This window comes from Pseudomonas lijiangensis (genome assembly GCF_018968705.1).
GTDB lineage: Bacteria > Pseudomonadota > Gammaproteobacteria > Pseudomonadales > Pseudomonadaceae > Aquipseudomonas > Aquipseudomonas lijiangensis.
In genome coordinates, this window is sequence record NZ_CP076668.1 from 1,487,138 (window position 1) to 1,717,823 (window position 230,686).

190 protein-coding genes, 9 tRNA genes, 3 rRNA genes, 4 pseudogenes and 1 riboswitch (2 of these 207 cut by a window edge) are annotated in these 230,686 nt (G+C 57.9%); of the genes and pseudogenes, 138 read left to right on the plus strand and 68 right to left on the minus strand.

Annotated features, from left to right (window positions below; genetic code table 11):
• The 15 genes from acs to astE form a co-directional block, all read left to right on the plus strand.
• A protein-coding gene (gene acs, locus KQP88_RS06550; RefSeq protein WP_216705139.1) for an acetate--CoA ligase crosses the window boundary here: on the plus strand, positions 1–131 show its 3' portion. 1,825 nt of this gene lie to the left of the window's left edge; 131 of the gene's 1,956 nt are visible here — the last part of the coding sequence; its start codon lies off the left edge, out of view; its stop codon occupies positions 129–131.
• Between the two features lie 68 nt (positions 132–199).
• The gene (locus KQP88_RS06555) at positions 200–451 is read left to right on the plus strand and encodes a hypothetical protein (protein ID WP_216705140.1); all 252 of its coding nucleotides are present in this window, start codon (positions 200–202) and stop codon (positions 449–451) included.
• Between the two features lie 236 nt (positions 452–687).
• Complete coding sequence (locus tag KQP88_RS06560) at positions 688–1,464, plus strand: ABC transporter substrate-binding protein (protein WP_216705141.1); 777 nt, start codon at positions 688–690, stop codon at positions 1,462–1,464.
• An 84-nt stretch (positions 1,465–1,548) separates the two neighbouring features.
• Entirely contained in the window at positions 1,549–2,238 is a 690-nt protein-coding gene (locus tag KQP88_RS06565) for an ABC transporter permease (RefSeq protein WP_216705142.1), read from the plus strand.
• Positions 2,235–2,933 carry an ABC transporter permease gene (locus KQP88_RS06570; RefSeq protein WP_200993518.1) on the plus strand — a complete coding sequence of 233 codons (699 nt, stop codon included), beginning with the start codon at positions 2,235–2,237 and terminating at the stop codon, positions 2,931–2,933. The genes KQP88_RS06565 and KQP88_RS06570 overlap by 4 nt, the downstream gene beginning before the upstream one ends.
• Before the next feature lies 1 nt (position 2,934).
• On the plus strand, positions 2,935–4,047 hold the full coding sequence (locus KQP88_RS06575; RefSeq protein WP_216705143.1) for a succinylglutamate desuccinylase/aspartoacylase family protein: 1,113 nt from the start codon (positions 2,935–2,937) through the stop codon (positions 4,045–4,047).
• Between the two features lie 22 nt (positions 4,048–4,069).
• Positions 4,070–4,834, plus strand: coding sequence for an ABC transporter ATP-binding protein (locus KQP88_RS06580; protein ID WP_025259032.1), 765 nt, complete (start codon positions 4,070–4,072; stop codon positions 4,832–4,834).
• Between the two features lie 132 nt (positions 4,835–4,966).
• Entirely contained in the window at positions 4,967–5,959 is a 993-nt protein-coding gene (argR, locus tag KQP88_RS06585; protein ID WP_216705144.1) for a GlxA family transcriptional regulator, read from the plus strand.
• 237 nt (positions 5,960–6,196) lie between these two features.
• Positions 6,197–7,414: an aspartate aminotransferase family protein gene (locus KQP88_RS06590; RefSeq protein ID WP_216705145.1), complete on the plus strand. Its 1,218-nt coding sequence runs from the start codon at positions 6,197–6,199 to the stop codon at positions 7,412–7,414.
• Positions 7,415–7,549: 135 nt separating this feature from the next.
• Positions 7,550–8,581: an arginine/ornithine succinyltransferase subunit alpha gene (gene aruF / locus KQP88_RS06595; RefSeq protein WP_025259035.1), complete on the plus strand. Its 1,032-nt coding sequence runs from the start codon at positions 7,550–7,552 to the stop codon at positions 8,579–8,581.
• 70 nt (positions 8,582–8,651) lie between these two features.
• Entirely contained in the window at positions 8,652–9,677 is a 1,026-nt protein-coding gene (astA, locus tag KQP88_RS06600) for an arginine N-succinyltransferase (RefSeq protein WP_198728056.1), read from the plus strand.
• Positions 9,674–11,143, plus strand: a complete 1,470-nt coding sequence (gene astD, locus KQP88_RS06605; RefSeq protein ID WP_216705146.1) for a succinylglutamate-semialdehyde dehydrogenase — start codon at positions 9,674–9,676, stop codon at positions 11,141–11,143. The genes astA and astD overlap by 4 nt, the downstream gene beginning before the upstream one ends.
• Positions 11,144–11,189: 46 nt before the next feature.
• Positions 11,190–12,536, plus strand: a complete 1,347-nt coding sequence (gene astB, locus KQP88_RS06610; protein WP_216705147.1) for an N-succinylarginine dihydrolase — start codon at positions 11,190–11,192, stop codon at positions 12,534–12,536.
• A 63-nt stretch (positions 12,537–12,599) separates the two neighbouring features.
• Complete coding sequence (locus KQP88_RS06615; protein ID WP_025259039.1) at positions 12,600–12,884, plus strand: hypothetical protein; 285 nt, start codon at positions 12,600–12,602, stop codon at positions 12,882–12,884.
• 14 nt (positions 12,885–12,898) lie between these two features.
• Entirely contained in the window at positions 12,899–13,915 is a 1,017-nt protein-coding gene (gene astE, locus KQP88_RS06620) for a succinylglutamate desuccinylase (protein ID WP_216705148.1), read from the plus strand.
• Between the two features lie 37 nt (positions 13,916–13,952).
• Here astE and KQP88_RS06625 read toward each other — a convergent pair whose 3' ends face one another.
• On the minus strand, positions 13,953–14,465 hold the full coding sequence (locus KQP88_RS06625; RefSeq protein WP_201017836.1) for a 6,7-dimethyl-8-ribityllumazine synthase: 513 nt from the start codon (positions 14,463–14,465) through the stop codon (positions 13,953–13,955).
• Positions 14,466–14,588: 123 nt separating this feature from the next.
• Positions 14,589–14,757, minus strand: a riboswitch (FMN riboswitch).
• Between the two features lie 211 nt (positions 14,758–14,968).
• On the opposite strand from KQP88_RS06625, the gene ltaE reads away from it, so the two are divergent.
• The 7 genes from ltaE (at position 14,969) to KQP88_RS06660 (ending at position 20,932) form a co-directional block, all read left to right on the plus strand.
• Positions 14,969–15,973, plus strand: a complete 1,005-nt coding sequence (gene ltaE / locus KQP88_RS06630; RefSeq protein WP_216705149.1) for a low-specificity L-threonine aldolase — start codon at positions 14,969–14,971, stop codon at positions 15,971–15,973.
• 144 nt (positions 15,974–16,117) lie between these two features.
• Positions 16,118–18,742, plus strand: a complete 2,625-nt coding sequence (gene alaS / locus KQP88_RS06635; protein WP_216705150.1) for an alanine--tRNA ligase — start codon at positions 16,118–16,120, stop codon at positions 18,740–18,742.
• Positions 18,743–18,835: 93 nt separating this feature from the next.
• Positions 18,836–20,068 carry an aspartate kinase gene (locus KQP88_RS06640; RefSeq protein WP_122313746.1) on the plus strand — a complete coding sequence of 411 codons (1,233 nt, stop codon included), beginning with the start codon at positions 18,836–18,838 and terminating at the stop codon, positions 20,066–20,068.
• Between the two features lie 172 nt (positions 20,069–20,240).
• Positions 20,241–20,429, plus strand: a complete 189-nt coding sequence (gene csrA, locus KQP88_RS06645) for a carbon storage regulator CsrA (RefSeq protein WP_002554426.1) — start codon at positions 20,241–20,243, stop codon at positions 20,427–20,429.
• Positions 20,430–20,491: 62 nt separating this feature from the next.
• Positions 20,492–20,582 (plus strand) — tRNA-Ser (locus tag KQP88_RS06650).
• 109 nt (positions 20,583–20,691) lie between these two features.
• A tRNA-Arg gene (locus KQP88_RS06655) sits at positions 20,692–20,768 on the plus strand.
• 87 nt (positions 20,769–20,855) lie between these two features.
• Positions 20,856–20,932, plus strand: a tRNA-Arg gene (locus tag KQP88_RS06660).
• 43 nt (positions 20,933–20,975) lie between these two features.
• Here the strand turns inward: KQP88_RS06660 and bamE are convergent.
• Entirely contained in the window at positions 20,976–21,455 is a 480-nt protein-coding gene (bamE, locus tag KQP88_RS06665) for an outer membrane protein assembly factor BamE domain-containing protein (protein WP_200993527.1), read from the minus strand.
• Positions 21,456–21,777: 322 nt separating this feature from the next.
• Between bamE and mgtE the strand changes: the two genes are divergently transcribed.
• Positions 21,778–23,220 carry a magnesium transporter gene (gene mgtE, locus KQP88_RS06670; RefSeq protein ID WP_216705151.1) on the plus strand — a complete coding sequence of 481 codons (1,443 nt, stop codon included), beginning with the start codon at positions 21,778–21,780 and terminating at the stop codon, positions 23,218–23,220.
• A gap of 64 nt (positions 23,221–23,284) precedes the next feature.
• On the opposite strand, the gene KQP88_RS06675 is transcribed toward mgtE, so the two are convergent.
• The 4 genes from KQP88_RS06675 to KQP88_RS06690 form a co-directional block, all read right to left on the minus strand.
• Positions 23,285–24,364 (minus strand): polyamine ABC transporter substrate-binding protein, encoded by a 1,080-nt coding sequence (locus tag KQP88_RS06675; protein WP_216705152.1) that lies wholly within the window; start codon positions 24,362–24,364, stop codon positions 23,285–23,287.
• Positions 24,365–24,534: 170 nt separating this feature from the next.
• Positions 24,535–24,861 (minus strand): Arc family DNA-binding protein, encoded by a 327-nt coding sequence (locus KQP88_RS06680; RefSeq protein ID WP_025259048.1) that lies wholly within the window; start codon positions 24,859–24,861, stop codon positions 24,535–24,537.
• A 444-nt stretch (positions 24,862–25,305) separates the two neighbouring features.
• Entirely contained in the window at positions 25,306–25,491 is a 186-nt protein-coding gene (locus KQP88_RS06685; protein ID WP_025259049.1) for a PA3371 family protein, read from the minus strand.
• A gap of 36 nt (positions 25,492–25,527) precedes the next feature.
• A complete protein-coding gene (locus KQP88_RS06690) occupies positions 25,528–25,767 on the minus strand; it encodes a hypothetical protein (RefSeq protein WP_200993530.1) in 240 nt (79 codons plus the stop codon).
• A 302-nt stretch (positions 25,768–26,069) separates the two neighbouring features.
• Between KQP88_RS06690 and KQP88_RS06695 the strand changes: the two genes are divergently transcribed.
• The 4 genes from KQP88_RS06695 to KQP88_RS06710 all read left to right on the plus strand — a co-directional run bounded on the left by KQP88_RS06695 (position 26,070) and on the right by KQP88_RS06710 (position 28,457).
• Positions 26,070–26,146 (plus strand) — tRNA-Arg (locus KQP88_RS06695).
• 411 nt (positions 26,147–26,557) lie between these two features.
• Positions 26,558–27,691 carry a polymorphic toxin type 44 domain-containing protein gene (locus KQP88_RS06700; RefSeq protein ID WP_216705153.1) on the plus strand — a complete coding sequence of 378 codons (1,134 nt, stop codon included), beginning with the start codon at positions 26,558–26,560 and terminating at the stop codon, positions 27,689–27,691.
• The gene (locus KQP88_RS06705; protein WP_236249894.1) at positions 27,672–28,064 is read left to right on the plus strand and encodes a hypothetical protein; all 393 of its coding nucleotides are present in this window, start codon (positions 27,672–27,674) and stop codon (positions 28,062–28,064) included. Before KQP88_RS06700 ends, KQP88_RS06705 begins: the two co-directional genes overlap by 20 nt.
• Positions 28,065–28,184: 120 nt before the next feature.
• Positions 28,185–28,457 (plus strand): hypothetical protein, encoded by a 273-nt coding sequence (locus KQP88_RS06710; protein WP_216705154.1) that lies wholly within the window; start codon positions 28,185–28,187, stop codon positions 28,455–28,457.
• Positions 28,458–28,555: 98 nt separating this feature from the next.
• Here KQP88_RS06710 and sfnG read toward each other — a convergent pair whose 3' ends face one another.
• Entirely contained in the window at positions 28,556–29,644 is a 1,089-nt protein-coding gene (sfnG, locus tag KQP88_RS06715) for a dimethylsulfone monooxygenase SfnG (RefSeq protein WP_216705155.1), read from the minus strand.
• Between the two features lie 163 nt (positions 29,645–29,807).
• On the minus strand, positions 29,808–30,710 hold the full coding sequence (locus KQP88_RS06720) for a LysR family transcriptional regulator (protein WP_216705156.1): 903 nt from the start codon (positions 30,708–30,710) through the stop codon (positions 29,808–29,810).
• 113 nt (positions 30,711–30,823) lie between these two features.
• Here KQP88_RS06720 and KQP88_RS06725 point away from each other — a divergent pair, with 113 nt between their 5' ends.
• From KQP88_RS06725 to KQP88_RS06735, 3 genes are all read left to right on the plus strand, one after another.
• Positions 30,824–31,252 (plus strand): VOC family protein, encoded by a 429-nt coding sequence (locus KQP88_RS06725; RefSeq protein ID WP_216705157.1) that lies wholly within the window; start codon positions 30,824–30,826, stop codon positions 31,250–31,252.
• Entirely contained in the window at positions 31,249–31,836 is a 588-nt protein-coding gene (locus KQP88_RS06730) for a glutathione S-transferase family protein (RefSeq protein ID WP_216705158.1), read from the plus strand. Before KQP88_RS06725 ends, KQP88_RS06730 begins: the two co-directional genes overlap by 4 nt.
• Before the next feature lie 221 nt (positions 31,837–32,057).
• Positions 32,058–32,588: a glyoxalase superfamily protein gene (locus KQP88_RS06735; RefSeq protein ID WP_216705159.1), complete on the plus strand. Its 531-nt coding sequence runs from the start codon at positions 32,058–32,060 to the stop codon at positions 32,586–32,588.
• A 69-nt stretch (positions 32,589–32,657) separates the two neighbouring features.
• Here the strand turns inward: KQP88_RS06735 and KQP88_RS06740 are convergent, their stop codons facing one another.
• Both KQP88_RS06740 and KQP88_RS06745 read right to left on the minus strand, forming a co-directional pair.
• Entirely contained in the window at positions 32,658–33,335 is a 678-nt protein-coding gene (locus KQP88_RS06740; RefSeq protein WP_025259082.1) for a type 1 glutamine amidotransferase domain-containing protein, read from the minus strand.
• Positions 33,336–33,577: 242 nt separating this feature from the next.
• Complete coding sequence (locus KQP88_RS06745; RefSeq protein WP_216705160.1) at positions 33,578–35,209, minus strand: methyl-accepting chemotaxis protein; 1,632 nt, start codon at positions 35,207–35,209, stop codon at positions 33,578–33,580.
• Positions 35,210–35,399: 190 nt separating this feature from the next.
• Here KQP88_RS06745 and KQP88_RS06750 point away from each other — a divergent pair, with 190 nt between their 5' ends.
• From KQP88_RS06750 to rrf, 6 genes are all read left to right on the plus strand, one after another.
• Entirely contained in the window at positions 35,400–37,109 is a 1,710-nt protein-coding gene (locus KQP88_RS06750; RefSeq protein WP_216705161.1) for a J domain-containing protein, read from the plus strand.
• Between the two features lie 422 nt (positions 37,110–37,531).
• A 16S ribosomal RNA gene (locus KQP88_RS06755) occupies positions 37,532–39,070 on the plus strand.
• Positions 39,071–39,134: 64 nt separating this feature from the next.
• Positions 39,135–39,211 (plus strand) — tRNA-Ile (locus tag KQP88_RS06760).
• A gap of 7 nt (positions 39,212–39,218) precedes the next feature.
• Positions 39,219–39,294, plus strand: a tRNA-Ala gene (locus KQP88_RS06765).
• Between the two features lie 257 nt (positions 39,295–39,551).
• Positions 39,552–42,444: ribosomal RNA gene (locus tag KQP88_RS06770) — 23S ribosomal RNA — on the plus strand.
• Positions 42,445–42,577: 133 nt separating this feature from the next.
• A 5S ribosomal RNA gene (gene rrf / locus KQP88_RS06775) occupies positions 42,578–42,693 on the plus strand.
• Together the 16S, 23S and 5S rRNA genes with 2 tRNA genes alongside form the textbook arrangement of a ribosomal RNA operon.
• A gap of 102 nt (positions 42,694–42,795) precedes the next feature.
• Here the strand turns inward: rrf and KQP88_RS06780 are convergent.
• Complete coding sequence (locus KQP88_RS06780; RefSeq protein ID WP_216705162.1) at positions 42,796–43,728, minus strand: AraC family transcriptional regulator; 933 nt, start codon at positions 43,726–43,728, stop codon at positions 42,796–42,798.
• A gap of 176 nt (positions 43,729–43,904) precedes the next feature.
• Between KQP88_RS06780 and KQP88_RS06785 the strand changes: the two genes are divergently transcribed.
• Positions 43,905–45,077 carry an aldo/keto reductase gene (locus KQP88_RS06785; protein ID WP_200994289.1) on the plus strand — a complete coding sequence of 391 codons (1,173 nt, stop codon included), beginning with the start codon at positions 43,905–43,907 and terminating at the stop codon, positions 45,075–45,077.
• Positions 45,078–45,092: 15 nt separating this feature from the next.
• Here the strand turns inward: KQP88_RS06785 and KQP88_RS06790 are convergent, their stop codons facing one another.
• Entirely contained in the window at positions 45,093–45,998 is a 906-nt protein-coding gene (locus KQP88_RS06790) for a LysR family transcriptional regulator (protein ID WP_216705163.1), read from the minus strand.
• 106 nt (positions 45,999–46,104) lie between these two features.
• Between KQP88_RS06790 and epsC the strand changes: the two genes are divergently transcribed.
• From epsC to KQP88_RS06815, 5 genes are read left to right on the plus strand one after another with little or no spacing between them, the layout of a single operon-like run.
• Positions 46,105–46,869, plus strand: a complete 765-nt coding sequence (epsC, locus tag KQP88_RS06795) for a serine O-acetyltransferase EpsC (RefSeq protein WP_216705164.1) — start codon at positions 46,105–46,107, stop codon at positions 46,867–46,869.
• Between the two features lie 18 nt (positions 46,870–46,887).
• Complete coding sequence (locus KQP88_RS06800) at positions 46,888–47,778, plus strand: VOC family protein (protein WP_216705165.1); 891 nt, start codon at positions 46,888–46,890, stop codon at positions 47,776–47,778.
• Positions 47,779–47,792: 14 nt separating this feature from the next.
• A complete protein-coding gene (locus tag KQP88_RS06805; protein WP_216705166.1) occupies positions 47,793–48,683 on the plus strand; it encodes an NAD(P)-dependent oxidoreductase in 891 nt (296 codons plus the stop codon).
• Positions 48,684–48,686: 3 nt separating this feature from the next.
• Positions 48,687–50,204, plus strand: a complete 1,518-nt coding sequence (locus KQP88_RS06810; protein WP_198728851.1) for an aldehyde dehydrogenase family protein — start codon at positions 48,687–48,689, stop codon at positions 50,202–50,204.
• 5 nt (positions 50,205–50,209) lie between these two features.
• A complete protein-coding gene (locus KQP88_RS06815) occupies positions 50,210–51,367 on the plus strand; it encodes a M20 aminoacylase family protein (RefSeq protein WP_198728850.1) in 1,158 nt (385 codons plus the stop codon).
• Positions 51,368–51,453: 86 nt separating this feature from the next.
• Here the strand turns inward: KQP88_RS06815 and KQP88_RS06820 are convergent, their stop codons facing one another.
• The gene (locus KQP88_RS06820) at positions 51,454–52,830 is read right to left on the minus strand and encodes an L-serine ammonia-lyase (RefSeq protein ID WP_200994283.1); all 1,377 of its coding nucleotides are present in this window, start codon (positions 52,828–52,830) and stop codon (positions 51,454–51,456) included.
• A gap of 127 nt (positions 52,831–52,957) precedes the next feature.
• Here KQP88_RS06820 and KQP88_RS06825 point away from each other — a divergent pair, with 127 nt between their 5' ends.
• The gene (locus tag KQP88_RS06825) at positions 52,958–53,875 is read left to right on the plus strand and encodes a LysR substrate-binding domain-containing protein (protein WP_216705167.1); all 918 of its coding nucleotides are present in this window, start codon (positions 52,958–52,960) and stop codon (positions 53,873–53,875) included.
• A gap of 60 nt (positions 53,876–53,935) precedes the next feature.
• Here KQP88_RS06825 and KQP88_RS06830 read toward each other — a convergent pair whose 3' ends face one another.
• The gene (locus tag KQP88_RS06830; protein ID WP_200994281.1) at positions 53,936–55,264 is read right to left on the minus strand and encodes a DUF3100 domain-containing protein; all 1,329 of its coding nucleotides are present in this window, start codon (positions 55,262–55,264) and stop codon (positions 53,936–53,938) included.
• A gap of 316 nt (positions 55,265–55,580) precedes the next feature.
• Between KQP88_RS06830 and KQP88_RS06835 the strand changes: the two genes are divergently transcribed.
• The 5 genes from KQP88_RS06835 (at position 55,581) to KQP88_RS06855 (ending at position 62,852) form a co-directional block, all read left to right on the plus strand.
• Positions 55,581–56,501, plus strand: a complete 921-nt coding sequence (locus KQP88_RS06835) for a LysR family transcriptional regulator (RefSeq protein ID WP_216705168.1) — start codon at positions 55,581–55,583, stop codon at positions 56,499–56,501.
• A 124-nt stretch (positions 56,502–56,625) separates the two neighbouring features.
• The gene (gene acnA, locus KQP88_RS06840; protein WP_216705169.1) at positions 56,626–59,304 is read left to right on the plus strand and encodes an aconitate hydratase AcnA; all 2,679 of its coding nucleotides are present in this window, start codon (positions 56,626–56,628) and stop codon (positions 59,302–59,304) included.
• Positions 59,305–59,677: 373 nt separating this feature from the next.
• Positions 59,678–60,730 carry a lactonase family protein gene (locus KQP88_RS06845; protein WP_200994279.1) on the plus strand — a complete coding sequence of 351 codons (1,053 nt, stop codon included), beginning with the start codon at positions 59,678–59,680 and terminating at the stop codon, positions 60,728–60,730.
• A gap of 58 nt (positions 60,731–60,788) precedes the next feature.
• On the plus strand, positions 60,789–62,111 hold the full coding sequence (locus tag KQP88_RS06850) for an MFS transporter (RefSeq protein WP_216705170.1): 1,323 nt from the start codon (positions 60,789–60,791) through the stop codon (positions 62,109–62,111).
• An 18-nt stretch (positions 62,112–62,129) separates the two neighbouring features.
• Positions 62,130–62,852, plus strand: a complete 723-nt coding sequence (locus tag KQP88_RS06855; RefSeq protein WP_216705171.1) for a transporter substrate-binding domain-containing protein — start codon at positions 62,130–62,132, stop codon at positions 62,850–62,852.
• Between the two features lie 2 nt (positions 62,853–62,854).
• On the opposite strand, the gene hglS is transcribed toward KQP88_RS06855, so the two are convergent.
• From hglS to KQP88_RS06870, 3 genes are all read right to left on the minus strand, one after another.
• Positions 62,855–64,204: a 2-oxoadipate dioxygenase/decarboxylase HglS gene (hglS, locus tag KQP88_RS06860; protein ID WP_216705172.1), complete on the minus strand. Its 1,350-nt coding sequence runs from the start codon at positions 64,202–64,204 to the stop codon at positions 62,855–62,857.
• A 42-nt stretch (positions 64,205–64,246) separates the two neighbouring features.
• Positions 64,247–65,497, minus strand: a complete 1,251-nt coding sequence (locus KQP88_RS06865) for a 2-aminoadipate transaminase (protein ID WP_216705173.1) — start codon at positions 65,495–65,497, stop codon at positions 64,247–64,249.
• Positions 65,498–65,824: 327 nt separating this feature from the next.
• Positions 65,825–66,715 carry a LysR family transcriptional regulator gene (locus KQP88_RS06870; protein ID WP_200994275.1) on the minus strand — a complete coding sequence of 297 codons (891 nt, stop codon included), beginning with the start codon at positions 66,713–66,715 and terminating at the stop codon, positions 65,825–65,827.
• Between the two features lie 145 nt (positions 66,716–66,860).
• On the opposite strand from KQP88_RS06870, the gene amaB reads away from it, so the two are divergent.
• From amaB to KQP88_RS06885, 3 genes are all read left to right on the plus strand, one after another.
• Complete coding sequence (gene amaB / locus KQP88_RS06875; protein WP_216705174.1) at positions 66,861–68,351, plus strand: L-piperidine-6-carboxylate dehydrogenase; 1,491 nt, start codon at positions 66,861–66,863, stop codon at positions 68,349–68,351.
• Between the two features lie 59 nt (positions 68,352–68,410).
• Positions 68,411–69,697 (plus strand): L-pipecolate oxidase, encoded by a 1,287-nt coding sequence (amaA, locus tag KQP88_RS06880; RefSeq protein ID WP_216705175.1) that lies wholly within the window; start codon positions 68,411–68,413, stop codon positions 69,695–69,697.
• Positions 69,698–69,978: 281 nt separating this feature from the next.
• Entirely contained in the window at positions 69,979–71,367 is a 1,389-nt protein-coding gene (locus KQP88_RS06885) for an amino acid permease (protein ID WP_216705176.1), read from the plus strand.
• 130 nt (positions 71,368–71,497) lie between these two features.
• On the opposite strand, the gene KQP88_RS06890 is transcribed toward KQP88_RS06885, so the two are convergent.
• Together KQP88_RS06890 and KQP88_RS06895 are read right to left on the minus strand one after the other, a co-directional pair.
• The gene (locus KQP88_RS06890) at positions 71,498–72,883 is read right to left on the minus strand and encodes an ATP-binding protein (protein ID WP_216705177.1); all 1,386 of its coding nucleotides are present in this window, start codon (positions 72,881–72,883) and stop codon (positions 71,498–71,500) included.
• The gene (locus KQP88_RS06895; RefSeq protein ID WP_117167547.1) at positions 72,880–73,542 is read right to left on the minus strand and encodes a response regulator; all 663 of its coding nucleotides are present in this window, start codon (positions 73,540–73,542) and stop codon (positions 72,880–72,882) included. The genes KQP88_RS06890 and KQP88_RS06895 overlap by 4 nt, the downstream gene beginning before the upstream one ends.
• A gap of 170 nt (positions 73,543–73,712) precedes the next feature.
• Here KQP88_RS06895 and KQP88_RS06900 point away from each other — a divergent pair, with 170 nt between their 5' ends.
• From KQP88_RS06900 to KQP88_RS06935, 8 genes are all read left to right on the plus strand, one after another.
• Positions 73,713–73,979 carry a PepSY domain-containing protein gene (locus KQP88_RS06900; RefSeq protein WP_025259114.1) on the plus strand — a complete coding sequence of 89 codons (267 nt, stop codon included), beginning with the start codon at positions 73,713–73,715 and terminating at the stop codon, positions 73,977–73,979.
• Entirely contained in the window at positions 73,979–74,530 is a 552-nt protein-coding gene (locus tag KQP88_RS06905) for a cytochrome b/b6 domain-containing protein (RefSeq protein ID WP_216705178.1), read from the plus strand. Before KQP88_RS06900 ends, KQP88_RS06905 begins: the two co-directional genes overlap by 1 nt.
• Positions 74,531–74,571: 41 nt before the next feature.
• Positions 74,572–75,873: a sialidase family protein gene (locus tag KQP88_RS06910; RefSeq protein WP_216705179.1), complete on the plus strand. Its 1,302-nt coding sequence runs from the start codon at positions 74,572–74,574 to the stop codon at positions 75,871–75,873.
• On the plus strand, positions 75,870–76,463 hold the full coding sequence (locus KQP88_RS06915) for a hypothetical protein (protein WP_216705180.1): 594 nt from the start codon (positions 75,870–75,872) through the stop codon (positions 76,461–76,463). Before KQP88_RS06910 ends, KQP88_RS06915 begins: the two co-directional genes overlap by 4 nt.
• A 170-nt stretch (positions 76,464–76,633) precedes the next feature.
• Positions 76,634–78,667 (plus strand): LTA synthase family protein, encoded by a 2,034-nt coding sequence (locus tag KQP88_RS06920; RefSeq protein ID WP_216705181.1) that lies wholly within the window; start codon positions 76,634–76,636, stop codon positions 78,665–78,667.
• Positions 78,668–79,051: 384 nt separating this feature from the next.
• Positions 79,052–79,663, plus strand: a complete 612-nt coding sequence (locus KQP88_RS06925) for a biliverdin-producing heme oxygenase (protein ID WP_216705182.1) — start codon at positions 79,052–79,054, stop codon at positions 79,661–79,663.
• Positions 79,660–81,894, plus strand: a complete 2,235-nt coding sequence (locus KQP88_RS06930) for an ATP-binding protein (RefSeq protein ID WP_216705183.1) — start codon at positions 79,660–79,662, stop codon at positions 81,892–81,894. The genes KQP88_RS06925 and KQP88_RS06930 overlap by 4 nt, the downstream gene beginning before the upstream one ends.
• A 279-nt stretch (positions 81,895–82,173) precedes the next feature.
• Positions 82,174–82,692, plus strand: a complete 519-nt coding sequence (locus KQP88_RS06935; protein ID WP_216705184.1) for a hypothetical protein — start codon at positions 82,174–82,176, stop codon at positions 82,690–82,692.
• A 52-nt stretch (positions 82,693–82,744) separates the two neighbouring features.
• Here the strand turns inward: KQP88_RS06935 and KQP88_RS06940 are convergent, their stop codons facing one another.
• Entirely contained in the window at positions 82,745–83,656 is a 912-nt protein-coding gene (locus KQP88_RS06940) for a LysR family transcriptional regulator (RefSeq protein WP_216705185.1), read from the minus strand.
• Positions 83,657–83,794: 138 nt separating this feature from the next.
• Between KQP88_RS06940 and KQP88_RS06945 the strand changes: the two genes are divergently transcribed.
• Together KQP88_RS06945 and KQP88_RS06950 are read left to right on the plus strand one after the other, a co-directional pair.
• Positions 83,795–84,541: an SDR family oxidoreductase gene (locus KQP88_RS06945; RefSeq protein ID WP_216705186.1), complete on the plus strand. Its 747-nt coding sequence runs from the start codon at positions 83,795–83,797 to the stop codon at positions 84,539–84,541.
• A 654-nt stretch (positions 84,542–85,195) separates the two neighbouring features.
• Positions 85,196–85,414: a DUF6124 family protein gene (locus tag KQP88_RS06950; protein ID WP_117165195.1), complete on the plus strand. Its 219-nt coding sequence runs from the start codon at positions 85,196–85,198 to the stop codon at positions 85,412–85,414.
• A 101-nt stretch (positions 85,415–85,515) separates the two neighbouring features.
• Here the strand turns inward: KQP88_RS06950 and KQP88_RS06955 are convergent, their stop codons facing one another.
• The 3 genes from KQP88_RS06955 to KQP88_RS06965 all read right to left on the minus strand — a co-directional run bounded on the left by KQP88_RS06955 (position 85,516) and on the right by KQP88_RS06965 (position 88,874).
• Complete coding sequence (locus KQP88_RS06955) at positions 85,516–86,445, minus strand: IS110 family transposase (RefSeq protein ID WP_216704575.1); 930 nt, start codon at positions 86,443–86,445, stop codon at positions 85,516–85,518.
• Positions 86,446–86,711: 266 nt separating this feature from the next.
• Positions 86,712–87,497 (minus strand): substrate-binding domain-containing protein, encoded by a 786-nt coding sequence (locus KQP88_RS06960; RefSeq protein WP_216705187.1) that lies wholly within the window; start codon positions 87,495–87,497, stop codon positions 86,712–86,714.
• 204 nt (positions 87,498–87,701) lie between these two features.
• Positions 87,702–88,874, minus strand: a complete 1,173-nt coding sequence (locus KQP88_RS06965; protein ID WP_216705188.1) for a XylR family transcriptional regulator — start codon at positions 88,872–88,874, stop codon at positions 87,702–87,704.
• 171 nt (positions 88,875–89,045) lie between these two features.
• Here KQP88_RS06965 and xylA point away from each other — a divergent pair, with 171 nt between their 5' ends.
• From xylA to KQP88_RS06990, 5 genes are all read left to right on the plus strand, one after another.
• Positions 89,046–90,362, plus strand: coding sequence for a xylose isomerase (xylA, locus tag KQP88_RS06970; protein ID WP_216705189.1), 1,317 nt, complete (start codon positions 89,046–89,048; stop codon positions 90,360–90,362).
• A 149-nt stretch (positions 90,363–90,511) separates the two neighbouring features.
• The gene (xylF, locus tag KQP88_RS06975; RefSeq protein ID WP_216705190.1) at positions 90,512–91,513 is read left to right on the plus strand and encodes a D-xylose ABC transporter substrate-binding protein; all 1,002 of its coding nucleotides are present in this window, start codon (positions 90,512–90,514) and stop codon (positions 91,511–91,513) included.
• 66 nt (positions 91,514–91,579) lie between these two features.
• A complete protein-coding gene (xylG, locus tag KQP88_RS06980) occupies positions 91,580–93,136 on the plus strand; it encodes a D-xylose ABC transporter ATP-binding protein (protein WP_216705191.1) in 1,557 nt (518 codons plus the stop codon).
• Complete coding sequence (locus KQP88_RS06985) at positions 93,137–94,273, plus strand: sugar ABC transporter permease (protein ID WP_216705192.1); 1,137 nt, start codon at positions 93,137–93,139, stop codon at positions 94,271–94,273. It begins immediately after the preceding gene.
• A 72-nt stretch (positions 94,274–94,345) separates the two neighbouring features.
• Entirely contained in the window at positions 94,346–94,972 is a 627-nt protein-coding gene (locus tag KQP88_RS06990) for a pyridoxamine 5'-phosphate oxidase family protein (RefSeq protein ID WP_216705193.1), read from the plus strand.
• 52 nt (positions 94,973–95,024) lie between these two features.
• On the opposite strand, the gene KQP88_RS06995 is transcribed toward KQP88_RS06990, so the two are convergent.
• Positions 95,025–96,128: a hypothetical protein gene (locus tag KQP88_RS06995; protein ID WP_253950558.1), complete on the minus strand. Its 1,104-nt coding sequence runs from the start codon at positions 96,126–96,128 to the stop codon at positions 95,025–95,027.
• Positions 96,125–96,496: a hypothetical protein gene (locus tag KQP88_RS07000; RefSeq protein WP_216705194.1), complete on the minus strand. Its 372-nt coding sequence runs from the start codon at positions 96,494–96,496 to the stop codon at positions 96,125–96,127. Before KQP88_RS07000 ends, KQP88_RS06995 begins: the two co-directional genes overlap by 4 nt.
• Positions 96,497–96,748: 252 nt before the next feature.
• Here KQP88_RS07000 and KQP88_RS07005 point away from each other — a divergent pair, with 252 nt between their 5' ends.
• Positions 96,749–97,447 (plus strand): tRNA (adenine(22)-N(1))-methyltransferase, encoded by a 699-nt coding sequence (locus KQP88_RS07005; protein WP_318295007.1) that lies wholly within the window; start codon positions 96,749–96,751, stop codon positions 97,445–97,447.
• 36 nt (positions 97,448–97,483) lie between these two features.
• Here the strand turns inward: KQP88_RS07005 and KQP88_RS07010 are convergent, their stop codons facing one another.
• Positions 97,484–98,404 (minus strand): aromatic alcohol reductase, encoded by a 921-nt coding sequence (locus tag KQP88_RS07010; RefSeq protein ID WP_216705196.1) that lies wholly within the window; start codon positions 98,402–98,404, stop codon positions 97,484–97,486.
• A gap of 93 nt (positions 98,405–98,497) precedes the next feature.
• On the opposite strand from KQP88_RS07010, the gene KQP88_RS07015 reads away from it, so the two are divergent.
• The 10 genes from KQP88_RS07015 (at position 98,498) to KQP88_RS07060 (ending at position 108,205) form a co-directional block, all read left to right on the plus strand.
• Positions 98,498–98,959: a winged helix-turn-helix transcriptional regulator gene (locus KQP88_RS07015; RefSeq protein WP_216705904.1), complete on the plus strand. Its 462-nt coding sequence runs from the start codon at positions 98,498–98,500 to the stop codon at positions 98,957–98,959.
• A 334-nt stretch (positions 98,960–99,293) separates the two neighbouring features.
• On the plus strand, positions 99,294–100,337 hold the full coding sequence (locus KQP88_RS07020) for a hypothetical protein (RefSeq protein ID WP_216705197.1): 1,044 nt from the start codon (positions 99,294–99,296) through the stop codon (positions 100,335–100,337).
• Position 100,338: 1 nt separating this feature from the next.
• Positions 100,339–101,517 carry a hypothetical protein gene (locus KQP88_RS07025; protein WP_253950559.1) on the plus strand — a complete coding sequence of 393 codons (1,179 nt, stop codon included), beginning with the start codon at positions 100,339–100,341 and terminating at the stop codon, positions 101,515–101,517.
• Positions 101,514–102,200 (plus strand): hypothetical protein, encoded by a 687-nt coding sequence (locus KQP88_RS07030; RefSeq protein ID WP_216705198.1) that lies wholly within the window; start codon positions 101,514–101,516, stop codon positions 102,198–102,200. The genes KQP88_RS07025 and KQP88_RS07030 overlap by 4 nt, the downstream gene beginning before the upstream one ends.
• 347 nt (positions 102,201–102,547) lie before the next feature.
• On the plus strand, positions 102,548–104,038 hold the full coding sequence (locus KQP88_RS07035; RefSeq protein ID WP_216705199.1) for a hypothetical protein: 1,491 nt from the start codon (positions 102,548–102,550) through the stop codon (positions 104,036–104,038).
• Positions 104,039–104,526: 488 nt separating this feature from the next.
• On the plus strand, positions 104,527–105,060 hold the full coding sequence (locus tag KQP88_RS07040) for a dCTP deaminase (protein ID WP_216705200.1): 534 nt from the start codon (positions 104,527–104,529) through the stop codon (positions 105,058–105,060).
• Entirely contained in the window at positions 105,061–105,774 is a 714-nt protein-coding gene (locus tag KQP88_RS07045; RefSeq protein WP_216705201.1) for a dCTP deaminase domain-containing protein, read from the plus strand. It abuts the gene before it with no gap.
• The gene (locus tag KQP88_RS07050; protein WP_216705202.1) at positions 105,771–106,307 is read left to right on the plus strand and encodes a dCTP deaminase; all 537 of its coding nucleotides are present in this window, start codon (positions 105,771–105,773) and stop codon (positions 106,305–106,307) included. The genes KQP88_RS07045 and KQP88_RS07050 overlap by 4 nt, the downstream gene beginning before the upstream one ends.
• Before the next feature lie 847 nt (positions 106,308–107,154).
• A complete protein-coding gene (locus tag KQP88_RS07055) occupies positions 107,155–107,697 on the plus strand; it encodes a hypothetical protein (protein WP_253950560.1) in 543 nt (180 codons plus the stop codon).
• Positions 107,698–107,878: 181 nt separating this feature from the next.
• A complete protein-coding gene (locus tag KQP88_RS07060; RefSeq protein WP_216705203.1) occupies positions 107,879–108,205 on the plus strand; it encodes a barstar family protein in 327 nt (108 codons plus the stop codon).
• A gap of 322 nt (positions 108,206–108,527) precedes the next feature.
• Here the strand turns inward: KQP88_RS07060 and KQP88_RS07065 are convergent, their stop codons facing one another.
• Positions 108,528–108,815 carry a hypothetical protein gene (locus KQP88_RS07065; RefSeq protein ID WP_216705204.1) on the minus strand — a complete coding sequence of 96 codons (288 nt, stop codon included), beginning with the start codon at positions 108,813–108,815 and terminating at the stop codon, positions 108,528–108,530.
• A gap of 86 nt (positions 108,816–108,901) precedes the next feature.
• Between KQP88_RS07065 and KQP88_RS07070 the strand changes: the two genes are divergently transcribed.
• Positions 108,902–109,261: a hypothetical protein gene (locus tag KQP88_RS07070; RefSeq protein WP_253950561.1), complete on the plus strand. Its 360-nt coding sequence runs from the start codon at positions 108,902–108,904 to the stop codon at positions 109,259–109,261.
• Positions 109,262–109,297: 36 nt separating this feature from the next.
• Here KQP88_RS07070 and KQP88_RS07075 read toward each other — a convergent pair whose 3' ends face one another.
• The gene (locus KQP88_RS07075; RefSeq protein ID WP_216705205.1) at positions 109,298–109,666 is read right to left on the minus strand and encodes a hypothetical protein; all 369 of its coding nucleotides are present in this window, start codon (positions 109,664–109,666) and stop codon (positions 109,298–109,300) included.
• Between the two features lie 61 nt (positions 109,667–109,727).
• Here KQP88_RS07075 and KQP88_RS07080 point away from each other — a divergent pair, with 61 nt between their 5' ends.
• Both KQP88_RS07080 and KQP88_RS07085 read left to right on the plus strand, forming a co-directional pair.
• Positions 109,728–110,078 carry a hypothetical protein gene (locus tag KQP88_RS07080; protein ID WP_253950562.1) on the plus strand — a complete coding sequence of 117 codons (351 nt, stop codon included), beginning with the start codon at positions 109,728–109,730 and terminating at the stop codon, positions 110,076–110,078.
• 301 nt (positions 110,079–110,379) lie between these two features.
• Entirely contained in the window at positions 110,380–111,750 is a 1,371-nt protein-coding gene (locus KQP88_RS07085; protein WP_216705206.1) for a GntT/GntP/DsdX family permease, read from the plus strand.
• Between the two features lie 51 nt (positions 111,751–111,801).
• Here the strand turns inward: KQP88_RS07085 and KQP88_RS07090 are convergent, their stop codons facing one another.
• Positions 111,802–112,698 carry a LysR family transcriptional regulator gene (locus tag KQP88_RS07090; protein WP_216705207.1) on the minus strand — a complete coding sequence of 299 codons (897 nt, stop codon included), beginning with the start codon at positions 112,696–112,698 and terminating at the stop codon, positions 111,802–111,804.
• 102 nt (positions 112,699–112,800) lie between these two features.
• Here KQP88_RS07090 and KQP88_RS07095 point away from each other — a divergent pair, with 102 nt between their 5' ends.
• Both KQP88_RS07095 and KQP88_RS07100 read left to right on the plus strand, forming a co-directional pair.
• Positions 112,801–113,664, plus strand: coding sequence for an aldo/keto reductase family oxidoreductase (locus tag KQP88_RS07095; protein WP_216705208.1), 864 nt, complete (start codon positions 112,801–112,803; stop codon positions 113,662–113,664).
• A gap of 88 nt (positions 113,665–113,752) precedes the next feature.
• The gene (locus tag KQP88_RS07100; RefSeq protein WP_216705209.1) at positions 113,753–115,948 is read left to right on the plus strand and encodes an OsmC domain/YcaO domain-containing protein; all 2,196 of its coding nucleotides are present in this window, start codon (positions 113,753–113,755) and stop codon (positions 115,946–115,948) included.
• Between the two features lie 177 nt (positions 115,949–116,125).
• Here KQP88_RS07100 and KQP88_RS07105 read toward each other — a convergent pair whose 3' ends face one another.
• The 3 genes from KQP88_RS07105 to KQP88_RS07115 form a co-directional block, all read right to left on the minus strand.
• Positions 116,126–117,661 carry a sensor domain-containing diguanylate cyclase gene (locus KQP88_RS07105; protein WP_216705210.1) on the minus strand — a complete coding sequence of 512 codons (1,536 nt, stop codon included), beginning with the start codon at positions 117,659–117,661 and terminating at the stop codon, positions 116,126–116,128.
• Positions 117,662–117,834: 173 nt separating this feature from the next.
• Positions 117,835–119,184 (minus strand): MFS transporter, encoded by a 1,350-nt coding sequence (locus KQP88_RS07110; protein WP_216705211.1) that lies wholly within the window; start codon positions 119,182–119,184, stop codon positions 117,835–117,837.
• Between the two features lie 49 nt (positions 119,185–119,233).
• The gene (locus KQP88_RS07115) at positions 119,234–120,154 is read right to left on the minus strand and encodes an SMP-30/gluconolactonase/LRE family protein (RefSeq protein ID WP_216705212.1); all 921 of its coding nucleotides are present in this window, start codon (positions 120,152–120,154) and stop codon (positions 119,234–119,236) included.
• 275 nt (positions 120,155–120,429) lie between these two features.
• On the opposite strand from KQP88_RS07115, the gene KQP88_RS07120 reads away from it, so the two are divergent.
• The gene (locus tag KQP88_RS07120) at positions 120,430–121,158 is read left to right on the plus strand and encodes an IclR family transcriptional regulator (RefSeq protein ID WP_216705213.1); all 729 of its coding nucleotides are present in this window, start codon (positions 120,430–120,432) and stop codon (positions 121,156–121,158) included.
• Here KQP88_RS07120 and KQP88_RS07125 read toward each other — a convergent pair.
• The 3 genes from KQP88_RS07125 to KQP88_RS07135 all read right to left on the minus strand — a co-directional run bounded on the left by KQP88_RS07125 (position 121,141) and on the right by KQP88_RS07135 (position 124,494).
• On the minus strand, positions 121,141–122,058 hold the full coding sequence (locus KQP88_RS07125; RefSeq protein ID WP_216705214.1) for an amidohydrolase family protein: 918 nt from the start codon (positions 122,056–122,058) through the stop codon (positions 121,141–121,143). The two genes, KQP88_RS07120 and KQP88_RS07125, sit on opposite strands and share 18 nt — an antisense overlap.
• Positions 122,059–122,107: 49 nt before the next feature.
• Entirely contained in the window at positions 122,108–123,439 is a 1,332-nt protein-coding gene (locus KQP88_RS07130) for an MFS transporter (protein ID WP_216705215.1), read from the minus strand.
• A gap of 77 nt (positions 123,440–123,516) precedes the next feature.
• Positions 123,517–124,494, minus strand: a complete 978-nt coding sequence (locus KQP88_RS07135) for a hydroxyacid dehydrogenase (protein WP_216705216.1) — start codon at positions 124,492–124,494, stop codon at positions 123,517–123,519.
• Positions 124,495–124,724: 230 nt separating this feature from the next.
• On the opposite strand from KQP88_RS07135, the gene KQP88_RS07140 reads away from it, so the two are divergent.
• The 5 genes from KQP88_RS07140 to KQP88_RS07160 all read left to right on the plus strand — a co-directional run bounded on the left by KQP88_RS07140 (position 124,725) and on the right by KQP88_RS07160 (position 129,380).
• Positions 124,725–125,402, plus strand: coding sequence for an RraA family protein (locus tag KQP88_RS07140; RefSeq protein WP_216705217.1), 678 nt, complete (start codon positions 124,725–124,727; stop codon positions 125,400–125,402).
• A 356-nt stretch (positions 125,403–125,758) separates the two neighbouring features.
• Entirely contained in the window at positions 125,759–126,298 is a 540-nt protein-coding gene (locus KQP88_RS07145; RefSeq protein ID WP_216705218.1) for a BRO-N domain-containing protein, read from the plus strand.
• Between the two features lie 474 nt (positions 126,299–126,772).
• On the plus strand, positions 126,773–127,312 hold the full coding sequence (locus tag KQP88_RS07150; RefSeq protein ID WP_216705219.1) for a BRO-N domain-containing protein: 540 nt from the start codon (positions 126,773–126,775) through the stop codon (positions 127,310–127,312).
• A 265-nt stretch (positions 127,313–127,577) separates the two neighbouring features.
• On the plus strand, positions 127,578–128,036 hold the full coding sequence (locus KQP88_RS07155) for an SRPBCC family protein (RefSeq protein WP_198728352.1): 459 nt from the start codon (positions 127,578–127,580) through the stop codon (positions 128,034–128,036).
• A gap of 51 nt (positions 128,037–128,087) precedes the next feature.
• A complete protein-coding gene (locus KQP88_RS07160) occupies positions 128,088–129,380 on the plus strand; it encodes an NTP/NDP exchange transporter (protein WP_407681816.1) in 1,293 nt (430 codons plus the stop codon).
• Between the two features lie 55 nt (positions 129,381–129,435).
• On the opposite strand, the gene KQP88_RS07165 is transcribed toward KQP88_RS07160, so the two are convergent.
• Positions 129,436–129,804, minus strand: a complete 369-nt coding sequence (locus tag KQP88_RS07165) for a PH domain-containing protein (protein WP_198728353.1) — start codon at positions 129,802–129,804, stop codon at positions 129,436–129,438.
• 678 nt (positions 129,805–130,482) lie between these two features.
• Here KQP88_RS07165 and KQP88_RS25530 point away from each other — a divergent pair.
• The 7 genes and pseudogenes from KQP88_RS25530 to KQP88_RS07195 form a co-directional block, all read left to right on the plus strand.
• Positions 130,483–130,767: pseudogene (locus KQP88_RS25530) on the plus strand (HAMP domain-containing protein); the annotation flags it as partial.
• Between the two features lie 132 nt (positions 130,768–130,899).
• Positions 130,900–131,625 (plus strand): methyl-accepting chemotaxis protein, encoded by a 726-nt coding sequence (locus tag KQP88_RS25535; RefSeq protein WP_407681827.1) that lies wholly within the window; start codon positions 130,900–130,902, stop codon positions 131,623–131,625.
• A 162-nt stretch (positions 131,626–131,787) separates the two neighbouring features.
• A complete protein-coding gene (locus KQP88_RS07175) occupies positions 131,788–132,393 on the plus strand; it encodes a hypothetical protein (protein ID WP_216705221.1) in 606 nt (201 codons plus the stop codon).
• A 162-nt stretch (positions 132,394–132,555) separates the two neighbouring features.
• A complete protein-coding gene (locus tag KQP88_RS07180; protein WP_200994242.1) occupies positions 132,556–132,840 on the plus strand; it encodes a DUF5629 family protein in 285 nt (94 codons plus the stop codon).
• Between the two features lie 93 nt (positions 132,841–132,933).
• The gene (locus KQP88_RS07185; RefSeq protein WP_216705222.1) at positions 132,934–134,106 is read left to right on the plus strand and encodes a lactonase family protein; all 1,173 of its coding nucleotides are present in this window, start codon (positions 132,934–132,936) and stop codon (positions 134,104–134,106) included.
• Positions 134,107–134,290: 184 nt separating this feature from the next.
• Positions 134,291–134,473 carry a hypothetical protein gene (locus KQP88_RS07190; protein WP_198728357.1) on the plus strand — a complete coding sequence of 61 codons (183 nt, stop codon included), beginning with the start codon at positions 134,291–134,293 and terminating at the stop codon, positions 134,471–134,473.
• A gap of 276 nt (positions 134,474–134,749) precedes the next feature.
• A complete protein-coding gene (locus KQP88_RS07195) occupies positions 134,750–134,929 on the plus strand; it encodes a hypothetical protein (RefSeq protein ID WP_198728358.1) in 180 nt (59 codons plus the stop codon).
• 76 nt (positions 134,930–135,005) lie between these two features.
• Here the strand turns inward: KQP88_RS07195 and KQP88_RS07200 are convergent, their stop codons facing one another.
• The 10 genes and pseudogenes from KQP88_RS07200 to KQP88_RS07240 form a co-directional block, all read right to left on the minus strand.
• Positions 135,006–138,650 carry an AAA family ATPase gene (locus KQP88_RS07200; protein ID WP_216705223.1) on the minus strand — a complete coding sequence of 1,215 codons (3,645 nt, stop codon included), beginning with the start codon at positions 138,648–138,650 and terminating at the stop codon, positions 135,006–135,008.
• A complete protein-coding gene (locus KQP88_RS07205; RefSeq protein ID WP_216705224.1) occupies positions 138,647–139,891 on the minus strand; it encodes an exonuclease SbcCD subunit D in 1,245 nt (414 codons plus the stop codon). Before KQP88_RS07205 ends, KQP88_RS07200 begins: the two co-directional genes overlap by 4 nt.
• Before the next feature lie 97 nt (positions 139,892–139,988).
• Entirely contained in the window at positions 139,989–141,638 is a 1,650-nt protein-coding gene (locus KQP88_RS07210) for a BatD family protein (RefSeq protein ID WP_216705225.1), read from the minus strand.
• Positions 141,635–141,814, minus strand: a pseudogene (locus KQP88_RS25540) (hypothetical protein); the annotation flags it as partial. The pseudogene KQP88_RS25540 and the gene KQP88_RS07210, both read right to left, overlap by 4 nt.
• A gap of 116 nt (positions 141,815–141,930) precedes the next feature.
• Positions 141,931–143,350, minus strand: a pseudogene (locus tag KQP88_RS07215) (VWA domain-containing protein); the annotation flags it as partial.
• Positions 143,347–144,405, minus strand: coding sequence for a vWA domain-containing protein (locus KQP88_RS07220; protein WP_216705227.1), 1,059 nt, complete (start codon positions 144,403–144,405; stop codon positions 143,347–143,349). The pseudogene KQP88_RS07215 and the gene KQP88_RS07220, both read right to left, overlap by 4 nt.
• Positions 144,398–144,892 (minus strand): DUF4381 domain-containing protein, encoded by a 495-nt coding sequence (locus KQP88_RS07225; RefSeq protein WP_216705228.1) that lies wholly within the window; start codon positions 144,890–144,892, stop codon positions 144,398–144,400. Before KQP88_RS07225 ends, KQP88_RS07220 begins: the two co-directional genes overlap by 8 nt.
• Positions 144,889–145,833, minus strand: coding sequence for a DUF58 domain-containing protein (locus KQP88_RS07230; protein WP_216705910.1), 945 nt, complete (start codon positions 145,831–145,833; stop codon positions 144,889–144,891). The genes KQP88_RS07225 and KQP88_RS07230 overlap by 4 nt, the downstream gene beginning before the upstream one ends.
• A 4-nt stretch (positions 145,834–145,837) precedes the next feature.
• Positions 145,838–146,797 carry an AAA family ATPase gene (locus tag KQP88_RS07235; RefSeq protein ID WP_025259182.1) on the minus strand — a complete coding sequence of 320 codons (960 nt, stop codon included), beginning with the start codon at positions 146,795–146,797 and terminating at the stop codon, positions 145,838–145,840.
• Between the two features lie 327 nt (positions 146,798–147,124).
• Positions 147,125–147,871: an amidohydrolase family protein gene (locus KQP88_RS07240; RefSeq protein WP_216705911.1), complete on the minus strand. Its 747-nt coding sequence runs from the start codon at positions 147,869–147,871 to the stop codon at positions 147,125–147,127.
• A gap of 117 nt (positions 147,872–147,988) precedes the next feature.
• Here KQP88_RS07240 and KQP88_RS07245 point away from each other — a divergent pair, with 117 nt between their 5' ends.
• The 3 genes from KQP88_RS07245 to KQP88_RS07255 all read left to right on the plus strand — a co-directional run bounded on the left by KQP88_RS07245 (position 147,989) and on the right by KQP88_RS07255 (position 158,636).
• Positions 147,989–153,019 (plus strand): Tc toxin subunit A, encoded by a 5,031-nt coding sequence (locus tag KQP88_RS07245; RefSeq protein WP_216705229.1) that lies wholly within the window; start codon positions 147,989–147,991, stop codon positions 153,017–153,019.
• 123 nt (positions 153,020–153,142) lie between these two features.
• Positions 153,143–154,069, plus strand: a complete 927-nt coding sequence (locus KQP88_RS07250) for a hypothetical protein (RefSeq protein WP_216705230.1) — start codon at positions 153,143–153,145, stop codon at positions 154,067–154,069.
• Positions 154,062–158,636 carry a Tc toxin subunit A-related protein gene (locus KQP88_RS07255; RefSeq protein WP_216705231.1) on the plus strand — a complete coding sequence of 1,525 codons (4,575 nt, stop codon included), beginning with the start codon at positions 154,062–154,064 and terminating at the stop codon, positions 158,634–158,636. Before KQP88_RS07250 ends, KQP88_RS07255 begins: the two co-directional genes overlap by 8 nt.
• Here KQP88_RS07255 and KQP88_RS07260 read toward each other — a convergent pair.
• A complete protein-coding gene (locus KQP88_RS07260; RefSeq protein ID WP_216705232.1) occupies positions 158,629–158,985 on the minus strand; it encodes a hypothetical protein in 357 nt (118 codons plus the stop codon). The genes KQP88_RS07255 and KQP88_RS07260 overlap by 8 nt on opposite strands.
• Positions 158,986–159,405: 420 nt before the next feature.
• Here KQP88_RS07260 and KQP88_RS07265 point away from each other — a divergent pair, with 420 nt between their 5' ends.
• The 3 genes from KQP88_RS07265 (at position 159,406) to KQP88_RS07275 (ending at position 166,333) form a co-directional block, all read left to right on the plus strand.
• Positions 159,406–164,262, plus strand: coding sequence for an NAD-glutamate dehydrogenase (locus KQP88_RS07265; protein WP_216705233.1), 4,857 nt, complete (start codon positions 159,406–159,408; stop codon positions 164,260–164,262).
• 176 nt (positions 164,263–164,438) lie between these two features.
• A complete protein-coding gene (locus KQP88_RS07270; protein WP_200994228.1) occupies positions 164,439–165,614 on the plus strand; it encodes a hypothetical protein in 1,176 nt (391 codons plus the stop codon).
• Positions 165,611–166,333, plus strand: coding sequence for a ferritin-like domain-containing protein (locus KQP88_RS07275; protein WP_216705234.1), 723 nt, complete (start codon positions 165,611–165,613; stop codon positions 166,331–166,333). The genes KQP88_RS07270 and KQP88_RS07275 overlap by 4 nt, the downstream gene beginning before the upstream one ends.
• Before the next feature lie 54 nt (positions 166,334–166,387).
• On the opposite strand, the gene galE is transcribed toward KQP88_RS07275, so the two are convergent.
• The gene (gene galE, locus KQP88_RS07280; protein WP_216705235.1) at positions 166,388–167,482 is read right to left on the minus strand and encodes a UDP-glucose 4-epimerase GalE; all 1,095 of its coding nucleotides are present in this window, start codon (positions 167,480–167,482) and stop codon (positions 166,388–166,390) included.
• A 326-nt stretch (positions 167,483–167,808) separates the two neighbouring features.
• Here galE and KQP88_RS07285 point away from each other — a divergent pair, with 326 nt between their 5' ends.
• Genes KQP88_RS07285 through KQP88_RS07300 form a run of 4 tightly spaced genes read left to right on the plus strand, consistent with a single transcriptional unit; the run spans position 167,809 to position 172,985 of the window.
• On the plus strand, positions 167,809–168,909 hold the full coding sequence (locus KQP88_RS07285) for a glycosyltransferase family 1 protein (protein WP_253950598.1): 1,101 nt from the start codon (positions 167,809–167,811) through the stop codon (positions 168,907–168,909).
• The gene (gene glf / locus KQP88_RS07290; RefSeq protein WP_216705237.1) at positions 168,897–170,099 is read left to right on the plus strand and encodes a UDP-galactopyranose mutase; all 1,203 of its coding nucleotides are present in this window, start codon (positions 168,897–168,899) and stop codon (positions 170,097–170,099) included. The genes KQP88_RS07285 and glf overlap by 13 nt, the downstream gene beginning before the upstream one ends.
• Positions 170,086–171,234 carry a beta-galactosidase gene (locus KQP88_RS07295; RefSeq protein ID WP_216705238.1) on the plus strand — a complete coding sequence of 383 codons (1,149 nt, stop codon included), beginning with the start codon at positions 170,086–170,088 and terminating at the stop codon, positions 171,232–171,234. The genes glf and KQP88_RS07295 overlap by 14 nt, the downstream gene beginning before the upstream one ends.
• Complete coding sequence (locus KQP88_RS07300; protein WP_216705239.1) at positions 171,231–172,985, plus strand: ABC transporter ATP-binding protein; 1,755 nt, start codon at positions 171,231–171,233, stop codon at positions 172,983–172,985. The genes KQP88_RS07295 and KQP88_RS07300 overlap by 4 nt, the downstream gene beginning before the upstream one ends.
• A 10-nt stretch (positions 172,986–172,995) precedes the next feature.
• On the opposite strand, the gene KQP88_RS07305 is transcribed toward KQP88_RS07300, so the two are convergent.
• On the minus strand, positions 172,996–173,160 hold the full coding sequence (locus KQP88_RS07305; RefSeq protein WP_216706048.1) for a hypothetical protein: 165 nt from the start codon (positions 173,158–173,160) through the stop codon (positions 172,996–172,998).
• A 208-nt stretch (positions 173,161–173,368) separates the two neighbouring features.
• On the opposite strand from KQP88_RS07305, the gene KQP88_RS07310 reads away from it, so the two are divergent.
• Entirely contained in the window at positions 173,369–173,710 is a 342-nt protein-coding gene (locus tag KQP88_RS07310) for a hypothetical protein (protein WP_198728374.1), read from the plus strand.
• 119 nt (positions 173,711–173,829) lie between these two features.
• Positions 173,830–174,270, plus strand: coding sequence for a YqaA family protein (locus KQP88_RS07315; protein ID WP_200999226.1), 441 nt, complete (start codon positions 173,830–173,832; stop codon positions 174,268–174,270).
• Positions 174,271–174,327: 57 nt separating this feature from the next.
• On the opposite strand, the gene KQP88_RS07320 is transcribed toward KQP88_RS07315, so the two are convergent.
• Positions 174,328–174,732, minus strand: a complete 405-nt coding sequence (locus KQP88_RS07320) for a RidA family protein (RefSeq protein WP_216705240.1) — start codon at positions 174,730–174,732, stop codon at positions 174,328–174,330.
• Between the two features lie 142 nt (positions 174,733–174,874).
• Here KQP88_RS07320 and KQP88_RS07325 point away from each other — a divergent pair, with 142 nt between their 5' ends.
• A complete protein-coding gene (locus KQP88_RS07325; protein ID WP_216705241.1) occupies positions 174,875–175,795 on the plus strand; it encodes a LysR family transcriptional regulator in 921 nt (306 codons plus the stop codon).
• A gap of 15 nt (positions 175,796–175,810) precedes the next feature.
• Here the strand turns inward: KQP88_RS07325 and KQP88_RS07330 are convergent, their stop codons facing one another.
• From KQP88_RS07330 to acnB, 3 genes are all read right to left on the minus strand, one after another.
• Positions 175,811–176,233 (minus strand): MarR family winged helix-turn-helix transcriptional regulator, encoded by a 423-nt coding sequence (locus KQP88_RS07330; RefSeq protein WP_216705242.1) that lies wholly within the window; start codon positions 176,231–176,233, stop codon positions 175,811–175,813.
• Positions 176,223–177,101 (minus strand): alpha/beta hydrolase family protein, encoded by an 879-nt coding sequence (locus KQP88_RS07335; RefSeq protein ID WP_216705243.1) that lies wholly within the window; start codon positions 177,099–177,101, stop codon positions 176,223–176,225. Before KQP88_RS07335 ends, KQP88_RS07330 begins: the two co-directional genes overlap by 11 nt.
• Positions 177,102–177,252: 151 nt before the next feature.
• Positions 177,253–179,853 (minus strand): bifunctional aconitate hydratase 2/2-methylisocitrate dehydratase, encoded by a 2,601-nt coding sequence (gene acnB / locus KQP88_RS07340; RefSeq protein ID WP_200994221.1) that lies wholly within the window; start codon positions 179,851–179,853, stop codon positions 177,253–177,255.
• Between the two features lie 399 nt (positions 179,854–180,252).
• Here acnB and KQP88_RS07345 point away from each other — a divergent pair, with 399 nt between their 5' ends.
• A complete protein-coding gene (locus tag KQP88_RS07345; RefSeq protein WP_200994220.1) occupies positions 180,253–180,723 on the plus strand; it encodes a DUF1289 domain-containing protein in 471 nt (156 codons plus the stop codon).
• Positions 180,724–180,854: 131 nt separating this feature from the next.
• Here the strand turns inward: KQP88_RS07345 and KQP88_RS07350 are convergent, their stop codons facing one another.
• Positions 180,855–181,715, minus strand: a complete 861-nt coding sequence (locus tag KQP88_RS07350) for a universal stress protein (protein ID WP_216705244.1) — start codon at positions 181,713–181,715, stop codon at positions 180,855–180,857.
• Between the two features lie 150 nt (positions 181,716–181,865).
• Here KQP88_RS07350 and miaE point away from each other — a divergent pair, with 150 nt between their 5' ends.
• The 4 genes and pseudogenes from miaE to KQP88_RS07370 form a co-directional block, all read left to right on the plus strand.
• Positions 181,866–182,477 (plus strand): tRNA-(ms[2]io[6]A)-hydroxylase, encoded by a 612-nt coding sequence (gene miaE, locus KQP88_RS07355; protein ID WP_117165289.1) that lies wholly within the window; start codon positions 181,866–181,868, stop codon positions 182,475–182,477.
• 146 nt (positions 182,478–182,623) lie between these two features.
• Complete coding sequence (locus KQP88_RS07360) at positions 182,624–183,112, plus strand: MarR family winged helix-turn-helix transcriptional regulator (protein ID WP_200994217.1); 489 nt, start codon at positions 182,624–182,626, stop codon at positions 183,110–183,112.
• Positions 183,113–183,185: 73 nt separating this feature from the next.
• Positions 183,186–184,391, plus strand: coding sequence for an HlyD family secretion protein (locus KQP88_RS07365; RefSeq protein ID WP_216705245.1), 1,206 nt, complete (start codon positions 183,186–183,188; stop codon positions 184,389–184,391).
• A gap of 39 nt (positions 184,392–184,430) precedes the next feature.
• Positions 184,431–185,984 (plus strand): annotated as a pseudogene (locus KQP88_RS07370) (DHA2 family efflux MFS transporter permease subunit); the annotation flags it as partial.
• A 91-nt stretch (positions 185,985–186,075) separates the two neighbouring features.
• Here KQP88_RS07370 and lpxH read toward each other — a convergent pair.
• Both lpxH and KQP88_RS07380 read right to left on the minus strand, forming a co-directional pair.
• Complete coding sequence (gene lpxH, locus KQP88_RS07375) at positions 186,076–186,822, minus strand: UDP-2,3-diacylglucosamine diphosphatase (RefSeq protein ID WP_200994214.1); 747 nt, start codon at positions 186,820–186,822, stop codon at positions 186,076–186,078.
• The gene (locus tag KQP88_RS07380; protein WP_216705247.1) at positions 186,819–187,322 is read right to left on the minus strand and encodes a peptidylprolyl isomerase; all 504 of its coding nucleotides are present in this window, start codon (positions 187,320–187,322) and stop codon (positions 186,819–186,821) included. Before KQP88_RS07380 ends, lpxH begins: the two co-directional genes overlap by 4 nt.
• Before the next feature lie 208 nt (positions 187,323–187,530).
• Here KQP88_RS07380 and KQP88_RS07385 point away from each other — a divergent pair, with 208 nt between their 5' ends.
• Both KQP88_RS07385 and cysS read left to right on the plus strand, forming a co-directional pair.
• Complete coding sequence (locus KQP88_RS07385) at positions 187,531–189,225, plus strand: glutamine--tRNA ligase/YqeY domain fusion protein (RefSeq protein ID WP_216705248.1); 1,695 nt, start codon at positions 187,531–187,533, stop codon at positions 189,223–189,225.
• Positions 189,226–189,235: 10 nt separating this feature from the next.
• On the plus strand, positions 189,236–190,618 hold the full coding sequence (gene cysS, locus KQP88_RS07390; protein ID WP_198728387.1) for a cysteine--tRNA ligase: 1,383 nt from the start codon (positions 189,236–189,238) through the stop codon (positions 190,616–190,618).
• 133 nt (positions 190,619–190,751) lie between these two features.
• On the opposite strand, the gene KQP88_RS07395 is transcribed toward cysS, so the two are convergent.
• A complete protein-coding gene (locus KQP88_RS07395) occupies positions 190,752–192,605 on the minus strand; it encodes a sigma-54-dependent Fis family transcriptional regulator (RefSeq protein ID WP_216705249.1) in 1,854 nt (617 codons plus the stop codon).
• 58 nt (positions 192,606–192,663) lie between these two features.
• Between KQP88_RS07395 and KQP88_RS07400 the strand changes: the two genes are divergently transcribed.
• The 7 genes from KQP88_RS07400 (at position 192,664) to KQP88_RS07430 (ending at position 198,910) form a co-directional block, all read left to right on the plus strand.
• The gene (locus tag KQP88_RS07400) at positions 192,664–192,855 is read left to right on the plus strand and encodes a hypothetical protein (RefSeq protein WP_216705250.1); all 192 of its coding nucleotides are present in this window, start codon (positions 192,664–192,666) and stop codon (positions 192,853–192,855) included.
• A 49-nt stretch (positions 192,856–192,904) separates the two neighbouring features.
• The gene (locus KQP88_RS07405; RefSeq protein ID WP_216705251.1) at positions 192,905–193,999 is read left to right on the plus strand and encodes an ABC transporter ATP-binding protein; all 1,095 of its coding nucleotides are present in this window, start codon (positions 192,905–192,907) and stop codon (positions 193,997–193,999) included.
• Positions 193,999–195,108, plus strand: coding sequence for an ABC transporter ATP-binding protein (locus tag KQP88_RS07410; protein ID WP_216705252.1), 1,110 nt, complete (start codon positions 193,999–194,001; stop codon positions 195,106–195,108). The genes KQP88_RS07405 and KQP88_RS07410 overlap by 1 nt, the downstream gene beginning before the upstream one ends.
• Positions 195,105–195,968 (plus strand): carbohydrate ABC transporter permease, encoded by an 864-nt coding sequence (locus KQP88_RS07415; RefSeq protein WP_117165300.1) that lies wholly within the window; start codon positions 195,105–195,107, stop codon positions 195,966–195,968. Before KQP88_RS07410 ends, KQP88_RS07415 begins: the two co-directional genes overlap by 4 nt.
• 9 nt (positions 195,969–195,977) lie before the next feature.
• The gene (locus KQP88_RS07420) at positions 195,978–196,778 is read left to right on the plus strand and encodes a carbohydrate ABC transporter permease (protein ID WP_216705253.1); all 801 of its coding nucleotides are present in this window, start codon (positions 195,978–195,980) and stop codon (positions 196,776–196,778) included.
• 11 nt (positions 196,779–196,789) lie between these two features.
• Complete coding sequence (locus tag KQP88_RS07425; protein ID WP_198728391.1) at positions 196,790–197,062, plus strand: DUF2160 domain-containing protein; 273 nt, start codon at positions 196,790–196,792, stop codon at positions 197,060–197,062.
• Positions 197,063–197,137: 75 nt separating this feature from the next.
• Positions 197,138–198,910, plus strand: coding sequence for an ABC transporter substrate-binding protein (locus tag KQP88_RS07430; RefSeq protein ID WP_216705254.1), 1,773 nt, complete (start codon positions 197,138–197,140; stop codon positions 198,908–198,910).
• Between the two features lie 58 nt (positions 198,911–198,968).
• Here the strand turns inward: KQP88_RS07430 and folD are convergent, their stop codons facing one another.
• The gene (gene folD / locus KQP88_RS07435; protein ID WP_025259221.1) at positions 198,969–199,823 is read right to left on the minus strand and encodes a bifunctional methylenetetrahydrofolate dehydrogenase/methenyltetrahydrofolate cyclohydrolase FolD; all 855 of its coding nucleotides are present in this window, start codon (positions 199,821–199,823) and stop codon (positions 198,969–198,971) included.
• Between the two features lie 297 nt (positions 199,824–200,120).
• Here folD and KQP88_RS07440 point away from each other — a divergent pair.
• The 9 genes from KQP88_RS07440 to KQP88_RS07480 all read left to right on the plus strand — a co-directional run bounded on the left by KQP88_RS07440 (position 200,121) and on the right by KQP88_RS07480 (position 209,536).
• Positions 200,121–200,197: transfer RNA gene (locus KQP88_RS07440), tRNA-Arg, on the plus strand.
• 59 nt (positions 200,198–200,256) lie between these two features.
• Positions 200,257–200,332: transfer RNA gene (locus tag KQP88_RS07445), tRNA-His, on the plus strand.
• A gap of 64 nt (positions 200,333–200,396) precedes the next feature.
• Positions 200,397–200,481, plus strand: a tRNA-Leu gene (locus KQP88_RS07450).
• 371 nt (positions 200,482–200,852) lie between these two features.
• Positions 200,853–202,163 carry a trigger factor gene (tig, locus tag KQP88_RS07455; RefSeq protein ID WP_216705255.1) on the plus strand — a complete coding sequence of 437 codons (1,311 nt, stop codon included), beginning with the start codon at positions 200,853–200,855 and terminating at the stop codon, positions 202,161–202,163.
• A gap of 91 nt (positions 202,164–202,254) precedes the next feature.
• On the plus strand, positions 202,255–202,896 hold the full coding sequence (gene clpP, locus KQP88_RS07460; protein WP_025259223.1) for an ATP-dependent Clp endopeptidase proteolytic subunit ClpP: 642 nt from the start codon (positions 202,255–202,257) through the stop codon (positions 202,894–202,896).
• A 106-nt stretch (positions 202,897–203,002) separates the two neighbouring features.
• Positions 203,003–204,286: an ATP-dependent Clp protease ATP-binding subunit ClpX gene (gene clpX / locus KQP88_RS07465; protein ID WP_025259224.1), complete on the plus strand. Its 1,284-nt coding sequence runs from the start codon at positions 203,003–203,005 to the stop codon at positions 204,284–204,286.
• A gap of 345 nt (positions 204,287–204,631) precedes the next feature.
• Positions 204,632–207,028, plus strand: coding sequence for an endopeptidase La (gene lon / locus KQP88_RS07470; RefSeq protein ID WP_025259225.1), 2,397 nt, complete (start codon positions 204,632–204,634; stop codon positions 207,026–207,028).
• Positions 207,029–207,174: 146 nt separating this feature from the next.
• Entirely contained in the window at positions 207,175–207,447 is a 273-nt protein-coding gene (locus tag KQP88_RS07475) for an HU family DNA-binding protein (RefSeq protein WP_002552737.1), read from the plus strand.
• A gap of 205 nt (positions 207,448–207,652) precedes the next feature.
• Entirely contained in the window at positions 207,653–209,536 is a 1,884-nt protein-coding gene (locus KQP88_RS07480; protein WP_216705256.1) for a SurA N-terminal domain-containing protein, read from the plus strand.
• 100 nt (positions 209,537–209,636) lie between these two features.
• On the opposite strand, the gene KQP88_RS07485 is transcribed toward KQP88_RS07480, so the two are convergent.
• Positions 209,637–211,187 (minus strand): sensor histidine kinase, encoded by a 1,551-nt coding sequence (locus KQP88_RS07485; protein ID WP_216705257.1) that lies wholly within the window; start codon positions 211,185–211,187, stop codon positions 209,637–209,639.
• 286 nt (positions 211,188–211,473) lie between these two features.
• Here KQP88_RS07485 and KQP88_RS07490 point away from each other — a divergent pair, with 286 nt between their 5' ends.
• Positions 211,474–213,210 carry a type III effector HrpK domain-containing protein gene (locus tag KQP88_RS07490; RefSeq protein WP_216705258.1) on the plus strand — a complete coding sequence of 579 codons (1,737 nt, stop codon included), beginning with the start codon at positions 211,474–211,476 and terminating at the stop codon, positions 213,208–213,210.
• A gap of 201 nt (positions 213,211–213,411) precedes the next feature.
• Here KQP88_RS07490 and KQP88_RS07495 read toward each other — a convergent pair whose 3' ends face one another.
• Complete coding sequence (locus tag KQP88_RS07495) at positions 213,412–214,302, minus strand: LysR family transcriptional regulator (protein ID WP_253950563.1); 891 nt, start codon at positions 214,300–214,302, stop codon at positions 213,412–213,414.
• A gap of 103 nt (positions 214,303–214,405) precedes the next feature.
• Between KQP88_RS07495 and KQP88_RS07500 the strand changes: the two genes are divergently transcribed.
• Entirely contained in the window at positions 214,406–215,419 is a 1,014-nt protein-coding gene (locus KQP88_RS07500; RefSeq protein ID WP_216705260.1) for an NADP-dependent oxidoreductase, read from the plus strand.
• A gap of 87 nt (positions 215,420–215,506) precedes the next feature.
• On the opposite strand, the gene fabI is transcribed toward KQP88_RS07500, so the two are convergent.
• The 8 genes from fabI to gloB form a co-directional block, all read right to left on the minus strand.
• Entirely contained in the window at positions 215,507–216,301 is a 795-nt protein-coding gene (gene fabI / locus KQP88_RS07505; RefSeq protein ID WP_025259229.1) for an enoyl-ACP reductase FabI, read from the minus strand.
• Positions 216,302–216,319: 18 nt separating this feature from the next.
• The gene (locus KQP88_RS07510; RefSeq protein ID WP_216705261.1) at positions 216,320–217,930 is read right to left on the minus strand and encodes an ABC transporter ATP-binding protein; all 1,611 of its coding nucleotides are present in this window, start codon (positions 217,928–217,930) and stop codon (positions 216,320–216,322) included.
• Position 217,931: 1 nt separating this feature from the next.
• Positions 217,932–218,951, minus strand: a complete 1,020-nt coding sequence (locus KQP88_RS07515) for an ABC transporter permease (RefSeq protein WP_216705262.1) — start codon at positions 218,949–218,951, stop codon at positions 217,932–217,934.
• 1 nt (position 218,952) lies between these two features.
• Entirely contained in the window at positions 218,953–220,026 is a 1,074-nt protein-coding gene (locus KQP88_RS07520; RefSeq protein ID WP_025259232.1) for a microcin C ABC transporter permease YejB, read from the minus strand.
• Between the two features lies 1 nt (position 220,027).
• Entirely contained in the window at positions 220,028–221,875 is a 1,848-nt protein-coding gene (locus tag KQP88_RS07525; RefSeq protein ID WP_216705263.1) for an extracellular solute-binding protein, read from the minus strand.
• Positions 221,872–223,701: an extracellular solute-binding protein gene (locus KQP88_RS07530; protein WP_216705264.1), complete on the minus strand. Its 1,830-nt coding sequence runs from the start codon at positions 223,699–223,701 to the stop codon at positions 221,872–221,874. The genes KQP88_RS07525 and KQP88_RS07530 overlap by 4 nt, the downstream gene beginning before the upstream one ends.
• Before the next feature lie 306 nt (positions 223,702–224,007).
• Complete coding sequence (locus KQP88_RS07535; RefSeq protein ID WP_200994196.1) at positions 224,008–225,588, minus strand: lytic transglycosylase; 1,581 nt, start codon at positions 225,586–225,588, stop codon at positions 224,008–224,010.
• Between the two features lie 98 nt (positions 225,589–225,686).
• On the minus strand, positions 225,687–226,466 hold the full coding sequence (gloB, locus tag KQP88_RS07540) for a hydroxyacylglutathione hydrolase (protein ID WP_216705265.1): 780 nt from the start codon (positions 226,464–226,466) through the stop codon (positions 225,687–225,689).
• 80 nt (positions 226,467–226,546) lie between these two features.
• On the opposite strand from gloB, the gene KQP88_RS07545 reads away from it, so the two are divergent.
• The 5 genes from KQP88_RS07545 to KQP88_RS07565 all read left to right on the plus strand — a co-directional run.
• The gene (locus KQP88_RS07545; RefSeq protein ID WP_216705266.1) at positions 226,547–227,305 is read left to right on the plus strand and encodes a class I SAM-dependent methyltransferase; all 759 of its coding nucleotides are present in this window, start codon (positions 226,547–226,549) and stop codon (positions 227,303–227,305) included.
• Between the two features lie 46 nt (positions 227,306–227,351).
• Positions 227,352–227,804 (plus strand): ribonuclease HI, encoded by a 453-nt coding sequence (gene rnhA / locus KQP88_RS07550; protein WP_216705267.1) that lies wholly within the window; start codon positions 227,352–227,354, stop codon positions 227,802–227,804.
• Positions 227,805–227,871: 67 nt separating this feature from the next.
• The gene (gene dnaQ / locus KQP88_RS07555; RefSeq protein ID WP_200994192.1) at positions 227,872–228,648 is read left to right on the plus strand and encodes a DNA polymerase III subunit epsilon; all 777 of its coding nucleotides are present in this window, start codon (positions 227,872–227,874) and stop codon (positions 228,646–228,648) included.
• Positions 228,649–228,681: 33 nt separating this feature from the next.
• Positions 228,682–229,239, plus strand: coding sequence for a GNAT family N-acetyltransferase (locus KQP88_RS07560; RefSeq protein WP_216705268.1), 558 nt, complete (start codon positions 228,682–228,684; stop codon positions 229,237–229,239).
• Positions 229,240–229,406: 167 nt separating this feature from the next.
• Positions 229,407–230,686, plus strand: partial view of a dermonecrotic toxin domain-containing protein gene (locus KQP88_RS07565; protein WP_216705269.1) — the 5' portion only. The gene runs 3,868 nt beyond the window's last position; 1,280 of the gene's 5,148 nt are visible here — the first part of the coding sequence; the start codon lies at positions 229,407–229,409; its stop codon lies beyond the right edge, outside the window.

A 230,686-nucleotide genomic window follows, 5' to 3' on the forward strand; every position in this document is an offset into this window, starting at 1 on the left:
AGATCATGCGTCGGATCCTGCGCAAGATCGCAACCGGTGAGTACGATGCGCTGGGCGATATCTCGACCCTGGCCGACCCTGGCGTGGTTCAGCATCTGGTCGATACTCACAAGACCATGAGTGCGGCATGATCCTTTGATTCACCGAAACGCCCCGTCCGGTACGGGGCGTTTTCATGTCTGCTTTCTGAAAAGTGACCGTGCGCTCTCTGGAGGCTGGCGCGCACCCTTTTGAAAAGGGATATATATCGATGTGTTACCCGATCACCCAGGCTGTGTTAGGGCATGCTTCTTTGTGGGACGAGATGATGGGCATTTGTAGGATTTCGGTGCATTTCTCAGCGCTTTGTCAGTCGTATGTGATGCTGGACTTGCCGTATCAGAAGGCTTTGCCAATAATGGGCGCGCTTTTTGCTGCATCAACTGCTTTTCTTGATTTTTCAAGATCATGAAGTTTTTGCCAAGTCAATGGGTTGGTGCGGTTTTCTCGATGCATCTGTAACTAGTTGTCGCATTGAAGAAATATCGACTTCGTACCTGCCGCTAAAATGCCCCTCACTTGTCAGGGGTCCTCTGACCGGAATTTCGGTATCAGTTGTCTGGCGTCGCTCTCTCCGGATTGTTCTTTCGCATCTTGGGCTACCGCTCACTTTGCCATTTGTCGTGTTTCATCGATGGAGTCCTGTAAATGAAAAAGCTCATGCTTCTTGGCGCGCTGGCGTTGTCTGTGCTTGCCCAGCCGGTTTTCGCCGATGAAAAACCGCTCAAGATCGGTATCGAAGCCGCTTACCCTCCGTTCGCCTCCAAGGCACCGGATGGCAGCATCGTGGGTTTCGACTACGACATCGGTAATGCACTTTGTGAAGAAATGAAGGTCAAGTGCACCTGGGTCGAGCAGGAATTCGATGGCCTGATCCCGGCGCTCAAGGTACGCAAGATCGACGCGATCCTGTCTTCGATGTCCATTACGGATGATCGCAAGAAGTCCGTGGACTTCACCGGCAAATACTACAATTCCCCGGCTCGTCTGGTGATGAAGGACGGCACGAAAGTCAGCGACAGCCTCGCTGAACTCAAGGGCAAGAAGGTCGGTGTGCAGCGTGGTTCGATCCACGAGCGCTTCGCTCGCGAAGTCCTGGCACCGCTGGGTGCAGAGGTCACGCCTTACGGTTCCCAGAACGAAATCTATCTGGATATCACCGCAGGTCGCCTGGATGGCACCGTGGCTGATGCCACCCTGTTGCAGGACGGCTTCCTGAAAACCGACGCCGGCAAGGGCTATGCTTTCACCGGTCCTTCGTTCACCGATCCGAAATACTTCGGTGAAGGCATCGGTATCGCTGTTCGCAAGGGTGACAAGGCCAATCTGGACCGTCTCAATGCCGCCATCGCCGCGATTCGTGCCAACGGCAAGTACAAGGCAATCCAGGACAAGTACTTCGATTTCGATATCTACGGCAAGTAACGTCAGGTTCCTGATCTGGATGGCGCAAACAGGGCAGCCTGGATTGCGCCATTTTTTATACCCACGCTTGAGGACCGCACAAACATGTTGAAAGGCTACGGGGCTGTAATCCTCGAAGGTGCCGGGCTGACCTTGCAGTTGGCTCTGTCATCGATGGCCCTGGCGATCATTCTCGGTCTGATTGGTGTGGCGTTGCGTCTGTCGCCGCTGCGCTGGCTGGCGTGGCTGGGCGATCTGTACTGCACGGTGGTTCGCGGTATTCCCGATCTGGTGCTGATTCTGCTGATCTTCTACGGCGGGCAGGACCTGATCAACCGTGTCGCGCCCTTGCTGGGCTTCGATGACTACATCGACCTCAACCCGTTGCTGGCCGGTATCGGCACGCTGGGGTTCATTTTCGGTGCCTACCTTTCCGAAACCTTTCGCGGTGCCTTCATGGGCATTCCGAAAGGGCAGGCCGAGGCTGGCATGGCCTACGGCATGAGCCGCCTGAAGGTGTTTTTCCGGATACTGGTGCCGCAGATGATTCGCCTCGCGATCCCCGGTTTCACCAATAACTGGCTGGTACTCACCAAGGCGACCGCGCTTATTTCCGTGGTCGGTCTGCAAGACATGATGTTCAAGGCCAAGCAGGCGGCAGATGCCACCCGCGAACCCTTCACCTTTTTCCTGGCGGTTGCTGCGATGTATCTGGTGATTACCAGTGTCTCGCTGCTCGCCTTGCGTTATCTGGAAAAACGCTACTCCGTGGGCGTAAAGGCGGCTGACCTATGATTTTCGACTACAACGTCGTCTGGGAAAGCCTGCCGCTGTACTTTGGCGGCTTGCTGGTGACCTTGAAACTGCTCGGTATTTCCCTGGCATTCGGCCTGCTGGCGGCATTGCCCCTGGGCCTGATGCGGGTCTCGAAACGCCGCTGGGTCAACTTCCCTGCCTGGCTGTACACCTACGTGATTCGCGGCACGCCGATGCTGGTGCAACTGTTCCTGATCTACTACGGGCTGGCACAGTTTGAAGCGGTGCGCGAGAGTGCTCTCTGGCCATTGCTGTCCAGTGCCAGCTTCTGCGCCTGTCTGGCATTTGCCATCAATACCAGCGCCTATACGGCCGAGATCATTGCCGGCAGTCTCAAGGCAACACCGGCTGGTGAAATCGAAGCAGCCAGGGCCATGGGCATGTCGCCGCTCAAGATGTATCGCCGCATTCTGCTGCCTTCCGCGCTGCGTCGTGCGCTGCCGCAATACAGCAATGAAGTCATCATGATGCTGCAGACCACCAGTCTGGCGTCCATCGTGACCCTTATCGACATTACCGGTGCTGCCCGCACGGTCAATGCTCAGTACTACCTGCCTTTCGAGGCTTATATAACCGCAGGCGTTTTCTATTTGTGCCTGACATTCATTCTGGTGCGGTTGTTCAAGCTGGCGGAGCGTCGCTGGCTGGGCTACCTGGCTCCGCGGAAGGTCTGACATGCAAAGAATCGATCATGTATTGCCGTGGGGCAACCTCGGCACCGAGCGTCAACTGAGTGTGTTTCGTTTCGGCAGCGGCGAGCGCAAGGCTTACATCCAGGCCAGCCTGCACGCTGACGAGTTGCCGGGCATGCGTACGGCCTGGGAGTTGAAAAAACGCCTGGGTCAGCTTGAAGAACAGGGCGCGCTCAAAGGTGTTATCGAACTGGTGCCGGTGGCCAACCCCCTGGGCCTGGGGCAATTGCTGCAAGGCGCTCACCAGGGACGTTTCGAGTTTGGCAGCGGCAAGAACTTCAACCGCGATTTCACCGAGTTGAGCGAACCTGTTGCCGAGTTGCTGGAAGGGCAACTGGGTGACGATCCACGGGCCAATACTCAACTGATTCGTCAGGCCATGACGGCTGCGCTCGATCGCCTGCCTGCTCCTCAAGGCGAGCTGCAAGCCATGCAGCGTCTTTTACTCAGTCACGCCTGCGTCGCCGATGTCGTGCTTGATCTGCATTGCGATGCCGATGCCGCTATTCACATGTATGCCTTGCCGCAGCAATGGCCGCAGTGGCGTTCGCTGTCGGCGCATCTGGATATCAAGGTCGCGCTGCTGGCCGAGGATTCCGGTGGCAGCTCCTTTGACGAGGCCTGTTCGCTGCCCTGGCTGCGTCTGTCGCGGATCTTCCCCGAAGCGCAGATTCCCCTGGCCTGTCTGGCCACGACCATCGAGCTGGGTGGTCAGGCCGATACCGGCAAGGCTGACGCCGAGGCCCATGCCGAAGGCATCCTGGCGTTCCTGGCCGAACAGGGCTTTATCAATGGCGACTGGCCAAAGCCTGAGCGGGAGGCCTGCGAGGGCATGCCGTTCGAGGGCACCGAGTTGCTGTATGCGCCTCATCCCGGCGTGGTGACGTTCCTGCGTGCTGCCGGTAGCTGGGTCGAGGTCGGCGATCCGCTGTTCGAAGTCATCGATCCGTTGTCCGATCGGGTCAGCACCATCTGTGCGAATACTGCCGGTGTGTTATTCGCCATCGAGCGGCTTCGCTATGCTCAACCGGGTTTCTGGCTGGCCAAAGTGGCGGGGCGCACTGCGCTGCGCCACGGGCGTCTGCTCAGTGACTGACTGTCTTGCGAGAATCGAAAGCATGAACAAACTGGAAGTCCAGGACCTGCACAAGCGTTATGGCAGTCATGAAGTGATCAAGGGAGTTTCCCTGACAGCCAAGGCAGGCGATGTCATCAGTATCATCGGCTCCAGCGGCTCGGGTAAAAGCACATTTCTGCGTTGCATCAATCTGCTTGAACAGCCCCATGCCGGCAAGATCCTGCTCAACAACGAAGAACTCAAACTGGTGCCGAACAAGGAAGGCGGCCTGAAGGCTGCCGACCCCAAGCAGTTGCAGCGCATGCGCTCGCGCCTGTCCATGGTGTTTCAGCACTTCAACCTGTGGTCGCACATGACGGCCTTGCAGAACATCATCGAAGCGCCGGTGCATGTCCTGGGCGTGCCGAAAAAGGAGGCGCTGGAAAAGGCCGAGTATTACCTGGCCAAGGTCGGCGTGGCTCATCGCAAGGAAGCCTATCCGGGCCATATGTCCGGTGGCGAGCAACAGCGTGTGGCGATAGCCCGCGCCCTGGCCATGGAGCCGGAAGTCATGTTGTTCGATGAGCCGACGTCCGCGCTGGACCCTGAGCTGGTTGGCGATGTGCTCAAGGTCATGCAGGGCCTGGCCCAGGAAGGCCGGACCATGGTGGTGGTCACTCACGAAATGGGCTTTGCCCGTGAGGTGTCGAACCAGTTGGTCTTCCTGCACCAGGGTGTGGTACTGGAGCGGGGCGATCCCCGCGAGGTCCTGGCCAATCCTCAGTCCGAGCGATTGCAGCAGTTCCTCTCGGGCAGCCTCAAGTAATCAGCGACATCGCTTCGGCGATGTCTTTTACAACAGAACAGGGCATGCTGCGCATCACGCAACATGCTCTGGCTACTCCAGTGCTAGCCTGTTGAGGTTCGGCCCTTGAGGCGATACGTATCGGATGTCCCAATGACTGCCCATCGAATAGGTTTCCTTGTCTGGCCCGGCACCAAAGCCCTGACCCTGGCGTTGGCCGAGGAAGCCTTGCGCGTTGCCCAGAGCGTTCACCCTGAAGTGGTCTATGAGTTGTCATTCCTCCAGGCCGAGGTTGCCGACGAACCTGCTGCCGCGGGTGCATGGCAATTGCCGGGTGAACCGTGGGCCGGTCGCATCGACGGTTTTCAGAAGCTGTTCCTGCTGGCGGACGAGCCGCCTGCTCCCATGTCGGCTGCCCTGGCCAGTGCTCTCAAGCAAGTGGTGCGCGCCGGATGTGCGATTGGCGGGTTGTCCGCTGGCGTGTATCCGCTGGCCCAGCTTGGCTTGCTCGACGGTTATCGGGCTGCCGTGCATTGGCGCTGGCAGGATGATTTCAGCGAACGCTTCCCGAAAGTCATTGCCACCAGCCACCTGTTCGACTGGGATCGTGACCGGCTGACCGCCTGTGGCGGCATGTCGGTGCTGGACCTGCTGCTGGCGGTTCTGTCCCGTGATCATGGTGCCGAGCTGGCCGGTGCGGTTTCCGAGGAGCTGGTGGTCGAGCGCATCCGCGAAGGTGGCGAGCGTCAGCGCATTCCGTTGCAGAATCGCCTGGGCTCCAGCCATCCGAAGCTGACCCAGGCGGTCCTGCTGATGGAAGCCAATATCGAAGAGCCACTGACCACCGATGAAATCGCCCAGCACGTCTGCGTGTCCCGTCGCCAGCTGGAGCGGATTTTCAAGCAGTATCTCAACCGAGTGCCGAGCCAGTATTACCTGGAGCTGCGCCTCAACAAGGCCCGGCAGATGCTGATGCAGACCAGCAAGTCGATCATCCAGATCGGCCTGTCCTGCGGCTTCTCCTCCGGCCCGCATTTCTCCAGCGCCTACCGCAACTTCTTTGGCGCCACGCCTCGCGAAGACCGCAACCAGCGTCGCAGCAACAGTCCCTTCGAGTTGTCTTCCGTTCCTGCCGAGCGTGGTTGATCAGCTTCGCGAATGAGCAGAGAGCCTACCGATTCGTGTGGGAGCGAATTCATTCGCGAAAGCAGATAAACTGCGCCTTTGTGACGCAATATGTCGCATTGCCGAAAACTCTGAAAAGAAACCGGTGTTGCGCTGTAACAAGATGTCGCCTGGCGACAAGGCCGAACAGAAATCAGTCCTTACAATCTTCCCATCGCTTGCCGGTTTCAGGCAGGCGTTCCTCTTCAGGAGACTCCGATGTCCGTTGAGCATGCTGCGGTGCAACGCGCCGATTTCGACCAGGTGATGGTCCCCAACTACGCACCGGCCGGGTTCATCCCCGTGCGTGGCGCGGGCTCCCGTGTATGGGATCAGGCGGGACGCGAACTGGTGGATTTCTCCGGCGGTATTGCCGTCAACGTGCTGGGCCATTGCCATCCGGCGCTGGTGGGTACCTTGACTGCGCAGGCCAACAATCTGTGGCATGTCTCCAACGTCTTCACCAATGAGCCGACCTTGCGTCTGGCCAAAAAACTGGTGGACTCGACCTTTGCCGAGCGCGTGTTCTTCTGCAACTCCGGCGCCGAGGCCAACGAAGCGGCCTTCAAGCTGGCGCGTCGCGTTGCCCACGATCTGCATGGTCCCGAGAAGTACGAAATCATTGCGGCCCTGAACAGCTTTCACGGTCGTACCCTGTTCACGGTGAGCGTCGGCGGTCAGCCCAAGTACTCCGATGGTTTCGGGCCGAAGATCACCGGCATCAGCCATGTGCCGTACAACGATCTGGAAGCGCTTAAAGCCGCTGTGACCGACAAGACCTGCGCCGTGGTTCTGGAGCCGATCCAGGGCGAGGGCGGTGTTCTGCCGGCCGAGCTTGAGTACCTGCAAGGTGCCCGCAAACTGTGTGACGAGCACAACGCATTGCTGATCTTCGATGAAGTGCAGAGCGGCATGGGCCGTAGCGGCCATCTGTTTGCCTATATGCACTACGGCGTGACGCCGGACATCCTGTCCAGCGCCAAGAGCATTGGTGGCGGTTTCCCTCTGGCGGCAATGCTGACCACCGAGAAGCTGGCCAAGCACTTTGCGGTCGGCGTACACGGCACCACTTACGGCGGAAACCCACTGGCCTGTGCAGTGGGCGAGGCGGTGATCGATGTCGTCAACACCCCGGAAGTCTTGAAGGGTGTTCAAGACAAGCATCAGAAATTCAAGACGCGTCTGGAAGCGATCGGCCAGCAATATGGCGTGTTCACTGAAGTGCGCGGCCTTGGTCTGCTGATCGGCTGTGTGCTGTCCGATGCCTGGAAAGGCAAGGCCAAGGACATCTTCAATGCCGCTGAAGCTCAGGACCTGATGATCCTGCAAGCCGGCCCGGACGTGATTCGTTTCGCGCCAAGCCTGGTGATCGAAGACGCTGACATCGAAGAAGGCCTGAGCCGCTTCGAGCGCGCCATCGCCAAGCTGACAGCCTGATACATCGCTGCATCTTCCGGCGTTCGTCCAACGGCGGGCGCCGGACATTTTTCCTGTGCCGGGCGGCTTCCAGGCTGTGCGGTGCTCTTTTTAGTGCCGGTGTTTCCGGCCTGTGATCTGGTAAGGAGTGGCACCATGCTGGTGATGCGCCCCGCGCAAATGGCTGATCTGGCAGAAGTCCAGCGCCTCGCCGCCGACAGTCCGATTGGTGTGACGTCCTTGCCTGACGATGCTGGTCGCCTGGGCGACAAGATCGGCGCTTCGGAGGCATCGTTCGCTGCCGAGGTCAGTTTCAATGGCGAAGAAACCTATTTCTTCGTACTTGAAGACAGCGAGAACGGTCGTCTGGTGGGCTGTTCCGGCATCGTCGCTTCCGCAGGCTACTCCGAGCCGTTCTACAGCTTTCGTAACGAAACCTTCGTGCATGCCTCACGCGAGCTGAAGATTCATAACAAGATTCACGTCCTGTCCCAGTGCCATGACCTGACAGGCAACAGCCTGCTGACCAGCTTCTACGTGATCCCCGAACTGGTGGGCACGGCCTGGTCGGAGCTCAATTCTCGCGGTCGCCTGCTGTTTGTCGCCAGCCACCCCGAGCGTTTCGCCGATTCGGTGGTGACCGAGATCGTGGGCTACAGCGACGAGAACGGCGACTCACCGTTCTGGGATGCCATCGGGCGCAACTTCTTCGACCTGAACTACGCCGAAGCCGAACGCTTGTGTGGCCTGAAAAGCCGCACATTCCTGGCCGAGCTGATGCCACATTATCCGATCTATGTCCCGCTCCTGACCGACGCCGCTCAGGAAGCCATGGGGCAAGTGCATCCCCGTGCCCAGATCACCTTCGACATCCTGATGCGCGAAGGTTTCGAGACCGATCATTACATCGACATTTTCGACGGTGGCCCGACGCTGCACGCCCGGGTTTCCGGGATTCGCTCGATTGCCCAGAGCCGTCTGGTGCCGGTCAAGATCGACACCAGCGCAACGGACGATGCCGGCAAGGGCGCGCGCCTGTATCTGGTGACCAACGGGCTGCTGCAGGACTACCGCGCAACCCTGCTGGAACTGGACTGGGCACCCGGTCGCCCGGTGGTGCTGAGCCTGCAGGCCGCCGAGGCCCTGGGTGTCGGTGAAGGTGCCAGCGTGCGCCTGGTCGCAGTCTGATCCTGATCGTCCGAACATAGCGGATTAGCCAGTTTTCCGGGCTCCAGAGGAGTCCGGTCGAGGAGATAACATGATCGTTCGTCCCGTACGCAGCAGTGACCTGCCCGCGCTGATCGAGTTGGCGCGCAGCACCGGCGCAGGCCTGACGACATTGCCCGCCAATGAGCAGCGCCTGGCGCATCGGGTGGGCTGGGCGGAGAAGTCCTTTCGTGGCGAAGCCGAGCGTGCGGATGCCGATTACCTGTTCGTGCTCGAAGACGATGACGGGCGCGTGATCGGTATTTCTGCCATCGCGGGTGCCGTTGGCTTGCGGGAGCCCTGGTACAACTACCGCGTCGGGCTGACGGTCAGCGCTTCTCAGGAACTCAATATCTACCGCGAGATTCCGACCCTGTTCCTGGCCAACGACCTGACCGGCAACTCCGAACTGTGCTCTCTGTTCCTTCACAGCGATTCACGTACCGGTCTCAATGGTCGCCTGCTGTCCAAGGCGCGGATGCTGTTCATCGCCGAATTTCCGAAGCTGTTCGGCAACAAGATCATTGCCGAGATGCGTGGCATGTCGGACGACAAAGGACGTTCGCCATTCTGGGAAAGCCTGGGTCGCCACTTCTTCAAGATGGAATTCAGTCAGGCCGACTACCTGACCGGCGTGGGCAACAAGGCATTCATCGCCGAATTGATGCCCAAGTTTCCGCTCTACACCTGCTTTCTGTCGGAAGATGCGCGCAGCGTCATCGGCCGTGTTCACGCCGATACCGAGCCTGCTCTGACGATGCTCAAGAGTGAGGGTTTCAACTATCAGGGTTACGTCGACATCTTCGACGCCGGCCCGGCCATCGAGTGTGAAACCACCAAGATCCGCGCTGTGCGTGACAGCCAGACACTGGTACTGGCCATCGGCACGCCGGGTGATGATGCGCCGAAATTCCTGATCTACAACCGCAAGCGCGAAGACGGCCGGATCACCATCGGGCAGGCTCGCATGGCCGCCGGTGCGCTGGTGGTCGATCCGCTGACGGCCCGACGCCTGCGCATGAGCCCCGGCGACAATGTGCGTGCCGTGCCTTTGTCGGCGGTGCGGGAGGGCGCTTGATGAGCACGCTGTATATCGCAGGTGCCTGGCAGGACGGGCAGGGTGACGCATTCGATTCCTTGAACCCGGTGACCCAGCAGGTTCTGTGGTCTGGCCAGGGCGCAAGCGCCTCTCAGGTCGAAACCGCCGTGCAGGCGGCGCGTCAGGCTTTTTCGGGCTGGGCCTCGCGCTCGCTGGAAGATCGCCTTTCGGTACTGGAAGCGTTCGCCGCCAGCCTCAAGACACATGCGGACGAACTGTCTGATTGCATTGGTGAAGAAACCGGCAAGCCGCTCTGGGAGTCGGCCACTGAAGTGACCAGCATGGTCAACAAGATTGCCATCTCGGTGCAGAGCTACCGTGAGCGGACCGGCGAAAAGAGCGGCCCGCTGGGCGATGCCACAGCGGTGTTGCGCCACAAGCCCCATGGCGTTGTAGCGGTGTTCGGCCCTTATAACTTCCCCGGTCATTTGCCCAATGGCCACATCGTGCCTGCGCTGCTGGCGGGTAACACGGTGCTGTTCAAGCCCAGCGAGCTGACACCCAAGGTTGCCGAGTTGACGGTCAAGTGCTGGATCGAGGCCGGTTTGCCAGCCGGTGTACTGAACCTGCTGCAAGGCGGGCGCGAAACCGGTATCGCCCTGGCGGCCAACCCGGGTATCGATGGCGTGTTCTTTACCGGTTCCAGCCGTACCGGCAATGCCTTGCATCGACAGTTCGCCGGACGTCCGGACAAGATTCTGGCTCTGGAGATGGGTGGCAATAACCCGCTGGTGGTCGATGAGGTTCAGGATGTCGACGCAGCGGTGTACACCGTGATTCAGTCAGCCTTCATTTCGGCTGGCCAGCGCTGCACCTGTGCCCGGCGCTTGCTGGTGCCGCAAGGTGCCTGGGGCGATGCATTCCTGTCCCGGCTGGTGGCCGTGACAGCCACACTTGAGGTTGGAGCTTTCGACCGCCAGCCTGCGCCTTTCATGGGCTCGGTGATTTCTCTGCAGGCCGCTGCCGCTTTGCTGGCAGCCCAGCGTGATCTGCTGAGCAAGGGCGCCAATGCGTTGCTGGAAATGACTCAGCCGCATGAGCAGGCCGCCTTGCTGACGCCGGGCATTATTGATGTGAGCGCTGTCAGCGAGCGTCCTGACGAAGAACTGTTCGGTCCGTTGCTGCAGGTGATCCGCTACGCCGGTTTCGAGGCGGCCATCGCAGAGGCCAACGACACGCAATATGGTCTGGCGGCAGGGCTGTTGTCGGATTCCGAAGCGCGTTACAAGCAGTTCTGGCTGCAAAGCCGTGCCGGAATCGTCAACTGGAACAAGCAACTGACTGGGGCGGCGAGCAGCGCGCCTTTCGGTGGCGTCGGGGCTTCGGGTAATCATCGGGCCAGCGCCTATTACGCCGCCGATTACTGTGCTTATCCGGTTGCGTCCCTGGAGGCTACAGCACTGACCTTGCCTGCGACACTGACGCCGGGCATCAGGCTCGATTGATAGCAATGCGATGCACCTATAAAAACAGATCTACGGAGCCTTGCCGATGAAATCCTGTGAAGTCAATTTTGACGGTCTGGTTGGGCCTACTCACAACTACGGCGGTCTGTCCTACGGCAATGTGGCTTCCCAGCGCAACAGCCATCAGTGCTCCAACCCTCGCGAAGCGGCATTGCAGGGGTTGGCGAAGATGAAGGCGCTGATGGACATGGGGTTTACCCAGGGCGTGCTGGCACCTCAGGAGCGCCCTGATGTCGCCGGGTTGCGTGAATTGGGTTTCAGCGGCAGCGATGCCCAGGTGATCGAGCAGGCGGCAAAGCACGATATGCCGCTGCTGGTCGCCAGTTGCTCGGCGTCAAGCATGTGGGTCGCCAATGCCGCGACTGTCAGCCCGAGTGCCGATACGGCCGATGGCCGCGTGCATTTCACGGCGGCCAACCTGAACTGCAAATATCACCGCAGCATCGAGCATCCGACCACCAGTCGCGTGCTGAAAGCGATGTTCGCCAATGAGCAGCATTTTGCTCATCACACAGCACTGCCAGCGGTTGCGCAGTTCGGCGACGAAGGGGCGGCCAACCACACGCGCTTCTGTCGCGACTATGGTGAGGCGGGCGTGGAGTTTTTCGTGTTCGGGCGCAGTGCTTTCGACACCCGCTACCCGGCACCGCAGAAGTACCCGGCCAGGCAGACCCTTGAAGCTTCCAGGGCCGTGGCCCGTCTGCATGGCCTGAGCGAGAGCGGCGTGGTCTACGGTCAGCAGAACCCGAGCGTGATCGATCAGGGCGTGTTTCACAACGACGTCATCGCGGTAGGTAATGGCGAAGTGCTGTTCTATCACGAGGATGCGTTTCTCAATACCGAGTCGATGCTGGGCGAGCTGCACGAAAAGCTTGGTCGTGCAGGCGGCCTGTTCCAGGCGATCTGCGTGCCGCGCGACGAGGTATCGGTCGAAGATGCCGTGCGCTCCTACCTGTTCAACAGCCAGCTTTTGTCTCGCGCCGACGGCTCGATGCTGTTGATCGTGCCGCAGGAGTGCCAGGCCAATCTTCGTGTCTGGAATTACCTCCAGCGCCTGCTGGCCGATGGTGGGCCGATTCGTGAAGTAAAGGTCTTCGACCTCAAGCAAAGCATGCAGAACGGCGGCGGTCCGGCGTGCCTGCGCTTGCGCGTTGCCCTCAATGAGACCGAACTGGCAGCGGTCAATCCCGGCGTCGTCATGAACCCGCCGTTGTACGAAAATCTGACTCAATGGGTCGACAGGCACTATCGTGATCGCATGAGCGAAAGCGATCTGGCCGACCCGCAACTGTTGACCGAATGCCGCACGGCATTGGATGAGCTCACGCAAATCCTTAAACTGGGCAGCGTTTACCCCTTTCAACTGGTTTGAAAGTTTTGACGCGCAGGCCTGTATGCCCTGCGCGTGATTTCCATCTTTATAGAGAATCCGAACATGAGCGACGCCCTGCAATTAATCCTCGAAGACACTGATGGCACCCAGCTGGAAACTTCCTGCACCCGCGTAGCCGTCCTCTGGCAGGGTAAAGAGTTGTGGATCCAGCAGGATGGCCGTGGCCAACTGCTGATCGGTGTCGACGTCGAAGAAGGCGATGCCGAATACGCTAACCTCCTGTTGCGCCCACTGGCCACCAACCTGGTCAGCCTGCAACTGGAAATGGAGCCTGCTGATCCGGGTGAAGAAGACGGTCACGTACACGGACCGGACTGCAATCACTAATCAGGAGCCTGCCTATGCTCGCCCTCGGTAAATTGCTTGAACTGACTCTGGCCGGGCGCGAGCCCGCGGAAAAGACTCAACTGACCGTCGGCGGCGTACGCATGCGCTGGCTGGGGGAGGGCGCACTGGAAGTGCGTGCACCTCAGGATCGGGACAATGGCACCGATTTGCTGTTGTCTGCCGGTATCCATGGCAACGAAACAGCCCCCATCGAGCTGCTGGACGAATTGATCCGCAGCATCGCACGCGGCGACCTCAAGCCGCGTGCCCGTATTCTGTTCCTGTTCGGCAACCCCGAGGCCATGCGCCGCGGCACGCGCTATGTCGAGCAGGACGTCAACCGGCTGTTCAATGGCCGGCACGAACAGGCGGGCGGTTCAGAGGCCTTGCGCGCCTGCGAGCTGGAGCGCCTGGCAGCGAGCTTCTTCAGCGTACCGGACCGCTATCGCCTGCATTACGACCTGCACACCGCCATTCGAGGCTCGACCATCGAGCAGTTTGCGCTGTATCCCTGGAAAGAAGGCCGCCAGCATTCCCGTCGTGAACTGGCGCGGTTACGCACTGCGGGCATGAGCGCGGTGCTGCTGCAGAACAAGCCTTCGATTGTATTCAGTGCCTATACCTACGACCGGCTCGGTGCCGAGTCCTTCACGCTGGAACTGGGCAAGGCCCGGCCATTCGGCCAGAACCAGCAGGTCAACCTCACGGCACTGCGCACGGTGCTGGAGCAGGTGATCGAAGGTGTCGAACCTGAGTCGAGTGATGATCTTGATGGCTTGCAGCTGTTCAGCGTGGCTCGGGAAATCATCAAGCGCAGTGATGCATTCACCCTGAACCTGCCTGACGATGTGAAGAATTTTGCGCCGCTGGAAAAAGGCTATGTGCTTGCCCAGGACGCTGGGGGGGCTCGCTGGGTGGTTGAAGAGGACGGTGCGAGGATCATCTTCCCCAATCCGAAAGTGGGGAATGGTTTAAGGGCCGGGATTTTGATTGTTCCGGCGTTCGCGAATGAATTCGCACCTACACCGTAGGTGCGAATCGGGCGGCGTTCCGCTTATTCTCGAAAAATCAGCTGGCCGCTTTCTGCAATGGCTCAAGGCGGCGCAGGGCGCGGACCTTGTTCAGGGTGTCGGCACAGGTCTTGGCAGCTTCCTCGCCCTTGTGGACGAAATGCTCGAAGAAGAATTTGTGATGCTCTTCGCCTGCATGGAAATGATGCGGGGTCAGGACCACTGAGAAAACCGGCACTTCGGTTTCCAGCTGGACCTGCATCAGCGCGCTGACCACCGATTGCGCCACGAACTCGTGACGGTAAATGCCGCCATCCACCACCAGGCCGGCAGCGATGATGCCCGCGTAGCGACCGGTATTGGCCAGCAGTTTTGCATGCAGAGGGATTTCAAAGGCACCGCCGACTTCGAAGAAATCGATATCGCTCTCGGTGTAGCCATGGTTGGCCATTTCGGCGACGAAGCCTTTGCGGCTCTGATCGACTATATCCTTGTGCCAGCAGGCCTGGATGAACGCGATACGTTCGTTCGAGTGGTTTTTGCTCTTGCTGTCGATTGCAGTGGGTTGCACGTGTTCTGACTCCTGTTTATGAAAAAAACAGGGCATTGGATCGAAAGGGATTCAGGTTTCGTATGAAAGCCCCATGAACTCATGTAGTCCATGCAGAGGTTTGCACACGGTCCCGATGGTACATCCCGTTCTCTCTTCATCCGGACTATGACCGTCGGCCCCGGAATCACACCGGGTCTGCTGACCTTGAAGCGCTTCAGTTCAAGCCTGAAACTCCCCAAGCGCTCGCGGGCTAGACGCATTGCGCGCCATTACCGCCGGTGGGGAATTACGCCCCGCCCTGAGAACGTTGCCGACATTGTTCATGTCGGGGCGGGATTTTTATCACAGTTTTTTCCATCCTGCATGGACACTTTCGTACGGTGTCCCTACCTTTTGCTTATAAGAGGATCGGAGTGCCCCAGGCCCTGGACCTTGATTATCATGGCAAACCTCAGTAATGCCTTGTTGCAACCTTGAGGTTGCCTGCATTATCGGTCTTCGAGTTTTCAGGGAGCGTATTCGTGACTGTTATCGATCTGCGTAGTGACACGGTGACCCAGCCAACCGCGGGCATGCTTGAGGCCATGGCCCACGCGCCTGTCGGGGATGATGTTTATGGTGAGGACCCCACCGTCAATCTTCTTGAGGCCACACTGGCCAGGCGTCTGGGGTTTGCAGAGGCTCTGTTCGTCCCCTCGGGCACGATGAGCAATCTGCTGGCCTTGATGGCGCATTGCGAGCGCGGTGATGAGTACATCGTCGGTCAGCAGGCTCACACCTATAAATATGAAGGTGGCGGTGCGGCGGTACTGGGTTCGATCCAGCCTCAACCGCTGGAAGTCCAGGCCGATGGTTCGCTGGATCTCGGCCAGGTGCTGGCCAGCATCAAGCCCGATGACTTTCATTTTGCCCGCACCCGCTTGCTGGCCCTGGAAAACACCATGCAGGGCAAGGTATTGCCCATGAGTTATCTGGCGGCAGCGCGCCAGTTCACCCAAGAGCACGGCCTGTCTCTGCATCTGGACGGTGCGCGTTTATACAACGCGGCGGTCAGGCTGGGCGTCGATGCCCGGGAAATCACTCGCCATTTCGATTCGGTGTCGGTGTGCCTGTCCAAAGGGCTCGGCGCGCCAGTGGGGTCTGTGCTGTGCGGCTCCCCCGAGCTGATCGCCAAGGCCCGTCGCCTGCGCAAGATGGTCGGTGGCGGCATGCGTCAGGCCGGGATTCTGGCGGCGGCCGGGCTGTATGCGCTGGATCATCAGGTCGAGCGGCTGGCCGACGACCACGCCAATGCGGCATTCCTGGCAGCAGGGCTGAGCGAGTTGGGGTATGAGGTCGAGCCTGTGCAGACCAACATGGTCTATGTGCAGATGGGCGAGCGTGCCGATTCGCTCAAGGCGTTCTGTGCCGAGCGCGACATCAAGCTCAGCGCCGCGCCACGTCTGCGCATGGTCACGCACCTGAATGTGTCCCGTGCCCAGCTTGAGCGAGTCATCGCAGTATTCGCCGAGTTTTCACGCATATAAGATGCCGATAGTCCAGTTACTGGTTTCTATCGTACAAACACGCTGTACCGAGGACGCAACGCCTATATAATGCGGCCCTTTGCCGTCGCTACGTCATTTTGACGTTATGCACTGCCTCTGGCCGCAGTCTCCGTGGAAGAACCTATGAAAAGCGCAGAAATCCGTGAAGCCTTCCTTGGCTTCTTCGAAGAGCAAGGCCACACACGTGTCGCCTCCAGCTCCTTGATTCCGGGCAATGACCCAACCCTGCTGTTCACCAACGCAGGTATGAACCAGTTCAAGGATTGCTTCCTGGGCCAGGAAAAGCGTGCCTACACCCGCGCTGTCACCAGTCAGAAGTGCGTGCGTGCCGGTGGCAAGCACAACGACCTGGAAAACGTCGGCTACACCGCCCGTCACCACACATTCTTCGAAATGCTGGGCAACTTCAGCTTCGGTGACTATTTCAAGCGCGACGCGATCACTTACGCCTGGACCTTCCTCACCTCCGAAAAGTGGCTGAACCTGCCCAAGGAAAAACTCTGGGTAACGGTCTACGCCACCGATGACGAAGCCTACGATATCTGGACCAAAGACATCGGCGTTCCGGCCGAGCGCATGGTTCGTATCGGCGACAACAAAGGCGCGCCTTACGCGTCCGACAACTTCTGGACCATGGGCGATACCGGCCCGTGCGGTCCTTGCTCCGAGATTTTCTTCGACCACGGCCCTGAAATCTGGGGTGGCCCACCGGGCTCGCCTGAAGAAGACGGCGACCGTTACATCGAAATCTGGAACAACGTTTTTATGCAGTTCAACCGTACTGCCGATGGCGTACTGCACCCGCTGCCAGCGCCGTCGGTGGATACCGGTATGGGCCTGGAGCGTGTCAGCGCAGTCCTGCAGCACGTGCATTCCAACTACGAAATCGATCTGTTCCAGAGCCTGCTGGCCGCTTCTGCCAAGGCCATCGGTTGCACTAACGACGGTCAGGCATCGCTCAAGGTCGTGGCGGATCACATTCGCTCCTGCGGCTTCCTGATTGCCGATGGCGTACTGCCGTCCAACGAAGGTCGTGGTTACGTCCTGCGCCGCATCATTCGTCGCGCCTGCCGTCACGGCAACAAGCTGGGCGCCAAGGGCAGCTTCTTCCATCAGATCGTGGCCGCTCTGGTTGCCGAGATGGGCGCTGCATTCCCTGAACTGACCCAGCAACAGGCGCATATCGAGCGCGTGCTCAAGGCTGAAGAAGAGCAGTTCGCCAAGACTCTGGAGCAGGGCCTGAAAATCCTCGAGCAGGATCTGGCCGAGCTCAAGGGCTCTGTGGTACCGGGTGAAGTCGTGTTCAAGCTTTACGACACCTACGGTTTCCCGATGGACCTGACAGGGGATATCGCCCGTGAGCGCAACCTGACCCTCGACGAGGCAGGTTTCGAGCGCGAGATGGAAGCCCAGCGTGTACGTGCCCGTTCGGCCAGTTCGTTCGGCATGGACTACAACAGCCTGGTCAAGGTCGATGTGGCTACCCGGTTCACCGGTTATACCGATACCAGCGGTGCTGCGCAGGTCGTTGCTCTGTACAAGGATGGTCAGTCGGTCGAGCAGTTGAGCGAAGGCGAAGAGGGTGTCGTGATCCTCGACAGCACTCCGTTCTACGCCGAGTCGGGCGGTCAGATCGGCGACAGTGGTTACCTGCAGGCTGGCGCCGTACGTTTCGACGTGCGCGATACCACCAAGACCGGCGGCGCATTCCTGCACCACGGCGTTGTGGTGTCTGGCAGCCTGAAAGTCGGTGAGAAGCTTGAAACCCAGGTGGCTGCCGAAGTTCGTCAGGCGACTTCCCTGAACCACTCGGCCACTCACCTGCTGCACGCGGCATTGCGTCAGGTGCTGGGCGAGCACGTTCAGCAGAAGGGCTCGCTGGTGGACAGTCAGCGTCTGCGCTTCGACTTCAGCCACTTCGAGGCCATCAAGCCCGAGCAACTGCGTGCCCTGGAAGATATCGTCAACGCCGAAGTGCGCAAGAACACTGCGGTAGTCACCGAAGAAACCGATATCGAAACCGCCAAGAAGAAGGGCGCCATGGCGCTGTTCGGCGAGAAGTACGGCGACAGCGTGCGCGTACTGAGCATGGGCGGTGAATTCTCCGTTGAACTGTGTGGCGGTATTCATGCCAACCGTACCGGCGATATCGCGTTGTTCAAGATCGTCAGCGAAGGCGGCGTGGCCGCAGGCGTGCGTCGTATCGAAGCCGTGACCGGTGCAGCCGCACTGGCCTGGCTGAACTCGGCTGAAGATCAACTCAAGGAAGCCGCGACCCTGGTCAAAGGGAATCGCGACAACCTGCTGGACAAACTGTCGGCTGTGCTTGAGCGCAACCGTCAATTGGAAAAACAACTGGAACAACTGCAGGCCAAGGCCGCCAGTGCGGCGGGCGACGATCTGTCTGCCGCTGCCCTGGATGTCAAAGGTGTTAAGGTCCTGGCCAATCGCCTTGATGGTCAGGATGGCAAGGCGCTGTTGGCGCTGGTCGACCAGTTGAAGAACAAGCTCGGCCGCGCAGTGATCCTGCTCGGCAGTGTTCATGAAGACAAGGTTGTCTTGGTTGCAGGCGTGACCAAGGACCTGACTGGCCAACTCAAAGCCGGTGATTTGATGAAGCAAGCGGCCGCTGCCGTGGGTGGTAAAGGTGGCGGGCGTCCTGACATGGCTCAAGGTGGTGGTGTGGATGCCGCGGCGCTGGATACAGCGTTGGCTCTGGCCGCTCCTTTTGTAGAGCAGGGTATTTGAGTCGAACCTCCAGGCCTGTCAGTGCATGACAGGCCCGGCACTTGGATTTGAATGTTAATGGGTGCCCTTAACGGGTTCTGAGGCGGCTTTGAGATGGCTTTGATCGTACAGAAATTTGGAGGCACCTCGGTTGGCTCTGTAGAGCGCATCGAGCAGGTGGCCGACAAGGTTAAGAAGTTCCGCGAAGCGGGCGATGATCTGGTGGTCGTATTGTCGGCCATGAGCGGCGAAACCAATCGCCTGATCGAACTGGCCAAGCAGATCAGCGATCAGCCGGTTCCCCGTGAGCTGGATGTGATCGTGTCCACCGGCGAGCAGGTGACCATTGCCTTGCTGGCAATGGCATTGATGAAGCGCGGTGTGCCGGCGGTGTCCTACACCGGCAATCAGGTGCGTATCCTGACCGACAGCGCGCACAACAAGGCCCGTATCCTGCAGATCGACGATCAGAAGATCCGTTCCGATCTGAAGGCTGGCCGTGTCGTGGTGGTCGCCGGTTTCCAGGGTGTCGACGAGAACGGCAATATCACGACCCTGGGTCGTGGCGGTTCCGACACGACTGGCGTGGCGCTGGCAGCGGCCCTGAAGGCTGATGAATGCCAGATCTACACCGACGTGGATGGCGTGTACACCACCGATCCACGTGTGGTTTCGCAAGCTCAGCGTCTGGACAAGATCACCTTTGAAGAGATGCTGGAAATGGCCAGCCTCGGTTCCAAGGTGCTGCAGATCCGCGCCGTAGAGTTTGCAGGCAAATACAACGTCCCGCTGCGCGTTCTGCACAGCTTCAAGGAGGGGCCGGGCACCCTCATTACCATTGATGAAGAGGAATCCATGGAACAGCCGATCATTTCCGGCATCGCCTTCAACCGCGATGAAGCCAAGCTGACTATCCGTGGTGTGCCAGACACGCCGGGTGTTGCCTTCAAGATCCTCGGCCCGATCAGTGCCGCGAATATCGAAGTCGACATGATCGTGCAGAATGTCGCCCACGATAACACCACCGATTTCACCTTCACGATCCACCGCAATGACTACCAGTCGGCATTGCAGGTTCTGGAAACCACCGCCCGCGAAATCGGCGCTCGTGAAGTTTCCGGCGATACCAAGATTGCCAAGGTTTCCATCGTCGGCGTCGGCATGCGTTCCCACGCAGGTGTCGCCAGCCGCATGTTCGAAGCCCTGGCAAAGGAAGGCATCAACATCCAGATGATCTCCACCTCGGAAATCAAGGTTTCTGTGGTGATTGAAGAGAAGTACCTGGAACTGGCTGTGCGCGCTTTGCACACGGCCTTCGAGCTGGATGCTCCTCGGCAGGGTGAGTGATCTGCCAGGAGGGCGCGGTCTGACCGCGCCTTTCGTTTTCCTGTGCTGCGCGCAAAGACTGTTCTTTTCTTCGCGTTAGTCAATACTCAGGCTTGGCCGTGGCTTTTTTGTCGCAGGCTGATGCCTACTGGTTTTGCAGACTGTTGTTCCTGAAATGCATAAGGAGAAAGGTATGCTGATTCTGACTCGTCGGTGCGCAGAAAGCCTGATCATTGGTGATGGTGAAATCACTGTGACTGTGCTCGGCGTCAAAGGTAATCAAGTGCGAATTGGTGTCAATGCACCCAAGGAAGTCGCTGTGCATCGTGAAGAAATTTACCTGCGCATCAAGAAAGAGAAGGACGAAGAACCAAGCCATTAATTTTTATTGAATTTTTGGTTTGCAAACGGGGAAAAGGGTGGTTATTATACGCCCCGTGTTGCGGAGAGCTGGCCGAGTGGCCGAAGGCGCTCCCCTGCTAAGGGAGTACACCTCACAAGGGTGTCGGGGGTTCGAATCCCCCGTTCTCCGCCATTATTTCTGTAGTGCGTTGAATCTGGCTTCTTCTGTAAGTTGTTGAAATTACTAGAAAAAGTGCTTTACAAAACGATTTAACGACCTATAATGCGCGGCACCAACACATGCACTCGTAGCTCAGCTGGATAGAGTACTCGGCTACGAACCGAGCGGTCACAGGTTCGAATCCTGTCGAGTGCACCATTTAAGGTTAACTGGTCTGATGTAGTTAAATACAGACTTCCAGATAACCGGCTCCAACCAGAGGTGATCTGGTCTAAAAACACCAATGCACTCGTAGCTCAGCTGGATAGAGTACTCGGCTACGAACCGAGCGGTCACAGGTTCGAATCCTGTCGAGTGCACCATACACCAGAAAGCCCACATCGAAAGATGTGGGCTTTTTGCTTTCTAGCGTTTTCCTTTCACGCATCCGTTTTCATCGAAGGTCACATTGTTGCTGCGACCCTTTTTCAGGTTGTAGGTGTAGCGCAGCTCTCCGTTGCGGTTGGTGATCTTGTCCGGGCGGCCCAGCAGGCTTTCCACATCGCGTTTGGTCATGCCGGGTGGCGTGCGCTGGTTGATGATGGCCTGCCGGCGCTGTGCCGGGGTCAGACGATTGCCACAGCCATCTTCCTGCTGGCCGACCACCACTATTTCCTTGCTGGCCTGAGTGCTTCGCCTGTCTGCACTCGGGAGAAGGGGGGCGATGCTTCCAGGAGGTGCATTGAAGGCTTCCTGCAACTGGCTGGTGTGGCCGACCGGACAACCCAGGGTGGTGAACGTAATCTTGCCCGTCGGGTCTTCGCAGCGCTGAACCGTATTGGCGTGTGTGTAAAACGGCAGGCAGAGCAGGTTGCTCCATAACAAAAGGCGGGGCGTGATACGCATTGCCGAGTCCTCCATGACGTGGTTCGTCATCCTAGTCAGGGGCTTGCTCCCCGGCGAGCGTGTTTTCTTCGCTGAATGTGACGTCGTAACCTCGTTGCCTCGCAAAATCTTCAGGTTTGTCTCGCAAGCGCCTGTTCTTGCCTGAATTTTCTCGCGTGCGATCCGCTCAAAGCGGTGTATCATTGCGCCCGTCAGCCCCGCCGGGGCTTGTGGAATACCTCCATGGACTTACCCAGTAGTTACTCAATAGCTCGTTTCACCAATCAAGAATCAACTGATTGATCCTCCCGGCGTGCTCCGCTGCTGGGAGTGGAGTTCGCCTATGACTGAAATAGAAGTAAAAAAAACGCAGGAAAGCTTGCAGGATCGCCTTGCTCAAGTGGTCGATCTGCTGCAGCGCCAGCGTGTGGTCGAAGACCTGATCCATCGCCAGGAAGGTCAGAATCAGGATCGCGTAGAAAACCTCGTTCATCGCCAGAACCTGGTCGAGCTGCAACGCAAGCTCGATGACCTGCACTCTGCCGACGTCGCCTACATCCTCGAGGCATTGCCTCTTGAGGAGCGCCTGACCGTCTGGCAACTGGTCAAGGCTGAGCGCGACGGCGATATCCTCCTTGAAGTGTCCGACTCCGTCCGGGAAACCCTGATCGCCGACATGGACGATCACGAGTTGCTGGCGGCGGCCAGGGAGATGGACGCCGACGAACTCGCTGACCTGGCGCCTGAGCTGCCTCGCGATGTCGTTCATGAGCTGATGGAAGCGCTGGACGTCCAGCAGCGCGAACGTGTTCGCTCCGCGCTCTCCTACGACGAGGAGCAGGTCGGTGCGCTCATGGACTTCGAGATGGTGACCATCCGTGAGGATGTGAGCCTGGAAGTCGTATTGCGTTACCTGCGGCGCTTGAAGGAGCTGCCGAGTCACACCGACAAACTCTTCGTTGTTGACCATGACGGCGTGCTCAAGGGCGTGCTGCCGATCAAGCGCCTGTTGGTCAATGACCCCGACAAGCAGGTCGGTGAAGTCATGGCTGACGACCCTGTCAGCTTTCACCCGGAAGATGATGCCTATGACGCTGCCCAGGCATTCGAGCGTTATGACCTTATTTCTTCGCCAGTGGTCGACAAGAGCGGCAAGCTGATCGGCCGTCTGACCATCGACGAAATGGTCGACCTGATTCGTGAGGAGAGCGAGAGCGAAGTCCTCAGCATGGCGGGGCTGCGTGAAGAAGAAGACATCTTCGCTTCCGTATGGCGCTCGCTGCGTAACCGCTGGGCCTGGCTGGCGGTCAACCTGATCACGGCGTTTCTGGCTTCCCGTGTCATCGGCCTGTTCGAAGGCTCGATCGAGAAGCTGGTGGCTCTGGCTGCATTGATGCCGATTGTGGCCGGTATCGGCGGCAACTCGGGGAACCAGACCATTACCATGATCGTGCGCGCCATGGCGCTGGACCAGGTCAGCACCGGCAATACCTCGCGCCTGTTACGCAAGGAGCTGGCGGTAGCGTTGCTCAATGGCCTGATATGGGGCGGGGTCATTGGTGTGGTGGCTTATGTGCTCTACGACAGTTGGTCGCTGGGCGTGGTCATGACGGCTGCCATGACGCTCAACTTGCTGCTGGCCGCTTTCATGGGTGTCCTGATTCCCATGACGCTCGCACGCCTTGGGCGCGATCCGGCCATGGGGGCGAGTGTCATGATCACTGCGATGACAGACAGTGGCGGGTTCTTCATTTTCCTGGGGCTGGCGACCATCTTTCTGCTTTGATAACCGTCACCATAAAAAAACCGCCTGTTCAGGCGGTTTTTTGTTTTCGGGGCCAGGATTGTGATCATTGCCCGGTTTTGATTTCTTTCCATGTGCGAAGTCTCAGCGCTTCACTGTCGGCCGGTATCGCTTTTTGGGCGAACAGGGTGCTGAAGGTTTCTTCGTCGGGGTAGATCCTGGGGTCGCTGTGCACGGCTACGTCCAGCAGTGCTTCTGACTTCTCGTTGCCGTTCGCATAGTGCAGATAGTTGGAGATGCCGGCCATCACCTTGGGTGCCAACAGGTAGTTCATGAAGGTGTAAGCGGCTTTTTCATTGGGGGCATCGACAGGTATGGCGACCATGTCGAACCACATCGGTGCGCCTTCCTTGGGGATTACATAGTTGATGTCGATGCCGCTACCTGCTTCCTTCGCGTTTCGCTCTGCCAGCAGTACATCTCCCGAATAACCGACCGCCACACAGATCTTGCCGCTGGCCAGATCGGCTATGTAGTGGGTCGAATGGAAGTAGCTCACGTAAGGCTTTATCGCCATCAAGGCCGCTTTGGCCTTGGCGTAATCCCCTGCGACTTCGCTTTGTGGAGGCAGCTGCAAGTAGTTGAGTGCGATGGGCAAGACACTGGGCGCGCTGTCGATAAAGGCAACGCCGCATTGAGCCAGCTTTTTCATGTTTTCGGGCTTGAAGACCAGGTCCCAGGAGTCGAGCGGCGTATCGTTGCCCAGGGCAGCCTTGACCTTGGCCACGTTGTAGCCAATCCCGGTTGTTCCCCACAGGTAGGGGAAAGCATGCTCGTTGCCCGGATCGATGCCTCTGAGCACCTTGAGCAGAACGGGGTTGAGGTTTTTCCAGTTGGGTAGCTGGCTTTTATCCAGTTTCTTCAGATCGCCGCGCTGAATCTGGACACTCATGAAATGACTCGACGGCACCACGATGTCGTAACCGGAATGCCTGGTCCTGAGCTTTTCGTCCAGAGCCTCGTTGCCGTCGTAGGTGTCATAAGTGGCTTCAATGCCGGTGTCTTTCTGAAAGTTTTTCAGTGTGTCCGGAGCAAAGTAATCCTCCCAGTTGAACACCTTGACGGTCTGGGCGGCATGGCTCATCGATGTGACCAGCATCAGGGGGACGAAGGCTTTTGCAAGCATTCCGTGGCTCCTTGGAGGATTTGATGATCGCGATGCACGAACAATCATCGCCTCAGGAGCAGTGATCATGGGATGCATACCTATAGGAAATAATCTTATAGGCATTTGGAAAGGAGACCACAATAAAAAAGCCAGCTTTCGCTGGCTTGAATGCTTTTTTCTCTGATTTCTTACGACTCTTCTGAAGCAAGTTCCGTGTCGTGAGCGATCAGGGACACCAGTGCATTCTGCTGGCGGTGTGAGAGTTGACGAAAACGCTGCAGCAGCTCGCGTTCGTGCAGGGACAGCTCAGGACTATCAAGACGCAGGTTTGGCTCATCGCCAAGTGCACCTTCCTGAATCAGGCTCTGCTCGAGACGAGCGATGATTTCCGAGTTCATGCTGCGGTGGTGGTTTTTGGCTACCTCTTGCACACGATTACGCATGCCATCTGGTAGGCGAACGACGAACTTGTCAGCCGTACGGCTGGAATAAGTAGCCTGTTTCATAGGGCTCATATATTTAACCGGTTAGTTCAGGGGGAAGCGGTTCTCGCAAGTGGCCGCCAGATTGCCATTATGGGACAGTCGTTTTGGCCAAATGTTCCAACCGAGTTATCCAAAGGGCGCCGCATCATGCCCTATTACGTCGAATCCTTGGCGTCAATTCTGTGACAAATATTGACTCAGATAAAGGCGTTTAGCCAGCACCAATTATCAGAATTGCGAGAGGTTTTGCAAAGCTTGCCAATTCCTGCTCATCCAGGTGACACGACGAACGCCTGACTACTTTTTGCCATGATGGCTATCTGTCTTCAGCTTAGATGCTTATCCGCAACAAGGCGAAGAATGCCGACGGGCGTGCTATGGCGGGGGAGGGGGAGCGGTACTTCAAGAAGCCGATGACCCAGTCAGCAATGGCATGGAGCCCTACCGACCAGTACAACCATCAGCGTGTATCAGTCAGCGCAGAACCGGATCGAACTTGAAGCGACGCCCAATGACCATGGCCGCTACAAAAAGACTGCCAAACATCCCGGCGGCGATTTTCGAGGCGATATTCAATACATACGCCTGCTCAGGGAGAAGAAGATCAACGGCAACAGCCATCAGTGCCAGGATCATGAATGACAATGCGGATTTTGACATGGCTACTCTCTCGTGAAGGTGGGCTATGTGACGATCTCAGAAGATCCAACGCTCTTCAGCACGATTTGGCAGCGGGGCTTCCTTGACCTCATGACCCAGCGTAGCTGCATTGAAGCGCCTGTCACCCATGACCGCCAATTGTGGTGCCTGACGGATCACCTCATGGGGCTGGGCATGCTTGGTTATCTGGTCGTCCTGAATGCGCGCGTCCTGAAAATGAAATGCCACCAGAGCTACCAGAGCGGCTGCATTCAACACTGAGAGAGTCATGTTCATTTTCAGGTACCTTGCGTGGAGTGTCGTCACATGCACTGATAATGCAGCCTGCATGCCAGTTTTATTTCAATAAAAAATCCTTATAAAACAATGGTTTATGTTTGGTTTGAGGCGGCTGGATATTGCGTTTTGCAATGATGGCTTTTTGGGGGAATGCAAAATGCACGACAGCGCCTGCAAGCGCTCTACGCCGGGATGTGGACTACGATTACGGGAGGTAATGACGACATGACAAAATCCCTCCATGCCGTTAACATGCACGCCGTCCTCGCTGGCACCAATCGGTGTGCTGGCAACTCAGTGTCTCAGTAGCTCAATTGGATAGAGCATCCCCCTCCTAAGGGGAAGGTTGGCAGTTCGAACCTGCCCTGGGACACCATTATGATCAGGTAGTTAGGTAGGTTTTTCGAAAGACTCTCCATGAGGTTTTCTCTCCAGTACCCACTTCTCTGAGCGTTCGGTATTGAGTCATGAGTTTTCCAAGGGAATTGGATTCTTCTGGCCGATTTCCGAAACTGATGCCTTGGCCGTTTTCTCTACCTGTGTAATTGCATTCCAATTGAAAAGTCATTGCACATTTCAACCAATCCCCTTGCGTCGGATTTGACCCGCCGCTTCGAAAGTACGATGGCTTGCCTGTGTTGGCGACAAGCCAAAACCGGCCGGTTGAGAATCTAAATTCGCTCTTTTCTTACAGACTCGCCCCGGCGCGGTGCGGTAATCTCGCGGAGCCCACAAAACGCTTTTAGCCTTCACGCGAGGCTTTTGTATTGCACGACAAGGATGACGAATGACTCCCTCCGCTCGATTGGGTGACAAGCATGTCTGCCCAATGCCCGGTCACGGCACTACCCCGATTGTATCCGCCAGTGGCGACGTAAACATTGACTTCATGGGATCTGCTCGTGTTGGCGACACCTGTGGCTGTGGAGCCGTAATCACTTCAGGATTCCCATCAATTCTAGTGAACGGGCGTCCTATGGCCCACTTGGGCAGCCCAACCAGCCACGGCGGAACGATCATTACCGGGTCAGGCGATGTGGGGGGCGGTTTTGTCATGGGTGATGCGGGGGGTGCAACCGTTATCAACTTCATGGCACTCGGAGCGTTCCGTCCAGATGGCACTGTGGATGATGAGAAAATGGCCACATTGCTTGCTGACCCAAAGTTGAAAGAGAAAGCGGTGGCTGCAAAAGCTCTGGGAGACCCTAAAGTCGCCCCGAAACAGCCAGAGTCAACGCCTGAGCCTAAAGCCCCCGCCACGTGTAAAGACCCCGACATGATGGAACAGGTGGCCAGCTATATCGCCGGGGAAATGAACCGCAACATCACACACCCATCCGTATTGAGGATGAAGAAGCTAACCAGCTTTGACGCGGCAGCGGAAAATGAAAAATTTCAAAAGCTCCCTTGGTATGCACGCCTTTCACGCCCTGATTTCGAGGCAATGGAACTGGGTAATACTGTTTCTGCCATGGCCCTATGGGCAGAGCGAGTTGGTCAAAATCGGCCATGGGATCACAAGGTGACGATTGGTCAACAGTTCGGCGGGCCTTGGCAGAAGCAAGGTCAGGTGGACTATTTCTACGATATTTGGTCGAACATTCACTATGGCTACGTAGGGCGTGCTGGTGGCTTTTCTGAAAGCATTCTTCTGGACGGCGCTGGGCTTGAGCAGATTGCATCAGACTCAATTCGGAAAGTTCAGAAGTGGGGCGAACGAAAAGGGCCTCATCGCTCAGCAGACATCGAAGGGATGCGGGCTTGGGACGACATAGGTGACCGAGTTTCTATCAGTATTGGAGTCAAACTGTACAAGCAGCACCCAAACGGCGGGATAACGGCGAAAATGCTCATGGACGAAGTTTTAGCACTACCACGTTCAAGCTGGGGAGATGGCACACGTGACCACGTCTGTAAGTAAACCGAAGCGGCATTTTTGGCGCTGGATGGTTGTGCTATTACTCACTCCAATCGTCTTTTGGTATGTCGCTACACCCCAAGTGAGTTTCCATTTCTCTGACAAGGGACAGGGGCGTCTCGGTTACATTTTGAATGTTCAGCACGACATCTCAAAGGGTGAGATTTACCCAGGTGAAGCCAGTGGTGGAGCGGGTCATATCTTCCCGAACAACCAATTTTTTATGGAGTTCGATTGGAACAACGCTGGAAAATCGCACTGCATCCGGGTTAAACCGAAATGGCCGAACACCAATATCTACATCGGGGCAGATGGTGCCATCGATAGCCGGACGGATGGCAAACTTATTGAAGCATGTGGACCACTACCAAAATAGGAAACTCCGAGAATCTGGCCCGATGTGTCACTCAACACACGGAAAATTCCAGTTCCCTCTCATTTCAAAGGTGCCGCTAAGCTGGGAGTAATGTGTTCGGCAAGAAGCCAGGAGTCATTCATGGATAGCAAGCAGTCGATTGAACTGGGTGCAAAAGTCATAGAAGTACAGACGTTAATGATCGCGTATGCCACTGATGGCCGAACCTCTGCTCAGCCTGCCGAATACCGGGAGCTCTATGCCGACATTTTGCTCGACCTCAAATGGATACAACGACACGTTCCTTCATCTAGGAATTGGAGTAAGGCACACGAAGCGTGCCTTTCCGGTATAAGGCTTTGTCATGGCGGCTGTGCGTCGGAGACCTTAGGGTCTGCCGGTGTGTGCGAGTAAAAGGCCGGTTCGCTAACCTTCGCACAGTTGCCACCCTTCCTTCGTTTAGCGACGTCTGCGGCAGCTCTTTTCTCGAGCGGGACACCTACACGCCCCCGTCAAACCCTCTCCAAAACCCCAACCCCCTCCAACTCCCGCACCAACGGCAACACCCGCTCCCCGAAATACTCAACCTCCTCCTGAAAGTGCAGAAACGCCGACAACACCAGGTCCACGCCTATCGCTTTCAGCGCAACAATACGCTCGGCAATCTGCTGTGGTGTGCCGATGAGGTTGGTCTTGAAGCCATCGTTGTACTGCACCAGGTCGTTGAAGGATGACTTGGCCCAGTTGCCTTCTCCTTCTGGGCTGGCCTTGCCTGCCTGTTTGGCGGCGTCGCCGAAGGCGTTCACGGCTTCGGGGTCGGCCTTGTCGATGATTTCCTGCAAGACCGCTCGCGCTTCTTGTTCGGTGTCGCGGGCGATGATGAAGGCGTTGACGCCGATCTTCACTGAATGCCCGTTGGCTGCGGCTTTTGCCCGGATATCGTCGACCTGCGCCTTGATGCCTTCCAGGGTATTGCCGTTGGTGAAGTACCAGTCCGATACTCGGGCAGCCATGTCCCGTGCAGCACGGGAACTGCCGCCTTGAAAAATTTCGGGATGCGGGCGTTGAATGGGTTTGGGGCGCAAGGTGTAGTCATGGAAGCGATAGAAGTCGCCCTTGAAGGTGAAGTTGTCCGTGGTCCAGATTCCTTTGAGCGCCTGAATGAATTCTTCCGAACGCCGGTAGCGCTCGTCATGTTCCAGCCACGGTTCACCGATGGCCTGAAACTCACCCTTGAACCAGCCACTGACAATATTCACGGCGACTCTGCCTGCCGTGAGCTGGTCGATGGTCGCCAGCTGTTTTGCGGCCACGGATGGTGTCCAGGGGCCTGGGAGGATGGCCGCGATCACTTTCAGTTTTTCGGTGGAGGCCAGCAGAGCGTGACTGAATGCCACTGACTCGTGCTGATTATCCGCACCGTAACCGGCAGTAAAGCGAATTTGTGTCAGGGCGTATTCAAAGCCCGAGCGCTCGGCGATTTGTGCGAGTTTGCGGTTGTAGTCGATATCCCAACTGGTGCGTTGCTCGATCTTGCTGACGACGAGTCCGCCGCTGACGTTAGGGACCCAGTAGGCGAACTTGATAGGTAAGTGGCTCATGAGATATCTCCGAAAACGACGAAGTGGATGGCCGTTTCGACAGTGCAGCATGCATGCCACTGAATATCTTCATTAATTACAGCGACTTACGATTCACTGAAAATCGGGTCACTGTCTTCGTGCATATATAAATGCTGATGAGATGTTGCCGTACAGACAGCCTTTATTCCTTGTCCGGATCAGGCGTCAGCCTTTCCAGTTGCGGGCATGCCCATTCAACAAAAGCCCGCACTCGCGGTGATAACTGCAGGGAGTGCGGATAGACCAACTGTATCGGTAAGTCCATAGGTTCAAAATCCCGCAGGATCCTGACCAGTCGACCATCAGCCAGTTCATCCGCGACCTGGTAATGCATCAGCCGGGTAATGCCCACGCCCTGTACGCAGGCCTGGCTGGCGGCTCGAACCTGATTGCAGATCAGCCTTGGGGTGATTTCTTCAATCCGCTCTTTTTCCTTATGACGGAAGTACCAGTGTCTTCCCTGGAAGGCCAGCGTGATGCAGGCATGTTCCCGTAGCGATTGTGGGCTATCGATGGCGGGAGAGGCACGAAGGTAGTCCGGGCTGGCGCAGGTGACGAGTCGGGTGCTGCCGACCTTGCGCGCCACCATGGCCGAGTCGGGAAGATGGCCGATTCGCAGGGCAAGGTCGAGGCGCTCATCGAGCAAGGGAATGACCTGATCATTGAGGCTCAGCTCTGCCGCCATTTCCTCATGATCCTTCAGAAATGCATTCACCAAAGGGGCCAAGTAGCGTTGCCCGAACTCCACCGGAGCGGTCAGGCGAAGCAGGCCGCGGGCAATGCCGTCGCGGGATTCCAGCCGCTGCTCCATGTCATCGAAGTCCGCCAGCATACGGCGGCTCCAGGCCAGATATTCCTCGCCCTCATCGGTCAGGGCCATGCGCCGGGTGCTGCGGTTCAGCAAGCGAACCCCGAGATAACGTTCCAGGGCTGCCAGCGAGCGCACCAGTGAGGCGACGGATTGGCCTGTCACATCCGCAGCCGAACTCAGGCTGCCGCTGTCGACGATCCGAACGAAGTTGGCCATTGCCTTGAGCCTGTCCATTGCCACCTTTCGATTTGTGCGATTACTGCATAGGTCTTGTCAGGTCCGCGGCATAGGTGAAACGCGCAGTCCGGTGGAAACTTCAGGGACTGTTTTCAGCCGGAGTTTCACTCATGAGCCAACGACCCAACCCCGCACGGATTCTCGCATACGATCACATCGGAATCCGTGTCAGCGACCAGAATCGGTCGATGTCTTTCTACCAGGCACTCGGATTTGTCGAGACCGCACGTTTTCCGCTGTACGAGGCCAACGAAATGCTCAGCCCGGACGGCGTGCGTATCAACCTCATCTTCAATGGTACTCGCGTACCCGATGCTCACAACGTCCTGCTGGATGCCCCGATAAAGTTGCCCGGCATGACGCACCCTGCCTTTATCGTCGATGACCTTGAGGTCTTTCAGGCCTGGCTGGGCGAGCAGGGGATTGTGATCACACAGGGGCCTCATCACATCGGGCCGAGAAGAGTCGCACTTTTTATCCGCGACCCCGATGGCAATGTTCTTGAATTCAATCAACTCGTCGATGGAGAAACCCAATGAAGCTTTATGATCTGGATGTATCGGGCAACTGCTACAAAGTGCGCCTCTTTGCTGCGCTGGCCAATATCGAGCTTGATGTAGTGGCAGTGGATTTTCTGGCGGGAGAGCACAAGAAACCGCCTCTTTCAGACATGAATCCACTGGGGCAGCTACCGGTTCTGGAGGACGGTTCGTACATCATCCGCGATTCGCAAGCCATTCTGGTGTATCTCGCAGGTCAATATGGTGGCCTGGCATGGTGGCCGGCTCATCCGCAGGGCCAGGCCGATATCGTTCAGTGGCTTTCGTTTGCCAGCAATGAGGTTCAGCACAGCCTTTGCGCTGCGCGGCTGGTGCAGAAATTCGGGGTTGTACTGGACAAGGCCCAGGCGCTGGAGAAGTCGACCGTGATCCTCGCGTTGCTCGATGCACACCTGGAGCGCAATGACTGGCTGGCAATCAACCGGCCTTCGATTGCCGATTGCGCGGTGTATCCCTATGTCGTACTCGCCCCTGAAGGCGGCGTGGATCTTGCGCCCTATGCAAACGTTGCGCGCTGGATGGAGCGGATAGAAGCCTTGCCGGGTTATCTGCCCAAGCCTTGAGCAGGCGGGTTTTGCAGTGCCTTTTTGCCTGAATAAAAGCTCACCAGGCAACTTTCGCTCAAAGGCCAGCTTGGGTATCCTCGGCGCTGGCCGATGCTGCCCGCCGCTCGCTCCCCAAGGGAAGGTGAAAGCATTGCTTCATGATTCCGAACCCTGTCGTATTTCCTACGGTCGAGTTTTGGCAACGCGAGCACCAGAATGCCTCGACCTCGGGAGGAACGATGTTTTCAATCGAACAAGCCAAGCAGATGGCCAGGAAACTGCGCACCTCGTTGGCGGCGGCTCATCAAGAGTTGTCTCACTCGGCTGCACTGGAGCTGGTCGCGCAGCAACTGGGTTACAAGGACTGGAACACGGCATCGGCGTCACTTGAGCCGAGCAGCCCTCAACCTGGCATTACCTTCGACAAGCCGATTCCGATATTGCGGATGTTCGACGAAGCCAAGGCCCGTGAGTTCTATCTGAACTTTCTGGATTTCAGCGTCGAATTCGAGCACCGCTTCGAAGCAGACCTGCCGCTCTATCTGGGCATAAGTCGCGACGGGTTGCAGCTTCATCTGTCCGAGCATCATGGCGATGCGAGCCCCGGCGCAACGATTTTTGTCCCCATGCACAATATCGAATTGCTTCGTGATGAGTTGCTTGCCAAGCGCTACGGGTACGGTCGTCCGGATATCGTCGAGCAGGGCTGGGGGAAGGTCCTGGAAATACACGATCCGTTCGGCAACCGGATTCGGTTCTGTCAGAGCTGAGTGTTTCTGAGTCCATAAAAAACGGGGAGCCAGACTTATCAGCCTGACTCCCCGTTTTTCTATAAAGACTTACGCCAGTTGTTTCAGCAACGCCTTGGCGACTGCTTCCGAGCTGGCCGGGTTCTGGCCAGTCACCAGTTTGCCGTCTTCAACCAGGTAGGGCTGCCAGTCAGGACCTTTTTCATAGAGGCCGCCCAGGGCGATGAACTCGTCTTCGATGAGGAACGGTACGACATCGGTCAGTTCTACCGCTTCTTCCTCGCCATTGGTAAAGCCGGTGACGCGACGGCCTTTGATCAAGGGCTCGCCATTGGCAGCCTTGACGTGACGCAATACGCCCGGCGCATGGCAGACGAAACCGATTGGCTTGTTGGCGCGTTCAAAGCTTTCGATCAGTTCGATGGAGCGCTTCGATTCTGCCAGATCCCAGAGCGGGCCGTGGCCGCCTGGATAGAAAACCGTATCGAAATCCTGCTGGCTGACACTGTCCAGTTTGACGGTGGTCGCCAGTACTTGTTGAGCGGCCGGGTCAGCCTTGAAGCGATGTGTCAGTTCGGTCTGGAAATCCGGCAGATCGCTTTTCGGGTCCAGAGGCGGCTGGCCGCCAGCAGGCGAGGCCACCACCACTTCGGCACCGGCATCGATGAAGGTGTAGTAGGGCGCTGCGAATTCTTCGAGCCAGAAACCGGTTTTCTTGCCGGTGTTGCCCAGTTGATCGTGAGAGGTCAGTACCATCAGGATTTTCATTGCAGTCTCCTCGTAATGTCCATGAGTCAGGTAGGGCGCGGGCTGTCAGGTCGATGGCCTGTGCATTATCTTCATCGCATTGTCGGCCATCAGTGCGCCTGAAGTGATTTGGAGTGCAAAGGCGTGCTGTCGTTCGCTGTCATTTCCCGTTTGGGCGGTTACGGGCCGATCGGCAAAAAAACGGGGAAGAGTGAGCTGGCCGCTTGTGGATATACGCGCGGCGGCCAGCGTCTGAGGGATGCTTACATCCGGAACTGCAGCACCAGTTGATTGAGGCCTACAGCCAGCTGCGAAAGCTCCGAGCTGGCAGCTGAAGTCTGGTTGGCGCCTGTGGCGTTTTGAGTCGAAAGGTCACGGATGCTGGTCAGGTTGCGATCCACTTCGCGAGCCACTTGCGCCTGTTGCTCGGTGGCCGACGCGATGCTGGTGTTGCGTTCGTTGATCTGCACGATGGCCGCGGTGATTTCTGCCAGTGCATGACCCGCCGCCTGAGCAACTTCGAGACTGGCGCGAGCCCGCTCGCTGCTGTGTCCCATGGCGCTTACGGCCTTGCTGGCGCCGCCCTGAATGGACGAAATCATTTTTTCGATCTCGGCAGTCGACTGCTGGGTGCGATGAGCCAGTGCCCGGACTTCATCGGCAACCACCGCAAAACCACGACCGGCCTCACCCGCCCGTGCTGCTTCGATGGCGGCGTTCAGCGCCAGCAGGTTGGTCTGGTCGGCGATGCCGCGAATCACGTCCAGAACTCCGCTGATGCTTTGCACTTCGACGGCCAGGCCATCGATTTCAACAGCGGTGCTGCCAACCGACTCGTGCAGTTCGTTGATCGCACTGACGGTTTCGTTCACTCGCGTGCGGCCATTTTCTGCCGACTTGCTGGAGTCCTGTGCGGCAGTCGATGCCAGTACTGCGTTGCGCGCGACCTCTTCGACAGCGGCGCTCATCTGATTGATTGCGGTGGCCGCCTGGTTGATTTCATCGTTCTGACGCTGAACACCGCGCAGGGAGTCCTCTGTCACGGCCGACAACTCTTCGGAAGTGGAGGCCAGTTGATTGGAGGAGTTACCCAACTCACTCAGCGTACGACGCAGGTTCTGCTGCATGATCGAGAGCGCGGCCAGCAGGCGGCCCGGTTCGTCCTGGCCGTCAACGGCAATGGGTTTGCTGAGGTCATTGACCGAAATCTGTTCTGCCACCGCCAGTGCCTTGGCAATCGGAGCGGTCAGGCTGCGGGTAAAGATACCGGCCAATGCCAGCGTGGCTGCGAGCGCGACCAGAATGGCAATGATCGTGACATTGCGAGCCTGGGCATAGGTGTTGTCGGCGGCAACATCGGACTCCGCGACCTTGAGGTCGGACAGGCGTGAAATCTCGGCGATGTCCTGAGCCAGCATATTGGCTGACAGAGTCATTTCACCGTTCGACTGTGTCAGTGCGGTGATGATGTCCTCGCGTTTTTGCGAGACGGCCTCCAGATACCGTGAATGTATGGCCAGATAGCTGTTCAGGTTGCGGGACATGCTGTCGTATGTCTTTTTGCCTGCCTCGGTAACCAGGAGGGGTTGCAGCTTGCGGACATCTGTCTCAAGGCTGCTGCGGGCCTGGGTGACGCGTTGCTGCGCAGCAGTGGTGGCGCTGGCGTCCTGCGCAAGACGCAAGCCGCTGTTGCCAAGGCGGATAGTCAAAAGATCATTCTTGATCTGGTCGACTGCCTGAACGGTAGGCAATACGTTGTCTTGCAGGGTTTCCCGAGACTCTTTCAAGTTGGATGCCTGCATCAGTGAGAACAGCCCGAGTGCTGTAATCAGCAAGGCAAAAAAGCCAAAGCAGAGCAATGACCGTGGTGCGATGTTGAGATTTCTGAGAGTCATGGGGAATGCCGTCGATAGGGAGTTGACAGTCTGAAACTATCGACCTAGAGCGGTTCATCTTTAGAAAATAGGCAAAATTGATCGATTGAAAGTCGCAGGAAGCATGGGTTGCCTGCGGTTATGATGGCGTCTTGAAAGGTACTGGCGGGAAGTAATCAGTCAATGAACACATATGCAGTGAGTGGCAATTATGAGTGATTGCTGGGCGGTTCTGGCGCTGTCTGACGATGCCGATGAGCGCAGTATCAAGCGCCAGTATGCGCGACTGCTCAAAAGCAATCGCCCGGATGAGGATGCCGAAGGCTTTCAGCGCCTTCGTGATGCTTATGAGCGGGCTTTGCATATTGCTCGCTATCGGGATGAGCACGATGACGATGAGGTAGCCGAGCTGGCCGGGCAAGTGGTGCCAGCTCCGCTCGATACATCGCCGCCATGGCTGGCGCTTGTTGATCAAGCCGACGTCGACAATCTGCATGAGCTGCGCCTTCAGGCCCGGACGCAGGGTTGTGCACAAGGCTTCGAGCAGGGATTACTGCTGCGGTGTCTTGCCGATCCCGAACGCGAGATCGAACTGGCCCAGGCCGCGACTCTGCAGTTGAACTGGCTGACGCCCTGGCAAGAAGTGCCTATGGATGGTGAGCAGGCTGCAAGACTGACTCAGATCCTGCTCGACGCCCGTCAGTCGCAATTGCAGGCTCAACTGCATGCTGGCGAGGAGGGCGGTTTCATCGATGCGCTGCAAGCGCTGCGTCAACAACCCTGGCTGGCTTCGCTGGAGCGCAGTGAGCATTTGCAGAGCTGGGTCATGATTCTGTTGCATAACACGGCAGGCTGGAGCTCGGCCTTGTTCGAGCAGGTGTGTGCCCTGTTTGGTTGGGATGTGAAGAAAGACCTGCACCCGGAGCCTGCCTTTATCTGGCTGCGTTTGCTGGATCGCCTTGAAAAGGATGATTTTGTCCGGCACCTGCAGCGTCTGCTCGGCAAGAAGCCGTTCAGCGCCGAGGGGCGCGCCGTGCATTTGTTGTTGGGGGCGTATAGCCCTGTCGAGCGCAGGCGAATGGCCAGGGCTGAAGATGACAATGTGCGCGTTATCTGCAAGCGGCTGGTCGAGCAACTGACGCTGCGCTATCCCGGTGTTCTCGAGGCTTTTCCTGATGCCGATCTTGAATGCTTGAAGCGGGTGCATGAGCCGTTTTCCCCTGAAGCCAGGCGCTGGCTGGGACTTGCGGCATTGCCTGTTGTTTTGCTGTTTGGCCTTTCGCTGTATTTTCAGCCGGATCAGGATCTGTGGTTTCTGATTCTGTATCCCTTGCTGATGGTTCCTGGCCTTATGGTGTACATGTATGTATGGCGCCCGCTCTGTGAGGTTGTTGCGACGCTGGATGAATGGCTGAGTATTCGTCTTCTGCCTGATGTCATCAGCGGGCCGACCGCGAACGCCAAGGTGGTGCAGCACGCACTGCCGCTGACTGTCATGGGCGGGGTGATGGCATGGAAAGGCGGCGGGCTTGGGTTGGCGCTTCACTGTTTCGTGACGCTGATATGGATAGCGTTCGCCCCTTATCGCTATCCCGGACCCTATGCCGCCCTGAAGCGGTTCTTCCGGGCCAGGAAAATGATGCTGGGACGTGTGTTTCTTGGTGCTTTCTGCTGCATGTTGGCTGCTGGTTTCTTCGCCATGTCGCAACCTGGAGGCACCAGGGAGCGAGCCGCTGCATCCCAGGGCAGTTACCAGTCCGACTGCAACCCCGATAACCTGCGTCGGACGATGTCGCAGGCCTGTCAGACCGCTATGGACTCCAAGGAGTGTGCCCAGAGTGAATGGGCGAAGAGGATTCACGCTTGCGGGTTCGTCGCCGAGGTGGTGAAAAAGACGCTGGAGACGAAGGCGGGCAAGTGATCGGCGGGCTGCTTTCTTATATAGCTATATAAGCAGGCGCCGGGCATTTCGGGATATGTAGAAAAAGTTGTGAAAAAGGGTTTGACACAGTAATCGGATAATGTAGAATTCGCCTCCCGCTAACGAGCAACGCGACGTTGATCGAAGCGCAAGTGGTTGAAGTTGCAAAGGAAACTTTGAAACTTGTTGAAATAACCGCTTGACAGATACAGAGGACGCTGTAGAATGCGCGCCTCGGTTGAGACGAAAAGGCTCAACCCACCGCTCTTTAACAACTGAATCAAGCAATTCGTGTGGGTGCTTGTGGTGTAAGACTGAAGTCAACAGATTATCAGCAACGCAAGTTACTCCGCGAGAAATCAAAGATGTAACCAACGATTGCTGAGCCAAGTTTAGGGTTTTCTCAAAACCCAACGATGTTTGAACTGAAGAGTTTGATCATGGCTCAGATTGAACGCTGGCGGCAGGCCTAACACATGCAAGTCGGGCGGCAGCACAGGTACTTGTACCGGGTGGCGAGCGGCGGACGGGTGAGTAATGCCTAGGAATCTGCCTGGTAGTGGGGGATAACGCTCGGAAACGGACGCTAATACCGCATACGTCCTACGGGAGAAAGCAGGGGACCTTCGGGCCTTGCGCTATCAGATGAGCCTAGGTCGGATTAGCTAGTTGGTGAGGTAAAGGCTCACCAAGGCGACGATCCGTAACTGGTCTGAGAGGATGATCAGTCACACTGGAACTGAGACACGGTCCAGACTCCTACGGGAGGCAGCAGTGGGGAATATTGGACAATGGGCGAAAGCCTGATCCAGCCATGCCGCGTGTGTGAAGAAGGTCTTCGGATTGTAAAGCACTTTAAGTTGGGAGGAAGGGTCGTTACCTAATACGTGACGATTTTGACGTTACCGACAGAATAAGCACCGGCTAACTCTGTGCCAGCAGCCGCGGTAATACAGAGGGTGCAAGCGTTAATCGGAATTACTGGGCGTAAAGCGCGCGTAGGTGGTTCGTTAAGTTGGATGTGAAATCCCCGGGCTCAACCTGGGAACTGCATCCAAAACTGGCGAGCTAGAGTAGGGCAGAGGGTGGTGGAATTTCCTGTGTAGCGGTGAAATGCGTAGATATAGGAAGGAACACCAGTGGCGAAGGCGACCACCTGGGCTCATACTGACACTGAGGTGCGAAAGCGTGGGGAGCAAACAGGATTAGATACCCTGGTAGTCCACGCCGTAAACGATGTCAACTAGCCGTTGGAATCCTTGAGATTTTAGTGGCGCAGCTAACGCATTAAGTTGACCGCCTGGGGAGTACGGCCGCAAGGTTAAAACTCAAATGAATTGACGGGGGCCCGCACAAGCGGTGGAGCATGTGGTTTAATTCGAAGCAACGCGAAGAACCTTACCAGGCCTTGACATCCAGTGAACTTACCAGAGATGGTTTGGTGCCTTCGGGAACACTGAGACAGGTGCTGCATGGCTGTCGTCAGCTCGTGTCGTGAGATGTTGGGTTAAGTCCCGTAACGAGCGCAACCCTTGTCCTTAGTTACCAGCACGTCATGGTGGGCACTCTAAGGAGACTGCCGGTGACAAACCGGAGGAAGGTGGGGATGACGTCAAGTCATCATGGCCCTTACGGCCTGGGCTACACACGTGCTACAATGGTCGGTACAGAGGGTTGCCAAGCCGCGAGGTGGAGCTAATCTCACAAAACCGATCGTAGTCCGGATCGCAGTCTGCAACTCGACTGCGTGAAGTCGGAATCGCTAGTAATCGCGAATCAGAATGTCGCGGTGAATACGTTCCCGGGCCTTGTACACACCGCCCGTCACACCATGGGAGTGGGTTGCACCAGAAGTAGCTAGTCTAACCTTCGGGGGGACGGTTACCACGGTGTGATTCATGACTGGGGTGAAGTCGTAACAAGGTAGCCGTAGGGGAACCTGCGGCTGGATCACCTCCTTAATCGACGACTCAGCTTCACCATAAGCTCCCACACGAATTGCTTGATTCATTGAAGAAGACGATTGGGTCTGTAGCTCAGTTGGTTAGAGCGCACCCCTGATAAGGGTGAGGTCGGCAGTTCGAATCTGCCCAGACCCACCAATTGTTTGGGGCCATAGCTCAGCTGGGAGAGCGCCTGCCTTGCACGCAGGAGGTCAGCGGTTCGATCCCGCTTGGCTCCACCATACATTGGTCAGCATCACGTGCTGCAGCAGCAACCACAGTCAAAGCTTAGAAATGAGCATTCCACCAACACGGTGCCTGAATGTTGATTTCTGATCTTTATCAGAATCGTTCTTTAAAAATTTGGGTATGTAATAGAAAGTTAGACTGTGCACCACTTTCACTGGTGGAACACAGGCTAAGGTAAAATTTGTGAGTGAATTGCAAATTTTCGGCGAATGTCGTCTTCACAGTATAACCAGATTGCTTGGGGTTATATGGTCAAGTGAAGAAGCGCATACGGTGGATGCCTTGGCAGTCAGAGGCGATGAAAGACGTGGTAGCCTGCGAAAAGCTTCGGGGAGTCGGCAAACAGACTGTGATCCGGAGATGTCTGAATGGGGGAACCCAGCTGTCATAAGACAGTTATCTTGTACTGAATACATAGGTGCAAGAGGCGAACCAGGGGAACTGAAACATCTAAGTACCCTGAGGAAAAGAAATCAACCGAGATTCCCTTAGTAGTGGCGAGCGAACGGGGACCAGCCCTTAAGTTGAGTTGAGATTAGCGGAACGCTCTGGAAAGTGCGGCCATAGTGGGTGATAGCCCTGTACGCGAAAATCTCTTGTCAATGAAATCGAGTAGGACGGGGCACGAGAAACCTTGTCTGAACATGGGGGGACCATCCTCCAAGGCTAAATACTACTGACTGACCGATAGTGAACCAGTACCGTGAGGGAAAGGCGAAAAGAACCCCGGAGAGGGGAGTGAAATAGATCCTGAAACCGTATGCGTACAAGCAGTGGGAGCCCACTTTGTTGGGTGACTGCGTACCTTTTGTATAATGGGTCAGCGACTTATATTCAGTGGCAAGCTTAACCGAATAGGGGAGGCGTAGCGAAAGCGAGTCTTAATAGGGCGTTTAGTCGCTGGGTATAGACCCGAAACCGGGCGATCTATCCATGGGCAGGTTGAAGGTTAGGTAACACTGACTGGAGGACCGAACCGACTACCGTTGAAAAGTTAGCGGATGACCTGTGGATCGGAGTGAAAGGCTAATCAAGCTCGGAGATAGCTGGTTCTCCTCGAAAGCTATTTAGGTAGCGCCTCATGTATCACTGTAGGGGGTAGAGCACTGTTTCGGCTAGGGGGTCATCCCGACTTACCAAACCGATGCAAACTCCGAATACCTACAAGTGCCGAGCATGGGAGACACACGGCGGGTGCTAACGTCCGTCGTGAAAAGGGAAACAACCCAGACCGTCAGCTAAGGTCCCAAAGTCATGGTTAAGTGGGAAACGATGTGGGAAGGCTTAGACAGCTAGGAGGTTGGCTTAGAAGCAGCCACCCTTTAAAGAAAGCGTAATAGCTCACTAGTCGAGTCGGCCTGCGCGGAAGATGTAACGGGGCTCAAACCATGCACCGAAGCTACGGGTATCACCTTCGGGTGATGCGGTAGAGGAGCGTTCTGTAAGCCTGTGAAGGTGAGTTGAGAAGCTTGCTGGAGGTATCAGAAGTGCGAATGCTGACATGAGTAACGACAATGGGTGTGAAAAACACCCACGCCGAAAGACCAAGGTTTCCTGCGCAACGTTAATCGACGCAGGGTTAGTCGGTCCCTAAGGCGAGGCTGAAAAGCGTAGTCGATGGAAAACAGGTTAATATTCCTGTACTTCTGGTTATTGCGATGGAGGGACGGAGAAGGCTAGGCCAGCTTGGCGTTGGTTGTCCAAGTTTAAGGTGGTAGGCTGAGATCTTAGGTAAATCCGGGGTCTCAAGGCCGAGAGCTGATGACGAGTGTTCTTTTGAACACGAAGTGGTTGATGCCATGCTTCCAAGAAAAGCTTCTAAGCTTCAGGTAACCAGGAACCGTACCCCAAACCGACACAGGTGGTTGGGTAGAGAATACCAAGGCGCTTGAGAGAACTCGGGTGAAGGAACTAGGCAAAATGGCACCGTAACTTCGGGAGAAGGTGCGCCGGTGAGGGTGAAGGACTTGCTCCGTAAGCTCATGCCGGTCGAAGATACCAGGCCGCTGCGACTGTTTATTAAAAACACAGCACTCTGCAAACACGAAAGTGGACGTATAGGGTGTGACGCCTGCCCGGTGCCGGAAGGTTAATTGATGGGGTTAGCGCAAGCGAAGCTCTTGATCGAAGCCCCGGTAAACGGCGGCCGTAACTATAACGGTCCTAAGGTAGCGAAATTCCTTGTCGGGTAAGTTCCGACCTGCACGAATGGCGTAACGATGGCGGCGCTGTCTCCACCCGAGACTCAGTGAAATTGAAATCGCTGTGAAGATGCAGTGTATCCGCGGCTAGACGGAAAGACCCCGTGAACCTTTACTATAGCTTTGCACTGGACTTTGAATTTGCTTGTGTAGGATAGGTGGGAGGCTGTGAAGCGTGGACGCCAGTCTGCGTGGAGCCATCCTTGAAATACCACCCTGGCAACTTTGAGGTTCTAACTCAGGTCCGTTATCCGGATCGAGGACAGTGTATGGTGGGTAGTTTGACTGGGGCGGTCTCCTCCTAAAGAGTAACGGAGGAGTACGAAGGTGCGCTCAGACCGGTCGGAAATCGGTCGTAGAGTATAAAGGCAAAAGCGCGCTTGACTGCGAGACAGACACGTCGAGCAGGTACGAAAGTAGGTCTTAGTGATCCGGTGGTTCTGTATGGAAGGGCCATCGCTCAACGGATAAAAGGTACTCCGGGGATAACAGGCTGATACCGCCCAAGAGTTCATATCGACGGCGGTGTTTGGCACCTCGATGTCGGCTCATCACATCCTGGGGCTGAAGCCGGTCCCAAGGGTATGGCTGTTCGCCATTTAAAGTGGTACGCGAGCTGGGTTTAGAACGTCGTGAGACAGTTCGGTCCCTATCTGCCGTGGACGTTTGAGATTTGAGAGGGGCTGCTCCTAGTACGAGAGGACCGGAGTGGACGAACCTCTGGTGTTCCGGTTGTCACGCCAGTGGCATTGCCGGGTAGCTATGTTCGGAAAAGATAACCGCTGAAAGCATCTAAGCGGGAAACTTGCCTCAAGATGAGATCTCACTGGAACCTTGAGTTCCCTGAAGGGCCGTCGAAGACTACGACGTTGATAGGTGGGGTGTGTAAGTGCTGTGAGGCATTGAGCTAACCCATACTAATTGCCCGTGAGGCTTGACCATATAACACCCAAGCAATCTGCTGACGCAGGTTGTGGTGAGTGAAGATGACGAACCGAAAGTTTGCGCCACCCACACATTCTATTACACACCCATTCGCGGGTCCGTGAATCATCACGCACCGGCTACCGAATTTCTTGACGACCATAGAGCATTGGAACCACCTGATCCCATCCCGAACTCAGCAGTGAAACGATGCATCGCCGATGGTAGTGTGGGGTTTCCCCATGTGAGAGTAGGTCATCGTCAAGATTACATTCCGAAACCCCCATCTGCACAGGCAGGTGGGGGTTTTGTCTTTCTGGTCGTTGGCGAAAGACGAAACAGTGGGAGGCGGCTTGCCGGCGACAGCACCTAAGAAGCCGGAATCGAAGTCCGCGTCTGGCGAATGTCACGTGAAGGTGGCGCGCCGAAGCGGCGGGCGTACTCGCGGCTGAATTGCGAAACGCTTTCATAGCCCACACGCAATGCCGCTGTATTGGCGTCCAGCCGCTCCGTCAGCATCAGGCTACGTGCTGCATGCAGGCGCAGTGTCTTCTGATACTGCAAGGGGCTGGTGCCGGTGAGCTGGCGGAAGTTATGGTGCAGGGTCGAGCCAGCCATGCCCGCAATCTCCGCGAGTTCGGCAATACGCAACGGCTTGGCATAGTTGCGCTTGAGCCAGTCAATCACTCTCACAATTCCACGTGAGCGATACCCCTCACGTACGATCCAGCGCAGCCAGTCTCCAGCTTCGCTGAGAAGCAGCCGCAGGCAGACCTCTCGCTTGACCAGTTCTGCCATGAGCGGAATCTCTTGGGGACGATCCAGCAAGCCCACCAGACGGTTGAACACATCGATCAACTCATCCGATGCTTGCCCGGCGGCGTAGCAACGAGTCGGATGGGCGCTGCTCTCGACCACGGGCATGCTTTGAACAACATCGTGCAGAATCGCCATATCGAGTTTCAATACCACTGAGAGGTAAGGGCGCTCGGCACTGGCCTGGATGACTTTTGCTGTGGTGGGGATATCAATCGAAGTGACGAAAAAGCCGCCTGGCTCTGACAACAATTCTTCATGACCGAATACGGTGTGCTTGGTGCCCTGAACAATCAGCGCCATACAAGGTTCGTAGACGCAATAGGTCGGTAAGCCAGGCGCCTCCATGCGATAGAAGGTCAGGCCCTTTATGGCGCTGGGGTTAGCCTCTTCACTGCAATGGGCTATCAACCGTGAGGCAAGTCGCTTTAGACCATCGCCTTCCCGGCCAGGATTAGGAGCGGACAACGCCAACGATTGATTCATGAACCTGACCCTGCAAGGACTGAGATTGCAGTGTGCGCAGAAGAGGTCATCCGCTCAAGTGGGGCGGCAGGATTGTGCAAAAAGAGCATCGGATTGTGATCACGCCCCTCAAAACCGCTCGTCTATCTTGGGGTTCTTCCTGGTGTTCCCCCACGAAATTGAGCAAGGAATCTGTGATGGATCGGCGTGATTTTCTCAGGCTTTCGGCAGGCGGCGCACTGGCGGCCACATTGCTGCCCATGGTGGGTAATGCCCAGACATTGACCAGCGTGCCAGTGGGTGAACGCGGCAGCGTGATGCCGACGCGTGGCAATGTGGTGCGCACGGCGCTGCAGACGAACCCGGCCCGGCACAACCTTCGTTACATGACGCCTTACCGCTTCGGCATGGGTGGGACGCAAATCGGTAATATCTTTGCCCCCATCAGCGATGAGCAGGCGGCAGCTGTCTTGCAGTCGGCCTGGGATTCCGGCGTGCGACTGTTTGATACATCGCCCTTCTATGGATTCGGCCTCAGCGAATATCGCCTCGGACGTTTCCTGCATAACCGCAACCCGGATGACTATGTCATTTCCACCAAAGTCGGGCGCGTGTTCAAGGCAGCAGGCAAACCTCGTGGCGATAGCTCGATCTGGACCTCTCCGGCACCTTTTGAATACCGCTACGACTACACCGCTGCCGGAGCCCGGCGCTCTGTCGAGGACAGCCTGCAAAGGCTCGGCCTGGCGCGTATAGACGTGGTTTACATCCACGACCTGTCGCCGGACAACACGGAGTTGCAAGGCGGCTGGGAAGCGGCCTATGAAGTTGCCCGTACGGGAGCCATGCGAGAGCTGGAAAAAATGCGCGAAGAAGGGCTGATCAAAGCCTGGGGATTCGGAATCAACCGGCCTGACGCCGCCGTTCGTGCTGTAGAGCATGACGACCCTACGCCGGACATCGTCTTGCTGGCTTGCCAGTATTCCATTGTCGATCACGAACAGGCGCTTGACCGGACTCTGCCTGCGTTGGCCAAAAAAGGCACAAGCGTTGTGGTCGGAACTCCGCTCAATGACGGTTTTCTGGGAGGCGGCCGGCGTTTCAACTTTTCGACCGAATTGCCGCCGCTTGCTGTCGAGCGTCGCGCCAGACTGGCTGCCATAGCCGGTCGTCATGGCATCGACATGCGTACCGCCGCCTTGCAGTTTGCTGCCGCGCACCCGTTGGTGTCAGCCATTGTGCCCGGGTCCCGCGTACCGGGACAGATCGCCAGTAATGCCCAGTCCATGAAAGTCGCCATCCCGGCAGACTTCTGGGCCGAGCTCAAGCAGGAGCGCCTTATCGCCGGGCATGCTCCGGTTCCGACTTGATGCGGGCTGCCAGCCTCAGTCCTGAAACGCCGTCATTTCCTGCAACAGCAGCGTCATGAGCCGGCTGGCACCGACACTGAGCTGACGCCCCAGTCGGCTTATCAGGTGAGTCTGGGGGCTGCTGAACACTTCATGCTGCAAGGGCAGGGCCAGCAGCTTTCCGGCTTTCATTTCCTCTTCGATCACGAAGGTGGGCAGCAGTGTGACGCCGCCATGCATGGCGAAATGCTTGAGCATGGAAAAGGTGTTGCAGGTCAGCACCGGTTTTACTGAGACGCCCAGTTGATGCTCGGCCTGCAGCAGAATCTGGCGGATGCCGTAGGACACGCTTGGCAGAGCCAGTTGATAACGATCCAGGCCTTTGAGTTCGAGAGGGCCTTTTTCCTGGGCCAGTGGATGATCAGGGCTGGTCACTACGCAGACAGGTTGCCGTTGATGGGCGTGTGAGCGGATCTTCGGGTCGGCGGCCGGGTTGAAGACCAGGCCGATATGCGCCTCATCCTCCACCACCTGACGGATCACCTCGTTGCTGCCGCAGACATTCACGATCAGTTCTATCCTGGGATAGAGCGCCGAGAACTTTGCCAGCGGTTGCGCCAGGCTTTCCAGAAAACCTTCCCCCGACACCAGCGTGACCGAACCGCTGTGCAGCCCGCGCAACGCCTGAATGGATTCCAGCAACACTTCCTGCTGGGTGAGTCGTTGCCGGTAATACGCCAGCACCTTGTCGCCCGCTTCAGTGGGTTTGACGCCACGACGATGCCTTTCCAGCAGCGGTGAACCCAGCTCCTGTTCCAGTTGGGCGATCTGTCGGCTGACGGCCGAAGGCGCGACGTTCAGGAAATCAGCCGCAGCCCGGACACTGCCCAGGCGCACTGCTTCGAAGAAATAAAGAATCCGCCGATCCTGAACGAGGCTCATGATTTTTCCTGTGTTGCGGTAAAGGCAACATAAATTCAATTTTTTGATTATTGCTGATGGGTGTCAGCGCTGTCCATACTCGATCCATAGGCAAACGGGAGGGTGTATGACAGCTCTTTGGCAACGTCTGCGCCAACAGGCGCAACAGCTTGGTGAACGTAATCCGGTGCTTGCCCTGCATGCACACAACCGGATCTTGGCGCATTCATCCTTTGAGTCTGCCCTGGCCGCCAATCTGGCTCACCAGCTTCAGGACAAAGTGCCTGATGCCGATCTGCAGGGCTGGTTCAAGGCCGTACTGCAATCCAACCCGAGCATCACCGAAGCAGCGGCTGTGGACATCAACCATCTGGTTGTCGTCAATCCAGCCTGTCCCGATCACCTCACAGCCTTCCTGACCTTTCGCGGCATCCAGGCCGTGCAGGCCTATCGCATTGCCCACTCGCTCTGGAACGACGGCGACATCCAGAGCGCCGTGCTGCTACAGAACTGGGCAGCCAGCGCCTGGAGTATCGATATTCATCCCGCCGCCCGGCTTGGCAAAGCCCTGTTCGTCGATCACGGCATCGGGCTGGTGATTGGCGAGACCGCTGTGGTCGAGGATGAAGTCAGCCTCTGGCATGGCGTCACGCTGGGCAGCACCCTCAATGAAGCAGGGGATCGCCACCCCAAGATCCGTCGCGGCGCGCTGATCTGCGCAGGCGCATCTGTACTGGGCAATATCGAAGTGGGCGAGCGCGCCATCGTGGCCGCCAATTCCGTTGTACTCAAACCCGTGTCTGCGGGCGTCGTGGTGGCCGGTGCGCCCGCCAGACCCGTTGGCACTGCACCGGCTTCACTCGCGACCTTCACGACAAAATCACAAGAATAATGCAGGGAAAGTTCATCTATGGCAGCCGTCGCTCAGTTTCCACAAGGTATCGATCATCCGCTGGTCACGGTGCGTGACCACGCCCATGCGTTGCAGCTCTATCGGAAAATGGGCTTCATGCCGTCCCCGGTCAGTTATCACCCATGGGGCAGCGTGACCTCGCTGATGATGTTTGAAAGCAACTTCATCGAACTGATCGGTATCGACGATCCGGCAAAGTTCGGCACCAACTCGGTCAACGGTTTCTGCTTTGGTCGCCAGTTGGGCGAGTTTCTGGACCGTGGCGAAGAGGGCGTTTCGCTGGTGGCCTTGCACAGCAAGGATGCGGACGCCGATCACGCGCGTCTGGTCGAGGCCGGCCTGCCGAGCCAGGGGCGGATCGATTTTCGCCGCAGCATGACGTTGCCTGACGGACGTCCCGATGAAGCGGTTGTGTCCCTGGGGTTATTCATCGACCCGGCGCTGCCCGATGCTTCGAACTTTATCTGTCACCAGCACCGCCCCGAACTGATCTGGGTACCGGGCTGGCAGAACCACTGCAATGCCGTGGACGGGATTTTCAGCGTGACCTACCTGGCTGATCCGGCAGAACTGGAGCCGCGCTGGAAAGCCCTGTACGGCGACGCCGTTACCTACAACGGCAACATCCTGCAAGCCGATACCCGCTGCGGTCTGCTGCGAGCCATGGATGCTGCCACCGCTGCCCTTCAATACCCCGGCGTCAGGCTGCCCCACGCCGCCAGCGAGCGTGCCCATGCCATCGCCATCGGCCTGCATACCAAAAGCCTGGACACGGCGCGCTTCATCCTCGAACACAACGAAGTACCCCACGAATACGTGCCGGGCCGCGTCATGGTGCAACCCGAAGCGGCGGGCAACGTCATCCTTGAATTTGTACAAAACCTTTAACCGAGATACGAAACATGACTTTGAAAGTAGGTGTGATCGGACTGGGCAACATGGGCGGCGGCATGGCGGCCACCCTGGCGGGCAAAGGCTTCGATGTGAGCGGTTTCGACCTGTCTCAGGCGGCACTGGCGCAAGCCGAGAGCAAAGGCGTCAAGCCGGTTGCCGACCGCAAGCAACTGATCCAGGACTCGGACATTCTGATCCTGTCGCTGCCCAAGGCCGAGCACGTCGAGTCGGTCTGCCTGGGCGAGGGTGGCATCATCGAGTTCGGCCGCAAGGGTCTGGTCGTCGTCGATACCACCACGTCCACACCGGAAATGAGCCGCAAGGTGGCTGCCGAACTGTTGAAGACCGGCGTGGCCTTTATCGATGCTCCGGTTTCCGGCGGCCCCAAAGGCGCGGCCACTGGCACCATGTCCATGGTGATCGGTGCTGAGGATGATGACCTGGCCCGTGTCATGCCCGTGCTGGAAGGCATGAGCGGCACCCGCGTTCACGTCGGGCAGTGTGGGGCCGGCAACGTCGCCAAGATTGCCAATAACATGCTGGCCGCCTGTCATCTGATCAGCACCGCCGAAGCGGTCGCCATGGCGGCCAAAGCCGGTGTCGATCCGGAGAAACTGCTGCAAGGCCTCAATGCCGGTTCGGGGCGCAGTGGCGCTACCCAGGTCATGTTTCCGACCTGGGTGCTCAACAAGGCTTACGACTCCGGCTTCACCATGGGCCTGATGCGCAAGGATGTGGGGTTGGCCAGCGATCTGGCGGACAGCCTGGACATGGAGCTGCCACTGTCCCGTGTGGTGGCCCAATTGTGGAAAGCCAGCAGCGAAACCCTGGCGGATAACGAAGACTTCTGCGCAATCGTGCAGCGTACCGATGCCCAACTTTACGGCCGTGGAGAGTAACCGATGAGCACTGCAAAAATCCTTGAACTGCTGCGTCCTTACTGGGGCGATCGCAGTGTCATTGCCAGCTACGTCGGTGGTGAATTCGTCGAAGGCCACGGTGCTCCGGTCGAAGTGCGCAATGCCCATGATGACAGCGTCCTGCTGAGCTTTCCTGATGCCGATGAATCCCTGGTCGAACTGGCCGACAAGGCCGCGAAGACCGCTCAGGCGCAATGGTGGGCACTGACCGCCCAGGCCCGTGGTCGTGCCATGTACCAGATCGGTGCCCTGATTCGTGAAGAGCAGGAAAACCTGGCCCAGATCGAGTCCCTGACCGCCAACAAGCCGATTCGCGATGCCCGTGTCGAAGTGCTCAAAGTCGCCGAGATGTTCGAGTACTACGCCGGCTGGGCCGACAAGCTGCATGGCGAAATCATTCCGGTCCCCACCACGCACCTGAACTACGTGACCTACGAGCCCCTGGGCACCGTATTGCAGATCACGCCCTGGAACGCGCCGATCTTCACCTGCGGCTGGCAGATCGCACCGGCTATTGCGGCCGGTAATGCGGTGATTCTCAAGCCGTCCGAACTGACGCCTCTCAGCTCGCTGATGATCGGTGTGCTGATCGAGCGTGCCGGTGTGCCAAAAGGTCTGGTCAACGTCATTGCCGGTTTCGGCCACTCCATTGGTCAGGCCTTCATCGCCAAAGCCGACATTCGCAAGGTCGTGTTCGTGGGCTCGCCTGCAACCGGTCGTCATATTGCGGTGGCGGCGGCTCAGCGTTGCATTCCGGCGGTACTGGAACTGGGCGGCAAGTCGGCCAATATCGTGTTTGAAGATGCCGATCTTGAAGTCGCCTTGCGCGGCGCGCAGGCGGCGATTTTCTCCGGTGCCGGTCAAAGCTGCGTATCCGGTTCGCGCCTGCTGGTGCAGGAATCGATCTTTGAAAAATTCACCAACGCCCTGGCCGTGGCTGCCACGCAATTCAAGGTCGGTGACCCCAGCGATCCGGAAACCCAGATCGGCCCGATCAACAACGCCAAGCAATACAACCATGTGAAAACCATGGTCGAAGGCGCACTCAAAGACGGCGCGAAACTTGTGGGCAAAGAGGCCGATCCCATCCCGAACAAGCCGGGTTACTACGTCAATCCGACCGTACTGGCGGGCACCAATGACCTGTATTGCGCTCAGGAAGAAATCTTCGGGCCAGTGGTCGTGGCGATTCCATTCAAGGACGAAGAAGACGCCATCCGTATCGCCAACGACAGCCGTTTCGGCCTGGCCGGTGGCGTCTGGACCCGTGATGTCGGTCGTGCCCATCGCGTTGCCAAACAGGTACGCGCCGGGACTTTCTGGGTCAACGGCTACAAAACCATTCACGTCAGCTCGCCCTTCGGCGGTTACGGCGAAAGCGGTTATGGCCGTTCCTCGGGCCTCGATGCGTTGCGTGAGTACAGCGAAGTGAAAAGCGTCTGGGTTGAAACCGCCGCCAAGCCTGCTGCAAGTTTTGGCTATGGCGCGAGTCTGGAGTAACTGTAATGAAGATTTCCAAAGCCCTGATCGATCAGGCGACTGTCTGGCGTCGCACGATTCACGCGGCGCCAGAACTGGGTTTCCAGGAGCTGCAGACCTCCGACAAGGTGGCGAATCTGCTCACCAGTTTTGGCATCGAGGTCCATCGCGGCCTCGGCGGCACGGGTGTCGTCGGTACCCTGCGCAATGGCGATGGCCCGGTGATCGGCATTCGTGCTGACATGGATGCGCTGCCGATCCAGGAACTGGGCGACACCGCACACAAGTCGGTACACAAGGGCTGCATGCACGCCTGCGGTCACGATGGTCATACCGCGATTCTGCTGGCGACTGCGCGGCACCTGTCTGAAACACGCAAGTTCCGTGGCACGGTGCATTTCGTCTTCCAGCCAGCCGAAGAAAATCTGGGCGGTGCCCAGCGGATGATCGAGGATGGCCTGTTCGAGCAGTTCCCGATGGACGCGATCTACGGGCTGCACAACTGGCCGGGCGTTCCGGCGGGTAATGTCGTGATCAATCCGGGTCCGATGATGGCTTCGCTGGATACCTTCGAGATCACCCTGACCGGCAAAGGCAGTCACGCTGCGATGCCGGACAAGGGCACCGACCCGATTGTGGCGGCTGCCGAGCTGGTTCTGGGGTTGCAGACCATCGTGTCGCGTCGTCTTTCACCGCTGGATTCGGCTGTGGTCAGCATCACCCAGTTCAATGCCGGGGAAGCGATCAATGTGATTCCGGAAACGGCGGTATTGCGCGGCACGGTGCGTTGCCTGCAGACGCCGGTACGCGACAAGGTCCAGCAACTGATCGGCGAATTCGTCGAGCGTTTACCGGTGGCTTTCGGTGTGCGTGGCGAGCTGGTCTACAACGTCGGCTACCCGGTCACCGAGAACCATGTCGACGCGGCGGCCACGATTCGTCGTGCGGCTGTTGCAGCGGTGGGTGAGGCCAATGTGCAGTGGGGTTGCAACCCGTCCATGGCATCCGAAGACTTCGCCTTCATGCTGCATGCCTGTCCGGGTGCTTATGTCTGGCTGGGTGTGGACGGCGAGAAACCTTCCGCCGCGCTGCATAACCCGTATTACGACTTCAACGATCAGGTGATCGAACCTGGCGTTGCGGTATGGACGGCGTTGGTGGAGCAGTGCCTGCCGGTGAGTTGATCATTTCACCGGGTCTTTCGCGAATAAATTCGCTCCCACAGAATGAACAACCTGTGGGAGCGAATTTATTCGCGAACAGAGCGCAATCAGCACTCCACCAGATTCACCGCCAACCCGCCCCGTGACGTTTCCTTGTACTTGTCGTGCATATCGGCACCGGTATCGCGCATGGTGCGGATGGCGTGATCCAGGGAGATGAAGTGCTCGCCATCCCCACGCATGGCCATTTGTGCCGCATTGATCGCCTTCACGGCAGCAATGGCGTTGCGCTCGATGCAAGGCACCTGAACCAGGCCGCCGACCGGGTCGCAGGTCAGGCCAAGGTTGTGTTCCAGGCCGATTTCCGCAGCGTTTTCCACTTGTTCCGGCGAGGCTCCGATAATCTCCGCAAGCCCGGCCGCCGCCATGGCGCAGGCCGATCCGACTTCCCCCTGACAGCCTACTTCCGCGCCCGAGATGGAAGCGTTTTTCTTGCACAGAATGCCCACCGCAGCGGCACTGAGGAAGAAGCGCACCACGTCGTCGTCATTGGCGGCCGGGTTGAATTTCATGAAGTAATGCAGCACCGCAGGCACGATACCCGCTGCGCCATTGGTGGGCGCAGTGACCATGCGGCCACCGGCAGCGTTTTCTTCGTTCACCGCCAGGGCGAAGAGGTTGACCCACTCCATGGCGCTGAGGGTCGAGCCTATCACATTGGGGTTATCGAGATTCTGCAGGTTCTGATGCAGGCGGTGGGCACGACGACGGACCTTCAGGCCACCGGGCAGAATCCCGGTTTCGTTCAGGCCCTTGTTCACGCATTCACGCATCGCTTCCCAGATGACCAGAATCTTCGCGCGGATTTCTTCCTCGCTGCGCCAGGCCTTTTCGTTGGCCATCATCAACCCGGAAATGCTCAGACCGTGGGTCTTGCACAGCTTGAGCAATTCGGCGCCGCTGGAGAAGTCATAAGGCAGCACGGTTTCATCGCTGTCCAGCACGCCGCTGGCAGCTTGCGCGGCGTCGATCACGAAACCGCCACCCACCGAATAGTAGGTCTGCTCGTGCAACTCACCGGTCGCCCCGTAGGCACACAGCGTCATGCCGTTGGGGTGATAGGGCAGGCTTTCGTCCAGCAGGCACATGTCGCGCTGCCAGAGGAACTTGATCTCCCGCTCGCCGGCCAGCATCAACTGGCCGTTCTCCAGCAGGGCGTCGATGCGTTGATTGACCTGGCTGGGGTCGATCTGGTCTGGCCACTCGCCCATTAAACCCATGACAGTCGCACGATCGCTGCTGTGACCGATGCCCGTGGCCGACAGAGATCCGTACAATCGCACTTCGATCCGTTCTACGCTATGCAACAGGTTGCGCTCGCGAAGGTCGGTTACAAACAGCGCCCCGGCCCGCATCGGTCCTACGGTGTGTGAACTGGAGGGGCCAATGCCGATTTTGAACATGTCGAAGACGCTGATAGCCATCACGGAGGTCCTGCAAATGAGTTTCCATGGGAGTCATGGAACTCCCTGTTCATGGTTCTCATATTTGGCTCAGGGCTTCCAAACGACAAACGATTGTTCCTATGCAACGCTTTAGCGGAACTCTTCAATGAGCAGAATTTTCAATGCACAGATGCACGCCTGGTTACAGGTCTTTGCCTGTGCCGCCCGACATCTTTCTTTCACCCGTTGCGCCGAAGAGCTGCACGTGACGCCGGGTGCCATCAGCCAGCAGATGCGTCAGCTCGAAGAGCGTCTGGGTTTTGCCCTGTTTCACCGGGTCGGGCGCGGGCTTGAGTTGACCGCCGAAGGGCAGCGGCTGGCGCTGGTGGCCAATGAAGTGCAGAGCCGTATCAGCGATGAATTGCGCCTGCTGTATTCCGGGCGGATCGGCGGCGTGTTCAAGCTGCGCTGCATTCCTTCGTTCCTCGGCAAATGGCTGATGCCGCGCTTGCCACGCTTGCAGGAGGCTTTCCCGGATATCCAGTTGCGGATCATTGCCGAAGACAGCAGCGGCTCGTTGCGCGACGACGACTTCGATCTGGCCATCGATCTCAATGACGGCAGCTATCCGGGCTTGATGACCACGCCTTTGCTGGAAGAAGAGCTGTTCCCTGTGTGCTCGCCCGTGCTGCTGGAAGGCAAGCCGCCTCTGGATACGCCCAGCCAGCTGGTGCATTTCCCGCTGTTGCACGACATCACGGCCTGGCGTGGCAGCTACGAGTATGCAGAGTGGGAGTTCTACCTGGCTGCTATCGGTGCTGCCGGGATCGACGTGCGGCGCGGGCATACTTTCAATCGCAATCACCTGACCATCGACGCCGCGAGAATGGGCATGGGCGTGGCCATTGCCCGTAAGGCGCTGATCACCGACGAACTGGAGCAGGGCTCGCTGATCGTGCCTTTCGGGCATCCGATCAAGGCCAAGAAGAAATACGTGCTGGCCTATCGCGAAGGCGCGTTGAGCACACCGTCCAGGCGCGCGGTGCATGACTGGCTGGTAAGCGAGGCCGTACCGGATAAATGACCGGGCAAATGAAAAGGGCGCGTCAATCGACGCGCCCTTTTCAGTGTCCAGCCGAGTGGATCAATGGAACAGTTCAGCGATCAGCACGGCACCTATGAATGTGCCGAAGTTGGCGAGGAACGATACCAGTACGATCCTCCAGCCCAGACGACGGAACGCAGGCAGATCCTTGGCAATCGACAGACCGGCGAAGGCCAGCATCGGGGTAATCACCGCCAGCATGTTGATCGAGCTGGTCAGGCGGGTGATTTCCGCTGCGAACGGGCAGGCAGGCGAGGTCAGGAACATTGCCACCAGCGACACCGTGCAGACTGCCGGGATCTTGCGACGCAGCAGGCTGCAGAGCATTTCACCCACGAAGGTACAGAAGATCATGATGCCCATGCCGGTGAGGGCATCGGTGGACAGGGTCTTGTAACCGACGTAGTTGGCGATCAGCGCCAGCGCACCGGCTGCCAGCCAGGCACTGACCTTGCCGGCCCAGCTCAGCTCCGGAACATCCAGAGAGACGTCCTTGCTGCTGATGTTTTCGTCGCTGATGGAAGCCTTGGTGGTTCGACCGATCAGCGGCTCCAGCACCCTATAACCCCAGACCGCCAGCGGCAGGGAAATGAACAGGGTGAAGTAGGTGCCGATGGTGGTAGTGATCAGGTTGGAGGCGGCCGCCAGCGTCATGACTTCCTTGGCGACTTCCGGGGTCTGTTGAGCGGCAATGGCGCCTGCGGCAGCGGCCATCATGCTGCCCGAACCGATGCCCGAGCCCATGGCCAGGGAGTTGGGATGGAATATGCCGAGGCTGGCGATGAAACCGGCCACGATGGCAATGAACAGCGCGCCGAACAGGGTGCCGGTCAGGTATTCGGCCAGTACGCCGCGACCTTCAGGGGAGTCCATGCCATAGCGTTCACCGATGATCGCCAGGCTCGGCTCGCGGCCGACAGAGAAGGTGGCGCCGATGGCTTCACGCTTGATGCCCAGCATCAGCGCGACGGGCAGGCCGAGAATCACCGTACCGACGAAATGGCCGAACTCCTGGAACAGCAACGCCCAGCCGGAGGCGAATACCACCGGCAACGAACCGCCGACCACCAGACCGAGTTTGGCGATGAAAATCAGCAGGGCAGGTTGCAGGATGGACGCCGAGCGCAGTTGCGTGGCGTGGTCGACACCGATGGTGCCTGGCATGCGGCGGCTGGCGATACCGATTACCGCGCCCAGCACCAGTGCCCAGACCATGGGCAGCAAGACGACTTTGCCGGGGCCCAGGGGGATGCTGATGGCGCCGATCATTTCGGCGACGATAAGGATGATCGCGGCCCAGATATACAGTTTTACGGTGGCTGAAACAGCCTGCTTGTCGCCCGCCACTGCGGCCTGTGAGTGTTGCATGATGATCCCCTTGCCTGCTGAATGACCTTTTAAGAGGCCTTATCAATCGTTGTTGTGCTTTCAGGAGGGCGCGTTGTGGCGCCCGGGGCAGCTTCAAAAGTCCATGGCGTCCATGGAAGCCCTTGTGGGGCTGGATATTCTTGTAAGGCCGCAGAGTGATATCGGCCCAGGCTGCTTTGAACCTTTGGCTGGAGTATGCAGAGCGCCATGCTGCCCACCAATATTGCGAACTTTATTTATCGTTGCCTTAATCAGAACACAGAAAGTAGGGTTTTGAGCTGCAGCAGACGCGAAGACAGCCGTGAAATCCTGTTTAATGCCCATCCCCTCTGCGAGGATTTCCCCATTGCGCTACGACCTGACCAGCCTGGACGTTTTCATTACTGTTGCCGAAGAGCGCAACCTGACCCGTTCTGCGCGTATCAGGCACCTGGCGGTATCGGCCATCAGCAAGCGCATCACAGAACTGGAAGCCCAGGTGGGTTCGCCCTTGCTTTTGCGCAACGCACGAGGGGTCGAGCTGACACCGGCGGGACAGTCGATGCTGTTCTATGCGCGCCAGCTCAAGCAAACCCTCGCCCAACTGGATACCGAACTCGGGGAATACGCCACCGGGGTCAAGGGCCACGTGCGGATTCATGCCATCACCTCGGCGCTCTCGCAGTTTCTGCCCGACGACGTGGCCGGGTTCGTCGCCTTGTATCCGCAGATCAAATTCGATATCGAGGAGCGGGTCGGTTCTGCAGTGATTCGTGCCGTGGCAGACGGTCGAGCGGATCTTGGCATCATTGCTGCGCAGACGGCTTCTCAGGGGCTGGAAACCTTGCCCTACCGCAACGATGAACTGACGCTGGTGGTGCCTGCCGATCATGTCCTGGCGACGCGCAAGTCAGTGCGCTTCGAGGAAGCGCTGGGGCACGAATTCGTCGGGCCGCACCTGGAAAGCTCCATGCACACCTTGCTGACCAGCGAGGCGCAAAAGCTGGGCATGGACCTGCGGCTCAGAATCCGCATCAGCAGCTTCGACTGCATGTGCCGGATGGTGGGCGCCGGGCTTGGCGTTGCGATCCTGCCGCGCAGTGTCATCAAACAATACCTGCGCAGCCACAGACTCAAGGCGGTGACACTGGACGAAGCCTGGGCGCAACGCTCGCTGTTGCTGGTGTTCAGAAAATACGAAGCGGCCTCGCCGACCCTCAAAACCCTGATCGATAACTTCAGGCTCGCCACCGACTGAGCGTTCTCCATCGGCGAACGCTGCCTTGGCGAGACTTCAATTTTCATCCGTGGGCAGTGCTCCTAGTATCGGCTTCATAGCGGTGTCAGTGCCGCGAATACTATAAAAAGCCGAGCCCAAGCGTATGACCGAGATCGCCCCCGACCTGATCAACCATCTGGTCATCGACCATGAGCCGTTTGCTTTCGTCGACTTGCACAAGATGCTTTCGTCCGAGCAATTGGCAAAGCTGCCTTATTCGATCCGCATCCTGCTGGAAAACGTCGCTCGCTGTGCCCCCGAGGCATTGCCTTCGGTACTGGCCCGAGCCGTGGATCACGGCCCTGACTGCGAAGTGCCGTTTCAGCCCAACCGCCTGATGTTCCACGACACCACCTGTCTGCCTGCACTCGCCGATTTCGCTGGCATGCGCGATGTCGTCGCGGAACTGGGCGGTGATCCTCAGGCGATGAATCCGTCCATTGCGGCGGTGCTGACCATCGACCACTCGGTCATCGTCGAAAGCTATGCACAGCCTGATTCGGTGCAGCAGAACCTGGACATCGACTTCCGGCGCAACAGCGAGCGCTATCGCTTCATCAAATGGGCGCAGAAAAGCCTCGATAACTTTGGCGTCATTCCGCCGGGCACCGGCATCATCCACCAGATGAACATGGAAGCCCTGGCGCAAGTGGTCTGGGAAAGTCGCACCGAGGACGGCCAGCGCCTGCTGCACCCTGACGATATGGTCGCCACCGACAGCCATACGCCGATGATCAATGCCATCGGCGTGCTGGGCTGGGGTGTCGGCGGTCTGGAAGGGCAGGCGGCGATGGTCGGAGAGCCGGTGCCGATCAGCTTTCCCCAGGTGATCGGCATTCGCGTCAGCAACGTGCTGCGCCCTGGCGTCACCGCCACCGATCTTTCCCTGCATGTCGCGCAGATCCTTCGTCAGCGCAAGGTGGTGGGCAAGTTCGTCGAGTTTACCGGGCCGGGCCTTTCGACCCTGAGCTGGGCGGCTCGCGGTACTGTCTCGAACATGGCACCCGAGTACGGCGCGACTGTGGTGTTCTTCCCGTTCGATGACGAAACGCTGTCGTACCTGGCGTTGAGTGGCCGCTCCCCGGAGCTGCGTTCCAGAATCATCAGCTACATGAACGCGCAAGGTCTCTGGCGGCGTGATGAACTGGCCGAGCCCGAGTTCGACGAACTGATCGAACTGGATCTGGCGAGCATCGAGCCCAGCGTTGCCGGCCCGCATCAACCCCATCAGCGCCAGACGCTTTCCAGCGCTGCAGCGTCTTTTCGCAATGAAGTGCTGGGCGGTGCTGACCTGATTGCCGGGCCTGTTGCCCAGTCCTTTTTCGAACCCTCTTTTCAAGAGCCCATCACCCATGGCGCCGTGGTGCTGTCGGCGATTACCAGTTGCACCAACACGGCCAATCCATCACAGATGATCCAGGCCGGATTACTGGCCCGCAAGGCGCGCAGCCTGGGCTTGAAGCGCAAGCCATGGGTCAAGACGTCACTGTCACCTGGCTCTCAAGTGGTCGCGGATTACTTGCAACAGGCCGATCTGCTGGTGGATTTTTCGGCACTGGGTTTCGATCTGGCAGGTTTTGGCTGCATGACCTGTATCGGTAACTCCGGCAAGCTTGAAGAGCATGTCGAGGCGTTTGCCGATCAAGGCCTCAAGGGCGTTGTGGTGCTGTCGGGCAATCGCAATTTCGAAGGAAGGGTCAATCCGAAAGTGCCAGCGGGTTATCTGGCTTCGCCGGCACTGTGCGTGGCTTATGCCATTGCCGGCACGATCGATATCGATCTCGATTCCCAGCCGCTGGGGTATGAAAGCAACGGCCAGCCGGTGTATCTGCGGGATCTGATGCCCAGTGATGCGGATGTCGCAGAGCTGGCGCTGGGCGTGGTCAAGCCGGAGTTCTTTCGCAAGCGTCTGGAAACCGTCTGGGACGGCACGAGCCATTGGCAGGCGCTGTCTGCCGAGGGGAGCGTGCAGTTTCCATGGAGTCCGCAATCCACCTACCTGCGTCGTCCTCGATACCTGATGGATGTCGGTATCGAACCCAAGGCCAGCCTGGGCATTCGTGAGGCGCGGGTGCTGATGGTGCTGGGCGATAACGTCACCACCGACCATATCTCGCCTGCCGGTGCCATTCCTGCTGCCAGCCTGGCTGGCCAATGGCTGCTGGAGCGGGGCGAGGATCCGCAGGACCTCAATCAGTACTCCACGCGGCGCAGCAACCATGAAGTCATGTTGCGGGGCGCGTTCACCAATCCGTCGGTCAGGAATCTGCTGCTGGATGGTGCTCAGCCAGGGCCGGGTGTCTGGGCCTGGAATGCAGATCACAGCGAGTGCCTGCCGCTGTTCATGGCGGCTCAAAGTTATGCCCACAGCGACACGCCCATGGTGGTTTTCGCCGGGATCAACTACGGCGCAGGCTCAAGCCGTGACTGGGCCGCCAAGGCCCAGGCACTGCTGGGCGTCAAAGCCGTGGTGGCTCGCAGCATCGAGCGTATTCATCGCAGCAATCTGATCGGAATGGGTGTGATCCCTCTGCAGTTCAAGGCCGGGCAAAAGGTTGAAGACCTGCACCTCGATGGCTCCGAGCAACTGGATTTCAGCGGGCTCGATGAGCTGGTGGTGGGCGATAACCCGGTCGTGCTGAGCATTCGGCATGTCGGGCGAGAGCCTCGTCAGGTCGAGCTGTCGGTGCGCCTCGACTCGTTGCAGGAGGTTCGCTACCTCACCCATGGCGGCGTGTTGCCGTTCGTGATTCGCAAGGTGGTCAAGCGCACCCGGCAGTGAATGCCCAGGTCGGAATGCCAGATTTGTGGGAGGCAGCTTGCTGGCGAAAAAGGCTTCAAAACCGGCAGATATTCTGTGTTTTCAACACCGACGTCGCCAGCAAGCTGCCTCCCACAAAGTTATGTGATCGGCATTACACGTTTTGCAATCAACAATAATAAGGAAGGCAAACATGCACAGCGACGACAGAGACGCAGGCCCTTGCGCGCCTGCCATTCATCCCACTGAAGCCGGCTTCACCCGGCGAACGCTTATCAGGCAAATGGGCACCGCCGCTGGCTTTGCGATGCTCGCATCCCTGGTACCGATCGGGCGTGCAGACGCGACTGAAACATCGAACAGACCATCCAAGGCTACCCGGAGAACAACCCCCATGTACGCATATGTCGGGTCAAGGACCACGCGTGAACGCAATGCCCGTGGCGAAGGCATCACGGTTTATGAAGTGGATCAGGAGCACGGCACCCTCAAGCCGGTCCAGGTGCTGAAAGATCTGGTCAATCCGTCCTTTCTGGCACTCAACCGCGCCAATGACCGGCTGTATACCGTGCATGGCGACCAGAGCGAGGTCAGCGCTTTCAGTATCGACAAGGCCACAGGCAAGCTGACGTTCATCAACCGGCAAAGCTGCGAAGGCAAGAACCCGGTGCATCTGGCGCTCGACCCCAGCGAACGGTTTCTGGTGGTGTCCAACCACATCGGCGGTTCGCTGGCGGTGCTGAATGTGGCCGAAGACGGCTCCCTTGGCACACTGAACCAGTTGCTGAAACTCGAAGGGCCGCTGGGGCCGCATCGGGTCGAGCAACCGTTCTCCAAGCCGCACTTCAACCCCTTCGATCCGTCCGGTCATTTTGTGCTGGTTCCGGACAAGGGGCTGGACCGGATCTTCAGTTTTCGCTTCGACAACGGCAAGCTCTACCCGGCCGACCAGCCGTTCGTCACTACTCGCGAAGGTGCTGGCCCGCGGCATGTGGCGTTGCATCCCGGCGCACCTTTTGCCTATGCCATCAATGAGCTGGATTCGACAGTCACGACCTACCGCTTCGATGCTTCGAACGGCGCACTCAAGGCCATTCAGGTGCTGCCTTCGCTGCCCGCGACCTTTACCGGCAACAGTCGGGCATCGGAGATTCAGATCGACCGTCGCGGACGTTTTCTCTACGCCTCCAATCGTGGCTACGACAGTGTCGCCACCTTTGTCATCGACGAAGGCACCGGCATGCTGAGCCCGGTGGAGTTCGTCGCGACCGAGGGCAAGACGCCGCGTTTCTTTACCCTGACGCCCAACGAGCGGTTCCTGTTTGCACTCAATGAAGACAGCGACACCATCATTTCGATGGCGGTCGATGCGAAAAAGGGCGGGTTGAGCAAGACCGGCTTCTCGATTTCCACCGGCAGCCCGGTGTGCATGGTTTTTACCGCATAAAGCGCAACACTATAAAAACAATGGATGCAGGCACGGCCCTGCATCCCGTGAGGTCGCCATGAATAACAACACTGCAATCGACGAAACTGCGGTCGTCCGCAAAGTCACCCTGCGGATCATTCCGTTTGTCTTTCTGCTGTACATCGTTTCGTATCTGGACCGCGCCAATATCGGTTATGCGGCGCTGCAAATGAACAAGGAACTGGCCCTGACCAGTGAAGCATTCGGGTTCATCTCGGGGATTTTCTTCATCGGTTATTTCCTGTTTGAAGTCCCCAGCAACGTGATGCTCAACAAGTTCGGCGCCCGGGTCTGGATTGCACGCATTCTGGTGACCTGGGGTTTTATTGCGGCCCTGACGGCCTTTGCCCAGAACGCCAACCAGCTTTATGTGCTGCGCTTTCTGCTGGGCGTGGCCGAGGCGGGTTTCTTTCCGGGCATCATTGTTTACCTGACCTTCTGGTTTCGCTCCAAGGAGCTGGCAACCACTGTGGCGCTGTTCACGGCGGCGATTCCGGTGAGCTACATCATCGGTGCGCCCCTGAGCACCTGGATCATGGATAACGTGAACTGGTTCAACTGGAGCGGCTGGCGCTGGATGCTGTTCCTTGAAGGCATCCCGGCGGTTTTTCTGGGCATCGCTTGCCTGTTCTACCTCACGGACCGTCCCGAGCAGGCCAAATGGCTCAAGCCGCATGAAAAGGCCTGGCTGACAGACGAACTCGAACGTGATCGTCAAAGCCGCAAGAACGTGAAGAGCCTGAGCGTCTACAAGACCATGACCAATCCCAAGGTCCTCTACCTGTCGTTCATCTACTTCGTCTATCAGTGCGGCAGCCTCGGGATTGGCTACTGGATGCCGCAGATCATCAAGGGCTTTTCCGACTCGTTGACCCACACACAGATCGGCCTGATTGCGATGCTGCCTTATATCGTCGCCACGGTGGCGATGATCGTCTGGTCGCGCAGTTCCGACCGCCGCAATGAGCGCAAGCTGCATTCGGCGATTCCGTTGCTGGTGGCTGCGCTGGGGTTGATGGGGGCGGGTGCCTTGCAGAGTCCGGTTCTGGCAATGGCCATGATCTGTGTGAGCCTGTCAGGCCTCTACAGCTTCAAGTCTCCCTTCTGGGCCTTGCCGACGCTGTTCCTGACCCGCTCGACAGCGGCGGTTTCCATCGCCGTGATCAACTCCATCGGCAACCTGGGCGGTTTTGTAGGTCCATCGTTGATTGGTCTGGTCAAAGGCAACAGCCAGAGCGCATCCAATGGGTTACTGTTTCTGTCTGCGCTGTTGCTGGCAGGTTTCCTGATGACGATCCTGATGCGCGTTACCAACCCGCCCGCCGACGAAGGTCAGGCCCTGAGCCAGCAAGCCCGTTAAGCATTCGAGGAGAGTTCGATGAGTTCGATCAGCCCCGCAGTAATCAATGATCTGGCACCTCAAGGTGTGCTTCGCGCTGCCATCAATTTCGGTAATCCCGTGCTGGCCCAGCAAGCGCCGGATGGCTCGCCGCAAGGTGTATCGGTCGCCCTGGCCAAGGCGCTGGCGCAGGAGCTGGGCGTGCGTCTGGAAATGGTGACCTTCGATGCGGCGGGCAAGGTTTTCGCGGCACTGTCCGAAGGTGTCTGGAATATCGCATTCCTGGCCATCGAGCCGGTGCGTGAAGAGCAGGTCGCGTTCAGTGAGCCTTATGTGATTATCGAGGGCACGTATCTGGTGAATGCCCAGGCGCCTTATGTGTCGGTCGAAGAACTTGATCAGCCGGATATCGGGATTGCAGTAGGCAAGGGCGCGGCCTATGACCTGTATCTGAGCCGCACCCTGAAAAATGCCCGGCTGGAGCGGGCGGAAACCTCGGCAGGTGCTGTGGACCTGTTCATCGAACAAGGCCTGGAGGCGGCAGCGGGTGTGCGTCAGCCGCTGGAAAAGGTCGCGGCCAGCGATGCGCGCTATCGCGTACTGGACGGCGCATTCACCTCCATTCGCCAGGCCATGGCCGTACCGCGCCAGCGTGAGGCTGGCGCGGCGTTTGTCAGAGCCTTTGTCGAGCGCAAGAAGGCCGAGGGTTTTGTCAAAAACGCACTGGTCGAAAGTGGCCAGGCGGATGTGACTGTCCCTTGACGTTATAGACCCAGCGCCTCCAGAGACCGGCGCTGGGTATCGGCATACAGTTTCAGTTCATTGATGGTCGGGCGGCCAAGGGCTTTCTGGAAGTCGTCCTGATTGGAACTGGTCGCGTAATGCGACTGCGAGTCGTCACCCAGGTTGGACTGGAAGATGCCCGCCGCGCTGACCGGCAGGAAGTCTTCATACACCAGCGGCTCGAAGCGAACATGGCCGTCCTTTATCAACTGCTCCAGATCACCGCCTTGCGGGATGGCGCCTTTTCCGGTTGAGAAGTAGCGGAAGTAGGCCAGATCCTGATCGCGCATTGCCTGATAGCTGTCGGGGAAGGCCTGGAAGGTTTTTTCCAGCAGTTGCGCATAACGCACAGCGTTGGCTTCGTTGGGGAATTCGCCCAGTTCATCACGGGCAGCATTCAGCAACTGGTCGTACAGCGCCCGGCCTTTGGGAGTGAGCGCTGCGCCGCGTTGTTCGATTTCACCGAAGCGGGCCGAATGGCTGCCTGATTCCCCGCTGAAGGTGATGGCTTCTTCCAGCGCCTTGAAGCTGGTCTGGCGCAGCAGGATCGGGCACTGGCGACGGGGTGGGCCTTCCACCACGGCCTTGGGTGTTATGCCTTTGCCGGGCATGCCGGCCTGGACGGCGTCGATGTCCAGAGTGCGCGGGGTCAGGTGGTTGATATGCGGGCCTCTGAAGGCCACGACATCGGCAATCAGACGATGCTGGGCATTGAGCCGTTTGTAGTCCTGCAACGAAACCGTGGCACTGTTGTGCCAGCGGAAGGTTTCCAGTGCTTGCTGCACGAACTCACTCGCGTCCGACTCGCTCAAGCCGCCTTGCTGCTCGTGCTTTTCAATCAGCGCCAATGTCCTGGGCGTGAAGATCATCCGTTTGGTCAGCACTTCTGCGGCAAAGGTGCGCAGTTCATCGTTTTCGATCAGTTCAAGGCGCAGCAGCGAGGTGAAGACCCGGAACGGGCTGATCTGCAACGACTGTTCGTGTACCGCACGAAACGCCGTGGAGTGAACCGGCACACCGGCAGGCGTCAGGTCGTAATAACCCACCGGCTCCATGCCCATCACCGCGAACAGGCGGGCGAGGGTCGCCAGTTCCAGCGCGGTGCCGACCCGGATCGCGCCATGGCGCTCCATGTCCAGGCGCTGGATTTCACCGGTCTGTTTCAGGCTTTCCAGCACACGGGGCTGGTGGTTCATGACACTGTCGTTGACCTCGGACACCAGCTCCATCAAGGTGCCGTAGAGCGGCACTTCGGTCTTGTACATCTGCGACATGGCGCGGGAAAAGCTGGCTCGAATCTCATCACGGTTTGCAAAGGTTGCAGTGTTCATCTGGATCGTTTCTCCGCACGAATTCCGGTTAACAGGTGGCGTTCAGTCCAGTGCTGCCAGACAGCGCTCGAAAATATCCAGCCCTTCATTCAGCACATCCGGCTCGATGGTCAACGGTGCCAGCAAGCGGATGATGTGCCGTGACTTGCCGCTGGGCATCAGCAGCAGCCCGGCGTCCCTGGCCAGTTGCAGCAACTGGGCAAGTTGTGTGGTGCCTGGTTTGCCTTCGGGAGTGACAAGTTCGATGCCGCGCATGGTGCCGACACCGGTCAGCCTGCCCAGATAAGGCGAGAGTTTTTGCTCCTGCCAGGCACGGTAGCGGCTGACGATGATGTTTTCCTGGGTTTCGCCCCATTGCGACAGGTTTTCATCGCTCATTTGTGCCAGCGACGCCAGCCCGGCTGCGCAGGCGATGGGGTTGCCGGAATAGGTGCCGCCCAGACCGCCTTTGGGCAGGGTGTCGAGCAAGTGCTTGCGTCCCACCACCGCGCCCAGCGGTATGCCGCCTGCGATGCTTTTGCCGAGCAGAATCAGGTCCGGCTCGATCCCCAGTCGGCTGAAGGCAAATCGCTGGCCGGTACGACCGAATCCGGACTGGATTTCGTCGGCAATCAACACAATGCCTTTCTCATCACAGAATGTGCGCAGCGCCTGGGCGAACTCGGGTTCCATGGGCAGGAACCCCCCTTCGCCCTGAACCGCTTCGAAGATGAAGCAGGCTACGTCACTGACATCGAGTTCGACGCTGAACAGACGATCCATGGCTTTCAACGCTTCGGCAGTGGTGACGCCGGTGTCCTTGCTCGGATACGGGATGTGATAGACGGTGCCGGGCAACACGCCGATACGCTGCTTGTAGGGCGCGACCTTGCCGTTGAGGTTCAGGGTCGCCAGGGTGCGGCCATGAAAGGCGCCATCGAAGGCAATGACCGCCGTGCGCCCGGTGGCACTGCGCACGATCTTCAAGGCGTTTTCTGCCGCTTCCGCACCGCTGTTGGTCAGCATGCCGCTGAGCGGGTAGCTGACCGGCATGAACTGCTCCAGTTTGTTCATGAACTGGATATACGGATCATGGGGCGTGGCGTTGAAGGCGTAATGGGTCAGTTTTTCGGCCTGCTCCTGAATGGCCTTGACCACCAGCGGGTTGCAGTGGCCCAGATTCAGCACGCCAATGCCGCCCACAAAGTCGATATAACGCTTGCCGGTCGTGTCCCAGACTTCGGCGTTCTTGCCGTGGGAAAGGGTGACAGGGTGAACGAATGAAATGGACGCGCTGATATTTTCGTTGCTCACTGGAAACGCTCCGGCAACGAATCACGACGGGTTCTGGAGAAGGTGTTCGGCGAAGACATGGAGGCATCCTGCTGTGTTGAACGTTGGGTCTATCTAAACGAACAACGGACATGCCCCGCAAACGAAATAAAATCGTCGAGTCATTCCAATAATTCTGAATGTCGGGCTTGTACCCTAATGCCGATCAGTTAAGGCACAAACAAAACCTGTGGGAGGCAGCTTGCTGGCGAGAGGGCCTTGAAACTGGCAGATATTCTGCGTCTGTATGCCAAAGTCGCCAGCAAGCTGCCTCCCACAAAGTGATTCATTGACCTTGACTGATCGACATTAGGCTTGTACCCGCTCTTTTATCCACTCCACGAACGCCTTGACCTTGGGAACCTGAGCCGCATGCTCGGCATGTGCCAGAAAGTGCGAGCCATCGCTCTGCATCGGGTGGTCCCAGGCAATCACCAGCTTGCCTTCGGCCAGTTCCTCGCTGACCAGATAGCGCGGAATCAGGGCTATGCCGCAACCGGCCTGTGCAGCCCGGATGCACATATAGAACGTGTCGAAACGCGGGCCGTGATAGCTGTTTTGCGAGTGCAGGTTCTGCTCCAGAAACCATTCATGCCAGGCCTCCGGGCGGGAGGTGCATTGCAGCAGGGTATGGCCGGTCAGGGCCTGGGCGCTGGGGATGTCGCCGTGGGCCAGCAGGTCCGGCGCACACACCGGCACCACTTCCTCCTTGAACAGCTCGATACAGGTGGCGCCGGGCCAGGTGCCCTGACCGAAAAAGAACGCCACATCGGCCTTGGCCCTGACCAGATCGAAGGGTTCCAGCTCGCTGCGGATATCCAGATGAATGCCGGGGTTCTGGCTGCCGAACCCCTTGAGATTGGGCACCAGCCAGCGGTCGCCGAACGTCGGCTGGGTGGCGATTTTCAGTACCTCTGTTTCGCCGCCATAGGTCAGGATGTAGCGGCTCGACATGTCGACCTGAATGAGGATCTTGTTCACCTCGGCCATGTACAACTCGCCCGCCGGCGTCAGGTGCAGACGGCGGCGGATACGCTGGAACAGCGGGTGGCAGAGCATCTCTTCCAGTTGCGCGACCTGTTTGCTCACGGCGCTCTGGGTGAGGTGCAATTCCTGGGCAGCGCGAGTGAAGCTCAAGTGACGGGCCGAGGCTTCGAAACACTGCAAGGCGGTCGTTGAGGGCATCAAACGCTTGGACATTCACGGTTTCCTGTTGACGTGCGGGGTGGTTCATTCCAAAACGGAATCATGTTTTTCTAAATGGTCGTTTGTGACAAGGACTGTTGCGGGTCAATACTGATCCACATCAATGATTTCAACCAGTGTCATCTGCAGGAGAATCAATGTGGTTGCCAATTTGTTAGAAAGCCTGGGCGTAGCGAAAAGTGCTTACACAGAAGGGGACTACCCCGTCTACACCCCAATCGATGGCAGCCAGATTGCCTCCGTCAGCCTGGAAGGCAAGGCGCAGGTCGTGGCCCGCATCGACCGCGCCCACAACGCGTTTCTGAAATGGCGCACGGTTCCGGCACCACGTCGTGGCGAGCTGGTGCGCATCTTTGGTGAAGTGCTGCGCGAACACAAAGCTGCGCTGGGCGAACTGGTGTCCATCGAAGCCGGCAAGATCACCCAGGAAGGTCTGGGTGAAGTGCAGGAAATGATCGACATCTGCGACTTCGCTGTCGGCCTTTCCCGTCAGTTGTACGGTCTGACCATCGCTTCCGAACGTCCAGGCCACCACATGCGTGAAACCTGGCATCCGCTGGGCGTGGTGGGCGTTATCAGCGCCTTCAACTTCCCGGTGGCGGTCTGGGCCTGGAACACCACGCTGGCGCTGGTGTGCGGCAACCCGGTGATCTGGAAACCTTCCGAGAAAACCCCGTTGACCGCTCTGGCCAGCCAGGCTTTGTTTGATAAAGCCCTGAAAATCTTCGGTGATGCGCCTGAAGGTCTGGCGCAACTGGTCATCGGTGACCGTGAAGCCGGTGAAGCGCTGGTCGATGACCCGCGTGTGCCGCTGGTGAGCGCCACCGGCAGCACCCGCATGGGCCGTGAAGTGGGTCCGCGTGTAGCGGCTCGTTTCGGTCGCAGCATTCTGGAACTGGGCGGCAACAACGCCATGATCCTGGCCCCGAGCGCCGATCTGGATCTGGCCGTGCGCGGCATCCTGTTCAGCGCAGTCGGTACTGCCGGTCAGCGCTGCACCACGCTGCGTCGCCTGATCGTGCATCGCTCCATCAAGGACGAAGTGGTTGCGCGTGTGAAAGCGGCCTACGCCAAGGTGCGTGTCGGCGACCCGCGTGCAGGCAACCTGATCGGTCCGCTGATCGACAAGCAGGCTTTTGCAGCCATGCAGGATGCGCTGGGCAAGGCCCGTGATGAGGGCGGCCAGGTCTTCGGCGGCGAGCGCCAGTTGCAGGACAAATACCCCAATGGCTACTACGTGACTCCAGCCATTGCCGAGATGCCGGCCCAGAGCGATGTCGTGCGTCACGAAACCTTCGCGCCAATTCTCTACGTGCTGGCCTACGACGAGTTCGAGGAAGCACTGCGCCTCAACAACGAAGTGCCACAAGGCCTGTCGTCCTGCATTTTCACCACCGACCTTCGTGAAGCCGAGGCTTTCCAGAGCGCGGCGGGCAGTGACTGCGGCATTGCCAACGTCAACATCGGCACCAGCGGTGCAGAGATCGGCGGGGCATTTGGCGGCGAGAAGGAAACCGGTGGCGGGCGTGAGTCCGGTTCCGATTCCTGGAAGGCCTACATGCGTCGTCAGACCAATACCGTCAACTATTCCCGCGAACTGCCGCTGGCCCAGGGCATCGTGTTCGACTGACAGACAGGGCATCAGGCTCGCCTGGCGAGCCTGAAACTTCATGGGGCTGGAGTGTTGCAATGACGCAATTTCGTCAAGAGTGCCTGTGGGAGCAACTGACGCCGCAACGGCCCAGCCATCTGCCATTGAGCGGTGAGCGAACGGCTGACGTTTGCGTGATCGGTGGCGGTTATACCGGCCTGTCCGCCGCCCTTCAATTGATCGAGGGCGGCAAGTCGGTGTGCATCGTCGAGGCCCATCAGGTGGGCCACGGTGGTTCGGGTCGCAACGTGGGGCTGGTCAACGCCGGGACCTGGGTGGCGCCGGACGATCTGGAAAAAGTCCTGGGCAGCGCCGAGGCCAATCGCCTCAATGGCGCATTGGGTGCGGCACCGGCTCTGGTGTTTTCCACCATCGACAAATACAGGATCGATTGTCAGGACACCCGTACTGGCACCCTGCACATGGCGCACAACGCCAGTGGCCTGGCTGACCTGCGCAGCCGCGCCGAGCAATGGCAACGCCGTGGCGCCAATGTCGAACTGCTGACCGGCAAGGCCTGCGAAGATGCCTGCGGGACCACCAAAATAGCCGGTGCGCTGCTGGATTATCGGGCCGGTACCGTCAACCCCATGGCCTATGTCGCCGGTATGGCGAGCAGTGTGGTTGCGCGGGGCGGGATGATCTTTGGCGACTCCCCGGTAACCGGGCTGCAGCGCACGGACGATGGCTGGAAGGTCAGCACCGGTCAGGGCAGTGTGCGGGCCGAAAAAGTCATCATCGCTTCCAATGCCTACACCGAAGGCGAATGGACCGATGTGAAGAGTCATATCTTTGCCGGTTACTACTATCAGGTGGCCTCGCAGCCGCTCACCGGTCCCGAGCAGGAAGGCATTCTTCACGGCGGGCAGGGTTCCTGGGATACCCGCAAGGTGTTGAGCAGTATTCGCCGCGATGCGCACGGGCGTCTGGTGTTGGGCAGCCTGGGCAATGCGGGCAATTATCCGCTGTGGTTTATCCGCCAGTGGGCTGACCGCATCCAGCAGCACTACTTCCCGCAACTGGGCAAGGTCGAGTGGGAAAGCACCTGGACAGGCCGTATCGGCTTTACGCCAGACCACCTGCTACGTCTGTTCGAGCCGGCTCCCGGTCTGTTGGCCGCTACCGGTTTCAATGGCCGTGGCGTGACGACCGGAACGCTGGTGGGCAAGTGCTTTGCGGATTACCTGCTGAGCAACGATGCCAAGGCTCTGCCGGTGAGCTTCTCGAAGAGCAAGGCGGTCACGGGCAGTTCATTGCGCACACTCGCCTACGATGCCGGTTTTACGCTGTATCACGCGGGGCAATGTTTGCGGGTCGTACTCTGATTTTCTACACCGAATAAAACGCCATACAACAAAAGTTCTCGTTCAATTTCTGCTGCCGTACGAAATCGACTCAAGGAAATACACATGGCAAGTTTCATACCTCGCCCGGCTTTGCCGTGGCGGTCTTTCGGCATCCGGTCTATCTGAATTCCGTTTGAAAGTAAGCCCATAAAAGCAGTGACAACACTGCGCCAACAAAAATGCTTATTCAAAAACAGGTTGCGTCGTCGGGCTGCTTCTTCGTGGGCCGTCCTGTGCAACCTCAACGTTGAGGGTAGAACATGGTTTCCCATAAAAAGAACGAGCACCGTTCCCTGAAACACGGGCTGACATCCCGGCAGGTTTCGATGATTTCCATTGCGGGCATCATCGGTGCCGGCCTGTTCATCGGCTCATCCAAGGCCATCGCCACGGCAGGGCCTGCGATTCTGATTTCCTACGGTATTGCCGGCCTGCTGGTATTGCTGGTGATGCGCATGCTGGGTGAAATGGCGATTGCCAATCCCAACAGCGGTTCGTTCTCGACTTATGCCGGGCAGGCCATCGGGCCGTGGGCCGGGTTTACCATCGGCTGGCTTTACTGGTGGTTCTGGGTGCTGATCATTCCGGTCGAAGCCATTGCCGGTGCCGACATCCTGCACGCCTGGATGCCCTCGGTGCCGTCCTGGCTGTTCGCCTTCCTGATCATGATCACGCTGTCGTGTACCAACCTGGTGAGCGTGAAGAATTTCGGTGAGTTCGAGTACTGGTTCGCGCTGGTGAAGGTGATTGCGATTCTGGCGTTCATCGGTGTCTGCACCCTGGCCGTACTGGGCTTCTGGCCACTGGCCGAAACCTCCGGCGTCTCGCAGATCTGGCAGAACGGCGGCTTCATGCCCAACGGATTCGGCGCGGTACTGGGCGGGGTACTGATCACGATCTTTTCGTTTTTCGGCGCAGAAATCGTCACCATCGCCGCCGACGAAACGGCCAACCCCAAAGAGAAGATTCGCAGGGCCACCAATCTTGTGGTGTACCGCATCGCGATTTTCTACATCTTCTCGATCTTCTTCATTGTCTCGCTGGTGGCCTGGAACGATCCGCGCCTGCTGCAAGTGGGTTCATTCCAGCGAGCGCTGGAAATCATCAATGTGCCGGGCGCCAAGATGGTGGTGGATATCGTGGTGTTCGTGGCGGTCACCAGTTGCATGAACTCCGGCCTCTACACGGCTTCGCGGATGCTGTATTCCCTGGGCGCACGCGGCGAAGCTCCGGTACAGATCAAGCGGGTTTCCGGCAGTGGTGTGCCGACCGTGGCGGTGATCGCTTCCACCCTGGCAGGTTTTGTCGGTTGCTTTGTGAACTACGCCTTTCCAGGCAAGGTGTTCGGCTTCCTGCTGTCCACCACGGGCGCCATTGCGCTGCTGGTGTATCTGGTGATTGCCGTTTCCCAGTTGCGGATGCGCACAAAGCTGGAGAGGGAAGGGCAGGAGCCGGCCTTCAAGATGTGGCTGTTCCCCTGGCTGACCTGGCTGGTGATCGGGCTGATCACTCTGGTGCTGGGCTACATGCTCATCAGCCCCAACTACCGCTATGAAACCCTGATGACAGCCGCGGTTGCCGGGACGATTCTGTTGATTGCCCTGGTGCGACGCAAGACGGTGACAGGGGCGTATGCGGCTGGGGTTTGATCGGGTTTGCTCATGAGGCATACCTGTGACTTGTTGGAGGGGCCTTGGCCGCGACGACCCAGTGAACAGGCAACACATTTTCAGCGCCTGAAACTGACTGTCGCGGCCAAGGCCCCTCCCACAAAGTTATTCATTGACCTTGACTGATCGGAGCACTGTTAAGCCGCAACTCCGCCCGCAACCCACCCTGGGGAGAATTGTGCAGATGCAGGCTGCTTTGCAACTTGCGCACGATCATGTCGACAATCGCCAGCCCCAATCCCGCGCCATTGCTGTTGCCCTGGCTGTAGAAACGCTCCAGCAGACGTGCCTTGTGCTGTTCATCGATGCCGGGGCCTGCATCTTCGACACATAAACGGGCGCTGCCATCGTCCTGACGCTGCAACACCACCCGGATTTCGCTGGCGGCAGGGGCGAAGTTGAGGGCGTTGGTCAGCAGGTTCTGCAAGGCGATGGTGATGGCGCCCGGATCGCTGTGGATCACGCACACCTCTTCGGCTTCCAGCACCAGCTCCACCCGTTTCTCCAGCGCCAGCGGCGTGAGTTCGGCCATTTCTTCCTGCACCAGCGTATTGAGCTCGAAGGTCTTCAACTGCTCCGGGCTCAAGTGCGGTTCAAGCCGGGCCATGGTCAGCAGCTGACTGGCGATACGGGCGGCCCGGTCGACGCCGCTGACCAGAAAGTCCAGTGCTTCCAGACGCTGCTCGGGGATCTCAGCCTGACGGGCGTTCTGTGCGTGGATGCGCAAAACAGTCAAGGGCGTGCGCAACTCATGGGCGGCATCGGCAATGAAGCGTCGCTCGCGTTCCAGCAGATTATCGATCTGGGTCAGCAGGCGATTGAGCGCGTTCTGCATGGGCTCCAGCTCCTTGGGCAAGGGCGACAGCGCCAGAGGCTCCAGGCTATCTGCATCGCGCTTGCGGATCACCTGCGCCATGGATTGCAGCGGGCTCAGGCCCCAGCCGATGACCAGCCAGATGGACAGGATCAGCAGCGGAACACCAATCACGGTGGGCCAGACGGTATGGCTGACAATGATCTGAATCAGGCCCTGACGCACATCGTCGCGCTCGCCGACCCAGATAATGAAACCCTGCTGCGGATCGGCCAGCAGGAAGCCACACCACTCACGACCATTCTCCACCAGATCGTGGGAGCCTTCTTCTCTTGGCGGCTCAGTGAGCACCGGGGCTTCGGCAGAGCGCACCAGCAACTCTCCCGAAGTGCGCCAGACCTGAAAGGTCAGGCGGGTTTCGTAAGGATGCGCCACGCCGCTGGTGCCGACCCGGCTCATGGCTTCATCGAACGCTTCATACAGCTTGCTCAGATCCTGTTCGTCCTCGACACGCTGTCGCAGCACGCCTTGCAGCAGGCGGGCACTCTGCGCCAACTGGGCGTCGTAGACCTCTTCGATTTCGTGATGACTGTCGCGCAGCACCAGCAGGCCGATGATCAGATCGCCCAGCAGCAACAGCAGCAATACCGGGCCAAGGATTCGTGCGCGTACCGAGGTCATGCCTTGAGCTCCAGCAGGTAACCGACGCCGCGAACGGTGCGGATCAGGTCAGTGGACAGTTTCTTGCGCAGGTTGTGGATCAGCACTTCCAGCGTGTTGCTTTCGACCTTCTCCTGCCAGCCGTACAGCGTGGTGGACAAGCGCTCGCGGGTGACCACCTTGCCTGGGCGGATCATCAACTGGTGCAGCAACTGGTACTCCATGGGCGTCATGGGGACTTCGTTGCCCTGAAAGCTGACCTGTTGCGAGGCCGGGTCCAGGCTGATGCCAGCGTGTTCCAGCAAGGGTTGCGCCCGTCCCTGACTGCGGCGCAGCAGGGCGCGCACCCGGGCTTTGAGTTCGTTTACGTCGAAAGGCTTGATCAGATAATCGTCCGCACCGGCATCCAGCCCGGCGATGCGGTCCTGTGTACCGTCACGTGCGGTCAGGATCAACACCGGCAGCGATTGCTGTTCGGCGCGCAACTGGCGCAGCAGGTCGAAGCCGTCCAGACGTGGCAGACCGAGGTCCAGCAGCAACAGGTCGAAGCGTTCGCTGCGCAGGGCATGCAGGGCGCTGAGCCCGTCCTCGATCCAGTCAAGCGTATAGCCCTCGGTGTTCAAGGCGACTTTGATGCCTTGGCCGATGGCACGATCATCTTCCACCAGAAGCAGACGCATAAGAGGTTCCGGGCAATGGATTGGGGCAGGACGGGGCGCCATCATGCCGTTATGGCCGTGGCTCGCGTAGAGCCATATGTCGAGAAGATGTAACGACCTGTTACACCTTAAGCTTTTCCTAAGATTGCTTTCGCACAGTAGCGACTCCCTAACTGCTGCGAGTATCCAACATGCGTAAAGTCCTGCTGATTTCCTTGCTGATGGCCAGCCCTCTGGCACTTGCCGGTCCGCAATGCACCACCGCCGACAAATCCCAGTGGCAGGACCAGGCCAAGTTCCAGGAGCAACTCAAGGCTCAGGGTTACCAGATCAGCAAATTCAAGGTCACCGACGGCAACTGCTACGAGATCTACGGTTTCGACAAGGACAAGCGCAAGGTCGAAATCTACCATGACCCTGTGTCCGGCAAGGCTGTGAAGACCGAGATCAAGGGCTGATGAACCGCGTTTCCCTGCGCCTGTGGGACCCTTTGGTCAGACTGTTTCATCTGTCTGTCGCGGGCGTCTTCATTGCCAACTACTTCTTCAATGAAGCAGGCGGCGACTGGCATGTGTGGCTGGGCTATTACGCCGTTGCCTGGCTGTGCGTGCGAGTGGTGTGGGGATTCGTCGGGCCACGCAGTGCCCGCTGGAGTGACTTCTGGCCGAGCCCGAGCCGTTTGCGGGCTCATGTGCAGTCGCTGATCGACAGGCGACCTGCTCACCGGCTTGGTCATTCGCCTCTGGGGGCGCTGGTCATGGTCCTGATGATGGTGCTGATTTTCTCCATCGGCCTGACCGGCTGGATGATGGAAGAAGTGGATGCCCTGTGGGGCGCCGACTGGCCGCTGCAGATTCACGAAACCCTGGCCGACGCGCTGTGCGCATTGGTTGTGCTGCACATGGCTGCTGCGATATTCGAGAGTTTCCAGGTGCGCGACAACCTGCCGCTGTCGATGCTGACCGGCAAGCGGCGTTCACTGCCCGGGCAGCCCGAAAACAACAACTGAAATAGCCCCTGTAATTCCTTTCGCTAAGGTGCTGGATTTTCATGCCTGTTATTTCCCGAAACCTGGCTGCATGGAGCGCAGGCCTTGCTGTTGTTCTGATCTTTCTCAGCGCCTGGCTCAGCCATCCTCAGCACAGGCTTTCTCCTTTTGCGGTCAGTGAGACGCCGGTCAGTGTCGAAGGCGCTGTTGCTTCGGCATCGACCTACAGTTCGCGTTTCGCCTCATCCGATCTCGACGATTTCGTTCACTCATCGGCCGTGACCGCCTTGCCCGGCGGCGACCTGATGTCGGTGTGGTTCGCCGGCTCCCGCGAAGGCGCAGGAGATGTAGAGATTCGTGCTTCCAGGTTCGATGCCAGCGCCGGTGAGTGGGGTCATGAACAGGTGCTCGCGACCCGTGAATCCACTCAGGCCGGTACGGGCAAATACATTCGCAAACTGGGCAACCCGGTGATTGCGCTGGCTCCGGATCAGCGCCTCTGGCTGTTTTACGTGTCGGTATCGGTGGGGGGCTGGGCAGGCAGTACGGTGAATGCCATGGTTTCGCAAGACATGGGCGCTACCTGGTCGCAGCCCCGTCAGCTGATCACTTCGCCTTTCCTGAACATCAGCACCCTGGTGCGCGCAGCGCCGGTGTTTCATGCCGACGGCTCCATCGGCCTGCCGGTCTATCACGAGTTTCTGGGCAAGTTTGCCGAATACCTTTACCTGAGCCCCGGCGGTGACGTGATCGACAAGTTCCGCATCAGTCGCGGCACCAACTCCCTTCAACCCACAGTCGTACCGCTGGATGGTCAGCGGGCCGTGGCGTTGCTGCGCTATGCGGGCAATATCCATCACCGCGTACTGGCCAGTCGCACCGAAGATGGCGGTCAGACCTGGAGCGAGCCGCACCCGCTTGAGCCGAGCAACCCCAACTCGTCGCTGGCGGCCGTCGGTGTGCCGGGGCGCGGTCTGCTGGTGGCTCTGAATGACCTGCGTGACGGTCGCTTCAAACTGAGCCTGTACGGCACCGACGAACAGATGAATCAGTGGCGTCCGGTGATCGATCTGGATAAGTCCCCCGATCCGCTGGGGAATCCGTTTTCCCTGGAAGCCTATCGGGAAATCCTCGGTGAAGGTTTCCGGGCCTCCAGTGGTGCCCGACGCCAGCCTCTGGAAGCCGAGTTCCTGAGCAATCTGGACCAGCGAGTCTGTTCGCCGCAGGGGTGTGATTTCGAATACGAATACCCGTATTTCATTCGCAGCCCGGACGGCATGTACCACCTGGTCTACTCCTGGAATAACACCTTTATCAAGCATGTCAGCTTCAACGAAGCCTGGCTGGCGGAGCACTTGCTATGATCGCGCAATGGCTGACACATCTGGCGTTTGCGCTGGTGCTGTTTCTGATTCTGTCTTCCTGGACTTCTTCGCAGCGCTGGCGTCTGGGGATACTGGCCGGTGCTTCGCTGGCGAGTGTGGTGTCCATCGATGGCCTGTCACTGGCGTCTTATGTGCGCAGCCTGAGCGATGACCTGGCGATCCCGAGCCTTGTCGGTCTGGTCTGGCTGACGGCTCAGCGCCTGGGCCTTATCCAGCCACTCGAAGCACCCCAGCGTTTGCTGGTGCTGTCGGTACTCGCAGCTCTGGCTCTGGTTCTCTACCCGGCCACCTTGGGCATCACCTATTTCGATCCTTACCGCTGGGGTTTCAACCCGCGGCCAATGATCATTGTGGTGGGTGCCCTCACCCTGGCGCTGCTGTACCTGCGCAGCCATCTGGGTGCCTTGATGCTGGCGCTGGCCACACTGGCGTTCACCTTCCGCATCAAGCCTTCGGAAAACTACTGGGATTACCTGATCGATCCGTTTCTGGCGTTGTACGGCTGTGTTGCGTTGCTGGTGTTCGTTGCGCGCCGCCTGTATCGCAGCCGCACACAACACAGCCTGTAGAGGTAATGCCGATCAGTTAAGGCCACTAAATCACTTTGTGGGAGGCAGCTTGCTGGCGACTTCAGCGTACGACGCAGAATATCTGCCAGTTTCAGGCTTTTTTCGCCAGCAAGCTGCCTCCCACATATGTTGTTTGTGACGTGACTGACAGCATAAATAGAGGAATAAAAATGAGTTGGCTGCAATCACGACGCCTGCAGTATTGGGCAGGCACAATCGTGCTGTTTTTCCTGCTGTCGGCCTTGTTGAGGGGCGTGTTTTTCTGGAGCTTTTCCGGGGTCGAGCACGAGAAGCTGTTCAGCGACCCGACCGTGCTGCAAACCCTGAGCATCGGTTTTCGATTCGATCTGCGTCTGGCGTTGCTGGTGTCCCTGCCGGTGGCGTTCCTGCTGTGGCTGCCTCGCTGGAACATGGTCAGCGTGCGCGCGCTGCGCTGGATCGCCCGTTCATACCTGATGCTGGCGCTGGTGGTGCTGACGATGATTCATGTCGTCGACTTCGGCCATTACGCCTATCTCGGTGTGAGGCTCAACGCCAGTGTCCTGCGCTATCTGGAAGATGCCCAGATATCCCGGGACATGATGTGGCAAACCTATCCGGTGGTGTGGATCAGCCTCGGCTGGTTGCTGAGCTTGCTGGTGCTGGGGCGTGTGTTGTTCTGGCTGGAACGCATCACCCTGGAGCGGGCGCCACGTTCGGTCAAACGCTGGTCGGCGGCCTGGGGCGCGGCAGTGATGGTGTGCGCAACCTTTCTGGGGCTGCTGGGCCGTGTGGAAAACCTCAATCTGGAGAACCCGGTGCCGTTGCGCTGGAGCGATGCGTTTTTCTCCGGCAATAACCAGGTGGCGGCATTGGGGCTCAACCCGGCTCTGTTCCTGTATGACACCCTCAAGGTTTCCCAATCCCGCTACGACGAAGATCAGGTGCGTCAGCACTATGAAGTCGTCGCCCGATACCTGAGCGTGCAACAGCCCGATGCCCAGAGCCTGACCTTCAAGCGTCAGCAAGCCGTGCAGCCTTACCGGGTCAATGGCGAGCGTGCGCCGAACGTGATTTTCGTGATGCTCGAATCCCTGGGTACCAGTGCCGTGGGCGCCTATGGCAACCCGCTCAATCCCACACCGAATCTGGATCGTCTGGCCACCGAAAGCTGGTTCTTCAGGCATTTCTATGTGCCGGTCACCGGCACTGCCAAGACCGTTTGGGCCAGCATTACCGGGGTTCCGGATGTCACCCGTCAGGAAACCGCGACGCGCCATCCGCTGCTGACCCGCCAGAACACGATCATCAACGACTTCAATGGTTACCAGAAGCTGTACATGATCGGCGGCAATTCGGGCTGGGCCAACATGAATGCACTGATTCGTCGCAGCATCGATGACGTGCGCCTGTACGACGAGCGCGACTGGAAATCGCCTCAGGTGGATGTGTGGGGCATTTCCGATCTGGACCTGTTCAAGGAAAGCGACAAGATCCTGCGCGAGCTGCCCAAGGATCGTCCGTTCTTCGCGTACCTGCAGACCGCTGGCAATCACCGGCCTTTCACGATTCCCAAGGAGAACGATGGCTTTGAGGTCAGCAACCTGACACTGGAGCAGGTGCAGGCTGCTGGTTCGCGCAGTGTCGAGCAGTACAACGCCGTGCGCCTGCTGGACTTCAATATCGGTCGCCTGATGGAGCTGGCCAAGGCGGGCGGTTATTACGAGAACACCATCTTCGTGATGTTCGGCGACCACAACACCCGCATCAGCCAGATCCCTCACATGGCACCGGCTTTCGAGCAATTGGGGCTGGAGAGCAATAACGTTCCGCTGCTGATTCACGCGCCTGCACTGCTGGGCTCGCGGGTCATCGAGGAAGCGGTCGGGCTGGCGGATCTGTTGCCCACCGTGGCCGGCATGGCGGGCGTCGAATTCAGCAACGGCGCGATGGGGCGTGACATTCAGCAACCGGCACCGGAGGGCGAGCGAGTGGTGCCGCTGGTATTGCGTGAAGGCACCTTTCCGCTGATCGGCGCTGTCACCCAGCACTACCTGCTGCAAATGGAGCACGACGGCAGCTCGCCAACCCTGCACGACCTTTCTTCCCGCACCCCGCTGGATAACGTCGCCGAGCAGAACCCGCAGGAGTTCGAGCGGCTACGCGACCTGACTCGCGGGCTACACGAGAGTTCGCGCTTGATGCTGTATCGCAACGTGCGTTGATTTGAAGAGGGAGGCGGCCAAGCCGCCTCCCACTGCATGTAACTCCTCTTGGTCATCCCACCACCAGGATCTGTGCGGAATAAATTTTCTGCGGCTGTGATCCAGAAACGCTTGCATGACGTAAACGGTCTTTCGCACCTGGCGATGGACCACCGGACAGTGTGAAGCGTGTATCGAGTGTTTCTGTCAGTCTGCTACGCTGGAAATTGTCTCTCAGGTAAAGTTTCGCACGTCAGCAGCAGGCTTTTTCCGATGCTTAACCTCCTGTTATTCATCGGTAATTCTTGTAAAGCTCTGTCAGATATTGTCGGCAGTCTGTATGTTGGGGCCCAATTTCGCCTGGATGCGGTTTTTTGTCGTTCCCACCCTTGAGAGCATTAGTGGATGTTGGCAACGTTTACCCAGGCTTCCCCGGCCCGATTGCTTGATGCTCTTCGTGCTGAAACGAATCAGTTACATGTCGGCCTGGAAAAGCGCCTGCCGTTTTTCTCCCCTGTTCTTGACAGCCCTTATTACCTTCGTTTGATCCAGGCCTACCATGGCTTTTACAGGCCTCTGGAGTCTGCGTTGCTGGCCAGTGGCCTGATGCCGGCTGAACTGGCTGCGCCCGAGCGGGTCAAAACCCCAGCGTTGATTCAGGATCTGCGTGCCCTGGGCATGACCGATCAGGCGATCGATGAACTTGCCCAATGCAAGCAACTGCCTGTAATCGACTCACCCGGCGCCTGCCTTGGCGTGCTGTACGTGCTCGAAGGCGCCACTCTGGGCGGGCAGATCCTGCGCCGCGAAATCCACAAGCGGCTGGGGCTGGACGAGCACACGGGCGCGGCTTTTCTGAATGTTTATGGCAGCGCAACCGGCATGCGCTGGAAAGCGTTTCTGGCCCATATGGACAGTGCGCCAGCCGACGCCACCACAGAAGCCACCGTGCTGGCGGCCCAATCCACATTTGCATGTTTCGAGCACTGGCTCGACGGTCAAGAGGTACTGTTATGAGCCAACTCGATAAAGACACTTTTGAAGCTCTGCTGGCCAATTGTGCCAACGAGCCGATTCAGTATCCGGGCGCCATTCAGCCTCATGGTGTGCTCTTCACCCTGACCGAGCCGGACTTCGTAGTGCGGCAGGTCAGCGCCAACGTGCAGGAACTGCTCGGCAAGAACCCCGATCATGTGGTGGGACAGCCATTGGAGTTTGCCGTGGGCGACGGTTGGGCCAACGTGCTTAAAAGCGCCAGCACCCAGGAGTCGTTCAACGACATTGCGCAACTGATCGTTACCGTCAATGGCCGGGAGTTCGAGGCTCTGATGCATCGGCACCAGGGCGTTCTGTTGCTGGAGCTCGAAATCCAGGACAAGGAAGCACAAGTCGCCAGCAGTGAGCGGATTGCCAACCTTGGGCGCATGTTGCGTCAGTTGCAGACGGCCAAGACCTTGCAGGCGCTTTACGAAATCAGTGTCCGTGAAATCCAGCGACTGACCGGCTATGACCGTGTGCTGATCTACCGTTTCGAGGAAGAAGGGCACGGCCAGGTCATCGCCGAAGCATCGTCGCCTGGCATGGAGCTGTTCAGCGGCCTGTTCTTTCCTGCTTCGGACATTCCCGAGCAGGCTCGCGAACTCTATCGTCGCAACTGGCTGCGCATCATTCCCGATGCCGACTACACGCCGGTTCCGCTGATTCCACAGCTGCGCCCTGATACCAGGCAGTCACTGGACCTGAGTTTTTCGACCTTGCGCAGCGTCTCGCCAATCCACTGCGAGTACATGAAGAACATGGGCGTGTTGTCTTCCATGAGTGTTTCTCTGCTCAAGGACGACAAACTCTGGGGCCTTATCAGTTGCGGGCACCGCACGCCGCTGTACGTTTCCCATGAACTGCGCGGTGCATGTCAGGCCATCGGTCAGGTCTTGTCCTTGCAGATCCGTGCGATGGAGGCTCTGGAAGTCAGTCGCCAGCGCGAGGCAAAGCTGCAGATGCTGCAAAGCCTGAATGACTCCATGGTGTCGGCGTCGGAAAACGTCTTCGACGGCCTTGAGCAGCAACCGCAAATCCTTATGGATCTGGTGGGCGCCTCGGGTGTGGCGATCATCGACGACAGGCAACTGCATACCTTTGGTCTGTGCCCCGAGCCTGATGAAATCAAGGCTCTGCATAAATGGCTGATGGCAACAGGGCAGCAGGTTTTCTCCAGCCATCATCTGTCGAGCGTCTACCCGGCGGCCGAGGCTTATCAACAGCACGCCAGCGGTGTTCTGGCCATGAGCCTGCCAAAACCGGTCGACAACGGCGTGTTGTGGTTCCGTCCCGAGGTCAAGGAAAGCATTCAGTGGAGCGGCAACCCGGACAAGCCACTGGACACGGAAGGCTCCGGCGCGGGCCTGCGCCTGAGGCCGCGCACCTCGTTCGAGATCTGGAAAGTCGAGATGGCGGGCATTTCCAACAAATGGACCCACGGCGATATCTTCGCTGCCAACGACCTGCGCCGCTCGGCGCTGGAAGATGACCTGGCCCGTCAGGTACGCCGCGAGCAACAGGCCGTACGCGCCCGTGACGAACTGGTTGCCGTTGTGTCCCACGACCTGCGCAACCCCATGACCGTCATCTCGATGCTCTGCGGCATGATGCAAAAAGCCTTCAGCTCCGATGGCCCGCACACCTCGCGCCGTATCTCTTCCGCCATCGACACCATGCAACAGGCTGCCAGCCGCATGAACGTCCTGCTGGAAGACCTGCTCGACACCTCGAAAATCGAAGCCGGCCGCTACATCATTTCCCCGCAGCCGCTGGAAGTGAGCAACTTCTTCGAGGAAGCCTATTCATTGCTGGCACCGCTGGCCATGGATAAATCCATCGATCTCTTCTTTCATAGCGAACCGGATCTGAGGGTCAGCGCCGACCCGGAGCGCCTGTTCCAGGTACTGTCGAACCTGATCGGCAACGCCATCAAGTTCACGCCCAAGCTAGGCCGCATCGACATTACTGCTACCCCCAATGGCAACGAAATCGTCTTTACCGTCCGCGACTCCGGCGAAGGTATTCAGCCAGAACAACTGCCGCATATCTTCGAGCGCTACTGGACCATCAAGGAAGGCAACCCGACCGGCACCGGCCTGGGGCTCTACATCTCCCAAGGCATCATCAAGGCCCACGGCGGTGTACTGAGCGCAGACAGCCAGGTGGGGCAGGGTAGCGAGTTCAGGTTTACGGTGCCGGTGGCGGTGTAAGACATATGTGGGTATGTGTAATGCCGATCCGTTAAGGCTAATGATTACTTTGTGGGAGGCAGCTTGCTGGCGACTTTCTCTTACAGCCGCAGAATATCTGTCGGTTTCAGCCCTTTTTCGCCAGCAAGCTGCCTCCCACACGTTTTGTTTGTGCCTTAACTGATCAGCATTACCGAGCAGTAGCGAATTCATTGGCGAAGAGTAGTTACAGTAGTCCGCTACTCTGCAGTCCCAAGCCCCCGAATAGTCAGGGCACCCCACAGAATCAGGGAGAGATGGATGTACCTCAATCAAAAGTCCAGCCGCTGTATCTTGCTGGCCGGTGCGTTGTTAATGAGCGGTTGTACTTCGTTTTTGCAGGGCAAGCAGTATGCCGTTCCCGGCCCCGATGAACCCTCTGCAACGGTTCGCCTCAAGGCTGGAAATGGTGCGAGACTGGATGCCATGACGTTCAGCGACAATGGATGTTATGCGGGTTACACCGTCCTGCCTTCTGACGGCGATTACATCGAATCCCGGGTCGCCGTGAACAAGGAACTGATCCTGACTTATGGGCAGATCGCAGGAAGCAGCGTTTGTCAGATACCGTTCTCCTTCACTCCACAGAACGGCGCCACCTACACCTTGATTCAGGGTTCCTGGACCGAGCCCAAGGAAGGCATTCTTCCTATCTTCAATCGCAACGAACATTTCTGTGGCGTAGGCGTCATCAAGAAAGTCGGTGATCAGGAGAGCATCGAACCCATTCAACAACTGAAAATCAAGACCGGGTTTGCATGTCTGAGGTTTGTTAAATAGATCCTTCATTCAAGGCTCCGCCACAGGCCCTTGTCCTCCGAGCGTAACCCCGTCATGGCGTATGAGACGGCTTTTGGCGTTCGTGGAATGCGGGACTCTTCGCAAACACATCCGCAATAAAATCCATGAAGACGATGGCCCGTTTGGGCAGCAGCCGATTTGCCAGATAGACGACTTGAATCGGCACAGGGGGCGCAACGTAATCAGTCAGCAACAGTTGAAGGTTGCCACTTATCAGCCCTTCCTCATAAAGCCATTCAGGTCCCTGCGCGATACCCAATCCGGCATTGACGTACTCGCGTATCGCCTCGGGCGAGTTGACACGTAGTCGGCCGGAAACCGGAACATCGATGCCCTTGAAGCGCCAGTTAGTACCCGTTGATAGCAGTGTATAGATCAAGCAGTCGTGTGCTTTCAGTTCAGCGGGTGAGGTTGGGGACCCGCGTTTGGCCAGATATTCACGACTGGCAACGCACACACGCTCGAACCAGGCCAGTGGGCGGGCTCGCATGGCACTGTCTTCCAGGTGCCCAATGCGGATCGCGAGTTCAGCCCCTTCGTCGACCAGGTTAACGTAGCGATCGTTGATCTGCAGATCGAGCGACACTTGCGGATAGCGTTCCAGGAAGGCAGCAACATGCGGCACGATGAAGGTGTGAGCCAATGCGGTCGGGCAGGCAACGCGCAATAACCCGGACGGAGCGACGTTCCCTTTCAGTGACGATTCGGACTGTTCCACTGAGTCGAGAATGCGCCGGGCGTCTGCGTAATAGCGTTCTCCCTCAGGCGTCAGTACCAGCTTGCGTGTGGATCGATGAAGAAGCCTGGTTTGCAAATGGTCTTCAAGTGCCGCCACATAACGACTGACGTTAGGCTGTCCCAGCCCTAAATCGCGGCCTGCCGCTGAAAAGCTGCCTGTCTCGACAGTTCGTACAAAACAGGTCATTAGCAGCAATCGATCCATCACGTGTCTCTCATTCATGCAGTTCAGGCATGATATCTATTCTGATTTCTCATCTTATCAATGCATGAGCATGAATACATAGTTCCTCTCCTGAGGTCAGCCGCTCGGCTGGCCGTGCAAACCGAGAGGCACTCTTATATGTCCCGTTTACAAGGCAAGCGCACCCTAATCACTGGCGGAACCAGCGGCATCGGCCTGGAAACTGCCAGGCAATTCCTCGCTGAAGGCGCGCGCGTGATCGTTACAGGTGTCAATCCGGAGTCCATTGCGAACGCCCGGGCAGTTCTGGGAAGTGAAGTCCTGGTGCTGCGTGCCGACTCGGCCAGCATCGCAGCGCAGAAGGAACTGGCGCAGGCTGTTGAGGCTCATTACGGGCAACTGGATGTTGCCTTCCTCAATGCTGGCGTATCAGTGTGGATGCCAATCGAAGACTGGACGGAAGAAATGTTTGATCGCTCCTTCGACATCAACGTCAAAGGCCCGTACTTCCTTTTGCAAGCACTGCTGCCGGTCTTCGCTAACCCGGCATCCGTTGTTCTCAACACCTCTGTCAGCGCGCACCTCGGCGATGCGCGTTCATCCGTTTATGCGGCGACCAAGGCCGCGTTCCTGAACATGTCGAAAACGCTCTCCAGTGAACTCCTCCCGCGTGGTGTTCGCGTAAACGCGGTCAGTCCTGGGCCGGTCGATACGCCGCTGTATGACAAGCTCGGTATTCCCGATGCCTATCGGGAGCAGGTCAACAAGGATATCGCTGCGACCATTCCATTCGGCCGCTTTGGCACGCCTGAAGAAGTGGCCAAGGCTGTGTTGTACCTGGCCTCGGACGAGTCCCGATGGACGGTGGGTACGGAAATCATCGTCGACGGCGGCCGCTCGCTTTAACGGGCTGGCACGAACGTAGCGTTTATACGGCCCGTTCCCTGTCTGGCGGCGGGCTTTGTTGATTCAAGGGTAGGTTCCAGTCACAGTTCACACTCGTCAGCCACGGGCTGCAGTTGCCGAGGATTATGCAGCCCGGTTCCGCAAGCATCTGCAGGAAGCAAAAGCGGTCTTGGTTAGCGCTCAATAAGCCAAGGCCGAACTGGATCGTTCGCTGGCGTATGCTGTAGGAGCGAATTTATTCGCGAGAGGCCTGTACATCCGATAGATATTTATCGTTTGAAATGCTGTCTTCGCGAATGAATTCGCTCCTACACGGCTTATGTATATTCGTTACTTCAGCTAACGAAAATCCCGCCTGTGCAGGACCTTTCCGGCAGGCTTTGCCCTTTCTTCTGTGTGAACTTTCCTAGAAAATCTCAAGCCCTTGCGCCTGTGAAATCCGGACACTAGGCTGCGTCGGTCGCTGAAAATCAGCGATCGGGTTTAGCAGCCTGAATCAGTTTTTCCGGTGCAAGTTCCGCTCTGGCGGCTTTGCGTGGGGCACTTTCGAGTGCGCCGGAATTGGGAAAACTGCCGGTCTGCTAACCCGCGTCAAAGCTGCCACCCTTGTTCGTTTAGCAGCAAACATCCGGTGGCTTTATCGGAGTTTTCCCAATGATCGATTCAACACCGTCACCACCCTTCCCATCACTGGAAGAGTCCCTGTTGCATGTCAGCGACCTGCTACGCTGCGCTGCCGCAACAGCCTATGAAACCGGCGATACCCTCAACGGCCCCAAACGTGATCTGGCCTTTTCGGTCGTGCATCTGATAGGCATGGCCAAGGCCGAACTGGAGCGTTCGCTGGCGCATGTCGAGGTGCGTAGAGCCTGATTGTGGGAGCCAACTGTCTTTCATCACTCCCCGATGAACGGGCATTTTCATGAGGTCATCGCGGATAGATTCCGCGATGGCGGGCAACGCCCGCCCCCCATTCAAACCACCTGATCACGCCATGGTGTTCCGTCGCGCGCCATGGCGTTCAGGCGAATCAGCAACACCCGCATGCAGGCCACCAGGGCCACTTTCGCGCACTTGCCTTTGGCACGCAGCCTCGCATAACGCTCCTTGAAATCGGAGTTGTAGCGCACCATCCCCAGCGCACACATGTAGGCCGCACGGCGTAGTTTCGACCGCCCACCGTAGATCTGCCGCTTCCCGGTCTTGGTACCGCTGTCGTTGTTGTACGGTGCCACGCCGGCCAACGCTGCGATTTGTCCACGACTCAGGTCGCCCAGCTCGGGCAGGTAGCAGAAGAGGCTGGCGATTGTCACAGCGCCCACGCCCTTTACAGCCTCTAGCCGTTGCAGCAGTTCTGAGTCGACCCGGCGGGTTTGTGCAGCGACAAGCTGATCCACCGACTTGATCTGCACTTTAAGGCTGGCCTCCAACGCGAGGTAGATTTCCACCACGCAGGGCAGTACGGCCTGTTTGATACGGCGCCGGTTGTCATCGCGTTGTTGAAGCAGGTTGCTACGCACGTTGACCAGTTCAAGCAGGACTTCGCGTTCCTCGTCAGGCTTGGCGAAACCCTTTTCCTCCAGGCTGGAGGCGAACATGGCCAGCATTTGCGCGTCGATCGGGTCCGTCTTGGCGCGCTTGCCCATGGCCAGCGCGAACTGGCGTGAGCGGACAGGGTTGATACGCTGGACCTTGAACCCGGCATTAGCCAGCAGCTTTACCGACAGTCTCTCGTAACCCCCGGTGGCCTCAACAAGAACACGTTCAACCTGATGGGCGCTGAGGTACTCAGCGATGCTGGCGAGACCTTCTTCGGTGTTAGGCACGCAGAGATCATCTGCTTTGGGAAACAGTGCAACCTGCAGCGTGGCCTTGGAAACATCAATTCCGGCATAGGCGGACATGAGTAAAACCTCTAGGATAAAGAGTGAGAGGCGCTTTGGCCTGGCTCACGCTTGTTGTTCGAGGTCGGACTCAGTCAACTGTTCGAGCTTTGAGCCAAAGCGGGAAGAGTGGATGGCAGCTTGGCTCCCACACGTGCTCTGGGCACCGCGAATGGTCAGCTTGCCATCCACCCCTCTCACCCCAGACATTACCCTGATCAAAGACACAAGCGAATCGGGCGGCGCTCCGCTTATTCGCGAATGAATTCGCCCACAGCGAAAAATGATCAGTGCTTCAACGGCTTGAGCCCGCTGTCTTCGATTGCTCCGTCGGCCTGGCGAGAGGCCAGGTAGTCCAGCAGGGCCTGTGCTTGTGCCTGGTGCGAGCTCTTGCTGACGACGGCGCCGGAGTACATTGTCATCTTCTGTGCGTCGGCCGGAATCAGGCCAACGATATCGATGCCGCTGACCGGCTTGAGTTCGCTCAGTTGCTGGAAGCCGAGCTGGGCTTCGCCACGTGCGACGACGGCGCCGACCGGCTCGGCCGGGATCATGCGTGCCTTGGCAGTGAATGCGCTACCCAGGTTCATGCTCGGGAACAGGGTGGTGGACAGATAAACACCGCTGGCGCTGTCGGAGTACGCGACCGATTTGCTGTCCAGCAGGCTCTGGCGGAAGCTTTTCATGTTGCTGATATCGGGCTTGGCTTCGCCCTTGCGCACCGCCATGGCGATGTAGGATTCACCCAGGTCGACCCGGCTGGCTTTGCTCGCCTGACCGTTGGCCACCAGTTTGTCCAGCGCCGAACCTACCATCAGCACCACATCAGCCTGTTCGCCACGCGCCAGACGGTTGGGAACTGCCTGGGGCGTTTCGCCCATGGAGGGGGAAGCCTGGATATTCAGTTTGATGTTGTGGCTTTTCTCGTAGGCCGGAGCGACTTCGCGGATAGCCCCCATGATGCCGCCTGAGCTGAGTACGGTCAGCGTCTCGGGCTGTTGGGTTGCTGCATCTGCTGCCGAAGCCGTGAACGTGGCAATTAGCAGGGCGGTGCATGACAGTGCTCTGAGCATGGTGTGAACCTCCGTTGAGAAAGCGCTGATCTTACAGAGGCATGGCTGGCTTAAGGTCTTGATCCCAATGAAGAATTGTTCACTTCAACAAAAATGGAGGCGGCAGATGGGGCTCTATCGCACGGCATACGGTCCTCTCCCGGATATGCAGCGATAAGGTTTTGCATATAACCGGTTTCGACAATCAGCCGCAGCCCTTGAACATCATTGCCCGTGCTGATACTCGCGCGGCGTACACCCAAACTCCCGCTTGAACACCGTATGCAGATACTGCGCAGACTTGAATCCACAATTACGCGCCGTGTCTGCAATGGTTGAATCCGTGCGTTTGAGCCCCTTGGCGGCGGCGGTCAGTTTGAAGCGCAGGATTTCGTCGTGCACGCTGCAGCCGCGCACCTTGCGGAAGTGCGATTCCAGGGAGGAGCGCGATACGCCGACATAAGCCGCCACTTGCGCGGTCTTGATGCCCTGGCAGGCATATTGGCGGATGAACAGCAGGGCCTGCATGACGTAAGGGTCGCCCAATGGTTGATGCAGGCTCGACACTTGCACGTTGATCGAGTCAGGCGGGATCAGAATCTGTGTGCCCTTGGCCGGCATGCCGTGCAGCATCTGGTGGAGCAGGCGGGCGGCGGTGCGCCCCATGGTTTCGGTGCCCTGGACGACCGAACTCAGCGGTACGCGAGTCAGGCTGCGGGTCAGCGGGTCGTTGTCGATGCCGATCAGGGCCACTTGTTCCGGCACGGCGATCCCGGCGGTCAGGCAGGCTTGTAGCAATTGTCGGGCGCGGGCGTCGCTGACGGCGATGATGCCGATGGGTTTGGGCAGGCTTTGCAGCCAGGCGATCTGTTGTTCGACGGCGCTGTCCCACAGCGGCGCGCTGGTGCCCATGCCGCGATAGACCTCGGCATGCAGGCCATCACGCTGCATCAGCCAGCGAAAGGCTTTTTCCCGTTCCTGAGCCCAGCGATTGGCCTGGGCTTCGGGCAGGCTGAAGCAGGCGAAGCGCGTCAGTCCGGCTTCGATCAGGTGCTCGTAGGCCAGGGTCATCATGGCTTTGTTGTCGGTAGCGACGTAGGGGATGCCTTGCGGGTAGGCGCGCTCATCCTGGTACGAACCGCCCACAGCCACTACGGGCAATTTGCTTCCGGCCAGTGCTTCGCCGATCAGCGGGTCGTCGAAGTCGGCAATGATCCCGTCGCCTTGCCAGCGCTCGATGCCTTTCAACCGGCACAGAAAATCCTCCTCAAGAAACAGGTCCCAGGAGGCGCGGGTGCTGCTCAGGTAATTGCCGATGCCGCTGATGATGCCGCGGTCGTAGATCTTGCTGCCGTTGAACAGCAGTGCAACGCGGTGAACGGGCGGTACGGTTTTCATTGTTATTGTCCCGGGTCTGCCAACACCAAGGTGGTCGTCACAGCCTAGGCGCGCTTGGGGTGAATCTCAATACTCAAAATCGCACTCCGTCTTGGTGACTTTCATAATTTTCGGGCACAGCGCCGTTGCTAGTATCGAGGCACCGACAAGAACAACAAAAGGACACTCTCCATGTCGTACTTCCCCGATATCGACAGGATTCGCTACGAAGGCCCGGCCAGCGATTCTCCCTTGGCTTTCCGCCACTACGACGCCAACAAGATCATCCTCGGCAAACCCATGCGCGAGCACTTGCGTATGGCTGCTTGCTATTGGCACACCTTCGTCTGGCCGGGTACCGATGTGTTCGGTGCGGGGACCTTCAAGCGTCCGTGGCAGCGTGCGGGCGACCCGCTGGAAGTGGCCATTGGCAAGGCAAAAGCGGCCTTTGAGTTTTTCACCAAACTCGGGATCGACTATTACTGCTTCCACGACACCGATGTGGCCCCGGAAGGCAGTTCGCTCAAGGAGTACCGCAACCACTTTGCGCAGATGGTCGATCATCTGGAACAGCATCAGGAACAGAGCGGCATCAAGCTGTTGTGGGGCACCGCCAACTGTTTCAGCAACCCGCGCTTTGCCGCAGGTGCCGCCAGCAACCCGGACCCTGAAGTGTTCGCCTGCGCCGCTGCTCAGGTGTTCAGCGCCATGAACGCCACCCAGCGCCTCAAAGGCTCTAATTACGTGTTGTGGGGCGGGCGTGAAGGCTATGAAACCCTGCTCAATACCGACCTGAAGCGCGAGCGCGAGCAAATGGGCCGCTTCATGCAGATGGTGGTCGAGCACAAGCACAAGATCGGTTTCAAGGGCGACCTGCTGATCGAGCCCAAGCCGCAGGAACCCACCAAGCACCAGTACGATTACGACAGCGCCACGGTCTTCGGCTTCTTGCAGCAGTTCGGTCTGGAAAACGAAATCAAGGTCAATATCGAGGCCAACCACGCGACGCTGGCGGGGCATAGTTTCCATCACGAGATTGCCACCGCCGCTTCGTTGGGGATTTTCGGCAGCATCGATGCCAACCGTGGCGATCCGCAGAACGGCTGGGACACCGACCAGTTTCCCAACAGCGTCGAAGAGATGACCCTGGCCACCTACGAAATTCTCAAGGCCGGTGGTTTCAAGAATGGCGGGTTCAATTTCGACTCCAAGGTGCGCCGCCAGAGCCTCGATGAAGTGGACCTGTTCCATGGCCATGTGGCCGCGATGGATGTCCTTGCCCTGTCCCTTGAACGTGCAGCGGCCATGCTGCAGAACGACCGGCTTCAGCAGTTCAAGGATCAACGTTACGCAGGCTGGCAGCAGCCGTTGGGGCAGAAGGTGCTGGCGGGTGGCTTCAGCCTGGAATCACTGGCCGAACATGCCTTCGCCCAGGAACTGAACCCGCAGGCCGTGAGCGGCAGGCAGGAAATGCTCGAAAACGTCGTCAACCGGTTCATTTACAGCTGACGGTCAGCCCCGTTCGTCGGTTTGGCACGGCTGTTACATTCCCACGACAAATCTGTACGGGTCAGGCTTGGCGAGGCTCTACAGTTGTACCAGCACGATACTCATCGTCAGGCAGTGTCTTTCAAACAACAATAAAAGGACGCACCACCATGAATAAAGTCAAACGCACCTTGTTGGCCAGTGCTCTGGCCCTGCTGTCCATCCCGGCCATGGCCGATTCTGCCAACCCGAAAATCGGTTTCTCCATTGATGACCTGCGCCTGGAACGTTGGTCGCGGGATCGGGATTACTTCGTTGCGGCGGCCGAAAAACTCAATGCCAAGGTCTTTGTCCAGTCGGCCGATGCCAACGAGCAGAAGCAGATTTCCCAGATCGAAAACCTGATCTCCCGTGGCGTCGATGTGATCGTCATCGTGCCGTTCAACGCCACTGTGCTGACCAACGCCGTCGCCGAAGCCAAGAAAGCCGGGATCAAGGTGGTGTCCTATGACCGCCTGATTCTCAACGCCGATATCGATGCCTACATTTCCTTCGATAACGAAAAGGTCGGCGAGATGCAGGCCAGCGGTGTGCTGCAAGCCGCGCCCAAGGGCAATTACTTCCTGCTGGGTGGCGCGCCCACCGACAACAACGCCAAGATCCTGCGCGAAGGCCAGTTGAAAGTGCTGCAACCGGCCATCGACAAAGGGGATATCAAGATCGTCGGCCAACAGTGGGTCAAGGAGTGGAACCCCACCGAAGCGCTGAGCATTGTCGAGAATGCCCTGACGCGTAATAACAACAAGATCGATGGCATCGTCGCCTCCAACGACGCCACTGCAGGCGGTGCGATTCAGGCACTGGCTGCGCAGAAACTGGCCGGCAAGGTGCCGATTTCGGGTCAGGATGCAGACCTGGCAGCGGTCAAGCGGGTGATCGATGGCACCCAGACCATGACCGTTTACAAGCCCCTGAAGCTGATCGCCTCCGAAGCCGCCAAGTTGTCGGTGCAACTGGCGCGTAACGAGAAACCCACCTACAGCTCGCAGTACGACAATGGCAGCAAGAAGGTCGACACCATCCTGCTCACCCCGACGCCGTTGACCAGGGACAACATCGACCTGCTGGAAAAGGACGGCTTCTATACCAAGGCGCAGATAGCCGGGCAGTGATCTTTCGAGCGTGACAGCCCGATCCTGAGCACAACCCCCGGTGGACCCCTTGTGTGAGCCTCTGCCATGTCCGACTACCTGCTGCAAATGAACGGCATCGTCAAAGCCTTCGACGGTGTCAAAGCCCTCAATGGCATCGATATCAAGGTCAGGCCGGGGGAATGTGTCGGATTGTGCGGCGAGAACGGTGCCGGTAAATCCACACTGATGAAGGTGCTGTCGGCGGTCTACCCCTATGGCACCTGGGACGGTGAAATCCTCTGGGACGGCCAGCCGCTCAAGGCCCAGTCCATCAGCGAAACCGAAGCGGCCGGCATCGTCATCATCCATCAGGAACTGACCCTGGTTCCCGATCTGTCAGTGACCGAAAACATCTTCATGGGCCATGAGATGACGCTGTTCGGCGGGCGCATGAATTACCCGGCCATGACCCGGCGCGCCGAAGCGCTGATGCGTGAGCTGAAAGTGCCGGACATGAACGTCTCGCTGCCGGTTTCCCAGTACGGCGGTGGCTACCAGCAACTGGTGGAAATCGCCAAGGCGCTGAACAAGCAGGCTCGACTGCTGATTCTCGATGAGCCGTCCTCGGCCCTGACCCGTTCGGAAATCGAGGTGCTGCTGGACATCATCCGCGATCTTAAGGCCAAGGGCGTTGCGTGCGTCTATATCTCCCACAAACTCGATGAAGTGGCTGCCGTGTGCGACACCGTTTCGGTGATTCGCGACGGCAAACACATCGCCACGACCGACATGGCGGACATGGACATTCCCAGGATCATCACCCAGATGGTCGGGCGGGAAATGAGCAACCTGTATCCCACCGAACCCCACAGCATTGGCGAGGTGATTTTCGAGGCGCGGCACATCACCTGTTATGACGTCGATACGCCTCGGCGCAAACGGGTCGACGATATTTCCTTCGTTCTCAAGCGTGGTGAAATCCTCGGCATCGCCGGGCTGGTGGGGGCGGGGCGTACGGAGCTGGTTTCTGCGCTGTTCGGCGCGTATCCCGGTCGTTACGAAGGAGAGGTCTGGCTGGAAGGCCAGCAGGTCGATACCCGCACGCCGCTCAAGTCCATTCGTGCCGGCCTGTGCATGGTCCCCGAAGACCGCAAACGCCAGGGCATCATTCCGGACCTGGGCGTCGGCCAGAACATCACCCTGGCGGTGCTGGAAAACTACTCGAAGCTGACCCGCATCGACGCCGAAGCCGAGCTGCATGGCATCGATCAGGAAATCTCGCGCATGCACCTCAAGACTGCGAGCCCGTATCTGCCCATCACCAGCCTCTCGGGCGGCAATCAGCAAAAGGCCGTGCTGGCGAAGATGCTGCTGACCAAACCTCGGGTGCTGATTCTCGATGAACCCACACGGGGCGTGGATGTGGGCGCCAAGTATGAGATCTACAAGTTGATGGGCGCGCTGGCGGCCGAAGGCGTGTCGATCATCATGGTGTCCTCGGAGCTGGCCGAAGTGCTCGGCGTGTCGGACCGGGTGCTGGTGATCGGCGAAGGGCAATTGCGCGGCGACTTCATCAACCGCGACCTCACTCAGGAGCAGGTGCTCGCCGCCGCCCTCAGCCAGGCCGCTGGCCATAACAATAATGATCGGAAGTCTGCGTAGATGAACCAGGTCAAACAACTCTTCACGCGCTACAAAATGCTCGCCTTGGTTATCGCTGTGGCGATTATCTGGCTGTTTTTCAGCTGGCAGACCGAAGGCGGATTCCTGACCCCGCGCAACCTGTCCAACCTGTTGCGACAGATGTCCATCACCGGGATTCTGGCTTGCGGCATGGTGCTGGTGATCATCAGCGGCGAGATCGATCTGTCGGTGGGCTCACTGCTGGGGTTGCTCGGTGGGCTGGCAGCGATTCTCGATGTGATCTATCACGTGCCGCTGCTGGCCAACCTGAGCATTGTGGTGCTGTTCGGACTGATGATCGGCATCGCCAATGGCTACATGACGGCTTACCTGCGCATCCCGTCATTCATCGTCGGGCTGGGCGGCATGCTGGCGTTTCGCGGCATCCTGCTGGGGATTACAGGTGGCACCACCATCGCCCCGGTTTCGCCGGAACTCGTCTACGTGGGGCAGGGCTATCTGCCGCATGCGGTGGGCACGGGCCTTGGGATTGTGCTGTTTGCACTGACGCTGTTCCTGACCTGGAAACAGCGCCGCAATCGCGCCTTCCACGGGCTGGCGGCGCACTCACTGGTGCGTGACATCCTGCGCGTGGTGCTGATCGGCGCGGTACTGGCCGGATTCGTCCACACCCTCAACAGCTATGACGGCATTCCCGTACCGGTGCTGCTGTTACTGATTCTGCTGGGGGTGTTCAGCTACGTGACCAGCCAGACCGTCTTCGGACGTCGCGTCTATTCCGTGGGCAGCAATATGGAAGCCACGCGCCTTTCCGGCATCAATGTGCAAGCCGTAAAGCTGTGGATCTTCGGCATCATGGGCGTGATGTGCGCGCTCGCCGGCATGGTCAACACCGCACGCCTGGCCGCCGGCTCACCCTCGGCTGGCAGCATGGGCGAACTCGATGCGATAGCCGCCTGCTTCATCGGCGGCACCTCCATGCGTGGCGGCTCCGGCACTGTTTATGGCGCATTGCTCGGGGCACTGGTCATCACCAGCCTGGACAACGGCATGTCCATGCTCGACGTGGACAGCTACTGGCAGATGATCGTCAAGGGCAGCATTCTGGTGCTGGCCGTTTGGGTCGATGTGAGCACCCGGACCGGGCGGCGTTGATGGGCGAAGACTTGCAGGCATGCGGGAAGCAATGGCAGTGTGTCATTAGCTCACTCATCAGCCGGGAATATCATGGACACTGACAGCAGCGATTATGTGACAGACCTGCAGGCGCTGGAAAAGCTCTACGGCCCCATCGCCCGCCCGTCCATCCTCAAGGAAGTCGATCATATTCACGCTGCCTACAGGCCTTTTATCGAGTCGGCTTCCTTTGTCATCCTGGCCTCTTCAGGCCCTGGCGGGCTGGATGCGTCTCCTCGTGGCGATCAGGCTGGGTTTGTCCATATCGAAGACAGCAAGACGCTTTATCTGCCGGATCGCCGGGGTAACAATCGGGTCGATACGCTGCGCAATATAGTCGAGGATCCTCGCGTTGCTCTCTTGTTTCTGGTGCCGGGAGTTGGCGAAACCCTGCGGGTCAACGGAACGGCAAAAATATCGATCCATCCGCCATTGCTGCAGCGTTTTGCCGTAAACGGCCAACTGCCGAAATCCGTCCTGCAGATCACGGTGACCAGCGTGTATTTCCAGTGCAGCAGAGCGGTTATCAGGTCCGGCCTGTGGGATGCGACACGCCACATCGAGCGCCATAGGCTGCCGACAGCAGGGCAAATCCTGAAGGCCGTTTCTGCCGATGAGATCGATGGTGATGCCTACGATAAAGCCTTGCCGGGGCGTATTGCGGATACGTTGTACTGATCGTGCTCAATAGCGCCTTGCCCCACGCTGGCGGCAAGGCGATCAAACTTCCTCAGTTCGCCTTCACGCTATACGACGGTCCCCACACCGACTGGCCGCTGGTTTCACGCGCCTTGATAGTGATCGGACGATAGGTCAGCCCTTTGAGGACTTCAGCCATTTTCGGCAAACCCCAGTCCGCCGGGTTCTGGCTTTTTCGGACTTCCTCGACTTCACCCAGCAGTTGCACCAGGGTCACTTGCTTCAGCTCACAGCGCATCTGTTCCTGATCGGCCTGCTTGCAACTGTTTTCCCGAAGTTCGGCGGCAGGTGGTTCGGCAAAGAAACCATCGATCAGTATCACTTCACCCGAGGCAATATCGAAGCTCGCGAACTCCTTGTTGATCGTGGCCGTCACGCTGCGGGCTTCAATGGTTCGCTGCTTTATGCTTTCCGTCCAGCCTGCTGGCGAGGTCTCTCGTTTGACGTCGTAGGAGCTCTTCCCCCAGCTTGTGCATTCGTTATTGACCACGCGCACGGAGGTGCAGTAATCCTCCTGCACGGTTTCGTTGCGGTAGCTGGCGTCTTCCCACTTCTTGCCCCGCTCGAACTCATCGAATGTTATCGACTTGAGCATGGCGTAACCCAGCGACGAAGGCTGAATGTTGCGTCCGCCAGGGGCCTCGAATGCGGCTGTGCGGGGCAGGTTGTAGCTCACGCCACTGATGCTGTAATGGCCGGGGTCGACCAGATAGATCTTGTAGAGCGTCCTGCCGAACACCAACTGGAAGTAGGAATTTTCCCCGTTGTTTTCATCGGTTTTGTTACTGGTGTCGTAACCGACCTTGATCCTGGAGGACGGGCGAGAGGTGTTGGTCCATTCGGTGACCCCCGAGCGCAGTCGCAAGAATTTGGCGATGTCATCGTTGTTCCCGAAGTCTGTCTTGAGGCTGTCCAGGCTGGCACTCGGCACGACCAGAATGGCTTTGCCTGAGGTCTTGAACCGGGCAAACATCTCGTCATGAGCCTTGCGTGCTTCCAGCATCGAGGTCGGCTGCGAAACCGGCTGGGCCGACATGGCGTTGAACCCTTGAGCGGGCGGCGCTATCGGTACGCAACCGCTCAGTGCCAGGCTGCCCAGCGTCAGCGTGAACAGCGCGCTAACGTAGCCTTTCATGATCCGCAGCGCCCGGCCGCTTTCAGCAATGCGTTGCAGTTGGCGGGGGCCGCAGTGTCAGACGGAGTCTGTTTGCCGGAACCTTCCACCGGGCCCGAGCAAAGCGTGTCGGAATCCAGAGCCACGAGAGTGGTGTAGTAGCAGTTATAAACACCTTTGCTGCTTTGTGCCTTGAACTTCACGGAGTCCAGTTCGCCGCGCTTGTCGAAAATCCTGACTTTCTCCGGCGTGGTATTGAGTGTTACGGCTGCCTTTTCCTGCAAGCTGGTGTCACTGACGGTCTTGGATGCCACGATCCCGCAACCCTGAAGCAACGATACAGCCGCGCCGGCCATGAGTAGTTGAATAACAGTTTTATTCAGGGTCATTTTTCGTATCCACATGATGTACAGGGAGGTAGTGCAGGGCCTGATAAGCGGCAACACTGTTCAACAAGACATTCTCCACGGGGGCTCGATAAAACCTATAGCTCAGGCAGTCTATTGAAACCCCTTCAGGGGTGTGATAGCGCGGCCTGTGTTTGTGTTATGGGCCAAACATTTGAAATCCCCGCCATTACTCGACAGAATCGCGCCCCGACCGGCCAGAGGTGCCGCTCGTTCGTGGGTGAGGGTCAGCAGTTGAACGAACAGACATTGTCCATGCGCCTGGAGCGTGTAGCGGCCCATGTGCCAGCGGGTGCGCGCCTGGCCGACATCGGCTCGGATCACGCTTACCTGCCTGTGGCCCTGATGCGCCGTGGCGTTATCGCGTCAGCGGTGGCGGGGGAGGTGGCGTTGACGCCGTTCCATGCGGCGCAACGTACCGTGCGCGAAAACGACCTGGAGCAATCGATTACCGTGCGCCAGGCCAATGGTCTGGCAGCGATCAGGCCGCAAGACGGAATCACCGCGATCAGCCTGTGCGGCATGGGCGGCGAGACGATTCGCGACATCCTCGACAGCGGCAAAGCGCACCTCAACGGCGAAGAACGCCTGATCCTGCAACCCAATGGCGGCGAGCAACCGCTGCGGCAATGGCTGATGGAAAACGACTACCGCATCCTCTCCGAAGAAGTGCTGCGGGAAAACCGCTTTGACTACGAAATCATCATCGCCGACCGCTCCGGGCCGGTGATCTATTCAGCCCGGGAACTGTTTTTCGGCCCCCTGCAGATGCAGGCCCGCAGTCCGGCTTTCCTGCTCAAATGGCAGCGCTTGTTACTCAAGAAACAGAAAACCTTGAGCAACTTTGGCCGTGCGCGGCAGGCGGTGCCGGAAGAGAAGATGCAGGAAATTAACCGGCAGATTGGCTGGATTACCGAGTTGTTGGGGGTTTAGGTTTTTGTAGCCTGTGCATCAAGTGCTGCTATCTGCTCAACGCAAATGTTGCTCAATCCACTGGCCGACCGTGAGGGTATCGATCTGCCGGTTGGCGTTATAGCTATGCGCCTTGGGCCAGGCGACGCCTTTGCCTTGCGCGAACACCGCCCGGTACTTGCGCAGCGAGTCGTCGGGTGCGGCTGCCAGATCGGCCATGAGCGCAGGCACCGTCCACTCCACACGTTCAACCGTGCGATTGAGCAACTGATCAACCGTGTCCGCCAGTTGCCGGTAAGTGAGGGTGTCGCCCGCAGTGAAAACCACTTCATTGGCCAGCGCTGGCTCGAAGAGGATGGACGCGGTCAGGCGACCGATATCCTCCGGCGTGGTGACCGTCACGGCCGTATCCCAGCTCCCCAGGGCGCGCACGATGTTCTGGTCGAGGTCGACCACGCCGAACGCCGGTTCAAACAGAAAACTGGTGAACATGCCCGTGGAGATGATCAGCCATTGCACTCGCGACTGGCCGCGCAGCAGCTGGCGCACATCCAGTTGCTCGTCAAACAGGGTTTGAGGGCTGCCATAACCGATCACGTCGTAATCCACGCCGAATTGCCACGGCACATAACGCTTCACGTCGGACTGTAACACAGCGCGGGTCAGCTTGAGTTGTGTCCCGGCACCGCCCGCGAAGCCAAGGCAACTGACCACGGTGTCGAAACCGCTGAACAGCGCGGCGAGGCTTTCCTCTGAGTCGTTTGCCGCATCGGCAGACACCACCTCGATGCCCAGGGCTTTCAGTGCTTCGAGTGTCTGGCGCTTGGGTTCAGACGTAGCGTCGAGCGCGGAGGGTCGCAGCATGACAGTGACACGCGCAGCCGGACGCGCTGCCAGCTCGCGAAGCACCGCCATCCCCAGTTCGCCCGCGCCCAGGACCAGAATAGTGTCGGTTGTTGCAGAGTCGTGTGAGTGCATCAGGAATTCCCGGTGAATGATCAGCGATGTTTTATCCTGTCATCCTTGGCGAACATTCAGAAGAAGGCACACGAGTGATACCGCATGAACGCAATGAGTGAAGATGAGGTCATCCGCCTGTCCCAAGCCACCTGCGATGCGCTCAGCGCCGAGGACGACGGACTCAAACGCGAAGTCCTGACCCATGCAGGCAATCGCTGGTCGCTGGGGATCGTTCATACACTGGGCGTGGAAGGCAAACTGCGCCACGCAGAAATCGGCCGCCGCCTGCAAGGCATCACCCAACGCATGCTGACCCGCAGCCTGCGACAACTCGAACGAGACGGCTTGATCTCGCGTTGCGATCATGGAGAAGTGCCGCCGCGGGTTGATTATGAGCTGACCCCGCTGGGGCGGAGTTTTCTGGTGCATATGGTGCCGTTGTGGATGTGGTTGTTGGAGAATGCGGAGGGGTTTAGGGCGGCTCGGGGTAGGTTTGATGGGGGTAGGGGGGGTAATGGTTTGTTTGTAGGGGAGGTGGTTGGTCAGACCGCTACAGGGATTGCTTTTGGCTAGGAGCGTACAGCAGTCCCTGCTGGTTGGCATAGCGGGTGACGTCGGCGCAGCCTCTGGGTGCTATCTGGCTGTGCGCCGTCGTGCCTGTGGCTGCTTGTTGAGAATGTTGAAGATTTCGCAGGGGGAGCGCTGTGGCCGTAGAGTGGATGGCTCCTCTCCACAGCAACACGTGACGCGCCGATAACCTCCCATTAGTTGGTGGCCTGGCACGTTTTTTTAAGGTACTTTGTGCTGGCATGAAGCCATATTTACAGCAGGACGCTCCTCCACGGCTAGGGCCAATATCTCCTTGTCGGTACCGTTCCTGCGCATTCATTTTGTGACAGGAACGACCATGTCAGGCGGCGAAACCGAAAAAATTGCGAGGCTCGCGGAGCTCGTTTCCAACGATATTTTCAACTTTTTCCGTTGGAAAAAAGAGGGGCCTGCCAACCTCAACTTCGCATGCGTGAAGAAGGAAACACACGCGCCCTTGAAGAAGTCTGAGCACACGCATCCGACTGACGTAGTGTTCAAATACGCAGATCCTTACCTGAACAAAGCCATCTACCTTCATACCGATTTGAAGAGCTATGCGGTTGGCTCCATCACGCTGGATTCGATCAAGAAAGCCTTGAAGTCCCTGGGCAAGACCATCGACTGTGCTCGTGCATCGCCGGAATGGCAGACGCGCTACCACCTGGCCAAGCGTGAGAAGTATGAAATTCGTGGGATGCTGTTCGTCTATAACCACGATGACGAGTACGACAAGAATTTCTACGACCACTTCAAGGACTACAAGGGTGAGAATCTGCACATCAAGGATTCTCAGCAGATTCATATTGTCGAGCCTTCACTGATCAATTACCTGAAGACGCTGCAGGTCGATGTGAACATACTCAGGGCGGAAGGGAAATTCCCTAGGGACAACTACACCTTCTATTACCCTGACCTCGTTTTGCACAAGGCCAGTGGCGAGTACTGGGAGCGTGCGGCCACCGCTGAGCTCATCGCTTCGCCGTACATGATCATCCACCACAAGGAGGTGATCTCGTACTGCGAAAAGGCCATGAAGCCGACAGAAACGTATAGTGAAGGCTACCTAATCTACTATCGCCGCGATGGTAGCAGTGAGATCGAATTCCGGTACCTCTTTGACGCCCTGTCCAGGTTCCAGATCCTCAACGCCAACAAAGACTTGAAGATCCGGATCAGGGTTGCCAATCGCTACCATCACAGCAGCATCCTCAGCAATTTCAATGCTGCCATCAACAGCTATGTGGCTGAGTGGGGCGAAGACGAAAACCGCAAGCGAAAACTGCAGGCGATCGAACTGGACATCGTTAATCACGCGATTCCGAACTATAAGCCCGAAGCGATCGGATGGGAGCGAGAGTGACATGAGAATGGGTAGCTTGTACTTTGCATCCGACAAAGCGATCTTTGATGCGCTCACGCAGCGAAGCCTGACGAGCGCAGAGCTCAGGAAAGTCTTCCTCTCTAGAGGGATCGTGATTTCCAATGAGTCGGACAAAAAATTCCTGGCCAATCGATTCAGTGCCCTGTTCCATGACTACTACGACTATCGGAACCTATCGCTCCTAGTGGGTGGCCGTGACAGTCGCGAGAAAACCACTAACGTGGTCGTCACGACGGCGGTGTCCAAAGACCAACTGACCGACGCTTTGACATCCGTTAAGGAATGGCTGGTGGACGACCAGCATGAGCAGGCTGAGGTGGCCGTCCACGGCGATCAGCTCAAGCTCACCGTCAAATACCAGAAGCTTGATCTGAGCCAGGCAGAGTTCCGCCAAGTCGTTGAGAAGACGGCGGAGGTGATCCTTGAGAAGCAGGGCAGTGCCTGGAAGATCACTGGCCCCATGAACGACAAGTTCAAGGACATCACCGATCAGTTGTACTCCCAGATCGAGATCGTCACTGACCAGGACGTGGCGACCCGAACTATTTCCCTTGAGGCGATCCCTGATGCCGGCATCAGGACGAATTTCCTTCGCGACTTGATCCGCAACCTTAAGGACATGGAGGTGGTAGATGTGGTCGATGTCTCCACGTTCAACCCTAAAGATCGAGAAGATGATGACCTGGATCTCAGTGACGAGGCGTTGGTGATTGAGGATTCTATCGAGATTGAGTCAGAAGATGAGGGCGAAGAGGGGGAGAATGTCGATCCTGAAGCCGAGTTGGCCAAGCCGCAGCCTGAGGCCAGTGCTCACAAGATCATCCGCATCGACAAGGCGTCCCTGAAGGGTAAGGGTGTCTTAGAGTCGAAGCAGTTGCGTGAACTGGAAGGCCACGGTTTTTATCTGTGGAAGATTCGATGGACAGCCCGCGAAAAGCTCGTAGGGTCAGAGATCGTTCAGTTCGAAGCTCAGTTTGGCAACCAGGCCAAGTATTGCGATTTCTCCTACATCGTCAAAGGTGTTTACAACTACAACAACGGTAAATACGCCAAAAACCTGGTGCGTGCCGAACTGGTGTTTGAGCAGAAGCTCAAAATTCGCTTGGAGGAAGCGGCGCAGAAGACCCTAGATGACATCGAAAGGAGTTTAATGGTATGAAGGTAAAGCGGCTGAAACTCTGGATTCTGACCGCTCGCATTGACTTTCAGGCCCTTGTGCATGGGCTTCGACAGCAGCCGTTCAACGACCAGAACCGGATCGGTGTTGAGGTTATTGAGATCCTGGATAGCAAGGCCACTTTTCGGTACCACGAGCAGCGGGATATAACTCAGTCGTTCACTAATCCCTTGGGCGAAACTGTCGAGTCGAGTTACTCGACGTTCATTAGCTTCGACATGGTGTTTGAAACGCTTGGGCTGGATCGGTACTCGATCTGCATGGGTTCACCGCCGAAGGATCTGAAACCGTTCGTGGAGCTTATTCGAGCTGCAACCGGGACGAACTTTGCCCTGGAGATCGTGAAGCCGGATATCTCATCGGTCTATCAGCAACTTAAGGCTGACAAGCGCTTCACCAGAGTCATGGCCAAGCGGATCGTTTCCGGAGCGGTGATGTTTGATATGGAAAGTAGCTATCGAGTCGATATTGCATCGACGGGAAACGCTATGACGAAGTTGTTGGAGATCACGAGGGGCCGCGTGGCGCCGATCGAAAAAATCAAAATCGTCTACACATATGACTCAAGACCTGTTCAGATTGAGCTCTCGCGCTCAGGTTCGATAGCAGTGTCGTGGGATGATGATGAGCATCTGCAGCTACTGACAGATCTCTTGATCCGGTAGATAGGCAGAGGCTACGAGAGGTCGAGCGGGATGTATGAGGTCTGTCTCGGCTGGGGGAGTCACAAAACCTGGCTTTGCCCATCACACCCCTGACTGCCAGTAACCAGAAAGGAGATGGTTTTATATTATCAAGTGTCTGCTATTGGCCGATGCTGTTGAAAAAGTCGGAGTTTCAAACTGGAAGACTTCGAGGTTGATCGTCTCTTCAGAACCTGTTTACCACGTTGCGTGGCTTTTCCGGTTCTGCGTTGATTGTTGCAGCTTGGCCAGCGGCTTGGAACCGGCTTTAATTTCGTCCGGAATCAAAACTTGGGACGAAAGTCCTGCCATGTACTTGGAACATGCAGATGTCAAAACTGAAGAAGAAGGCGGTACGGCTTGATCGCGTGAAGGTTAAACTCAAGCGCGAGCGCGAACAGAGACTAAGAAGTTACTACGCCCAAATCGGATCGATGCACAAAGATCCGGTCGTCATCAGCGTGAAGGCGGCAGTCGCATACTTCAAGTCGTTCATGACCATAGATCAATGGGCGCGTCGAAAGGCCGGTGTGATCGAGTATTTCTCAGGCATCACCAAAACCATGTTACAGGCGCCGACGAAGGATTCAGGTGAGCTTAATAATCGCATGGCCTACTTTGCCAAGTGGATTGACTGGTACGTCTATCTGGCAGATGTGTGTACGACCAAGGCGTTCGGCCATGATGAGGCACAATGGTCCCGAATTCTGCCTTTTTTCAAAAAAATTGGCGACTCACTGGATCTTCTAGCAGAGGTCAGGGGATCGGCCCAGCGTGTTAAAGAAATGCTTCACGGAAATGACAACAACGCTGATTCGGTTTTGTTTGAGCTCATAGTCGCCATTGCTTACGCTGAAAAGGGGTGGGAGGTTGAATTTATTCCCGAATGCAAAGGCAGTAAGACTCCAGATTTCAAGGCGGTACGATACGGAGAGACTGTGTTTGTCGAATGCAAGCGTTTGCAGAAAGTGACGGACTATTCTGAAGAGGAGCGCTCTGCGTGGTTAAAGCAATGGAAGGTGCTGGTTCCTGAAATGATTCAGATAGGCCATCCTGTAATTGCGTACGTAACATTCAAGACGGAAGTAGCGTCGCTGCGTCCCGATTTGGTTGCCGACTTGTTCAAGTCTGCCTTTGAGCGCAAGGTTGGATATGTGAGCAGTGATGACTGTGATTTGCGGTTGCGGCCAATAGATTTTCCAAGCCTGTGGAAGCATCTGTCAAAATACTCGGTCAAGTTTCCATCGGCCCAACTCAACGCGCTTCTTGATCCGTCATGGGCACCCCATGCATCGTACACAATGGTTATGAATGCGAAATTCAAGCTGATGCGTGAAGATAATTCAGTGCTCAATCGTTTCGTTGAAGAGATTGGCTCAGTCTATTGCGCGCGCTGGGAATGTGTAGCAGAAGCTTCGATCAACAAGAAATCACGTGACGTTCGTAGTCTGTTGACTAAGGCGGTCAGTCAAGCACCTGCTGACGCAAAAACGGTTGTCCATATTGCCTACGAAACATTGCACGGGCCTGAAGTGGAGTTCGTCAGAGATAACAAGATTCAAGGGCTTTTGCGCGAGTTTGATTATGGCGAGAAAGATATCGCGTGCGTGTTTTGTCATGCGATGCAACCTGCTGCATTTCCCCAAGGCATTGTTGAGATTGCAGAAACCGCTCGTTTCTTCAACCGATCGCTAAAAGCTGAGGACTTGTTGCCTGGCCACCAACTGCTTTTTGGGGGAGGGGAGGGTGTGAAAGTCACCTTTAACGATACACACTGGATGCAGGATGTGCGCAACGGGGCGATTCACGAAGTCTTTTGATCCTTGAATTAGGCTGGGCATAATTTCGTGTGCTGCGCGCTGTACAGCGAGCTTGGGTCAGGAGTGGGAATGTCACAGCGGCTATCGAGTGCTATTCACGCGCAGAGCGCTCAGCGTATGCCCAAGAGTAGTTACAGGTCGGGACAGGTTTGGTCCAATTTAAGTATCCACACAGCACGAAAAAGTGCGTGTTCCTAGCAAGGTGTTGATAGCCTCCACAGCTGTAACTCTGGCCAGTCTGTGCCATTCGACGGACTCATGTGGCGGGGGGCGTTGCCTGAAAGGCTCTGATTTTTCGCACGGGCCCTCGGCCCTGGTTCGGCCGAAAATCACTATAGTTTTGTCACAACGGATTTGTCCTTGCTAGTGCTCTGGAAGCAAACGCAAAATGCTATGTCAATGGCTGAATACCACTATTCAGCTTGCTCACAGCGGACGCTCTTGATGCTGAAAAGCTTGAATGATATTCCTTTTTTGAGGCACTCCGAATGATTTACTCACCGAAATCCCTTACGGAATTGGTGCAAGATGGCAAAGTAATCCGAAATCTTTCCGATCGCGAGCTCCTTGTGCCTGAGGGGGTAGGCTTCGATCTGAGGCTCAAAAACGTGTCGTGCCTTACTGATGGCTGCGGAAGCCTGAAAATCACCACAAGACGCACGCCATCGAGCAAGCTATTGGTGGCTGACGCAGATGGTTGTGTGATGCTCAAACCTGGTAAAACGTACCTTGCAACCACGATTGAAGAGTTTGACCTGCCTGAATATCTGGCTGCACAGTTTTTCCCACGAAGCACACTGTTCAGAAGCGGCGTGTCCTTTGCCTCAAGTGTTTTGCCGCCCGGTTACATCGGACCGATGACGTTCGCATTGACCAATCATCATCACGACCCGTTTGAGATCGAAATTGGCGCCCGCTTCGCCCATGTAATATTTCATACAGTATCAGGTGACGTTGGACTGTACAAAGGACAGTGGCAAGGAGGTCGCATTTCTCAGCCGAAGGACGAGGATCAGATATAAATGAGTGTTTTACAGATCAAGGGACGTACGACTTCTTCGTACTCAGAGTTTACCGCCGCTTCGCAGTCCAGTAATAGCCTGATTTACACCAATGCCCTTGAGCGACATATCGAACCCTTTTCGCTAGAGCTTTCCGTTGGCGATGGCTGGAGCGAAAACTATTCAGAGAATGACAGAAGTCTTTGGGGCATTGAGGACAGTATCACGCTCAAGGGGCATGACTCGATTGTGGTCGAGGCTGGGCAAGAAGTGAACGTGCCGCACAATCGATACGGTATCGTCTTACCAACTGGTAGTTTGTTTCTTTCACGAGGCGTACTTGTCGCGTCAGCCAAGGTTGAGCCAGCGTTTTCGGGAAAGTTGAAGCTAAGAATTTACAATACCACAAACAGAACCATTAAACTGGAGAAGGGTGAGAAATTGGGTTCGGTGATCTTCTTTTCTACCGAATCGACGCAGACTCACACGCCAATCACCAGAAACAGTGAGATTTCAACAAAGCGTATTACGATAATCGCGCGGCTTAGAAAGTGGGTGGGACTTAACAAAGTCGCCTCGATAACCTTGCTGGTGAATATTCTTTGCAGCTCATTGGTTTCTAGCTTGGTTATTTATTTTCTCTTCTCTACGCCGATGCGCGACGTTCAGGACCTCAAGCCTGCAGCGTCCGTGCAGCCCGCGCCACCTCTCACCAGAGAATCCAATAAAAAATGATTGTAATTGATAATAATTTAGAGCATTTGGCAGTTCAGTACTCAATCTGCGACAAATCGTTATTTGATGAATTTTCGCTAAAAATCCAGTTAAGTCATCATTATTACGAGCCAAAGCGTGATCCGGCGCAGGAAATTGTCTATATGGCACATCCAGCTCCGGTCACCTTGTTTTCTGAGCGTAAAGAGATCGCCCAGAATCTTGTGTTGCAGCCGGGCGAGCAGGTGATCACCTGCAGCAATCATCGTTATAAAATACCGCTGGATTATTTTGGTCTGGTGCAGACGAAAGGGACCTTGGCCAGACTATTTGTGCAAGTCACTTGCAACGATGGACAGGTGGAGCCTGGATTCGAAGGTTTTATAACCCTTGAGATCATCAACCTGTCGCCGTGGACGATCAAAATCCCTGCTGGAGCCGATATTGCTCAGATGTATCTGCTCAAATGCAGCAGCACAGCGTCTGCGCCATACCATGGCAGGTATGCTGAAGAAGCCAAGAATGGACCTACTTTGGCGATCTTTGGTAAATAGCGGCCCCTTCTCGTCATAGCCATTCGTTGAGACCTCTAGCCATTCTGCAACCTGCGATGCGGTTCCTGTAGTGTTCCAGGTTTGGCCCGATTAAGTCTGCCGTGCTCTGGCTGCGTAATTGAAGGACTTTACCAGTCATTTGCACTCGACCTGATCAGGCGTTTACATTGGATGTGACCAGCACGTTACGTGTCCTTCAGCGGCAGAATCTGCCGATTCTGTTGAAAAAGTCGCTCATCCAAAACTGCCTAGTCATTGGCCAGTGAGAGCATCATTTTTGCACGTTGCTGCGTGAAATCCGCGTCTGAAAACCTCTGCCAAAAGTAAAGATTTCAATCTTGAACGCGTACTTTTCAGCTAAGGAGACAAAGCTCGAATTTTTCAACAGAATCGGCCAGAAGCGGACCTATCGAGAAACTCAGCGTTGCCAAGTAAATTGATAACGTGTGTCATCGCGCCATACGTCACCGCCGGTCCAATCATATGCACCTCAGCGTACTCACCCTTGATCGAGTTAACTGGGTAGGTTCTTCATCGAGCGGGTGTACCGTCACAGAGCGTAACTACCTGAACTTTCGAATCGATGGGTGTTCCGTCCTGAATATCCTCACGAGCACTGACGGTTCTCACTCGGATTTCATGACCCGCTTTGTCAGTGGTTTTACCCAGCAAAGCCAAACATTCGTCGATAACCTCTTAGGCTGGGATCTACCTGAAGGGGAGGCTGCCCGAGTTGTCATTTACATCTGCCCAGAGTGCGGGGACATTGGATGCGGAGCCTATTCTGTAGAGATTGAAAGGAGTGATACGGGCATTGTGTGGGATTCATTTGCTTATGAAAACGGATATGAACCTCTTCGCCCAATCTGCGATATTGGCCCATTTTTGTTCGATACAGATGAATACAAGGGGATCATCATCGGAGCACCGGCACGGTGCTGAGGGACCTTCCCTGGATATCAACAGGCTACTGAAAAAGCGACAACTGAACGTACAGGAACAGAATGCGGTGGTTGCCTATAAAATAGCGAAGACCGCTTGCACTTGGCGGGAGAGGGATATTCCTGTTTGCCTGGTTGAATATGCCGAAAGCCAAGGTGTTGACTGGACAGATACCATTGTCTTGAAATTGGAAATAGATTTTTCCGGTATGCCCTGCTTGTTCGGACTATTACTCACTCAAACCGAACGCTTCATTGCGTTCGAGCTTGACACCGATATAGCACACCGAAAACTTCAAGCGGTTGACCGCTGGGAGGATATATCTGATCAGCAGGACTACTCGGTCTCGAAAAAAGGCATTGGGAAAGGCTTTGGAGCTATAGCATTGGAGGTCAGGCGACAAATGCTTTCCCTACCGCAAGACTCAGCCTTTAGCCTCACCACTTGAAGTCGTGTCAGGGACTTTGCTCCAAGAGCCTATAAGGTCTACCCTCTGCCAGCAGGGCGCATCGTAACGTCGTTTGTAGCAGATTGAGGCCTGGATTGTGCAAATCTGCAGTCAGCCATTGACTTCGCCTTGTGAGACCGCCATACCTGTTTTTATCCACGTGACGAGAGTTAATCTGACAATGGTGAAAGTGGATACAAACCTGATTTCTGACTGGCAAACATTTCACAGTGTTTTCGCAGAAAAGTTCGGTTTTCCTAGCTTCTATGGTTGCAATATGGACGCTTGGGTTGATTGTCTTTCATACCTTGATGATCCCAGTGCAGAAATGTCGTCTATCCACGTTCAAAGCGGAAAAACGCTTTCATTAGTCATCGAAAATGCCCAGAGCTTCAAGCGCCGCTGTCCTGAACAATTTGAAGCGCTTGTGGAATGTGCAGCTTTTGTGAACTGGCGAGTCGTGGTTGCTGGCGGCACCCCGCTCTTGGCACTTGCTTTCAATGTTTAAATTCTCGCCCACGCCAATCGATAGGGGGCAGCCACTGCGATTGGGTGAGAGTTGGCGGTTCGAACAGGCTGCAATCGGCTACAGACGACCATAAACCCTTTACTTACCCTGCCGGTTTGTACGGTGGAAATGCCGCGACGTTTTTTATTCCCAAAGGCGTTCCTGTGCCGAAAGGGCAGCCTGGTCATTCAGCGGTATATGATTTCAATTCAATGCGTTGTATCGGGGGCATGTGCCGGTAGAGCGAAGCTCGGATAAGGCTCGACAAGGCTCCGGCATGACTGTCAGTACGCAACAGACACCTTTCCCGGTAAATCAACAATCAGCCAATCAATTTCATCAATTCAGCCACCAACTCACGTGCGTCCTGCTGATAGGTGCTACGCCAGACTGCTGACCAGTCGGCTGGCCTACCTTGTTCTTCCCACTCTGCCAGCGCCAGGCCATTCAGGATCTCCAGCTCGAACCACTGGCGTTGCCAGGCTTCGGCATCCTCAATCAGTGTGTTGTCCTGCCACAGACACTCGGTTTGTGCGACAAAGTCGGCCCAGGCAAACAGATCTCCGAATGCCCGTTCTGCCTGCTTCATCAACTGCGCCTGATCTGCCATATGTCACCGCCGTCACTTTTCCAGAACTGCTATTTATTAACCGCCGCAAAGCAAATCGTTGATCGCCTTTCAGGTCGTTTGCGATAGTGCGCGATTGGCAGCCAGGAGCGCTGCCTTTTCAAGATAATGGAGCCCTTGTGATCCCGGGATATCGCGTCCGTATTTACTGTTTCATCGGTGCCTTTTTCTGCCTGGGTATTGCGTGGGCGATGATGACTGACGAGCTCTATGACGCATTTACACTTTGGCAATTCGATGTCTTCACGGGGCCGCGTAGCCAGAGAGTCAAAGAACACCTTATCTTCGACGAGCAGCCCGTGCGCTTTCTCTTTTATCTGCTGAAAACCCTGGTGATTTTTATTCTTTTCGTCGGTGCTGGGCTTGCCATGTCGTGGGGTGTGTTGCGAGGACGCAAGGCGTTCAAGCGTTGGCATGGCAATACCTGACAGAGGGGATATCAATCTCTTGATGGTGGACAACCATCAGTCCTTCTTTATCTCTTCCAGGCGTCCACCACAGCCAATGAACGACTCCTTGTAGTCGTTAAGGCAGCTACGAGACTCAGTCGGTTGCGACGGTGGTGAGCCGCAGGGTTGCGGCATTTGTGGACTTGCCTCGAATCGGTGAGTACAGGCTCCATAGTTGGACATCTGCCACTCATAGAACTGTTTGTTGCTTTGTCGGGTTTGTTGCTCTTTTGTCTCGCATTCAGCGACTCTCGCGTCGAGTTTTTCAACACATTGCCTGCCTTCAGCAGTATCAGGCTTGATGTAGCGGTATTGCGTACAGGCACTCAGGCTGAGTAAGGCGAGCAGGGTAAAGAGTGAAAAGTATTTGGGGGGCGAACTCACAGGTACCATCTCCTTGATCCATGGAAACTGGTTATCTGACTGGTGTAACAGGTTTGAGTTCGTGTCAGGCTTGGGCGCATCCCTGACTGCGCACTTGTACTTCGATGACGCCATGGTGAGTATCCAGATGACGCAAGCACCCCAACACCTGTTCGCCTCCGTGCGGCGACGCTGTGAGTATCGTCCTGCCGTAACCGCTATCGCGCTGTTGGGCCTTGAGGTCGAGGGGGAGGGCGAAGCACCGGTTTATATGGAGATTCGTTTTATTGACTACGACAGTCAGCAGGTTGAAGGCGACCACTTGATGTTGTCTCTGGAAGAAGCCCTTGAGCATGCACGTGCCGATTACGGGATTCTTCAAACCGATTGGCGTGCAATGAGTCAGGAGGAAATTGATCGGATTGCCTGGTAGGGATTGGTCATCCGTGCAGGCAAGCAACACGTATGGGAAGCAGCTTGCTGGCGAAAAAGGCCTGTGAACCTGCAGATATTCTTCGCCTGCTGAAGTCGCCAGCAAGCTGCCTCCCACAAGGTAATTTATTGGCCTTGACTGGATCGGCATGACTCCTTTTTGTTTGTTACACGCCAGCCCTGCATGTGACCTTTTGTGAAAATTTAACTGCGTCACAATGCCGCATTCCGGTATGGTTCTGAAGAATTGAGACAAATTGTTTCATGCTTCGTGATGAAACCATGCCGAGAAGGGGTTTACGTTGGATCTGTCGTCTGCTGCCTGGGTGTTGCATGACACCCGCCTGATTATCTGCTGCCTGATTGCGATTGCCACGATCATCGTGCTGATCAGTGTCACCAGGCTTCCTCCGTTTCTGTCGATTCTGGTGGGTGCTTTCATTGCCGGGATCGGCGCGGGTTTACCACCGGAGGCCGTTGCCAAAGCGTTCAGCAAAGGGGCGGGCGGTATTCTCGGGGAGGCGGGGATCATCATTGCTTTGGGGGCGATGCTGGGTGCGTTGATGGCCGAGTCGGGGGCCGCAGACCGGATTGCTACCACCTTGCTCGGGCTGGGCAAGGGCAAGACGTTGCCCTGGGTCATGGCGCTGGTGGCGATGGTTATCGGCCTGCCGCTGTTCTTTGAGGTCGGGCTGGTCATGATGGTGCCGATCATTTTTGTGATGGCGCGTCAGTCCAATCAGCCGCTGTTGAAGATCGCCATTCCCGCACTCGCTGGTATGACCACGCTGCATGCCTTGATGCCTCCGCATCCCGGGCCGCTGATTGCGGTCAGTGCCTTGCACGCCGATCTGGGGCTGACCATGTTGCTGGGGCTGTGTATTGCGGTGCCTGCGGTGATTCTTGCGGGGCCTCTCTATGGCAACTGGTTGTCGAAGCGCATGCACATCGAAGAGCCTGCCGAGCTGGGTGAGCTGTTCAGTGCCAAGCCCAATGTCAGCCGCCAGCCGGGTTTTGGTATTTCGTTGTTGATCATTCTTTTGCCGGTGATTCTGATGCTCGGCAGCACCCTGGCCAAGGTGCTGATGGAGCCTGAAAGCAGTCTCGCGCTGACCCTGAAGTTTCTCGGCGAGCCGCTGGTTGCCCTGGGTATCGCGGTGTTGGCTGCGACGGTGTGCCTGGGCTGGGCCAATGGTCTTTCCCGTGAGCATGTGGGCGGGACCTTGCGTAAAAGCCTGGCGCCGATAGCCGTGCTGTTGCTGACCATCGGCGCCGGTGGCGGTTTGAAGCAGACCCTGCTGGACGCCGGTGTCAGTCAGACGATCAGTAAAGTGGCGGAGGGCGCGCACATGCCGTATCTGCTGCTGGCCTGGCTGATTGCCGTGGCGCTGCGGCAGGCAACCGGTTCGGCCACCGTGGCGACCACCACGACCGCGGGCATCCTGGCACCGATGATGGCGGGGCTTGCGCCGGTCGAGGCCTCGCTGGTGGCCCTGGTGATCGGCGCGGGCTCGGTGTTCTTCTGCCACGTCAACGATGCCGGTTTCTGGATGGTCCGCGAATACTTCGGGCTGCAACTGAAGCAGACGATCTGGGTCTGGTCAGTGCTGCAGACCATCGTTTCGGTGGTCGGTCTGGTGGGCACGCTGCTGCTGTGGCACTGGTTGACGTGACGCCGTGGCCTCGGTACGGCGCCCTACGATAACAACGCCTCGACCTCGCTTTCAGCCCGCCTTGATGAAATCAATGAAGGCCCGCAAGGGGGAGGGCAGGTAACGGCGGCCGGGGTAATAGAGAAACGGCCCCGAAAAGCTCTGCCACCAGGGTTCCAGTACCGGTTCGAGGGCGCCACTGTCCAGGTGAGGACGTAACCAGTCCTCGAACAGATAGACAATTCCCAGGCCGTCGATGGCTGTCTGTATGGCCATGTCCATCGCGCCGCCTATCCTGACCACCAGCGGGCCGTTGGGCTCTACGCAGATCACTTCGCCGTTGCGCTCGTATTCCCAGGCAGGCATCGCGCCGCTGGGGAACCTGCCCCGCAGGCAGGCATGGTCAAGCAGGTCGCGTGGATGTTCGGGGCGACCACGGGCGTTCAAATAAGCTGGCGAGGCCGCCGTTGCACAGCGCTGGAGACGCGGTCCGATGGGGACCGCAATCATGTCCTGTTCCAGGCGCTCATCGTAGCGAATGCCAGCGTCACAGCCTGCCGCGAGCACATCGACGAAGCTTTCCTCGACAATCACCTCCAGGCGGATTTCGGGATAGGCCTGCAGAAATGGCGTAATGATCGAAGGCAGCACCAACCGCGCTGCGCTGAGGGGGACGTTGAGCCTGAGCGTGCCGGAAGGCCGGTCGCGAAAGTCGTTCACCACATCCAGCGCAGCCTCGACTTCGCCCAGTGCCGGCACGATGCGCTCCATCAGTTTCTTGCCAGCCTCGGTCGGCGTCACGCTGCGCGTGGTGCGGTTGAGCAGGCGCACCCCCAGCCGTGCCTCCATGCGGCGTACGGCATCGCTCAGGCTCGATGCGGATTTTCCGCTGGCCCTGGCGCCTTCGCGAAAGCCTGCGGCGTTGACCACCGCCACAAATGCCAGCAAGTCCTGAATGTCTGTTGCCACTGTTCGCTCTCCCGTACGACCTGTGCCGATTGCAATGGATTATCGGATCACTCGTCAATACCTATAGTGGTTTCACATCACTATCGGACAGAGGCAGATCACATGAGCGACGCCAGCAACGCAGGTACATTTTTACTGGGTGACCGCACAATCAATCGCATGGGTTATGGTGCGATGCAGTTGGCAGGTCCTCATGTCTTTGGTCCGCCCAAGGATTCGGACGCGGCAATCGCTGTGCTGCGTGGAGCGCTGGAGGCTGGCGTGAATCATATCGATACCGCCGACTTCTACGGGCCGAATATCACCAATCAGTTGATTCGCCAGGCCCTGCATCCTTATGCCGATAACCTGGTGATCGCCACCAAGGTGGGTGTCCAGCGTGGCAGTGATGCTTCGTGGTTGCCGGCCCATGATCCGGCCGACCTGATTCGTGCCGTCCACGACAACTTGCGCTACCTGCAACTGGATGTGCTGGAAGTGGTGAATTTCAGGGCCTGGGGTACCCAGAGTGCGCCCGACGAAGGTTCTATCGAGGAACCGTTCACGGTGCTGGCCGAACTGCAGCAACAGGGTTTGATCCGGCACCTTGGGCTGAGCAACGTCACCGCCTCTCAGGTCAGGCAAGCGCAGGGGATCGCCAGGGTTGCCTGCGTGCAGAATCACTACAACCTGTCGCATCGCAACGACGAGTCGCTGATAGCCGATCTGGACGCCCAGGGGATCGCCTATGTGCCGTTCTTTCCCCTGGGTGGTTTCACGCCGCTGCAATCCGAAGTCCTGGCGAGCGTGGCCCGGCGCGCAGGCGCATCACAGCTTTGCGTGGCGCTTGCGTGGCTGCTCAAGCGTTCTCCAAACATCCTGCTGATCCCGGGCACATCGTCTGTGGCTCACCTGCGCGAGAACCTGACCGCCAGCGAATTGAACCTTGCGCCAGAGCTGCTGGCCGAGCTGGATGCCATGGCCTGAGCTGACACCATCCGCAAAGCGCAAGACTTCCCGCTGAAAAACCGGATAATGGCGACCAATCGTTTGTTCGCTATTCTGGTAATCCCGCATGGAAATCAAGGTCAACTTTCTCGACAACCTTCGACTTGAAGCCAAGTTCGATGACTTCACGGTGGTTGCCGATCAACCTATCCGCTACAAGGGCGATGGTTCGGCTCCGGGTCCGTTCGACTATTTCCTGGCTTCATCGGCCTTGTGCGCGGCTTACTTTGTGAAGTTGTACTGCGAAACCCGCAACATCCCCACCGACAATATTCGCCTGTCGCAGAACAACATCGTCGATCCCGAAAACCGCTACAACCAGATCTTCAAGATCCAGGTCGAGCTGCCTGCCGATATCTCCGCCAAGGACCGTCAGGGCATCCTGCGCTCCATTGATCGCTGCACGGTTAAAAAAGTGGTGCAGGCCGGGCCTGAGTTCGTGATCGAGGAAGTGGAGAACCTGGACGCCGATGCTCAGGCGTTGCTGATGCCGAGCCTGTCTTCGGGAGAGGGCACCTGCATTGCCGGCAAGGACCTGCCGCTGGAGCAGACCATCGCCAATATGTCGGGCATCCTGGCGGGCCTTGGCATGAAGATCGAAATCGCCTCGTGGCGCAATATCGTACCCAATGTCTGGTCGTTGCATATCCGCGATGCGCAATCGCCGATGTGCTTTACCAATGGCAAGGGCGCAACCAAGGAAGGCGCACTGGCGTCGGCGTTGGGCGAGTTCATCGAGCGGCTCAACTGCAACTTCTTCTACAACGATCAGTTCTGGGGCGAGGACATCGCCAATGCCGAGTTCGTGCATTACCCGGACGAGCGCTGGTTCAAGCCAGGCCGCAAGGATGCGTTGCCGGAAGAAATCCTCGACGAATACTGCCTGGAAATCTACAACCCTGACGGCGAACTGCGCGGCTCGCACCTGTACGACACTAACTCCGGCAATGTCGAGCGTGGCATCTGCTCGCTGCCGTATGTGCGTCAGTCGGATGGTGAAGTGGTGTACTTCCCGTCCAACCTGATCGAAAACCTGTTCCTCAGCAATGGCATGAGTGCCGGTAACACGCTGGTGGAAGCGCAGGTTCAATGCCTGTCGGAAATCTTCGAGCGCGCCGTCAAGCGGGAAATCCTTGAGGGTGAAATCGCCCTGCCGGATGTGCCTCAGGACGTGCTGGCGAAATACCCCGGCATTCTGGCCGGTATTCAGGGCCTTGAAGAGCAGGGCTTCCCGGTACTGGTGAAGGATGCGTCCCTGGGCGGCGAATTCCCGGTGATGTGCGTCACCTTGATGAACCCGCGCACCGGCGGCGTATTCGCCTCGTTCGGCGCACACCCGAGCTTTGAAGTGGCGCTGGAGCGCAGCCTGACCGAGTTGCTGCAGGGTCGCAGTTTTGAAGGCCTCAACGATTTGCCGCAGCCGACTTTTGAAAGCCATGCGGTGACCGAGCCCAATAACTTCGTCGAGCACTTTATCGACTCCAGCGGCGTGGTGTCGTGGCGCTTCTTCAGTGCGAAATCCGACTTCGAGTTTGTCGAGTGGGATTTCTCCGGCCAGGGCGAAAACTCCAATGCCGAAGAAGCCGCGACGCTGTTCGGTATTCTCGAAGACATGGGCAAAGAAGTGTACATGGCGGTGTACGAGCACCTGGGCGCGTCGGCCTGCCGCATTCTGGTGCCGGGTTATTCCGAAATCTACCCGCTGGAAGACCTTATCTGGGACAACACCAACAAGGCGCTGCTGTTCCGTGCCGATATCCTGAACCTGCACAGCCTGAACGCCGCCAGCCTGAAAAAACTGGTCAAGCGTCTGGAAGATAGTGAGCTGGATGACTACACCGACATCACCACCCTGATCGGCATCGAGTTCGACGACAACACAGCCTGGGGCCAGTTGACGATCCTTGAGCTGAAACTGCTGATCTACCTCGCCCTGCAGAAGTTTGAAGAGGCGAAAGAGCTGGTAGAAGCCTTCCTGCAATTCAACGACAACACCGTCGAGCGCGGTCTGTTCTATCAGGCCTTGAACGTGGTGCTGGAAGTTGAACTGGACGAAGAGCTGGCGCTGGAAGACTACGAAGTCAACTTCCGCCGCATGTTCGGCAACGAACGCATGGATGCCGTGCTGGGCTCAATGGACGGCAGCGTCCGCTTCTACGGCCTGACGCCGACCAGCATGAAACTCGAAGGCCTCGACAGACACCTGCGTCTGATCGACAGCTACAAGAAACTGCACGCGGCGCGGGCGAAGCAAACCGAGTAGGAGTGTAATTACTGTGGGAGGCAGCTTGCTGGCGAAAAAGGCCTGAAAACCGGCAGATATTCTGCGTCTGTACGCAAAAGTCGCCAGCAAGCTGCCTCCCACAAAGTGATTCATTGACCTTTGACATTTCACTTGTGGCAGGGGCCTTGGCCGCGACGACTTGAGAGCGGTGCCGAGTCAGACCATGCCAGAGACAACTTGATTGCGGCCTTCATGCTTGGCCTTGTAGAGCGCCTTGTCTGCCGATATAAGCAGCTCATCACCCCCGGATGATCCTGATGAAGGATCATATGTGGCTACTCCTATGCTGACGGTTACTCGACCTCGCTCCACCAGGCGACTCTCTATGTGAGCATCTTCAACCGCCCGCCTGATGTTTTCGGCTATCAAGAGAGCCCCGTCAAGATCGGTGGCGGGCAAGATCACCGCAATTTCTTCTCCGCCATATCGCGCAGCCAGATCCGAGCTTCTGCCTTGGCACGCACGGACGAGGGCTGCAACGCGACGTAAACACTCATCCCCCGCTGGGTGCCCATAACAGTCGTTGTATTGTTTGAAATGATCAATGTCCAAAAGCAGCAGGGATATCGGGTTCTGATTATTTCGAGCCTTGTTAAATTCCATGTCCAGCGTTTGATCAAACTGTCGGCGGTTGGCCAGGCCCGTAAGTCCATCCTCGCTCGCAAGAATGTGCAACTGACCATGATCATGGCGTAACACGATTTCATCCTTGGCTTGCTTTTCTATATCTCGCATGGTTCTGATGCCGAGATAGAGAATAATGAACAAAGCAGTGAAAACGGCCGAAAGGGTTAAAAAACAATCTCGCTTCCAGGAAGCAAATATATAGCCGTCGGTGATACCGACCGACAACCGAATGGGGTAACGCCCACTACTGGCGTAGCCGACCATTCGCCGCTTCCCGTCTACCGGTGAATCAAAGAGAAGGACGCCTCGCGTGCTTCCAGCCTGGATCGCCCGTACAACCGGCCCATTGGAAACATTGACCGCTATAAGTTCCGGGCTGAAGGGGGTCCTGACCAATTGAACACCATCGGTGCGAGCCAAGCTCACAATTCCGTTTGCACCCAGCTCAAAGGATCGAAAAAACTCGAGGAAGCTTTCTAGGCGCAGCGTTGCAAGTGCCACACCAGCAAACGCTCCGTTAGCGTCTTCAAGACGAATGGACACTGTGATGATCCATTCTCCTGTTGTGCGACTCTGAATCGGCGGGCCTATGTACGGGGCGAGACTTTCATTCTTTTGGTGGTACTTGAAGTACTCGCGATCAGCGTTGTTGCGCTGAGGGATTTGTGGCGACAAGGTTGTCATGATCCATCGCCCGTCAGCAGCATAAAAAAATATACCCTGAATTTCGGTCTGCCCGTCCACCCTGCTGTGGGCGACACTCATCATTCGAGCCAGATTTTCGGATGTTTCACCATCATGACGATAACGCTCGGCCAGACCGACCAGAATCATGCTGGCATAAGTGATGGAACTCTCTGCCGAACGCAGTATCGATGCAGACAAGTTTGCAAGCTCTGTGCGGCGTGTCGTCTCCACATCTTTGTATTGCCCATAGAGAAGGCTTCCAGTAAGTATCCCCAATGTCATGCAGGCCACCACAAGCAGGACGATGGCCTGTACCCCCAGTCGACCGGAGACTGGCATAAATGAATGGGCGGTAGTGGACGATGGTGGCTTGGCCATGGTCAGGTGGCTCAGTTGAAGGCTGGATGGTGAGGGTAAAAGTTCTCGATATTAAAGGGTGTCGGCCATTGCAGCCCCAGCATGAGTTTTCGATGTGATTGGACGGTCGCGGTCGTTTCTTGCTCGATAGCTGCAACTGGCCGGCCCTCTGAACAGGGCCGGCCGGAGGGTATTTATCGAGAGGCGCTGTCGTAAGCGGCCTGACCGGTGTCGGCGTCCTTGCGGCGTGCCGGATCTCCGAGCCAGAGCATCAGGCAGGTGCCGAGCATCAGGAAGGATGCGACGACGTAGAACGGCACGGAGAACGACTGGGTGGCGTCCTTGATCAGGCCGATCAGGAAGGGCCCTGCAAAACCTCCAAGGTTGCCGATCGAAACGATCAGCGCCAGTCCGCCCGCTGCGGCGCGACCGGTCAGGATAGTGGAAGGGATGGCCCAGAAGGTCGCCTGGAATGACAGGATGCCGGATACGGTCAACGCCAGGCAGGTGACTTTCAGCAGCGGATCGTCAGTGAGTGCTGCACCCACCAGAGCGATGGCCGCAAAGGCGAGGGCGCCGGCCACGTAGGGCAGGCGTTGCTGGCTGCGGTTGGCCAGGCGTGCCCAGATCGTCATGGAGATTGCGCCCAGAACATAAGGCAGCGCGGTAACCAGGCCTACGGTCGTGTTGGTCATGCCGAGGCTTTTGATGATCTGTGGCATCCACAAGCCGATGCCGACGGAGCCGACGATGCAGCAGAAGTTGATCGCCGCCAGTGTGAACACCTTGGGGTTGGTCAGTGCGCTGCGCAAGGTATTGCCATGGGAAGAGCCGATGGCTTGCTGCTCTTGGTTGAGACGGTTACTCAGCCAGGTTTTTTCCCGGTCATTCATCCAGCGCGCCTTGGTCGGCGTGTCCACCAGCACGAACAGACAGGCAATGCCCAGCAGCACCGCTGGCAACGCTTCGGCCACCAGCAGGAACTGCCAGTTTTTCAGCCCCATGATCCCGTGCATTTCCATCAGCCAGCCAGACAATGGCGAACCGATGATGTTGGCGGTGGGGATACCCAGCAGGAAGGCCGCGATAGCCTTGGCGCGCCATTTACCGGGAAACCAGTAGGTGAAATACAGATAGACGCCTGGCGTGAAGCCGGCTTCTGCCACGCCCAGCAGAAAGCGCAGGATGCTGAAGCTGATCGGCCCGGTGGCGAAGGCCGTGGCCATGGAAATCAGGCCCCAGGTGATCATGATCCGGGCAATCCAGACCCGCGCACCAAAGCGTTGCATGAGCAGGTTGCTGGGGATCTCGAAAATGAAATAGCCAAAGAAAAACAGGCCTGCTGCCCAGCCGAACATGGTGGCGGTCAGTCCCAGGTCCTTGTTCATGCTGATGGCGGCAAAACCGACGTTGGTGCGGTCCAGGTAGCTGATGACGTAGCACAGGAATATGAAGGGCAGGATACGCAGCATCACGCGGCGCAGCAGTTTTTCGCCTTCTTCGTCCGACAGAGGAGGGAGCGCATCCGGGATGTTCTGGGTCATGGCATCACTTCTTTTGTAATTGTTTTGAAGGTATGGCGAGGCGTATGGGTCAGCTATGTGAATACATGCTCAACCCCGGGGTCGCTGTGGTCACTTGCAGGATCGAGCCCGATTCCGACTCTGTGATGTAGAGGTTGCGGTTGTCCTGACCGCCAAAGGCCAGGTTCGTGTTGCTGATGCCCTGGCAGGACACGATGCGTTGAAGCGGTTCGCCCACTTTCGACAGTTTCCATACCGAGCCGAAACCGGTGTGGGCGATGTACAGGTTGCTTTCGTTATCCAGAGCCAGACCATCCGGTCCGCCCAGGCCGCCGTGAAGCTGAGAGAAGACGCCGACCTTGCCAATAATCGAGCCGTTGCCCAGCGGAATGCGCCAGATTTGCTGGGCGCGGGTCACGGCGATCAGCAGGTGATTGAGGTGTGGGTCGAAAACGATGCCGTTCGGGCTGGGGATGGTGTTGATCAGGCAGGACAGGTTGTTGTCACTGCTCAGCTTGTAGACTCGCCCGGTCGGATCTTGCAGGCCGGTCTGGCCCTGATCGGTGAAGTAAAGGTCGCCGTTGGGGGCGAATACCAGATCGTTGACACCCTTGAAGCCTTCGGACCCTGCCGATTCCAGCAGCGGTTCGATATGCCCGCTCTGAGGGTCAAGCACCATGATTCCGCGTTTGTAATCGGTGATGAAGATTCGCCCGTCGCGGTGGATCTTCAGGCCGTTGGGCCAGCCGTCGTATTCGCACACCAGATCCCATTCACCTTGCGGGGAGATCCTGAAAATCCGGCCGTAAGGGATATCGGTCACATAGAGGTTGCCGTCACGGTCGAAAGACGGGCCTTCCAGAAACGAATCGATTTCACGGCCCTGACGGTTGGCGTCTGCCCAGGCGGTTCGACGTGGTTTGCGGAAGTGGTTCGGCAAGCGAGTGAAAACCGTCGTTTCGACGATGGCGGGTGCGGGGAAGAAGCTCATGAGCGCTCCTGGAGTTAGAATTGTTATTGGTAAAAATAAAACTCAATTTCAAAATAAGTGATTTTTTATCGTTAATCGATACCTTTGTTCGGTTTTTTGTAAACTAATGAAACTGCGTTCCATATTTTATTTTCGAGAGGGCGCGGAAACGCTTGATACGCAAGCGCGGGCCGTTTGCGGATGTGAGGGCGGTACAGCGATGGCGAGGATGACCTCGTTGGCGGATAATGCTCGGCCAAGCCTGCTGATGGGCTCCACGAGTCGAGGTGTCTGTAATGGTAAAAGCGCGGCCGCGCCCTGCGGTGAATGGTGTGGCTTCGGCCGACAGGGTCTTGACGGTGCTCACGGCATTTCAGGTCGGAGACAAGGCGCTGAGTCTGGTCGAGTTGGTCGAGCGTACGGGGCTTATCAAAAGCACGATCATGCGCTTGATGGTTTCACTGGAAAATCACGGGTTCATCACGCGAATGGCCGATGGGCGCTATCAGTTGGCCAGCGAAGTCATGAGGCTCAATGCCGTTTACCAGGAGTCGCTCGATCTGGAAGGCCATGTAATGCCAAAACTGCATTACCTGTCCGAGCAGACCGGTGAAACCGTATCCTTTTACGTTCGCCATGGTGCCTACCGCATGTGTCAGTACCGGGTGAATTCTGTTCATCGGCTGCGGCTCAATATGCAGCCGGGTGACATGCGTCCCATGGATGAGGCTGCCGGAGCCCAGGCGTTGCGTGCCTCTTTCCAGACTGCAATGGCGCTGGAAAAACCGTTTTATTCCTGTGGCGCGACCGACCCCCATGCCGCCTCTGTCGCGCTGCCGATTTATGGCGCCCAGCAGGAACTGATGGGCGCTCTGGTCATTTCAGGGCCTGCAAGCCGATTGACGCAAGAGGCTGCCGAGAGTTTCAGGGCCGTCTTTTTTGACGCCGCGCGCGACCTGATGCGCAGTCTGGGTTGCAAGGCGGCAAGTAACTCCGGTGCTGTCGAGTCAGAATCCGTAAAGTGATACGGGGTTATCGCGCAGAATCAATGTGCGCTTTTTCTCATCGCCAGCCCAGGCTCCCAGCAGGTCCAGAATGGCAGCGTCGTCGGGTTTCCTGTCAGTTGCCAGTGTAGGGTGGGGCCAGTCGCTGCCCCACAGCATGCGTTCGGTGTTTCTCATGATCAATGCACTGGCAACCTTTCCCGAGTCTTCATAGTCAGGCGCTCCCGAGAGCGAGCGAAGGTAGGGGGCGGAGAGCTTGATCCAGGTTCGTTCGTTGTCCAGCAGCCGGGTCAGTGAGGCGAATGCATCGGACTTCACGCCTTCGGGCTGGGGCACATGCCCCATATGATCGATCACCAGCCTTGCCGGCAGTCTGGCCAGGCGTGATTCCATTTCTGCCAGATGAGGTCCGGGGGCGACCTGCACGTTCCAGCCAAGCTCGTTCACTCGGGGTGCGAGCTGTTCAAGGTCATCGAGTGACGTGCTGCCTACGCTGAAATTGAAGCGTATGCCGCGCACGCCAGCCTTATGCAGGCGGCCCAGTTCCTCGGCGCTTATCGACGGATCGACAACGGCTATCCCACGCGCGTTACCCTGACTGCGCAGAAGTCCGTCGAGCAGGATGCGATTGTCGGTGCCGTAAGTGGATGGCGTTACGATGACCATTCTCGACATGCCCAACCGCTGTTGCAGTTGGCGATAATCTTCGAGTGAAGCGTCGTCCGGGAGCAGCCTGGCATTGGCGGCAGCAGGGTAGCGTCCATCGTACAAATGCATGTGGCAATCAACGCTACCGGCCGGTGGAAGCCGTTTGGGTGGAGCCTCACCGCGACTGAAAGGGACGTTGGCAAGAACGCCCATGGACGCGAGTGCGCTCAACGCGCTTCCTGCCTGCAGGAAGCGGCGACGAGATAAAGCCATTCGATAAACCTCTTTATTCTTGTATTGAGGCGTTGGCAGGTGTGGTGTTTCAGCCCTTGGCAGCCGCAGCTCCGGCCAGCTCGGCTTGTTCGCGTTCACGCTTGCGGCCGATGACCAGAACCATGACGCCTGCAAGAGTGCACAGTGCCGCCAGTGGCATCAGTGCCAGTGCATGGCTGCCTGTTGCGTCATGAATCGCGCCGTAGGCATTCACCATGATTCCGCCGCCGATCAGGTTGGCCAGGGCACCCACGGCTGCGAGTCCCGCCGCGGCCGTAGAAGATGAAAGCCAGCCGGAAACCAGTGCCCAGAACGGACCCTTCATCGAGTAGGCCCCAATCAGCACCAGGCTCAACATGATCACTGTGGCCACCAGAGATGAGGTGAACAGTGTCAGCAGCAGGCCGCCAGCGATCATCAGCATGGTCATTGCCGTATGCCAGCGACGTTCGCCGGTGCGATCGGAGCTGCGTCCCCACACAATCATCAGCACCGAAGCGAGGCCGTAGGGAATGGCGTTGACCAGGCCGATCTCCATGGCACTCAAGCCAAAGGTCTTGAGCAGTTGCGGGGCCCAGACGCTCATGGTGCTGCCAGCGGCAGAGGCGCCCGAGTAGATCAGTGCCAGTACCCAGATATCTTTGTGGCGAAGCAGCTTCCACAAGGAGAGGTGCCCGATGGTCGTTTTCTTCGAGGCCTCTTCTGCCAGACGCTGGGTCAACCAGTTGCGTTGCTCGTTACTGAGCCATTTGGCTTGTTCGGGGCGGTCGGTCAGGACGAACAGGCAGGCGATCCCCAGCAGTACGGCCGGAATGCCTTCGATGATGAACAGCCAGTGCCAGCCGCGCATGCCCATCCAGCCATCCAGGCTCAGTAACAGCCCCGACAGGGGAGAGCCAATGAAGTTGGCGGCGGGAATGGCAACCATGAAGATGGCAACCATGCGGGCACGATAAGCGGAAGGCAGCCAATAGGTGAGATACAGCAATACGCCAGGGAAAAATCCGGCCTCGGCAGCGCCGAGCAGAAAACGCATCACGTACAGCGAGTTGGCTCCCTGCACGAAGGCGGTCCCCGCGGAAATCAATCCCCAGGTAATCATGATCCTGGCGATCCAGATACGCGCACCATACTTTTGCATGGCCAGATTGCTGGGGACTTCCAGAAGAAAGTAGGAGAAGAAAAACAGGCTGCTGGCAAAGCCGAATACTTTTGCAGTCAGGCCCAGGTCTGCATTCATCTGTAGCGAAGCCATACCGATATTGCCGCGGTCAATGATCGCAATCAGGTAACAGATGATGAGGAAGGGCAATATGCGCCAGGCGACCCGGCGCATGGTGCTGCGTTCAAGTTCGCTGACGCTGGAGGCTGTTGATGTCATATGACTCTCCGGTTCTTGTTTTTCTGGAGTGTTTTAATGAGCAGAGCTCCCCTTGAGAGGAGCTCACGATCACGGGATCAATGGTCGAGCAGGTGGCGGTTGACCACGCACCGAGGGTCCAGGGGAGTGCCTTCCCATACATCAATGATCTGGCGAAGTGCGACGAGCCCCACGCGATCTCGCGCTTCGGAGGTGTTGGCGCCTACATGCGGAGTCGCGACCAGTGTCGGTAGGCCCCAGAGCGGACTGTCGGCCGGCGGGGGCTCGGGGTTGAAGGTGTCCAGGCCGGCGCCCGCTATCTTGCCTTCGCTCAGTGCGTCAACCAGAGCCTGGGTATCGATCAGCTCGCCGCGGGCTGTATTGATGAGAATGCAGCCAGGGCGCATGCGCTGGAATTGCGCAGCACCGATCAGGTTGTAATTGGCGTCTGTCAGCGGGCAATGCAGGCTGATGACATCGCTTTCGGCCAGGAGACGGTCGAAATCCTCTTCGCGCGATACATGAGCCCGCTCGGGCAATTGCTGCAGATAGGGGTCATAGACCTTCACCTTCATCTGCAGCGGTGCCACCAGGTCCATCAGGATGCTGCCGATCGAACCCAGTCCCACCAGGCCAAGGGTCTTGCCAGACAATTCAATGCCGTTCGCTGAAGACTTGTCCCAGTGACCATCACGCATGCGTGCATCCAGAAGAGCGGTCTGGCGGGCCACGCTGAACATGAGTGCAAAGGCGTGCTCGGCAACGGACTGCGCGTTGGCACCCACCGCAATGCTGACCGGCACGCCCAGAGCGGCAGCCGCCTGAATATCGATGGTGTTGAAACCCACACCATGCTTGGCGATCACCTTGAGCCTGGGGGATGCCTCGATCATGGCGCGGGTCAGCTGACCCTGGCGAACGATGATCGCATCGGGTTGCTCGGCGCGAATGATCGCTTCCAGTTCTTCGGCGGGGAGATAGGGCGTTGTGGGGATCACCCTGATGCCTTGGCTTGCAGCCAGATTCATGGCGTCCGCTGCGAGTTCGGGCCCGGTGAGCAGGATGGTTCGGGTCATGTCAGACACCTTCTTGTTATGGTCGCTTCAGATGTGGTGAGCAGATTCTGCTGGGGATAAACACTATCATATTGAAATGCCGTTGCAATATTAAGATTTAATTCTTGTTTTTGATGAGGTTGGTGGGGTTGAATAGGAATTGAAATTTCAATAATGAAATGTAATTCTGTTTTGGTTGGCTGTGCACAACCGACGACATCGAACAACATCAACAACACGAGGTACGTCACATGAGCATTGGATTCAGGGTTCTGGAGCGCGCACGCAAGGTCGATGCAAGCTGGGTTTCGCGCTACCGCGAGGTTCCGGTCGCTAACGTCAGCGACTCGATGAACCGCATGACCGCAGGCGGGGCGAGGTTGCGCCCCATGCATCGTGGCGGTGTGCTTGCCGGTCCGGCGATAACCGTCAAGGCCCGTCCGGGGGACAACCTCATGCTTCACTACGCACTGGATATTTCCCAGCCAGGCGACGTGATTGTCGTGGATGCCGGCGGTGACCTGTCCAATGCGCTGATCGGTGAAATGATGGTGGCCTACGCCGTCAAGCGCGGTGTGGCGGGGATCGTGATCAATGGTGCAATCCGCGATGCGGGCGCCATCGGCCAGGGTGATTTCCCGATGTTTGCGGCAGGGATTTCACACCGTGGGCCTTACAAGGATGGTCCGGGCGAGATCAATGTGCCAATCGCCATCGACGGCATGGTGATCGAGCCGGGCGACCTGATCATTGGCGATGACGATGGCCTGTTGTGCGTCCCTTATGATCAGGTCGCCGAAGTGTATGAGCGTGCAGTTGCCAAGCACACGGCTGAGAACAAGCAAATGGAGCAGATCGCTCAGGGCACCAATGACCGTACCTGGGTGCTGGAGTCGCTGAAGAAAAAAGGCTGCCAATTGCCACTGTGATTCGTTGCTATGCAGTCCGAAAGGAAGCTGCCGCCTGGCATCTTCCCTTTCCCTTGAGTGAAATTTCCTAGAAAATCCCGACCGCTTGTATGTGTCGATGCGGGGATTTAAGGTGCGGCGTCGCTGCAAAATCAGCGGCCGGGTTTAGCGATCCGAATCCCAAGGCACAGCAGTGCTACACAACCTGCTTCAAGCGAGCTTTATGCTTGAGGCATGCGTTATGGCGGCTGTGCGTCGGAGACCTTCGGGTCTGCCGGTGTGCCTTTGGGGCCGGTTCGCTAACCGTCGTACAGCCGCCACCCACATGCGTTTAGCGACGTATCGGGTGGTTAATTCCCCAAAGGAGTTTTACCCCCATGGACCTTCCATACCCTTCATCACCCTGCACCGATCACTTCGAACCCACGATCTTCATCCGCCACCACCGCATGCTGCGCGCCGTGATGCTGGACGCCCAGGTCTGGTTTCCCCTGCAGGACCTGGCCCGGTTAATGGGCAAGCAACTGGACGAACGCGCCACCCTCAAGCTCGATATCGACCAGCGCCGCACCGTCTGGCTGCTGACCCACGGCAACTGGGAAAAATGCCTGATGATCAGCGAGTCGGGCGTCTTCGCGATGCTTGTTCATCACTACGTTCCTGAAAACCGCGCACTGCGCCGCTGGCTGGCGCAGGAAGTATTGCCGGCTCTGGATGTTCGTCATGCAGAAGTAGCCGATCAGCCATTGCTGTACCAGATGCGCTGGCAGGGCAATGCCCTGAGTTCGCTGCAATGGCGTGGGGAGTTGTGGGTGAAATTGCGGGATCTGCCGGAGCTGGTTCAGGTGCAGGCTGGTGTTGTGACCGGGTCCTGGTGGCGACGGTTGATGGGGCGGCGGCGGTCGTTTTTGGCTTGATGAGGTGGGCGTGGCGATCAATCGGATTGGTTGATCGTCAGGCCATATGAGCATAAATGCTTGTTCATGGTTTTCGTCAGAGTGTCGAGCCTCCCGGAAAGTGATGTATGCCTTGATTGGTCGTGTTCCACGCAGTCCACAAGGAAGCTGCCGCCTGGCATCTTCCCTTTCCCTTGAGTGAAATTTCCTAGAAAATCCCGACCGCTTGTATGTGTCGATTCGGGGATTTAAGGTGCGGCGTCGCTGCAAAATCAGCGGCCGGGTTTGACGACCTGATCCTGCACTCGCAATCGCGCTCCATGCTGCCTCATGCCATTTCATGCATGAGGTTGCTTCATGGCGGCTGTGCGTCGGAGACCTTCGGGTCTGCCGGTGTGCGCGAGTGAAGGCCGGTTCGTCAACCTTCGCACAGCTGCCACCCAATTCGTTTGACGACGTCCGGCAGCTCTTTTTCTCACAAGGAGCTTTGACACAATGGACCTTCCATACCCTTCATCACCCTGCATCGATCACTTCGAGCCCACCATCTTCATCCGCCACCACCGCATGCTGCGCGCCGTGATGCTGGATGCCCAGGTCTGGTTTCCCCTGCAGGACCTGGCCCGGTTGATGGGCAAGCAACTGGACGAACGCGCCACCCTCAAGCTCGATATCGACCAGCGCCGCACCGTCTGGCTGCTGACCCACGGCAATTGGGAAAAATGCCTGATGATCAGCGAGTCGGGCGTCTTCGCGATGCTTGTTCATCACTACGTCCCTGAAAACCGCGCACTGCGCCGCTGGCTCGCGCAGGAAGTATTGCCGGCTCTGGATGTTCGTCATGCAGAAGTAGCCGATCAGCCATTGCTGTACCAGATGCGCTGGCAGGGCAATGCCCTGAGTTCGCTGCAATGGCGTGGGGAGCTGTGGGTGAAATTGCGGGATCTGCCGGAGCTGGTTCAGGTGCAGGCTGGTGTTGTGACCGGGTCCTGGTGGCGACGGTTGCTGGGGCGGCGGCGGTCGTTTTTTGCTTGATGGGGGCGTCTTGACTGGAAGGGTTAGCAGTCTTCCCGGATAAATCCGGTCCCACCTGGTTCGCATTCTGTGTAGGGGTAATGCTGATCAGTTAAGGTCATTGAATGACTTTGTGGGAGGCAGCTTGCTGGCGACTTTTTACAGACGCAGAATATCTGCCGGTTTCAGACTTTTTTCGCCAGCAAGCTGCCTCCCACAAGTGTTGTATGAGCCTTAACTGATCGGCATGACTGTGCAGGAGCGAACGGTGACCCAGGAGCAGAAAGTGCGGCAAAACCGAATCAGGATGATCATGCCGGCCAGCGCCGCCGACGCCTTTGAGGCCTTTCACGATCACGACGTGCGCATGCGTTGGGACAGCTTGTTGTCGCGGGCTGAAGTGGAGGGCGGTGGCAGTCACCCGTATGTCGGGGCAATCACGTTCAATCAGGGGCGTGGCTGGAAACGCTTTTTCGCCATGCGCACCCGATTTGTGAATTATCAGCCGGGCAGGGTCGCGGCTGCCGTGCTGGTGGAGCCTGCTGGCTGGTTTGAAGGCTGGGCCGCATCGATGCAGCACCGCGACATTGATGATGCCCGCTCGGAGCTGATTTACACCTTCCGAATCCAGATGCGCCCACGCTGGTTGGGGCGAGTGCTCGACCCGCTGGTCAACCGCCTGTTCGAGTACGAAACCCGGAGGCGTTTTGCTGCGATGGCAGAGTATTTGCGGGCCAGGGATTGAAATAGGCTTTACTCCAAGGGTCGTATGCGGTTCACCTCATCTGGAGCCCCCATGCCGAGCAAGCCCGCTACGCCGCTGATGCGCACTGTCTCCAGGCTGTTCAATGTCGGGCAGGATGAGGCGCAGCCGGTCGTCGTCGGTTTGCTGATGTTCTTCACGCTGTTTACCGGCTATTTCATGTTACGGCCCGTGCGGGAAACCATGGGGATTGCCGGTGGCGTGGACAACCTGCAATGGCTGTTCACCGGAACCTTTCTCGCGACGCTGGTCATGCTGCCGGTGTTCGGCTGGCTGGCTTCAAGGCTGCCGCGCCGGGTTCTGGCGCTGTGGGTCTATGTGGGCTGCGCCTGCATCTTGCTATTGTTTGCCGCGGTTTTCCGGCTGGAGCCGGACAACGTCTGGGCGGCACGAGCCTTTTATATCTGGCTGTCGGTATTCAACCTGATCGCCATATCACTGGCCTGGAGTGTTTTGGCCGATGTGATGGTGGCGTCTCAGGCCAGGCGCACCTTCACGCTGATTGCGGGCGGTGCAAGCGTGGGCGGTCTGGCCGGTCCGGTTCTCGGGGCTTTGCTGGTAAGGCCGTTGGGGCATGTCGGGCTGTTGATCATAAGTGCCTTGCTGCTTCTGGCCTGTGCCGCAGCGGCAACAAATCTGCATCGCTGGCGGGATGCGCGACCGTTGTCCCAGGCCGACGAACCGGCCCCCAGACACAAACCCTTGGGCGGCAACCCGTTCGCGGGCGCCACCCAGACCTTTCGTTCGCCCTACCTGATGGGCATCACCCTGTTCGTGCTGATGCTGGCCAGCATCAATACCTTCCTGTATTTCGAGCAGGCGCGTCTGGTGGCCGAGTATTTTCCGGATCGCACCGAGCAGACGCGAATCTTCGGCCTTATCGACGCGACTGTGCAGGCATTGTCCCTGATCGTTCAGGTTTTCCTAACCGGGCATCTGGCCAGACGCTTTGGGGTTGGCCTGTTGCTGGTGGCTGTGCCGCTGTTGATGGTGCCGGGCTTTCTGGCGCTGGCGTTCGCGCCTTTGTTCTCGATATTCGTGGTGGTCATGGTCATTCGCCGTGTGGGCGAATATGCGCTGGTCAGGCCGGGACGCGAGATGCTCTACGCCGTCGTGCCTGCCGAGCAGAAGTACAAGGCCAAGAACTTTATCGACACCGTGGTCTATCGCGGTGGCGATGCGGCGAGTGGTTGGCTCAAGCGTGCCATCGACTTGCTTGGCGATCATCCCGCAGCCGCCATGATCTTCGGCGCGCTGCTGGCGGCGTGCTGGGGCGTGTGCGGTTTTCTGCTGGGGCGCCGTGAGCGGGCGCTGGAGAAGCCTTGATCGTTTCTGCCGGCAGGTTAAGAAACGATCAACAGGCGCTTTGTGTGTTACGAACCTAGAAGATGTGCCTGGAGATAATCCTGGAAATTTCCACAATCTGGGTCTTGCCGGTGAATTCGAATTTCACTTTGCCCAGGGCCGAGAAATAAACCTCGAGTTCGGAGTCCAGGTCGAAAGTCCCGGAGGTTTCCACGGAGTAAGCGACGATGTTCTTGTAGGGCAGGGACGTGAAATCTTTTTTGCTGCCGGTGATGCCCTGTACATTGACCGCAATGATTCGCTTGTTGGTGAACACCACGCCATCGCGCATCGATTTATAGGAGTCGATGATCTGTTCGCCTTCCAGCAGAAGCTCAGTGACGCGCTCGGCGTATTCGCTGTTCTGTTTAAGCTTGAAGAAGCCCTTGTTGCTGAAGTCAATCATCCCTTTATCCCTGTCTTCAAAGTATTTTGCCTGCCGGCTGTGCGTAGCGCGCCGAGAATAGCACTCGGCCACAGTCAGTGTCGGACGTTTCACTACGGGCCATGAAACGAAAGCCTGCAAATAGGCTTAACTAACCCGGCGAGGGTGCCGATAACCAGTCTGGAACTAGGTTTTGCTCTATCTGAAGGACCACAAGAGGGCGGCAGGGTGTCTATAAAACTACGTTTGCTTCTGCTTATGGGGACCGGCGTAATTGCCATCCTGATCACCAGTCTGGTGAGTTATGTGGGCAATGCCCGGATGTCCGATGCGATGGAGGACAACGAGGTCAGCATGACCGCGCTGCGCAACCATCTTGAGGCCGACATGATGCACGACGCCCTGCGCGCGGATGTGCTCTCGGCGATTCTGGTCGGCCTTGGCCAAAGCGACAGCAGCAAAGACGAGGTGCGTAGCTCCATTGCCGAGCATGCGGCGCTCTTTCGTAAAGTCCTCGGTGAAAACCTCAACTTGCCTGTGAATGACGCCATCAAGGCGGGGCTGAACAAGGTCAAGCCCAGCCTGGAAACCTACATTGCCGCTGGCGAAAGAATCGTCGGGCTGGCTCTCGACAAACCCGAGAGTGCGCATCAGGAACTGGGCGTCTTCAACAAGGCGTTCAGTGAGCTGGAAGACGAAATGGCCGGCCTGAGCGAGCTCATCGAAAGCAGCACGCAACAGGCCAGTGAAGAAACCCGACAAGCCAGCAGCAACGCCAACCTCACCCTCGGCGCGGTATTGATTGCCAGCTTGATATTGCTGATTGTTCAAGGGCTCTGGGTCATCCGCAGCATCATGGGGCCGTTGTCGTCCGCCAGCCGTATTGCCGAAAGCATCGCCCATGGCAACCTGAGCGAGTCCATTGTCGAACCCCGGCAAAAGGATGAGGCGGGCATGTTGATCCGCAGCCTGGCGATCATGCAGCGCGACTTGCGGAGCATGATCGAGGTGGTGCGCAGCAATGCCCATGGCGTCGCTGGCATGAGTCAGCAATTGAGCAGTGGCTGCCATGAAGTGGCGGACAGCAGCCAGCAGCAAAGCTCGGCCGCCAGCACCATGTCCGCAGCGACCAGTGAAATGACGGCCAGTATCGAAGAAATCACCCGACACGCCGAACGTGCCTTGAACATGGCCAACCAGGCTGAAGCACTGGCCCGAAATGGTGGTCGCGTGATTCATCAGGTGGTCAGCGATATGGAAAGCATTGCCCGCTCGTCGCAGCAGTCGGCCCAGGTGATCCGCAATCTGGATGAAGAGTCCGAAGGCATCTTCAATATTATCCAGGTGATCAAGGGCATCGCCGACCAGACCAACCTGCTTGCGCTCAACGCCGCCATCGAAGCAGCACGTGCCGGCGAGCAGGGACGTGGATTTGCCGTGGTGGCCGACGAAGTAAGAAGCCTGGCCGGACGCACCAGCGCCTCCACCCAGGAAATCGCCAGCATGGTTTCCCGTATCCAGCAAAACACCCGCGAAGCTGTCACCAGCATGGAAACGGGCGTGGCCCAGGTCGACAAGGGCATGGCCGTCACCGCCGAAGTCGAAACCGCCATCAAGGACATCCTCGATGCCACGCTGAGCACCACCCAACTGGTCAACGACATCAGCCGCACCATCAGCGAACAAAGCCTGGCCAGCAACGAAATCGCCCATCAGGTGGAAATGATTGCCAGCATGTCCGAAGGCAACAGCAGAGTCATTGGCCAGACTGCCGGGACGACCGATGAGTTGTCGGCGCTGGCGGGGCAGTTGTCGCAGTCGGTGGATCGGTTCAGGCTTTGAGTGTGCGGGGGACCGATGTCAGATAGATAAATACTATCTGAATAAGTCCCCCGTGTTCTTATATAGGTTTTTCTCTATAAGACGATAAAAATATCTTCCGAATTTCATTCTGTGAATTTAAATAAAATTTTTTAAATTAAAATGTTCTGGTCATGCCGCTCGATGTTGTTCGTATCCAGAGGAAGTGCTGCTAATGTAAAAGTGAATGCAGGTGCTATAGGAGATGGCACAATGGGGAATCTAATGGACAGTTTTGCAAAAGCTGCACCGGGTTCGACATTCAGGGTTGAGGAAAAGTCGGGGCTTGTGAGTTTTTTATACGAAGGAGAACTTAAGTCCGTCGATGTGTCGAAAAGAACTATCGGTATATTGCATAAGTTTTATAAAGGAAAGGTTTATACGGTTTCTGTTGATAATATTATATCCGTCAACGGGCATGAGCCCTGGGATGCCTATTCCGTGAAAACGGCACCGCCAGACGGTCAAAATATTATTGAGTGGGATGGGGGTAAATGGCTCAACAGTTACTCGTATGACCTGGGATTTGATATGGAGACTGTATTCTCTCAAATCCCGGAAGGCACTGAACTTGTAATGCCGGCTGACTTCTGCGGAACCCAGGTGCCTCAGCATGGTTTGCTTGCACTGGTCGACTATCAGACCGGGCTGGCAATTCTGGAGAGCATCACTTCGCCCGGACAGAAAATCAAGGTGCCCATGGACAAAGTGGCTGCGATTGAAAACGGAGTGATCAAGCCCGTCAAGTAGGTGGTAGAAAGATCGAAAAGGACCATGCTGACAGCGCACCTCATACGCTTCTACACGGCAAGATCAGGGGGCTTGATTCATCCGATAAGTTGGCACTTTAATTTCGGCCTTTGCCCCCTTTTGCCCTATCATTCGCCTTTTCACAAAGGCCGATGAACCCTCATGACAACCGCACCCACCACCCTGCTCGCCGCTCTGCAAACCTCCACAATGCTGGAAATCGACGGGCTTCACGCCTGGGAGTTTTCCCTGGCCGATGATCTGAATATCGAGTGCATGGATGGTCGTGAGCGCAAGGTATGGCGTTTCAGCCTGGCGCAGATTCAGGCGGCGACTTTCGATGAAGGCCTGCAAAGCTGGGTCGTCAACGATGGCAATGCCGATCACCGCATCATCTGCCTCGATGCGTTCACTCCCAACGATGAAGATGAAAGCGATCTGGATTAAGCCTCGCGCAAAACTACATGAGCGATAGCCTGTCATACCCCTGACTGTCGCGAAGCCGGCACCCATAATTTCAACAAGAAAAGGAATGCCCCCATGACTCCTGCGTTCTTGCCGTGGCTGGCGCTTGCCAGTGCAATCAGCATTTTCCCCGTACAGGCTCAAACCATGTCCGATACCGATTTGCTGGTGGGTTCCTACACCCAGGGCAAGAGTGAAGGGATCTACCGTTTTGCTTTCAACAGCCAGACTGGCAAGATCGATCCGGCCCCGCGCCAGGTGATCCGTGCTGAAAACCCTTCCTGGTTGACCCTGTCGAAGGACGGGCGTTACTTGTACGCGGTCAACGAGAACGGTCCGGGGCAGAGCGATGTTGTGGGCAAGGTCAGCAGTTTTGCCATCGCGCCCAAGACTCATCAGGTGACGGCTCTAAATCAGGTCGTGAGCAAAGGCGAGGAGCCGACTCATTCGAGCCTGAGCCCTGATGGGCGTTATCTGTTCGTTTCCAACTATGCCGTACAGCCTGATCCTGGCGGGTCTCTGGCGGTATTGCCGGTGGGCAAGGACGGCAAGCTTCATGACGTCGTGCAAACGGCCGGGCCTAATGTTGCCAGCCAGGTGAATCCTGAGCGGCAGATGTCTTCCCATGTGCATGCCGCAGTGCCGACGCCGGATGGCAAGTACGTGGTTGCTGCCGACCTGGGAGCCGACAAGCTGTTCGTGTACAGCTACGACGCCAGCCAGGCCAGACCTCTGCAACCAGCCAGTACGCCTTCGGTGCAGTTGCCGGGCGGTAGCGGGCCTCGGCATATCCTGTTCAGCAGCGATGGCAAGCATGCCTGGCTGGTTCTGGAAATGTCGGCTCAGGTCGCGGTGTTCGATTACTTGGATGGCGAGTTCAAGCAGACCCAACTGGTCGACCTGAAAAACCAGGGCGTGCAGCAACGCAATGGGGCTGGTGGTCTGCATGCGTCGCCTGATGGCCGTTTCCTGTATGTCGCCAACCGTGGCGAGGCCAATCAACTGCTGGTTTTCCGGATCGATCCGACCACGGGCCAGCTTGAAGAGCTACAACGTCGTTCGGTGGAAGGTACTGAGCCACGGGAATTCAGCTTCGATCCCAGCGGTCAATTCATGCTGATCGCCAACCAGAAGAGCAACCAGATCGTCACGGTTCGCCGCGACCCTCAAACCGGAATGCTGGGTGAGACGGTGCAGAAAATCGATTTCGATTCACCTTCGGATCTGCATTTCCTGACCGCCGATTGATCGTTGAAAAGGCTCAAGCCCGCGGTTTGCGCGGGTTTGAGCAACTATCAATCCAGATGATATGCGTTAGTGGCATAAAAGATTTTTGAATGAGCAGCCTCGGGCGTAACTTTGAGTTCAAGCCAGAACGGCCACCACTTGAATCCAAGCGTGCATATATAAAAGACCACCGAGGGTTGACGACATGAACTTCAATATCTTTTCCATCATTGCAGCATCGGCTATTTCCGCATCTGTTGTTCTTCCTGCCAGTGCCACTGTTGAAGTGACCGACAAAAAAGCCCACGCGACCCAGACGTACACACCCAAGTACCTGCAACAGAGTGCCAACTTCTATGCTGCGCTGGACCACAAGACCGCGCAGTAAGCACTGATCCCACGGTTTTACTGGCTCACACAGGTTTTTGCGACCACTGCCCATTGCGTGGCAGACCATGCATCTACTGTGGACTGGGCTGACCCCGAATCCCCCGTTACTTAATGAGTGACGGGGGATTTTTTATGCCTGGTTAGTTGTCAGGCGTTGATACGTGATATTTCGTATATCAAAAAAACGCATAGTAGCTATGCATAACCATGGTTTTTCAATACAACGGATATCGACGATCCTGTTGGCCATGCAAAACACTATGGAGTTCTAAACATGGCCACTGCCATCCTGGGTTCAATCAAACAAGGCGCCTATATCGCGATTTCTCTGTATGTGGTTTTCATTGCCGTGGTGACCATCACCAGCCTGCATCCACAACTTAAAACCCGCGCTTATGAGTCGGCAGCACCTTCGGTCGTCGTGGCTGCGGCCCCACAGGAACGTGCTTCGTGATTGTGGTTGTTCGCGAATGAATTCGCTCCCACGGGCTGGGAGCGAATCGGGCGGCGCTCCGCTCATTCGCGAATGCTCAATCCCCAACCTCTATCGTACTCAACCCATTCCCCTGTCGACGTACCTTGATCTGCACCGGAATCCGCTCATGCATTTCCTGTACGTGAGAGATCACGCCGACCTTGCGCCCCTGGGCTTGCAGGCCGTCCAGGGCGTCCATGGCCAGTTGCAGGGATTCGGGGTCCAGGCTGCCGAAGCCTTCGTCGATGAACAGCGATTCGATACGCAAGGTGCTCGATGCCATCGACGCCAGTCCCAGTGCCAGGGCCAGGGAGACGAGGAAGGTTTCGCCGCCCGATAACGAATGCACCGAGCGCAGTTCGTCGCCCATTTCCGTATCCAGCACCAGCAGGCCCAGCATGCTTCCGCCACGCTTGAGGCGATAGCGGCGTACCAGTTGCCTGAGCTGGGCGTTGGCGTGATGGACCAGCAGGTCGAGGTTGTAGGCCTGGGCGATCTTGCGGAATTTGTCGCCTTCCGCCGAACCGATCAGTGCCGCCAGACGCGCCCAGCGTTGGTACTCGCCTGTGGCCAGCGCGATGCGTTCCTGCAATTCGCTATTGGCATTGCGTCGCTGTTCGTCTTCGCTCAGCCGGGCGCGCAGGTCGGCGCAGTGTTGTTCGCTGACGTCACATTCAATCTGAATCTGGAGCAGGGCAGCGGCCAATTGTTCGTTATCGGTGATGTCGCTGTGTTGCGCCTGATGCTGTTGCAGGCGCTGTTCGCGCTCATGCAGTCGCACCTTGGCTTGCTCCAGGGCCTTTTCGCTGAGATTCAATTGCTGGCGCAACTGATCGATGCGGGCATCGTCGTAAGTCAGCAGGCTTTCAAGCGAAGCGTCATCCAGTTCCTGATGGGTGCTGCGCCACTCGTTGATCCGGCCGTCGAGTTCGCGGGACTCCTGCTCCAGAGCCAGCAACTGCTGTTGATCGGCCTTGAGTTCGGCGCCGAGCTGAATCAGTTGATTGTGGACATCCTGCAACGTCTGGCTTGCCGATGTTTCGGCGTGTCGGGCCTGTTCGACGGCCTGCTCCAGCGCTTGTTGCCACTGCTGGGCATCGGCATGGGAGCCGAGCAACTCAGTGAGCACCTGCTGGCTGGCCTGTTGCTGCTGACTCAGGGTCTGAACCTGTTCAGCCAGTTCAGCCTGGCGCTGGACCCGGTTCTGTTGCGCATCCTGTTCCTTTTCGATGCGCTGCTGGCGTTCGCGCTGTTCCTCTTGCTCTTCGCCTTGCTGTTCGAGCTGGTCCAGACGCTGGGTCACGCGTTGTTCAAGCTGCATGACGGTGGCCGAAGCGTCGTTGCGCAGGTTGTCCAGCAGCTCGGGTGATACCAGTGTGGCAAGTGCTGTCAGTTCTTCTTCCAGGCGCTCGCGATCTGCTTCCAGTTGCTTGATCTGGTCAGTGACATGCCGTGCGGCGGTCTGGCTGGCTTCATGGGCAGCCTGGACTTGCTGTTGCAGGCGCGCAGCGTCTTTTTGCAGCGTGAGCAATGCAGCCTGACGCTGTTCGTCACGGCTGATGACTTCGTTCAACTGGCTGAGCTGCTGCTTCAGCCAGCTGTCGCGCTGTGCGGCATCACGGTCCAGCAGTTGTGCGCCGAGTGGATGGGCTTGCAGGTCCGGGGCGAGTTCCTGCTGCTGGAGGGCGAGTCTTTCCTGCTGGCGAATGAGTTCTTTTTGCCGGGCAATGACGCCGCCCACCTGCTCGCGCAACTGGTTGTACTTTTCCTTTAACTCATCCACCGCTTTCTGGGCGCCGGCCTGTTCGGTTTCGTCGTGGCGGGTCAGGCTTTGCAGCAATGCTTCGGGCTGATGCCAGGGATGTTCGACGCTGCCGCACACCGGGCACGGCTGGTCGTCCTGCAACTGTTCGCGCAGTTCTTCGACACTGGCGCTGCGGGCCAGACGCTGACGTTCCAGTAATTGCTGAGTGACGCTCAGGGTCTGCTCGGCAACTTTCAGATCATCCCGGGTCTGGATGCCTTCGGCATTGAGCTGGTCGCGTTCCTGCTGGGCGTCTTGTTGCTGCTGTGCGAGAGCCTGCAGTTGTTTATCGATCTCTTGCTGGCTGGCCCACAGGCGGGCCAGTTCCTCAAAGGCGCGTTGCTGCTTGCGGTTGTCCTGCAACAGGCTGCCCAGAATCTGGGTCTGCTCGGTGACAGCGTCTGCTTCGCAATCGGCCTCTCGGTACAGTACTTCAAGCTCGCTGCGCTGCTGGAGCAACTGCTCATCAGCATCGGCGGCACGTTGTTGCAGAGCGGGTAGTTCGTCCTGCCCGTGTTTCAGGCGATTGGCGGTCAGCGTCAGGGATTTGAGCCGGTCGCGCCAGGCGCTCCAGGCTTGTGCCAGCGGGGCGAGTTCGGTGCTGTGTTCCAGTTGCCGGGCGATACGTTCCAGCCGCTCAGCGACCTGTTGCTGCTGATTGCGCAAACCGTCCAGTTGGCTCTGGCCCTCTGCGCAACTCTGGTCAGCCTGTTGCTGGAGCGCGACGATCCTGGCCAGTTCCTGAGTCAGATGGTTCAGGGTGTTCTGGCTTTCAAAGGCCTGTTGCAGCAATGGTTTGGCAGTGTTCTGTTGCTGCTGGGCTTCGAGCAGTCTGGCGTGCGCGCTGCTGCGGGCACTTTCCAGTTGCTGCTGTTGAGCCTGTAGCGTGATTTCCCGGGCTTGATGCTGGCTAATGCGCTCGGCCAGCGGCGTGAGCTGGGCATTGAGGACGATGCGGCGGGCGAAGCGATGACGTTGCGGGCCCAGACGCTCCAGTTGGCCGAGGGTCTGGCGCTGGCCTTGCTGGTTGTCCCAGTCCTGTTGCGCGCTGCTCAGGCTTTCGCTGGCGCTGAGCTGTTCATCGCGCAGGCGATGCAGTTCGGTCAGCCATTGTTGCTTGAGTTCCAGTTGTCGCAGTTGCGCCTGATGGGCCTTGTGCTGTTGCTGGGCTTCGCTGAGGTTCTGTTCCAGTTCGGCGCGCTGCTCAGGCTCAAGCGGGGTGATGTTGCCCGCCTGGGCGTTGAGGGCCTTGAGCGCTTCTTCGGCTTCCTTGCTCTTGCTGTAGGCGCGGCGTCCGAGCTGGCTGTAGATGGCGGTGTTGGTCAGCTTTTCCAGCAGTTCGCTGCGTTCCTTGTCATCGGCCTTGAGGAAGGCGCTGAACTCGCTCTGAGCCAGCATCACGGCGCGGGTGAACTGCTCGAAGTTGAGGCCCAGGCGCTGTTCGATCAGTTGCTCGAATTCGCGCTTGCTCTGGTTGCTGAGGATTTGCTCGCTGTCCAGATCGGTTAGGGTCTGACGGCTGGCCTGCAGCTTTTTAGCCGCGTTGTCACGGGCGCGGTTGGTTTCCCAGCGGGCGCGGTAACGACGCTGGTCGATGCCGACAAAATCCACTTCGGCGTAGCCGCTGCCGGTGCCACGGCGCAGCAGGGTGCGCGGATCGCTGGTGGTGATTTCACCTTCCACGTCCGGGACCTTGGACTGGCCGATATTGCTCAGTCGCGGAATCGCCCCGAACAGCGCCAGGCACAGGGCATCGAGCAAGGTGCTCTTGCCTGCGCCGGTGGGGCCGGTGATAGCGAACAGGCCGGCACTGGCCAGGGGCTCTGCGGTGAAATCCAGTTCGAACGGCCCGGCCAGAGAGGCGAGGTTTTTCAGGCGAATGGCGAGGATTTTCATGGCTGTTCGCTCTCCTGCTGAACTTCACGCAGCAGCGTGGCGAAATCGGTGAGGGTCTGTTCGTCCACCGCGTTGCCGAAGTTTTCCTCCCAGACACGGCTGAACAGCTCCTGAGGCGTGAGTTGCCCCAGTTCGATCAGGGTTGATTCTTCATCGCCGCCGTTGCGGCTGCCATGACCGGCATATTCGGCACCGATACGCACCAGACGCACGGCCTTGCCTTGCAGGGCGGTTTCTATCTGGTTGCGCAGGTCCGGTTGCGGCTCGTCCAGACGCACGCGCACTTCCAGCCAGGGCTGGCGGTCGATGTCGGCCAGCAGGTCGATGTCCGGCAGTTCCTTGAGTTTCAGCAGCAGTTCGGCCAGCGGGGCAGGGCCGAGGCGTTGCAGGTTGACGGCACGGGGGATCAGGCGCGGCTCGACACTGACCAGTTGCTCGCCGTCGCAGTTGATTTCCAGAATCTGGTGTTTGTAGTCGATTTCCGAGAATGACAACGGAATGGGCGAACCGCTGTAGCGAATGCGATCTTCACCGTTGACCCGCTGGGGCTTGTGCAAATGGCCAAGGGCGACGTAGGTGATACTCGGCCCGAACAGGCTGGCGGGCAGGGCTTCGGCATTGCCGATGATCAGGCTGCGCTCGGAGTCTTCGGACACCGAGCCACCGGCCATGTGTGCATGGCTGATAGCGATCAGGGCCTGGCCCGGCTGACGTTTTGCGTTGGCAGCCTCGATCAGCAGTTCATGAACCTGGGCAATGCCGCGCAGGTAGTCGTCACCCAGGATCGCACCCGTGACTTCGGCCGGGCGCAGAAACGGCAAGGCCAGGCACCATGCCTTGATGTCACCTTTTGCATCCGGCAACGGCAGCAGCAGGCGCTCTGCATCCAGCGAGCCGTCATCCAGCCACAACACCCGCCCCAGTGCGTGAGTGCGCAAGCGGCGCATCAGCGGAGCAGGCAATTCGATGCGTGAGCCTGAGTCGTGGTTACCGGCAATCATGACGATGGTCAGCAACGGTTGTTGCTCATGGGCGTTGACGATGAAGTCGTACAGGCGCTCCTGGGCTTTGACCGGCGGGTTGACCGTATCGAAGATATCGCCTGCGATCAGCAGCACATCAGGTTGGCGCTCGGCCAGACGGGCCAGCAGCCAGCTCAGAAAGCTGGCGTGTTCGAAGTCCCGCTCCTGACCGTGGAGGTTCTGACCCAGATGCCAGTCGGAGGTGTGAAACAAACGCATTGATTGACCTGTAAGCGGTGTATTTGGGGCGGATGTGTTGGTTTTCATGGCCTGTTAGGTTCGCGAATGAATTCGCTCCAACGTGGGAACGACAATCTCACTTCGGATAGAGCGGCGGCAACCCTGCATCGCCCGTCGGGTCCTGTATCCGCTCGGCTGCAGGCAGGGTGCGGATGGCGCGCCACAGGTCTTCGCCCATCCAGAACTTGCCGGTTTCGCTGTACAGCGCGCCGTTCAAGCCATCCAGCGCATCGGACAACGGTACGAAACGGGCGGCCATGTCGGCCAGGGTTTCAGGCTGCTGACGTGCCCAGGCATCCAGTGCCTGACGGGTTGCATGGGGATCGTTGGCGGTACACGCACGCTTGAGGTCGTCCAGGACGGTGCGCGGGCTTGGGCCGGTCTGCACCGCACGGGTCACCGCTGGCTGGCCACGTGCCCGCCACCAGAGGATCAGGCTCAGCAGGGTGGTCAGGGCGAGCAGCAAGGTGCTCAGTTGCCACGGCCAGACCGGCGGACCCAGGACTGTCAGGCCACCTTGTTCGTTGTTGACCGGAGTGTCCACCGCCAGCCCCGGATTGTTGTTGATCTGCAGGGTGCGTGCAGGGAGGCTGCTGTGTTCCAGATGATCTTCGCGGGTGTTCCACCAGGTCACGTCCACGGTGGGCAGGTCGATGGCGCCCGGACGATTGGGGACCAGCGCTTCACGTTCTTCCCGGGTGCCGATCAGGCCGCGCTCGCTGACCAGATTGCCCAGTTGCGGTTGATCCGGGTAATGCCTCAGGCCCGCTACCTGCGTGGCAGGCAAGGGCGGCAATTGCGAGCCGGACAGGCCTTCGGCCTTGAGAATGATGGTGCGGGTCAGGGAATCGCCCACCTGGCTGTTGCCCGGTTCGGGGTTCCAGCTTTCTTCCAGTGTCACGCTGCGGGCTGGCAACCAGGGCACATCGGCCGGGTAGTCCGCAGGCTTGGGTTTGACGTTCAGGGGAACCTTGGCGGAGCTGACCCGCATAAGCCGGCCCGGTTGCGGCCCGAACGGACTGGCTTCCTGATTCTGTGAGCCGGTCTGCACCAGCGTTGCACTGAAGACCAATGCCGGAACTTCCAGAGTACCGCTCTGTTGGGGATAGATCGCATAGCGCGTTTCGATCACGCCATGACGTACGCCATTGATCAGTTTTTCGTAGGTGCGTGAGTCACCAAGCTTGTCGACCCGCGCCTCGGCAATCTGCAAGGGGCTCAGGCTGCTATCGTCGAACAGCGATACCGAGTGATAGATGCGCAGGGTCAGCACCGCCTGGGCCTGCACATAGACGCTTTCCTGATCCAGGCTCGTCTCGATGAAGACCGGCGCCAACTGGCTGCCTTTATCCTGGGTGTCGCTCTGCATGACCTGCAGGCTCACGGGCTGGCTTTTCAGCTCGCCCAGTTGCAACGAAGGAATCACGACAATGCCCGACTGGCGGGGCAGCAGGGTGATGATCCAGCGGGTGGTGGCCTGATTGCCGCCATCCAGCGTGGTCAGCCGGTTGATCTGGCGGGTGCCGCGCACATCGAAATTGGCGTCCAGAGCGCTCAGGTCAGGTTTGCCGAACAGCGTGACATCGGAGGTTTCCAGAGTCAGTTCCACGGTCTCGCCGGAATTGAGGCGCGTGCGATCGACCTTGGCGATCAGCTCCGCTGCCTGTGACGACAAGACGACCAGCCCAAGGAACAGGCCGGTCAAAAGGGGGTACACACGACTCATCGGGTCTTTTCCTGATGTTGCTGTTCGTAGCGAAACTTGCGCCGCAGCAGCTCGCCGGGATCGTCCGGGATCTGCCTCAGCCATTGATCCAGCGCTTGACGTCGTTCGGCCGTGATCTGGCTCTCGGCCGGCTGGATCGGTGGGCGAGTGGTTTGTTCATCGTCTTGCGTCGAGCCTGTATTGTCATTGCCTGCCGCTTCGGGGGGCTGGCTGTCGGTGCTGCTGTCTTCCTCGGATTGAGGCTGATTCTGTTCCGTTTCGGGCGTGCTGCTGGCCTGCTGGTGCGGCGTTTCGTGGCCTTCTTCGCTTTGCTCGCTCTTGTCCTGCTCCGTTTCTGAAGCGCCTGGATTGTTGGCCTGATCCAGCAGACGCTGGATCAATGCCTTGTTGAATTGTGCCGCCGGGAAGTCCGGCTGGCGCTCCAGAGCCTGTTCGTAAGCGTCCAGTGCGGCTTCCAGCTCGCCGCTATGGGCCAGGGCATTGCCGCGATTGTAATGGTCGGCAGCCGTGTTGCCCTCGGCGAAGCGCTGGGCTGCGGTGGCATAGTCTCCCGCCTCATAAAAGGCCATGCCTTTCCATTGCGGGTTTTCAAAGTGCTGTGCGGCTTCGGCCGGGCGGCGTTGTTCCAGCAGGCGCTGGCCTTGTTGATCCGGGCGCAGCCACAGGTCCTGGAACTCGAACGCCTGACTGTTCTGCGGCATCATGAACAGCAGCGGCAGACAGAACAGCCAGCCCCGTCGTCCGGCGCAGGCTGCCAGCAGCAAGAGCGGCAACAGGAACCAGTAGCCCTGATCGGCCCAGGTATCCAGTTGCAGGACCTGCCCATCGCTGCGCAGATTCTGTGGACCGGCAAACAGGCCCAGGCTGCGCAGGTCTTCATCATCCATTCTGGCTTGACGATAGCTGCCGCCCAGGCTGTTGGCGAAATCATTGAGGCTGGTGCTATCCAGACGCGGCACCATGATCGCGCCCTGAGCGTCCTTGAGCAGGCTGCCGTTTTCCAGCGTTACCGGAGCCCCTTCGGCGGTACCGATGCCCAGAATCAGCAGCGGTGGCGATTGGCCTCTGAGTAGTTGCTCGATCCCGTTGCGTTCCTGTTCGCTCAAGGATGAGCCGATCAACAGAATCCGCCCCTGACCCAATGCACCTTGCTTGAGCAGGTCGAGGGCTTTCCTGACGGCCAGATCAGCACGTTGACCGGCCTGGGGCATGATCGAGGGTTTGATGGCATCCAGCAGGTTATGGCTGGTGACCTGATCGTCTGAGAGCGGCACCAGCGTGTGGGCGCTGCCCGCGTAAACGATGATGGCGGTCTGCGAGTCGCGGCGTGCCTGCAACAGATCCAGCAGCTTGCGTTTGGCCTGTTCCAGGCGGCTGGGTGCACTGTCGGTGGCAAGCATTTGTGGGGTCAGTTCCAGTACCACCACCAGTGGGTCGACCGGTTTCTGGCTGATCTGCTCGACACGCTGCCAGCCGGGACCGAGCAAGGCCAGTACGGCGAGCGCCCAGCAGAGGCCCAGAATGGCCCAGGGCAATTTATTGTTGCGCCCGCGTCCGCCGTTGAGCAGCACGGAGTGGAAGGCTGCGGGCATGATCATCTGCCAGCGCCCGGCGCGTTTCTGCCGGTGCCAGAGGTGCCAGATCAACAGGCCCAGCAATGGCAGGATCAGCAGCCACCAGGGCCTTAGCCAGTGAGGCCAGAGCGCGATCATCGTGGCCTCCGGATACGTTCCAGACGTTTGCGAAGACGCACCAGCCGTTGCTGGTTGAGCAGACGTTGCAGGGCGTTGTTGGCCCACAGATCGACGAAGACCAGCAACACGCTACCCAGCAGCGCGGCCGCCAGCGGCCACTGATAAAGCGCCATGGCCGGGCGTGCCTGGGTGGGTTGCTGGGCAACAGGCTCCAGTGAGTCCAGGGTCAGGCGGATCTTTCGCAGTTCTTCGCCGTCACGGGCGCGGAAATACTGACCACCGCTGATGGCGGCTATTTCCTTGAGTGTGGGCTCATCCAGATCCAGGCTCGGGTTCAGGCCGAGCATGCTCTGCACACCGCTGCTGTCGGGATCGGAGCCGATGCCGATGGGGTAGATTTTCACACCTTCCTCGGCTGCCAGCCGTGCGGCGGTTATCGGATCGATCTGCCCGCCGTTATTGGCACCGTCAGTCACCAGTACCAGCACACGGCTGTTGGCCGGGCGCAGGCGCAAGCGCTTGAGAGCAAGGCCGATGGCATCGCCAATCGCAGTGTTTTTGCCGGCGATGCCGATCCTGGCTTCATCCAGCCAGACGCGGACGGTACGGCGGTCGAAGGTCAGGGGCGCTTGCAGAAATGCCTGGCTGCCAAACAGGATCAGACCGACGCGATCACCCTGGCGGTTTTCGAGAAAGTCGCCCAGCAGATTCTGGACCAGTACCAGACGGCTGACGTCTTCGCCTTTCCACTGCATGTCGGGATAGTCCATTGAGCCGGACACATCCACGGCCACCAGCAGATCCCGGCCGCTGGCGGCGATGGGCAGTGGTTCGCCCAGCCATTGTGGGCGTGCTGCTGCGATCAGCAGTAACAGCCAGATCAGCAGCAGTGGCAAGCGTTGCCGCCAGGCGGGCAGGTTGGCCTTGGCACGTCGTCCGCTGAGTTCTTCGAGTTCGTTGAGAAAGCTGACCTTGAGCGCCGCTTCGCCGCTGTCTGCAATGGGCAGCACAAAACGCATCAGCCAGGGCAATGGCAGCAGGGCGAAGACCCATGGCCAGGCGAACTCAAACATGTTTGCGAATCCAGGTTTCGACCGACTGGGTCAGGCCGAGGATGGCCTTGTCGTCGAGCTTGCATTCGGGTTTATAGCCACCTTCGACCAGAACCATCCAGCGGGTCAGGCCGGCAGCGGGGCAGCGGTTGTCGAGAAAGGCCAGCCATTTGCGACCGTTGAGGGTGTGGCTCTGGCTGTGAGGGTAGTGGTTGCGGCACACACGCTTGAGCAGACCGTTGATCTGTTGCAGCCACGCTCCGGCCGGTGCGCCGTCATAGGGTTTGGGCAGGCTGGCCAGTTCGGCCAGTGCTGCAAGCCGCACCGGGTCCAGAGGTTGTTCGCCGCGACGCTGGCTGGCCTTGACCGGCAGCAGCACACGCAGTCGCCAGAAGCCCCAGGCCACGGCCGGTATGAGCGCCATCAGAAACCACCAGCCCGGTGCCGGCGGCCAGAAGCCGATGGGCGCGGGTGTGATCAAGGGTTGCAACTGATCCAGAGGGTTCATTTGTTCTTTACCGGACGTCGGGCATCCAGATAGTCACGCAACTGCTCGACCATGGCGGTTTGAGTGCTCAGGGGCATGAGCAGGACCCGAAGTTTCTTCGCCAGCAGTTCCCAGCGATCAGAGCGGGCCTCGCCTTGTGCGCGATAGGCCTTGCGCAGTTCGGGGTCCAGAGTGTCGAGCTCCAGCTGGGCACCGCGCTCGGCAAAGCGCAACAGACCGGCGGCGGGGAGGGCGCGGTCCAGAGGATCGGAGACAGGCAGCAACAGCAGGTCGCAATGCCGTGACAGCAGGCTCAATTGTTGTTCGGCAGCATCGGACAGTGCACGTTCGTCACAGAGCACGATGACCAGACTGCCGGGACGCAAGACTTCCCGGGCGCGACGCAAGGCGATACCGAATGCATCGCGGTCTGCGGCGATTTCGGTATGCAGCGACTGATTGACCCGCACCAGCCGGTTCAGCAGTTGCAGCAGACATTGCTTGCTGCGTCGGGGCTTTATTTCGTAATGCTCGTTGTCGCCGAACACGAGTCCGCCGATCCGGTCGTTGTGCTCCAGTGCAGCCCAGCCGATCAGGGCCGCAGCCTGAGCCGCCAGCACCGACTTGAACATCAGCCCTGAACCGAAGAACAGGCGACGGCTTTGCTCCACCATGATGAAGATCGGGCGTTCGCGCTCTTCATGGAACAGCTTGGTATGTGGCTCCTGGGTCCGGGCCGTGACGCGCCAGTCGATGCTGCGCACATCGTCGCCTGCCTGATAGACCCGCACCTGATCGAAGTCCACGCCACGTCCGCGCAATCTGGAGTGGTGCAGACCGATCAGGGGGCTGCGTCTGCTCGGCGTGGAGAACAACTGCACTTCCCGCACGCGATGACGCATCTCGATCAGCTCGCTGAGGCTGACACGAATGCCCGGTTGTGAAATCAGGTAGGGTTGCATGGCTTCAGGCAACGGCGACGACGTCGAGGATCCGCTGGATGACACGGTCCTGATCGATACCGGCAGCCTCGGCTTCAAACGACAGGATGATGCGATGGCGCAGCACGTCGAACAGCACCGCCTGAATGTCTTCAGGGCTGACGAAGTCGCGTCCGGCCAGCCAGGCGTGAGCCCGTGCACAGCGATCCAGGGAAATGGAGCCACGAGGGCTGGCGCCATAGCCGATCCATTCGGCCAGTTCCTGATCGAACTTGGCCGGAGTGCGGGTGGCCATGACCAGTTGCACCAGGTATTCCTCCACCGCATCGGCCATGTACAGGCCGAGGATTTCCTTGCGGGCGGCAAAGATAGCCTGCTGGCTGATCCGGCGTTCGGGCTTGGTTTCGCCGTTGAGGGCTTCGCCACGGGCCTGTTGCAGGATCTTGCGCTCTACGGCTGCATCGGGGAAACCGATCTTGACGTGCATCAGGAATCGATCCAGCTGCGCTTCGGGCAGCGGATAGGTGCCTTCCTGTTCGATGGGGTTCTGCGTGGCCATGACCAGAAACAGTGGCGACAGGTCATAGGTGCTGCGTCCGACGCTGACCTGACGTTCGGCCATGGCTTCGAGCAGGGCCGATTGCACCTTGGCCGGCGCACGGTTGATTTCGTCGGCCAGCACCAGATTGTGAAAGATCGGCCCTTGCTGGAAGACAAAGCTGCCGGTTTCCGGGCGGTAGATCTCGGTGCCGGTGATATCCGCCGGCAGCAGGTCGGGGGTGAACTGAATACGATGGAACTGCGCTTCGACGCCTTCGGCCAGTTCCTTGATGGCCTTGGTCTTGGCCAGACCCGGAGCGCCTTCGACCAGCATGTGGCCGTCGGCAAGCAAGGCAATCAGCAAGCGTTCGATCAGCTTTTCCTGGCCGAGGATCTGCGTTGAAAGAAATGTTCGCAGCGCAATCAGCGCTTCACGATGTTCCATCGATGAGTGTTCCTGGCAAGGTAATCTGCGGTGTCACATGACACCGAAGCTGGGGGCGATACTTTAATCCATCCCGATAGGGATCGACTAACCGCTACAGGGTTTTTTATACGTATTCAGGAACTGGGTGGCGTTTATTTGGGAATAGTCCCACAGGTTTTGTCAAAGAAGCGTGTAGGCAAATCTTTTTGTGGGAGGCAGCTTGTTGGCGACTTCAGCGTACGACGCAGAATATCTGTCAGTTTCAGGCCTTTTTCGCCAGCAAGCTGCCTCCCACAAGTCTTGATGCTCCGTGGGAGGGGCGCGCGACGGCGCTCGGATAATGTTTCATATCCGATAGAAGTCCGCCGCGTTCTCCCATAGAACCTTGTGTGCGGCCTTTTCGCCCAGTGACTCCATGACCAGTTCGATATCGCTCGCCTGGAAAGGGCGGGGTGCGCGGGTCGAGGGCAGGTCGGTGCCGAACATCAGAGCATGAGGGTTGGCCGAGTAAATATCCTTGAGCGCCTGATCCACCGCAAAGTCCACACGCCCGAAGCCGCATGCCTTTATCCGCACACCGCCCTCAGCAAGGCGCAGTACAGTGGGCAGGCCTTCGCGGCTCAGACCCAGATGGTCGATGCTGATGGCAGGCAATTGCAGCAGGCGGGTTTCGATTTCGGCCAGTTCACGGGAGTCGATATAAAGCTCCGAATGCCAGCCCACCTGCCGATGCACACGTCTGGCCAGGGACTCGAGCTGATCCAGTTGCTCCGAGCCGCCACGCTTGAGATTGAAGCGCAGGGCGCGCACGCCGAAGCCGTTGAGTGTATCGAGCTCGGCATCGGTGACGCTGGCGGGCAACTGGGTCACGCCGACAAATTCCGGACCTAGCCGTCGCAGGGCTTCAAGCAGATAACCCTGGTCGAAAGCCTGAAACGAACCGGAAACTACTGCACCGCCGGTGACACCCAGAGGGGTGACGGCAGCCTGGTAGTCCACGACGCTGAAAGGGTCGGGCAGATAGCCATTGTTGGCCTTGAGCGGAAAGTGCGGGTCGATGATGTGGCAGTGGGCATCGAAAATGGGCGGCATGGCAGGCTCCAGATAGCGAGCTGTCACCTTACTCCTTGCTTCGCCGGATTTCGCTGATCTATATACCGACACGCTTGAAATTATCCGGGTTCCAGTTCTCTTGCCGCTGGTCATCCATTGCGCAATACCTTCGCCGCCTGTCGCCCGGTTTCAGTGAGAGGCGTCAAGGTCTGCTTCACTTTTTCGTTAGCGGTCTTTAGCAGTGGCCATTTCAAGGACGAAATGACTCGGTGTGTTGCCATCATGAAGAAGGAAGCTGGAAAAGTTGCCCAGGCAGATTCTGCCTTGGCGATCCTGTTGAAAAGATTTGCTCAGCCTCAAATGTCCCAGACGGCTATCAGCGACCAATTCCCCTCGGTGTTCAGTATTGCCAAAGGCACCACCGCGCAACTCCTGGAATCCGATCCTCTGCTGCACATATCGACTGCGCGCAACATGCACGCTGCATCGATTTCCATGAGCGCAGCTATCGCCCGGCAATTTCGTGAACGGCGGCTGACAGCCTCGGTGCGGCGTGCGTTACGTTACGAAAACGAGATTTCCAGTCTGGTAGACACGCCTACCTATACCGACATGTTCAACCCTGACTGGGCCAGCCATTGTCCTCCCGACGCAATCGAAGCCACCACTTCGCCGATTGCCTACCTGGCTGATCTGTACCGGGAAGTAGAAGCCATCGAAAAGACTGGCGACCATGAGCGCGCGATCCCCCTGGCCACTCGACGGCCCGATCTGGCTTCACTGGTGCTGGACCATAACGCGCTCAATTGCATTGAGCCGACCCTGGTGCTGGCCAATGAAATCCTTGAAAAATCTATTCGCAGCTATCTCGATGGCATCAGCCTGCCAGACAAGTCGGTAGACGACGCCATGCTGGAAGTCCGTTACCCCTTCACCTTGCCTTACGAGCGCTACCAGCAGCAGATCAACTACGTGCTCAATCGCAGGAAGCGCCTGCCCGGCGATCCGATTCGAGCCGCGGATCCGGCTTATCCGTACTTCAAGGAGCCGGGTGTGCACTCGCTGTTGTCGGATATTGCGTTGATACAGGACAGCGGTCTGGGGCCTGTGCAGCAGGGGATGCTGGTTGAAGCGCCGCACATGGTCGCGGTTGCGCCTGATGATTCTGGAAAGACGCCCCGCCTGAGACGTATCAACCCTAGAAACGGGAGGCTTGAAAGCGGGTTTCCGGCAATGTCGAGTTTCTTCAAGGATAACTTTGGTACCGATGACATCTATGGATTGACCGATACCCAGGTCTTCTGCCTCAGAACCGGACTCAGTACTGACCAACTGGATTCATTGTTGTCGTTGGGGCCTTATGCTCCTTCGCTGTCAGCCAACGTCAAGGATCCTGGTACGCCGGTCGATGGTTCGGCCTATGGCTCGATTTATATCAATGCCGCGCAAAGCCCTGCGATAGCCATTCAGTCCTCGGAGGAAGAAGGATCTCCTGTTCATCGCCTGATCAATTGTCCCCTCGAGCGCTTTGATCGCATGAACCGCCTGATTCGCCTCGCGAACTGGCTGCAACTGTCTTTTGATGAGGTGGATCAATTGCTGACCGCTTCGCAACAAGCGGAACAGCGTGTAATCGATACCTTGCTACAGCGCGCTTCTCCACCTGCGCACCTGATTACCCCGAACACACTGCGTGCGCTTGGGTTGTTTCAGGCTGCACGCAACCGTTATGAGGTAACGGCGGAAGATTTTTCAGCACTGCTGTACGGTCTGGCCGTGCATGGCAGGGGGAAGACACCGTCGCAGTTCGACCGGATCTTCAATAACCAAGCCCTGTTTTCCATACCGCTGGTTCTGGACGGCTCGTCCTTTGAGGTCACGCCGAAAAATGAAACCGAACGCCAGAAGATCGATCACCTCTGTGCGGCTCTCGGGCTGACCTACGAGATGTACCGTTTCGTTGCCAAGGTCGTCGAGCAGTCCTGGGGAGGGAAGCCCTTGCAGTGGACGCGGGAGGTTGTGTCTGCGTTTTATCGGTTGGTCAGGCTGCCTCGCTATCTTGGGCTAAGCACTATCGAAGCGCTGGCACTTCTGGAGTTGCTCGACAATGGTGGGAGTCAATTGGTCTCGAAGCTGGCCGGTATTACCCAGATTGTCACGTACTACGCCTCTGCCAATACCGATACGCTGAGTGTCATTCATGCCTTGATGGATTGCGCTCAATGGCTGCAGGAAAATAAATGGACCGTCGCCCAGATGTGTCGTCTGGTCCTGCCCGCTCTGACCCTGCCGGTCGCAACTGATGCCGAACATAACCTGTTGAGGCAAATCCATTCCCGACTGGCTTCTGCACTGATCACCGACAGCAGCTTTGCCCAGATCGGTTTGCCTGATTCCTCAGAGTCTCTGCAGATCGATGCCCAGGGCGGGGAATATTATGTCAGCGAGCCGATTGACTGGTTTGCCGAGTTGAGCCGTATTGTTGACACAGGAGAGCAAAACCCTGCCTCCAAAGGGTTGGTGAAGTATCTGAAAGGGGAAGCCGAGGAGTCTTTTGAAGAGACTCTCAGCAATGAAGTGAAGTTTGTATTGAGCATGCTAGGGCTGCCTGTCGAAGAGCTGCACCCCAAAATCACCAATATGATCATGCGGGCAAGGGGGGCGCAGGAAGCCTTGCTGATGGAAGGCCTCGCGGGATATCTGAGTACCTCCGCAGATCAGGCAAAGGCTGTGTTGTTCTGGAGTGAGGGCAATCGCTATCAATTGCTGTCGGAAGTGCTGCGTGTTTACGGGCCAGGCTCCACAGCGAATGTTGCTATTGGTGACGAGGTCTTGCTGGTGCTGGATGCGCTATCAAAGCGTGCAATGCTCAGCGGGCACCTGACGTTGAGTTCGACGCTGATCATTCAATATGTCGAGCATCCCGAATGGTTTGGTCTGCCTGATACCGAGCTGTCTCTGCAATCCGTTTATTTCCTCACTAGGTATGCCAGCACATTGCGCCTCAGTGAGCAGAATGAAGACACCCTGCTCGACTATTTTCGGTTGATCAACACCCTTTGGGAGGGGGCGACAGAAGGAGACAAGCGTCTGATACGCGACAGCGCCGCCAGCAAACTGGCCGGTTTCCTGCGTTGGGGGGTACGTGACGTTCTTGCGGTTGCTCACCGTTTGAACCCCGAGTCTGGTGTTATCTTCACTCTTCCCGAGTTCGATGTTCTGGTACGCGAATCCCTGCTGAGCCGGCATACCGGACTGGACGCCAATGCTCTGTTGGCGCTGCATGAGCTGACCCCGACAACATCGACCGAGCTTTACCGCCGGGCAGCGGATCTGGCATTGAGCTGTCTGACGGAAACTCGGCCTGCCAGTACTCTGGATGAGGTCGGCCAGAGTCATTCCAGTGTGATCACTGTGACCCCGGATTATCTGGTGGCCCAGCGTGAGAGCGACATCGCGACCTACACCATCACCTTGCGTGATTTCATGGACCAACCGCTAAGCGATGTGACCGTTAACTGGACGACGGATCTGGGTGTGCTGGATCAGACCATTAACATTACTGACGACAACGGACAGGCCTCGAACACAATGCACAGCGGCAACGTGATGGGTATGGCTCATGTTGTTGCTCATTACGGACTGGGCGAACAATTGATGGCCCCTGTAGTGGTGATTGATTGCGATGAGAGTTCCTTGCACTTCACTGAGGGCGAGTACGAACCCTCGAAAGCGCTGGCCAATAATCTTGAGGCTATTTATTTTTCGATCAGGATGGTCGATGACTATGACAATACAGGCATTGATCGTGCCGTCGAATGGGGAGCGACGCTGGGCGAATTCAAACGCTTTCAAACGTACACAAATCAGCAAGGTATTACCGAGGCAGAGTTACGCAGTCGACCTGCCGGAGAATCCATCGCGATTGCACGGTATAAAAACGGTCGGGATTGGGAGTTCATTCCTGTTGAGTTTGTGAGTATTCCCTATTTTCAATATGTTCGTTTCAACAATACGGTCGTTTCGGGTATTGAAACTGAGGTGGAGTGTAGTCTTGTCGAACTGGATGGTACTCCTGTGGTGGGAAGGGAGATCACCTGGAGTGATGACATGGGTGGCCTGCTGGAAACAACAAGCACTACCGATGACAGGGGCATTGCCAGCGCACGATTCAAGACTGATCAAGAGGGTAAAGTGGTTGTCACGATCAGTGCCGGTGAGCCGATCAAGAACAAAAGCAGCGAGCAAACAACAATCCATCCTGGAGTCGTCATTGACAGGTCCGAAGCCAGCAGCACCGAGTTTCTGGTGGGCAGTGCCGATCCCCTCGTATTTTCCGTATGGCTCAAGGCAGGAAGCCAGCCAGCCCGGCGCTTCCCGGTTGATTGGTTGGTCAATAACTTGCCCGTGACGACCACTCAAACAGACAGTGAAGGGATGGCCAGGTTCAGTTCGAAGTTTGAGAGGGGGAATCATGTCGTCAAGGCTTTAGTCAGTGGAATAGGGCTGGCTGTTGAATTTCCGGTTTATGCCATGCCGCCTTGCAAGTTTCAGATCACCAGCGAGGGGGGGTATAGCGATGAAAGTCCTTACTTGTTGGGAAGGACGTATGAGCGGAATATTCTGGTAAAAGTCATTGATGAAAGTGATGAGCCTCTTGAGGGCGTAGAGTTCAGGTTGGATTATGAAGAAAAGCTGGCATGTTATATTAGTCATGTGGGTGAAACTCGGGTTTCCTCTTTGGAAGGTACCCGGTTTTACACTGATGTAAGGAGGGGTATTGAGTATGGTGATATCGAGATTTTCCTAAGTGGGCGACTGCCAAAACCAATGAGGCAAATCTATAAGGTGGGTTGGATATGTAAAATGGCATCTGTCTATATAAGGCGTGAGGATGCTTCTGGTTATATACTTTTAGATAATGCTGCTCCCGGTTATGGTTCTGAAATGAATGTTCCTCCAGGCTTTAGCACGACGCTTGATTTTGCTGTTGAAGCTAAAGATTGGCATGCAACACTTCCTCTAGAGATTCATTCTAGTGGGCTTATGAAAGCAACAATGAATGTGCCGGTTGCTGCAGGATTGGAAATCAGGGACTGGATGACTTGTTCTGGAGCTGTTCTTCTGGATGGCTATCTGGTCATTATGCCGAGTGGGGCCGAAGTTTCCATGCCTTTTACTCAATGAGCAAAGTGGCTTCGTTTTTATACGGCTGTCGTTGGCTGAGCATACAGGAGGCTTACAGTCATTAGAGAGCGATGATTATCCAAGGTATGGATAGATAGTTTACTAAAGGAAGAGGGTGTCGACATGAGGGTTTTTTCTGAAATTGTTATTGTTAAAGGTTTGGCGTCAGGCGAGGTTTACTGGGTGGGTCGTTCCGATCCGGTCAAGTTTTTGGTTTGGTTGCTGATTGACGAGAGTCGTGCGGTTGGTTTTCCGGTTGACTGGAGTATTGATGGAGAGTTGAAAGAGACGGTTGTATCTGATGAGAAAGGTATTTCCAGTATAAACCTTAAATTCGAACCGGGTGAGCACACGGTGACCGCCAGGATTTCCGGAGCTGCTCAAGGATTTGAGTTCAGGGTTCTGGCAAATCCACAGTATGCATTCAAATGGTTTTTGTCTGGGCCTTATTATGAACCTATAGCTCCGGATATATTGATGCCTTTCGACTATACACTCACTGTCTATACGGTAGATGCCGAGGAGGGGGAAGTTTCTGGTGTGCCGTTCAGGGTTGAAGAGTTTAATACAAATACCTTGACAATCAAACCGGATGACGATCAGCAGTCAGTGCCGGGAGGAGTAGCATTCCACATGGATGTCACGTATTCGAACTTTATCGATACCCGTTTTGTTCTGCGTAGTGCTCATGGGGTTGAAGAGGTCTTGTCCTTTAAGATCGGGCGTCTGTTTCCTTTTGTAGAGGGGCGTGTTGAAGAGCGTAAGTTTTATGCCACCTACAGGCTTCCTTTTGGCAGTGGTGATTCCCAGGTGGATCTGAGTGTCGCTCGACCTGTTGCTTACGTTGCCTCTCGAGACTGGACGTGTGAAGGCCGTTTTCCGGCAGGTTTTGTTATATATGGCGGCACGGCTGTATTTGAGTTTCCCGAGCCGTTGATTGCCGGAGATCTTGTGATTGTAGAGTTCTATCGTGTTAATGAACGTGCCGTACTTTTGCCGTTCACCTATGAGGTGCCGCCGGACAGGGATGGAGGCATTGAAGATGACTAGCAGAATAATCCCCGAACTCGAAGAGCAGCGCCGTGACGCCTTGGTCGGTTATTACCTCGGTCAGCTTGTTCCTTCGGATGTCACTTCGGCCCCCCTGGGGTTGACCACGCCTGACGATTTATATGAATACCTGCTGATCGATAATCAGGTCAGCGGTGAGGTTGAGACCAGCCGGGTGGCGCAAGGTATCGCCAGTATTCAGCAATATATCAACTCGATATACAACGGTATGGAGCCTGGCTATGCACATGGTTTTGATGAGGAACGCTTGAGGCTCTGGCGTGAAGGCATGAGTGAGTACAGCGTCTGGGCAGGTTACCAGATGATCGAAGACTATCCGGAAAACTATATCAATCCGACTCTTCGCCTCGGGAAAACCAGCCTGTTTCAGTCATTCGAGTCAGCGTTGGAGCAGAGTCGTCTGAATGAAGATAACGTACAGTCTGCCTTGAAAAACTATGTGGATGATTTTGAGATCGTCAGTAACCTGAAAGTGGTGGCCTGTTATATAGATAGTGAGGATTTTCGGCAGGCTAATTATTATTTTATCGGGCGGCAAAATGTCGAACCCTTTTCCTATTATTGGCGCATGGCGAAAGTTGATCTGCAGGAAACCAGCACCCATTTATTGCCCACAGCATGGACCGAGTGGCTCAGGGTCGACGTGGCGTGTGATGCAAAAGTGCAGCATGTACGTCCCGTCGTGGTCGATGGCCGATTGCATGTTGTCTGGGTGGAGCTGGGGCAGGCAGAAATAAATGATGAGGGAATAAAAACCGGTAAATTTTATTACCGTGCCAAAATGGCCTACAAGAAAGTTTCTGGTACCTGGTCGTCCGCGACACAGATCTACGAAGGGCTGACTGACAAGCAAAACCTGGAAGGGCGAGAGGGTGGTAGCGCCTTGGCAGGACGTTTCACACTGGTTGCCTGCATGGACATCCGTTTTGTCGGTGAACCGCGCTTGATTGTCTGTTTTCAATATAGAAATGACGCTGCTACCGACGTAGCGGCAGAGCCTGAGCGTTTTCTGCTGGTGTTCGATAAGCTTTTCAACAAAGTCATTGTGAGTCCAGAGGAAGAGGCACTGTTATACGGAATTGCCGCAAGTATGGTGGCCATGGATCCAGCACGTGCACAATTTCCTCTGGGCGGCAAGTATGCCGATGGGGCGAATCTTTGGGAGTTGAGCGGCGTTACCTGGAATACAAGCGGTGATAATGATATTCCGTCTGGGGGCGTCAATCAGTTTCTTGAGCTGGATGTTTCATTGCACAGTTCGGCGCAAGGATGTCTACTTGAGGTGCAGGGGATTTGTACGGCGAAGCGTTATCAGCGTCATGAGTTTCACTTGTGCCTTTTTGGATCAAGATATACCGAGGAGGGTGATTACAAAATCGAGATGCGGGGTACTCAGGGGCGATTTTATCTTGATGTAAGGTTCATCTATTTTTTTCCTCTCCTGCCTTTGCCCCCTACTGCAAGAGGGGATTTGATGTGGAATGGTACGCTGATCGGGAGTTATGAGCCTGAAGATTTCAAACCGATATATATATATCCGGATTTTTGTATTCTCTATCAGGCTATTGTGGAGTTACCCATCAATCCTGATGAGTTTCCTACGCCGACAGATGATGAAGTCAGAGCCGGTGCCGGTTTTAAACTGGACATGGAGGGAGGTCTGCTGGTTCTGGCAAATAGTGCCAATCATTATGGGGAGACTGTAGGTCCGGCCGTCCAGGGGTTTGATATCTGGGAGGTTACACCGGAAGTTTCGTATGAATTTGTGCTCAATGGCGCTGCCAGAACAAGGGTGGAGACTCTCGAGTGGCTGGGTGGCGATAACCTCAAGGTTCTTCACTTTGGCGCGGTACCCAAGGGCTCCAAGTATGGTTATAACGAATATCATATTGAACGACTCATGAAGCCTGAGCCGGTTCCCGTCATTGTCTCCACACCTGAGGGAGGACAGTTTCTTGATCTGGCGGCACTTGAGTTGCCTTCTTTGCGTTATGTACGAATGAACACGACCTTCGCCAAGGATCTGGTCAAGAAAGCCGAGTTTTCGCTGGGGGGGATATTGAGCTGGGAGATTCAGCACACCCAGGAGCCTCCGGCTCCGGGTAGCGGGTCAGTCCCCCTGGATTTCAAAGGGGCCAATGGCCGTTATTTCTGGGAGCTGTTCTTCCATGTTCCGCATCTCATTGCCCATCGGCTGCATACCGAGTTTGATTATCTGGGCTCGGAAAGCTGGCTGCATTACTTGTTCAATCCTCTGGAGCGCATTGCGCCCTTGTACCCCCCGCCAGTGGCAGAACATCCTTACTGGACCAGTCGTCCTCTGACTTTTGAAAGCGACCCGGCATACGAATGGGGCGGACTGGGAGATCCTGATGCAATCGCTTACGGCGCACCGTCCCATTATCGCAAGGCCATTTTTGTCTTTTACCTGAATAACCTGATTGCCCACGGCGACATGCTCTACCGGCAATTGACCCGGGATACGCTCAATCAGGCGCAGCTTCTCTACGTTCGTGCGGCGTCTTTACTGGGGCCGCTTTCCAAGGGGCGCAGTATCAGCCGCTGGACTCCGATGACACTGCAAGAGGCTTCAGCCGGTGATGAGAGTGTGTTTGCCGATTTCGAGGTTTCGGGGCTGAAAGGACTGGAGTTTGATGTGCCCGTTCATTCTGAAGGACAGCTCTGGTTGCATCTTCTGGATGCACCCTGGTTTCGCCTGCCGGTCAATACCCAATTGCTTGATCTGTGGGAGAGGCTGGCATTACGGCTCTACAACCTGCGACACAATTTGAGCCTGGATGGCAAACCGCTTTCGCTGCCACTTTACGCGCCTGCGGCAAATCCCACTGACCTGCTGCGTGCCCAGGCCGCTGGCGGCGGCAGTGGGCAACGGCGTCTGGGGTCGTTGGCGATTATTCCGCCATATCGTTTCAGGGCCATGCTGTCGCGGGTACAGAATGCTGTCGAAACGCTGATCCGCTATGGCGATCAGTTACGTGGGTACATGGAGATCCGTGATCGTGCCGATCAGGAGGAGTTGCAGCAGGCTCATGTTCTGGAGCTGTCTGCCTTCACTGAAACTCTTCAGATCCAGATGATCGAGCAGTCCGTCAAATCCCGTGAAGCATTGGTGGGGAGTCGAGCTGCTATTGAGTCGAGAAAAAACTACTACCAGAAGTTGGAGCAGGGGGACGTCAGTCCGGCTGAAAGACGTTCTATGGATTTACATGGAGAAGCCAAAGACCTGGATGTTGCGGCGGTGGCAGGGACTGCAACGGGGCATCTAGTTGACGCTGTTGCTCCAAGCATATTCGGGACGGCATATGGTGGTATGCGCCCAGCCGGATTTTTCTATACTGCAGCAGCGATCATGCAGGCTTTCGCTTTAGCAAAGTCCAGAAATGCAGAGCAGGCTCAGATCAGCGAACAATACCGCCGCCGTCGTATCGAGTGGCAGTTCCTGGCCCGTCAGGCTGAGCAGGATCTGGAGGCTCTTGACCTTCAGATCGAGGTTCAGGACGTTGCCATCCAGGCGGCCAGGACCAGTCTTGAGCAGGCGACCAAGGCTCAGGAGCAGGCGCAGGTTTACTACACCTTCCTGAAAAGTCGCGCCACAGGCCCGGCTTTGTACCAATGGCTGATCGGCCAGATGGCAACTCTGTATTTCCAGGCTTACGATGTGGTGCTGTCGATGTGCCTGGGCACCGAGGCCTGTTGGCAATACGAAATCGGTGATCGCGATACCCGCTTCATTCCCGTCAATGCCTGGGCCGATAATCGCTATGGGCTGACAGCAGGCGAGATGCTCAAGCTTGGGTTGTTGCAGATGGAGTCGGCCTTTCTCTCTCGACACGAGCGGCGTCTTGAACTCACCAAGACGATATCCCTGAAAAACCTGCTCAGGCATTACGATCCCGGGGCAAATGCTCTGGACGCGACACCACGGGCAACAGGCTGGGAAGCGGTGATTACTCAACTGGAAACCACGGGTGAAATTGCTTTCGATCTTGACTCCTCGTTATTCGACAAGGATTACCCGGGGCAGTATCTGCGTCAGATCGTGCGGGTTTCCGTATCCATTCCCGCCGTGCTGGGGCCTTACGAAGATATTCGTGTCCTGCTGACCCAGCAGGCAAGCAGCGTTCTGTTGAGCCCGGACATTCGCGGTGTGCGTTATCTCTACAAGGAAGCCGGCGAGCTGCCGCCAGAGTCGGATGATGAGGTCGACTCGACGAATATCGTGTTCAACCCCAGGACCTATCAACAAATCGGTATTTCCAGCGGAATCGACGACCATGGCATGTTCATGCTGGATTTTGGTGACGAACGCTACTTCCCGTTCGAGGGCACAGGCGCTGTATCTCGTTGGCTCTTGAGCTTTCCGCGCCATGAGTCCGAGCGGCAAAAGGCAATTCTGGGTTCGCTGACTGATATCATCCTGCACGTGAAATACCTTGCGGTGGACGGTGGCAAGGTATTCAACGCGCAGGTGGAGGCATTGGTTAAAGCGGTGGAAGCGGGCGAGGCTTCCAGGCGTATCAATTGAGATTGCTTTCGAGCGCGCCGATGTCCTTGAGCAGTATTTGCAGGGTCTCGTGCACTTCACTCAGATCATCAGCCGAAGAGGTATGCAGAATCTCATAGCGGGTATCGCCACCCAGGGCTTCTGCATCCTCGGCTGATATTTCCACCACCAGATGCGTGGCATTCAGGGAAACCTTCAGGTCGGTGACGTACACCGTATCGTCGCAGACGGTGATTTCGACTTCGTCTTCATCCGGAAAACGTGCCAGGGAAAACAGCTCGTTCTTCTCGTCATGGCAGCACAGCAGCGCCATGTCGTCATTCTCGTCGTCGCAAGGATTGGCGAGTAAAAGGGCGGTCTTGATTTGCATGTCGAGTTCCTGGCTGGGCTGGCGGACGAGTGTGCCAGCCCTGGCCGAAATTTGCTGGGTAATTCTCTTTGGGGTGGAATCGGTTCCCGAATGAATTCGGTCCCACGGATTGATCGGGACAGGTGGGTTGCCAGCTGTATGAAGGTCCCTGTTCGCATATGTCCGAATATGTCGCAGCCCTGTAAGTATCAGCCCGCATGCTCTCGTTAAGCTGCAATCGGATGAGCGGTCAAAGAGCCGCTCCGTTACGTGTCGATCCCGTTTGTGAAATGGAATGTGACGACTCGTTCGCGGCAAGCGTTATTTCTTTAGCTTTACACTCTGCCATGCTGTGCCTCTGCCCGTTACATCCCGGTGCAGTCTGGTACGAGACACTTCCATCAAGCTTCCTCCTTATAAAAGCAAAGCGGAGTACCACAGATGGCGTTCTTCACCGCAGCCAGCAAGTCCGACTTCCAGCATCAACTGAAATCGGCACTGGCTCAGCACATCAACGAACAGGCATTGCCACAAGTAGCGCTGTTCGCTGAGCAATTCTTCGGCATCATTTCCCTGGATGAACTGACCCAGCGTCGCCTTTCCGACCTGGCAGGCTGCACCTTGTCCGCCTGGCGTCTGCTTGAGCGTTTCGAGCACGGCAAACCTCAGGTGCGGGTCTATAACCCCGATTACGAGCGTCATGGATGGCAGTCGACTCACAGTGCCGTCGAAGTGCTGCATCATGACCTGCCGTTTCTGGTCGACTCGGTACGTACCGAGCTGAATCGTCGCGGTTACAGCATCCATACCCTGCAAACCACCGTACTGAGCGTGCGTCGTGGTGCTGCGGGCGAGTTGCTGGAGTTGCTGCCCAAGGGCACGACGGGCGAAGGTGTGCTGCAAGAATCGCTGATGTATCTGGAGATCGACCGCTGCGCCAACACCAATGAGTTGAGCGTGTTGGCCCGTGAGCTTGAGCAGGTGCTGAGTGAAGTCCGCGCTGCGGTAGAAGATTTCGAGCCGATGAAGGCCCGCCTGCACGAGTTGCTGGCCAGCATCGATGCCAACGAATACAACACGGATGAACCAGAGAAGGCCGAAATCAAGGTCTTCCTGCAATGGCTGGTGGATAACCACTTCACCTTCCTGGGTTATGAAGAGTTTGAAGTGCGTGGTGAAGGCGATGGCGGTCAACTGATCTACGACGAGTCCTCCCTGCTGGGCCTGGCCAAGCTGCTGCGTCCGGGGCTTTCCAGCGAAGACCTGCATATCGAAGGCTATGCGGTGAATTACCTGCGCGAGCCGACACTGCTGTCGTTCGCCAAGGCTGCGCACCCGAGCCGTGTACATCGTCCGGCTTACCCTGATTACGTTTCGATCCGCCAGATCGATGCGTCGGGCAAAGTCATCAAGGAATGCCGCTTCATGGGCCTGTACACCTCGTCGGTGTATGGCGAAAGCGTGCGGCAGATTCCGTACATCCGTCGCAAGGTCGCGGAAGTCGAGCGTCGTTCCGGCTTCGATGCCAAGGCTCACCTGGGCAAGGAGCTGGCGCAGGTCGTTGAAGTGCTGCCACGGGACGATCTGTTCCAGACGCCGGTGGACGAGCTGTTCAGCACCGTGATGTCCATCGTGCAGATCCAGGAGCGCAACAAGATTCGCGTGTTCCTGCGCAAGGACCCGTATGGCCGTTTCTGCTACTGCCTGGCTTACGTGCCACGCGACGTGTATTCCACCGAAGTGCGCCAGAAGATCCAGCAGGTTCTGATGGAGCGCCTGAAGGCCAGCGACTGCGAGTTCTGGACCTTCTTCTCCGAATCGGTTCTGGCCCGTGTGCAGTTGATCCTGCGCGTGGACCCGAAGGTCAATCTGGATATCGACCCGGTACAACTGGAAAACGAAGTCATCCAGGCCTGCCGTTCGTGGAAAGACGATTACTCAAGCCTGGTGGTCGAAAGTTTCGGCGAAGCCCATGGCACCAATGTGCTGGCCGACTTCCCCAAAGGCTTCCCGGCAGGTTATCGCGAGCGTTTCGCCGCGCACTCGGCTGTTGTCGACATGCAGCATGTGCTGAGCCTGAGCGAAACCAATCCGCTGGTGATGAGTTTCTATCAGCCCCTGTCCGGTGGTCGCCAGCAACTGCATTGCAAGCTGTACCACGCCGATACGCCACTGGCGCTCTCTGATGTGCTGCCGATTCTGGAAAACCTCGGTCTGCGCGTGCTGGGCGAGTTCCCGTATCGCCTGCAACATGCCAATGGCCGCGAGTTCTGGATTCACGACTTTGCCTTTACCTATGGCGAAGGCCTGAACCTCGACATCCAGCAGCTCAACGATACGCTGCAGGACGCCTTCGTCCACATCGTGAGCGGCGATGCCGAGAACGATGCCTTCAACCGTCTGGTGCTGACCGCCGGCCTGCCATGGCGTGACGTGGCGCTGCTGCGTGCCTATGCCCGTTACCTGAAGCAGATTCGTCTGGGCTTCGACCTGGGTTATATCGCCAGCACCCTGAACAACCACACCGACATCGCCCGTGAACTGACGCGTCTGTTCAAGACCCGTTTCTATCTGGCGCGCAAGCTCGGTTCCGATGATCTGGACGACAAGCAACTGCGTCTGGAGCAGGCGATTCTCACGGCGCTGGACAACGTTCAGGTGCTCAACGAAGACCGCATCCTGCGTCGCTACCTTGACCTGATCAAGGCGACCCTGCGCACCAACTTCTACCAGACTGATGCCAACGGCCAGAACAAGAGCTACTTCAGCTTCAAGTTCAACCCGCGCCTGATTCCCGAGCTGCCAAAGCCGGTGCCGAAGTTCGAAATCTTCGTCTACTCGCCGCGGGTCGAAGGTGTTCACCTGCGTTTCGGCAATGTGGCCCGTGGCGGCCTGCGCTGGTCCGATCGCGAAGAAGACTTCCGTACCGAAGTGCTGGGTCTGGTAAAAGCCCAGCAGGTGAAGAACTCGGTCATCGTGCCGGTGGGTGCCAAGGGCGGTTTCCTGCCGCGTCGCCTGCCGCTGGGTGGCAGCCGTGATGACATCCAGGCTGAAGGCATCGCGTGCTACCGCATCTTCATCTCGGGTCTGCTGGACATCACCGACAACCTCAAGGAAGGCGTGCTGGTGCCGCCGGCCAACGTGGTTCGTCACGATGACGATGACCCGTACCTGGTTGTGGCTGCCGACAAGGGCACTGCGACTTTCTCCGACATCGCCAACGGCATTGCCATCGATTACGGCTTCTGGCTGGGCGATGCCTTTGCTTCCGGTGGTTCGGCCGGTTACGACCACAAGAAGATGGGTATCACCGCCAAGGGGGCGTGGGTGGGTGTGCAGCGTCACTTCCGTGAGCGCGACATCAATGTCCAGCAGGACAGCATCAGTGTGATCGGCATCGGTGACATGGCCGGTGACGTGTTCGGCAACGGCTTGCTGATGTCCGACAAGCTGCAACTGGTCGCAGCCTTCAACCACCTGCATATCTTCATCGATCCGAATCCGGACCCGGCCACCAGCTTCGCCGAGCGTCAGCGCCTGTTCAATCTGCCGCGTTCGGCCTGGACCGACTACGACACCAGCATCATGTCCGCTGGCGGCGGGATCTTCCCGCGTAGCGCGAAGAGCATCGCCATCACCGAGCAGATGAAAGAGCGCTTCGACATCAAGGCCGACAAGCTGACCCCGACCGAACTGCTGAATGCGCTGCTCAAGGCACCGGTGGATCTGCTGTGGAACGGCGGTATCGGGACTTACGTCAAGTCCAGCGAAGAGTCCCATGCCGATGTGGGCGACAAGGCCAACGATGCATTGCGCGTCGATGGCAACGAGTTGCGTTGCAAGGTAGTGGGCGAGGGCGGCAACCTGGGCATGACCCAGCTGGGCCGTGTCGAATTCGGCCTCAATGGCGGCGCGACCAACACCGACTTCATCGACAACGCCGGTGGTGTGGACTGCTCCGACCACGAAGTGAACATCAAGATCCTGCTCAATGAAGTGGTGCAGGCCGGCGACATGACCGAGAAGCAACGTAACCAGTTGCTCGAAAGCATGACCGATGAAGTCGGCAACCTGGTGCTTGGCAACAACTACAAGCAGACCCAGGCTCTGTCGCTGGCGGCACGTCGCGCCTACGACCGGATCGCTGAATACAAGCGTCTGATGAACGACCTCGAAGGTCGCGGCAAGCTGGATCGCGCCATCGAGTTCCTGCCGGCCGAAGACCAGATTGCCGAGCGGGTTGCAGCCGGTCAGGGCCTGAGCCGTGCCGAGCTGTCGGTATTGATCTCCTACAGCAAGATCGACCTCAAGGAAGCCTTGCTGGAATCCCGTGTGCCGGACGACGATTACCTGACCCGTGACATGGAGACGGCTTTCCCGCCGTCGCTGGGCGCCCGGTTCTCGACCGCCATGCGGGCTCACCGTCTCAAACGCGAGATCGTCAGCACCCAGATCGCCAACGATCTGGTCAACCACATGGGCATCACCTTCGTGCAGCGACTCAAGGAGTCCACCGGCATGAGCGCGGCCAACGTGGCGGCTGCCTACGTGACCGTACGTGACATCTTCCACCTGCCGCACTGGTTCCGTCAGATCGAGGCGCTGGACTACAAGGTCCCGGCTGAAATCCAGTTGTCGCTGATGGATGAGCTGATGCGTCTGGGGCGTCGTGCCACACGCTGGTTCCTGCGCAGCCGTCGCAACGAGCTGGATGCCGGTCGTGACGTTGCTCACTTCGGTCCGCATCTGGCGGCATTGGGCCTCAAGCTCGATGAATTGCTGGAAGGACCGACCCGTGAGGTCTGGCAGGCGCGTTACAAGGCTTATGTCGAAGCGGGTGTGCCCGAGTTGCTGGCTCGCATGGTTGCAGGCACCAGCCACTTGTACACCCTGTTGCCGATCATCGAAGCTTCCGACGTCACCGGGCACAACGCTGCCGACGTGGCCAAGGTGTATTTCGCGGTAGGCAGCGCACTGGACGTGACCTGGTACCTGCAACAGATCAGCAATCTGCCGGTGGAAAACAACTGGCAGGCGCTGGCCCGTGAAGCGTTCCGTGACGATATCGACTGGCAACAGCGTGCTATCACCATCTCTGTGTTGCAGATTCCGCAAGGTCCTGAGGATCTGGAAGAGCGTCTGGCCCTGTGGCTGGAGCAACACGCCCCGATGGTCGAGCGCTGGCGTGCCATGCTGGTCGAGTTGCGTGCCGCCAGCGGTACCGACTACGCCATGTACGCGGTCGCCAACCGCGAGTTGCTGGACCTGGCAATGAGCGGGCAAGCCGTCGCGGTTTGATGGTCTAGCCCGGTTATAACGAAAAGCCCTGCATCGTCGTGATGCGGGGCTTTTTGTTTTCAGGGGGGCAGTGCTTTGGCCGTTGGTCTGGCAGGAGGAATCATGGTTTTGCGAGAGGAGTCGACCGCATGCGCAGGCTTCTGCGCACAACCGTGACGACTGACGGAGGTCATGCCATGAGCACGATCGACAATTTGCTGGACAACAAGGGTACGCCCTTGGAGAAACAGACTTTCACCTGGCGTGAACTCGCCGGTAAACCCATCAGCAAGCTCGATGACGATGCCTTCACGCGGGTGAGGGTGATTCTGGTGAATGGACTCGAGTCCGATGCACTGCGCCTCAAGCACATCGGGGCGCGCTTTCACAAGGAGCTGCGGCTGCCGCTGGCGCAGATCAGGCGCGTCGAGCACCACCAGATGACGGCCGTGAACTGGTTGCTGTCGGCGGATCATTCACCGCTGGAAACCACCGTGGCCTATGAGCAGACGGCTATTGAAGTGACGGCGGCGGTGGCCCGGAACGAGCCGGACCCGTATCAGGCACAGACCTATCGCTTCGGTCTGCTGGAGGATTTCGATCACCTGTACCGCTATGCCGCCATGCTCGACCGCCTGGAGGGCAAGGATGCCAACAATATCGTTCAGGGTTATACGGACATCGTGCCGGGGCGGCCGACCAGTCAGCATCATCGGGCACCGGAGGACGATCTGCGTGAACACTACCTCAAGGACGATGCGGCACTGATCACCAAGATTCATGCCGCGCTGATTACTGGTGCCGAATACCAGACCCACGATTACTACATGAATATCGGCCCGCTGTTTGCCGATCCGGTGGCCCGTGCGCTGTATGCCGAAATCGCCTCGGTGGAGGAGCAGCATGTGACGCAATACGGATCGCTGCAGGACCCTGGAGAAAGCTTCATGGAGAAGTGGCTGGTGCACGAAGCGACCGAAGTCTACACCTATGCCAGTTGCGCCGAGCAGGAAGAGAACCCGCGTATCAAGGCGCTCTGGGAGCGCTTCCTGGACTATGAACTGGGCCACCTGAACCTGGCCTGCGAGCTGTTCAGAAAATATGAACGGCGCGACCCAGCCGAAATTCTCGCTGGCCCCTTGCCGGCGATGATTCCTTTCAAGAGCCAGCGCGAATTCGTGCGTGAAACCCTGTCGCGGGAAATCGATCTGCGCGCCTGCGGCGTCGACTACGTGGCCAGGGATCGCGAAGGGCAGGCTTCTCTGGAGCAGAGATCACGGCTCAACAGCGAAGGTATTCCGTCCAACACGGTTTCGGGTGGATACAACTGGAAGCCGGGCACTGAACTCAATCCTGTGGGAGAACAGCCATGAGCGATCAAGTGAAACTGGGTATCAACCGGACCGGGGCACAGATGTCCCCCCACGACACGGCCCATCAACAAGAGGCCACGCGCCTGAATCCTGCCGATGTGCCAGGTGATATCAGCGATTATTCGCAAGAGCGTGAACGTGCCATTCGTCATGCCGACCTTGTCGGTTCAGTGCCGGTCCCCGGCTCCATCAAGGGCATGATCAAGGTCACTTTCGATGAGGCCCTGGGCAAGAGGCCTGAAGTGTTGCTCGACAAGCTCGGCGAGCGGCTGGCCTTCGAGCGCACAGGTGTCAGGCTTTATGAGGCCATGGTGGTCAAGGCTGCAGCCGCGGCGGGTGCCGACCCTGCGCTGGTGCAGACCTTGAGGCACATTCAGGCTCAGGAACTGGAGCACATGAATATCGTCAGGGAGGCAATCGAAACCCTGGGCGGCGACCCGACCAGCATGACGCCCTGTGCCGATGTGGCTGCTGTGAAGGCGCAGGGTGTGTTGCAGGTGCTCACCGATCCGCGCACCACGGTGTCGCAATCCATGAGCGCGATTCTGACCATCGAGCTGGAAGACAATGCCGCCTGGGAGTTACTGATCGAGCTGACGCAAAAGGGCGGCCACCCGCTGATCGCCAAGCGTTTCAGACATGCTCATGAGCAGGAAGAGCAGCATGTGTTGACGGTCCGCGAGTTGATCAGGCAGGACCTGTTCGAGCAATTGAGCTGATAGGAGAGAGGCTGTGTTGTGGGAGGCTGGCCTCCCACAAGCCTCGCCCGGGATCTAACTCACCGATGCCAGGTCGTCGTCTGTCGCTCCTGCCGAGAATGATACGCCGGGTATCGATTCCTGCACTTTGACCAGGCTGTCTTCGTAGCCTTCCGGACTTGTACATTGCCAGTGCCAGGCATCGCGCAGCATGGTTTCCAGGCCATACCGGGCGACCCAGCCCAGTTCGTTGCGCGCCCGTGACGGGTCGGCCCAGCATTGCGCGACATCGCCGGGGCGTCGCTCGCACATCTGCACCGGTACCTTGACGCCGGTGACCCGCTCGAACGTCTTCACCACTTGCAGCACCGAATAATCGATGCCGGTTCCCAGATTCCAGGCGCGGATTCCGCTGTGGGTGCGCAGGTAGTGCAAGGCATCGAGATGCCCGGCGACCAGATCCTGGACGTGGATGTAGTCCCGCACGCCGCTGCCGTCCACTGTCGGATAATCCCCGCCATACACCGGCAGCACCGGCAACTTTCCGTCAGCGACCCGCAGCAGGTAGGGCAGAAGGTTGTTGGGGATTGCGTTGGGCGATTCGCCGATCAGGCCCGAAGGATGAGCGCCCACCGGATTGAAGTAACGCAGCAGCGCAATGCGCCAGCGTTCATCGGCCCGCGCCAGGCTGCCCAGCACCTGTTCGGCCATGAGCTTCGATTGGCCGTAGGGATTGGTGGGCCGGCCACTGCGGGCCTGTTCGGCGATGGGCATCTTGCGGCAACCGCCATAGACGGTGGCCGATGAACTGAACACCAGTGTGAAAACACCGGCGGCTGCCATCGCCTGACACAGGTTGATGGTGCCGCTGACATTGGTGTCGTAGTAATGGAGCGGTTTGCGCACGCTTTCGCCTACGGCCTTGAGGCCGGCAAAGTGCAGCACTGCCCGGATCGGGTAGCGTGAAAACAGCTTGGCAAGCACGCCTCGGTTACGTACATCGCCCTGTACCAGAACAGGACGACGGCCACAGATCTGTTCGATCCGTGTCAGGGCATGGGGGCTGCTGTTGCAGAAATTGTCCAGAACCAGCACATCTTCGCCTACCTCCAGAAGGGCGAGTACCGCGTGGGCTCCGATGTAACCAGCACCACCGGTCACAAGGATCATAGAGTCACCTTCGCATGAAATAAGTGGGGTGCGATCGTTGTTGCGCTACTGCGAGGGTCCGCGCGAATGGAATGGATCGCTTACTTCATAGCGAAAGGCAGTTCCGATCCCCGGTTCCGGGAATTGGCCGGGCGGTCATGTCACTGGTCGGCCATCGAGGTGTGTCGACTGAACGCTCAGCGCAGCGAACTCGTCCATAACTCTGTGTCGGGCGTCTTGCTCATCGCCACGACATCACTTGCTCTGGAGAGAACCTCATGATTCCAACCCCGGCTGCATACCCCGTCGCAGAGCATTTGGCCGAAGGCCATGAAGTTGTTGTCAACATGCGTCCCTTGCTTGTCTGCCTTTCCCATTTACGCTGGGGATTTGTCTACCAGCGGCCTCAACACCTGATGACGCGCATGGCGCGGCGCTACGATGTACTGTTTTTCGAGGAGCCACTGACAGCCGAGGGGCAGCAGGCTCATCTGCAACTGTTTCTTCAGTCCAGCGGTGTGACGGTGGCGACGCCCTATCTGCCTGCGGGACTGAATGCCGAGCAGACCGAACAGCAACTTCGCGAACTGCTCGATGACTACCTGCTGCGCAATCCACGAGAGGTTTTGCTGCGCTGGTATTTCACCCCCATGAGCCTGGGCTTCAGCGAGCATCTGTCGGCCCGTGGCACTGTCTATGACTGCATGGACGAACTCTCGGCGTTCAAGGGGGCGCCGCCGCAGTTGCTTGAACGCGAGCAGCGTCTGCTGGCGCTGGCCGATGTGGTGTTCACGGGTGGCGTCAGCCTGTGGGAGGCCAAGCGTGCCCAGCACGACAATGTCCATGCGATGCCCAGCAGTGTCGATATCGAACATTTCGCCAGTGCCCGACAGGCATTGCCCGAGCCAGCCGATCAGGCCGGTATCGCTCATCCGCGACTGGGTTTTTTCGGGGTGGTGGACGAGCGTCTCGATCTTGCCCTGCTGGAAGGACTGGCCCGGCAGCGACCGGACTGGCAGCTGGTGGTCCTGGGGCCTGTAGTCAAGATCGACCCGGCCAGTCTGCCGAGCCTGCCCAACATTCATTACCTGGGCGCCAGGGCCTACAGCGAATTGCCCGCTTACCTGAGTGGCTGGGACGTGGCGCTGATGCCCTTTGCGCTCAATGACGCCACGCGTTTCATCAGCCCTACCAAGACACCTGAATACCTTGCAGGTGGCTGCCCGGTGGTGAGTACGCCGATCCGCGATGTGGTGCGCACTTATGGCGCTTTTCCGGTGGTACATATTGCCGAAGATGTCCCCGGTTTCGTCACTGCCATCGAAGCCGCGCTGATCCAGCGCCAGGATCGTGATGCGTTGTTTCATCTGGCCGATCAGGCCCTGGCCGGTATGAGCTGGGATTGCACCTGGACCGCCATGATGGAGCACATCACATGCCTCGCCTGACACTCGAACAGGCCCGCTACCGTGCCGGGCAATTGCAAGGGGAGGGCGGCGCGCCCTTCTACGACTATCTCATCGTCGGTGCCGGTTTCGCAGGCAGCGTACTGGCCGAGCGTCTGGCCTGCGGGCTTGGGCTGAAAGTGCTGCTGATCGACCGACGCGAACATATCGGCGGCAATGCCTACGATCACCTGGACGAAGCCGGGATCCTGGTGCATCGCTATGGGCCGCATATCTTCCACACCAACGCGCAGCGGATTGTCGATTACCTGTCGCGCTTCACCGAATGGCGCCCCTACGAACATCGGGTGCTGGCCAGGGTGCGCGGGCAGCAGGTGCCGGTGCCGATCAACCTGACCACGCTCAATCGACTCTATGGCCTGGAGCTGGACGAGGCGGGTGCCGAGCGTTTTCTTGCCGAGCGTGCCGAGCCGGTCGATCCGATACGCAGTGCCGAGGACGTGGTGGTCGGTCAGGTCGGACGCGAGCTGTACGAGCTGTTCTTTCGCGGCTACACCCGCAAGCAATGGGGGCTCGATCCGGCGCAGCTCGATCGCTCGGTCACTGCCCGTGTTCCGGCGAGAACCAACGCCGATGACCGCTATTTCACCGATAGCTTCCAGATGATGCCCCGACAGGGTTACACCGCCATGTTCGAGCGCATGCTGGATCATCCGGGGATCGACATCCTGTTGGGCGTGGACTTCGCCGAGATCGACCGGTTACTGCCTCGTGGTCACTTGGTGTATTGCGGGCCGGTAGACGAGTATTTCGGCTATTCCCTGGGACGCCTGCCTTACCGTTCCCTGCGCTTCGAGCACCGGACCCTGGCGCAGCAACGCTTTCAGGATGTGGCGGTGGTCAACTATCCCGATGAAACCGTGCCCCATACTCGCATCACCGAGTACAAGCACCTGACTGGCCAGGAGCATGCGCAAACCAGTGTGACCTACGAATACCCCTGCGCCGAAGGTGATCCCTATTACCCGGTGCCGGCTGCGGAAAATGCCGCGCTGTATCAGCGCTACAAGGCGCTGGCCGAATCCACTGAAGGCGTGACCTTTCTCGGTCGGCTGGGGACTTACAAGTACTACAACATGGATCAGGTAGTGGGGCAGGCGTTGGCGCTGTATCAACGCATTGCCCAGACCCGCGGCGCAACGGCCGAGGGCGCGTCCCATGAGTGGGCTTGAACCGTTCGCCAGTTTTCTCATGGGAGGTTTTGAATGCACCAGCAGCCGTCGCGGTGACGGGAAGCGTCTGGACCTGATCGCCTCAACCGGACATGACCGCTGGGTTGAACAGGATTATCGACGCCTGGCCGGGTATGGAATGCGCACGGTGCGCGACGGGGTGCGCTGGCACCTGATCGAACCGCGCCCCGGCCATTACGACTTCAGCAGTCTGGAGCCGCTGTTGCAGGCCGCAGCCATAACCGACACCCAGGTGATCTGGGATCTGGGGCATTACGGATACCCCGACGATCTGGATATCTGGCGGCCGGTCTTCGTCGAGCGTTTCGCCCGTATGGCACAGGCGGTGGCCAGACGGGTGCGTGACTCCAGCGATGACGTGCCGTTCTACTGCCCGATCAACGAGCCGTCTTTCTGGGCCTGGGGCGGTGGCGAGGTGGGCTATTTCTATCCGCTTGGGCATCGGCGCGGTACCGAACTCAAACACCAGTTGGTGCGGGCAAGTATTGCTGCCATGACCGCCATTCGCGAGGTCGATCCCCGGGCGCGTTTCATTCATGCCGATCCGCTGATTCATGTGCGTGCTGCGCGGCAGCGACCGGGCGATGTCGAGGCGGCCGAGGCTTATCGTCTGGCCCAGTACGAAAGCTGGGACCTGATCAGTGGTCGAAGCTGGCCGGGGCTGGGCGGGCAGAAGGATTTTCTGGATATCCTCGGTGTGAATTTCTATCCGCATAACCAGTGGTATCACGGCGGACCGACGATCCTGCTTGGCGAGCCGCACTTTCGACCTCTGGTCGGCATGCTGGTGGAGGTCCATGCCCGTTATGGATGTCCGCTGGTGATCAGCGAAACCGGTGCTGAAGGGGCCGGGCGCGGGCCGTGGCTGGATTATGTCGGTGAGCAGGTCATCCTGGCGCTGAGCAAAGGGGTCGACCTGCGTGGCCTGTGTCTGTACCCGGTGCTCGACTATCCCGGCTGGGATGATGACCGACACTGTGACAGCGGTCTGCTCGGCTATGCCGATGCCAGCGGCTTTCGTCCCGAAGACCCGTCGACCCGTGATGCTCTGGCCCGGTTTGCGTTGCGACTGGCCGAGGCCCAAGGGCGTATTGCCAAGAGATCGTCATCATGAACATCGCGCAGAGTGTGCCGCCCAACCCCACTGCCGGGAGTTTTCTGTGGGGCTACGTCAGGCGTCGGCCATGGGCCTATGGCGGCATGGTCACGCTGGTGATTGCTGCTGCCAGTTGCGCGGTGGCTGTGCAGTACGGCATGAAGCTGCTGGTCGACAGTATGGGAGACGAGGGGAATCGTTCCGGGGTCTGGTTCGCCTTCGGTTTTTTCATTTTTCTGATCGCTATCGAAAACCTGTTCTGGCGCCTTGGCGGCTGGCTGGGCTGTCGTACGGTGGTTGCCAGTTGTGCGGACATGCGGGTGGACCTGTTCAGTCATCTGACCGGACACCCGATGCGCTACTTTGCCGAGCATTACGCCGGAGCCCTGGGCAGCCGCATTTCGGCTACCGGTGCGGCGGCGGGGCAGATCTACAGTGCGCTGCTGTGGAAAATCATTCCACCCTGCGTCGACTTTCTGGGGGCTGTGGTGGTGCTGGCCACGGTGCGTATCCAGATGGCCCTGGCGCTGGTGGCGTTCGTGGTGCTGGTGGCGGCGATCATCACCTTCTTCGGCATTCGCGGGCGCAGCCGTCATCAGCTTTATGCGGCGCAGGCTGCCAGTGTGGGCGGTGAGCTTGTGGACCTGGTCAACAACGTCTGGACGATCAAGGCTTTCACGGCACGTGAGCGAGAGCGCCTGCGTCTGGATGCAAAAATCCGCACCGAGGCGCGGGCTCAGAGTCGTAGCTGGATGTACGTGGAAAAGGCCCGGGTGCTCCATGACCTGTGTCTGGCGAGCATGGCGGGTACCATGCTCGCCTGGTCCATTCTGCTCTGGACGCGCGGTGCAGTGAGCGTTGGCGATGTGGTGATGGTCAGCGCACTGACGTTCCGTATCCTGCATGGCTCACGGGATCTGGCGCTGGCACTGGTCGAGACCAGTCAGCACCTGGGCGCCGTCGGTGACACCCTGTCGGTGATTGCCAAACCCTATGAACTCAGCGATACCGAGCAGGACTGGGTGGCGCCATCCGGCACCATCGAGTTGCAGGATGTCGGCTATGCCTACCCCGGCGGACGCAAAGTCCTGTGCGGGTTGAGCCTGCGCATCGAGCCGGGGCAGCGAGTTGGTATTGTCGGCCCGTCCGGCGCAGGCAAGACCACGCTGCTGGGGTTGCTGCAACGTCTGGATGACGTCAGTTCGGGAAGTATTCGCATCGATGGTCGCGACCTGAGGCAGATCAGCCAGGACAGCCTGCGTCGACAGATCGCCGTTGTGCCCCAGGAACCCACTCTTTTCAACCGCAGCATCTACGAAAACATTGCCTACGGACGACCCGAAGCCACCCGCGAGGACGTGATCGCGGCAGCTCGCAGTGCCTATTGTCACGAGTTCATCGACCAGTTGCCCCATGGCTATGAAACCCTGGTGGGCGAGCGGGGCGTGATGCTTTCCGGTGGCCAGCGTCAGCGCCTCGGTATTGCCCGGGCCTTTCTCAAGAACGCTCCGATTCTGTTGCTCGACGAAGCCACCGCTGCTCTGGATTCAGGCTCCGAAGCCATTATCCAGTCGGCGCTCGGCAGCCTGATGCGCGGTCGCACAGTATTGGCCATCGCCCATCGGCTCACCACACTCAGCGCGTTCGACCGGGTGCTGGTGATGCAGCAGGGCAGCATCGTCGAAGACGGCCCGCCCGAGCGGTTGCGCAGCGCGGGCGGGCTGTTTCAGACACTCTGGCAGGCCCAGGAAATGGGGCGTCAGGATTGATGTGGATGGATCAAGGCGAAATCGGATCGCTGGCGGGGAATGTCTCCTCGAGGGCGTGATCGATCTTCTCCTCGTCCGGTTGTTCAGGCTCGTTCTGAGTGGGCTCGTTGTCCAGATCGCCTTCGGTTTCGGATTGATCGGGTGCGCTTGGGGTATTGTGCAGGGACGTTTTCATAGGTTTACCTCGGGTTGGGGTTTACCTGAGTTGAGGGTGCTGCCGGGGGAATGTTCAGTGGGAATGACGGGCGGAGGCGGGTTTAATCGGTTGAACTGATAGTGACTATCACAAACCGGGGATTCTATTCCCTGTAATAAATATGGAAAATGGCGCGTATTGGACCTACGGCTCGATGAGCTGTTTTCTTATTTCAGGACTCCCACCGATGCGTCTTTCACTTTTTCCGGCCATGACCGTTGTTTTTGCGTTGTTGAGTGGCTGCGTTTCTGCACCGAATCAACCGACACGTATCTTGCAGACCAGCAAGAACCCCGATGAATACGTGCAGTGCGCAATGCCCAAACTGCAGGAGCACTCACTGAACCCGGTGCTGTCCCAATCCCAGCGACACTACAAGATCATCGTCTCCAGCCCGGTGGCGTCCGACAATATCCTTGAGGTCTACAAGGCTCCGGCAGGTGGAAAAGTGTTTTTGTATGAGCGCCAGTTATCGGCATCGTCGCTCATTACCTCCAGATTCGAACGGGCGGCGAAGGAGTGTTTGTGAAGCAGCAGATCAACGACTTCGAACGTCGTCGGGCCCGGCTGGTTTCTGTGTAGGAGCGAATTCATTCGCGAATAAATTCGCTCCTACAGCAGCACCTGCAATTCTGAAGGTATGACTCGATGTTCGAGCTGACAAGCTATCTGGGCTTATTTGCGGTGGCGTTCGGAGCTGCCACGCTGTTGCCGCTGCAATCGGAAGCCGTGCTGGTCGGCATGCTGCTTTCGGAGCGCTATGCGACGGTTCTGCTCCTGCTGGTTGCCACCTCGGGAAATGTCCTGGGATCGGCCGTGAACTGGTATCTGGGTCGTTCCATCGAGCACTTTCGGCACCGTCGCTGGTTTCCGGTCAGTGAGCGCCATCTGGACAAGGCCCAGCATACTTACAGACGTTACGGACGCTGGGCACTGCTGTTCAGTTGGGTGCCGATCATCGGCGACCCCATCACCATGATCGCAGGCGTCATGCGCGAACCGTTCTGGAGTTTTCTGCTGATCGTCACACTTGCGAAAGGGCTGCGCTACCTTGTGCTGACCGCGATGACGCTGGGGTGGATGGCATAGATGCCCAGAACGGATGATCTGCATGGCGAGCCAGATCATCAGAGCGTCTGAAACCTCTCAGCCCTCGACCGCTTCCGGAACCCTGGCAATTACCTTGATCTCGAATTCAAATCCATACAGCCAGGTGACGCCCACTCCGGTCAGTGTCGGATAGGGTGCCTGCCCCCAGAACTCCGGCAGGACTTTCCAGATCCTTTCAAACTTTGATTCGGGGTCGACGATGAAAATGGTGACATCGACCACGTCATCGAAGGTGCAGCCTGCTCCCTTGAGGATGGCGTTGAGGTTGTTGAAGGCTGTCCTGACCTGTACCTCCAGATCCTGCTCGGGCGAGCCGTCTTCCTTGCTGCCTACCTGGCCGGAAACGAACAGGAAGCCATTGGAGCGAATCGCAGGTGAATAGCGATTGCGCTCGTAAAGTTCGAGGCGTCCGGCGGGGAAAACTACATCACGCTTTGTCATGGTTGATCTCCATCGACAGGTCGGGGCGACCGGTCATTAACGATGGAAGAACTCTAAGGGCTTGTATCCGGCCGATAAACGAGCAACTGTAGCTATCACTGTTTGTAAAAACCAAACAATCCAGCAGCTATCCGGGGTGGAAATGGACCGTTTCGATGCGATGCAGGCATTTGCACGAGTGGTAGAGGCGGGCAGCTTCACCAGGGCGGCCGAAACCCTGCACATGAGCAAGACCACGGTGACGCAACTGGTCCAGCAACTGGAGGCCCGCTTGCGGGTCAAGTTGCTCAACCGGACGACGCGCAAGGTCAATGTCACGGCCGATGGCGCGGCTTATTACGAGCGGGTGGTCAGGCTGCTGGCGGATCTGGACGATGCCGAGACCAGCCTTTCCAGCGCCTCGGCATTGCCCAGAGGACGGCTGCGAGTGGATGTGCCCAGCCCGTTTGCCAGTACGATTCTGATGCCGGCCCTGCCGGATTTTCATGCCCGATACCCGGATATCCAGATCGACATGGGCGTCAGCGATCGTATCGTGGATGTGATCGGTGAGAATGTGGATTGCGTGGTTCGCGGCGGCGAGTTGACCGACCAGTCGCTGATGGCCCGGCGTGTGGGTGATCTCAGGCTTGGCGTGTATGCGGCACCAAGTTATCTGGAACGGATCGGCACACCTTCGCATCCGCGAGAGCTGGAAGATTCCCATCACCGCATCGTCGGTTTCCTGTGGGCGCGTACCGGCAAGGCCTTGCCTTATGCCATGCAGCGCGATGGAGAGAGTCTTCAGGTACACGGGCGTTACGTGCTGGCGGTGGACGATGGCAATGCCTACCTGGCTGCAGGTCTGGCTGGCATGGGCGTCTTGTGGGTGCCGGACTATATGGCCAAACCCCATCTTGAGCGTGGTGATCTGGTGCCGCTGTTCAGGGATTGGCGCATGGACACGATGCCGATGTACGTGGCCTTTGCGCCGAACCGGCATATCAGCCTCAAGCTGCGGGTCTTCATCGACTGGGTCGCTGAACTGATGACGCAGCATGCGCCTGTGATTGATAGGCGTTAAGGTTGAGCCGGGGTGTCACTGGCTGCGATCCCTGACCGCCGCGAGCCATCTGGAGACAATCTCCATTTCCTCATCGCTGAACGCTTGGGTCAGCTTTTCATTCAACGGTGACAGCTCGCGAGTCGCCTGCAGAGTGGCTGTGCGGCCTGCCTCTGTCAGCCACAGGCGATAGCTGCGTTTGTCATGCTCATCGACGCGACGCTCGATCAGCCCCGACTTGACCATCCTGTCGGCCAGGCCGGTCATGGCTGAGGGCGCGATATCCAGTGCCAGTGCGACCTCGCCACTGAGCGCGCCGTCCTGCCCATTGAGCACAAAGAGTGCGCCCGCCTGGGTGGCGCTGATGCCGGCGTGATTCGAGATATGCCGTTCGATGTGTCTGGACAGGCTTTTTTGAGCCGCATTCAGCAAGTAGACGTAGCGACGATCATGCGCCATTCGGATTACCCGGTAACTGAGTTTCCAGCCATCTTGCCACTACTGGCCATAAGGTGTCGGCATGTTGTTGACGGAAAAACCCCAGGTGCCCGATGGATGAGCCGTTACTGTCTGCAGGACCAAGCTGGCGTCGCTCTACAGAACAACCCGTCAAATGCTTCGTCATGAGGTCGATGGCTTCGGCGGGTGCCCATGGATCATCATCGATACCCACGGCCAGAATCGGCAGCCTCGGGCGAGCGAAGCGGGCAGGGGCGTTGACTGAAGGATCATCAAAGAAGTACTGACGAAGACTGGTCCAGCGTGACCATTCGCGCATGACATCTGCTGGAAGGTCTTCGCCAACGCCCAGCCTGCGTCCTGGAAAGTAGCCCAGGAGTTTCGCGCTGACAGGCCCCAGGAATTTCAGCAGGATTGCCACTTTCAAGCGTTCCTGCCAAGGCCTGATGAATCGCAGGCAGCCCGCGTGGGAGCATAGGGTCACAGCCGCGTGGAGCCTGGTGCTGCTCTCGCACAACCCGATGGCATGCCCGCCGAAGCTATGGCCCACCGCGAGGTGAGGAGTCCCGCTGTACTGCTCCGAAATCCAGTGGGTGACGGCTTCGACATCGTTATCAGCCCACGAAATAAAACCTGCCTGAACGGTTTTCGGATGAGGACCTTTCCTGCCGACACCCCGATAGTTGTAGGTGATGACCCTGAAACCTTTGCTGACCAGATACTGAGCGAACGGAAAGTACATGCGTTCGGTGACACCCGTCGCCGGGTTGATTTGAACCACGGCTTTGGCCGGGCCTGTAGCGCTATGGATCGTGACCTCGACGCTGTGGCCATTGCTGCAGGGGATTGAATGGGTTGTCGTGTTCATGGGATTTATTTCGTATGTGAAGTAAATTATTTAACATGCGAAATAAATAGCGGCAAGCACTTTCCACGACGATGGGAGAGTTTGGATAAACGGGCAGGCAATAAAAAACCCCATCACAAGGATGGGGTTCTTTTAACGCGGTGTTTCGTGATTACGCTTGAACGACCGGGATATTGGCGTTCGCAGCGGCTTCGCGGAACTCGGCGATCTGATCGAAGCTCAGGTAGCGGTATACGTCCGCTGCCATGGTGTCGATCTGGTTCGCGTAGCTCATGTACTCCTCGACGGTCGGCAGGCGACCCAGGATAGAAGCGACGGACGCCAGCTCGGCCGAGGCCAGGTAGACGTTCGCGCCGTCACCCAGACGGTTCGGGAAGTTACGGGTCGAAGTCGAAACCACGGTGGAGTTCGGTTCTACGCGAGCCTGGTTACCCATGCACAGCGAGCAGCCCGGCATTTCCATGCGTGCGCCAGCCTTGCCGTAGATGCCGTAGTAGCCTTCTTCGGTCAACTGGTGAGCGTCCATCTTGGTCGGAGGCGACAGCCACAGACGGGTCGGCAGCTGGCCTTTGACCTGATCCAGCAACTTGCCCGCAGCGCGGAAGTGGCCGATGTTGGTCATGCAGGAACCGATGAACACTTCGTCGATCTTCTCGCCCTGTACCGAAGACAGCAGGCGGGCATCGTCCGGGTCGTTCGGCGCGCAGAGCACAGGCTCCTTGACGTCGGCCAGGTCGATTTCGATGATTTCGGCGTACTCGGCGTCCTTGTCGGCTTCCAGCAGCTCTGGATTGGCAATCCAGGCTTCCATCGCCTTGGCGCGGCGCTCCAGGGTACGTGGGTCACCGTAGCCTTGTTCGATCATCCAGCGCAGCAGGGTGATGTTGGAGTTCAGGTACTCGATGATCGGTTCTTTGGCCAGCTTGATGGTGCAACCGGCAGCCGAACGTTCGGCCGAGGCGTCGGACAGCTCGAAAGCCTGTTCGATGCTGAGGTTTTCCAGACCTTCGATCTCCAGGATGCGGCCGGAGAAGGCGTTCTTCTTGCCTTTCTTCTCTACGGTCAGCAGGCCAGCCTGGATCGCGTAGTAAGGAATGGCGTGAACCAGGTCGCGCAGGGTGATGCCAGGTTGCAGCTTGCCCTTGAAGCGAACCAGGATCGACTCAGGCATGTCCAGCGGCATGACGCCGGTAGCAGCCGCGAACGCGACCAGACCGGAACCGGCCGGGAAGGAGATACCGATCGGGAAGCGGGTGTGGGAGTCGCCACCGGTGCCGACGGTGTCAGGCAGCAGCATGCGGTTCAGCCAGCTGTGGATGATGCCGTCGCCTGGACGCAGGGAAACACCGCCACGGGTCATGATGAAATCAGGCAGCGTGTGGTGAGTCTTGACGTCGATCGGCTTTGGATAAGCAGCGGTGTGGCAGAAGGACTGCATGACCAGATCGGTGGAGAAGCCCAGGCAAGCCAGGTCTTTCAGCTCGTCGCGGGTCATCGGGCCAGTGGTGTCCTGGGAACCGACGGTGGTCATCTTCGGTTCGCAGTAGGTGCCCGGACGGATACCTTCTACGCCGCATGCCTTGCCGACCATTTTCTGCGCCAGGGTGAAACCCTTGGTGCTGGCAGCTGGCTGATCCGGAGTCTTGAACAGATCCGATGGTGGCAGACCCAGCTCGGCACGTGCCTTGCCGGTCAGACCGCGACCGATGATCAACGGGATACGGCCACCGGCACGTACTTCGTCGAGCAGGACCGGGGTCTTCATTTCGAAGGTGGCCAGGACTTCGTCGCTGTTGTGCTTGGTGACTTTGCCTTCATGCGGGTACAGGTCGATCACGTCGCCCATGTGCATGTTGGAAACGTCGAATTCGATTGGCAGTGCGCCAGCATCTTCCATGGTGTTGTAGAAGATCGGAGCGATCTTGCTGCCGAAGCAGAAACCGCCGGCACGCTTGTTCGGTACATAAGGAACGTCGTCGCCGAAGAACCACAGAACCGAGTTGGTTGCCGATTTACGCGAGGAACCGGTACCGACCACGTCACCGACGTAGGCGATAGGGAAACCCTGGCCGCGCATTTCTTCGATCTGCTTCATCGGGCCGATGGAGCCTTGCACGTCAGGCACGATGCCTTCGCGAGCCATTTTCAGCATGGCCAGGGCGTGCAGCGGGATATCCGGACGGGACCAGGCATCGGGTGCCGGGGACAGGTCGTCGGTGTTGGTTTCGCCGGTGACCTTGAAGACGCGCAGGCTGATCTTGTCGGCCAGTACAGGGCGCTTCTTGAACCACTCGCCGTCAGCCCAGGATTGCAGGACTGCCTGAGCGTGAGCGTTGCCGCTCTTGGCTTTTTCAGCAACGTCGTGGAAAGCATCGAACATCAGCAGGGTGTGCTTGAGCTGTTCGGCAGCGATCGGTGCCAGTTCGGCATCGTCGAGCAAGGCAACCAGAGTCACGATGTTGTAGCCACCTTGCATGGTGCCCAACAGTTCGGTGGCGCGTTTCTTGTCGATCAGCGGGGAAGTGGCTTCGCCCTTTGCCAGAGCAGACAGGAAACCGGCCTTGACGTACGCCGCTTCGTCCACGCCTGGTGGAATGCGGTTGGTGATCAGGTCGACAAGGAAATCTTCTTCGCCAGCGGGAGGATTCTTCAGCAGCTCAATAAGGTCTGCAGTTTGTTCGGCGTTAAGCGGCTGGGGCACGATACCCTGGGCGGCACGCTCTTCGATGTGTTTGCGGTAGGCTTCAAGCACAGTATTACCCTCATCAGTGGTCCCAAATGGGTGTCCGGGACGCTCATCCAGAAATTGTCTGTACCCACGCAAGGCTTTCGAGCCTTGTTGGCAGGGTATCGGCAATTCCTAACGAAGCTGTTTTCAAAGTTTTACGCCTGCAGGACGGGGGGATGGTAGGTCGACACGGCCATTCGTGATGAGGGAACGGCCTGTCGACACCGGACTGCGGGATTAACTTGACTGTGCTCGTGACGCTTTGAAAACAGCTTCTAACGGACATTGGCGCCTTCTAAGGCACGATGATTCTACGGCAAATCTTCGCTAAAGGTAAGTTAGACCCTACATCTTCGGGGGTGACCCTTGTTAGACAAAGGGCTAACATGCCTGCCTGTTTCGCCTGCCCTTGTCCTGCCAGCCATGCCTGATCAAATCATCAAAACGCCTTGCGTCGGCCTTTGCTCTACTGTTTACGGGGATCTGGTTTGCCGTGGCTGCAAGCGTTTCCATCATGAAGTGGTCAACTGGAATGGCTACAACGAAGACGAGAAAAGAGCGGTCTGGCTGCGCCTGGAGCAACTGCTGGTCCAGGTGATGGCGGCCAAGCTCGAAATCTTCGATGTCGAGAAGCTGCGCATGCAGCTCGTCCAGCGCAAGATCCGCTTTGTGGCCCATCAGTCCGAATATTGCTGGGCCTACCAGTTGATCGCTCGCGGAGCGCGGGTCATCAATCAGGTGGAGGCCTACGGCTTCGTATTGCTGCCGGAGTTTCGCGACTGGGGGCTGCCTGAATTGCGCGATGCCATCGACCGTGAGTTTTTCCTGCTGTCGGAAGCCCATTACCAGCGATATATCGCGCCTGGGTTTCTGAAGGATGCGTTCGGGGTTTGAGGGTGGTGAGCGCTGAGTGCTGAGTGTGGGAGCGGATTCATCCGCGAAACCTTCCAGACGATACATATGTATTGGATGTACAGGCCTTTCGCGAATAAATTCGCTCCCACTCCTGCCTGAATTGAAAATGCTCAACCATCAAACATCTCCTCCAGATGCCGGATGATCTCCTCGGTCTTGAGAACCAGCACATCGCTTTCCAGTGAATCGAGCACCACTTCGGCGGTATTGCCGATCAAAGCCCCTGAAAGACCTGTGCGCGCCACGGTGCCGATAATGGTGACGGCTGCGTGGAGCTTGTGAGCGGTAAAGGGAATCAGTACATCCGCCGGGCCTTCGGCGATATGCAGATGGCTGTCATCGATATCGAATTCGGACTGGAACGCCTGGCATTGTTCCCGGTAGCGGGCTTCGATGCTTTCCTTGAGCTGATAGACCGGATCGGCAGCCGACAGCATGGGAGAAGGATGAGCGGTTATGACGTGCAACTGCCCTTTGGCCAGCGCCGCAATGTCATAGCCGTGATCGACGATGCTGAAATGCAGTGCCTTGTGTTCGCCGTCCGCATTGCCGACATCCACGGCTGCGAGTATCACGCCGCCGGTCCAGGGGCGTGAGGTCTTGACCATCAGCACGGGGCTCGGGCAGTAACGCAGCAGTTTCCAGTCGTCCGGCGTGAGCAGGGCCTTTTTCAGCGGGTTGTCTGGCAGATGCTGCTTGATGACCAGCCCGCAGCCCTCGGCCTGTTGCACCTTGCAGATGGTCTTGTGGGTGGACTCTTCCCAGTGCTGTTCGGCGGTCGCAGTGAAACCCTCTTGCAGAAGGCTTAGTTTCAGTTCGTGAAGCTGTTGCGTATGAGCATGATCCTTGTCACAGATCAACAGGTGCAGATGTGCCTGAGTGACCCCTGCAATCAGTTTTGCGCGGTTGAGGGCCAGGCTATCGGCGTGGGCGGGATCGATGACCACCAGGATGCTGCGAACAGACTGCATGGGGCTAACCTCCACAAGGCGAGCTGTGTTCCACAACTATAGTTGCAGTGCATGGGGGCGTCGCTTGATCTGGATCACAGCATTTCTGTCGCCCCGGGGGCGCGCGCCTCGTATAATGCGCGACCTTGCAAACCTGCTATCTGTGAGCTTATGTACCCGATCCCCGAAATCGAAGCCTTTCTGCTGTGCCGCACGCCCGACAGTTGGGTTCAGGCTGCTTTGCGCAATCTGGACATTCTGTTGATCGACCATGCGAACAACGAGAAAAAGGCGGCCGGGGCGGCGTTCCAGTTCATGTTCCAGTACAACGACAAGTTCGACCTGCTGAGCAAGATGTCGCGTCTGGCCCGTGAAGAGCTGCGGCACTTCGAGCAGGTGCTGAGCATTATCCGCAAGCGCGAAATCCCCATGGCCAACGTCAGTTCGGCGCGTTATGCGGGGGCATTGCGCAAGCTGGTGCGCAACCATAATCCCTATCGCCTGACCGACGCCCTGATCGTGGGCGCCATCGTCGAAGCCCGTTCCTGCGAGCGCTTCGCCGCGTTGGTGCCGCATCTGGATGAAGAACTCGCCAAATTCTACGGAGGGCTGCTGAAGTCCGAAGCCCGGCATTTTCAGGATTACCTGAAGCTGGCCTATACCTATGGCGATAAAGCCGATGTTGACGCCAAGATCGAAGAAATTCGCCACGCCGAACGTGAGTTGATCGAAAGCCCGGACGAGGAGTTCCGCTTCCATAGCGGTGTGCCTGTCGCAGCCTGAGTTTCCCTGGCTCCCCCAAAAAACGACCTTGCCAGCGGTCGTTTTTTTATGAGGATATTGTTAGCCAGCTAACAAATGTTTTGACATTAGCTGCCTGAGCAGTAATATCGCCACATCACTGCCTAAGCAGCTTTTATGGTGATCTCTTGAAACATTTTACGTCCGAGAATTTTGATTCCAGCCTCATGGGGTTGTTGGTCGGTCGCACCAACGCGCTCAAGGACCGCATGCTGGACAAGTATTTGCTGCCCTATGACGTCACCTTCTCGCAGTTCAAGGTGCTGATCATCATTTCCCAGTTCGCCCTCGATACCCCCGTCGAATTGTGTCGGCACCTGTCTCTGGACAGCGGTTCCATGACGCGAATGCTCGATCGTCTGGAGCAAAAGGGGCTGATCGTGCGCACCCGTTCCGCCTCCGACAGGCGTCAGGTGCATGTGGCCTTGACCGCGCAGGGGCAGAAACTTTCGGACTTGCTGCCGCAGATCGGCGCCGATGCGATGAACGACACCTTTGCCGTTCTGGACAAGGAAGAAGTCGCGACCCTTGAGCGAATCCTGACCAAGGTGCTGGTGGCCGCCGACGACCACATCACCCTTACGCGGCTGAGCTTCAAGTCCACCGGGTCGAAGTGAACGGCCACCGCCGTCATCCCCGGTAAACCTCGATATCCCGCAATTACTGCTTCACCGACTACAGGTACTCGTCATGGCTACTGCCGCTACTGAAAAACCATCTGCCAGCTCGCCCGAAGAGACAAAGCCGGGCAAGCGTAAATTCATGCTGCTGGTGCTCGCGCTTATCGTCATCCTTGGCGGTGCGGCTGTCTGGGCCTGGCATGAGTTTTATGGGCGTTGGAGCGAAAGTACCGATGATGCCTATGTGAATGGCAACGTCGTCGAAATCACGCCGCTGACCACCGGTACGGTGATCAGCATCGGTGCCGATGACGGTGATCTGGTGCGTGAAGGCCAGGTCCTGATCAAGTTCGATCCCAGCGATGCCGAAGTCAGCCTGCAAAGCGCCGAGGCCAATCTGGCCAAGGTCGTGCGCCAGGTGCGTGGGCTCTATAGCAACGTCGATGGCATGAAGGCACAACTGGCTGCGCAGCGTGCCGAAGTACAGAAGGCCCAGGACAACTACAACCGTCGTCGCAGCCTGGCTGCGAGCGGGGCGATTTCCCAGGAAGAGCTGTCCCACGCCAAGGATGACCTGACCAGCGCGCAAAGTTCGTTGAGCAATGTTCAGCAGCAACTGGCCAGCAGCGTTGCGCTGGTGGATGACACTGTCGTTTCTTCTCACCCCGACGTGAAAGCTGCCGCTGCGCAGTTGCGTCAGGCGTATCTCGCTGATGCCCGCACCACTGTGGTGTCGCCGGTCACCGGCTATGTGGCCAAGCGCACCGTGCAACTGGGGCAACGGATTCAGCCGGGCACCGCAACCATGGCTGTTATTCCCCTTGACCAGTTGTGGATCGATGCCAACTTCAAGGAAACCCAACTGGGCAATATGCGCATTGGCCAGCCGGTCGAGATCACCTCGGACCTGTACGGCAGCCATGTGAAATACAGCGGCACCATCGACAGTCTGGGGGCCGGGACCGGTAGCGCTTTCGCTCTGCTGCCAGCCCAGAACGCTACCGGCAACTGGATCAAGATCGTCCAGCGCGTGCCGGTGCGAATTCACATCAACCCCGATGAGCTGGCCAACAACCCGCTGCGCATCGGTCTGTCCACCACGGTCGATGTCAATCTGCATGACCAGAGTGGTCCGGTACTGGCTCAGCAGCCGCCGAAGAAAGCGAGCTTCAGCACCAACATCTATGCCGAACAACTGGCCGATGCCGACGCCATGATCGCGCGTCTGATCCATGACAACAGTGCTGCCGGCAATAAAGCCACTGCGCAGCGCTGATCCGCCAATCCGCACGCCCCGACCTTCAGGCCGGGGCAACGTCTCCGTTTCAAGGGATTTGCGATGAGCAACAATGCCCCGGCCTCATTTACGCCGCCCAGCCTGCTGATGTGCACCATCGGCCTGTCGCTGGCGACCTTCATGCAAGTGCTCGATACCACGATTGCCAACGTTGCCTTGCCGACCATTTCCGGGAATCTGGGGGTGAGTTCGGAGCAGGGCACGTGGGTTATCACCTCGTTTGCGGTGAGCAACGCCATTGCCCTGCCACTGACCGGCTGGCTCAGCCGCCGCTTCGGTGAGGTCAAGCTGTTCCTGTGGGCGACCATGCTGTTCGTGCTGGCTTCGTTCCTCTGCGGGATTTCCCAGTCGATGCCGGAACTGGTGGGCTTCCGGGTGCTGCAGGGCGTAGTCGCCGGGCCGCTTTATCCGATGACCCAGACCCTGTTGATCGCTGTTTATCCGCCCGCCAAAAGGGGGATGGCATTGGCACTGCTGGCCATGGTCACGGTGGTCGCGCCTATTGCCGGGCCGATTCTGGGTGGCTGGATCACCGACAGTTACAGCTGGCCGTGGATTTTCTTCATCAACGTGCCCATCGGTCTGTTTGCGGTGTGGGTGGTACGTACGCAAATGGCCAAACGCCCGGTAAGCACCAGTCGTCAGCCCATGGATTACGTCGGGCTGCTGACCCTGATCATCGGTGTCGGGGCATTGCAGATCGTTCTGGACAAGGGCAATGACATGGACTGGTTCGAGTCGAACTTCATTGTTATCGGCTCGGTGATTTCCATTGTGGCCTTGTCGGTGTTCGTGATCTGGGAAATGACCGACAAGCATCCCATCGTCAACTTGCGGCTGTTTGCTTACCGCAACTTCCGGATCGGCACTCTGGTGCTGATCGGCGGCTATTCCGGTTTCTTCGGCATCAACCTGCTGCTGCCTCAGTGGTTGCAGACCCAGATGGGCTACACCGCCACCTGGGCCGGGCTGGCGGTGGCGCCTATCGGTATCCTGCCGGTGCTGATGTCGCCCTTCGTCGGCAAATATGCCCACAAGTTCGACCTGCGCTTGCTGGCTGGTCTGGCATTCCTGGCCATGGGCCTGAGTTGTTTCATGCGGGCGGGGTTCACCAACGAGGTGGACTTCGAGCATGTGGCGCTGGTGCAGTTGTTCATGGGGATCGGTGTGGCGCTGTTCTTCATGCCGACCCTGAGTATCCTGCTCTCGGACTTGCCGCCCCAGCAGATTGCCGACGGCTCGGGGCTTGCGACTTTCCTGAGAACCCTGGGCGGCAGCTTTGCGGCGTCTCTCACGACCTGGATATGGATTCGTCGTGCCGAGCAGCATCACGCTTACCTGAGCGAAAACATCAGCACTTTCGACCCGGCGACCCGCGATGCACTCAACAGCCTGGGCGGCGCGAGCCCGCAGGCTTATGCGCAACTGGAGCAGACCCTCAACAGCCAGGCCTACATGATGTCCACGGTGGATTACTTCTACATGCTGGGCTGGGTGTTTGCGGGGTTGATTCTGCTGGTATGGCTGGCCAAGCCACCGTTTGCCGCCAAGGCGGGGCCGGGTGGGCATTAAATAGCCCACAAGCCATCGCGAATAAATTCGCTCCTACAGAGCCCCAGGTAGGAGCGAATTCATTCGCGAATATTGTGAGCAGATTCGCTTATCAGTTCAGCAGGGCCATCTGCTCTGGCGGAAAGTCGAACGCGCCGAGCGAAAAGCCCTGTTCGTCCACTTGCAAGGCCCAGCCTTGACGGTCCCAGTCACCCAGCACGATGCGCTGCGCGGTCTGTTCGCCAATCTGTAGCTTGTGAATGGCCGGGCGGTGGGTGTGCCCGTGAATCAGGGTATGGACGCCATATTGCGCCATCACCTGAGGAATGAATTCAGGGGTGACATCGACAATGTCATTGGCTTTCATGCGGGTCTGGGCGCGGCTTTCATTGCGCAGCTTGCGCGCCAGCTTGTGGCGGGTCTTCAACGGCAGATGCCGCAATATCCACAAGGTCAGCGGATTGCGCAGGTAGCGGCGCATCTTTATATAACCTTCGTCCCGGGTACACAGGCTGTCGCCGTGCATCAACAGCACCGGCTCACCGTTGAGCGGAACCACGCTCGGATCGTTCAGCAGGGTACAACCCGCGGCCTTGCAGAACGCCTTGCCGATCATGAAATCCCGGTTGCCGTGCATCAGGAATACCTGAGTGCCGCTGTCGCTCAGTTCGCGCAGGGCCTGGCAGATCGAACTCTGGAACGGCGACATGGCGTCGTCGCCGATCCAGACCTCGAAGAAGTCCCCGAGGATATACAACGCCTTGGCCTGGCGGGCCCGGCCAGAGAGTAGATCCAGAAACGCCCGGGTAATATCCGGGCGCTTTTCCTCAAGATGCAGGTCGGAGATCAGCAGTATCACTCAACGATCTCTGCTTTCTCGATGATCACGTCTTCGGACGGCACGTCCTGGTGGCCAGCTTTACCGGTGGTTGCAACGCCTTTGATCTTGTCGACCACTTCGGTGCCTTCGATCACTTCGCCGAACACGGCATAGCCCCAGCCTTGAACGGTCGGTGCGCTGTGGTTCAGGAAGCTGTTGTCAGCCACGTTGATGAAGAACTGGGCGGATGCCGAATGCGGCTCCATGGTACGGGCCATGGCAACGCTGTACTTCTTGTTCGGCAGGCCGTTGTTGGCTTCGTTCTGGATGCTTGGGCGCTTGTCTTTCTTTTCTTTCATGCCCGGCTCGAAACCGCCGCCCTGGATCATGAAGTTGCTGATGACGCGGTGGAATATAGTGTTGCTGTAGTGGCCAGCGTTCACGTATTCGATGAAGTTGGCAACGGTGATCGGGGCCTTCTCTGCATTCAGTTGCAGAACGATGTCACCGTGGTTGGTTGTCAATTTTACTTTGGACATTCTCATTCGCTCTTTTGGCATTCATGAAGGGGCGCAGTATCACCCTGACGCGCAGTTTACAGGGGAGGTTACATATTTCAGGTATTTTGCTGCTTTTATCGACCTCAAATGCGCACTCTGTTGTCAGGGGCTTGACAGCTTCGGCTATGATAAGCGCTTTGATTTAGTCGGCCTACCCTGGCCGCGCACCTGTATGTCCAAGGATCCTATGAGCAAGCCCACTCCAGAACCCGCTGCGAATTCAAAGGCAGGCCCTGTCGTCCCTACCAATTTCCTGCGTCCGATCGTGCAGGCAGACCTGGATTCAGGCAAGCACACCCAAATCGTGACCCGCTTTCCGCCGGAGCCTAACGGCTATCTGCACATCGGTCATGCCAAGTCGATCTGTGTGAACTTCGGTCTGGCCAACGAGTTCGGTGGCGCGACGCACCTGCGTTTCGACGACACCAACCCGGCCAAGGAAGACCAGGAATACATCGACGCCATCATGAGTGACGTCAAGTGGCTGGGTTTCGAGTGGGCGGGCGAAGTGCGCTATGCCTCGCAGTATTTCGACCAGTTGCACGACTGGGCTGTGGAGCTGATCAAGTCGGGCAAGGCTTATGTCGATGACCTGACCCCCGAGCAGGCCCGCAAATACCGTGGCAGCCTGACCGAGCCGGGCAAGAACAGCCCGTTCCGTGAGCGCAGCGTCGAGGAAAACCTGGACCTGTTCGCCCGCATGAAGGCCGGTGAGTTCGAAGACGGTGCCCGTGTATTGCGCGCGAAGATCGACATGGCTTCGCCGAACATGAACATGCGCGACCCGATCCTGTACCGCATTCGTCATGCCCATCACCACCAGACCGGCGACAAGTGGTGCATTTACCCCAACTATGACTTCACCCATGGCCAGTCCGATGCCATCGAAGGCATCACGCATTCGATCTGCACCCTGGAGTTCGAGGGCCATCGTCCGTTGTATGACTGGTTCCTGGACAACCTGCCGGTCCCGTGCAAGCCGCGTCAGTACGAATTCTCGCGTCTGAACCTGAGCTACACCGTCACCAGCAAGCGCAAGCTCAAGCAACTGGTCGACGAAAAGCACGTCAGTGGCTGGGACGACCCGCGCATGTCGACCCTGTCGGGTTTCCGCCGTCGTGGCTACACCCCGGCTTCGATCCGCAACTTCTGCGAAATGGTCGGCACCAACCGTTCCGACGGCGTCGTGGATTTCGCGATGCTCGAATTCAGCATCCGTGACGACCTGGACCGCAACGCGCCGCGTGCCATGTGCGTACTGCGTCCGTTGAAAGTCGTGATCACCAACTACCCGGAAGGTCAGGTCGAGAAGCTTGAACTGCCACGTCACCCCAAGGAAGACCTGGGCGTACGCGAGCTGCCGTTCGCTCGCGAGATCTACATCGATCGCGACGACTACATGGAAGAGCCGCCAAAAGGCTACAAGCGTCTGGAGCCTAACGGCGAAGTCCGCCTGCGTGGCAGCTATGTGATCCGTGCCGACGAGGCCATCAAGGACGCCGACGGCAATATCGTCGAGCTGCGTTGCTCCTACGACCCCGACACCCTGGGCAAGAACCCAGAAGGTCGCAAGGTCAAGGGCGTGATTCACTGGGTTCCGGCTGAGGCGAGCGTCGAGTGCGAAGTGCGTCTGTACGACCGTCTGTTCCGCTCCCCGACGCCAGACAAGGCCGAAGATGGCGCCACTTTCCTGGAAAACATCAATCCAGACTCCCTGCAAGTGCTGACCGGTTGTCGTGCTGAACCATCATTGGGGCAAGCGCAACCGGAAGACCGTTTCCAGTTCGAACGCGAAGGTTATTTCTGCGCGGACATCAAGGACTCGAAACCAGGTCGTCCGGTATTCAACCGCACAGTGACATTGCGGGATTCCTGGAGCTGAGGTTAGGACAGTGCTTTCGATCTACAACACGCTCACCAAGAGCAAAGAAGTCTTCAAGCCGCTGGATGGCAACAAGGTGCGGATGTACGTCTGCGGGATGACCGTGTACGACTTCTGCCACCTGGGCCACGGGCGCAGCATGGTGGCCTTCGATCTGGTCACCCGCTGGTTGCGATTCAGCGGTTACGACCTGACCTATGTGCGCAACATCACCGATATCGATGACAAGATCATCAATCGTGCCCGTGACAACGGCGAATCGTTCGACGCGCTGACGGCGCGCATGATCGACGCGATGCACGAGGACGAAGCTCGTCTGAACATCCTCAAGCCGGACATGGAGCCGCGTGCCACCGATCATATCGACGGCATGCACGCCATGATCCAGACCCTGATCGACAAGGGCTATGCCTACGCGCCGGGTAATGGCGACGTGTACTACCGCGTCGGCAAGTTCCTGGGCTACGGCAAGCTGTCGCGCAAGAAGATCGAAGACCTGCGCATCGGTGCGCGTATCGAAGTGGACGAGTCCAAGGACGACCCGCTGGACTTCGTGCTCTGGAAAGGCGTCAAGCCTGGCGAGCCGAGCTGGGAGTCGCCCTGGGGGCCGGGGCGTCCTGGCTGGCACATCGAATGCTCGGTGATGTCCACCTGCTGCCTGGGTGAGACGTTCGATATTCATGGCGGCGGCAGCGACCTCGAGTTTCCGCACCATGAAAACGAAATCGCCCAGAGCGAGGCGGCGACCGGCAAGACCTACGCCAATGCCTGGATGCACTGCGGCATGATCCGCATCAATGGCGAGAAGATGTCCAAGTCCTTGAACAACTTCTTCACCATTCGCGACGTGCTGGATAAATACCATCCGGAAGTGGTGCGTTACCTGCTGGTTTCCAGCCACTACCGCAGCGCTATCAACTACTCCGAAGACAGCCTGAAAGAGTCCAAGAGTGCGCTGGAGCGTTTCTATCACGCGCTCAAGGGCTTGCCGGTGGCCGAGCCTGCGGGTGGCGAGGCGTTCGTCGAGCGTTTCACGGCAGCCATGAACGACGACTTCGGGACGCCTGAAGCCTGCGCCGTGCTGTTCGAGATGGTGCGCGAGATCAACCGTCTGCGTGACAGCGATCAGGTGGCGGCTGCCGGTCTGGCCGCACGTCTGAAGCAACTGGCCAGTGTGCTGGGTGTATTGCAGCTCGAAGCCGAGGATTTCCTGCGTGCCGGCGCCGAAGGGCGTGTCGATGCGGCGGAAGTCGAAGCGCTGATCCAGGCCCGCCTGGATGCCCGTAGCGCCAAGAACTGGGCCGAGTCCGACCGGATCCGCGACCAGATCACCGCCATGGGTGTGGTGCTGGAAGACGGCAAGGGCGGGACGACCTGGCGTCTGGCTGACTGATCTGTCTGTTAGTTCGGTGTCTGTGGGAGGCAGCTTGCTGGCGACGGCACCAGTGAAGTCAATGAATATTTATTGATTTCACTGGCCCAGTCGCCAGCAAGCTGCCTCCCACATGATGACCTGCCATGCAAATTCATTCACGAATCTCCCGCAACCGCTTGTAAAGCGTATTGCGGCTGACTCCCAATCGTTTGGCCAACTGTGAAATGTTGCCTCCGGCCGCCTGCAACAGGTGGTTCAGGTCTTCGTTACAGGGGAAGCTTCCCCTGAGTCGCAAAGTCGACACCGGCTCGTCTCTTTCTTCATCCATCTGCGCATCCAGAAAGAAATCTTCCGGCAAGTGCTCGATGGTGATCCTTTGTTCGTCTGCCAGCGCCAGGGCCACCTGAATCACGCTGTTGAGCTGACGAAGATTGCCCGGCCACGGATGGTGCTCGAACAGCTCCAGGACTTCACTGGAGAAGCCTGCCCGCTGCTGAGGCTCGCGATGCCGCTCCCAGATGCGCTGGATCAGCGCCTGTTTGTCGGTGCGTTCGCGCAGAGGCGGCAGTTCGATGTTCAGTCCGCTGATCCGGTAGTAAAGGTCCTGACGGAAATGCCCCGTCTGCACACGTTCGCGCAGGCTGTGGTTGGTGGCCGAGATCAGGCGGATATCCACCGGATACAGCTCGCTGCTGCCCAGTGGCTGGACACAGCGCTCCTGCAACACTCGCAACAGACGCGCTTGCACCGGCATCGGCATGTCGCCGATTTCATCAAGAAACAGGGTGCCTTTATCGGCCTTGCGAATCAGGCCGATGCTGCCTTTCTGATGGGCGCCGGTAAACGCGCCTCTGGTGTAGCCAAACAGTTCCGATTCCACCAGTTCGGCCGGAATCGCCGCGCAGTTGACGGCAATCATGGGCTGGCTGGCGCGAGAACTGCCCAGATGCAGGGCTTTGACGAACACTTCCTTGCCGACCCCGGTTTCGCCGTGGATCAACAGCGGGATGTCTTTTTCCAGCAGCCGTCGGGCCTGGCTTACCGCTTTTTCGACTTTTGCATCGCCCAGATCGATGGCGTTCAGGTCGAGTGTCGGTTGTGGGGCGACCGGTTGCTCAGGCCGCACCGGCTGCAATAGCTGGATCGGTTTGCGCCGTGGGCGCTTGAGCAGGCACTGGAAGCGGTTATTGCCAAAGGCATACAGCGCGAAAGGGCGTGCTTCGGTTTCGCTGAGCAGTTGCAGGATCGGGCATTTGAACAGGTCTTCGATACTGACGCCGGTCAGCCGCACGCCCAGCAGGTTGTCGGCCCGCCGATTGGCGCAGAGGATTCTGCCGCTTTCGTCGAAAATCAGCAGGCCCGCCCACTGGCTGTCCAGATTGTTCAGGCCGGTATTGAAGATCAGCTGGAAATGAGTGTCGCGAAACTGGTCGAGAATCAGCCGGTTTTCCACCGACTGACTCATCATCTTGACCATCCCTAGTGTGTGGGAGGGCGGCAGGAAGCTGTCGCTGGAAACGTCGAGTATCGCAATCATGCGCCGGTCGGCATCGAAGATCGGCGAGGCGGAGCCCGTCATGAAACGATTGGCCTTGAGAAAGTGCTCGTCGGGCTCGATATGCACCGCCTGTTCACAGGCCAGCGCCGTCCCAATGGCGTTGGTCCCCGCGCCGCGTTCGCTCCAGCTTGCCCCGGCCACGAAACCCTGAGTCTGCGAAGCATCGATGAAACGCTGGGTTCCCCATGACTTGAGCAACTGGCCGTGATTGTCGGCCAGCAGGATCAGGCAGTTGGAGTTGCTGAGGATGTTTTCATAGACCGGCAGCACTTCCTGATGGGTGGTCTGCACCAGAGCGTTATGGCGTTCCAGCAGTTGTGAAACCTGCGCGCCCGGCAGTCCGCCGAACGAGGGGCGCGACTGATGGCTGAGACCGAAGTCCCGACAGCGCGTCCATGAATCCTGAATGATGATGTCGTGAGCAAGTGACGCACTGGAATTGGCCATGAGCATGGATCCTGCGAGTGCCTTGTTGTTTTTGTTTTAGGTCTTGCATGGAGCGTCCGTGCCCGAAGCGTTCACCCAGTTTCGTTCACTGCTGTTCAAAGTCAATGTTCAATTTGTTCAGGTGTTCAGCTTTTTTTGTTCACTTTTGTTCAGCTCTGAAGGTGCGCTGTCAGCGCGGGGAATGCCGGACGCTCTAGCTCGGGCCTTTGAGGAAAATGCAGCGATCTGGCACGAATGTCGCTCTATGTAACCTGTATTGAGCTGCACCCCCGACAAGAAAAAATAACAAAGGGCACGCCATGTCACTTACGTTGGAACACGTCAGTCGCGCAGTCGATGGCCAGATATGGATCGACGACGCATCCCTGAGTTTTGAGCCCGGGTCCTTCAATGTGTTGCTGGGTCGCACGCTGTCCGGCAAGACCAGCCTGATGCGTCTGATGGCTGGCCTGGACAAGCCCGACACGGGGCGGGTGCTGATGAACGGGGTCGATGTCACCCGGCGGCCGGTACGCCAGCGCAATGTGTCGATGGTCTATCAGCAGTTCATCAATTACCCCAGCATGACCGTCTTCGAGAATATCGCTTCGCCACTGCGGCAGGCCGGTATGTCCAGGGAGGTCATCCAGGAGCGCGTGCTGGAAACCGCGAAGATGCTGCGCATCGAAAAATTCCTCCAGCGCCATCCTCTGGAGCTGTCCGGCGGGCAGCAGCAGCGTACGGCCATGGCCAGGGCGCTGGTCAAGGATGCGGAGCTGATTCTGTTCGATGAGCCGCTGGTCAACCTCGACTACAAACTGCGCGAAGAGCTGCGTCAGGAAATGCGCGAGCTGTTCGCGGCCCGCCATACCATCGCCATTTATGCCACCACCGAGCCCAACGAAGCGCTGGCCCTGGGTGGCACGACCACCATTCTTCACGAAGGGCGTGTGGTGCAGACCGGCAAGGCGGCTGAGGTCTATCAACGACCGGCCACCGTGCTTGCCGCAGAGCTGTTTTCCGAGCCGCCCATCAACCTGATGCCCGGTCGCATCGAGGGTAATGAAGTCAGTTTCGCCAATTTCGTGCATTTCCCCCTCAATGCCGACCTGCGCAAGATCGGTGACGGTGAATACCGTTTCGGGGTTCGGCCCAGCCACTTGAGCCTGGTGCCGTCCAATGATGACGACCTGGAGCTGGCGGTGACTGTCGAGCTGGCGGAAATCAGCGGTTCCGAAACCTTTCTGCATGTGCGCAACGAGCTGTTTGCCCTGGTGCTGCATTTGCCGGGCGTGCATGGCTATGACGTGGATGCCGCGATCCGGGTTTACATCCCGACCCATAAGCTCTTTGTATTCGATCAGCAGGGGCGCCTGATTCAGGCGCCCGGTCTGCGCATGGCGAGGGTTGCCTGATGGCCGAGATCCGTTTGCAGAACCTGGCCCACAGCTACAGCGCCAATCCGGGGCCGGATGATTACGCCATTCGGGAAATGACCCATATCTGGGAGCAGGGTGGCGCTTATGCGCTGCTCGGGCCTTCCGGGTGCGGCAAGTCGACCTTGCTCAATATCATTTCCGGTCTGCTGAGCCCGTCCCAGGGGCAGGTGCTGTTCGACTCCAAAGAGGTCAATGATCTCAGCCCCGAGCATCGCAACATCGCTCAGGTTTTCCAGTTTCCCGTGGTCTACGACACCATGACCGTGTTCGATAACCTGGCCTTTCCGCTGCGTAATCAGGGGCTGGACGAGAAGCGGGTGCAGGCCAAGGTGCAGGAAATCGCCGAAGTCCTGGATTTGCAGCTCTTGCTGAAAAAGAAGGCGCGCAATCTGACGGCTGACGAAAAGCAGAAGGTTTCCATGGGCCGCGGGCTGGTTCGCGATGATGTCTCGGCCATCCTGTTCGATGAGCCGCTGACGGTGATCGACCCGCACCTGAAGTGGAAGCTGCGCCGCAAGCTCAAGCAGATCCACGAGCAGTTCAACATCACCATGGTCTACGTCACCCACGATCAACTGGAGGCCTCGACCTTCGCCGACAAGATCGCGGTGATGTACGGCGGGCAGATTGTGCAGTTCGGTACGCCGCGTGAACTGTTCGAGAAACCACGACACACCTTTGTCGGGTACTTCATCGGCAGTCCGGGCATGAATCTGATCGAGGTCCGGCCGCAGGGCGACGGTGTGGTGTTTGGCGATGTGCATGTGCCGCTCTCCGGCCCCTTGCAGCAGTTGATTGCCCATACGCCTTTTACCAGCCTGAAGATCGGCATCCGCCCGGAGTTCATTCACGTCTGGGATGGCCCTTACGAAGAAGCGATGTGTGCCGACGTGGTACATGTGGCGGACCTTGGCACCTACAAGATCGTGACCCTGTCCCTGGCCGGGCAAACCCTGAAAGTGCGCCTGCCTGAAGACAAGCCGGTGCCCCAAGGCCAGGCCTGGATCAGTTTCCCGGCCCAATGGCTGATGCTGTATGCCGATGATTTCTTGCTTGAGTCCGGTCCTGAGCGGGGTGCGCCATGAACAAGGTCCATAACAACAAGGCCTGGTGGCTGGTGTTGCCGGTTTTCCTGCTGGTGGCCTTCAGTGCCATCGTGCCGATGATGACCGTGGTCAATTACTCGGTGCAGGATATCTTCGATCAGACCAATCGCTATTTCGTGGGGGCTGACTGGTATCGCCAGGTGCTGCAGGACCCGCGCCTGCATGACTCGCTGCTGCGTCAGTTCATTTATTCGGGCTGTGTGCTGCTGATCGAAATCCCCCTGGGCATCGCCATCGCCCTGACCATGCCCACCAAGGGGCGCTGGTCGACGCTGTGCCTGATCGTGATGACCATACCGCTGCTGATTCCCTGGAACGTGGTGGGCACCATCTGGCAGATCTTCGGCCGTGCCGATATCGGTCTGCTGGGCTGGAGCCTCAATCAACTGGGCATCAGCTACAACTATGCCGCCAACACCATGGATGCCTGGGTGACGGTGCTGGTCATGGACGTCTGGCACTGGACGTCACTGGTCGCGCTGCTGTGTTACTCGGGGCTGCGAGCGATTCCGGACGTGTACTACCAGGCGGCGCGAATCGATCGGGCATCGAGCTGGGCCGTGTTCCGGCATATCCAGCTGCCGAAAATGAAGAGTGTGCTGCTGATCGCGGTGATGCTGCGCTTCATGGACAGCTTCATGATCTATACCGAGCCGTTTGTCCTCACCGGCGGCGGGCCGGGCAATGCCACGACCTTCCTGAGCCAGACCCTGACGCAAATGGCTATCGGCCAGTTCGACCTTGGCCCGGCTGCAGCGTTTTCGCTGGTGTACTTCCTGATCATCCTGCTGGTTTCGTGGCTGTTCTATACCGCCATGACCCATAGCGACAAGAACTGAGGATCGGCCATGAATGTACGCAAGGCTGTGCCGTTATTGATCTACATCCTATTCCTGCTGGTGCCGATCTACTGGCTGCTGAACATGTCGTTCAAGAGCAACACCGAGATTCTCGGTGGCCTGACGCTCTGGCCGCAGGATTTCACCCTGGCCAATTACCGGGTGATCTTCACCGATCCCAGTTGGTACAGCGGTTATATCAACTCGCTGTATTACGTGTGCCTGAACACAGTCATTTCCCTGGCGGTGGCGCTGCCGGCGGCTTATGCGTTCTCGCGCTACCGGTTCCTGGGCGACAAGCATCTGTTCTTCTGGCTGCTGACCAATCGCATGGCGCCACCGGCGGTGTTCTTGCTGCCGTTCTTCCAGCTCTATTCCTCGATTGGCCTGTTCGACACCCACATTGCCGTGGCGCTGGCGCACTGCCTGTTCAACGTGCCGCTGGCGGTGTGGATCCTCGAAGGCTTCATGTCGGGTGTCCCCAAGGAAATCGACGAGACGGCTTATATCGACGGCTATAGTTTTCCTCGCTTCTTCGTGAAGATCTTCGTGCCGCTGATTGGCTCGGGCATCGGCGTGACGGCGTTCTTCTGCTTCATGTTTTCCTGGGTGGAGCTGCTGCTGGCGCGCACCCTGACGTCGGTCAACGCCAAGCCCATCGCGGCCGTCATGACGCGAACCGTATCGGCTTCGGGTATCGATTGGGGTGTGCTGGCGGCGGCAGGGGTACTGACTATTCTGCCGGGCATGCTGGTGATCTGGTTCGTTCGCAATCACGTGGTCAAGGGCTTTGCCCTGGGCCGGGTCTGAGGAGTCGAGATATGGAGTGGATGGCCTGGACTTCACTGACGGCGGGTTTTTTCGGCGTCATCGCGGTAATGCTGGTCGGCATGACGGTGTGGGAGCTGAGTTCGCCCTGTGTCGAGCGGCGCGGTTTTCTGCCGATCGAGACCAGTCGTGGGGATCGTTTGTTTATCGGACTGCTGGCAAGTGCCTACCTGCATTTGCTGGTCATCGGCGTGACGGACTGGAGTATCTGGGTCGCCTCGCTGTTATCGCTGGTGTGGTTGTTTGTCGTAATGCGTTGGGGGTAGCCGGGCAACGGTTCCATGCGGGGACTGTCCGGGAAGCGGCAACGTGCCCTGGGTAATAATCATCTGGAGGTGTCTATGTTCTACAAAAACAACAAGCTGAGACATAGCGTGGCGCTGGCTTCGATGCTGGCATGCAGTGGATTGAGCGTGACGGCGTGGGCGGATGCCTATGAGGATGCCGCGAAAAAATGGATCGGCTCCGAATTCAAGCCTTCGACCCTGACCCCCGAGCAGCAACTGGCGGAGCTGGAATGGTTCATCAAGGCCGCTGAACCGTTTCGCGGGATGGAAATCAAGGTGGTTTCGGAAACCCTGACCACCCACGAATACGAATCCAAGACCCTGGCCAAGGCGTTTACCGAAATCACCGGGATCAAGCTCACCCATGACCTGGTGCAGGAAGGGGATGTGATCGAGAAGATCCAGACCCAGATGCAGTCGGACAAGAACATCTATGACGGTTGGGTCAACGATTCGGACCTGATCGGCACCCACTTCCGCTACGGCAAGGCGCAATCGCTGACCGAGCTGATGGCCAGCGATGCCGGCAAAAAGGTGACTTCTCCGACCCTGGACCTGAAAGACTTTATCGGCCTGTCTTTCACGACTGCGCCGGACGGCAAGGTCTATCAGTTGCCTGACCAGCAGTTCGCGAACCTTTACTGGTTCCGTGCCGACTGGTTCGAGCGTGCGGACCTCAAAGAGAAGTTCAAGGCCAAATACGGCTATGAGCTGGGTGTGCCGGTCAACTGGTCTGCCTACGAGGACATCGCTAAATTCTTCAGTGAAGACGTCAAGGAAATCGACGGCAAACGCATTTATGGCCATATGGACTACGGCAAGAAAGACCCGTCCCTGGGCTGGCGCTTCACCGATGCCTGGTTCTCCATGGCCGGTAGCGGCGACAAGGGCTTGCCCAACGGTTTGCCGGTGGACGAGTGGGGGATTCGCGTAGAGAACTGCCGCCCGGTGGGCTCCAGTATCACTCGCGGTGGCGACACCAACGGCCCGGCTGCGGTGTTCGCGACTCAGAAATACATCGACTGGCTCAAGGCCTATGCGCCACCGGAAGCGGCAGGCATGACGTTCTCCGAGTCTGGCCCGGTGCCTTCTCAGGGTAACGTCGCGCAGCAGATCTTCTGGTACACCGCCTTCACTGCGGACATGACCAAGCCCGGCCTGCCGGTAATGAATGCCGATGGCACGCCCAAGTGGCGCATGGCCCCTTCACCCAAGGGGCCGTACTGGAAAGACGGCATGAAGCTGGGCTATCAGGATGTGGGGTCATGGACTTTCCTGTACTCGACGCCTGAAAAACAGCGGCTGGCAGCCTGGCTGTACGCGCAATTCGTGACCTCGAAAACCGTTTCCCTGAAGAAAACCATCGTGGGTCTGACGCCGATTCGTGAGTCGGACATCAACTCCAGGGAAATGACCGAACTGGCGCCCAAGCTGGGTGGTCTGGTGGAGTTCTATCGCAGCCCGGCCCGTGTGCAATGGTCGCCAACCGGCACCAACGTCCCGGATTATCCGAAGCTGGCGCAACTGTGGTGGAGTCACGTAGCCGAAGCGGTGACTGGCGAGAAAACCGCACAGCAGGCGCTGGACGGGCTGGCCAAGGACCAGGACTCGATCCTGATGCGTCTTGAGCGCTCCAAGGCTCAGGAGAAGAGCGGTTGTGCGCCGAAGCTGAACCCGGAAACCACGGCTGAAGAATGGTACAAGAAGGGCGAGGCTACTCCGGATGGCTGGGCTGCTCCGCAGCGCAAGCTGGCCAACGAGAAACCGAAAGGCGAGACAGTGTCGTACTCCGAACTGCTCAAGAGCTGGGAGGCGGCACGCAAGTAATCGGCGGCAGAAATGAAAACGGCACCTCATGAGGTGCCGTTTTTCATTGTGGAAACACTCAGTCGTGCAGGGTTTCTGCAGCGTACAGGGTGTTTTCCAGCAGGCAGGCGCGAGTCATCGGGCCAACGCCGCCCGGAACCGGAGTGATCCAGCCAGCGCGGGGCAGGGCGGTTTCGTACACGACGTCACCGACCAGCTTGCCGTCTTCCTGGCGGTTGATGCCCACGTCGATGACGATGGCACCGGGCTTGATCCACTCGCCCTTGACCAGGCCTGGTTTGCCAGCGGCTACCACCACCAGATCGGCGCGACCGACATGGCCTGCCAGATCCTTGGTGAAACGGTGGGTCACGGTCACGGTGCAACCGGCCAGCAGCAGTTCCATCGCCATCGGACGACCGACGATATTGGAAGCGCCGACAACGACGGCATCCAGCCCGTATAGATCGACACCGGTGCTTTCCAGCAGGGTCATGATCCCTTTCGGAGTGCACGGACGCAGCAGCGGGATACGCTGGGCCAGACGACCGACGTTATAAGGATGGAAACCATCAACGTCCTTGTCGGGACGAATGCGCTCCAGCAGCAGGGAGGCATCCAGATGCGCGGGCAAGGGCAGTTGCAGCAGAATGCCGTCGACTTCGGCGTCGCCATTGAGGCGATCGATCAGTTCGGTCAGCGCAACCTGTGTGGTCTCGGCGGGCAGGTCGTAGGCTTGGGAAATGAAGCCGACTTCCTCGCAGTCCTTGCGCTTGTGAGAGACATAAACCTGGGAGGCGGGGTCGCTGCCCACCAGAATCACCGCGAGGCCTGGCGTGCGCAGGCCTTGCTCGCGACGTTCGGCGACACGTTTGGCGATCTGCTGGCGCAGGCTGGCGGCGATCGCTTTGCCGTCGATAAGTTGTGCAGTCATGACGCGTGATTAACCATCGAGAGGGAAAAAATGAGCGCGCATTCTCGCATGACATGGCGCAAGGGCAAAGGCGCTTGGTCTGCATATTCAGCTAACTCCTTTATCTAACTGAATTTTTTTCAAAAAAGAGTTGACGACCCTGGGGGGCGTCTATAAGATTCGTCGCACTTGCCGGGCAGCACCCAGCACTGCTGAAGAAGCTGGCGCTGGTTGATGTGAGTCAGGTGGGGTTGAAATTCAGCTCGACGTGATTGAAAGCCTTCTGATTTGTACTCGATAAGAATGCAGATTATATAAGTGCCCGTAGCTCAGCTGGATAGAGCATCCGCCTTCTAAGCGGATGGTCGCAGGTTCGAGTCCTGCCGGGTGCGCCATTTAATGGCGGCTTTGGCACGGTAGGTAAGTTGTAGTTGTAATAGTTGCATGCAATATGGTGGGCGTAGCTCAGTTGGTAGAGCACAGGATTGTGACTCCTGTTGTCGTGGGTTCGATCCCCATCGTCCACCCCATATTCAAGAGAGGCGCCAGATTTATTACACATAAACTGGCGCCTTTGCTTTAAAAGCTTGTAACGCGGATGTGGTGGAATTGGTAGACACACTGGATTTAGGTTCCAGCGCCGCAAGGTGTGAGAGTTCGAGTCTCTCCGTCCGCACCAAGATATAAAGAGTGAAGTTCCTGAAACGTTCACTATGAAAGAAGCCGCCTAGTGCGGCTTTTTTTGTTTCAGCGTGTTGGTTTCATCGTCTCGCTGGTCGGTTGGCAGGTTGCCGTCGGTCGAGCGGGGCGCGCTACGCGGATGGAATCGGTAGCGGTCCGGTGCACGTGCTTCCTTTATATAGCCCGTGCCAGACGCGTTGCCGGTGCTGTAAAGGCCTTGTTGCCTTTGCTTGCCAGCAGTCCGATTTCATCCTCTTAAATCTGCCCTTTTTCAGTAGGGTGACTTCTTGAGTTTGACCCACTAGAATGCATGCCCTTGATTCTGGGGTCGGAAACGGCCGGCTAACGTCTGTGCAACGAGGAATATCCATGCAAGTTTCTGTTGAAAATACTTCCGCTCTTGAGCGCCGCATGACCATTGGCGTGCCTGCCGAACGCATCGAGACTGAAGTCAACAAGCGTCTGCAGCAGACCGCACGTAAAGCCAAGATCCCGGGCTTCCGCCCTGGCAAAGTGCCTATGAGCGTGATCCGTCAGCGTTATGAAGATGGCGCGCGTCAGGAAGCGCTGGGCGATCTGATTCAGGCTACCTTCTACGAAGCCGTGGTCGAGCAGAAGCTGAACCCGGCTGGCGCACCTGCTGTAGAGCCAAAGTCCTTCGAGAAAGGCAAGGACCTGGAATACATCGCTACTTTCGAAGTGTTCCCTGAGTTCACCGTCGCAGGTTTCGAGTCCATCTCCGTCGAGCGCCTGTCCGCTGACGTGGCTGACAGCGACCTGGACAACATGCTGGAAATCCTGCGCAAGCAGAACGTTCGTTTTGAAGTGGCCGATCGTGCTGCCCAGAACGAAGACCAGCTGAACATCGATTTCGTTGGCAAGGTTGACGGCGAAGTCTTCGCTGGCGGCTCTGCCACTGGCACCCAGCTGGTTCTGGGTTCCGGCCGCATGATTCCTGGTTTCGAAGAGGGTCTGGTTGGCGCCAAGGCCGGTGAAGAGCGCGTTCTGAACGTCCCCTTCCCCGAGGACTACCAGAACCTGGAGCTGGCTGGCAAAGCCGCCGAGTTCACCGTTACCGTCAACAGTGTTTCCGCACCAACGCTGCCTGAGCTGAACGAAGAGTTCTTCAAGCAGTTCGGTATCAAGGAAACCGGTATCGAAGGTTTCCGCACCGAAGTTCGCAAGAACATGGAGCGTGAGCTGCGTCAGGCCATCAAGTCCAAGGTCAAGAACCAGGTCATGGACGGTCTGCTGGCTGCCAACCCGATCGAAGTGCCAAAAGCGCTGCTGGAAAACGAAGTCAACCGTCTGCGCGTCCAGGCTGTTCAACAGTTCGGCGGCAACATCAAGCCTGACCAACTGCCGGCCGAGCTGTTCGAAGAGCAAGCCAAGCGTCGTGTCGAGCTGGGCCTGATCGTTGCTGAAGTGGTCAAGCAGTTCGAACTCAAGCCAGACGACGCTCGCGTTCGTGATCTGATCCAGGAAATGGCCTCTGCCTACCAAGAGCCTGAGCAGGTTGTTGCCTGGTACTACAAGAACGAGCAGCAAATGAACGAAGTACGTTCTGTTGTGCTTGAAGAGCAAGTTGTAGATACTGTTTTGCAGAAAGCTAGCGTGACCGACAAATCGGTCTCCTACGAAGAAGCGGTCAAGCCGGTAGAAGCTCCAAAAGCCGACTGATTTCTCCTTTCGTTCGAAAACACCCACAAGCCAGCCTTCGCGCTGGCTTGTGCGTATTCAAGACTCGACTATTTGGGAGTGAATGCAGGACATGTCCCGCAATTCTTATATTCAGCAGAACTCTGACATCCAGGCCGCTGGCGGCCTGGTCCCGATGGTTATCGAGCAGTCCGCCCGTGGCGAACGCGCCTATGACATCTACTCGCGCCTTCTCAAGGAGCGTGTGATCTTTATGGTTGGTCCGGTAGAGGACTACATGGCCAACCTTATTGCGGCGCAACTGCTGTTCCTTGAAGCGGAAAACCCGGACAAGGATATCCATCTCTACATCAACTCACCGGGCGGTTCGGTGACTGCAGGCATGTCGATCTACGACACCATGCAGTTCATCAAGCCGGACGTATCGACCATCTGTATCGGTCAGGCCTGCAGCATGGGTGCTTTCCTGCTGGCTGGCGGTGCCGAGGGCAAGCGTCATTGCCTGCCTAACTCGCGGATGATGATTCACCAGCCGTTGGGCGGTTTCCAGGGGCAGGCGTCGGATATCGACATCCATGCCAAGGAAATCCTGCACATTCGTCATCGCCTGAACTCGCTGCTGGCTCACCACACTGGTCAAAGCCTTGAAACCATTGAGCGCGATACCGAGCGCGACAATTTCATGAGCGCTGATCGCGCGGCGGAATACGGCCTGATCGACTCTGTGATCAACAAACGTCAAATGCCTGCCTAAGTAACTCAAAATGTAGGTGGTTGGACCAACCGACCACCTGCGGACTTGAAAAAGCCCGCAATAGCCTTCATCTTGTGTTGCAAGCCTACCGGATTGGATCGATCGAATGACTGACACCCGCAACGGCGAGGACAACGGCAAACTGCTCTATTGCTCCTTCTGTGGCAAAAGCCAGCATGAAGTGCGCAAATTGATTGCCGGCCCCTCGGTCTTTATCTGCGACGAGTGCGTCGACCTGTGCAATGACATCATCCGCGAGGAGGTGCAGGAAGCACAGGCAGAAAGCAGCGCGCATAAATTGCCTTCGCCTAAAGAAATCAGCGGCATCCTTGATCAGTATGTAATTGGTCAGGAACGTGCCAAAAAGGTTCTCGCAGTAGCGGTGTACAACCACTACAAGCGCCTGAACCAGCGCGACAAGAAAAACGATGATGTTGAACTCGGCAAGAGCAACATCCTGCTGATCGGCCCTACAGGCTCCGGCAAGACCCTGCTCGCTGAAACACTGGCGCGCCTGCTCAATGTGCCGTTCACCATCGCCGATGCCACGACCCTGACCGAAGCCGGTTATGTCGGTGAGGACGTGGAAAACATCATTCAGAAGCTGTTGCAGAAATGCGATTACGATGTGGAAAAGGCCCAGATGGGTATTGTCTACATCGACGAAATCGACAAGATTTCCCGCAAATCCGACAACCCTTCGATTACTCGTGACGTTTCCGGTGAGGGCGTGCAGCAAGCCCTGCTGAAACTGATCGAGGGCACCGTGGCTTCCGTTCCTCCTCAAGGCGGACGCAAGCATCCACAGCAGGAGTTCCTGCAGGTGGACACGCGCAATATCCTGTTTATCTGCGGTGGCGCTTTCTCGGGCCTGGAAAAAGTCATCCAGAACCGTTCGACCCGTGGCGGCATCGGCTTCAACGCCGAAGTACGCAGCAAGGAAGAAGGCAAGAAGGTTGGCGAATCCCTGCGTGAAGTCGAGCCTGACGATCTGGTCAAGTTCGGTCTGATCCCCGAGTTCGTGGGCCGTCTGCCAGTATTGGCGACACTGGACGAGCTGGATGAGGCTGCGCTGATGCAGATCCTCACCGAGCCGAAAAACGCCCTGACCAAGCAGTATGCCAAGCTGTTCGAGATGGAAGGTGTGGACCTCGAGTTCCGTACCGACGCACTGAAATCGGTTGCTCGTCGTGCGCTGGAGCGCAAGACAGGTGCCCGCGGTCTGCGCTCCATCCTGGAAGGCGTATTGCTCGACACCATGTATGAAATCCCGTCGCAGACCGACGTGAGCAAAGTGGTGATCGACGAGAGCGTTATCGATGGTTCGTCCAAGCCGCTGCTGATCTACGAAAACAGCGAGCCGCCTGCCAAGGTTGCTCCTGACGCGTAAAGCGCAGCAAGAGACGTACAGAAGGGGGCCTGCGGGCCTCCTTCTGCATTTCTGCATCGCCGCTTTTTGCATTTCCAGGGAACGATTTCCCTCCGCGGGCCACTAGTATCCTGTCCAGTGAATCATTTGGCTCTTTTTACAGCGTCTGTAACCGCCTGATTGTGTTGCCATTCCTCGTCATGACCGGATGCGGCGGCCTGTCCGTCAGCGGCGCTCGTGCGTCAAAAAGAGAGCGTATTTTCAAAACAGGCCACTAAAGCTTGTTTTTTTTGAACGCTACCCCCATCTTGACTTCAAGCTACTTCCACCTGTCCACGGCCAATTGGCCGCCGTAGAGGCGAAATCATGAAGACCACAATCGAATTGCCTCTCTTGCCATTGCGTGATGTTGTGGTTTATCCGCACATGGTTATCCCGCTGTTCGTGGGGCGCGAGAAGTCTATCGAAGCTCTAGAAGCAGCGATGACCGGCGACAAGCAAATCCTGTTGCTGGCGCAGAGAAATCCGGCTGACGACGATCCCGATGAGAAAGCCCTTTATAGCGTAGGCACCATTGCAACCGTATTGCAGTTGCTCAAGCTGCCTGACGGAACCGTCAAGGTGCTGGTCGAAGGCGAGCAGCGTGGCTCTGTCGAACGTTTCATCGAAGTCGAGGGCCATTGCCGCGCAGAAGTCGCGCTCATCGATGAGACCGAAGCGCCGGACCGTGAATCCGAAGTTTTCGTACGCAGCCTGCTGTCGCAGTTCGAGCAGTATGTCCAGCTTGGCAAGAAAGTCCCTGCCGAAGTCCTGTCGTCGCTCAACAGCATCGATGAGCCGGGTCGTCTGGTAGACACCATGGCCGCGCACATGGCGCTGAAAATCGAGCAGAAGCAGGAAATCCTCGAAATCATCGACCTGCCGGCCCGTGTCGAGCACGTACTGGCCTTGCTGGATGCCGAAATCGACCTGCTGCAGGTTGAAAAGCGCATTCGCGGTCGCGTCAAGAAGCAGATGGAGCGCAGCCAGCGCGAGTACTACCTGAATGAGCAGATGAAGGCCATTCAGAAAGAACTGGGCGATGGCGATGAAGGCCACAACGAAATCGAAGAGCTGAAAAAGCGCATCGAAGCCGCCGGCCTGCCGAAAGATGCTCTGGCCAAGGCAACTGCCGAGCTGAACAAGCTCAAGCAAATGTCTCCGATGTCTGCTGAAGCCACTGTGGTGCGTTCCTACATCGACTGGCTGGTTCAGGTGCCGTGGAAGGCACAGAGCAAGGTTCGCCTCGATCTGGGGCGCGCTGAGGCCATTCTCGACTCCGACCACTACGGTCTGGAAGAGGTCAAGGAACGCATCCTCGAATACCTCGCCGTGCAAAAGCGCGTGAAGAAAATTCGCGGGCCTGTGTTGTGCCTCGTAGGGCCGCCGGGTGTGGGTAAAACCTCCCTGGCCGAGTCCATCGCCAGCGCGACCAACCGCAAGTTCGTGCGCATGGCCCTGGGTGGCGTGCGTGACGAGGCCGAGATTCGTGGTCATCGCCGCACTTACATCGGGTCGATGCCAGGTCGTCTGATCCAGAAAATGACCAAGGTTGGCGTGCGCAACCCGCTGTTCCTTCTCGATGAAATCGACAAGATGGGCAGTGACATGCGTGGCGACCCGGCGTCGGCACTGCTTGAGGTGCTCGATCCCGAGCAGAACCACAACTTCAACGACCACTACCTGGAAGTCGATTACGACCTCTCGGACGTGATGTTCCTGTGTACCTCCAACTCGATGAACATCCCGCCAGCGCTGCTGGACCGGATGGAAGTCATCCGTCTGCCGGGCTACACCGAGGACGAGAAGGTCAACATTGCCGTCAAATACCTCTCGCCAAAACAGATTCAGGCCAATGGCCTGAAAAAAGGCGAAATCGAGTTCGACGACGATGCGATCCGCGACATTATCCGTTATTACACCCGTGAAGCGGGCGTGCGCGGTCTTGAACGTCAGATTGCCAAGGTCTGCCGCAAGGCGGTCAAAGAGCATGCGCTGGAAAAACGTTTTGCAATTCGTGTCACGACCGAGATGCTCGAACACTTCCTGGGCGTGCGCAAATTCCGCTACGGTCTGGCCGAGCAGCAGGACCAGATCGGTCAGGTCACAGGCCTTGCCTGGACTCAGGTCGGTGGTGAGTTGCTGACCATCGAAGCCGCTGTCATCCCGGGCAAGGGGCAGTTGATCAAGACCGGTTCGCTGGGCGATGTCATGGTCGAATCGATCACGGCGGCGCAGACCGTCGTGCGCAGCCGGGCCAAGAGCCTGGGCATTGCGCCGGACTTCCACGAGAAGCACGACACTCACATTCACATGCCGGAAGGGGCGACCCCGAAGGATGGTCCTAGTGCTGGCGTAGGCATGTGCACGGCGCTGGTATCGGCCCTGACGCAGATTCCGGTACGTGCCGATGTGGCCATGACCGGTGAAATTACCCTCCGCGGACAGGTGCTGGCGATTGGTGGCCTGAAGGAAAAACTTCTGGCTGCGCATCGCGGCGGAATCAAGACCGTGATCATCCCGGAAGAGAATGTGCGCGATTTGAAGGAAATTCCTGACAATATCAAGCAGGATTTGCAGATCAAGCCCGTTAAATGGATTGACGAAGTCCTGCAAATTGCGCTGCAATACGCGCCGGAGCCCTTGCCGGATGTGGCTCCCGATATTGTTGCAAAGGATGAAAAACGCGAGTCTGACTCTAAGGAAAGAATTAGCACGCATTAAGTCTGTGTGGGCTTCCTTGACAGCTTTTTAAGGCCCTTGTTATAAAGCGGCTCTTTAAAGCAAGTACCTGCAAGCCCACCAGTGCTCGTTTTGCTTACCACCAAAAACTTAGAAACATACTCAATATAGAGATAAGGGGACTTAGAGTGAACAAGTCGGAACTGATTGATGCTATCGCTGCATCTGCTGATATCCCGAAAGCTGCTGCTGGCCGTGCGCTGGACGCAGTGATCGAATCCGTCACTGGCGCTCTGAAGGCTGGCGACTCTGTTGTTCTGGTTGGCTTTGGTACTTTCTCCGTTACAGATCGTCCTGCTCGTATCGGTCGCAACCCACAGACTGGTAAGACGCTGGAAATCGCTGCTGCTAAAAAACCAGGTTTCAAAGCCGGTAAAGCCCTGAAAGAAGCGGTCAACTAAGCCTCTTCAAGCCTTTGCCCGCCGGTTCGGAGTCAATCCGGGCCGGTAGCGGAGCGGTGGTGCAGCCGGTTGCAACGCCGGAGGGTTCGAGCCCTTCCGCTTCGTCAGTTACGAGAAGGCGCATCCTCGGATGCGCCTTTCTTCTATCCGCTTTCTACCCACGCTCTGCGGTTGGTTAGTCGGTTCAACCGTTTTGGGGGACGCAATGCTGCAGAATATCAGGGACAATTCACAAGGCTGGATTGCCAAGACAATTATCGGGATCATCATCGCGTTGATGGCCCTGACGGGCATCGAGGCCCTGTTCACCGCCAGTGGCAACGGGCAGAACGCTGCCGAGGTCAACGGCGAGAAGGTGTCTCAGAACGAACTGAGTCAGGCCGTCGACATGCAACGTCGCCAACTGGCTCAGCAGCTGACTCAACAGCTGGGCAAGGATTTCGATCCTGCGATGCTGGATGAAAAGCTGCTGCGTGAATCGGCTCTCAAGGGCCTGATCGATCGCAAGCTGCTGCTTCAGGGCGCAGCCGATGCCAAGTTCGCCTTTTCCGAGGCCGCGCTGGATCAGCAACTGCTGATGACGCCTGAATTCCAGGTTGACGGCAAGTTCAACGCTGACCGCTTTGATCAGGTCATCCGCCAACTGGGCTACAGCCGCATGCAGTTCCGCCAGTTGCTGGGTCAGGAAATGCTCATCGGTCAGGTTCGTGCCGGTATCGCTGGCAGTGCTTTCGTGACTGATAAAGAGGTCGAGGCTTTTGCCAGTCTGGAAAAACAGACCCGCGATTTTGCCAGCCTGACCCTGCCGGTCGATCTGGCTGCCGCGAAAGTGACCGATGACGAAGTCAAGGCTCACTACGACCAGCATGCCAAGGAGTTCATGAGCCCTGAGCAGGTCGTGCTTGATTACATCGAATTGAAGAAGTCGACCTTCTTCGACAAGGTGCAGGTCAAGGACGAAGACTTGCAGGCGGCTTACCAGAAGGAAATCGCCAATCTGGCCGAGCAGCGTCGTGCTGCGCACATCCTGATTGAAGTCAACGACAAGCTCAATGAAACCCAGGCCAAGGCCAAGCTGGAAGAAATCCAGCAGCGTCTGGCCAAGGGCGAGAGTTTTGCCGCGCTGGCCAAGGAGTTCTCGCAGGATCCGGGCTCGTCGAGCAAGGGTGGCGATCTGGGCTATGCCGGTAAGGGTGTCTACGATCCGGCCTTTGAAGAGGCGCTGTATGCCTTGAACAAGGATCAGGTTTCGCAGCCAGTGCGCACTGACTTCGGCTGGCACCTCATCAAGCTGCTGGGCGTTGAAGCACCTTCGGTGCCGAGCTTTGCCAGCCTGAAAGAGAAGCTGACCCATGATCTGAAGGCTCAGCAGGTCGAGCAGAAGTTTGTGGAAGTCACCAAGCAGCTCGAAGACTCTGCTTTCGAGTCGTCCGATCTGACTCAGCCGGCTCAGGATCTTGGCCTCAAGGTTCAGGCCACCGCGCCGTTCGGTCGTGAAGGCGGCGAAGGCCTGACAGCCAATCGTGCAGTGATCCAGGCCGCATTCAGCCCGGAAGTGCTCGAAGAAGGTTCCAACAGCAACACGCTGGAACTGGACCCGGAGACTGTCGTGGTCGTGCGCTCCAAGGAACATCTGCAACCCAAGCAGTTGCCGCTTGAAGCCGTCGCTGGCTCCATTCGTGCCCAGTTGCTCAAGGAGCACGCCAGTGCTGCAGCCAAGGCCAAGGGCGAAGCCCTGCTGGCAGGTCTGCGCGATGGCAAGATTCCTTTGGCAGCCAAGCAGGACGGTCGTGCCTGGACAGTACTGGAAGCGGCCAGCCGCAGCCAGGACAGCGTAGATCCACAAGTGCTGCAAACGGTGTTCCGCATGCCCAAGCCAACAGGCAAGGACAAGCCGGAGTTTGCCAGCCTGACCGCAGCAGACGGCAGTTTCGTGATTGTGCGCCTCAATGGCGTGAATCAGGCAGCAGCGCCAAGCGATGCGGAAAAAACGCAATACCGCCGTTTCCTGGCTTCACGTGCCGGTCAGCAGGATTTCGCTGCCTACCGCTCGGAGCTGGAAAGCAAGGCGAAGATCGAGCGTTTCTAAGCTCTGTCTGATGTGATGCACCCAGAACGCCCGGTCCATGGACCGGGCGTTCTGCTTTGCGGGGTTCGTGATTATCTGTTCAGAAGCTCGGCATCAGTGGCTAGAGCTTGAAGCGCACTCGTATGCTGCTGAACTCGGTGGAAGGGTCCACGGTAATGGCCTGGTCACCGTAACCCGAATAGCTTTTGACCAGCCGCATGCCTAACCCGGTGCCGCTGGGTTTCGGGTAGGATTTCGGGAAGCCTTCTCCCTCATCGGTCACTACAATCGCCGCGTCTTTTCCGTCGCTCGTCACTTTGACCGTGATCGTGCCTCTGCCGTACTTCAGCGCGTTGGTCACGAGTTCCGAAACCACCAACCCCAATGGGGCCATCCTTTCCGAAGGCAGCAGGAAAGAGTCTGCCTCAAGTTCGATTGCGCGCTCACCGAAGACGTTACCGATATCGGCAAGCAATGCGCCCAGATACTGAGGAGCGCTGACATTACTGGTGTCGGTATCCTGATAGAGCCGCTCATGCACGCTCGCAATGGTCAGAACCCGGTTGGCTGCCGTTTGCAACTGAATCTTGACCGCGTCCTCGACAGCGAGGTTGGCTTGCAGCAGCAACAGGGTATTGACCAGATGCAGGCTGTTCTTGACCCGATGATGGATCTCCTCCATGTGCAGGCCACTTTCAGTGAGCTTTGTATTCTGTGCATCAACCAGGGCTGCGAGTTTGACCTCCTGATCATGACGCTCGGTAATATCCCGAGACACGGCAATGATCTTGTCGACCTGGCCTTGCCTGTCGAAAATGGGGGCTGCGGTTACATCCCACCATCTTGGTTCGCCCTTGGCCGTTGGGCAGAACGATTCGAACCGGACAGACTCACCCGCGACGACTCGAAAGACAGCATCCTGAATCACGTGCCTGGAGCTTTCAGGCCATAGCTCGACCCAGTGCTGTCCCGTGATCATCTCCAGGCTGTCGAGCTGCATCCGGCATAACCCGGCCTCGTTGAAAAACTCGACATGGCCATGGCGGGAAATGATTTTCACGCAATCGGGACTGGCATTGAGGACGCTTTCCGAATAGGCGTGAGGGCTGCCAGCTTCCAGTTTGACCGTGAGCCGTTCAACCGCCAGAGAGATGATGTTGGCCAGTCCTTCCAGAAACACGATATCGCTTTCGATGAAGTCGTCGCCGTCAGGGCTGTCGACTTCAAGTATTCCGTAAGTCGCCGCTGTACCTCGCACGGGTACGTTGATGGCCCGCTCGATCCCGTAGTCCCTGAGCAGGGTAGGGGTGCGAAATCTCATCTCCTGACCCAGATGATTCGAGATCACTGGCCGGTTGGTTGTAAAGGCGTAGCCCGCCGGACTGGCTTCATCAGCCCCGACTGTCGCTGTTCCGATATCCGAGGACTTCCAGCCGACACCATGGGAGAGGAGAAACAGCGGTTCATCAGGCACCGGCAGGAGCACCTTTGCGAACTGCGTATTCATTCCCGACGCGGCGGTCATGCAGGCCTGTGTCAGGAGGTCATCGAGATCTGTCAGTTGTAGCGACTTCACACCAAACCCGACGACCAGCTCATGCTGTCTGCGTAACCTGGTATGCGAAATTTGCAGGGCGGCACGAACAACTTCGTCTGGTGACAATTCGGGCATATAAGCATCCGGCGTGAGCGATTGATAAGGGTGAGGGCACAGCTATGAACAGCCGCTCTCGCTCAGCGCCGCACGTGGCGTGATCGGAGAAATCGCGTCGCAATTTACACTCATAACTGCACAAGTAATAGCTGCCCCTCTGTATCACCGACCAAACGCAGGCCAGCTCACGACGGGAATGGACGAACGGTCATATTCTTTTTCGCCGCCATGGAACCGTTTCTGCGCGCTGGCCACTCAGTCGAGCATGTAGATCCTTGTTTTGTGTCCGAGGGAGATAACCCGCATGAGCGATCCCATTTCAAGTACCGGTCGTGGCCCAAGTGGTTTTGGGAGCTTTCCGGTTCCGGAAAACCTTACCGAAGTCCCCTTTACCCTGACCTCGGGCGAATTCCACAAAGCTGCCGGTGGCCTTGGCAGTGTCGAGTATGGTCAGGCTGGCACGACGACACGGACTGCATCGCAATCCCCTCAGGCTGCCGAAGACTCGATTCTTCAGCGTTTGCTGCGCGCCTTGAGCAGTCAGCTATCAGGCAAGGCCCAGCCGCCCGTGCGGGAAAATCATCAGTACCTCGATGAGTCGAAATACAGCTCGCCAGAAGAACTGTCCAAATGGGACGGTCTGCTGGGTGATATGCCAGCCTCCAAGCGTGAACAGGCCGCCAAGGAACTGAATCGTCCGATTGCCGCCGCCCGAATGATTGCCGCCAATGATCCGGATGCAGACAAGGCATGGGCGTTTCTGGATGAGAACCCGACCCTGAAAACCGCCATGGACACCGCCCAGGGTGGTAAGGCGGACGGCAAGATCACCAGGAAGGATGCCAAGACCTTCGCCAAGAACATGGAGAAGCAGGTCGACAAGGGCACAGACAGCCTCAATGACTTTCGCAAGGACAATCCCGATGCCGATGCGCGATCGGTACAACTGGTGCGTTCTGCTGCCGTGCTGCTGGCTCATGAGCCTATAACCGAAGCCGGTGATCCGTCCAATGCACAGGGTGTAGAAGGGCAGACCAAGGTCAACGGGCGTACCACCATCGCCGGGCTTGAGTCGGTGAGCTCGAATAATCCGGGGCTTTCCAGTGTGCTGCAGGACTCTGCCGCGACCTGGGCGCAGCCGGGCATGTTCGAGATGATGGACCAGGGCAACATGCGCGGCAAAAAACTGGCCATGCGCGCTCCTGACGGCGTGATGGTCAAAAAGGACATCAGTACCTGGATCAAGCACAAGGCGCCTGCCAACGAAGACGACTTCTCCAGGGTTCTCTCGGATGCCGCTACGGTCGGCGCTGTGGCTGATGTCGATATCAGCAAGCTCAATGGCGATGTCTTCGCCAACCCGCAGGCCTACAGCGGCGAGCAGAAAGCGGCCGTGCTGGTAGAGTTGCAGCAGATTTCCGAGCAGGTCGTGGCAGGGCGCTCCATCCGCAATACCTCGGCCACCGAAACCGCTCTGGATGAAAAGATCACCCAGTTGCAGAACGATCCTTCCGTACAGGACTTTCTGGGCAAGAATACTGATCGGCAGGCCGAGTTGATCATCAACAGCGACCCGGCACTGGCGCGGGTGGTCAATGAAACCACGAGCAAAAAGGTGCCGCTGGGTACGGCCGGGATGAGCACGGCATTTACTCCGGGCGGTACCGGCAAGGATACGAATCAGACCAAAGATGACCTGAAGCTGGCTGCCAACACTGTCCAGGATGTAATCGGCTTTGGTGACAAGGTGGATGTGCGCAAGGCGGGTGCCAAGGCGGCGGTGGGTATCGGTGGTCGTGTGGCCGCTGCTGTTGGCGGGCGCATTGTCGGTGCGGTTGCCGGTCAGGCTGCAGGTGCAGCGGCGGCTTCGGCAATCGGTGCGGCGGCAGGGCCTGTGGGCTGGGTGGTCAGCGGTGCCATCAGCATCGGTTTTGGCATTTCGGAGATCATCAACTCGGTGAAGGAACGCAAAGAGCGCAAGGCCTTCAGCCGTACCGTCAACCCGACCCTGGAGCAGTTCGACATACCCAAGCCTAAATAAGCGTCAGGCAGGTATTTCTCTAACGTCGGAGGGTATGGGGTAATGCCGATCAGTCAAGGCACAGACAAAACGTGTGGGAGGCAGCTTGCTGGCGAAAAAGGCCTGAAACTGGCAGATATTCTGCGCCTGTACGTGAAGTCGCCAGCAAGCTGCCTCCCACAAAGTGATTCATTGGCCTTGACGGATCACCATGCCGTAGTTTCATAGCTTTGCGACCAGCACATCGAGGAAAGCACGCACAGCCGGATTGGTGCGACGACTTTCTGGCCATAGGGCCGTGATGTTGTGCCGGTCTACCGCAAAGTCGGACAGAATCGGGATTAACTCTTTGCGTTTCACCCAGGGAGCAGCCATGAAGCTGGCTGCCATTCCAATGCCTGCGCCGGCTGCAATGGCCACTATCACGGCCTCACTGGCATCAACGATCAATGGCGATGAGGGCAATATCTCAATCTCCTTATCCCCCATCCGGATCGGCCAGCGAAACACTTGTCCGGTGCTTTGATAACGCAAATTTACCGTTTCGTGCGCTACCAACTCATCAGGATGTTCCGGGGTTCCGCACCTCGCCAGATAATCGGGCGATGCGTAGCAGCAGAGCTTGTATGGGGAGAGTCGGCGAGAGATGAGGGATGAATCTGCAAGGTCACCGATCCGTATCGCAAGGTCGACCCCCTCTTCAACGATGCCCACGAAGTGGTCGCTCAGTCGCAAGTCGACCTTCACCTCAGGGTACTGTTTGCGAAACTCCGTAATGGCCGGGACGATCATGTGCAGACCAATCGGGAGTGATGTTGCAATGCGTAAAGTCCCTGCTGGTTCTGAGCGTGCTGACTTCGCTACCTGCTCAATCTCTTCTGCATGGCGCAGCAGCTCTAGCGCACGCTCATGCAGGTCTCGACCTTGAGCTGTCAACGTCAGGGAGCGCGTTGTGCGCGTGAAGAGAGGAACACCGAAATGACGCTCCAACCGCTGAACGCTTTTGCTTATCGCGGAGGGAGAGACCGCTAATGAGCGAGCTGCAGCGGTGTAGCTACCTAGAGAACCTGCGCGGGCGAACGCAATCAAGCCTGTCAGGCTTTCGAGACCCATTTGTGCCTTCATGGCAATATTAAAGCGAACCAGAGCCCTATTATCAACCTGGTGGGATAGTCATAACCTCTGTCATCCAAGTGTTTCTCTGAATGAGATGATGATGACCGACACGATGAAAGCGGTGCTCCTACACGAATTCGGTGGCCCCGAAGTCCTGCGATACGAAGATGTGACTCGTCCCTCAGCGGGGCCTGGCGAAGTATTGGTTCGCATCAGGGCAGCGAGTCTCAACCCGCCAGACCTCTACCTGCGAGATGGCTTTCGGTCGCTGCCGCCCGAATGGCAGCCGAATCCAGCCTTTCCGCTGATTCTGGGCACCGATATATCGGGAGTCGTTGCTGCAGTTGGCGAAGAGGTATCCGGGCTAAGCGTGGGTGATGAAGTCTACGCAATGGTGCGCTTCCCTGCAGACCTGATGAAGGGCAGTGGCGCGTATGCCGAATACGTCAGCGTTCCCGTATCCGAACTGGCCTTGAAGCCCACGGGGATAGACCATGTACAAGCAGCCGGTGCGCCGATGTCTCTGCTCACTGCATGGCAGTTCTTGATCGATCCTGGTCATGACTTACCGAATCCATTCCAGTCGTTACGACATGCACCTGTCTTGCTGGAAGGCAAAACGGTACTGATTAACGGCGCTGGAGGTGGCGTTGGGCACCTGGCCGTGCAAATTGCCAAATGGAAAGGTGCGCGCGTCATCGCCGTCGCCTCAGGGAAGCATGAAGGGCTTCTTCGCGATCTGGGCGCTGATGAGTTCATCGACTACACCAAAGCCGCAGTTGAAGCGGTCGTCAGTGATGTTGATTTAGTCATTGACGCTGTCGGCGGCCGCGATATGGAACGCTTTTTGAGCGTCATCAAAAAGGGGGGATCGCTCTTCCTGGTCAATCCGCTAGGTTTCTCGGGCCATGATCAAGCAATTGCTTCAGGGGTGACTGTTTCCTCGACGCAGGTGCGCTCTGATGGCGCCCAATTGGCAGAGGCCGGACGCTTGCTCGAAGACGGTAGCATTCGTATCGTGATCGACAGCATATTTCCATTGGCCGAAGCCTCGGCTGCCCATGCGCGAGCTTTACGGGGCAGTATCCAGGGCAAGGTCGTGCTTATCACCTGAGGCAGAAACAAAAAATCCGGACCCTTGCGGACGTCCGGATTTTCTGTTTTCAGGGCCGACGTCATGCGTCAGCCCCGAGCGAAGGCATCACTCTTCGATGTTGCCCATCGCGGTGGTGTTGAAACCGCCGTCGACGTACATGATTTCACCGCTGATGCCGGACGCCAGGTCCGAGCACAGGAAGGCGCCGGCGTTGCCGACTTCTTCGATGGTGACGTTGCGACGCAGCGGGGTTTGCGCTTCGTTGGCGGCCAGCATCTTGCGGAAGTTCTTGATGCCGGAAGCTGCCAGAGTGCGGATCGGGCCAGCCGATACGGCGTTGACGCGAGTGCCTTCCGGACCGAGGCTGCCTGCCAGGTAACGAACACCGGCTTCCAGGCTGGCCTTGGCCATGCCCATCACGTTGTAGTTAGGCATGGTGCGCTCTGCGCCCAGGTACGACAGGGTCAGCAGACTGCCATTGCGGCCTTTCATCATTTCGCGACCGGCCTTGGCCAGGGCGACGAAGCTGTAGGCGCTGATGTCGTGAGCGATGCGGAAGCCGTCACGGGTGGTGGCCTCGGTGAAGTCGCCATCGAGCTGGTCGCCCGGAGCGAAGCCTACGGAGTGAACGATGACGTCCAGGCCGTCCCACTTCTTGCTCAGCTCTTCAAAGACCTTGTTGATCTCTTCGTCGCTGGCTACGTCGCAAGGGAAGCACAGCTCAGGGCCCGAGCCCCAGCCTGCTGCGAACTCTTCGACACGGCCCTTGAGTTTGTCGTTCTGGTAGGTGAACGCAAGCTCGGCGCCTTCACGATGCATTGCGGCAGCGATGCCGGATGCGATGGACAGTTTGCTTGCGACACCGACGATCAGGACGCGCTTACCGGCGAGAAAACCCATGTGTTGTTCCTCTTCAGGTTAATCGACAGCTACCGGCGCCAGAAAGGCGGCTTCCAGTAGCTGCTGTGTATAAGGATGTTGCGGTGCGGCGAAGATATCCTGCGCCACACCCTGTTCGACCACTTTGCCTTGCTTGACCACCATCAACTGGTGGCTCAGCGCTTTGACGACAGCCAGGTCATGGCTGATGAACAAATACGTCAGGTTGTACTTGGTTTGCAGCGAGCGCAGTAACTCGACTACCTGGCGCTGCACTGTCCGGTCGAGGGCCGATGTCGGCTCGTCCAGCAGAATCAGCGCCGGTTTTAACACCAATGCACGGGCTACGGCGATTCGCTGCCTTTGCCCACCCGAGAACTCGTGGGGGTAGCGGTGCCGGGTTTCCGGGTCCAGACCTACTTCCCTGAGTGCCTCGATAATAGCCGTTTCCTGCTCGGCCTCCGTCCCCATGCCATGAATGCGCAGGCCTTCGCCCACGATATCGCTCACTGACATGCGCGGGCTCAGACTGCCGAACGGGTCCTGGAACACCACCTGGATCTGTCTGCGCAGCGGACGAATCTGCTGTTGCGACAGGCCATTGAGCGGTTTGCCCTGGAACCGTATGGCGCCCTCGCTGCCGATGAGCCTGAGTATTGCCAGGCCCAGCGTCGATTTGCCCGATCCACTTTCACCGACAATCCCCAGTGTCTGGCCTTGAGGCAGGCTGAAGCGAATACCATCCACCGCCTTGACGTGATCGACGGTTCGCTTGAGCAGGCCTTTCTTGATCGGGAACCAGACTTTCAGGTCCTCGACTTCAAGCAGTGGAGCGCCAGCCGGGTTGGTCGAAGGACCGCCGCTGGGCTCTGCACTGAGCAACACCTGGGTGTACGGATGCTGTGGTGAACGGAACAGCTCTTCGCACAATGCTTGTTCGACGATGCAACCGCGCTGCATGACACATACGCGATTGGCTATTTGCCTCACAACGTTCAAATCATGGCTGATCAACAGCAATGCCATGCCCAGGCGAGCCTGTAATTGCTTGAGCAATTCAAGGATTTTCAGCTGTACCGTGACGTCCAGCGCAGTGGTCGGTTCGTCGGCAATCAGCAGCTCGGGCTCGTTGGCCAGAGCCATGGCGATCATGACGCGCTGGCGCTGGCCGCCTGACAGCTCGTGAGGCAGGGCCTTGAGGCGCTTGTGCGGTTCGGGGATGCCGACCATTTCCAGCAGTTCCAGCGTGCGCGCCGTGGCGGCCTTGCCGGTGAGCCCCTTGTGCAGGCCGAGCACTTCGTTGATCTGCTTTTCCACCGAATGCAGCGGATTGAGCGAGGTCATGGGCTCCTGGAAAATCATGGCAATGCGATTGCCACGAATGGAGCGCAGTTTTTTCTCGTCCATCTTCAACAGGTCATCGCCCGCATAGCGGATGGTGCCGGCAGGATGGGTGGCAATGGGGTAGGGCAGCAGGCGCAGGATCGAGTGCGCAGTGACCGACTTGCCGGAGCCGCTTTCGCCGACCAGAGCCAGGGTTTCGCCGCGGCGGATATCGAAGCTGATGTTTTCCACCACGCGCTGGCGCGACTCGCCTGTCACGAACTCGACCGCCAGATCGCGGATTTCGATCAGATTGTCATTGTTCATTTCATTTCCTTGGGTCGAAAGCATCGCGGGCGGATTCGCCGATGAACACCAGCAGGCTCAGCATCAGTGCCAGTACGGCAAAGGCGCTGATCCCGAGCCAGGGAGCCTGCAGATTGGATTTGCCCTGCGCAACCAGTTCGCCCAGGGAAGGCGAGCCAGCGGGCAGGCCGAAGCCCAGGAAGTCCAGCGCCGTCAGGGTGCCGATGGCACCGGTCAGAATGAACGGCATGAAGGTCATGGTCGACACCATGGCATTGGGCAGGATGTGGCGGAACATGATTGCGCCGTTCTCCATACCCAGCGCCCGGGCGGCGCGCACGTATTCCAGATTGCGGCCGCGCAGGAACTCGGCGCGTACCACGTCCACCAGACTCATCCAGGAAAACAGCAGCATGATGCCCAGCAGCCACCAGAAATTGGGTTGCACGAAGCTGGCCAGAATAATCAGCAGGTACAGCACCGGCAGGCCTGACCAGACTTCCAGGAAGCGCTGGCCCAGGAGGTCCACCCAGCCGCCATAGAAACCCTGCAATGCCCCGGCAATCACCCCGATGACGGAGCTGAGCACCGTCAGGATCAGGGCGAACAGCACCGAGATGCGGAAACCGTAGATGACCCTGGCCAGAACATCGCGTCCCTGATCGTCGGTGCCCAGCAGGTTCTCGCTGGAAGGCGGCGCGGGGGCCGGGACTTTCAGGTCATAGTTGATGCTCTGATAGCTGAACGGAATGGGCGCCCACAGGGTCCAGCCGTTCTTCTGCGCCAGCAATTCCTTGATGTACGGGCTTTTGTAGTTGGCTTCCAGCGGGAATTCACCACCAAAGGTGGTTTCCGGGTAGCGCTTGACTACAGGGAAGAACCATTCGCCGTCATAGCGCACGGCCAGCGGCTTGTCGTTGGCGATCAGTTCGGCGCCCATGCTCAGGCCGAACAGGATCAGAAACAGCCACAGCGACCACCAGCCGCGCTTGTTGGCCTTGAAACGCTCGAAGCGGCGGCGATTGAGAGGAGACAGCTTCATATCAATGCTTCCTGCTTTCAAAGTCGATGCGCGGATCCACGAGGGTGTAAGTGAGGTCGCCGATCAGTTTCACTAGAAGCCCCAGAAGGGTAAAGATGAACAGGGTGCCGAAGACCACCGGGTAGTCGCGGTTGATGGCTGCCTCGAAGCTCATCAGGCCCAAGCCGTCGAGAGAGAAGATCACTTCCACCAGCAACGATCCGGTAAAGAAGATGCCCATGAAGGCGGACGGGAAACCGGCGATCACCAGCAACATGGCGTTGCGGAACACATGGCCGTACAGCACGCGGTTATTGCTCAGGCCCTTGGCCTTTGCGGTCACGACGTACTGCTTGCTGATTTCGTCCAGGAAGCTGTTCTTGGTCAGCAGGGTCATGGTGGCGAAGTTACCGATCACCAGCGCTGTCACCGGTAGCACCAGGTGCCAGAAGTAGTCGCCGATCTTGCCCAGGGTGCTCATCTCGTCAAAGCCGTTGGACGTCAGGCCGCGCAACGGGAACCAGTTGAAGTAACTGCCACCGGCAAACAGCACGATCAGCAGGATCGCGAACAGGAAGGCGGGAATGGCATAGCCGACGATGATGGCCGAGCTGGTCCAGACATCGAAATGGCTGCCATGGCGCGTGGCCTTGGCGATGCCCAGCGGGATCGACACCAGATACATGATCAGGGTGCTCCACAGCCCGAGGGAGATGGACACCGGCATCTTCTCGACAATCAGGTCGATCACCTTCGCATCGCGAAAGAAGCTGTCACCGAAATCCAGCGTCGCGTAGTTCTTGATCATGATCCACAAGCGCTCCGGTGCCGACTTGTCGAAGCCGTACATGCGCTCGATTTCCTTGACCAGCGCCGGGTCCAGGCCCTGCGCGCCGCGATAGTTGGAGCCGGCCACCGAGACTTCCGAGCCGCCACCGGCGATGCGGCTGGTGGCACCGTCGAAGCCTTCGATCTTGGCGATCATCTGCTCCACCGGGCCACCGGGAGCGGCCTGGATGATGATGAAGTTGATGATCAGAATGCCGAACAGGGTCGGGATAATCAGCAGCAGGCGCCGGAGAATATAAGCCAGCATGTTATTGCTCCGTACTCGCAGGTTCAGCCTGCCCGTTGGCAGGTTGCTCGGGGACTGCCGGTTTTGCGTCCGGTTTCACCCACCAGGTCATCACGCCGATATCCGACAGTGCCTTTGCCTTGGGGTGAGCGATATGGTCCCAGTAGGCCACGCGCCAGGTCTTGATGTGCCAGTTGGGCACCACATAGAAGCCCCAGAGCAGCACCCTGTCCATGGCTTTGGTGTGGTCAATGAGGTCCTGGCGCGAGTCTGCGTTGATCAGGCCATCCACCAGCGTATCCACAGCCGGGTCCTTGAGGCCCATGAAGTTGCGGCTGCCAGGGTTGTCGGCACTGGAGGAATGGAAGTAGATCCGCTGTTCGTTGCCCGGAGAGCTGGATTGCGGGTAGCTGCTGACAATCATCTCGTAGTCACGCGAGCGCAGGCGGTTGATGTATTCCGAAACGTCCACCCGGCGAATGTTCAGCTCGATTCCCAGGTCGTTCAGGTTGCGCTTGTAGGGCAGCAGAACCCGCTCGAACTCGGTCTGGGCCAGCAGGAACTCCAGTTTGACCGGGTTGCCCTGGGTATCGACCATCTTGTCGTTGACGATCTTCCAGCCCGCTTCCTGCAAGAGCTGGAAGGCGCGGCGCAATTGCGGGCGAATCATGCCGCTGCCGTCATTGACCGGCAGTTTGTATTCTTCGTTGAAGACCCGATCGGGGATCTTGCCGCGCAAGGGTTCCAGAATGGCCAGTTCCTGGGGCGACGGGAGGCCGCGGGCGGCCATCTCTGAATTGTCGAAATAGCTTTTGGTGCGGCTGTAGGAGCCGTTGAACAGTTGCTTGTTGGTCCACTCGAAATCCAGCAGCAGCGTCAGGGCCTCGCGAACCCGTATGTCCTGAAACACCGGTTTGCGCAGGTTGAAAACGAAACCCTGCATGCCGGTCGGGTTGCCGTTGGGCAGCTCTTCCTTGATCAGGCGCCCGTCGCGCACAGCTGGCGTGTTGTAGGCGGTGGCCCAGTTCTTGGCGCTTGTTTCCAGCCAGTAGTCGAACTGCCCGGCCTTGCCGGCTTCCAGGGCGACGGTGTTGTCACGGTAGTAATCGGTGGTCAGGACATCGAAGTTATAGAAGCCCTTGTTGATCGGCAGATCCTTGGCCCAGTAGTCCTTGACCCGCTCGTAGCGTACCGAGCGTCCGGCCTTGACCTCGGCCACCTTGTAGGGGCCGCTGCCCAGCGGGACGTCCAGATTGCTTTTGCTGAAATCCCGGGTCGCCCAGAAATGCTTGGGCAGTACCGGCAACTGGCCGATGATCAGCGGCATTTCGCGGTTGTTCTTGTGCTTGAACTTGAACAGCACGCGCAGGGGATCTTCGGCAATCACCTGATCCACATCGGCGTAGTAGCCGCGGTACATGGGCGAGCCATGTTTCATCAGGGTTTCAAAGCTGAACACCACATCTTCGGCACGTATCGGATGTCCGTCATGGAAGCGTGCTTCAGGGCGCAGGTAGAAGCGCACCCAGTCATTGTCCGGCGACTTTTCGATCTTGCCGGCAACCAGCCCGTACTCGGTGAAGGGTTCATCCAGGCTGCGGCTGGTGAGGGTGTCGTAGATCAGGCTGACATCGTCAGCGGCCACGCCCTTGTTGATGAACGGGTTGAGGCTGTCGAAACTGCCGAAGCCTGCCTGGCGGAACGTTCCGCCTTTGGGCGCGTCGGGGTTCACGTAATCGAAATGCTTGAAGTTGGCCGGGTATTTCGGGGCTTCGTCATACAGCGTCACGGCGTGCTGGGGAGCAGCCTGGGCGGTGCAGACGATACCGGCCAGGAATGCCTGTATGAACAGGGAGCGCAGTAGGGTCATCGGGTCTTCTCCGGAGTCTTGAGCCACCACGCACGCAGCCCCAGGGTATAGGGCGGGGTGGTGACCATGGCGAATCGATTGCGATAGGCCAGGCGATGATTGTTCAGGTACCAGTTCGGGATGCTGTAATGCTGTGATAACAACACACGATCAAGTGCGCGTGCCGTTGCGACTTGTTCATCATGAGTCTGTGCGGCCAGTAACTTGTTGAGCAGGCCGTCGACCACTGGGTTGGCGACATCTGCGTAGTTCTTGCTGCCATTGACCGAGGCCTGGCTGGAGTGGAAATACTGCCACTGCTCAAGGCCTGGGCTGAGTGTCTGTTGCAGGGTCATGAGGATCATGTCGAAGTCGAAGTGATCCAGCCGTTGCTTGTACTGGGCACGGTCCACTGTCCGCAGGCCGGCTTCGATACCGATGCGGCGCAGGTCTTCTATATAAGGCTGCAGAATGCGTTCGAGGTTGGGGTTCACCAGAAGGATTTCAAAACGCAGTGGCTGTTTGTCTGCATTGAGCAGGCCTTGCTCGGAGAGCGTCCAGCCTGCCTTGGCCAGCAGGCCCAGTGCCTTGCGCATGGTTTCCCGCGGGATGCCTCGTGCATCGGTCTTCGACAGACTGAAAGGCTCGCTGAACAGGCTGGCTGGCAATTGGTCCCGGTAGGGTTCCAGCAGTTCCAGTTCGCGACCTGCAGGCAGGCCTGTCGCGGAAAACTCGCTGTTGGGGTAATAGCTGGTGGAGCGTGAATAGGCATCACTGAACAGTGCGCGGTTGGTCCACTCGAAATTGAACATCATCCCCAGCGCCTCGCGAACCCTGATGTCGGCAAAGGTGCCGCGCCGGGTGTTCATGAACAGGCCCTGAGTCTGGGTCGGGATCTTGTGCGGAATCTGCGCCTTGATCACCTGGCCGTTGGCGACTGCCGGGAAGTTGTAGCCATTGGCCCAGTTCTTGGCCTGATGTTCGATATAAATGTCGAATTCACCCGCCTTGAAGGCTTCAAACGCCACATCGCTGTCGCGGTAGAACTCCACCTCGACACGATCGAAATTGTATTTGCCGCGATTGACCGGCAAGTCCTTGCCCCAGTAATCCTTGACCCGCTCGAATACCAGCTGGCGTCCGGGCTGCACGCGGGTGATGCGGTAGGGACCGCTGCCCAGTGGCGGCTCGAAGGTCGTGGCCTTGAAGTCGCGGTCTTTCCAGTAATGCTGTGGCAATACCGCCAGTTCGCCCAGGCGCAGGATCAGCAGTGGATTGCCGGAGCGCTTGAAGACAAAGCGGATGCGATGGCGGTTGAGGATGTCGACCCGCTGCACTTCCTGCAAGGCCGTGCGGTATTGTGGGTGACCGTCCTTGAGCAGCGTGCGGTACGAAAAGGCCACGTCATAGGCGGTAATCGGCTTGCCATCATGGAAGCGCGCCTGAGGGCGAAGGTTGAACACCACCCAGCTACGGTCCTCGCTGAACTCCACCGACTGGGCAATCAGCCCGTAACTTGACGTCGGTTCGTCACCGGACGGGTCGTATTGGCCGGTGCCCACCATCAAGGGCTCGTTCAGCTCGTTGACGCCGTATTGCAGGAAGTTACCGGTCGAAACCGGGCTGGTGCCTTTGAAGGTATAAGGGTTGAGGGTGTCGAAAGTGCCGAAGGCCATCATTCGCAAGGTGCCACCTTTCGGCGCCTCGGGATTGACCCAGTCGAAATGAGTGAAGCTTGCCGGGTACTTGAGAACGCCAAACTGCGCATAACCATTGCTTTCGCTGATGGCTGCGTTGGCACAGAAGCTCAAGGCCAGACAGATGAACAGCAGGAAGGGACGTATCACGATCCAGACGGCTTGGGCTTTCGGGTCGCTAACAGTAACAGCTTGTCCCGGCTGGAAAAAGACCGCAGGCAATGCAGGAGATCATCCGTCGCCTCGGCGCCGCGCTGTCGCTCAGCAAATACGTAGGAGCGCGCTTGCCCGCGATCGAGTGCGAAGCGCTCGCAAAATCTACGACTGCTAACGCAGCCGGTCGCGGGCAAGCGCGCTCCTACCTTGTAATTCATGATGTTGCGTTATGTTTGATGAGAGAGATGGTCTGAACGACCACTTGCCCCGAGGTTGCTCCAGGGCAGGTGGCCGGCGTCATCAATGAGGCAGGTAGACAGTCAGGGTCTGGCCGGGTTTGAGGGCCTGACCGGTACGTGGGTTCCAGCGCTTGAGATGCTTCATGTCGACATTGAAGCGCTTGGCGACCAGATACATCGAGTCGCCTTTCTGGATCTTGTACTGCATGGATTTCTTGTCGCCGGGCTCGGCGCTGGCGGTTGCCGTGCTATTGGCCTTGCCAGCCTGTACGACCAGCGTCTGGCCGATCTGGAGCTTGTTGCCGGAAAGCTTGTTCCAGCGTTGCAGCTCTACGACATCAACCTTGTGTGCCTGAGCGATGCTCGACAGGTTGTCGCCACTCCTGACCTTGTAGCTGCGACCGGTGGCCGGCTTGTCGTTGCTGGCCAGTTCCTCGAACACCGGTTGCGAGGACTTCATGCCCGGCTGGACCGGAATGTTCAGGGACTGACCTGCCTTCAGCCTGCTGCCTGACAGCCTGTTATTGCTCTTGATCGAACTGACGGTCACCTGATAACGACTGGCGAGGCTTTCCAGCGTATCGCCACGGCGCACGCGGTAGGGCTGCCATGCGGTCAGCTCTTCGGGCTTCATGGCCGACAGGCTTGCGGTCAACAGTTGGGCCTTGGATGTCGGCACCAGCAAATGCTGAGGGCCGTCGATGGTCAGGCGTTTCTTGAAGGCCGGGTTGAGCTGGATGAGCTCGTCTTCGTCGATATTGGCCAGGCTCGCGACCTTGGACAGGTCGACACGCTTGTTGAGTTCGACGACTTCGAAATAGGGTTCGTTGGCAATCGGGTTCAGGTTGACGCCATAGGCATCCGGCGACAGAACCACCTGGGACAGGGCCAGCAGTTTGGGCACGTAGTCACGTGTTTCCTGTGGCAGCGGCAGGTTCCAGTAGTCCGTAGGCAGGCCGAGTTTCTCGTTGCGTTCGATGGCGCGGCTGACCGTGCCTTCGCCGGCATTGTAGGCGGCCAGTGCCAGCAGCCAGTCGCCGTTGAACATGTCATGCAGGCGCGTCAGGTAATCCATGGCGGCCACGGTGGACGCCTGGATGTCGCGTCGGCCGTCATAGAAACTGGTCTGGCGCAGATTGAAATAACGCCCGGTGGACGGGATGAACTGCCACAGGCCGACAGCCTGGCTGCGGGAAATGGCCATCGGGTTGTAGGCGCTTTCGATCACTGGCAGCAGGGCCAGTTCGAGGGGCATGTTGCGTTCTTCAAGGCGCTCGACGATGTAATGCATGTAGAGGCTGCCACGCTCGCCTGCGCCTTCCAGAAAGGAAGGGTTGTTGGCGAACCACAGACGCTGCTGGTCGATACGCGGGTTCTGATCGTTGTTCTGTTGCAACTGGAAGCCCTGACGCATGCGCTCCCAGATATCCTGAGGCGGGGCCACCTGGTTTGGCGTCTGGGTGATGAAGATGGGTTTTTGCTTTACATGGGTGGCCAGGTTGGACGTGCGGTAAGTGCTGCTGGGCTCGACGTGACTGGTGGTCTGACAGCCTGCCAGCAGGGCGCTCGCGGCTACAGCCACAGCCTGTGCGAGCCGAGTCAATGCGTCCGGATTGAGGTGTTTATGTGTGAGTGACGACATTGGCTGGGGGGGACTTCCAGGCGAAAATGTCGGGCGATTCTAGAAAGCGTCCCCCCAACGGTCAACCTTTCAGAACTTTTGTGCCGATCCCTCGCTCTTTAGAACGTATCTTTCCAGGCCCTCAAGCTAGCAAAAACCTCGCTCGGCGAGCGGTTTTCATGGCCGCTCCGTTCGTCCGCTTTTTCTTTAACAGATGTTTCCCCGACCCTCAGGAAGGGGTTGGTGCGTCGTTCCAGAGCTAGATTGGAAGGCAGGCTGATGCGATTTTCGCTGCGCCACTGGCTGACTTGAGCCAGACGTTCGGCAATGTCCCGATTGTCCGGCTCCACGGCCTGGGCAAAACGCAGATTGCTCAGGGTGTACTCGTGGGCGCAGTAGATCAGCGTGCTGTCTGGCAATGCCGCCAGTCGGCTCAGGGATTCATGCATCTGCTGAGGCGTCCCTTCGAACAGACGACCGCAGCCAGCGGCGAACAGGGTGTCGCCACTGAACAGCACGGGAGAGGTGGCATCATGGTGATAGAAGGCGATATGGCCCAGGGTATGGCCCGGTACGGCATGGACCACGAAGTCCTGGCCCAGAACCGATACCCGGTCATTGTCGGTCAGCGCGACATCACGGGCCGGAATGTTTTCCGTGGCCGGTCCGAGCACGCGGGCACCTGTGGCCTGCTTGAGACGCACGACACCGCCGACATGGTCGTTGTGATGGTGGGTGATCAGGATGTCGGTCAGTTGCCAGCCGGGATTCTGCTCCAGCCAGTCGAGTACCGGTTGTGCGTCACCCGGGTCGACTACAGCGCAGCGCTGAGTGGAAAGGTCTTGTAACAACCAGATGTAGTTATCGTTGAAAGCGTGCAGAGCGTGTATCTGTATCATGGGCGCAGTTCGCACATCAGGAAACAATGGTGCATCTTAGTCTTTGATGCGGCTGCAAGCGAACCCCAAGGAGACCTCACATGACCGATGAAGCGTTCGCACAGGCCGATCCTGAATGGCTGGCCCTGATCCAGGCCGCACGCACCTGGCTGTCAGGTCCGTTGGGGCAACTGCTGCTCGAAGAGGAGCGCCGGGTTCTCGAAGATGAACTGGGGCGCTATTTCGGTGGTTATCTGGTGCATTACGGGCCATCTGCCGAGAGTCCGCCCGTGGCCAGGCAGGTGCAGCGCAATGTCCGGCTCGGGGCGCCGTTGCCCGGCGTCGAGATCGTCTGCGAAGAGGAGGCATGGCCCTTGAGCGAGCATGCTGCCGATGTGGTGGTCCTGCAGCACGGCCTGGATTTCTGCCTTTCGCCTCATGGCCTGCTACGCGAGGCCGCCAGCAGCGTAAGGCCCGGCGGGCATCTGTTGATTATCGGTATCAACCCCTGGAGCACCTGGGGTTTGCGGCATTTCTTTGCCCGGGATGGATTGCGCAAGGCGCGCTGCATTTCACCGTCCCGTGTCGCCGACTGGTTGAACCTGCTGGGGTTCGCGCTGGAGAAGCGGCGCTTCGGGTGCTATCGTCCGCCTCTTTCTTCGGCAGCATGGCAGGCACGCCTCGGTGGGCTGGAAAGCCTCGGCGAAGGTCGGCAAAGCCCGGGCGGCGGCTTCTATCTATTGGTGGCCCGCAAACTGGTGGTTGGCCTGCGTCCCTTGCGTCAGGTCCGGCGCGAGCCCATGGGCAAGCTGATTCCTCTGCCAATGGCCAAGGTCAACCGCAGCACATCGGAATCTTGATCGCCGTGCCTGTCCGAACAGTCCTCTTGATTCTGGAACGGTTGTAATGAGCGAAAGCGTTGAACTCTTCACTGATGGCGCCTGCAAGGGTAACCCCGGCCCTGGCGGCTGGGGCGCGTTGCTCGTCTACAAGGGCGTCGAAAAGGAATTGTGGGGCGGCGAAGCCAATACCACCAATAACCGCATGGAACTGACCGGCGCCATCCGTGGCCTGGAAGAACTCAAGCGTCCTTGCGAAGTGACTCTGGTGACGGACTCGCAATACGTCATGAAGGGCATCACCGAGTGGATGGCCAACTGGAAGAAGCGCGGCTGGAAGACCGCTGCCAAGGAGCCGGTCAAGAATGCCGACCTCTGGCAGCAACTGGACGAACAGGTCAACCGTCATACCGTCAAGTGGCAGTGGGTCCGCGGCCATATCGGTCATCCCGGCAACGAACGTGCCGATCAGTTGGCCAACCGCGGTGTGGATGAGGTGCGCGGCATCAAGCATGGCTGATGAGCTGAACGGCTCATCCGGCCTTGCAGCATGCTAAGATCGCGGCCTGTAGACGAGGCAACAGTCAATGGCAGTGCAAAACACAGATAACAGATCCGTAGTACTCGATACCGAAACCACCGGTATGCCCGTCACCGACGGCCACCGCATCATCGAGATCGGTTGCGTCGAGCTGATTGGCCGCCGCCTGACCGGGCGGCATTTTCACGTCTATCTGCAACCCGATCGCGAGAGCGATGAGGGGGCGATTGGCGTTCACGGCATCACCAACGAGTTTCTGGTGGGCAAGCCGCGTTTCAATGAAGTCGCCGAGGAATTCTTCGACTTCATCAAGGGCGCCCGGCTGATCATCCATAACGCGGCGTTCGACGTTGGGTTCATCAACAACGAATTCGCGTTGATGGGCGCGCACGATAAAGCCGACATCACCCAGCACTGTTCGGTGCTCGATACGCTGTTGATGGCCCGTGAGCGTCACCCCGGCCAGCGCAACAGCCTCGATGCCTTGTGCAAACGCTATGGCGTAGACAACTCGGGCCGTGAACTGCACGGCGCATTGCTCGACTCCGAGATCCTGGCCGATGTCTATCTGGCCATGACCGGCGGGCAGACCAGTCTGTCTCTGGCTGGCAACGCGAGCGATGACAACGGTTCGAACGGTGGCAATGCCAATCGCGGTAGCGAGATTCGCCGCCTGTCCGGCCGTCAGCCGTCGCGCATCATCCGGGCGACTGAAAGTGAGCTGGCAGAGCACGAAGCACGCATGGCCATTATCGCCAAGGCGGCAGGAGCGCCGCCGTTGTGGGTTCAGTTGCAAGAGGCCAAGGCTCAGGCTTCGTCCTGACCTGGCAACGGTCTGCACCAGCATGGCGGTGAAATGACGCTAGCAAACCCTTCTCTGAGCATTCGTGTTGCAGACGAATGCTTCGAGGATTACATCCTCAACAGCGAATTCACCTTCACGGTCCGTGGCTATGCCCGAGTGGTCGTGGGGGAGAGTGTCGAATCCTGGGTGGTCGACTCCGTAGAGCCTTATCTCAAGAACTATGGCATCGACTCACAGGAGTTCTGTGATTACCGTGATGCCGCCGACAGCACGGTGCTGGTCGCCTGGCTGGGCGAGCAGGCGGTCGGGCATATCGTGCTCAGCACTCACTGGAATGGTTTTGCCCATATCGATGAGCTGGCGGTGGACGAGTCGGCCCGACGTTGCGGGGTCGCCCGGTCTTTGCTGGATGTGGCGCAGTTCTGGAGCCGCCAGCGCAATCTGCCGGGGATCATGCTCGAAACCCAGAACAACAACCTTGCAGCCTGCAAGCTCTATGAGCGCTGTGGGTATGTAGTGAGCGGTTTCGATCAGATGCGCTATCGCGCCATCGATCCGCAAACCCGCGAGACAGCGATTTTCTGGTACCTGATCTTTCCTGAATCATGAGGTAGAAACCCTCAGGGGATTCGGGCCATAACCTGCGCCAGTCTCTGACCGTCGATTGCCATATGTACGGCAGTTGCCCGGCAATCTTTGTTTAGGCTCCTTTTTCACTTTTTCTGCCGCCGGTGTCCTGTGGGCCCGGTGGCGTTTTGTGCAAAAGGAAGTCTGTCGTGCCTACCACTCCCTATTTCCACAGTGAAGCGCTTCACCGGCGCTTCACACAGCATCTGCAGGACGCCTATGACAATGGGCTTGTCGTTGCCGATGAAATGCAAGACCTGCAGCGTCTGGTCGCTGCCGGGCAAACGCCTTCGGCAAGTCAGGCGCGGCCCGCACTTTATCGCCTGATCCTGGAGGACGGTTCGCCCGTGCCTCTCGGGCTCGCCTCGGCTCTTCTGATCGTGCGTCGCCACGGCGACACTGAAACGCTATACCTCGATACTCTGGCTCAAGGTCTCAAGCGTTTCACCGATCACCCACAGCTCGCGGCGTACGTCAAAAAGGTGTTCGCCGTGCGTGCCGATCTGGACCCTGCCTATGAGTCTCAGGTCCTGGAAGAATCGCCGTTCGAGGCGTGCATGTGGCGGATCGTCGATCATCAGGCCCGGAACCTGCGTTGGTTGGCCAATGACCTGCAGCAATTGCCAACGCTGCCCCAGGCGCTGCCGCAGCGGATGGCCTCGAAGCTCACCGCTATCTGGCCCGATGGGCACCCCGATCTTCATGCTCCGCTGGTGCAACTGGTCGAAAGATCTCATGAGCCATCCGGTGAGGTCCGGGATGAGGTTTTACTGGTCACCCACTTCGAGCGACTCATTCTGGACGCTCTGACGGGTGAAGTCCTGCCAGAAAATCAGTGGTTTCGATTTATTGACCTCAATGGTCAGCCGCTGAATTCGCTTGACCTCAATGACTTCAATTTACGTCCTGTAGACTTGACGGGTGATCTGGAGCAATTGCTGGATAACCACTGGACTGCACGTGACCGTCAAGGCGTGAGCCGACGCGAGCGCGTGGCTCAGGTGCTGGCCGATACTTTCAGCCATCTGGTCTTGATGCAGGAACAGGTTCTGGGTGCCGCAGCACCCGCTTTGATCAGGATTGCCGGAGCGGCCCTGTACGAACTGTCGCCGGTGCCCATCAACCGTCTGTCACTGATGGTCGATGGGCAGGGGACGTTCAAGCTGGTCAGCCTGTATCTGATTCAGCTGGAACAGGGAGCCTACGTTCTGTACTCGCCGCGGCGAGGGCTCCGTTACCTGAGCGACTGGAATGCCCTGACCCGTCTGATCGACAGCCCGGAGGGACGCAGCGAGCTTCATGAGTATCTGTCCCTTGATGACCTGCTTGTCGTGGAGGCTGCACAGGGCTGGCAACTGCGTGCATACCCACTGGACAAACCGTTGTTTCTGGATTGTCTTGACGCGATCATCGGGCTGCAGCAGCGCAA

What these genes read in the sequence shown, in the direction of transcription:
- KQP88_RS06890 (WP_216705177.1), bottom strand. Translation starts at nt 72,883, where the DNA reads ATGACCTCGGTACGCGCACGAATCCTTGGCCCGGTATTGCTGCTGTTG.
- csrA (WP_002554426.1), top strand. Translation starts at nt 20,241, where the DNA reads ATGCTGATTCTGACTCGTCGGTGCGCAGAAAGCCTGATCATTGGTGAT.
- KQP88_RS07420 (WP_216705253.1), top strand. Translation starts at nt 195,978, where the DNA reads ATGAATGTACGCAAGGCTGTGCCGTTATTGATCTACATCCTATTCCTG.
- KQP88_RS07065 (WP_216705204.1), bottom strand. Translation starts at nt 108,815, where the DNA reads ATGGCAGATCAGGCGCAGTTGATGAAGCAGGCAGAACGGGCATTCGGA.
- KQP88_RS07560 (WP_216705268.1), top strand. Translation starts at nt 228,682, where the DNA reads ATGACGCTAGCAAACCCTTCTCTGAGCATTCGTGTTGCAGACGAATGC.
- sfnG (WP_216705155.1), bottom strand. Translation starts at nt 29,644, where the DNA reads ATGAGCCACTTACCTATCAAGTTCGCCTACTGGGTCCCTAACGTCAGC.
- KQP88_RS06785 (WP_200994289.1), top strand. Translation starts at nt 43,905, where the DNA reads ATGGATCGGCGTGATTTTCTCAGGCTTTCGGCAGGCGGCGCACTGGCG.
- KQP88_RS06830 (WP_200994281.1), bottom strand. Translation starts at nt 55,264, where the DNA reads ATGCAACACTCACAGGCCGCAGTGGCGGGCGACAAGCAGGCTGTTTCA.
- KQP88_RS07010 (WP_216705196.1), bottom strand. Translation starts at nt 98,404, where the DNA reads ATGCACTCACACGACTCTGCAACAACCGACACTATTCTGGTCCTGGGC.
- KQP88_RS06675 (WP_216705152.1), bottom strand. Translation starts at nt 24,364, where the DNA reads ATGCTTGCAAAAGCCTTCGTCCCCCTGATGCTGGTCACATCGATGAGC.
- KQP88_RS07210 (WP_216705225.1), bottom strand. Translation starts at nt 141,638, where the DNA reads ATGAGTCGTGTGTACCCCCTTTTGACCGGCCTGTTCCTTGGGCTGGTC.
- epsC (WP_216705164.1), top strand. Translation starts at nt 46,105, where the DNA reads ATGACAGCTCTTTGGCAACGTCTGCGCCAACAGGCGCAACAGCTTGGT.
- KQP88_RS07255 (WP_216705231.1), top strand. Translation starts at nt 154,062, where the DNA reads ATGACTAGCAGAATAATCCCCGAACTCGAAGAGCAGCGCCGTGACGCC.
- folD (WP_025259221.1), bottom strand. Translation starts at nt 199,823, where the DNA reads ATGACTGCACAACTTATCGACGGCAAAGCGATCGCCGCCAGCCTGCGC.
- KQP88_RS06810 (WP_198728851.1), top strand. Translation starts at nt 48,687, where the DNA reads ATGAGCACTGCAAAAATCCTTGAACTGCTGCGTCCTTACTGGGGCGAT.
- KQP88_RS07120 (WP_216705213.1), top strand. Translation starts at nt 120,430, where the DNA reads ATGGTAAAAGCGCGGCCGCGCCCTGCGGTGAATGGTGTGGCTTCGGCC.
- KQP88_RS07330 (WP_216705242.1), bottom strand. Translation starts at nt 176,233, where the DNA reads ATGGCGCATGATCGTCGCTACGTCTACTTGCTGAATGCGGCTCAAAAA.
- KQP88_RS25535 (WP_407681827.1), top strand. Translation starts at nt 130,900, where the DNA reads ATGTCCGCAGCGACCAGTGAAATGACGGCCAGTATCGAAGAAATCACC.
- KQP88_RS07055 (WP_253950560.1), top strand. Translation starts at nt 107,155, where the DNA reads ATGAACCTCTTCGCCCAATCTGCGATATTGGCCCATTTTTGTTCGATA.
- KQP88_RS07165 (WP_198728353.1), bottom strand. Translation starts at nt 129,804, where the DNA reads ATGATTGACTTCAGCAACAAGGGCTTCTTCAAGCTTAAACAGAACAGC.
- KQP88_RS06945 (WP_216705186.1), top strand. Translation starts at nt 83,795, where the DNA reads ATGTCCCGTTTACAAGGCAAGCGCACCCTAATCACTGGCGGAACCAGC.
- KQP88_RS07325 (WP_216705241.1), top strand. Translation starts at nt 174,875, where the DNA reads ATGGACCGTTTCGATGCGATGCAGGCATTTGCACGAGTGGTAGAGGCG.
- KQP88_RS07535 (WP_200994196.1), bottom strand. Translation starts at nt 225,588, where the DNA reads ATGTCGTCACTCACACATAAACACCTCAATCCGGACGCATTGACTCGG.
- KQP88_RS07295 (WP_216705238.1), top strand. Translation starts at nt 170,086, where the DNA reads ATGAGTGGGCTTGAACCGTTCGCCAGTTTTCTCATGGGAGGTTTTGAA.
- KQP88_RS07050 (WP_216705202.1), top strand. Translation starts at nt 105,771, where the DNA reads ATGATTGTAATTGATAATAATTTAGAGCATTTGGCAGTTCAGTACTCA.
- KQP88_RS06690 (WP_200993530.1), bottom strand. Translation starts at nt 25,767, where the DNA reads ATGAACATGACTCTCTCAGTGTTGAATGCAGCCGCTCTGGTAGCTCTG.
- KQP88_RS07510 (WP_216705261.1), bottom strand. Translation starts at nt 217,930, where the DNA reads ATGAACAATGACAATCTGATCGAAATCCGCGATCTGGCGGTCGAGTTC.
- KQP88_RS07190 (WP_198728357.1), top strand. Translation starts at nt 134,291, where the DNA reads ATGAACTTCAATATCTTTTCCATCATTGCAGCATCGGCTATTTCCGCA.
- lon (WP_025259225.1), top strand. Translation starts at nt 204,632, where the DNA reads ATGAAGACCACAATCGAATTGCCTCTCTTGCCATTGCGTGATGTTGTG.
- KQP88_RS07175 (WP_216705221.1), top strand. Translation starts at nt 131,788, where the DNA reads ATGTTGTTCGTATCCAGAGGAAGTGCTGCTAATGTAAAAGTGAATGCA.
- KQP88_RS06910 (WP_216705179.1), top strand. Translation starts at nt 74,572, where the DNA reads ATGCCTGTTATTTCCCGAAACCTGGCTGCATGGAGCGCAGGCCTTGCT.
- gloB (WP_216705265.1), bottom strand. Translation starts at nt 226,466, where the DNA reads ATGATACAGATACACGCTCTGCACGCTTTCAACGATAACTACATCTGG.
- hglS (WP_216705172.1), bottom strand. Translation starts at nt 64,204, where the DNA reads ATGAACACTGCAACCTTTGCAAACCGTGATGAGATTCGAGCCAGCTTT.
- KQP88_RS07515 (WP_216705262.1), bottom strand. Translation starts at nt 218,951, where the DNA reads ATGAAGCTGTCTCCTCTCAATCGCCGCCGCTTCGAGCGTTTCAAGGCC.
- KQP88_RS06565 (WP_216705142.1), top strand. Translation starts at nt 1,549, where the DNA reads ATGTTGAAAGGCTACGGGGCTGTAATCCTCGAAGGTGCCGGGCTGACC.
- KQP88_RS07105 (WP_216705210.1), bottom strand. Translation starts at nt 117,661, where the DNA reads ATGGCCAAGCCACCATCGTCCACTACCGCCCATTCATTTATGCCAGTC.
- fabI (WP_025259229.1), bottom strand. Translation starts at nt 216,301, where the DNA reads ATGGGTTTTCTCGCCGGTAAGCGCGTCCTGATCGTCGGTGTCGCAAGC.
- KQP88_RS07130 (WP_216705215.1), bottom strand. Translation starts at nt 123,439, where the DNA reads ATGACATCAACAGCCTCCAGCGTCAGCGAACTTGAACGCAGCACCATG.
- KQP88_RS07195 (WP_198728358.1), top strand. Translation starts at nt 134,750, where the DNA reads ATGGCCACTGCCATCCTGGGTTCAATCAAACAAGGCGCCTATATCGCG.
- KQP88_RS07230 (WP_216705910.1), bottom strand. Translation starts at nt 145,833, where the DNA reads ATGCAACCCTACCTGATTTCACAACCGGGCATTCGTGTCAGCCTCAGC.
- KQP88_RS07250 (WP_216705230.1), top strand. Translation starts at nt 153,143, where the DNA reads ATGAGGGTTTTTTCTGAAATTGTTATTGTTAAAGGTTTGGCGTCAGGC.
- aruF (WP_025259035.1), top strand. Translation starts at nt 7,550, where the DNA reads ATGCTGGTGATGCGCCCCGCGCAAATGGCTGATCTGGCAGAAGTCCAG.
- KQP88_RS06935 (WP_216705184.1), top strand. Translation starts at nt 82,174, where the DNA reads ATGTACCTCAATCAAAAGTCCAGCCGCTGTATCTTGCTGGCCGGTGCG.
- KQP88_RS07490 (WP_216705258.1), top strand. Translation starts at nt 211,474, where the DNA reads ATGAGCGATCCCATTTCAAGTACCGGTCGTGGCCCAAGTGGTTTTGGG.
- KQP88_RS07000 (WP_216705194.1), bottom strand. Translation starts at nt 96,496, where the DNA reads ATGACCCTGAATAAAACTGTTATTCAACTACTCATGGCCGGCGCGGCT.
- miaE (WP_117165289.1), top strand. Translation starts at nt 181,866, where the DNA reads ATGTACCCGATCCCCGAAATCGAAGCCTTTCTGCTGTGCCGCACGCCC.
- KQP88_RS06805 (WP_216705166.1), top strand. Translation starts at nt 47,793, where the DNA reads ATGACTTTGAAAGTAGGTGTGATCGGACTGGGCAACATGGGCGGCGGC.
- KQP88_RS06780 (WP_216705162.1), bottom strand. Translation starts at nt 43,728, where the DNA reads ATGAATCAATCGTTGGCGTTGTCCGCTCCTAATCCTGGCCGGGAAGGC.
- KQP88_RS06815 (WP_198728850.1), top strand. Translation starts at nt 50,210, where the DNA reads ATGAAGATTTCCAAAGCCCTGATCGATCAGGCGACTGTCTGGCGTCGC.
- xylG (WP_216705191.1), top strand. Translation starts at nt 91,580, where the DNA reads ATGTCCGACTACCTGCTGCAAATGAACGGCATCGTCAAAGCCTTCGAC.
- dnaQ (WP_200994192.1), top strand. Translation starts at nt 227,872, where the DNA reads ATGGCAGTGCAAAACACAGATAACAGATCCGTAGTACTCGATACCGAA.
- KQP88_RS07185 (WP_216705222.1), top strand. Translation starts at nt 132,934, where the DNA reads ATGACTCCTGCGTTCTTGCCGTGGCTGGCGCTTGCCAGTGCAATCAGC.
- KQP88_RS06850 (WP_216705170.1), top strand. Translation starts at nt 60,789, where the DNA reads ATGAATAACAACACTGCAATCGACGAAACTGCGGTCGTCCGCAAAGTC.
- KQP88_RS07285 (WP_253950598.1), top strand. Translation starts at nt 167,809, where the DNA reads ATGCGTCCCTTGCTTGTCTGCCTTTCCCATTTACGCTGGGGATTTGTC.
- glf (WP_216705237.1), top strand. Translation starts at nt 168,897, where the DNA reads ATGCCTCGCCTGACACTCGAACAGGCCCGCTACCGTGCCGGGCAATTG.
- astB (WP_216705147.1), top strand. Translation starts at nt 11,190, where the DNA reads ATGAAATCCTGTGAAGTCAATTTTGACGGTCTGGTTGGGCCTACTCAC.
- KQP88_RS06700 (WP_216705153.1), top strand. Translation starts at nt 26,558, where the DNA reads ATGACTCCCTCCGCTCGATTGGGTGACAAGCATGTCTGCCCAATGCCC.
- KQP88_RS06750 (WP_216705161.1), top strand. Translation starts at nt 35,400, where the DNA reads ATGAGTGATTGCTGGGCGGTTCTGGCGCTGTCTGACGATGCCGATGAG.
- astA (WP_198728056.1), top strand. Translation starts at nt 8,652, where the DNA reads ATGATCGTTCGTCCCGTACGCAGCAGTGACCTGCCCGCGCTGATCGAG.
- KQP88_RS06570 (WP_200993518.1), top strand. Translation starts at nt 2,235, where the DNA reads ATGATTTTCGACTACAACGTCGTCTGGGAAAGCCTGCCGCTGTACTTT.
- KQP88_RS07240 (WP_216705911.1), bottom strand. Translation starts at nt 147,871, where the DNA reads ATGCCGCCCATTTTCGATGCCCACTGCCACATCATCGACCCGCACTTT.
- KQP88_RS07100 (WP_216705209.1), top strand. Translation starts at nt 113,753, where the DNA reads ATGGAAATCAAGGTCAACTTTCTCGACAACCTTCGACTTGAAGCCAAG.
- KQP88_RS07025 (WP_253950559.1), top strand. Translation starts at nt 100,339, where the DNA reads ATGAGAATGGGTAGCTTGTACTTTGCATCCGACAAAGCGATCTTTGAT.
- xylA (WP_216705189.1), top strand. Translation starts at nt 89,046, where the DNA reads ATGTCGTACTTCCCCGATATCGACAGGATTCGCTACGAAGGCCCGGCC.
- KQP88_RS07200 (WP_216705223.1), bottom strand. Translation starts at nt 138,650, where the DNA reads ATGAAAATCCTCGCCATTCGCCTGAAAAACCTCGCCTCTCTGGCCGGG.
- KQP88_RS07305 (WP_216706048.1), bottom strand. Translation starts at nt 173,160, where the DNA reads ATGAAAACGTCCCTGCACAATACCCCAAGCGCACCCGATCAATCCGAA.
- KQP88_RS07260 (WP_216705232.1), bottom strand. Translation starts at nt 158,985, where the DNA reads ATGCAAATCAAGACCGCCCTTTTACTCGCCAATCCTTGCGACGACGAG.
- KQP88_RS07030 (WP_216705198.1), top strand. Translation starts at nt 101,514, where the DNA reads ATGAAGGTAAAGCGGCTGAAACTCTGGATTCTGACCGCTCGCATTGAC.
- KQP88_RS07350 (WP_216705244.1), bottom strand. Translation starts at nt 181,715, where the DNA reads ATGCAGTCTGTTCGCAGCATCCTGGTGGTCATCGATCCCGCCCACGCC.
- KQP88_RS07060 (WP_216705203.1), top strand. Translation starts at nt 107,879, where the DNA reads ATGGTGAAAGTGGATACAAACCTGATTTCTGACTGGCAAACATTTCAC.
- KQP88_RS07235 (WP_025259182.1), bottom strand. Translation starts at nt 146,797, where the DNA reads ATGGAACATCGTGAAGCGCTGATTGCGCTGCGAACATTTCTTTCAACG.
- KQP88_RS07500 (WP_216705260.1), top strand. Translation starts at nt 214,406, where the DNA reads ATGACCGACACGATGAAAGCGGTGCTCCTACACGAATTCGGTGGCCCC.
- KQP88_RS07495 (WP_253950563.1), bottom strand. Translation starts at nt 214,302, where the DNA reads ATGGGTCTCGAAAGCCTGACAGGCTTGATTGCGTTCGCCCGCGCAGGT.
- KQP88_RS06845 (WP_200994279.1), top strand. Translation starts at nt 59,678, where the DNA reads ATGTACGCATATGTCGGGTCAAGGACCACGCGTGAACGCAATGCCCGT.
- KQP88_RS06895 (WP_117167547.1), bottom strand. Translation starts at nt 73,542, where the DNA reads ATGCGTCTGCTTCTGGTGGAAGATGATCGTGCCATCGGCCAAGGCATC.
- KQP88_RS06820 (WP_200994283.1), bottom strand. Translation starts at nt 52,830, where the DNA reads ATGGCTATCAGCGTCTTCGACATGTTCAAAATCGGCATTGGCCCCTCC.
- KQP88_RS07310 (WP_198728374.1), top strand. Translation starts at nt 173,369, where the DNA reads ATGCGTCTTTCACTTTTTCCGGCCATGACCGTTGTTTTTGCGTTGTTG.
- KQP88_RS07205 (WP_216705224.1), bottom strand. Translation starts at nt 139,891, where the DNA reads ATGCGTTTGTTTCACACCTCCGACTGGCATCTGGGTCAGAACCTCCAC.
- KQP88_RS07395 (WP_216705249.1), bottom strand. Translation starts at nt 192,605, where the DNA reads ATGGCCAATTCCAGTGCGTCACTTGCTCACGACATCATCATTCAGGAT.
- mgtE (WP_216705151.1), top strand. Translation starts at nt 21,778, where the DNA reads ATGACTGAAATAGAAGTAAAAAAAACGCAGGAAAGCTTGCAGGATCGC.
- KQP88_RS06640 (WP_122313746.1), top strand. Translation starts at nt 18,836, where the DNA reads ATGGCTTTGATCGTACAGAAATTTGGAGGCACCTCGGTTGGCTCTGTA.
- KQP88_RS07035 (WP_216705199.1), top strand. Translation starts at nt 102,548, where the DNA reads ATGTCAAAACTGAAGAAGAAGGCGGTACGGCTTGATCGCGTGAAGGTT.
- KQP88_RS06580 (WP_025259032.1), top strand. Translation starts at nt 4,070, where the DNA reads ATGAACAAACTGGAAGTCCAGGACCTGCACAAGCGTTATGGCAGTCAT.
- acnA (WP_216705169.1), top strand. Translation starts at nt 56,626, where the DNA reads ATGACCGAGATCGCCCCCGACCTGATCAACCATCTGGTCATCGACCAT.
- bamE (WP_200993527.1), bottom strand. Translation starts at nt 21,455, where the DNA reads ATGCGTATCACGCCCCGCCTTTTGTTATGGAGCAACCTGCTCTGCCTG.
- KQP88_RS06955 (WP_216704575.1), bottom strand. Translation starts at nt 86,445, where the DNA reads ATGTCCGCCTATGCCGGAATTGATGTTTCCAAGGCCACGCTGCAGGTT.
- KQP88_RS06965 (WP_216705188.1), bottom strand. Translation starts at nt 88,874, where the DNA reads ATGAAAACCGTACCGCCCGTTCACCGCGTTGCACTGCTGTTCAACGGC.
- KQP88_RS07345 (WP_200994220.1), top strand. Translation starts at nt 180,253, where the DNA reads ATGCCTGATCAAATCATCAAAACGCCTTGCGTCGGCCTTTGCTCTACT.
- KQP88_RS07520 (WP_025259232.1), bottom strand. Translation starts at nt 220,026, where the DNA reads ATGCTGGCTTATATTCTCCGGCGCCTGCTGCTGATTATCCCGACCCTG.
- KQP88_RS07220 (WP_216705227.1), bottom strand. Translation starts at nt 144,405, where the DNA reads ATGTTTGAGTTCGCCTGGCCATGGGTCTTCGCCCTGCTGCCATTGCCC.
- KQP88_RS07405 (WP_216705251.1), top strand. Translation starts at nt 192,905, where the DNA reads ATGTCACTTACGTTGGAACACGTCAGTCGCGCAGTCGATGGCCAGATA.
- KQP88_RS06735 (WP_216705159.1), top strand. Translation starts at nt 32,058, where the DNA reads ATGTTTTCAATCGAACAAGCCAAGCAGATGGCCAGGAAACTGCGCACC.
- KQP88_RS06560 (WP_216705141.1), top strand. Translation starts at nt 688, where the DNA reads ATGAAAAAGCTCATGCTTCTTGGCGCGCTGGCGTTGTCTGTGCTTGCC.
- KQP88_RS07385 (WP_216705248.1), top strand. Translation starts at nt 187,531, where the DNA reads ATGAGCAAGCCCACTCCAGAACCCGCTGCGAATTCAAAGGCAGGCCCT.
- KQP88_RS07125 (WP_216705214.1), bottom strand. Translation starts at nt 122,058, where the DNA reads ATGGCTTTATCTCGTCGCCGCTTCCTGCAGGCAGGAAGCGCGTTGAGC.
- KQP88_RS07095 (WP_216705208.1), top strand. Translation starts at nt 112,801, where the DNA reads ATGAGCGACGCCAGCAACGCAGGTACATTTTTACTGGGTGACCGCACA.
- clpP (WP_025259223.1), top strand. Translation starts at nt 202,255, where the DNA reads ATGTCCCGCAATTCTTATATTCAGCAGAACTCTGACATCCAGGCCGCT.
- KQP88_RS07015 (WP_216705904.1), top strand. Translation starts at nt 98,498, where the DNA reads ATGAGTGAAGATGAGGTCATCCGCCTGTCCCAAGCCACCTGCGATGCG.
- KQP88_RS07315 (WP_200999226.1), top strand. Translation starts at nt 173,830, where the DNA reads ATGTTCGAGCTGACAAGCTATCTGGGCTTATTTGCGGTGGCGTTCGGA.
- KQP88_RS07480 (WP_216705256.1), top strand. Translation starts at nt 207,653, where the DNA reads ATGCTGCAGAATATCAGGGACAATTCACAAGGCTGGATTGCCAAGACA.
- KQP88_RS06740 (WP_025259082.1), bottom strand. Translation starts at nt 33,335, where the DNA reads ATGAAAATCCTGATGGTACTGACCTCTCACGATCAACTGGGCAACACC.
- KQP88_RS06710 (WP_216705154.1), top strand. Translation starts at nt 28,185, where the DNA reads ATGGATAGCAAGCAGTCGATTGAACTGGGTGCAAAAGTCATAGAAGTA.
- KQP88_RS07485 (WP_216705257.1), bottom strand. Translation starts at nt 211,187, where the DNA reads ATGCCCGAATTGTCACCAGACGAAGTTGTTCGTGCCGCCCTGCAAATT.
- KQP88_RS06720 (WP_216705156.1), bottom strand. Translation starts at nt 30,710, where the DNA reads ATGGACAGGCTCAAGGCAATGGCCAACTTCGTTCGGATCGTCGACAGC.
- KQP88_RS07270 (WP_200994228.1), top strand. Translation starts at nt 164,439, where the DNA reads ATGAGCACGATCGACAATTTGCTGGACAACAAGGGTACGCCCTTGGAG.
- KQP88_RS06855 (WP_216705171.1), top strand. Translation starts at nt 62,130, where the DNA reads ATGAGTTCGATCAGCCCCGCAGTAATCAATGATCTGGCACCTCAAGGT.
- KQP88_RS06925 (WP_216705182.1), top strand. Translation starts at nt 79,052, where the DNA reads ATGTTGGCAACGTTTACCCAGGCTTCCCCGGCCCGATTGCTTGATGCT.
- KQP88_RS07150 (WP_216705219.1), top strand. Translation starts at nt 126,773, where the DNA reads ATGGACCTTCCATACCCTTCATCACCCTGCATCGATCACTTCGAGCCC.
- alaS (WP_216705150.1), top strand. Translation starts at nt 16,118, where the DNA reads ATGAAAAGCGCAGAAATCCGTGAAGCCTTCCTTGGCTTCTTCGAAGAG.
- KQP88_RS07145 (WP_216705218.1), top strand. Translation starts at nt 125,759, where the DNA reads ATGGACCTTCCATACCCTTCATCACCCTGCACCGATCACTTCGAACCC.
- galE (WP_216705235.1), bottom strand. Translation starts at nt 167,482, where the DNA reads ATGATCCTTGTGACCGGTGGTGCTGGTTACATCGGAGCCCACGCGGTA.
- KQP88_RS06745 (WP_216705160.1), bottom strand. Translation starts at nt 35,209, where the DNA reads ATGACTCTCAGAAATCTCAACATCGCACCACGGTCATTGCTCTGCTTT.
- KQP88_RS07525 (WP_216705263.1), bottom strand. Translation starts at nt 221,875, where the DNA reads ATGACCCTACTGCGCTCCCTGTTCATACAGGCATTCCTGGCCGGTATC.
- KQP88_RS07020 (WP_216705197.1), top strand. Translation starts at nt 99,294, where the DNA reads ATGTCAGGCGGCGAAACCGAAAAAATTGCGAGGCTCGCGGAGCTCGTT.
- KQP88_RS06825 (WP_216705167.1), top strand. Translation starts at nt 52,958, where the DNA reads ATGAGCAGAATTTTCAATGCACAGATGCACGCCTGGTTACAGGTCTTT.
- KQP88_RS06995 (WP_253950558.1), bottom strand. Translation starts at nt 96,128, where the DNA reads ATGAAAGGCTACGTTAGCGCGCTGTTCACGCTGACGCTGGGCAGCCTG.
- KQP88_RS06950 (WP_117165195.1), top strand. Translation starts at nt 85,196, where the DNA reads ATGATCGATTCAACACCGTCACCACCCTTCCCATCACTGGAAGAGTCC.
- KQP88_RS07275 (WP_216705234.1), top strand. Translation starts at nt 165,611, where the DNA reads ATGAGCGATCAAGTGAAACTGGGTATCAACCGGACCGGGGCACAGATG.
- KQP88_RS06915 (WP_216705180.1), top strand. Translation starts at nt 75,870, where the DNA reads ATGATCGCGCAATGGCTGACACATCTGGCGTTTGCGCTGGTGCTGTTT.
- KQP88_RS07140 (WP_216705217.1), top strand. Translation starts at nt 124,725, where the DNA reads ATGAGCATTGGATTCAGGGTTCTGGAGCGCGCACGCAAGGTCGATGCA.
- KQP88_RS06685 (WP_025259049.1), bottom strand. Translation starts at nt 25,491, where the DNA reads ATGTCAAAATCCGCATTGTCATTCATGATCCTGGCACTGATGGCTGTT.
- tig (WP_216705255.1), top strand. Translation starts at nt 200,853, where the DNA reads ATGCAAGTTTCTGTTGAAAATACTTCCGCTCTTGAGCGCCGCATGACC.
- KQP88_RS07300 (WP_216705239.1), top strand. Translation starts at nt 171,231, where the DNA reads ATGAACATCGCGCAGAGTGTGCCGCCCAACCCCACTGCCGGGAGTTTT.
- KQP88_RS06940 (WP_216705185.1), bottom strand. Translation starts at nt 83,656, where the DNA reads ATGGATCGATTGCTGCTAATGACCTGTTTTGTACGAACTGTCGAGACA.
- KQP88_RS07415 (WP_117165300.1), top strand. Translation starts at nt 195,105, where the DNA reads ATGAACAAGGTCCATAACAACAAGGCCTGGTGGCTGGTGTTGCCGGTT.
- KQP88_RS06990 (WP_216705193.1), top strand. Translation starts at nt 94,346, where the DNA reads ATGGACACTGACAGCAGCGATTATGTGACAGACCTGCAGGCGCTGGAA.
- KQP88_RS07110 (WP_216705211.1), bottom strand. Translation starts at nt 119,184, where the DNA reads ATGACCCAGAACATCCCGGATGCGCTCCCTCCTCTGTCGGACGAAGAA.
- KQP88_RS06885 (WP_216705176.1), top strand. Translation starts at nt 69,979, where the DNA reads ATGGTTTCCCATAAAAAGAACGAGCACCGTTCCCTGAAACACGGGCTG.
- rnhA (WP_216705267.1), top strand. Translation starts at nt 227,352, where the DNA reads ATGAGCGAAAGCGTTGAACTCTTCACTGATGGCGCCTGCAAGGGTAAC.
- KQP88_RS06680 (WP_025259048.1), bottom strand. Translation starts at nt 24,861, where the DNA reads ATGAGCCCTATGAAACAGGCTACTTATTCCAGCCGTACGGCTGACAAG.
- KQP88_RS07410 (WP_216705252.1), top strand. Translation starts at nt 193,999, where the DNA reads ATGGCCGAGATCCGTTTGCAGAACCTGGCCCACAGCTACAGCGCCAAT.
- KQP88_RS06790 (WP_216705163.1), bottom strand. Translation starts at nt 45,998, where the DNA reads ATGAGCCTCGTTCAGGATCGGCGGATTCTTTATTTCTTCGAAGCAGTG.
- KQP88_RS07380 (WP_216705247.1), bottom strand. Translation starts at nt 187,322, where the DNA reads ATGTCCAAAGTAAAATTGACAACCAACCACGGTGACATCGTTCTGCAA.
- KQP88_RS07040 (WP_216705200.1), top strand. Translation starts at nt 104,527, where the DNA reads ATGATTTACTCACCGAAATCCCTTACGGAATTGGTGCAAGATGGCAAA.
- KQP88_RS06835 (WP_216705168.1), top strand. Translation starts at nt 55,581, where the DNA reads ATGCCCATCCCCTCTGCGAGGATTTCCCCATTGCGCTACGACCTGACC.
- xylF (WP_216705190.1), top strand. Translation starts at nt 90,512, where the DNA reads ATGAATAAAGTCAAACGCACCTTGTTGGCCAGTGCTCTGGCCCTGCTG.
- KQP88_RS07135 (WP_216705216.1), bottom strand. Translation starts at nt 124,494, where the DNA reads ATGACCCGAACCATCCTGCTCACCGGGCCCGAACTCGCAGCGGACGCC.
- KQP88_RS07225 (WP_216705228.1), bottom strand. Translation starts at nt 144,892, where the DNA reads ATGAACCCTCTGGATCAGTTGCAACCCTTGATCACACCCGCGCCCATC.
- astE (WP_216705148.1), top strand. Translation starts at nt 12,899, where the DNA reads ATGCTCGCCCTCGGTAAATTGCTTGAACTGACTCTGGCCGGGCGCGAG.
- KQP88_RS07545 (WP_216705266.1), top strand. Translation starts at nt 226,547, where the DNA reads ATGACCGATGAAGCGTTCGCACAGGCCGATCCTGAATGGCTGGCCCTG.
- KQP88_RS07265 (WP_216705233.1), top strand. Translation starts at nt 159,406, where the DNA reads ATGGCGTTCTTCACCGCAGCCAGCAAGTCCGACTTCCAGCATCAACTG.
- KQP88_RS07160 (WP_407681816.1), top strand. Translation starts at nt 128,088, where the DNA reads ATGCCGAGCAAGCCCGCTACGCCGCTGATGCGCACTGTCTCCAGGCTG.
- KQP88_RS06725 (WP_216705157.1), top strand. Translation starts at nt 30,824, where the DNA reads ATGAGCCAACGACCCAACCCCGCACGGATTCTCGCATACGATCACATC.
- KQP88_RS07335 (WP_216705243.1), bottom strand. Translation starts at nt 177,101, where the DNA reads ATGAACACGACAACCCATTCAATCCCCTGCAGCAATGGCCACAGCGTC.
- KQP88_RS06870 (WP_200994275.1), bottom strand. Translation starts at nt 66,715, where the DNA reads ATGTCCAAGCGTTTGATGCCCTCAACGACCGCCTTGCAGTGTTTCGAA.
- KQP88_RS07180 (WP_200994242.1), top strand. Translation starts at nt 132,556, where the DNA reads ATGACAACCGCACCCACCACCCTGCTCGCCGCTCTGCAAACCTCCACA.
- KQP88_RS07320 (WP_216705240.1), bottom strand. Translation starts at nt 174,732, where the DNA reads ATGACAAAGCGTGATGTAGTTTTCCCCGCCGGACGCCTCGAACTTTAC.
- amaA (WP_216705175.1), top strand. Translation starts at nt 68,411, where the DNA reads ATGACGCAATTTCGTCAAGAGTGCCTGTGGGAGCAACTGACGCCGCAA.
- KQP88_RS06960 (WP_216705187.1), bottom strand. Translation starts at nt 87,497, where the DNA reads ATGCTCAGAGCACTGTCATGCACCGCCCTGCTAATTGCCACGTTCACG.
- KQP88_RS06800 (WP_216705165.1), top strand. Translation starts at nt 46,888, where the DNA reads ATGGCAGCCGTCGCTCAGTTTCCACAAGGTATCGATCATCCGCTGGTC.
- clpX (WP_025259224.1), top strand. Translation starts at nt 203,003, where the DNA reads ATGACTGACACCCGCAACGGCGAGGACAACGGCAAACTGCTCTATTGC.
- KQP88_RS06590 (WP_216705145.1), top strand. Translation starts at nt 6,197, where the DNA reads ATGTCCGTTGAGCATGCTGCGGTGCAACGCGCCGATTTCGACCAGGTG.
- KQP88_RS07430 (WP_216705254.1), top strand. Translation starts at nt 197,138, where the DNA reads ATGTTCTACAAAAACAACAAGCTGAGACATAGCGTGGCGCTGGCTTCG.
- KQP88_RS06920 (WP_216705181.1), top strand. Translation starts at nt 76,634, where the DNA reads ATGAGTTGGCTGCAATCACGACGCCTGCAGTATTGGGCAGGCACAATC.
- KQP88_RS07115 (WP_216705212.1), bottom strand. Translation starts at nt 120,154, where the DNA reads ATGAGCTTCTTCCCCGCACCCGCCATCGTCGAAACGACGGTTTTCACT.
- KQP88_RS06575 (WP_216705143.1), top strand. Translation starts at nt 2,935, where the DNA reads ATGCAAAGAATCGATCATGTATTGCCGTGGGGCAACCTCGGCACCGAG.
- KQP88_RS07045 (WP_216705201.1), top strand. Translation starts at nt 105,061, where the DNA reads ATGAGTGTTTTACAGATCAAGGGACGTACGACTTCTTCGTACTCAGAG.
- KQP88_RS07365 (WP_216705245.1), top strand. Translation starts at nt 183,186, where the DNA reads ATGGCTACTGCCGCTACTGAAAAACCATCTGCCAGCTCGCCCGAAGAG.
- KQP88_RS06930 (WP_216705183.1), top strand. Translation starts at nt 79,660, where the DNA reads ATGAGCCAACTCGATAAAGACACTTTTGAAGCTCTGCTGGCCAATTGT.
- KQP88_RS06905 (WP_216705178.1), top strand. Translation starts at nt 73,979, where the DNA reads ATGAACCGCGTTTCCCTGCGCCTGTGGGACCCTTTGGTCAGACTGTTT.
- KQP88_RS06900 (WP_025259114.1), top strand. Translation starts at nt 73,713, where the DNA reads ATGCGTAAAGTCCTGCTGATTTCCTTGCTGATGGCCAGCCCTCTGGCA.
- KQP88_RS07425 (WP_198728391.1), top strand. Translation starts at nt 196,790, where the DNA reads ATGGAGTGGATGGCCTGGACTTCACTGACGGCGGGTTTTTTCGGCGTC.
- KQP88_RS06985 (WP_216705192.1), top strand. Translation starts at nt 93,137, where the DNA reads ATGAACCAGGTCAAACAACTCTTCACGCGCTACAAAATGCTCGCCTTG.
- KQP88_RS06615 (WP_025259039.1), top strand. Translation starts at nt 12,600, where the DNA reads ATGAGCGACGCCCTGCAATTAATCCTCGAAGACACTGATGGCACCCAG.
- KQP88_RS06730 (WP_216705158.1), top strand. Translation starts at nt 31,249, where the DNA reads ATGAAGCTTTATGATCTGGATGTATCGGGCAACTGCTACAAAGTGCGC.
- argR (WP_216705144.1), top strand. Translation starts at nt 4,967, where the DNA reads ATGACTGCCCATCGAATAGGTTTCCTTGTCTGGCCCGGCACCAAAGCC.